General features: G+C 59.5%; 207 protein-coding genes, 1 tRNA gene and 13 pseudogenes (2 of these 221 running past the window's edge). 127 read left to right on the forward strand and 94 right to left on the reverse strand.

The window, feature by feature from the left end; translation table 11 throughout:
- From MOQ67_RS11325 to MOQ67_RS11365, 9 genes are all read left to right on the forward strand, one after another.
- On the forward strand, positions 1 to 539 hold the final stretch of the coding sequence (locus tag MOQ67_RS11325) for a tyramine oxidase subunit B (protein ID WP_026140023.1). It extends 601 nt beyond the left edge of the window; the window shows 539 of its 1,140 coding nt (coding positions 602-1,140); the start codon falls outside the window, past its left edge; it ends in the stop codon at positions 537 to 539.
- Between the two features lie 31 nt (positions 540 to 570).
- Positions 571 to 993 (forward strand): RidA family protein, encoded by a 423-nt coding sequence (locus tag MOQ67_RS11330; RefSeq protein ID WP_017846980.1) that lies wholly within the window; start codon positions 571 to 573, stop codon positions 991 to 993.
- A gap of 57 nt (positions 994 to 1,050) precedes the next feature.
- Positions 1,051 to 2,343: an NAD(P)/FAD-dependent oxidoreductase gene (locus tag MOQ67_RS11335; protein WP_198718151.1), complete on the forward strand. Its 1,293-nt coding sequence runs from the start codon at positions 1,051 to 1,053 to the stop codon at positions 2,341 to 2,343.
- Between the two features lie 34 nt (positions 2,344 to 2,377).
- Entirely contained in the window at positions 2,378 to 3,226 is an 849-nt protein-coding gene (locus tag MOQ67_RS11340) for an alpha/beta fold hydrolase (protein WP_198718152.1), read from the forward strand.
- A gap of 221 nt (positions 3,227 to 3,447) precedes the next feature.
- The gene (locus MOQ67_RS11345) at positions 3,448 to 5,583 is read left to right on the forward strand and encodes a TonB-dependent siderophore receptor (RefSeq protein WP_198718153.1); all 2,136 of its coding nucleotides are present in this window, start codon (positions 3,448 to 3,450) and stop codon (positions 5,581 to 5,583) included.
- Between the two features lie 250 nt (positions 5,584 to 5,833).
- Positions 5,834 to 6,193, forward strand: a complete 360-nt coding sequence (locus MOQ67_RS11350) for a response regulator (protein ID WP_017846984.1) — start codon at positions 5,834 to 5,836, stop codon at positions 6,191 to 6,193.
- Positions 6,193 to 6,804 (forward strand): chemotaxis protein CheC, encoded by a 612-nt coding sequence (locus MOQ67_RS11355; protein WP_017846985.1) that lies wholly within the window; start codon positions 6,193 to 6,195, stop codon positions 6,802 to 6,804. Before MOQ67_RS11350 ends, MOQ67_RS11355 begins: the two co-directional genes overlap by 1 nt.
- A gap of 12 nt (positions 6,805 to 6,816) precedes the next feature.
- The gene (locus tag MOQ67_RS11360) at positions 6,817 to 8,145 is read left to right on the forward strand and encodes an ATP-binding protein (RefSeq protein WP_017846986.1); all 1,329 of its coding nucleotides are present in this window, start codon (positions 6,817 to 6,819) and stop codon (positions 8,143 to 8,145) included.
- A 2-nt stretch (positions 8,146 to 8,147) separates the two neighbouring features.
- Positions 8,148 to 8,585, forward strand: coding sequence for a response regulator (locus MOQ67_RS11365; protein ID WP_017846987.1), 438 nt, complete (start codon positions 8,148 to 8,150; stop codon positions 8,583 to 8,585).
- Between the two features lie 21 nt (positions 8,586 to 8,606).
- On the opposite strand, the gene MOQ67_RS11370 is transcribed toward MOQ67_RS11365, so the two are convergent.
- The 5 genes and pseudogenes from MOQ67_RS11370 to MOQ67_RS11390 all read right to left on the reverse strand — a co-directional run bounded on the left by MOQ67_RS11370 (position 8,607) and on the right by MOQ67_RS11390 (position 12,865).
- Entirely contained in the window at positions 8,607 to 9,413 is an 807-nt protein-coding gene (locus MOQ67_RS11370; RefSeq protein ID WP_017846988.1) for a CheR family methyltransferase, read from the reverse strand.
- 21 nt (positions 9,414 to 9,434) lie between these two features.
- A complete protein-coding gene (locus tag MOQ67_RS11375) occupies positions 9,435 to 9,968 on the reverse strand; it encodes a chemotaxis protein CheW (protein WP_102618299.1) in 534 nt (177 codons plus the stop codon).
- A gap of 42 nt (positions 9,969 to 10,010) precedes the next feature.
- Positions 10,011 to 11,667 (reverse strand): annotated as a pseudogene (locus tag MOQ67_RS11380) (methyl-accepting chemotaxis protein).
- A gap of 260 nt (positions 11,668 to 11,927) precedes the next feature.
- The gene (locus MOQ67_RS11385; RefSeq protein ID WP_152480457.1) at positions 11,928 to 12,146 is read right to left on the reverse strand and encodes a hypothetical protein; all 219 of its coding nucleotides are present in this window, start codon (positions 12,144 to 12,146) and stop codon (positions 11,928 to 11,930) included.
- Positions 12,147 to 12,241: 95 nt separating this feature from the next.
- A complete protein-coding gene (locus MOQ67_RS11390; RefSeq protein ID WP_198718154.1) occupies positions 12,242 to 12,865 on the reverse strand; it encodes a hypothetical protein in 624 nt (207 codons plus the stop codon).
- 432 nt (positions 12,866 to 13,297) lie between these two features.
- Between MOQ67_RS11390 and MOQ67_RS11395 the strand changes: the two genes are divergently transcribed.
- From MOQ67_RS11395 to MOQ67_RS11465, 15 genes and pseudogenes are all read left to right on the forward strand, one after another.
- Entirely contained in the window at positions 13,298 to 16,195 is a 2,898-nt protein-coding gene (locus MOQ67_RS11395) for a PAS domain-containing sensor histidine kinase (protein WP_198718155.1), read from the forward strand.
- Positions 16,195 to 16,824 (forward strand): response regulator, encoded by a 630-nt coding sequence (locus tag MOQ67_RS11400; protein ID WP_017846992.1) that lies wholly within the window; start codon positions 16,195 to 16,197, stop codon positions 16,822 to 16,824. The genes MOQ67_RS11395 and MOQ67_RS11400 overlap by 1 nt, the downstream gene beginning before the upstream one ends.
- A 70-nt stretch (positions 16,825 to 16,894) precedes the next feature.
- A complete protein-coding gene (locus MOQ67_RS11405) occupies positions 16,895 to 18,172 on the forward strand; it encodes a methyl-accepting chemotaxis protein (RefSeq protein WP_372436606.1) in 1,278 nt (425 codons plus the stop codon).
- 13 nt (positions 18,173 to 18,185) lie between these two features.
- The gene (locus MOQ67_RS11410) at positions 18,186 to 18,554 is read left to right on the forward strand and encodes a response regulator (RefSeq protein WP_017846994.1); all 369 of its coding nucleotides are present in this window, start codon (positions 18,186 to 18,188) and stop codon (positions 18,552 to 18,554) included.
- 33 nt (positions 18,555 to 18,587) lie between these two features.
- On the forward strand, positions 18,588 to 18,905 hold the full coding sequence (locus MOQ67_RS11415) for an STAS domain-containing protein (protein WP_017846995.1): 318 nt from the start codon (positions 18,588 to 18,590) through the stop codon (positions 18,903 to 18,905).
- A gap of 4 nt (positions 18,906 to 18,909) precedes the next feature.
- On the forward strand, positions 18,910 to 21,051 hold the full coding sequence (locus MOQ67_RS11420) for a chemotaxis protein CheA (protein ID WP_177032505.1): 2,142 nt from the start codon (positions 18,910 to 18,912) through the stop codon (positions 21,049 to 21,051).
- Between the two features lie 25 nt (positions 21,052 to 21,076).
- Positions 21,077 to 22,057: pseudogene (locus MOQ67_RS11425) on the forward strand (MCP four helix bundle domain-containing protein); the annotation flags it as partial.
- A gap of 192 nt (positions 22,058 to 22,249) precedes the next feature.
- A pseudogene (locus MOQ67_RS11430) lies at positions 22,250 to 23,224 on the forward strand (methyl-accepting chemotaxis protein); the annotation flags it as partial.
- 3 nt (positions 23,225 to 23,227) lie between these two features.
- On the forward strand, positions 23,228 to 23,740 hold the full coding sequence (locus tag MOQ67_RS11435; RefSeq protein ID WP_226926074.1) for a chemotaxis protein CheW: 513 nt from the start codon (positions 23,228 to 23,230) through the stop codon (positions 23,738 to 23,740).
- 55 nt (positions 23,741 to 23,795) lie between these two features.
- Positions 23,796 to 24,320: a chemotaxis protein CheW gene (locus tag MOQ67_RS11440; RefSeq protein ID WP_026140027.1), complete on the forward strand. Its 525-nt coding sequence runs from the start codon at positions 23,796 to 23,798 to the stop codon at positions 24,318 to 24,320.
- Positions 24,321 to 24,341: 21 nt separating this feature from the next.
- Entirely contained in the window at positions 24,342 to 25,145 is an 804-nt protein-coding gene (locus MOQ67_RS11445; RefSeq protein WP_017847000.1) for a CheR family methyltransferase, read from the forward strand.
- Positions 25,138 to 25,659: a chemotaxis protein CheD gene (locus tag MOQ67_RS11450; protein ID WP_104903551.1), complete on the forward strand. Its 522-nt coding sequence runs from the start codon at positions 25,138 to 25,140 to the stop codon at positions 25,657 to 25,659. The genes MOQ67_RS11445 and MOQ67_RS11450 overlap by 8 nt, the downstream gene beginning before the upstream one ends.
- Positions 25,656 to 26,726, forward strand: a complete 1,071-nt coding sequence (locus tag MOQ67_RS11455; RefSeq protein ID WP_126585854.1) for a protein-glutamate methylesterase/protein-glutamine glutaminase — start codon at positions 25,656 to 25,658, stop codon at positions 26,724 to 26,726. Before MOQ67_RS11450 ends, MOQ67_RS11455 begins: the two co-directional genes overlap by 4 nt.
- A gap of 371 nt (positions 26,727 to 27,097) precedes the next feature.
- Positions 27,098 to 27,850, forward strand: coding sequence for a hypothetical protein (locus MOQ67_RS11460; protein WP_017847003.1), 753 nt, complete (start codon positions 27,098 to 27,100; stop codon positions 27,848 to 27,850).
- Positions 27,851 to 28,126: 276 nt separating this feature from the next.
- Positions 28,127 to 28,297, forward strand: coding sequence for a hypothetical protein (locus MOQ67_RS11465; RefSeq protein WP_226926067.1), 171 nt, complete (start codon positions 28,127 to 28,129; stop codon positions 28,295 to 28,297).
- A 114-nt stretch (positions 28,298 to 28,411) separates the two neighbouring features.
- On the opposite strand, the gene MOQ67_RS11470 is transcribed toward MOQ67_RS11465, so the two are convergent.
- The gene (locus tag MOQ67_RS11470; RefSeq protein ID WP_102618293.1) at positions 28,412 to 29,563 is read right to left on the reverse strand and encodes an MFS transporter; all 1,152 of its coding nucleotides are present in this window, start codon (positions 29,561 to 29,563) and stop codon (positions 28,412 to 28,414) included.
- 325 nt (positions 29,564 to 29,888) lie between these two features.
- Here MOQ67_RS11470 and MOQ67_RS11475 point away from each other — a divergent pair, with 325 nt between their 5' ends.
- Positions 29,889 to 30,911 (forward strand): diaminopimelate epimerase, encoded by a 1,023-nt coding sequence (locus tag MOQ67_RS11475; protein WP_198718156.1) that lies wholly within the window; start codon positions 29,889 to 29,891, stop codon positions 30,909 to 30,911.
- Between the two features lie 43 nt (positions 30,912 to 30,954).
- Here the strand turns inward: MOQ67_RS11475 and codA are convergent, their stop codons facing one another.
- From codA to MOQ67_RS11505, 6 genes are all read right to left on the reverse strand, one after another.
- Positions 30,955 to 32,190: a cytosine deaminase gene (codA, locus tag MOQ67_RS11480; RefSeq protein ID WP_198718157.1), complete on the reverse strand. Its 1,236-nt coding sequence runs from the start codon at positions 32,188 to 32,190 to the stop codon at positions 30,955 to 30,957.
- Between the two features lie 27 nt (positions 32,191 to 32,217).
- Positions 32,218 to 33,423 carry a PucR family transcriptional regulator gene (locus MOQ67_RS11485; RefSeq protein ID WP_046384045.1) on the reverse strand — a complete coding sequence of 402 codons (1,206 nt, stop codon included), beginning with the start codon at positions 33,421 to 33,423 and terminating at the stop codon, positions 32,218 to 32,220.
- Positions 33,420 to 34,688 (reverse strand): cytosine permease, encoded by a 1,269-nt coding sequence (codB, locus tag MOQ67_RS11490; protein ID WP_104903549.1) that lies wholly within the window; start codon positions 34,686 to 34,688, stop codon positions 33,420 to 33,422. Before codB ends, MOQ67_RS11485 begins: the two co-directional genes overlap by 4 nt.
- 191 nt (positions 34,689 to 34,879) lie before the next feature.
- On the reverse strand, positions 34,880 to 35,503 hold the full coding sequence (locus MOQ67_RS11495; protein ID WP_017847009.1) for an NUDIX hydrolase: 624 nt from the start codon (positions 35,501 to 35,503) through the stop codon (positions 34,880 to 34,882).
- A 31-nt stretch (positions 35,504 to 35,534) separates the two neighbouring features.
- Entirely contained in the window at positions 35,535 to 35,891 is a 357-nt protein-coding gene (gene queD / locus MOQ67_RS11500; protein WP_017736453.1) for a 6-carboxytetrahydropterin synthase QueD, read from the reverse strand.
- 77 nt (positions 35,892 to 35,968) lie between these two features.
- Positions 35,969 to 37,048, reverse strand: coding sequence for a hypothetical protein (locus tag MOQ67_RS11505; protein WP_046483187.1), 1,080 nt, complete (start codon positions 37,046 to 37,048; stop codon positions 35,969 to 35,971).
- 159 nt (positions 37,049 to 37,207) lie between these two features.
- Here MOQ67_RS11505 and MOQ67_RS11510 point away from each other — a divergent pair, with 159 nt between their 5' ends.
- The 4 genes from MOQ67_RS11510 to MOQ67_RS11525 are packed head-to-tail and all read left to right on the forward strand — an operon-like array spanning position 37,208 to position 39,799.
- Positions 37,208 to 37,510, forward strand: coding sequence for a PepSY domain-containing protein (locus tag MOQ67_RS11510; protein ID WP_046483184.1), 303 nt, complete (start codon positions 37,208 to 37,210; stop codon positions 37,508 to 37,510).
- The gene (locus MOQ67_RS11515; protein WP_017847012.1) at positions 37,510 to 37,821 is read left to right on the forward strand and encodes a PepSY domain-containing protein; all 312 of its coding nucleotides are present in this window, start codon (positions 37,510 to 37,512) and stop codon (positions 37,819 to 37,821) included. The genes MOQ67_RS11510 and MOQ67_RS11515 overlap by 1 nt, the downstream gene beginning before the upstream one ends.
- The gene (locus tag MOQ67_RS11520; protein WP_017847013.1) at positions 37,821 to 38,489 is read left to right on the forward strand and encodes a response regulator transcription factor; all 669 of its coding nucleotides are present in this window, start codon (positions 37,821 to 37,823) and stop codon (positions 38,487 to 38,489) included. Before MOQ67_RS11515 ends, MOQ67_RS11520 begins: the two co-directional genes overlap by 1 nt.
- Entirely contained in the window at positions 38,486 to 39,799 is a 1,314-nt protein-coding gene (locus MOQ67_RS11525) for a sensor histidine kinase (RefSeq protein ID WP_046483182.1), read from the forward strand. Before MOQ67_RS11520 ends, MOQ67_RS11525 begins: the two co-directional genes overlap by 4 nt.
- Positions 39,800 to 40,043: 244 nt before the next feature.
- On the opposite strand, the gene MOQ67_RS11530 is transcribed toward MOQ67_RS11525, so the two are convergent.
- Entirely contained in the window at positions 40,044 to 40,799 is a 756-nt protein-coding gene (locus MOQ67_RS11530; RefSeq protein WP_376741854.1) for a methyl-accepting chemotaxis protein, read from the reverse strand.
- A 102-nt stretch (positions 40,800 to 40,901) separates the two neighbouring features.
- Positions 40,902 to 42,218: pseudogene (locus MOQ67_RS11535) on the reverse strand (HAMP domain-containing protein); the annotation flags it as partial.
- Between MOQ67_RS11535 and MOQ67_RS11540 the strand changes: the two are divergent.
- The 4 genes and pseudogenes from MOQ67_RS11540 (at position 42,169) to MOQ67_RS11555 (ending at position 45,505) form a co-directional block, all read left to right on the forward strand.
- On the forward strand, positions 42,169 to 42,423 hold the full coding sequence (locus MOQ67_RS11540) for a hypothetical protein (RefSeq protein ID WP_126585859.1): 255 nt from the start codon (positions 42,169 to 42,171) through the stop codon (positions 42,421 to 42,423). The pseudogene MOQ67_RS11535 and the gene MOQ67_RS11540 sit on opposite strands and share 50 nt — an antisense overlap.
- 10 nt (positions 42,424 to 42,433) lie before the next feature.
- Positions 42,434 to 43,753, forward strand: a complete 1,320-nt coding sequence (locus tag MOQ67_RS11545; protein WP_162231498.1) for a Na+/H+ antiporter family protein — start codon at positions 42,434 to 42,436, stop codon at positions 43,751 to 43,753.
- Positions 43,754 to 43,825: 72 nt separating this feature from the next.
- Positions 43,826 to 44,647, forward strand: a pseudogene (locus MOQ67_RS11550) (cache domain-containing protein); the annotation flags it as partial.
- A gap of 102 nt (positions 44,648 to 44,749) precedes the next feature.
- A complete protein-coding gene (locus MOQ67_RS11555; RefSeq protein ID WP_371918425.1) occupies positions 44,750 to 45,505 on the forward strand; it encodes a methyl-accepting chemotaxis protein in 756 nt (251 codons plus the stop codon).
- Positions 45,506 to 45,511: 6 nt separating this feature from the next.
- On the opposite strand, the gene trhP is transcribed toward MOQ67_RS11555, so the two are convergent.
- On the reverse strand, positions 45,512 to 46,834 hold the full coding sequence (gene trhP / locus MOQ67_RS11560) for a prephenate-dependent tRNA uridine(34) hydroxylase TrhP (RefSeq protein WP_026140032.1): 1,323 nt from the start codon (positions 46,832 to 46,834) through the stop codon (positions 45,512 to 45,514).
- A gap of 161 nt (positions 46,835 to 46,995) precedes the next feature.
- On the opposite strand from trhP, the gene MOQ67_RS11565 reads away from it, so the two are divergent.
- Complete coding sequence (locus tag MOQ67_RS11565) at positions 46,996 to 48,063, forward strand: AI-2E family transporter (RefSeq protein ID WP_017847019.1); 1,068 nt, start codon at positions 46,996 to 46,998, stop codon at positions 48,061 to 48,063.
- Between the two features lie 3 nt (positions 48,064 to 48,066).
- Here the strand turns inward: MOQ67_RS11565 and MOQ67_RS11570 are convergent, their stop codons facing one another.
- From MOQ67_RS11570 to MOQ67_RS11580, 3 genes are all read right to left on the reverse strand, one after another.
- Positions 48,067 to 48,240, reverse strand: a complete 174-nt coding sequence (locus MOQ67_RS11570; RefSeq protein WP_017847020.1) for a hypothetical protein — start codon at positions 48,238 to 48,240, stop codon at positions 48,067 to 48,069.
- 91 nt (positions 48,241 to 48,331) lie between these two features.
- A complete protein-coding gene (locus MOQ67_RS11575; RefSeq protein ID WP_017847021.1) occupies positions 48,332 to 48,526 on the reverse strand; it encodes a hypothetical protein in 195 nt (64 codons plus the stop codon).
- A gap of 245 nt (positions 48,527 to 48,771) precedes the next feature.
- Positions 48,772 to 49,122: a hypothetical protein gene (locus tag MOQ67_RS11580; protein ID WP_198718160.1), complete on the reverse strand. Its 351-nt coding sequence runs from the start codon at positions 49,120 to 49,122 to the stop codon at positions 48,772 to 48,774.
- 155 nt (positions 49,123 to 49,277) lie between these two features.
- On the opposite strand from MOQ67_RS11580, the gene MOQ67_RS11585 reads away from it, so the two are divergent.
- Positions 49,278 to 50,096 carry a shikimate 5-dehydrogenase gene (locus tag MOQ67_RS11585; protein ID WP_046384034.1) on the forward strand — a complete coding sequence of 273 codons (819 nt, stop codon included), beginning with the start codon at positions 49,278 to 49,280 and terminating at the stop codon, positions 50,094 to 50,096.
- A 60-nt stretch (positions 50,097 to 50,156) separates the two neighbouring features.
- Here the strand turns inward: MOQ67_RS11585 and MOQ67_RS11590 are convergent, their stop codons facing one another.
- On the reverse strand, positions 50,157 to 50,807 hold the full coding sequence (locus MOQ67_RS11590) for a YceH family protein (protein WP_017847024.1): 651 nt from the start codon (positions 50,805 to 50,807) through the stop codon (positions 50,157 to 50,159).
- 116 nt (positions 50,808 to 50,923) lie between these two features.
- On the opposite strand from MOQ67_RS11590, the gene MOQ67_RS11595 reads away from it, so the two are divergent.
- Positions 50,924 to 51,433, forward strand: a complete 510-nt coding sequence (locus MOQ67_RS11595; protein WP_017847025.1) for a DUF1993 domain-containing protein — start codon at positions 50,924 to 50,926, stop codon at positions 51,431 to 51,433.
- Between the two features lie 61 nt (positions 51,434 to 51,494).
- On the opposite strand, the gene MOQ67_RS11600 is transcribed toward MOQ67_RS11595, so the two are convergent.
- From MOQ67_RS11600 to sstT, 3 genes are all read right to left on the reverse strand, one after another.
- On the reverse strand, positions 51,495 to 53,477 hold the full coding sequence (locus tag MOQ67_RS11600; protein ID WP_017847026.1) for a 3'-5' exonuclease: 1,983 nt from the start codon (positions 53,475 to 53,477) through the stop codon (positions 51,495 to 51,497).
- Positions 53,474 to 55,207 (reverse strand): DEAD/DEAH box helicase, encoded by a 1,734-nt coding sequence (locus tag MOQ67_RS11605; protein WP_017847027.1) that lies wholly within the window; start codon positions 55,205 to 55,207, stop codon positions 53,474 to 53,476. The genes MOQ67_RS11600 and MOQ67_RS11605 overlap by 4 nt, the downstream gene beginning before the upstream one ends.
- Before the next feature lie 245 nt (positions 55,208 to 55,452).
- Positions 55,453 to 56,673 carry a serine/threonine transporter SstT gene (sstT, locus tag MOQ67_RS11610; protein ID WP_198718161.1) on the reverse strand — a complete coding sequence of 407 codons (1,221 nt, stop codon included), beginning with the start codon at positions 56,671 to 56,673 and terminating at the stop codon, positions 55,453 to 55,455.
- Between the two features lie 230 nt (positions 56,674 to 56,903).
- On the opposite strand from sstT, the gene MOQ67_RS11615 reads away from it, so the two are divergent.
- Entirely contained in the window at positions 56,904 to 58,058 is a 1,155-nt protein-coding gene (locus MOQ67_RS11615; RefSeq protein WP_046483161.1) for an MFS transporter, read from the forward strand.
- A 4-nt stretch (positions 58,059 to 58,062) separates the two neighbouring features.
- Here MOQ67_RS11615 and nhaR read toward each other — a convergent pair whose 3' ends face one another.
- Positions 58,063 to 58,965, reverse strand: a complete 903-nt coding sequence (gene nhaR / locus MOQ67_RS11620) for a transcriptional activator NhaR (RefSeq protein ID WP_017847030.1) — start codon at positions 58,963 to 58,965, stop codon at positions 58,063 to 58,065.
- 134 nt (positions 58,966 to 59,099) lie between these two features.
- Here nhaR and MOQ67_RS11625 point away from each other — a divergent pair, with 134 nt between their 5' ends.
- From MOQ67_RS11625 to mnmH, 4 genes are all read left to right on the forward strand, one after another.
- The gene (locus MOQ67_RS11625; RefSeq protein WP_017847031.1) at positions 59,100 to 59,351 is read left to right on the forward strand and encodes a hypothetical protein; all 252 of its coding nucleotides are present in this window, start codon (positions 59,100 to 59,102) and stop codon (positions 59,349 to 59,351) included.
- Between the two features lie 28 nt (positions 59,352 to 59,379).
- Positions 59,380 to 60,129 carry a TerC family protein gene (locus MOQ67_RS11630; RefSeq protein WP_017847032.1) on the forward strand — a complete coding sequence of 250 codons (750 nt, stop codon included), beginning with the start codon at positions 59,380 to 59,382 and terminating at the stop codon, positions 60,127 to 60,129.
- A gap of 96 nt (positions 60,130 to 60,225) precedes the next feature.
- Positions 60,226 to 61,260, forward strand: a complete 1,035-nt coding sequence (selD, locus tag MOQ67_RS11635; protein WP_102617824.1) for a selenide, water dikinase SelD — start codon at positions 60,226 to 60,228, stop codon at positions 61,258 to 61,260.
- Entirely contained in the window at positions 61,260 to 62,363 is a 1,104-nt protein-coding gene (gene mnmH / locus MOQ67_RS11640; RefSeq protein ID WP_102617823.1) for a tRNA 2-selenouridine(34) synthase MnmH, read from the forward strand. Before selD ends, mnmH begins: the two co-directional genes overlap by 1 nt.
- A 38-nt stretch (positions 62,364 to 62,401) precedes the next feature.
- Here the strand turns inward: mnmH and MOQ67_RS11645 are convergent, their stop codons facing one another.
- Both MOQ67_RS11645 and MOQ67_RS11650 read right to left on the reverse strand, forming a co-directional pair.
- The gene (locus MOQ67_RS11645; RefSeq protein WP_026140034.1) at positions 62,402 to 63,457 is read right to left on the reverse strand and encodes a permease; all 1,056 of its coding nucleotides are present in this window, start codon (positions 63,455 to 63,457) and stop codon (positions 62,402 to 62,404) included.
- 58 nt (positions 63,458 to 63,515) lie between these two features.
- Positions 63,516 to 64,217: a hypothetical protein gene (locus MOQ67_RS11650; RefSeq protein WP_026140035.1), complete on the reverse strand. Its 702-nt coding sequence runs from the start codon at positions 64,215 to 64,217 to the stop codon at positions 63,516 to 63,518.
- 248 nt (positions 64,218 to 64,465) lie between these two features.
- Here MOQ67_RS11650 and MOQ67_RS11655 point away from each other — a divergent pair, with 248 nt between their 5' ends.
- From MOQ67_RS11655 to hemB, 3 genes are all read left to right on the forward strand, one after another.
- Positions 64,466 to 65,164, forward strand: coding sequence for a glutathione S-transferase N-terminal domain-containing protein (locus MOQ67_RS11655; protein ID WP_017847037.1), 699 nt, complete (start codon positions 64,466 to 64,468; stop codon positions 65,162 to 65,164).
- 4 nt (positions 65,165 to 65,168) lie between these two features.
- Positions 65,169 to 66,011 carry a PhzF family phenazine biosynthesis protein gene (locus MOQ67_RS11660; protein WP_198718162.1) on the forward strand — a complete coding sequence of 281 codons (843 nt, stop codon included), beginning with the start codon at positions 65,169 to 65,171 and terminating at the stop codon, positions 66,009 to 66,011.
- A gap of 116 nt (positions 66,012 to 66,127) precedes the next feature.
- Positions 66,128 to 67,102, forward strand: a complete 975-nt coding sequence (hemB, locus tag MOQ67_RS11665; RefSeq protein WP_017847039.1) for a porphobilinogen synthase — start codon at positions 66,128 to 66,130, stop codon at positions 67,100 to 67,102.
- 55 nt (positions 67,103 to 67,157) lie between these two features.
- Here hemB and MOQ67_RS11670 read toward each other — a convergent pair whose 3' ends face one another.
- The gene (locus tag MOQ67_RS11670) at positions 67,158 to 67,772 is read right to left on the reverse strand and encodes a LysE family translocator (protein WP_046384025.1); all 615 of its coding nucleotides are present in this window, start codon (positions 67,770 to 67,772) and stop codon (positions 67,158 to 67,160) included.
- A gap of 145 nt (positions 67,773 to 67,917) precedes the next feature.
- Between MOQ67_RS11670 and MOQ67_RS11675 the strand changes: the two genes are divergently transcribed.
- Both MOQ67_RS11675 and MOQ67_RS11680 read left to right on the forward strand, forming a co-directional pair.
- Complete coding sequence (locus MOQ67_RS11675; protein ID WP_198718163.1) at positions 67,918 to 69,003, forward strand: DUF1615 domain-containing protein; 1,086 nt, start codon at positions 67,918 to 67,920, stop codon at positions 69,001 to 69,003.
- Positions 69,004 to 69,129: 126 nt separating this feature from the next.
- The gene (locus MOQ67_RS11680) at positions 69,130 to 69,546 is read left to right on the forward strand and encodes a PaaI family thioesterase (RefSeq protein ID WP_017847042.1); all 417 of its coding nucleotides are present in this window, start codon (positions 69,130 to 69,132) and stop codon (positions 69,544 to 69,546) included.
- Between the two features lie 20 nt (positions 69,547 to 69,566).
- Here the strand turns inward: MOQ67_RS11680 and MOQ67_RS11685 are convergent, their stop codons facing one another.
- The 4 genes from MOQ67_RS11685 to MOQ67_RS11700 all read right to left on the reverse strand — a co-directional run bounded on the left by MOQ67_RS11685 (position 69,567) and on the right by MOQ67_RS11700 (position 73,510).
- Entirely contained in the window at positions 69,567 to 70,772 is a 1,206-nt protein-coding gene (locus MOQ67_RS11685; RefSeq protein ID WP_026139890.1) for an ISL3 family transposase, read from the reverse strand.
- A gap of 150 nt (positions 70,773 to 70,922) precedes the next feature.
- Positions 70,923 to 72,104: an acetyl-CoA C-acetyltransferase gene (locus MOQ67_RS11690; protein ID WP_198718795.1), complete on the reverse strand. Its 1,182-nt coding sequence runs from the start codon at positions 72,102 to 72,104 to the stop codon at positions 70,923 to 70,925.
- Positions 72,105 to 72,115: 11 nt separating this feature from the next.
- On the reverse strand, positions 72,116 to 72,775 hold the full coding sequence (locus tag MOQ67_RS11695) for a CoA transferase subunit B (RefSeq protein ID WP_010566045.1): 660 nt from the start codon (positions 72,773 to 72,775) through the stop codon (positions 72,116 to 72,118).
- A gap of 36 nt (positions 72,776 to 72,811) precedes the next feature.
- Positions 72,812 to 73,510, reverse strand: a complete 699-nt coding sequence (locus MOQ67_RS11700; protein ID WP_126585861.1) for a CoA transferase subunit A — start codon at positions 73,508 to 73,510, stop codon at positions 72,812 to 72,814.
- A gap of 133 nt (positions 73,511 to 73,643) precedes the next feature.
- Between MOQ67_RS11700 and MOQ67_RS11705 the strand changes: the two genes are divergently transcribed.
- Positions 73,644 to 74,546 carry a LysR family transcriptional regulator gene (locus tag MOQ67_RS11705; RefSeq protein ID WP_198718796.1) on the forward strand — a complete coding sequence of 301 codons (903 nt, stop codon included), beginning with the start codon at positions 73,644 to 73,646 and terminating at the stop codon, positions 74,544 to 74,546.
- Between the two features lie 57 nt (positions 74,547 to 74,603).
- On the opposite strand, the gene MOQ67_RS11710 is transcribed toward MOQ67_RS11705, so the two are convergent.
- The 6 genes from MOQ67_RS11710 to MOQ67_RS11735 form a co-directional block, all read right to left on the reverse strand.
- A complete protein-coding gene (locus MOQ67_RS11710; RefSeq protein WP_017847046.1) occupies positions 74,604 to 74,933 on the reverse strand; it encodes a hypothetical protein in 330 nt (109 codons plus the stop codon).
- A gap of 518 nt (positions 74,934 to 75,451) precedes the next feature.
- On the reverse strand, positions 75,452 to 76,297 hold the full coding sequence (locus tag MOQ67_RS11715; RefSeq protein WP_198718797.1) for an NAD-dependent protein deacetylase: 846 nt from the start codon (positions 76,295 to 76,297) through the stop codon (positions 75,452 to 75,454).
- Positions 76,298 to 76,305: 8 nt separating this feature from the next.
- The gene (locus MOQ67_RS11720) at positions 76,306 to 76,746 is read right to left on the reverse strand and encodes a CBS domain-containing protein (RefSeq protein ID WP_017847048.1); all 441 of its coding nucleotides are present in this window, start codon (positions 76,744 to 76,746) and stop codon (positions 76,306 to 76,308) included.
- Positions 76,747 to 76,877: 131 nt separating this feature from the next.
- Entirely contained in the window at positions 76,878 to 78,827 is a 1,950-nt protein-coding gene (locus MOQ67_RS11725; RefSeq protein WP_198718798.1) for a DNA topoisomerase III, read from the reverse strand.
- Positions 78,828 to 78,993: 166 nt separating this feature from the next.
- Positions 78,994 to 80,616 (reverse strand): MFS transporter, encoded by a 1,623-nt coding sequence (locus MOQ67_RS11730; RefSeq protein ID WP_104903536.1) that lies wholly within the window; start codon positions 80,614 to 80,616, stop codon positions 78,994 to 78,996.
- A 115-nt stretch (positions 80,617 to 80,731) separates the two neighbouring features.
- Positions 80,732 to 82,399, reverse strand: a complete 1,668-nt coding sequence (locus MOQ67_RS11735; RefSeq protein ID WP_102617818.1) for a GMC family oxidoreductase — start codon at positions 82,397 to 82,399, stop codon at positions 80,732 to 80,734.
- A 129-nt stretch (positions 82,400 to 82,528) separates the two neighbouring features.
- On the opposite strand from MOQ67_RS11735, the gene MOQ67_RS11740 reads away from it, so the two are divergent.
- Positions 82,529 to 83,422 (forward strand): LysR family transcriptional regulator, encoded by an 894-nt coding sequence (locus tag MOQ67_RS11740; RefSeq protein ID WP_017847052.1) that lies wholly within the window; start codon positions 82,529 to 82,531, stop codon positions 83,420 to 83,422.
- A 695-nt stretch (positions 83,423 to 84,117) separates the two neighbouring features.
- On the opposite strand, the gene MOQ67_RS11745 is transcribed toward MOQ67_RS11740, so the two are convergent.
- The 3 genes from MOQ67_RS11745 to MOQ67_RS11755 are packed head-to-tail and all read right to left on the reverse strand — an operon-like array spanning position 84,118 to position 87,149.
- The gene (locus MOQ67_RS11745) at positions 84,118 to 85,215 is read right to left on the reverse strand and encodes a DNA alkylation repair protein (RefSeq protein ID WP_198717481.1); all 1,098 of its coding nucleotides are present in this window, start codon (positions 85,213 to 85,215) and stop codon (positions 84,118 to 84,120) included.
- An 18-nt stretch (positions 85,216 to 85,233) separates the two neighbouring features.
- Positions 85,234 to 86,580: a glutamine synthetase family protein gene (locus tag MOQ67_RS11750; RefSeq protein WP_046384015.1), complete on the reverse strand. Its 1,347-nt coding sequence runs from the start codon at positions 86,578 to 86,580 to the stop codon at positions 85,234 to 85,236.
- 11 nt (positions 86,581 to 86,591) lie between these two features.
- Complete coding sequence (locus MOQ67_RS11755) at positions 86,592 to 87,149, reverse strand: helix-turn-helix domain-containing protein (RefSeq protein WP_017847055.1); 558 nt, start codon at positions 87,147 to 87,149, stop codon at positions 86,592 to 86,594.
- Between the two features lie 213 nt (positions 87,150 to 87,362).
- Here MOQ67_RS11755 and MOQ67_RS11760 point away from each other — a divergent pair, with 213 nt between their 5' ends.
- On the forward strand, positions 87,363 to 87,671 hold the full coding sequence (locus MOQ67_RS11760) for an RcnB family protein (RefSeq protein WP_046485902.1): 309 nt from the start codon (positions 87,363 to 87,365) through the stop codon (positions 87,669 to 87,671).
- A gap of 88 nt (positions 87,672 to 87,759) precedes the next feature.
- The gene (locus MOQ67_RS11765; protein ID WP_026140037.1) at positions 87,760 to 88,953 is read left to right on the forward strand and encodes an MFS transporter; all 1,194 of its coding nucleotides are present in this window, start codon (positions 87,760 to 87,762) and stop codon (positions 88,951 to 88,953) included.
- Here MOQ67_RS11765 and MOQ67_RS11770 read toward each other — a convergent pair.
- A complete protein-coding gene (locus tag MOQ67_RS11770) occupies positions 88,916 to 89,188 on the reverse strand; it encodes a DUF1652 domain-containing protein (protein ID WP_017847058.1) in 273 nt (90 codons plus the stop codon). The genes MOQ67_RS11765 and MOQ67_RS11770 overlap by 38 nt on opposite strands.
- Before the next feature lie 130 nt (positions 89,189 to 89,318).
- Positions 89,319 to 90,815: a helix-turn-helix transcriptional regulator gene (locus MOQ67_RS11775; RefSeq protein ID WP_198717482.1), complete on the reverse strand. Its 1,497-nt coding sequence runs from the start codon at positions 90,813 to 90,815 to the stop codon at positions 89,319 to 89,321.
- Positions 90,816 to 91,000: 185 nt separating this feature from the next.
- Between MOQ67_RS11775 and MOQ67_RS11780 the strand changes: the two genes are divergently transcribed.
- Positions 91,001 to 91,621, forward strand: a complete 621-nt coding sequence (locus tag MOQ67_RS11780; protein WP_057004912.1) for a transglycosylase SLT domain-containing protein — start codon at positions 91,001 to 91,003, stop codon at positions 91,619 to 91,621.
- Positions 91,622 to 91,734: 113 nt separating this feature from the next.
- Positions 91,735 to 91,986 carry a hypothetical protein gene (locus tag MOQ67_RS11785; RefSeq protein WP_046485896.1) on the forward strand — a complete coding sequence of 84 codons (252 nt, stop codon included), beginning with the start codon at positions 91,735 to 91,737 and terminating at the stop codon, positions 91,984 to 91,986.
- A 146-nt stretch (positions 91,987 to 92,132) separates the two neighbouring features.
- Here MOQ67_RS11785 and MOQ67_RS11790 read toward each other — a convergent pair whose 3' ends face one another.
- The 3 genes from MOQ67_RS11790 to MOQ67_RS11800 form a co-directional block, all read right to left on the reverse strand.
- Positions 92,133 to 93,305: a hypothetical protein gene (locus MOQ67_RS11790; RefSeq protein ID WP_173677814.1), complete on the reverse strand. Its 1,173-nt coding sequence runs from the start codon at positions 93,303 to 93,305 to the stop codon at positions 92,133 to 92,135.
- Between the two features lie 14 nt (positions 93,306 to 93,319).
- Positions 93,320 to 94,207 (reverse strand): nitrilase family protein, encoded by an 888-nt coding sequence (locus MOQ67_RS11795; RefSeq protein WP_026140038.1) that lies wholly within the window; start codon positions 94,205 to 94,207, stop codon positions 93,320 to 93,322.
- Between the two features lie 118 nt (positions 94,208 to 94,325).
- Positions 94,326 to 96,275 carry a flavin monoamine oxidase family protein gene (locus MOQ67_RS11800; RefSeq protein WP_102617815.1) on the reverse strand — a complete coding sequence of 650 codons (1,950 nt, stop codon included), beginning with the start codon at positions 96,273 to 96,275 and terminating at the stop codon, positions 94,326 to 94,328.
- A 447-nt stretch (positions 96,276 to 96,722) separates the two neighbouring features.
- On the opposite strand from MOQ67_RS11800, the gene MOQ67_RS11805 reads away from it, so the two are divergent.
- From MOQ67_RS11805 to MOQ67_RS11835, 7 genes and pseudogenes are all read left to right on the forward strand, one after another.
- Entirely contained in the window at positions 96,723 to 97,067 is a 345-nt protein-coding gene (locus tag MOQ67_RS11805; protein WP_017847066.1) for an FKBP-type peptidyl-prolyl cis-trans isomerase, read from the forward strand.
- 3 nt (positions 97,068 to 97,070) lie between these two features.
- Positions 97,071 to 97,325, forward strand: a pseudogene (locus MOQ67_RS11810) (GNAT family N-acetyltransferase); the annotation flags it as partial.
- A 582-nt stretch (positions 97,326 to 97,907) separates the two neighbouring features.
- Complete coding sequence (mgtA, locus tag MOQ67_RS11815) at positions 97,908 to 100,613, forward strand: magnesium-translocating P-type ATPase (protein ID WP_017847069.1); 2,706 nt, start codon at positions 97,908 to 97,910, stop codon at positions 100,611 to 100,613.
- Positions 100,614 to 100,699: 86 nt separating this feature from the next.
- Positions 100,700 to 101,416, forward strand: a complete 717-nt coding sequence (locus MOQ67_RS11820) for an MgtC/SapB family protein (protein ID WP_017847070.1) — start codon at positions 100,700 to 100,702, stop codon at positions 101,414 to 101,416.
- Positions 101,417 to 101,717: 301 nt separating this feature from the next.
- On the forward strand, positions 101,718 to 102,344 hold the full coding sequence (locus tag MOQ67_RS11825; protein ID WP_017847071.1) for a response regulator transcription factor: 627 nt from the start codon (positions 101,718 to 101,720) through the stop codon (positions 102,342 to 102,344).
- A 1-nt stretch (position 102,345) separates the two neighbouring features.
- Positions 102,346 to 105,963 carry a transporter substrate-binding domain-containing protein gene (locus MOQ67_RS11830; protein WP_198717483.1) on the forward strand — a complete coding sequence of 1,206 codons (3,618 nt, stop codon included), beginning with the start codon at positions 102,346 to 102,348 and terminating at the stop codon, positions 105,961 to 105,963.
- A 134-nt stretch (positions 105,964 to 106,097) separates the two neighbouring features.
- Positions 106,098 to 106,520, forward strand: coding sequence for a hypothetical protein (locus tag MOQ67_RS11835; RefSeq protein WP_017847073.1), 423 nt, complete (start codon positions 106,098 to 106,100; stop codon positions 106,518 to 106,520).
- A gap of 143 nt (positions 106,521 to 106,663) precedes the next feature.
- On the opposite strand, the gene MOQ67_RS11840 is transcribed toward MOQ67_RS11835, so the two are convergent.
- Positions 106,664 to 107,740: a 3-deoxy-7-phosphoheptulonate synthase gene (locus MOQ67_RS11840; protein WP_046384006.1), complete on the reverse strand. Its 1,077-nt coding sequence runs from the start codon at positions 107,738 to 107,740 to the stop codon at positions 106,664 to 106,666.
- Between the two features lie 338 nt (positions 107,741 to 108,078).
- Positions 108,079 to 108,213 (reverse strand): hypothetical protein, encoded by a 135-nt coding sequence (locus tag MOQ67_RS11845; protein WP_256350929.1) that lies wholly within the window; start codon positions 108,211 to 108,213, stop codon positions 108,079 to 108,081.
- 146 nt (positions 108,214 to 108,359) lie between these two features.
- Here MOQ67_RS11845 and MOQ67_RS11850 point away from each other — a divergent pair, with 146 nt between their 5' ends.
- Together MOQ67_RS11850 and MOQ67_RS11855 are read left to right on the forward strand one after the other, a co-directional pair.
- Entirely contained in the window at positions 108,360 to 109,127 is a 768-nt protein-coding gene (locus MOQ67_RS11850; RefSeq protein WP_198717484.1) for a carbon-nitrogen hydrolase family protein, read from the forward strand.
- Between the two features lies 1 nt (position 109,128).
- Complete coding sequence (locus MOQ67_RS11855) at positions 109,129 to 109,575, forward strand: GNAT family N-acetyltransferase (RefSeq protein WP_177032211.1); 447 nt, start codon at positions 109,129 to 109,131, stop codon at positions 109,573 to 109,575.
- A 55-nt stretch (positions 109,576 to 109,630) separates the two neighbouring features.
- On the opposite strand, the gene MOQ67_RS11860 is transcribed toward MOQ67_RS11855, so the two are convergent.
- Positions 109,631 to 109,870, reverse strand: a complete 240-nt coding sequence (locus MOQ67_RS11860; RefSeq protein ID WP_046384003.1) for a DNA-binding protein — start codon at positions 109,868 to 109,870, stop codon at positions 109,631 to 109,633.
- 83 nt (positions 109,871 to 109,953) lie between these two features.
- Between MOQ67_RS11860 and MOQ67_RS11865 the strand changes: the two genes are divergently transcribed.
- The 6 genes and pseudogenes from MOQ67_RS11865 to MOQ67_RS11890 form a co-directional block, all read left to right on the forward strand.
- Positions 109,954 to 110,310 (forward strand): helix-turn-helix domain-containing protein, encoded by a 357-nt coding sequence (locus MOQ67_RS11865; RefSeq protein ID WP_046485884.1) that lies wholly within the window; start codon positions 109,954 to 109,956, stop codon positions 110,308 to 110,310.
- A gap of 165 nt (positions 110,311 to 110,475) precedes the next feature.
- Entirely contained in the window at positions 110,476 to 111,117 is a 642-nt protein-coding gene (gene gacA, locus MOQ67_RS11870; protein ID WP_026140040.1) for a response regulator transcription factor GacA, read from the forward strand.
- A 1-nt stretch (position 111,118) separates the two neighbouring features.
- Positions 111,119 to 112,942: an excinuclease ABC subunit UvrC gene (gene uvrC / locus MOQ67_RS11875; protein ID WP_017847080.1), complete on the forward strand. Its 1,824-nt coding sequence runs from the start codon at positions 111,119 to 111,121 to the stop codon at positions 112,940 to 112,942.
- A gap of 32 nt (positions 112,943 to 112,974) precedes the next feature.
- Positions 112,975 to 113,535 (forward strand): CDP-diacylglycerol--glycerol-3-phosphate 3-phosphatidyltransferase, encoded by a 561-nt coding sequence (gene pgsA, locus MOQ67_RS11880; RefSeq protein ID WP_448675927.1) that lies wholly within the window; start codon positions 112,975 to 112,977, stop codon positions 113,533 to 113,535.
- Between the two features lie 63 nt (positions 113,536 to 113,598).
- Positions 113,599 to 113,674, forward strand: a tRNA-Gly gene (locus tag MOQ67_RS11885).
- A 222-nt stretch (positions 113,675 to 113,896) separates the two neighbouring features.
- A pseudogene (locus tag MOQ67_RS11890) lies at positions 113,897 to 114,901 on the forward strand (tyrosine-type recombinase/integrase); the annotation flags it as partial.
- On the opposite strand, the pseudogene MOQ67_RS11895 reads toward MOQ67_RS11890, so the two are convergent.
- Positions 114,863 to 115,414: pseudogene (locus MOQ67_RS11895) on the reverse strand (TIGR03756 family integrating conjugative element protein); the annotation flags it as partial. The pseudogenes MOQ67_RS11890 and MOQ67_RS11895 overlap by 39 nt on opposite strands.
- Before the next feature lie 105 nt (positions 115,415 to 115,519).
- Positions 115,520 to 115,774, reverse strand: coding sequence for a helix-turn-helix domain-containing protein (locus MOQ67_RS11900; protein WP_034113464.1), 255 nt, complete (start codon positions 115,772 to 115,774; stop codon positions 115,520 to 115,522).
- A 169-nt stretch (positions 115,775 to 115,943) separates the two neighbouring features.
- Here MOQ67_RS11900 and MOQ67_RS11905 point away from each other — a divergent pair, with 169 nt between their 5' ends.
- Positions 115,944 to 116,198 carry a LasR-specific antiactivator QslA gene (locus MOQ67_RS11905; protein WP_034113462.1) on the forward strand — a complete coding sequence of 85 codons (255 nt, stop codon included), beginning with the start codon at positions 115,944 to 115,946 and terminating at the stop codon, positions 116,196 to 116,198.
- 141 nt (positions 116,199 to 116,339) lie between these two features.
- On the opposite strand, the gene MOQ67_RS11910 is transcribed toward MOQ67_RS11905, so the two are convergent.
- Positions 116,340 to 116,612: an HU family DNA-binding protein gene (locus tag MOQ67_RS11910; RefSeq protein ID WP_034113460.1), complete on the reverse strand. Its 273-nt coding sequence runs from the start codon at positions 116,610 to 116,612 to the stop codon at positions 116,340 to 116,342.
- Between the two features lie 244 nt (positions 116,613 to 116,856).
- Between MOQ67_RS11910 and MOQ67_RS11915 the strand changes: the two genes are divergently transcribed.
- The 3 genes from MOQ67_RS11915 to MOQ67_RS11925 are packed head-to-tail and all read left to right on the forward strand — an operon-like array spanning position 116,857 to position 121,757.
- Positions 116,857 to 117,906: an HlyD family secretion protein gene (locus MOQ67_RS11915; RefSeq protein ID WP_372436608.1), complete on the forward strand. Its 1,050-nt coding sequence runs from the start codon at positions 116,857 to 116,859 to the stop codon at positions 117,904 to 117,906.
- Complete coding sequence (gene rbbA / locus MOQ67_RS11920; protein WP_034113458.1) at positions 117,903 to 120,641, forward strand: ribosome-associated ATPase/putative transporter RbbA; 2,739 nt, start codon at positions 117,903 to 117,905, stop codon at positions 120,639 to 120,641. Before MOQ67_RS11915 ends, rbbA begins: the two co-directional genes overlap by 4 nt.
- Positions 120,642 to 121,757 (forward strand): ABC transporter permease, encoded by a 1,116-nt coding sequence (locus MOQ67_RS11925; protein ID WP_014338726.1) that lies wholly within the window; start codon positions 120,642 to 120,644, stop codon positions 121,755 to 121,757. It begins immediately after the preceding gene.
- 103 nt (positions 121,758 to 121,860) lie between these two features.
- Here MOQ67_RS11925 and MOQ67_RS11930 read toward each other — a convergent pair.
- Together MOQ67_RS11930 and MOQ67_RS11935 are read right to left on the reverse strand one after the other, a co-directional pair.
- Positions 121,861 to 122,301, reverse strand: a pseudogene (locus tag MOQ67_RS11930) (hypothetical protein).
- Between the two features lie 273 nt (positions 122,302 to 122,574).
- Positions 122,575 to 123,219, reverse strand: coding sequence for a TetR/AcrR family transcriptional regulator (locus tag MOQ67_RS11935; protein ID WP_034113455.1), 645 nt, complete (start codon positions 123,217 to 123,219; stop codon positions 122,575 to 122,577).
- A gap of 359 nt (positions 123,220 to 123,578) precedes the next feature.
- Here MOQ67_RS11935 and MOQ67_RS11940 point away from each other — a divergent pair, with 359 nt between their 5' ends.
- The 6 genes from MOQ67_RS11940 to MOQ67_RS11965 all read left to right on the forward strand — a co-directional run bounded on the left by MOQ67_RS11940 (position 123,579) and on the right by MOQ67_RS11965 (position 130,066).
- Positions 123,579 to 125,453, forward strand: coding sequence for an esterase/lipase family protein (locus MOQ67_RS11940; protein ID WP_080570032.1), 1,875 nt, complete (start codon positions 123,579 to 123,581; stop codon positions 125,451 to 125,453).
- A complete protein-coding gene (locus MOQ67_RS11945; protein WP_034113453.1) occupies positions 125,450 to 126,451 on the forward strand; it encodes an Lnb N-terminal periplasmic domain-containing protein in 1,002 nt (333 codons plus the stop codon). The genes MOQ67_RS11940 and MOQ67_RS11945 overlap by 4 nt, the downstream gene beginning before the upstream one ends.
- Before the next feature lie 142 nt (positions 126,452 to 126,593).
- Positions 126,594 to 127,631: a zinc-dependent alcohol dehydrogenase family protein gene (locus MOQ67_RS11950; RefSeq protein WP_014338731.1), complete on the forward strand. Its 1,038-nt coding sequence runs from the start codon at positions 126,594 to 126,596 to the stop codon at positions 127,629 to 127,631.
- A 32-nt stretch (positions 127,632 to 127,663) separates the two neighbouring features.
- Positions 127,664 to 127,822 carry a hypothetical protein gene (locus tag MOQ67_RS11955; RefSeq protein WP_155717231.1) on the forward strand — a complete coding sequence of 53 codons (159 nt, stop codon included), beginning with the start codon at positions 127,664 to 127,666 and terminating at the stop codon, positions 127,820 to 127,822.
- A gap of 414 nt (positions 127,823 to 128,236) precedes the next feature.
- Positions 128,237 to 129,724 (forward strand): DASS family sodium-coupled anion symporter, encoded by a 1,488-nt coding sequence (locus MOQ67_RS11960; RefSeq protein ID WP_014338732.1) that lies wholly within the window; start codon positions 128,237 to 128,239, stop codon positions 129,722 to 129,724.
- Positions 129,725 to 129,850: 126 nt separating this feature from the next.
- The gene (locus MOQ67_RS11965) at positions 129,851 to 130,066 is read left to right on the forward strand and encodes a YgdI/YgdR family lipoprotein (protein ID WP_014338733.1); all 216 of its coding nucleotides are present in this window, start codon (positions 129,851 to 129,853) and stop codon (positions 130,064 to 130,066) included.
- A 144-nt stretch (positions 130,067 to 130,210) separates the two neighbouring features.
- On the opposite strand, the gene MOQ67_RS11970 is transcribed toward MOQ67_RS11965, so the two are convergent.
- Positions 130,211 to 131,908, reverse strand: coding sequence for a SulP family inorganic anion transporter (locus tag MOQ67_RS11970; protein WP_014338734.1), 1,698 nt, complete (start codon positions 131,906 to 131,908; stop codon positions 130,211 to 130,213).
- A gap of 346 nt (positions 131,909 to 132,254) precedes the next feature.
- Here MOQ67_RS11970 and MOQ67_RS11975 point away from each other — a divergent pair, with 346 nt between their 5' ends.
- The gene (locus tag MOQ67_RS11975; RefSeq protein WP_014338735.1) at positions 132,255 to 132,527 is read left to right on the forward strand and encodes a LasR-specific antiactivator QslA; all 273 of its coding nucleotides are present in this window, start codon (positions 132,255 to 132,257) and stop codon (positions 132,525 to 132,527) included.
- A gap of 130 nt (positions 132,528 to 132,657) precedes the next feature.
- On the opposite strand, the pseudogene MOQ67_RS11980 reads toward MOQ67_RS11975, so the two are convergent.
- The 15 genes and pseudogenes from MOQ67_RS11980 to MOQ67_RS12050 form a co-directional block, all read right to left on the reverse strand.
- Positions 132,658 to 132,929: pseudogene (locus MOQ67_RS11980) on the reverse strand (HU family DNA-binding protein).
- Positions 132,930 to 133,055: 126 nt separating this feature from the next.
- A complete protein-coding gene (locus MOQ67_RS11985; RefSeq protein WP_169886235.1) occupies positions 133,056 to 135,806 on the reverse strand; it encodes a conjugative transfer ATPase in 2,751 nt (916 codons plus the stop codon).
- Positions 135,806 to 136,222, reverse strand: coding sequence for a TIGR03751 family conjugal transfer lipoprotein (locus MOQ67_RS11990; protein WP_034113447.1), 417 nt, complete (start codon positions 136,220 to 136,222; stop codon positions 135,806 to 135,808). Before MOQ67_RS11990 ends, MOQ67_RS11985 begins: the two co-directional genes overlap by 1 nt.
- Positions 136,185 to 136,589, reverse strand: a pseudogene (locus tag MOQ67_RS11995) (TIGR03752 family integrating conjugative element protein); the annotation flags it as partial. The gene MOQ67_RS11990 and the pseudogene MOQ67_RS11995, both read right to left, overlap by 38 nt.
- Positions 136,589 to 138,469 (reverse strand): annotated as a pseudogene (gene traD, locus MOQ67_RS12000) (type IV conjugative transfer system coupling protein TraD); the annotation flags it as partial. The pseudogenes traD and MOQ67_RS11995, both read right to left, overlap by 1 nt.
- 9 nt (positions 138,470 to 138,478) lie before the next feature.
- Complete coding sequence (locus tag MOQ67_RS12005) at positions 138,479 to 138,982, reverse strand: integrating conjugative element protein (RefSeq protein WP_448675928.1); 504 nt, start codon at positions 138,980 to 138,982, stop codon at positions 138,479 to 138,481.
- Positions 138,979 to 139,527: a hypothetical protein gene (locus tag MOQ67_RS12010; RefSeq protein ID WP_039588671.1), complete on the reverse strand. Its 549-nt coding sequence runs from the start codon at positions 139,525 to 139,527 to the stop codon at positions 138,979 to 138,981. Before MOQ67_RS12010 ends, MOQ67_RS12005 begins: the two co-directional genes overlap by 4 nt.
- The gene (locus MOQ67_RS12015) at positions 139,509 to 140,228 is read right to left on the reverse strand and encodes a TIGR03759 family integrating conjugative element protein (protein ID WP_034113418.1); all 720 of its coding nucleotides are present in this window, start codon (positions 140,226 to 140,228) and stop codon (positions 139,509 to 139,511) included. The genes MOQ67_RS12010 and MOQ67_RS12015 overlap by 19 nt, the downstream gene beginning before the upstream one ends.
- Positions 140,229 to 140,237: 9 nt before the next feature.
- Positions 140,238 to 140,909, reverse strand: coding sequence for a chemotaxis protein (locus tag MOQ67_RS12020; protein WP_034113416.1), 672 nt, complete (start codon positions 140,907 to 140,909; stop codon positions 140,238 to 140,240).
- The gene (pilL2, locus tag MOQ67_RS12025; RefSeq protein ID WP_448675929.1) at positions 140,906 to 141,448 is read right to left on the reverse strand and encodes a PFGI-1 class ICE element type IV pilus protein PilL2; all 543 of its coding nucleotides are present in this window, start codon (positions 141,446 to 141,448) and stop codon (positions 140,906 to 140,908) included. The genes MOQ67_RS12020 and pilL2 overlap by 4 nt, the downstream gene beginning before the upstream one ends.
- Before the next feature lie 89 nt (positions 141,449 to 141,537).
- Positions 141,538 to 142,302, reverse strand: a complete 765-nt coding sequence (locus MOQ67_RS12030; RefSeq protein ID WP_034113413.1) for a DUF5983 family protein — start codon at positions 142,300 to 142,302, stop codon at positions 141,538 to 141,540.
- Positions 142,303 to 142,357: 55 nt separating this feature from the next.
- Entirely contained in the window at positions 142,358 to 142,852 is a 495-nt protein-coding gene (radC, locus tag MOQ67_RS12035) for a RadC family protein (RefSeq protein ID WP_034113411.1), read from the reverse strand.
- 99 nt (positions 142,853 to 142,951) lie between these two features.
- Positions 142,952 to 143,209, reverse strand: coding sequence for a hypothetical protein (locus tag MOQ67_RS12040; protein WP_034113409.1), 258 nt, complete (start codon positions 143,207 to 143,209; stop codon positions 142,952 to 142,954).
- A gap of 72 nt (positions 143,210 to 143,281) precedes the next feature.
- Entirely contained in the window at positions 143,282 to 143,863 is a 582-nt protein-coding gene (locus tag MOQ67_RS12045) for an STY4534 family ICE replication protein (protein ID WP_034113406.1), read from the reverse strand.
- An 871-nt stretch (positions 143,864 to 144,734) separates the two neighbouring features.
- Positions 144,735 to 145,076 (reverse strand): helix-turn-helix domain-containing protein, encoded by a 342-nt coding sequence (locus MOQ67_RS12050; RefSeq protein WP_027912505.1) that lies wholly within the window; start codon positions 145,074 to 145,076, stop codon positions 144,735 to 144,737.
- 208 nt (positions 145,077 to 145,284) lie between these two features.
- Between MOQ67_RS12050 and MOQ67_RS12055 the strand changes: the two genes are divergently transcribed.
- Positions 145,285 to 145,542: a hypothetical protein gene (locus MOQ67_RS12055; protein ID WP_014338761.1), complete on the forward strand. Its 258-nt coding sequence runs from the start codon at positions 145,285 to 145,287 to the stop codon at positions 145,540 to 145,542.
- Positions 145,543 to 145,581: 39 nt separating this feature from the next.
- Here the strand turns inward: MOQ67_RS12055 and MOQ67_RS12060 are convergent, their stop codons facing one another.
- The 12 genes from MOQ67_RS12060 to MOQ67_RS12115 form a co-directional block, all read right to left on the reverse strand.
- Positions 145,582 to 147,552 carry a DNA topoisomerase III gene (locus MOQ67_RS12060; protein ID WP_014338762.1) on the reverse strand — a complete coding sequence of 657 codons (1,971 nt, stop codon included), beginning with the start codon at positions 147,550 to 147,552 and terminating at the stop codon, positions 145,582 to 145,584.
- A gap of 223 nt (positions 147,553 to 147,775) precedes the next feature.
- Positions 147,776 to 148,246, reverse strand: a complete 471-nt coding sequence (locus MOQ67_RS12065; protein WP_014338763.1) for a single-stranded DNA-binding protein — start codon at positions 148,244 to 148,246, stop codon at positions 147,776 to 147,778.
- A 2-nt stretch (positions 148,247 to 148,248) separates the two neighbouring features.
- Entirely contained in the window at positions 148,249 to 148,761 is a 513-nt protein-coding gene (locus tag MOQ67_RS12070) for a DUF3158 family protein (RefSeq protein WP_034113403.1), read from the reverse strand.
- On the reverse strand, positions 148,758 to 149,513 hold the full coding sequence (locus MOQ67_RS12075; RefSeq protein WP_014338765.1) for a PFL_4669 family integrating conjugative element protein: 756 nt from the start codon (positions 149,511 to 149,513) through the stop codon (positions 148,758 to 148,760). Before MOQ67_RS12075 ends, MOQ67_RS12070 begins: the two co-directional genes overlap by 4 nt.
- Positions 149,514 to 149,657: 144 nt before the next feature.
- A complete protein-coding gene (locus MOQ67_RS12080) occupies positions 149,658 to 150,845 on the reverse strand; it encodes an STY4528 family pathogenicity island replication protein (RefSeq protein WP_014338766.1) in 1,188 nt (395 codons plus the stop codon).
- Positions 150,842 to 151,390, reverse strand: a complete 549-nt coding sequence (locus MOQ67_RS12085) for a DUF2857 domain-containing protein (RefSeq protein WP_014338767.1) — start codon at positions 151,388 to 151,390, stop codon at positions 150,842 to 150,844. Before MOQ67_RS12085 ends, MOQ67_RS12080 begins: the two co-directional genes overlap by 4 nt.
- Complete coding sequence (locus MOQ67_RS12090; protein WP_014338768.1) at positions 151,387 to 152,958, reverse strand: ParB family protein; 1,572 nt, start codon at positions 152,956 to 152,958, stop codon at positions 151,387 to 151,389. Before MOQ67_RS12090 ends, MOQ67_RS12085 begins: the two co-directional genes overlap by 4 nt.
- Positions 152,959 to 153,364: 406 nt before the next feature.
- Entirely contained in the window at positions 153,365 to 153,592 is a 228-nt protein-coding gene (locus MOQ67_RS12095) for an AlpA family transcriptional regulator (RefSeq protein ID WP_034113396.1), read from the reverse strand.
- 112 nt (positions 153,593 to 153,704) lie between these two features.
- Positions 153,705 to 154,454, reverse strand: coding sequence for a hypothetical protein (locus tag MOQ67_RS12100; RefSeq protein WP_034113394.1), 750 nt, complete (start codon positions 154,452 to 154,454; stop codon positions 153,705 to 153,707).
- A 577-nt stretch (positions 154,455 to 155,031) separates the two neighbouring features.
- Positions 155,032 to 155,712 (reverse strand): TetR/AcrR family transcriptional regulator, encoded by a 681-nt coding sequence (locus MOQ67_RS12105; protein ID WP_080569988.1) that lies wholly within the window; start codon positions 155,710 to 155,712, stop codon positions 155,032 to 155,034.
- Positions 155,699 to 156,550, reverse strand: coding sequence for a 3-hydroxybutyryl-CoA dehydrogenase (locus MOQ67_RS12110; RefSeq protein ID WP_198717507.1), 852 nt, complete (start codon positions 156,548 to 156,550; stop codon positions 155,699 to 155,701). Before MOQ67_RS12110 ends, MOQ67_RS12105 begins: the two co-directional genes overlap by 14 nt.
- Positions 156,551 to 156,563: 13 nt before the next feature.
- Positions 156,564 to 157,748, reverse strand: coding sequence for an acetyl-CoA C-acyltransferase family protein (locus tag MOQ67_RS12115; RefSeq protein WP_169866112.1), 1,185 nt, complete (start codon positions 157,746 to 157,748; stop codon positions 156,564 to 156,566).
- Between the two features lie 127 nt (positions 157,749 to 157,875).
- Here MOQ67_RS12115 and MOQ67_RS12120 point away from each other — a divergent pair, with 127 nt between their 5' ends.
- From MOQ67_RS12120 to MOQ67_RS12130, 3 genes and pseudogenes are all read left to right on the forward strand, one after another.
- Positions 157,876 to 158,892: an AraC family transcriptional regulator gene (locus MOQ67_RS12120; protein ID WP_014338774.1), complete on the forward strand. Its 1,017-nt coding sequence runs from the start codon at positions 157,876 to 157,878 to the stop codon at positions 158,890 to 158,892.
- 780 nt (positions 158,893 to 159,672) lie between these two features.
- Positions 159,673 to 159,870 (forward strand): annotated as a pseudogene (locus tag MOQ67_RS12125) (HAMP domain-containing protein); the annotation flags it as partial.
- A gap of 138 nt (positions 159,871 to 160,008) precedes the next feature.
- Positions 160,009 to 160,734 carry a methyl-accepting chemotaxis protein gene (locus MOQ67_RS12130; RefSeq protein ID WP_413469184.1) on the forward strand — a complete coding sequence of 242 codons (726 nt, stop codon included), beginning with the start codon at positions 160,009 to 160,011 and terminating at the stop codon, positions 160,732 to 160,734.
- Between the two features lie 52 nt (positions 160,735 to 160,786).
- On the opposite strand, the gene MOQ67_RS12135 is transcribed toward MOQ67_RS12130, so the two are convergent.
- The 3 genes from MOQ67_RS12135 to MOQ67_RS12145 form a co-directional block, all read right to left on the reverse strand.
- Positions 160,787 to 161,245 carry a MarR family winged helix-turn-helix transcriptional regulator gene (locus MOQ67_RS12135; protein ID WP_169866116.1) on the reverse strand — a complete coding sequence of 153 codons (459 nt, stop codon included), beginning with the start codon at positions 161,243 to 161,245 and terminating at the stop codon, positions 160,787 to 160,789.
- A 64-nt stretch (positions 161,246 to 161,309) separates the two neighbouring features.
- A complete protein-coding gene (gene folE, locus MOQ67_RS12140) occupies positions 161,310 to 161,867 on the reverse strand; it encodes a GTP cyclohydrolase I FolE (RefSeq protein ID WP_014338777.1) in 558 nt (185 codons plus the stop codon).
- A gap of 100 nt (positions 161,868 to 161,967) precedes the next feature.
- Entirely contained in the window at positions 161,968 to 165,531 is a 3,564-nt protein-coding gene (locus tag MOQ67_RS12145; protein ID WP_014338778.1) for an indolepyruvate ferredoxin oxidoreductase family protein, read from the reverse strand.
- A 373-nt stretch (positions 165,532 to 165,904) separates the two neighbouring features.
- Here MOQ67_RS12145 and MOQ67_RS12150 point away from each other — a divergent pair, with 373 nt between their 5' ends.
- The 8 genes from MOQ67_RS12150 (at position 165,905) to MOQ67_RS12185 (ending at position 174,923) form a co-directional block, all read left to right on the forward strand.
- Positions 165,905 to 167,575 carry a DUF1302 domain-containing protein gene (locus MOQ67_RS12150; RefSeq protein ID WP_198717506.1) on the forward strand — a complete coding sequence of 557 codons (1,671 nt, stop codon included), beginning with the start codon at positions 165,905 to 165,907 and terminating at the stop codon, positions 167,573 to 167,575.
- Positions 167,576 to 167,642: 67 nt separating this feature from the next.
- Positions 167,643 to 168,995 (forward strand): DUF1329 domain-containing protein, encoded by a 1,353-nt coding sequence (locus MOQ67_RS12155; RefSeq protein ID WP_198717505.1) that lies wholly within the window; start codon positions 167,643 to 167,645, stop codon positions 168,993 to 168,995.
- A 65-nt stretch (positions 168,996 to 169,060) separates the two neighbouring features.
- Positions 169,061 to 169,879: an SDR family NAD(P)-dependent oxidoreductase gene (locus MOQ67_RS12160; RefSeq protein ID WP_014338781.1), complete on the forward strand. Its 819-nt coding sequence runs from the start codon at positions 169,061 to 169,063 to the stop codon at positions 169,877 to 169,879.
- A 33-nt stretch (positions 169,880 to 169,912) separates the two neighbouring features.
- Positions 169,913 to 170,362, forward strand: a complete 450-nt coding sequence (locus tag MOQ67_RS12165) for a nuclear transport factor 2 family protein (RefSeq protein ID WP_014338782.1) — start codon at positions 169,913 to 169,915, stop codon at positions 170,360 to 170,362.
- A gap of 38 nt (positions 170,363 to 170,400) precedes the next feature.
- A complete protein-coding gene (locus MOQ67_RS12170; RefSeq protein WP_198717504.1) occupies positions 170,401 to 171,765 on the forward strand; it encodes a phosphotransferase family protein in 1,365 nt (454 codons plus the stop codon).
- Between the two features lie 58 nt (positions 171,766 to 171,823).
- Positions 171,824 to 172,645 (forward strand): SDR family NAD(P)-dependent oxidoreductase, encoded by an 822-nt coding sequence (locus MOQ67_RS12175; RefSeq protein WP_034114521.1) that lies wholly within the window; start codon positions 171,824 to 171,826, stop codon positions 172,643 to 172,645.
- Between the two features lie 10 nt (positions 172,646 to 172,655).
- Complete coding sequence (locus MOQ67_RS12180) at positions 172,656 to 173,903, forward strand: MFS transporter (protein WP_198717503.1); 1,248 nt, start codon at positions 172,656 to 172,658, stop codon at positions 173,901 to 173,903.
- A gap of 93 nt (positions 173,904 to 173,996) precedes the next feature.
- On the forward strand, positions 173,997 to 174,923 hold the full coding sequence (locus MOQ67_RS12185) for a quinone oxidoreductase family protein (RefSeq protein WP_198717502.1): 927 nt from the start codon (positions 173,997 to 173,999) through the stop codon (positions 174,921 to 174,923).
- A 40-nt stretch (positions 174,924 to 174,963) separates the two neighbouring features.
- Here MOQ67_RS12185 and MOQ67_RS12190 read toward each other — a convergent pair whose 3' ends face one another.
- Positions 174,964 to 175,869 (reverse strand): helix-turn-helix domain-containing protein, encoded by a 906-nt coding sequence (locus MOQ67_RS12190; RefSeq protein ID WP_198717501.1) that lies wholly within the window; start codon positions 175,867 to 175,869, stop codon positions 174,964 to 174,966.
- 141 nt (positions 175,870 to 176,010) lie between these two features.
- Between MOQ67_RS12190 and MOQ67_RS12195 the strand changes: the two genes are divergently transcribed.
- Together MOQ67_RS12195 and MOQ67_RS12200 are read left to right on the forward strand one after the other, a co-directional pair.
- On the forward strand, positions 176,011 to 176,922 hold the full coding sequence (locus MOQ67_RS12195; RefSeq protein WP_448675930.1) for a LysR family transcriptional regulator: 912 nt from the start codon (positions 176,011 to 176,013) through the stop codon (positions 176,920 to 176,922).
- 165 nt (positions 176,923 to 177,087) lie between these two features.
- A complete protein-coding gene (locus MOQ67_RS12200) occupies positions 177,088 to 178,125 on the forward strand; it encodes an amidohydrolase family protein (RefSeq protein ID WP_236309650.1) in 1,038 nt (345 codons plus the stop codon).
- Positions 178,126 to 178,169: 44 nt separating this feature from the next.
- Here the strand turns inward: MOQ67_RS12200 and MOQ67_RS12205 are convergent, their stop codons facing one another.
- The gene (locus MOQ67_RS12205) at positions 178,170 to 179,015 is read right to left on the reverse strand and encodes an SDR family oxidoreductase (RefSeq protein WP_014338790.1); all 846 of its coding nucleotides are present in this window, start codon (positions 179,013 to 179,015) and stop codon (positions 178,170 to 178,172) included.
- A gap of 421 nt (positions 179,016 to 179,436) precedes the next feature.
- Between MOQ67_RS12205 and MOQ67_RS12210 the strand changes: the two genes are divergently transcribed.
- The 8 genes from MOQ67_RS12210 to MOQ67_RS12245 all read left to right on the forward strand — a co-directional run bounded on the left by MOQ67_RS12210 (position 179,437) and on the right by MOQ67_RS12245 (position 190,673).
- On the forward strand, positions 179,437 to 181,098 hold the full coding sequence (locus MOQ67_RS12210) for a DUF1302 domain-containing protein (RefSeq protein WP_014338791.1): 1,662 nt from the start codon (positions 179,437 to 179,439) through the stop codon (positions 181,096 to 181,098).
- A gap of 30 nt (positions 181,099 to 181,128) precedes the next feature.
- On the forward strand, positions 181,129 to 182,490 hold the full coding sequence (locus tag MOQ67_RS12215; RefSeq protein ID WP_198718620.1) for a DUF1329 domain-containing protein: 1,362 nt from the start codon (positions 181,129 to 181,131) through the stop codon (positions 182,488 to 182,490).
- Positions 182,491 to 182,585: 95 nt separating this feature from the next.
- Positions 182,586 to 183,716, forward strand: coding sequence for a YCF48-related protein (locus MOQ67_RS12220; RefSeq protein ID WP_198718621.1), 1,131 nt, complete (start codon positions 182,586 to 182,588; stop codon positions 183,714 to 183,716).
- A 35-nt stretch (positions 183,717 to 183,751) separates the two neighbouring features.
- Complete coding sequence (locus MOQ67_RS12225) at positions 183,752 to 186,283, forward strand: efflux RND transporter permease subunit (protein ID WP_198718622.1); 2,532 nt, start codon at positions 183,752 to 183,754, stop codon at positions 186,281 to 186,283.
- 47 nt (positions 186,284 to 186,330) lie between these two features.
- Positions 186,331 to 187,302 (forward strand): lactoylglutathione lyase, encoded by a 972-nt coding sequence (locus tag MOQ67_RS12230; protein WP_198718623.1) that lies wholly within the window; start codon positions 186,331 to 186,333, stop codon positions 187,300 to 187,302.
- On the forward strand, positions 187,299 to 188,117 hold the full coding sequence (locus MOQ67_RS12235; protein ID WP_198718624.1) for an enoyl-CoA hydratase/isomerase family protein: 819 nt from the start codon (positions 187,299 to 187,301) through the stop codon (positions 188,115 to 188,117). Before MOQ67_RS12230 ends, MOQ67_RS12235 begins: the two co-directional genes overlap by 4 nt.
- A 30-nt stretch (positions 188,118 to 188,147) precedes the next feature.
- A complete protein-coding gene (locus tag MOQ67_RS12240) occupies positions 188,148 to 188,969 on the forward strand; it encodes an SDR family NAD(P)-dependent oxidoreductase (protein ID WP_198718625.1) in 822 nt (273 codons plus the stop codon).
- A 99-nt stretch (positions 188,970 to 189,068) separates the two neighbouring features.
- Complete coding sequence (locus MOQ67_RS12245; protein ID WP_236309651.1) at positions 189,069 to 190,673, forward strand: phytoene desaturase family protein; 1,605 nt, start codon at positions 189,069 to 189,071, stop codon at positions 190,671 to 190,673.
- 143 nt (positions 190,674 to 190,816) lie between these two features.
- Here MOQ67_RS12245 and MOQ67_RS12250 read toward each other — a convergent pair whose 3' ends face one another.
- Positions 190,817 to 191,482, reverse strand: a complete 666-nt coding sequence (locus MOQ67_RS12250; protein ID WP_198718627.1) for a TetR/AcrR family transcriptional regulator — start codon at positions 191,480 to 191,482, stop codon at positions 190,817 to 190,819.
- 174 nt (positions 191,483 to 191,656) lie between these two features.
- On the opposite strand from MOQ67_RS12250, the gene MOQ67_RS12255 reads away from it, so the two are divergent.
- From MOQ67_RS12255 to MOQ67_RS12275, 5 genes are all read left to right on the forward strand, one after another.
- The gene (locus tag MOQ67_RS12255) at positions 191,657 to 192,934 is read left to right on the forward strand and encodes a cytochrome P450 (protein ID WP_198718628.1); all 1,278 of its coding nucleotides are present in this window, start codon (positions 191,657 to 191,659) and stop codon (positions 192,932 to 192,934) included.
- A 50-nt stretch (positions 192,935 to 192,984) separates the two neighbouring features.
- Positions 192,985 to 194,016 carry a hypothetical protein gene (locus tag MOQ67_RS12260; protein ID WP_198718629.1) on the forward strand — a complete coding sequence of 344 codons (1,032 nt, stop codon included), beginning with the start codon at positions 192,985 to 192,987 and terminating at the stop codon, positions 194,014 to 194,016.
- Positions 194,017 to 194,103: 87 nt separating this feature from the next.
- On the forward strand, positions 194,104 to 194,892 hold the full coding sequence (locus MOQ67_RS12265) for an SDR family NAD(P)-dependent oxidoreductase (protein WP_014338802.1): 789 nt from the start codon (positions 194,104 to 194,106) through the stop codon (positions 194,890 to 194,892).
- Between the two features lie 45 nt (positions 194,893 to 194,937).
- Positions 194,938 to 196,239: an MFS transporter gene (locus tag MOQ67_RS12270; protein ID WP_014338803.1), complete on the forward strand. Its 1,302-nt coding sequence runs from the start codon at positions 194,938 to 194,940 to the stop codon at positions 196,237 to 196,239.
- 23 nt (positions 196,240 to 196,262) lie between these two features.
- On the forward strand, positions 196,263 to 196,613 hold the full coding sequence (locus tag MOQ67_RS12275; protein ID WP_198718630.1) for a nuclear transport factor 2 family protein: 351 nt from the start codon (positions 196,263 to 196,265) through the stop codon (positions 196,611 to 196,613).
- A gap of 56 nt (positions 196,614 to 196,669) precedes the next feature.
- Here the strand turns inward: MOQ67_RS12275 and MOQ67_RS12280 are convergent, their stop codons facing one another.
- The 4 genes from MOQ67_RS12280 to MOQ67_RS12295 form a co-directional block, all read right to left on the reverse strand.
- The gene (locus MOQ67_RS12280; RefSeq protein ID WP_198718631.1) at positions 196,670 to 197,503 is read right to left on the reverse strand and encodes an oxidoreductase; all 834 of its coding nucleotides are present in this window, start codon (positions 197,501 to 197,503) and stop codon (positions 196,670 to 196,672) included.
- Positions 197,504 to 197,585: 82 nt separating this feature from the next.
- Entirely contained in the window at positions 197,586 to 198,821 is a 1,236-nt protein-coding gene (locus MOQ67_RS12285) for an NAD(P)/FAD-dependent oxidoreductase (protein WP_014338806.1), read from the reverse strand.
- Between the two features lie 20 nt (positions 198,822 to 198,841).
- The gene (locus MOQ67_RS12290) at positions 198,842 to 199,162 is read right to left on the reverse strand and encodes a 2Fe-2S iron-sulfur cluster-binding protein (protein WP_014338807.1); all 321 of its coding nucleotides are present in this window, start codon (positions 199,160 to 199,162) and stop codon (positions 198,842 to 198,844) included.
- A 33-nt stretch (positions 199,163 to 199,195) separates the two neighbouring features.
- The gene (locus MOQ67_RS12295; RefSeq protein ID WP_198718632.1) at positions 199,196 to 200,458 is read right to left on the reverse strand and encodes an MFS transporter; all 1,263 of its coding nucleotides are present in this window, start codon (positions 200,456 to 200,458) and stop codon (positions 199,196 to 199,198) included.
- 352 nt (positions 200,459 to 200,810) lie between these two features.
- On the opposite strand from MOQ67_RS12295, the gene MOQ67_RS12300 reads away from it, so the two are divergent.
- The 6 genes from MOQ67_RS12300 (at position 200,811) to MOQ67_RS12325 (ending at position 204,924) form a co-directional block, all read left to right on the forward strand.
- A complete protein-coding gene (locus MOQ67_RS12300) occupies positions 200,811 to 201,047 on the forward strand; it encodes a ferredoxin (RefSeq protein ID WP_198718295.1) in 237 nt (78 codons plus the stop codon).
- A gap of 51 nt (positions 201,048 to 201,098) precedes the next feature.
- Entirely contained in the window at positions 201,099 to 201,857 is a 759-nt protein-coding gene (locus MOQ67_RS12305) for an SDR family NAD(P)-dependent oxidoreductase (protein ID WP_034114552.1), read from the forward strand.
- Positions 201,858 to 201,918: 61 nt separating this feature from the next.
- On the forward strand, positions 201,919 to 202,869 hold the full coding sequence (locus MOQ67_RS12310; RefSeq protein WP_198718294.1) for a VOC family protein: 951 nt from the start codon (positions 201,919 to 201,921) through the stop codon (positions 202,867 to 202,869).
- Between the two features lies 1 nt (position 202,870).
- A complete protein-coding gene (locus tag MOQ67_RS12315; protein ID WP_198718297.1) occupies positions 202,871 to 203,755 on the forward strand; it encodes a fumarylacetoacetate hydrolase family protein in 885 nt (294 codons plus the stop codon).
- 34 nt (positions 203,756 to 203,789) lie between these two features.
- A complete protein-coding gene (locus tag MOQ67_RS12320) occupies positions 203,790 to 204,074 on the forward strand; it encodes an MFS transporter (RefSeq protein WP_014338813.1) in 285 nt (94 codons plus the stop codon).
- Positions 204,075 to 204,138: 64 nt separating this feature from the next.
- Entirely contained in the window at positions 204,139 to 204,924 is a 786-nt protein-coding gene (locus MOQ67_RS12325) for an IclR family transcriptional regulator (protein WP_014338814.1), read from the forward strand.
- A 9-nt stretch (positions 204,925 to 204,933) separates the two neighbouring features.
- On the opposite strand, the gene MOQ67_RS12330 is transcribed toward MOQ67_RS12325, so the two are convergent.
- Together MOQ67_RS12330 and MOQ67_RS12335 are read right to left on the reverse strand one after the other, a co-directional pair.
- Positions 204,934 to 206,124: a thiolase family protein gene (locus tag MOQ67_RS12330; protein WP_198718293.1), complete on the reverse strand. Its 1,191-nt coding sequence runs from the start codon at positions 206,122 to 206,124 to the stop codon at positions 204,934 to 204,936.
- Complete coding sequence (locus tag MOQ67_RS12335; RefSeq protein WP_014338816.1) at positions 206,124 to 206,522, reverse strand: Zn-ribbon domain-containing OB-fold protein; 399 nt, start codon at positions 206,520 to 206,522, stop codon at positions 206,124 to 206,126. The genes MOQ67_RS12330 and MOQ67_RS12335 overlap by 1 nt, the downstream gene beginning before the upstream one ends.
- Positions 206,523 to 206,661: 139 nt before the next feature.
- On the opposite strand from MOQ67_RS12335, the gene MOQ67_RS12340 reads away from it, so the two are divergent.
- From MOQ67_RS12340 to MOQ67_RS12355, 4 genes are all read left to right on the forward strand, one after another.
- Positions 206,662 to 207,363: an SDR family NAD(P)-dependent oxidoreductase gene (locus MOQ67_RS12340; RefSeq protein WP_014338817.1), complete on the forward strand. Its 702-nt coding sequence runs from the start codon at positions 206,662 to 206,664 to the stop codon at positions 207,361 to 207,363.
- The gene (locus MOQ67_RS12345) at positions 207,360 to 208,358 is read left to right on the forward strand and encodes a fumarylacetoacetate hydrolase family protein (RefSeq protein ID WP_198718292.1); all 999 of its coding nucleotides are present in this window, start codon (positions 207,360 to 207,362) and stop codon (positions 208,356 to 208,358) included. Before MOQ67_RS12340 ends, MOQ67_RS12345 begins: the two co-directional genes overlap by 4 nt.
- Before the next feature lie 114 nt (positions 208,359 to 208,472).
- Positions 208,473 to 209,873: a Rieske 2Fe-2S domain-containing protein gene (locus MOQ67_RS12350; protein WP_014338819.1), complete on the forward strand. Its 1,401-nt coding sequence runs from the start codon at positions 208,473 to 208,475 to the stop codon at positions 209,871 to 209,873.
- An 89-nt stretch (positions 209,874 to 209,962) separates the two neighbouring features.
- A complete protein-coding gene (locus tag MOQ67_RS12355; protein ID WP_198718291.1) occupies positions 209,963 to 210,538 on the forward strand; it encodes an aromatic-ring-hydroxylating dioxygenase subunit beta in 576 nt (191 codons plus the stop codon).
- Between the two features lie 84 nt (positions 210,539 to 210,622).
- On the opposite strand, the gene MOQ67_RS12360 is transcribed toward MOQ67_RS12355, so the two are convergent.
- Positions 210,623 to 211,363: a DUF2889 domain-containing protein gene (locus MOQ67_RS12360; protein WP_198718290.1), complete on the reverse strand. Its 741-nt coding sequence runs from the start codon at positions 211,361 to 211,363 to the stop codon at positions 210,623 to 210,625.
- Between the two features lie 101 nt (positions 211,364 to 211,464).
- On the opposite strand from MOQ67_RS12360, the gene MOQ67_RS12365 reads away from it, so the two are divergent.
- A complete protein-coding gene (locus MOQ67_RS12365) occupies positions 211,465 to 212,265 on the forward strand; it encodes an SDR family NAD(P)-dependent oxidoreductase (protein WP_198718289.1) in 801 nt (266 codons plus the stop codon).
- 117 nt (positions 212,266 to 212,382) lie between these two features.
- Here the strand turns inward: MOQ67_RS12365 and MOQ67_RS12370 are convergent, their stop codons facing one another.
- Positions 212,383 to 214,014 (reverse strand): ATP-dependent acyl-CoA ligase, encoded by a 1,632-nt coding sequence (locus MOQ67_RS12370; protein WP_198718288.1) that lies wholly within the window; start codon positions 214,012 to 214,014, stop codon positions 212,383 to 212,385.
- 184 nt (positions 214,015 to 214,198) lie between these two features.
- Between MOQ67_RS12370 and MOQ67_RS12375 the strand changes: the two genes are divergently transcribed.
- The 11 genes from MOQ67_RS12375 to MOQ67_RS12425 all read left to right on the forward strand — a co-directional run.
- Positions 214,199 to 214,930, forward strand: a complete 732-nt coding sequence (locus MOQ67_RS12375) for a TetR/AcrR family transcriptional regulator (RefSeq protein ID WP_198718287.1) — start codon at positions 214,199 to 214,201, stop codon at positions 214,928 to 214,930.
- 333 nt (positions 214,931 to 215,263) lie between these two features.
- The gene (locus MOQ67_RS12380) at positions 215,264 to 216,328 is read left to right on the forward strand and encodes an amidohydrolase family protein (protein ID WP_034114491.1); all 1,065 of its coding nucleotides are present in this window, start codon (positions 215,264 to 215,266) and stop codon (positions 216,326 to 216,328) included.
- On the forward strand, positions 216,328 to 217,179 hold the full coding sequence (locus tag MOQ67_RS12385) for a fumarylacetoacetate hydrolase family protein (protein WP_198718286.1): 852 nt from the start codon (positions 216,328 to 216,330) through the stop codon (positions 217,177 to 217,179). Before MOQ67_RS12380 ends, MOQ67_RS12385 begins: the two co-directional genes overlap by 1 nt.
- Positions 217,180 to 217,192: 13 nt before the next feature.
- Positions 217,193 to 218,095 (forward strand): 3-hydroxyacyl-CoA dehydrogenase, encoded by a 903-nt coding sequence (locus MOQ67_RS12390; RefSeq protein WP_198718285.1) that lies wholly within the window; start codon positions 217,193 to 217,195, stop codon positions 218,093 to 218,095.
- Positions 218,092 to 219,267, forward strand: a complete 1,176-nt coding sequence (locus MOQ67_RS12395) for a thiolase family protein (RefSeq protein WP_014338828.1) — start codon at positions 218,092 to 218,094, stop codon at positions 219,265 to 219,267. The genes MOQ67_RS12390 and MOQ67_RS12395 overlap by 4 nt, the downstream gene beginning before the upstream one ends.
- Before the next feature lies 1 nt (position 219,268).
- Entirely contained in the window at positions 219,269 to 219,772 is a 504-nt protein-coding gene (locus tag MOQ67_RS12400) for a carboxymuconolactone decarboxylase family protein (protein ID WP_014338829.1), read from the forward strand.
- Between the two features lie 139 nt (positions 219,773 to 219,911).
- Positions 219,912 to 221,189: a cytochrome P450 gene (locus tag MOQ67_RS12405; RefSeq protein WP_198718284.1), complete on the forward strand. Its 1,278-nt coding sequence runs from the start codon at positions 219,912 to 219,914 to the stop codon at positions 221,187 to 221,189.
- A gap of 113 nt (positions 221,190 to 221,302) precedes the next feature.
- Complete coding sequence (locus MOQ67_RS12410; RefSeq protein ID WP_014338831.1) at positions 221,303 to 222,610, forward strand: amidohydrolase family protein; 1,308 nt, start codon at positions 221,303 to 221,305, stop codon at positions 222,608 to 222,610.
- A 110-nt stretch (positions 222,611 to 222,720) separates the two neighbouring features.
- Entirely contained in the window at positions 222,721 to 223,869 is a 1,149-nt protein-coding gene (locus tag MOQ67_RS12415; RefSeq protein WP_198718283.1) for an acyl-CoA dehydrogenase family protein, read from the forward strand.
- Positions 223,869 to 224,942 (forward strand): acyl-CoA dehydrogenase family protein, encoded by a 1,074-nt coding sequence (locus tag MOQ67_RS12420; protein ID WP_014338833.1) that lies wholly within the window; start codon positions 223,869 to 223,871, stop codon positions 224,940 to 224,942. Before MOQ67_RS12415 ends, MOQ67_RS12420 begins: the two co-directional genes overlap by 1 nt.
- Positions 224,939 to 225,041: the start of a crotonase/enoyl-CoA hydratase family protein gene (locus MOQ67_RS12425; protein WP_014338834.1), read on the forward strand. Its footprint extends 698 nt past the window's final position; 103 of the gene's 801 nt are visible here — the first part of the coding sequence; its start codon is at positions 224,939 to 224,941; its stop codon lies beyond the right edge, outside the window. The genes MOQ67_RS12420 and MOQ67_RS12425 overlap by 4 nt, the downstream gene beginning before the upstream one ends.

The raw sequence follows: 225,041 nt of genomic DNA on the forward strand, positions 1-225,041 counted from the left end.
TAAAGCAAACCTACCCACAGGTGACCACGATAAAAGTCGTCGACACCCTCGAAGATGTGGTCCGCGACGCCGACCTTGTTACTTATTGTAGCTCCGGTGAGGTCGGCGACCCCTCGAACTACCCAATCGTTAAGCGTGAGTGGGTCAAACCGGGCGCCTTCATGGCGATGCCGGCGTCCTGCTCCCTGGATGAAGGCATGGAGAGCTCCGAGGTGCGCAAGGTGCTGGATAACACCGGCCTCTATGAAGCCTGGTTCGAAGAGTTGCCCAAGCCCGCGCACCACTGCGTACCGGTGATCGGTGTGCGGTTCATGGACATGATCGCCGAAGGCAAGATGCAGCGCGACGAGCTCGAAGACATCGGCAAGATCGTTGCCGGCGATGCCCAGGGCCGCCGGAACGATGAAGAGATCATCATCATGTCGGTGGGCGGCATGCCCGTGGAAGACGTGGCCTGGGGCACGGTGGTGTACCGCAATGCCATCGCAAAAGGCATCGGCGTGAAACTGAATCTATGGGAAACCCCCGCGTTGCGCTAAGCCACCCTTATCCATCTGAAGAGGCAACGACATGACCAAAATCATCAAGCTCAAGACCGGTTCCCCGTTTGAAGACCAAGCCAGCTATTCACGCCTGGTGGTGGTGGACAACTGGATCTATGTCTCCAATACCGCAGGCCGCAACCCGCAAACCAAGTTGATCCCCGAGGACATCCTCGAACAGACGCATCAGGTATTCGCCAACATCGAAACGGCCCTCGCCGCCGTCGACGCCAGCCTGGCCGATGTGGTGTGCTCGCGGGTGTTCATCCAGGACCCCAAGGACGTTCCGGCGGTCATGGGTCTGATCGGCGAGAAGTTTCGCGGTGTCGATCCGGCCAGTACCGTGACCTGCCCGCCGTTGGGCTCGACGGTCTACAAGGTGGAACTGGAAGTGACGGCCTATCGCAACGCCTCCAAGGCGCAGGTCGAAGTCATCCGCCTGTCGCAATGACTGCTACGCGGCCGTGCGCTTGCGCGGCCGACCTCAATCGCTCACAGAGTCTTGATCATGGCCCCGACTATAGCGCCCGTGAACACGTCAACTACGTTCCCCTTCGCGACGTCCGTCGTCATCATTGGCGGCGGGATCATCGGCTTGACGGCTGCGCTGACATTGGCCGAACGCAATATCGCGGTGGTGGTGCTGGAAAAAGGCCGTATCGCCGGCGAGCAGTCCTCACGCAACCTCGGCTGGGTGCGCAAGACCAGCCGGCACGCCGCCGATATTCCCCTGGCCCTCGCCGCAGATCGCTTGTGGGCGCAGATGCCTGAGCGGGTCGGCGCCGACGTCGGGTATCGGCAAGAGGGCATCATGTTCCTGGGCCGCAACGAGGTGCAGATGGCGATGCATGAAAGCTGGCTGAAATCGGTCGAACATCTGTCCCTCGACTCGCGGTTGCTGAGCCAGCGCGAGATCGCGCAACGGGTGCCGGGCGGCGTGGCTGACTGGGCCGGCGGTATCTTTACGCCATCCGATGCGCGGGCCGAGCCGACCCTGGCCAGCAGTGCGATCGCCAAGGCGGCCATGGCCAAGGGCGTGGTGATCATCGAGCAGTGTGCGGTGCGTACACTGCAGATGTCCGCCGGTAAGGTCAGTGGGGTGGTCACTGAAAAGGGCGAGATTCGCTGCGATCAGGTATTGCTGGCCGGGGGGATGTGGTCGCGGCGCTTTTTGGGCAACCTCGGCGTGGCGTTGCCGACCTTGGCCTTGACCTGTTCGGTGCTGCGCACGCATCCGATGGACGGGCCTACGGAGATCGCCGTGGGCGCGCCGGACTTTTCCTTTCGCAAGCATAAGGACGGCGGTTTCATCATTACCCAACGCGGCAAATTGGACGCCTACCTGACCCTCGATCACCTGTTGCTCGCCAAGCAATACATGCCGCAGTTTCGCGCGCAGCGCAGCGTGTTGAACGTGTCGCTGGGCAAGTATTTCTTTAACGACCTGGCGCTGGCCCGGCGTTGGTCGGCCGACAGTATCAGCCCGTTCGAACGGGTACGGGTGCAGGACCCGGCCGCCAACCCGCGGCTCAACAACGATGCGATGAACAACCTCAAGGCCGCCTGGCCGGTATTCGAGCAGGCGCGGATTGCCCAGGCCTGGGCGGGCACCATCGACGTGACGCCGGACTCGAACCCGGTGATTGGGCCGGTCGCGCAAATTCCCGGGTTGACCGTCGCCACCGGTTTCTCGGGGCACGGTTTCGGCACCTCGCCGGCGGCCGGCCATCTGGCGGCGGATATCGTCAGCGGGCATACCCCGATCATCGATCCGAGCCCGTATCGTTTCGATCGTTTCTAAGCCGGCCCAAGCCCAGCCTTCATGGAGCACAACGATGTCGCCTGCCAGCTGTTTTTTTACTAATCGCACAGGCTTGCGCCTGCATTTTCTGCAATGGGGCGAGCCGAGCGGCGTGCCTCTGGTTCTGCTGCACGGCTTGCGGGCCTATGCGCAGACCTGGGAGTCGCTGGTGCAGGCGTTGGGCCCCGGTTACTGCGTTTACGCCCTGGACCAGCGCGGTCGCGGGTTGAGCGATTGGGCCACGCCGAGCAGCTACCACACGCAATCTTATGTGGAGGATGTGGAGGACTTTGTCGCCCACCTCGGTTTGCAACGCTTCGTGTTGCTGGGGCATTCGCTGGGTGGCGCCAATGCCCTTGAATATGCACGGCAAAACCCAGGGCGTTTGCACGGGCTGATCATCGAAGACATCGGTCCCGGCTCCTCGAGCCAGGGCGACGGCGCGGCGCGTATTCGCCGTGAAATGAGCCAGACGCCGTTGCACTTCGACAGCTGGGCGAGCGCCCGCGCTTTCTGGCAGGCGTCGCGCCCGGGCTTGTCGGAGCAGGGCCTCGCTTCCAGGCTGGCGCATTCGATGAAAGCGCACGAAGGGCTGATCAGCTGGCGGCACGATCAGCAAGGCATCGCCGAGGCGCGCCTGAGCATCGAGCCGACCGACCTGTGGCCGGCGGTGCGGGCCTTGGACTGCCCGACCCTGTTCATTCGTGGCGGGCGTTCGGACTTCCTGCCCACCGCGACGCTGCAGGCGATGCGTGACAGCAATCGGCAGGTGCAGACGGTGGAAGTCGCGCACGCCAGTCACTATGTCCACGACGATCAGGGCGAGACGTTCAACCGGCTGGTCGCTGACTTTCTCGCCAGCCTCACGACTCCGAGCCCATGAAGGCAAGCGCCAGCACTGCCGTGGCAGGCGGCCATGGCAAAAGCGAACCACTCTAGCGAGTGGTTTTTTTTGCCTGGATTTTTACGCGGTTGATACAAAGCTGATACGCGAAAAACAGTTAATGAGAATCCATGTCATGCGCGAATGGTTTGGTATATCATGCGCCGCGAATTCTTGGCAGGTTTGCCTGCGCGTCGGCTCATCCATGAGGTCCAACATCCATGCGTCACACCCTGATTTCCCTCTGCGTGCTTCAGGCGTTTACTCCTTTTGCCTGGGCGCAGGTTGCCGCCTCTGAACAAAGCAGCCTCGAGTTGCAGGCGACCACGGTCACCGGCGAAATGGACTACGAGACGGCTCAAGGGCCGGTCAAGGGCTACCGCGCAACACGTTCAGCCAGTGCGACCCGCACCGACACTTCGATTCATGAAACGCCGCAGTCCATCAGCGTAGTGCCCAAGGACGTGGTCGAGGACATTGGTGCGACTCGCCTGCAGGAAGCCCTGGACTACGCGGGCGGCGTCGGCCGGGCGAACAACTTCGGCGGGCAAGGGCTTACCAGCTTCACCGTGCGAGGCTTTACCACTGCCGAGTTCTACCGCAACGGTTTCCCGATCAACCGCGGCTATCCGAGCATGCCCGACGCCAACAGCATCGAGCGCCTTGAAGTGTTGCGCGGGCCGGCGACCATGCTGTATGGCCGTGGCGATCCCGGTGGCACCTTCAACGTGGTATCCAAGCAGCCGCTGGCCGAGCCCACGGTCACGCTGGGTAGCCAATTGAATGACCAGGGCATGAAGCGCGGCACCCTCGATGCGTCCGGCCCGCTGGATGAGCAAGGCGCGCTGGCCTATCGTCTGAACGTGGTGGGCGAGGGCGGCGACACCTTCCGCGACCATGTCTCGAGCGAACGCTACGGCGTGACTCCGGTGTTGACCTGGCAGGCCAATGACGCCACCAAGGTGATCTTCGAAGGCGACTTCATGCGTAACAATCGCCCGCTGGATCGCGGCCTGACACGCTTCGCCAACCAGCGTGGGACGCCGTCCCGTGACACCTTCTGGGGCGAGAAGTACGCCGGCGACCTGCACAACGATAACAACATGGCCCAGTTGCGCTTCGAACATCTGCTCAACGACAACTGGACCCTGGGCGGTGGTTTCCAGTGGCTGGACGGGACGATGAAGGGCAATGGTGTCGAGGCCAACGGCGCGACCAGCCTGGATGCCGATGGCCGCACACTTCAGCGCAACTTCAACTACCGCAAGCTGGAATGGACCGACAAGGACTACCAACTCAACCTGACCGGGCACTTCTCCACCGGCGGCTTTGCGCACACCTTGCTCACTGGCATCGAATACGAAGACTACGACTACAAGTCGATCATCCAGCGTTCCAGCGGCGTGGCGGGGACCTTTCCGATCGATATCTACAACCCGGTCTACGGCCAGCCTCGTCCGGCGCTGACCCGCACGCCGACACACGATAAAGAAAACCTCAAGACCTACGCGGCCTTCGTTCAGGACCAGGTGGCACTGACCGAGCGCTTGAAAGTCCTCGCCGGTGCGCGCTTCGAGCGCTTCGAGCACGATTACGAGTCCTACGTACCCGGTGTCAGAAGCTGGAACGCCGCCGACAACGCCGTCACCCCGCGCGTCGGCGTGATGTATGACCTCACCGACACCATCGCGCTCTACGCGGATGCCGCGCGCTCGTTCAAGCCCAACACTGGCGCCAGTCGTCAGGGCGGTGGGTTCGATCCGGAGAAGGGCAAGTCCTACGAGATGGGCGTGAAGTGGGAAGCGCTTGACCGACAGTTGAGCGTCGATGCGGCGATCTACCAGATCGAGAAGAAAAATGTCCAGGGTGTCGACCCCTTGAACTCCGACTTCAATGTCGCGACGGGCCAGGTCCGCAGCCGCGGCTTTGATCTGAACGTGGCCGGCAACCTGACGCCCGAGTGGCGGATGATCGGCGGCTATGCCTATGTGGATGCCGCCGTCACCAAGGACACCACTGTCCGTACCGGAACGCGTTTGGCCAACATTCCACGCAATAGCTTCAGCCTGCTCAACGTGTATGAGTTCCAGGATGGCGCGCTCAAAGGCTTGGGCCTCGGCGCCGGTGGCAAATACGTGGCCGAGCGTGCCGGGCAGACGGCCAACAACACGTTCGCGATGGACGCCTACACGGTCGTCGACCTGCTCGGTTACTACAAGGTCAACGAAAAGGTCAGGCTCAACCTGGACGTGAAGAACCTGTTCAATCGCGAGTACGAAGAGGGCTCGTTCTTGAACTTCTACGCCTACCCTGGCGAGCCGCGCACGGTGCAAGTGGGTATTTCCTACACTCTGTAGAGCGGTCAGCGCTCGGCGCGATGTGCCTCGTCGGTTGATCCGGTGGTATGCCGGGCGAAGATCACGCTCCACACTTTTTGGCGGCCTGTAGGGAAACCCCTACAGGCTCCGAAAATCCCTCGCGCAATATCAGGATTGGATGATGGCTCTTTGCTAGATGTCGGGTTAGAGTGATTAAAAGGTTCTTGCGAATCTTCGTTTCTGCGACCCCTCCCGAGGCTGCAGGACACTTCATAATGTGGAGTGCATCATGAAAGTCCTAATCGCTGATGACTCATCCATGTCCCGCAAGCTGGTCTTGCGTTCCCTGCCAGAATCACTGACCGAAGATGTTCGCCAGGCCTGTAACGGTGCCGAGGTGATGGAGGCGTATCACGCCGGTTTGGTGGACCTGCTTTTTCTCGACCTGACCATGCCGGTCATGGATGGCTTCCAGACCCTTGAGGCGCTCAAGCGCGAGGATGCGAATGTGGTTGTCGTGGTGATCAGCGCCGACATCCAGCCGCTGGCCAGGCAGCGCGTATCCGATCTGGGCGCTGCTGCATTCGTCGCCAAGCCGGTTACGGCGCAAGCTGTACTCAATGCCTTGCACGTCATAGGGGTACTTTGATGGAAACCTTGGCCGCGCTAACCGAAGACCAACGTGACGCCTTGCAGGAATTGATGAACATTGCCATGGGGCAGGCCGCCGAACGACTGGCCCGGCTGACCAACACCATGGTTACGCTTTCGGTTCCTTTCATTCACCCACTGATCCGGGAGCAGGACAACCTGTTGATTCCGGACCATCTTCGTCGAAGCTCCATGATCGTCACCCGCCAGTCGTTCCTGGGGGAGTTACGCGGAGAGGTGTTCGTTTGCTTTGGTTCCATGGGGGCCGACAAGCTCGCCGAATTGCTCGGCTATAGCGACGGCGGCCCTGCGCAGCAGGAAGAACTGATGCTGGATGTCACCAACATCCTGTCCGGCGCCTGCATCAGTGGCCTGGCCAAGCAGGTGGCGATACAAGTGAGTTATGACGCGCCGTCGATTCTGGTCCACAGAGAAGAGTCCACGAACGCACTGGATGAATTGAACCTGAACGAACACCTGGCGATGGTGTTGGAAATCCGTTTCGAGGTGCAGGCTCATCAATTCTCCTGCGACCTGCTGATCTGTATCACCGAACGTACAGCAGGCGTTGTGGTCCGGGCCATCGATCGCTTGCTCTATGAGCTTTGAAGGGGCGTCTTCATGACAGACAACAAGGCAATTTCCCGGGAAACCCTTGAGTCGATGCTCAAGGCCATCAACATGGGCGTGCTGCTGGTCGACCATGACTGCAAAGTGCTGTTCTCCAACCACTTCATGTCCATCAACAGCGGCCGCAGCGCCGAAGAACTCGTCGGTCGCACGCTGTTCGAAGTGTTTCCGGAACTGCCCGAGGTCTGGACCCGGCAGAAGATCAACAGCGTCGTCACGCTGCAGAACTTTGCGTTCACCTCCTGGCAGCAACGGCCGCACCTGTTCAACTTCGAAAGCACCCGGCCGATCAGTGGCTTGGTCGGGCACATGTATCAGAACTGCACCTTCTTCCCGGTGCAGGACGCCGATGGTGGCAGTCTGGGGGTGGGCCTGGCGATAAGCGATACGACCGACACCGCTGCCCGCCAACTCGAACTGACGCACCTCAACGAGTTGCTGGAAGAGGAAAAGAGCGCCCAGGCGCTGCTGATCGCACGGCTCGAGGAGGCTCAGGCGCAGTTGCTGCAGTCCGAGAAAATGGCTGCGATTGGCCAGCTTGCGGCGGGCGTGGCCCACGAGATCAATAACCCGATCGGCTTTGTGTGCTCCAACGTCAACAGCCTGCGGCGTTACCTGGTGGATCTTTTCGCATTGCTCGACGCCTACGAACAGGCCAGTGACGAAAAACATGCGCAGGCTCATCCCGAGCTTGCGGCCATGCGGGACAAGGCGGATTACGATTTCATGCGGCAGGACATCGACGAGCTGATCGTCGAGTCGGTCGAGGGGCTGGACCGGGTCACTCGTATCGTCAAGGACCTGCGCGAGTTCTCCCATGTCGACAGTTACGAATGGCAGTTGGCCGATCTGCACAAGGGGCTGGATAGCACCCTCAACGTTATCTGGAACGAGATCAAGTTCAAGGCTCAGGTGATCAAGCGCTACGGCGATATCGAGCCTATCGAGTGCATGGGCTCGCAGATCAATCAGGTGTTCTTGAATCTGCTCATCAATGCGAGCCATGCCGTGGGCGTTGATGGCGAAATCATCATCAACAGTGGCAGGGAAGACGGCGGTGTGTTCGTCGAGGTCGTCGACAACGGTCACGGCATCCCGCTGGACATCCAGAACCGGATATTCGAACCGTTCTTCACCACCAAGCCGGTAGGCATGGGCTCGGGCCTGGGCCTGTCGCTGTCGTACAGCATCATCGTCAAGCACCATGGAAGGCTCACCGTCGAAAGTGAACCGGGCCGGGGCAGTTGCTTCCGCGCGTGGCTCCCGTTACGTCAGCCCCAGGTACAGGCCCACGCTACCTCTGCCGTTGAAGGATGCTGAGCATGAACACCACCGAGTTGAGCGAAAAACGCTACACCGTCATGCTGGTGGACGACGAAGAAAGTATCCTCAACAGCCTGCGCCGCTTGCTGCGTGGCAAGCCTTACGATTTGCTGCTGGCCACCAGTGGCGCGCAGGCGCTGAGCCTTTTCGAACTGCACCCCATAGACCTGATCGTCTGCGACGCGCGCATGCCGTTCATGGACGGCCCAACCCTGCTCCGTGAGGTGCATAAGCGCGATCCGCACTGCATGAATATCCTGCTGACCGGTTATGCCGACATGAGCATGATCACGCAGGCACTCAGCGATGGGTACATTTTTCGCTACATCAGCAAACCCTGGAAGGATGAAGAGCTTCAGCTCACCCTTGATGAGGCTTTGGAAATGCAATGTGTGCTGCGTGAACGTGACAACCCGAAGAAGCTCATCAGCGAATAGTGGCTCGACAGCTTCGGCGCCTCACGGTTTTTGATAAATCGAAGGCGCCACCAGCTTGAACGCATCGCTGACGCCGTTCAGGCTTTCCGAATGGCTGATCATGAAATAGCCGCCACGTCGCAGGAATGGGAGCAGGCGACTGACCACTTTTCGCTTGGTCTCCTGATCAAAGTAAATCATCACGTTGCGCAGGAAAATCACATCGAATTCGCCCAGTTGGGGCAGGGTTTCGATCAGGTTGACTTGTACGAAACTGACCCGCTGGCGCAGGGATTTATCGATCAGGAAGGTGCCTTCCTGCTGGCCGATGCCCTTGAGGCAGTATCGACTGAGCAAGGACTGCGGCAGTCTGTTCGCGCGTTCCATCGGGTAATGCCCGTTCCGGGCCTTGGCCAGTACCTGGGTGCTGATGTCCGATCCGATGACCTCCCAGGGCGTGCTGCGCAGGGTTTCGGCAAGGGTCATGGCCAGGCTGTAAGGTTCTTCGCCCGAGGAGCTGGCCGCGCTCCACACCCTGAAGGTCTTGCCTGGCGACGCGAAGGGCAATACCCGTTCGCGCAGGAACTCGAAGTGCTTGGGTTCACGAAAGAAATACGTTTCGTTGGTGGTCAACAGGTCCAGGGCGAACTGCAGTTCGTCGGGGTTCTCCTTGCCCATTATCATTTTGAAATACGCGCCGTAGCTCTCCAGTTCATGGAACTGCAGGCGCTTGAACAGACGCCCGGCAACCAGGGCTTTTTTCATGGGTGACAAGTGGATGCCCGCTGCACCATAGAGCCAGGACTGGAACTGGGTGAATTCACGATCTTCAAGATTGATCTGTTTCAATCCGAACTCCTTGTTCGTGACTTACAGGTCCTGGAGGCTGGGGCTGTCACCGGCGTCCGCCAGTTGAGACATTTCATCCATCGATAACACCTTGTCCACCTGCAAAACGATGACGAACGTGCCGGCGACCTTGGCCATGCCGCTGATGAAGTCAGGGCGAATGCGCGCGCCAAAGCTGGGGGCCGGCTTGATCTCGTCCGCCGGAATTTCCAGTACCTCTGACACACTGTCCACCAGAAGCCCGATATCCTGGGCCTGGTGGTCCTCGCTGCTGGCTTCGAGGATCACCACACAGCTGCGTCGATTCACCTTCGTGCATGGCTGCCCGAACCGTGCCTTGAGGTCCAGCACCGGCACCACGGCACCTCGCAGGTTAAGCACGCCGCGCACGAAGTCGGGCATCATCGGCACCGGAGTCACGTGTCCGTACTCGATGATTTCCTTGATGCCCTGGATATCGATGGCGAACATTTCGCCGCCCAGCAGGAGCGTCAGGTACTGCGCCTCCTGCTTTTGAATCGCCGTCGGCTGTCGGGTATCGGTTAACGCGCCCATGTCGCTCTCCTGCATGAAAAAAGCACCGCGTCCGGTTTGCGCTTAGAACCGCGTGAACTCGCTTTCGTCGGGGCCTGCGCTCTTGAGGAAGGTTTTCTGCGGGACCGCTCGCGGTGCCCGCGCCATCGCACGCGATACGCTGCTTGCCTGGCTGGATTTGCCCAGTGTGACGTTCGATGCCTGATCGCCTGCGTCCAGCCTGAAAAAACTCATGGCCTGCTGCAACTGTTCGGCCTGGGTACTCATTTCTTCGGCGGTGGAAGCGAGCTCTTCGCTGCTGGAGGCATTTTGCTGAGTGACCTGGTTGAGTTGGTTCATCGCCGAATTGATCTGCGCCACGCCGGCTGCCTGTTCTTCGGAGGCGGCCGTGATTTCCTGGACCAGATCGGAGGTCTTGTTGATCGACGGCAGCATCTCGCCAAGCAGATGGCCGGCCCGTTCGGCCATTTCGACACTGCTGGTGGACAGCTCGCCTATTTCCAGAGCGGCCACCTGGCTGCGCTCGGCCAGTTTGCGCACTTCGGCCGCCACCACCGCGAAGCCCTTGCCATGTTCGCCGGCTCGCGCCGCTTCGATGGCGGCGTTCAAGGCCAGCAAGTTGGTCTGGTAGGCAATGTCATCGATGATGCTGATGCGTTGCGCGATTTTTTTCATAGCCTGCACCGTTTGCTGAACAGAGTCGCCGCCGTCTCCTGCTTCCTTGGCTGCCTTGCTGGCCATGCCGTCGGTTATTTTGGCGTTCTCGGTGTTCTGGTTAATGCTGGCACTCATTTGTTCGATGGACGCACTGGTTTCTTCGACGCTTGCGGCTTGTTGGCTGGTGGTCTGGCTGATGGCCTGGGCGGTAGCGCTGACTTCCTCCGACGCGCTGGCCAGACCGTCGGCGGCATTGCGCACCTCACCGATAATCTGCGAAAGCTTGCCGACCATGGCCTGCATCGCCGTGAGCACACGCCCGGTTTCGTCCTTGGAGCCACCTTCGATCTTCACGGCCAGGTTACCTTCGGCCAGTTGGCTGGCCACATCCACGGCCCTTTTCAGCGGGGTGGAAATGATGCGTGAAATAAACAACGCCAGCGCGATACCCACCAGCAAAGCCACGAGTACCGCGGCGATGATGGACAGTCGCGCATTGGCGTAGATTTCGTTACCGCGTTGATTGGCTGCCGTGGCTCCGGCGTCGTTGAGGTCGACGAGTTTTACCAGGTCGCTGGAGATCTGTTCGAAGTCCCGTTTCGAATCCCCTTTGAGAATGACACTGGTCTGTTCCTTCAAACCCTGCCGCGACTCGGCCAACAGGTTCTTGCTGGTATTGAGGTAGCTGTTCCAGTTGGTCTTGAGCGTATCGAACAACGCCTGTTCCACTGGGCTTGAGATCAGCTCTTTTTCATAGCGCGCCATGCGGGTCTCGACTTCCTTGCGAGCATCGACGATCTCCTGTTCATATTGCGCCTGTTCCGTCGGGCTGTCGGCCATCAGATAGCGCAGTTCCTTGACCCGATAGTTGGCGACAAAAAAAACGAATGCCGGAGACAACCCGCACCGAAGGCAACCAGTTGTCGCGCATTTCAGTGGCAGTTTCGTTAACCAGGCCCAACTGGATGATGGCGAACACGCCCGTCATGGCCGTCAGCACCAGCACCAGCAAGAACGAAGTGATGAGCTTGGTAGCTATCCTTAAATCGTAGAACCATTTCATTGAAAGGCCTCTCCATGTGCGGTGCGGTTGGCTGAATTGCCGGGTTTGCTATCGTTCGAGGAATAAACAGCGGTTTGCCCAGGCGTTTGCTGGGCGCGTTGCCTGGTTGTCGGCGCGCCAGTCGCTCAATAGCAGGGCGCATGCGCCACAGGCAGCGGGTACGAGCGGTAAGCGGAAAAAAGTGCGAGCCTGAGGAAGCGGCTGCAAGTTGCCGTATAACGACATAGGTTCCTCCCTGAATCAGTAAATAGCGATCCTTCTCACATCAGCCTATCGGCTCGGGCCAAGATCAACTTGAGCGCAGAACAGGTCAGTCGTCGGTCAGCGGTAAAATAATTCGGTTTTACCGGGGCGGTAAGTAAGGGCTGTAATAAAAAACGGCCCGGCAGCGGTGGTTTATATAATCGGTAGACGACTGGCGCAGACGTGGCGTTATATAAATAGCGCGCAATCGCCGCGTGCGAGTCCTTCAAAGTCATGATTGCCTCCTGGTTTCTTTGTCCTATCCAGGTTTCTAAAGCCTTGGAACTCATAGGTTTTTCTATCAAGTAACGCTGCAGAACTTCTTGGTTTTCTACGCCTTCTGCAACGACTCGGTAGCCGATATTTTGAAGTTATGCAGAATACGTTCGCAAATTTGCTCAGGGCCCGGCTCATTCATTGAGAATGAAGCCGAATCGCGTCGGACTGATTTTATAAAGCAAGCAATTATTGGGTAGCACTTTTGTAGGCGCGACGTTATCGCCAGGATCAAGTCTTGCGCACAGATATAACCCGGTGCCTTGACTATATCGTTGAGGACTTTCGGCGTAATGACGTCGACTGCGTCAATCTCGTATGCGCTGTTTACCCGGTTCGTTTGATGTATATCTTCCTCAAACCTCAATCGATTAAACAACCCGGTGGGTTGGTCTATGAAGTTACGAGCGCGCCTGTTGCAGATACGCATCGTGACCCATTCAGTGAAGTCATTGAGCATGCCTCTGTCCAACTCGCTCATGGGCGCGCGCGTGACAGTGTCAATAATGCAGAGTTCATCGACGATTGAGACCCGCGTGACCGGCGCGTTGAAGTACGCCGAGGTGATTGCGGCGATTTTGTCGAAGACTTCGTCGGAGTCGCTGCCCACGGGGCAAAATTTGGCGACCTCTTTTAGCCTTTCAGCTTCATTCGACGGAATAGGAGCGCCTTCGCCCATGATGACCCTCGCAATTGCTTGGTTCTACCTACAAGGTATCAGGTGATGATGTCATTATGATATCATTTTTTCGTTCGCTGCAAGGCTCAAAGGTCTGCGCCTCGGCGGTGCGGGTGAGCATAGACAAGAAGTGATGCAAAACCCGCGGCCGCCCATGTGTATTGACTTGGATCATCTCCTGTAGCGCCTTCTCTTCTATCGTGCTGCAGCTCTTCGAAGCCTGATATTGGGCTACAGTTCGAGCAAAGGATTGAGTCGTGGGTCTGAAGGCGCTTTAACACGAGATAGACAAGTTGGCGGTGAGGGTCCGTGCTCTCGTAAAAAGGTCAATGTTCAGGCGTTTCCGATTTCCAGCGCTGCGTAGAAGGTTGCTAGGCGTTTTACCCGCCTTGCAAATATCGTTAAGTCCGTTCAACGACCGAGGGCACAGGGATGATGGCTCGCGACGCACAGGCAGTGGCTGACGACGATACGTTGCGAACCCTCGAGAGTGTGCTCGGCTGTCTGTCCATTGCGGTTGTGGCGCTGGACCGCGCCGCTCGGGTTGTCGCCGGCAATCCCGCGTTCGCCCATCTGCAAGTTCAAAATGGCGTTTCTCCGACAGCGGGCGGCGAGTTCATCGCCCTCCTGCGGCCCGAAGACCATGGACTGTTTTATGCCGCGCTAGAAACGGCCGCAGGGAACACGCGGGCTGGTTTCGCGGCATTGAGCAGAGGGGCGTGCGGGCTGGACGTTTCCCTGACGCTGTGGCGCGATGCGTATTTTATTGTCGAGGTCGTTGCCCGCCAGGGCGCGTCGGCCCCGCCATCCGAAACCGAAAGCTACGCGCAGATCCCGCTCAGGTCGATTTTCGATTCCTCCGGTACCGGCCTGGCGCTGGTGTCGCTGGACGGTCGTTGGCTACGGGCCAATGGCGTCATTTGCACATTGCTTGGGTATAGCGAAGCGCAGTTGCAAACCACCACGTTCATGGCACTGACCCACCCCGAGGACCGCGAGGTCGGCAAGCAGTTGATCGACGAACTCAAGCGCGGTGCGAGGTCGGGCGCGACGTTGCATAAACGCTATATCCATCGCGACGGGCGGGTGGTGTGGGCGCGGCTGACCGTGGGCATGGTGCGGGACGATCAGGGGCAGCCGCTCTGCTTTGTGTCCCAACTGGAGGACATCACCGAGAACTGGCAACTGCGCGAAACGCTGGTGGGCAGCGAACTCAAATTTCTCACCCTCGCGGAAAGTTCACCCAACATCATCGTTCGCTACAACCGCAACCTGTTGCGCACTTACGTCAACCCGGCCTTTTTGCGCTTGACCGGCATGTCTTATGACGAGTCGATAGGCGTGAGCCCCGACGAGGACGCGGGTGACTATATCAACCAGCTGCGCCATGTCGTTGCGACGGGCGAAACCGCGCAATTCCTCGACAGTTGGACCTTCGCGGACAGTACCGAGTTGGTCAGTTGTGCGGTCAGCCTGACGGCCGAGCGCAGCCCGACAGGCGAGGTGATCGGCGTGTTGGCGCTGGCCCACGACATTACCGAGTTGTGCAAGCAACAGGTCCTGGAAGACGCGCGCTTGGGGATTTTCGAAAAAATGGCGACGGGCGCGCCCCTGGAGGAAACGCTCGGGCTTCTGGTGGACTATCTGCAATTGGCCTTGCCCCATCGGTCCTGCCGGGTGCAGCTGGTAGCGCCGCTCGCCCCCGGCGCGGTGATGAATACGGCGTCTGCCGTAGGCTGGTCCGAGCCGATCGTGGACAAACAAGGCCACGTGCTCGGCACTTTCGAGTTGTCTCAGTCGTCCGGCACCGGGCCGGATGAGAGCGACATCCTGCGCGTGCGCCAGACCTGTCATATTGCGGCGATCGCGATCGAACGCTGGCAATCAGAGTCGTTGCTCCGCGAGCGCGAGCGTCGTTACCGTGACATTTTCGACCACACCCTGGACATGCTTTGCCTGCTGGAAATGACGGCGGTCGGTTGCCTGCGTTGTGTCGAGGTCAACCCGGCGTTGTTGCGCGCGCTGGGCAAACCGCATGCCGATGTCATCGGTGAGCCGCTGGAGTTGATCTTTGGTCGGTTGGGCGCGCAAAAAATCCAGGCGCTTTGTGAGCAATGCACAACCGCCGGGCGGGTGGTTGAGTCGGATGAGGGCATGGTGCTTCGCAACGAAGTCCGTCAACTGCACTTTACGCTGGTGCCGGTGGCGGATTCAGGGCGTGTGGCGGCACGGATATTGGTGATCAGCCGCGACATTACCCTGTTGATCAGGGCCCGGCAGAAAGAACTCGGACGCCAGCACGACATCAGCGCACTGGTCGAAAACAGCCCGGACGCTATCGCTCGGTTGAGTGCTCATGGCGAAGTGCTCTACGTCAATGCACAGTTGCGAAGATGGGTGGGCGGGGCCTGGCCGGAACTGATGGGCATGCCCATGGACGCGGTGGCGCCGCTGAACCACCAGTCTCAGCTGTTTCGCGAATTGGTGGCCCAAGTGATTCAGGAAAATAAAGCGACGGAGCAGGAGTTTCTGCTCTCGGGGTTGAAGAGCGCACCCAAAGTGGTACTGATCCACTTTGTTCCAGAGGTCGACGGCCAGCGGGTCGTGAGTGTGCTGGCGGTGGGGCGCGATATTTCCAGGCTGCGGGCTGCCGAGCGGCGCCTGGCCAACTCCAATGCACAATTGCGCGATCTGTCGACCCGTCGCGAAACGGCGCGGGAAGAGGAGCGCAAACTGATCGCCAGGGAGATCCATGATGAGCTGGGCCAGCACTTGACGGCACTGCGCATGGGGATATCACTGTTGAGGTTTCAATTCGGCGCCTCGACACCCGAGCTGACCCCGCAGGTCGAGCGGCTGATGGTGCTGACCGACAAGACGATCCAGGTCGTGCGTGATGTCTCCACCAGCCTGCGACCGTCCGCGTTAAACCTGGGGCTGGTTTCCGGTCTTGAGTGGCTGACCACCGAGTTCGTCACCTTGACCCGGGTTCCCTGTGTGTTACACCTGCCGTCGATTCCCCTGATGCTCCCCGATACCCACGTCACCGCCGCGTTTCGCATCGTGCAGGAGTCGTTGACCAATATCGCGCGTTACGCCGAAGCGACACAGGTCAGCGTCACCCTGAGCCCGCAGGAAACCAACTGGCTGCTGGAGGTCCAGGATAATGGCAAGGGGTTTGACCCCGACGCCGTCACCCGGCAGACCCTGGGGTTGGCCGGGATGCGTGAGCGTGGCCTGATGTTGGGCGGCAAAGTGATTGTTTTCAGCCATCCCGGACAGGGCACAACAGTCCAGGCATTCATTCCGATGCACAAGGATACGTATTAATGATTCGCATGCTGATCGCCGATGACCACACCATCATGCGCGAAGGGCTCAAGCAGTTGTTCATGCTGGTCGCCGATGTCCAGGTGGTGGCCGAAGCCGAGAGTGGCACGCAAGTGATCGAGCTGTTGCGCCAGGTCGAGATCGACCTGCTGCTGCTCGATATGAACATGCCGGGTATCAGCGGCGAAATCCTGATCGCCCGCCTGCATACCCAGTACCCGGAGCTGCCGATCCTGGTGTTGAGCATGCATAACGAAATCCACATTGCGCAACGCGCACTGCGCGCTGGTGCGCTCGGCTACCTCACCAAGGACCGCGACCCCGAGACCCTGTTGGTTGCCATGCGACGAGTGGCCAGCGGCCAACGTTACCTGGACCCGGCGCTGGCAGAGCAGATTGCCCTGCAAAGCAGTGGCCTGAAGCAACAGACCTACGTTGAAAGCCTGTCCGATCGCGAGTTTCAGATTCTGCGCTTGCTGGCTCATGGCATGAGCGTCAACCAGATCGCCGAACAGTTGGTCATCAGCAACAAGACGGTCAGCACCCACAAGACCCGGCTCATGGAAAAGATGGGGTTCGGCTCTACGGCGGACATTGTGCGCTTCGCCATGACCCTGGGTATTTCGTGAGCAACCCCCTTGTGTAGGGATTTTCCTACCTTGGTTGCCGGTATCCCTACCCTGGAATAGGGATGGTCCGATGGTCGTGGTGCCATTATTGGGCCAGTATCCCTCTCAAGCAATCGAACTGCCGATCAACCGGCGACGAGATGCTTCGATTGGGAGACAGACCGTGAGCGAACAGACCACACCCCCCTCGGCTGCTTTGATAGTGTTTCCGGTCGCCTTGGCCGGTCTGCTCGGAGGCCTTGCGGTTGCCTACAGCAATGACTTCAGCGCATGGGCTGTGGCGGCAGGGGGCGCGTTGTTGGTGCTGTGCGTTGGCTTGGGCCTTTGGGCAAACAGATGCTTCCAGGCGCATTGCAACAGCCTGCAACGCCAGCTCGATCAGCCGCCCGAGGTCTCGGCGACATTGGCCGTCGATAACGGCCTGGCAGACGTGTGCCTCAGCGTGCTTCCCGTTTGGTCCAGGCAGATTGAAGCCGCGCGCCTGATCAGCGAAACGTCCATCCTCAAGCTCAGCGAACGCTTTGGCACGCTGTCATCGAACATCAGCCACAGCGTGGCCAGCAACGGCGGGCAAGATGCTTCCCAGCAATTGGTCGACTTGCTGGAAGTCGGCCAGCGCGACCTCAATTCCATCGTGCTGGCCCTGCGCTCCGCGCTCTCCAATAAAGAGAGCGAACTCAAAGAAGTCCTGCAGCTCTCCGGCTTCACCGAACAACTTCAGCAGATGGCCAAGTTTGTCGGTGACATCGCCAGTCAAACCAACCTGCTTGCCCTCAACGCCGCCATCGAGGCCGCGCGCGCCGGTGAAGCGGGGCGAGGTTTTGCGGTGGTCGCCGATGAAGTGCGCAAGCTGTCGAGTATGTCCGGCGAGACCGGGCGCAAGATCAGTGAAACCGTGAATACCGTCAACGCGGCCATTGCCCGCACGGTGCAAATGTCCCGCCACCACGCTGAACAAGACACTTTGACCCTCGCGGATTCGGAGCGTGTGGTCTCGCAGGTCATCGAACATTTTCGCGGTACCGCCCAGACCCTCGTGCGCAACAGCCATGACCTGCAACAGCAGAGCGCCAACGTCGCCGACGAGATTGCCCAGGTGCTGGTCGCCTTGCAGTTCCAGGACCGCGTCAGCCAGATGTTGACGCTGATTACCCGCGACCTGGACAAGCTCCAGCAGCAATTGGACGAGCGCCAGGCATCGAGCCTGAGCGGGCATTCCCTCAGCCCGATGGTCAGTGATCGTTGGCTGCAAGAGCTTTCAACGGCCTACACCATGCCGGAGCAACACGCTATCCATGGCGGTAACACGCACGCCAAGTCCGATGACAGCGAAATCACCTTTTTCTAGAGGAGCTTTTCCGATGAGCAAAACCATTCTGATCGTCGACGACTCCGCCTCCATCCGGCAGGTGGTCAGCATCACTCTCAAAGGCGCGGGTTATGACGTGATCGAAGGCTGTGATGGCAAAGATGCGCTGAGCAAACTGGACGGACGCAAAATCCACCTGATTGTCAGCGACGTGAACATGCCCAACATGGACGGCTTCAGCTTCGTCAAGGCGGCCAAGCTATTGCCGGCCTACAAGTTCACGCCGGTCATCATGCTGACCACCGAGGCCAGTGATGCGATGAAGCAGCAAGGCCAGGCCTCCGGTGCCAAGGCGTGGATGGTCAAGCCCTTTCAGCCAGCGCAAATGCTCACTGCCGTCTCCAAGTTGATCCTGCCATAGCAATGACCAGCGACCGCTGGCCAGGAGGTTTCCATGAAAAGCACCGTACCGATGCTACGTCGAATCCAGGTCATGGAAGGCCCCCTGACGATCTACACCGCCACTGAACAAAAAGACCTGTTGTTGTCGTTGTTTCCGCTGGCGCATGAGGTTGAGTTGGACTTGTCCAATGTCGACGAACTGGACAGCGCCGGTCTGCAATTGTTGATCCTCATCAAACGCGAGTCGCTCAAGGACGGAACACAGCTGTTGCTGAGCAACCCGAGCGCGACCGTAATCGAAGCAATACGGCTCAGCGGTCTTGACGACTACTTCGCCAATCCGCTTTTCGCCCAGTCGCTTGGAGCATGATCGTATGGCCCAGCCCATGAACATGGATGACGTGCTGCAGACTTTCATTGCCGAGAGTCGCGAGCTCCTGCTGCAAATGGAAGACGCACTGCTGCAGATCGAGAGGTCGCCGCAGGACCTCGACACCATCAACGGCTTGTTCCGCGTGGCCCACACCATCAAAGGCTCGGCCGGCTTGTTTGGCTTGATGCCCATCGTTGAGTTCACCCATGTCGCCGAAAGCGTCCTGGACCGGGTCCGCAGCCTGGAAGTGCGCGTCGACGAGGCATTGAGTGCGTTGTTTCTCGATGCCCGTGACCATATCGGCCAGTTGATCGACCTGCTGGCCGAGGATGGCAACCTTGACCGATTGGACGAACCGCTGCGGGTCCAGGGCCAATGCCTGGGCGAGCGGCTCGCGCAGTACCTGGAAGGCTCGGTGCCGAGCGCTTCGCCCGCTCCAGCCACGCTGCCGGCGGACGAGCCGGGCGCAAGTCCCGGCCACTGGCACTTGTCCCTGCGCTTTGGTCCGGATGTATTGCGCAACGGCATGGACCCGCTGGCGTTCCTGCGTTACCTGAGCACGTTGGGGCAGTTGCTGCATACCGTCACACTGTGCGAGGGGTTGCCGCCGTTTGCGTCGATGGACCCGGAAACCAACTACCTGGGCTTTGAACTCGCGCTGCTCAGCGATGCCTCGCGGGAGGTCATCGACGGAGCCTTTGATTTTGTGCGCGATGACGCGCTCGTCCAGATCCTTGCACCGCAAGCCTCTGTCCAAGCCTGTCGCGCGCATCTCGACGGATTGCCGGAAGACAATGCCGTGCTGCTTGAGCTGCTGGTGCGTTGCGGCACATTGACGGAGTCCCAGGCCCTGCTCGTCACCCAGGAGGGTGAGCATGCTCCAGTCGAGATGCGCGGCGAGCTGGACGCACCCCCCGATTCAGTCGCGCCGTTGATCAAGGCCGGCAAGGGCGCGGCGAGCAACGAAGGCAACCTGATCCGCGTCGATGCCGCCAAGCTGGACCAACTGATCAACCTGGTTGGCGAGCTGATCATCGCCGGAGCCGGAGCCAACCTGGTGGCAGTGCGTAGCGGGATTGGCGAGATGATCGAAGCCACCAGCCTGTTATCGCGCTTGGTGGAAGAGGTGCGTGACTCGGCACTGACCCTGCGCATGGTACAGATCGGCGCGACATTCACGCGCTTCCAGCGGGTGGTGCGCGACGTCTCCAAGGAACTGGGCAAGGACATCGTGCTGCAGATCGGCGGTGGCGAGACCGAGTTGGACAAGACCGTCGTCGAACGTATCGGCGACCCGTTGACGCACTTGGTGCGCAACGCCATGGACCATGGCATCGAGGCCGTATCGACGCGCCTTCAACGGGGCAAGCCGGCCCAGGGCACGGTACGCCTGAATGCCTACCACGAGTCCGGCAGTATCGTGATCGAAGTGTCGGACGACGGCGGTGGCCTGGCCAAGGACAAAATCCTGGCCAAGGCCCGCGAGCGTGGCCTGGTGGGGGACGGCCAGCTACCGGCGGATAAAGACATCCTGAACTTGATTTTCGAGCCGGGCTTCTCCACCGCCGACCAGGTCAGCAACCTGTCCGGCCGCGGGGTGGGCATGGATGTGGTCAAGCGCAATATCACCGCGTTGCGCGGCAGCGTGAGCCTCGAGAGCGAAGAAGGGCAGGGCACAACGGTACGGATTCGTCTGCCGCTGACCCTGGCCATCATCGACGGCTTTCTGATCGGGGTGGGCAAGGCCTCTTATGTCATCCCGCTGAACATGGTGGAGGAGTGCATCGAGCTGGCGCCTGGACAGGGCGCAGACACCGGCTACTTGGACCTGCGTGGAGATGTGCTGCCGATCCTGCGCCTGCGGGACATGTTCGATGTGCAAGAACCTCGAGGCAGTCGAGAAAACGTGGTCGTCGTGCAATACGCCGGCCTGCGTGCTGGCTTGGTGGTCGATCGCTTGCAGGGGGAGTTTCAAACCGTGATCAAGCCATTGGGCAAAGTGTTTGGTGAGGCCCATGGGCTCGGCGGGTTCACCATCCTTGGCAGTGGAGCCGTCGCCCTGATTCTGGATATACCCAATTTGTTAGGACACGTTGCCAAGGACGCCACCCACCGTTCGATCCCAAGTCCGTTATCGACTTAATGAGCGTCATCAGGAGTTCCTCGCCATGACCGTTATCAGAAATATCATGCTGTTGGTTTTCACCGCAGCGCTCGGCGTTGTCGTGTTGGGTGGTACCAGCCTTTACCTGGCCGGTGAAATCAATACGAGCGCCAGTTATGCCAACACCAATACCGTGCCCAGCTTGCTGGAAATCGACCGTGCGGCGGCTGCGTTCACCGACCTTCACACCCTGGAATGGCAACGTCTGAACGATTCCGAAAAAAACTTCGTGTCCAGCTATGCACAGAACGTGGCACAGAACTTCAGCGCGATTGGCAAAGCCCTGGATCACTATGAGGCCGCATTGGTCTCCGACGACCATGACGCAGCACTGTTGAAGCAGTTACGTGGCCGCTTGGCTGAATTCGCGACCCTGCAGGCGCATTTCGACAAGTTCATCGACGACGGTGATCAAGCCTCGGCCCGCGCATTGATCGAGGCGAGCCAGCCATTGCAGAGCGCGGTGCTGACGACGATCGGTGAGCTGCGCGAATACAACCTGGAACTGGGGCGCAAGGGCCAATTGGTTGCCACCGCCACTGAGAAGAATGCCCGCTCCCTCATCCTGCTGGTCAGCGCGCTGACATTTTTAGCCACGGCGTTGGTGGGCGCACTTCTGGGACGCAACCTGATGCGCCAACTCGGCGGCGAACCGGTGGCCGTGCGCGCTTTCGCCGCTCGCTTGTCAGCGGGGGAGCTGGATGCCAAAGCCACGCTCAAGCCCGGTGACACCACGAGCTTGATGGCGTCCATGCAACAACTGGGCGCGAGCCTGCATGGGCTGGTCGCGGAGATAAACCGCATGTCCAGTGAACACGACAAGGGCGACATCGATGCACAGATCGATGCTGGCCGCTTTCATGGCAGTTACCGCTCCATGGCCCAGGGCATCAACGAGATGGTCAACGGCCATATCAGCGTGAAGAAAAAAGCCATGGCCTGTATCCGCGCGTTCGGCGAAGGCAATCTGTCGGCACCGCTTGAGCAATTTCCCGGCAAAAAAGCCTTTATCAACGAGAACATCGAGCAACTGCGGGCCAATATCCTGGCGCTCGTCGAAGACACCAGCCAGATCAGCGACAGCGCGCTGATCGGCAAACTCGATACCCGGCCTGACGCCGCTCGGCATCAAGGTGATTTCCGCCGCATCATCCTGGGGATCAACGGTTCGCTGGATGCGATCATCGTGCCGATTACTGAAGCCATGGATGTCTTGTCGGCGATGTCCAATGGCGACCTGACCCGGACCATCAACGGCGACTATCAAGGCAAGTTCCTGGAACTGAAAAACTCGGTCAACGGCACCGTGGAAAAACTCTCGGAAATCATCGGCGAAGTGCGCGGCTCAGCCGATTCGCTGTCCAGTGCTTCCGAGGAGATCTCCGCCACTGCGCAAAGCATGGCGCAGTCGGCGTCCGAACAGGCCGCGTCGGTGGAGCAGACCTCGGCATCGATGGAGCAAATGTCGGCGTCCATTGCTCAAAATACCGAAAATGCCAAGGTGACCGACGGCATGGCGGGTAAAGCCAACAAGGAAGCCTCGGAAGGCGGTCGCGCCGTGAAGGACACGGTGGCGGCGATGAAGACCATCGCTGAGAAAATCGGCATCGTCGACTCCATCGCTTACCAGACCAACCTGTTGGCGCTCAACGCGGCGATCGAAGCGGCGCGTGCCGGCGAGCACGGTAAAGGCTTCGCGGTGGTGGCGGCCGAAGTGCGCAAACTGGCCGAGCGCAGCCAGATCGCGGCGCAGGAAATCAGTGAAGTGGCTAAGAACAGCGTGGCCTTGGCGGAACGGGCGGGCAACCTGCTTGACGAGATTGTGCCCTCGATCGCCAAGACCTCTGACCTGGTGCAGGAAATCGCGGCCGCCTCGGAAGAACAATCCATCGGTTCCGAGCAAATCAACAGCGCGATGTCGCAGATGAGCCAACTGACCCAGCAAAACGCTTCGGCCTCCGAGGAACTGGCGGCGACGGCCGAGGAAATGAGCGGCCAGGCCGAGCAGTTGCAGGAACTCATGGGCTTTTTCAGCGTACAGAGCAAGCGCGCCGGGCGGACCGCCTCGATGCCCGTGATCAATCGCGCGGCATCCACGTTCGACCAGGATACCCGTGCGGTGGAGAGCGGTTTCGTCCGCTTCGGGAGCTGACCCATGAGCGCCACAGCCGTTATGCCAAACACTTTGGAGTCAGCGCCGCAGGTCGATGAGCCCTTGCAGTACCTGACCTTCTTGGCTGACCAGCAGATGTATGCGGTCAATACACTGAACGTTCGCGAAATCATCGAATACAACCAGGTGACCACGGTGCCGATGATGCCGACATTCCTGCGCGGGGTGATCAACCTGCGCGGTTCAGTGGTGCCGTTAGTGGACCTCAAGGCGCGGTTTGGCAAGGGTGTGACGGTGCTGGGCAGCCGAACGTGCATCGTCATTCTTGAAGCGGCGAAGGAGGGCGAGTCCCAGGTGCTGGGGGTGGTGGTGGACTCGGTCAGCGAAGTGATCGAGATCCTCGATATCGATATCAAGCCCGCGCCGGCCTTTGGTAACCCTATCCGTACCGACTTCATCCGGGGGATGACCAAGGTGCGAGGTGCTTTTGTCACGCTGCTGCAAATCGAGCAGGTGTTGTGTGTCGATGAGATGGCCGGCTTGATGCGAGCTTGACGTGTACGACCGCGCCTCCCGGCGCGGCCGCAAAGTAATCGATGCGAGGTGAGTCATGGCGTTATCCATCGCAAGTCCAGGTAAAGCCACGGTCTCGAGCCCTAGCCAATACCTCACCTTCGAGTTGGGGGATGAGATGTTCGCCGTCGGCACGCTCAACGTGCGAGAGATCATCGAATACGGACCGATCACCAGCGTGCCGTTGTTGCCGCCCAGCATCCGCGGCGTGATCAATCTGCGCGGCGCGGCGGTTCCGGTGCTGGACCTGGGCGTGCGCTTTCGCGGCGAGCGCACGGTGCAGACCTCGAGGACCTGCTTTGTGATCCTTGAGGTACAGGCCAATGCCGGGGGCAAGCCGGTGGGCATCATTGTGGATGCGGTCAGCGAGGTCCTTGAAATCGCCGATCAGGATATCGAACCGTCCTTGAATTTCGGGACCGATGTCAGAGCGGACTTCCTGTTGGGCATCGGCAAATTGGAGAGCGGTTTTGTGTTGTTGCTGGATATCGGTCGCGTGTTGTCCCTGGAACAGGTCGATGTGCTGGCAACCCTTGATCCCTTGCTGCCTTCAACTGCCTGATTGTTTTTTGGGAGTGTCCTCATGAACGTGATTCTCTCCGATGCGGAGTTCCTGCAGTTTCGCACTCTCATTCATCAAATCGCCGGCATCAGCCTGTCGGATGCCAAAAAACAGTTGGTGAGCGCTCGGCTCGCCAAGCGCCTGCAAGTGTTCAAGCTCAATACCTACGGCGCGTACTACAAAGTGTTGATGAAGGACGCGACGGAACTACAAGTGGCGGTCGATATGCTGACCACCAACGAAACCTACTTCTTCCGCGAGCCCAAGCATTTTGATTTCCTGCGCGATGTCGCACTGCCCGAACTGCGTGGCAGCGGGCCTTTGCGTGTATGGAGCGGCGCCTGCTCGAGCGGTGAAGAGCCCTACACCCTGGCCATGGTCCTGGCGGACAGCCTCGGCGGCCGGCCCTGGGAAATCGTCGCATCGGATATCAGCAGCCGGGTACTGGAAACGGCCCGCCAGGGGCGCTACCCCCTCGAAGGCACGCGCGGCATTCCCCAAGCGTTGCTCAACAAATATTGCCTCAAGGGCGTCGGCGCCAACCACGGTTGCTTCATGGTCGAACCGGCGCTGGCGTCGAGGATCGATTTCCAGGCCATCAACTTGAACAATCCGCTGCCGAAACTGGGAATGTTTGACGTGATCTTCCTGCGCAACGTGATGATCTATTTTGACAGCGAGACCAAAGTGCAAGTGGTCAAGCGCCTGGTCAGCCACCTCAAGCCCGGCGGCTATTTCCTGGTCAGCCATTCGGAAAGTCTCAATGGCGTGACCGATGAACTGCGACTGGTCAAGCCTTCGATCTATCGGAGGCCGCATGCCTGACACCCCACCGTCCCGCGAGGTGTACCTGAATCCCGGCGAGTGGTTTTTCGGTTCAGGCGCCATTCGGCTGCGCACCGTGCTGGGCTCATGCGTTGCATTGGTGGTCTGGCATCCGCGGCGCTTGTTGGGCGGCATGTGCCACTACCTGCTGCCCCGGCGCGCAGTGAACAGATCGGCTGCACTGGATGGTCGCTACGGCGATGAGGCGCTCCAATTGCTGCTCGGCCGAATGCACGCGATCAAGGTGCCGCCGACGGAGTTCAGAATCAGCGTGTATGGCGGCGGGGATATGTTTCCGGGGCTGGCGCGTTCGGACAATCACTACGTTGGCCAGCGCAATGTCGAGCAAGCCAGGCACCTGCTCGATTCGCATCATTTGCGGTGTCACAACTTTCATGTGGAAGGCGTGGGTTATCGAACCGTGGTGTTCGATCTGGCCAATGGCAACATCGAACTCAACTACCTGGCCCTGCATTGGCCACTCAGCAGCCCTCATGGAGAGCGTGCGATATGAGCCTTATCAAAGTACTGATCATTGACGACTCCGCGGTGGTTCGCCAGGTGCTGACGGCGACCCTTGGGCAAGACCCGGCCATTGAAGTGATCGGCGCGGCGGCGGACCCGGTGTTCGCCATGGACAAGATGAACAAGCAATGGCCGGACGTCATTGTGCTGGACGTCGAGATGCCGCGGATGGATGGCATTACGTTCCTCAAGAAACTGATGGCCGAACATCCGACGCCAGTGGTCATCTGCTCCACGCTGACCGAGAAGGGCGCGGCCACCACCATGCAAGCGCTGGCGGCCGGAGCGGTGAGTATCGTGACCAAGCCGCAACTGAATTTGCGTCAGTTCCTGACCGACAGTTCCGATGAATTGGCCGGTGCCGTCAAGGCCGCAGCCCGGGCCAACATGAAACGCATGGTGCCGTCCAGCGAGCGAGCCCCGGTCAAGCTGACTGCCGACGTCATACTGCCGGCGAGCACGCAGGCCATGGCGCGCACCACCGAAAACATCGTCGCCATTGGTACGTCCACCGGCGGCACGCAAGCCCTGGAGTTGGTGCTGACCGCCTTGCCCAGGGTGTGCCCGGGAATCGTGATCGTGCAGCACATGCCGGAACACTTCACCGCGGCATTTGCCGAGCGGCTCAACCGCCTGTGCGAGATCGAAGTCAGGGAGGCGAAAAATGGCGACCGGGTCATTCCCGGTTGTGCGTTGATTGCTCCCGGCGGCAGGCACATGTTGCTCAAGCGCAGCGGCGCCCAATACCTGGTTGAAATCGTTGATGGGCCCCCTGTCAGCCGGCACCGCCCTTCGGTGGACGTGCTGTTTCGTTCGGTCGCCCGCAGCGCCGGCGGCAACGCGCTGGGCATCATCATGACGGGCATGGGGGACGATGGCGCTCGCGGGTTGAAGGAGATGCACGACAACGGCGCGCTGACGCTGGGCCAGAATGAAGAGTCGTGCGTGGTGTACGGCATGCCTAAGGAGGCCTTCAAGCTCGGTGCGGTGGAGCGCGAGTTGCCGCTCGAACAAATTCCAGCCGCGATTCTGCAGTCCATGCACATGCGCCGCTGACGGTTGATGCTGGTGAACCGAGGTTTTTTGCGCGCCTGGGTCGGGTTGGGCGGCGAGGGGGCTGGCTGCGCCGAAACGGCTTGGGAAGGTGATGAGTTCCGTATCTCAGCAGATGCTCTTCCTACCTGGGCGCTGGAAACTTTCAGCGCGATCAGGAACCGACTCCCACAGTTCTGCCACACAGGATAAGCCTGCTTCCGCTGGTTTGCTTGACGATTTGTCGATCGTCGGGGCGCCTGGAGCGCTGAGGCAAGGCGTCTGATCAAACCGAACTGGAGAACTAAATGTCGGCATCAGTATTCATGCAGTCTGTCGCTCACTCCTCTGATGACAAGTCTTTCAGAGACCCCATGTCCATTGCCGAGCGGTCTATGAGCTCATCGGCCAGCCAGAGCCTGTTCTGGGATTCGTATCACTTCGGCTCAGCATTCGGCAGCACGTCGTCGCGCCCGTACTTCGGCCACGGTCATTATCACTCGGGGCCGCCGCAACGTCCGCTGCCCGATAATGTGCGCCCGAACCCCGGCCCACCACCGCGCCCAACCCCCGAGCGGCCGGACCCGCATTACTCCAAGCAAAGCAATCAGCAACTGGCCCAGGCGCTGCTGAGCAATTACGGCGCGTTCAGGGAAGGGCATTTTTCGCGGCAAGTCACCCTCGAAAGCCTGAAGAAAATGGCCGAGCGACCGTTGACCGGCAACCCGCAGATGGACGCCAATATCCGCCTGGCGAAGGAACTGCTGCGGCGTCCCGAGCTGGTACGCGCGCTCGATCGAAACATGAGCACCGGTGCTTCGGATGGCCGCTTGTCCAGGGACGACATTATGAGCGTCATCGGTTCCGATAACCCCTTTAAACTCAAAGACGACAAACAGCTGATCAAGGAAATGCTCGGCCATTTCCAACAGTTGAAGGGCAACGGGCGGGGCGACAGCATCAAGCTCGACAAGCTCAAAGAGTTTGCGGCGCAAGCGTTGACGGGCAACCCCTTCACTGACCATCTCATCCAATTGGCCAAGGAAGTCATGGCCCGTTCGATTCTGCAGGGGCGGATGGACAATGTTGACGAGTGGCAGCGCGACGGCAAGATTTCGCGACGCGAACTGCTGAAACTGCTGCGTTAACTCGGGCACAGCCGAATGCCGCGTCACTCGCGGCATAGGTTGGCAAGCGTAGTGAGCAGGAAGCACCACTTCAGTCAGGGAGGAAGGGTTTTACCACGAAGAGATTGCCATCGGCCGTTGAATGGCTGCCGGTGTCTTCACCTACCGAATCAGGTCTGGACTATGAATTCGACATCCTTTGAATCTCAGCCCTCCCAGTACACGGTTGCGAGCCTGGCGATGCCTGCACGGGAAGCAGGCCTCCCAAGCACATCCCGTTCGCAGGCACTCAACCTCATGTCTTCGCCGAAGTTCAGCTTCAGGGCGCCCACCGCCGAAGACTTCGATAAAGGTTCTCGAACATTCACGGAGGAACCGTTGTCCAGCCCTGTGTTTTCCACGCTCGCCGGGTTATGGCATAAGTTGTCTTGCCGTCTGGCCAATGACACCGAGCGGCATCTGGGCTAACCACTGAACCGTTCTGCCAGGCACAGCGCTGCGGACGGGAAACGATAAGGCAGGGAAGAAACGATCAGGCGTACATGAGCTACTTGAAGGATTCAGGCCGCTCATGTCCTTTGCTCATACCCGCAGTATTTTGCCGCTGACCGCCACCGCTGCGAGCAATCCCCCGATCAACAGGAAGGCAGTCGCCAGGCTGCTGCCATGGGCAATGAAACCGATCACTGCGGGCCCCGCGAGAATGCCGGCATAGCCGAGGGTGGTGATGGCCGGCACGGCGATGTGTTCCGGCATGACGGTCTGCTTGCCGACAGCGGTGTAGAGCACCGGGACGATATTTGAACATCCGGCGCCGACCAGCGCATAGCCCAGCAGGGACATGGCCCAGGCCGGTGACAGGGTCGCGAGGAAGATCCCGGCCGCCGCCAGCGCCCCGCCGGTGACGATCACCCGGGCAGCCCCCAGTCGACGGACAATCCGGTCGCCGGTCAGGCGCCCGGCAGTCATAGTCAGGGCAAAGGCCGCATAGCCCAGGCCGGCGTAGGCTTCATCCAGGCCGCGTTCGGCGCTGAGGAACACCGCGCTCCAGTCGAGCACGGCGCCTTCGGCCAAAAACACGATGAAACACAAGCCGCCGATAAACAGCACCACGCCGTGGGGAATGGCAAACGGCGGCCCGGCGCTTTCACTGCCGTAGGGCAACCAGTGGGGGGCGGCCTTGAACAGCGCCAGCGCCATGATGACGATCACCACCAGGGTCGCCTGCAGCGGCGAAAACCCCAGCCCCAGCAACCCGGAGACCCCCGCTGCGCCGACGATGCCGCCCAGGCTGAACAACCCATGGAAGCCCGACATCATGGTTTTGCCGCTGGCGCGCTCGACGATCACCGCTTGCAGGTTGACCGTGGAGTCGACCGTACCCAGGCCCGCGCCGAACAGGAACAGACCGGCCATCAGCAACGGGATCGAACTGACGGTGGCGAGCATGGGCAACGCCAGGCAGATCAGGACCGTCCCGGCGCTCAGTACGCGCCGGCAACCATAGCGCGAGGCCAGTGCGCCGGCCACCGGCATGGCGATGATCGAGCCGCCCCCCAGGCACAGCAGCAACAGGCCCAGGGTGCCCTCGTTGAGTTCGGCGCGGGCCTTGGCATACGGCACCAACGGCGCCCAGGCGGCGATGCCGAAGCCGGCGATGAAGAAGGCGATGCGCGTCGACATTTGCTCCAGCCGCCCGGGAACCACGGGCGCTGGAGTGGGGATGGCAGTCATGGAGAATCCTTGGTTTTGCATTCAACGAACGATGTCCGGCGCGACATCCTTACACATCAAGCCTGATCGAGCGAGCCAGGTTCACGCGGCGTTTGCGCTGGCGACGGGTTTTATTTTCGCCAGCACGGAACGCTCTGGACACTGGCTGCCACCTAGAGGACATCGACGTGTAGGAGGTGGTCTGGAAGGTGCGTAATCCCCGTGAGAATTGCTGAACCCCAGGCTTCCTGCGGCGGATGACGCACCTTCCAGACCACTTCCCACGCGCCGACCGTTCTGTAATACGCTGCTGCTTCTGTGTGCAGACGATTGGACGGACGACGCGATGAAGGACTTTCAGCCAGGCGACCCCACGACCCGGTTCTACGATGCCCGCGGCAATATCTATGGGGTGGTCAGCCCGGCCTGTTTGCGTCGCCACGGGGTCGAGGTGCCCGACACTGCGGCCCTCGCGGCGAGCCGGCGCGACGCTTGGGCACTGCCGGCCATTGCCGCCGAATGTGGCTGGGGGCCTTCGCCGCGTCCGGCCGGTGCCAAGGCGCACCGTTGTGATGGGTTGTTGGTCGGGCCGTTCCAGGCGGCGCCGCCGTTCGACCTGTTGATCGTCAACACTGACGGCTCCCTTGCGGAGCGCAGTGGCAATGGCCTGACCATCTTCGCCCAGGCGCTGAGCGATCAGGGCTTGATGACGCAGGGCTGCGAGCTGCGGGTGCATCACGATAAACAGGATGCGAAGTCGCCGCTGGCCACCTATGTCGAACCGGCACTGCACGAGCAGGTGCGTGGGTTCTGGCTGGCATTGGGGCAGCCGGCGTTCGGCCCGCTGGCGGTCGGCGCGGACCTGCCCGGCGCCGAAGAGGGGGCGTTCAGCCATGTGCCCGCGCTGGCGGCGATCAACCCGGCATGGACGCGCAGCCAGTTTGTGCGGGTGGGCAACCCCCATTGCGTGACGTTGGTGTACCAGGCCGCTGCGCTGCCGGACAATCTGTCGATGCACCAGAGCGCACTGTTCGAGCCCTTGCAGGCGATTGCATTTGCGCCACCTGCCGGGCGTGGCCAGCCCTGTGTGGCCGGGGTCAACTTGCAATGGGCTGCCCAGGCGTCCGGCAATCGAGTGCTTGCGCGGGTGTTCGAGCGGGGAGAGGGGCCGACGGCGTCCTCCGGGACCAGCGCCTGTGCCGTGGCGTGCGCCGCGTGGCGCGCCGGTTGGGTCGCAGGCGGGGAGGTCGCGGTGGTGATGCCGGGCGGTACGGTGCCGGTTCGGTTGCAGATTCAGGATGCGACAGTGCTGAGCGTCAGCCTGTTCGGGGCTGCGCGGCCGCAGCTCGATGCGGGGCCGCGCGGCTGATCGCGTCGAGTCGTATTAGCGGCTGTCCATCGAACCCCGCGTGCTACAAAAACGTCACCTGCGCCGGCTGGCGCTTCATCAACACCTTGCCGTTGCGGATCGAGTACAGCGCCAGGCCCTGGCTGCGAATCACCTCATAGTCGCTGTCGGCCGAGAGGATCAACAGGTTGGCCGGCCGGCCGGGTTCCAACCCATAGCGATCGCCGAGGGCCATGGCCTTGGCGCTGTTGTCCGTGACCAGGTCCAGGGCGTTTTGCAGGTTGCGGTAGCCGAGCATGTGGCAGATGTGCAACCCGGCTTCGAGCACCCGCAGGATGTTGCCGTTGCCCAGGGGGTACCAGGGATCGACGATGGAGTCCTGGCCGAAGCACACATTCATGCCGGCTTCCAGCAGTTCGTTGACGCGGGTGACGCCGCGCCGTTTCGGGAAACTGTCGAAGCGCCCTTGCAGGTGAATGCTTTCGGTGGGGCAGGAGACGAAGCTGATACCGGAATGCCCGAGCAGGCGGAACAGTTTGGCGCAGTAGGCGTTGTCGTAGGAGCCCATGGCCGTGGTGTGGCTGGCGCTGACGCGGGCGCCCATGTCGCGGCTGCGCGCTTCTTCGGCGAGCACTTCGAGGAAACGCGAGTGCGGGTCGTCGGTTTCGTCGCAATGCACGTCGACCAGGCAGCCGCTGCGTTCGGCCAGGTCCATCAGGAACTTCACCGAACTCACGCCCTGGTCGCGGGTGTATTCAAAGTGAGGGATGCCGCCGATCACGTCGGCGCCCAGGCGGACGGCTTCTTCCATCAGCTCGCGGCCACTGCGGTACGACTCGATGCCCTCCTGGGGAAAGGCGACGATTTGCAGGTCGATCAGGTGCGCAGTGTCCTCGCGCACTTCGAGCATGGCTTTGAGCGCGGTGAGGTCCGGGTCGGTGACGTCGACGTGGGTACGCACATGCTGGATACCGTGGGCGGCGAGGGCCTGGATGGTTTTCCTGGCGCGGGCCTTGGTGTCTTCGTGGGTGATGGTGGCTTTGCGTTCGCCCCAGCACTCGATCCCTTCGAACAGGGTGCCGCTCATGTTCCAGCGCGGCTCGCCGGCGGTGAGGGTGGCGTCGAGGTGGATGTGCGGTTCGACGAAGGGCGGTATCACCAGGTTGCCGGCCGCGTCGAGGTCGTCGGGCCCCGCCGTGGGGGCTGTGGTTTGCGGCGTGATGCTGGCGATCCGGCCGTGTTCCAGGTGCAGATCATGCAGGCCTTCACGGTTGCGCAGGCGGGCGTTGATGATGTGCATGGGCAAGTTCCTCTTGGCTAAAAACAATCAGGCAGACAGCCGCCAGATCATCAGCGCGATGCCGATGTCCAGGCGGTCATACGAATTATCCAGCCTCAGCCCGCACAGGGCTTCGATGCGCTGGACGCGGTGCGTCAGGGTATTGCGGTGGACGGCCAGGCGCTGCGCGGCGGCCACAAGGTTACCATTCTCGTGGAACCAGGCTTCGAGGGTCGGCAGCAGGCTTGGGCCATGGTGCAGGTCGTGGCGCAGCAACGGGCCCAGGCGGTCATTGAGAAACTGGTCGAGCAGCGCACGATCGCGCACGCCGCTGAGCAGCTTCAATACGCCCAGTTCGTCATACACGCAGAGCCCGGCGCGTTCGCTGAAGCGCCGCGCGGCGGCCAACGCCTGGCGCGCTTCATCCTGCGCCTGGGCCAGGCGCGCCGGCGGGTGGGCGGCGGCGCTCAGGCCGATGAACAGTTTCAGCGGCGCCAGGCGCAGGTTCAGCGGCTTCAACCAATTGGCCAGTTGCTCCCGGTTAGCCAGCGCCGCGACGGCATCGGCGGCCGGCAGCAGCAACGTCCATTGGCCGGCGCGCCCGAGTACCGGCACCGCGGCCGACAACTGCCGCAGGCGCCGGGTAATGCTGTCGTGTTGCCGCGCCAACTGCGCTTCCATCTGCGCCGCCTCACCCTGGGCAAATAACGCGTCGCTGCCCTCCAACTGCAACTGTACGATTTGCCAATGGCCGGCCAGGGGCATGCCCAACTGGGCGGCGCGGTGCAGCAGCAGATCCAACGATTGATAGTCACCGGCCAGCAACCGCTCCAGCACATCGTGCCGCGAGCGGCCCAATTGCTCGGACTGGATCAACGCTGAACCGATCGCCTGGGTCACCAGCACCATTTTCAGTGAGTAAGGCTGTTCGATCAGCGGCATGTCGGCGGCTTCGGCGGCGTCCAGCAAGCGCTGGGGAATCGCCTGGATATAGGCCGGCCCGGTGAGAATCACCAACCCGGCCACCTGACGCAGGCAGGCTTCCTCCAGCAGTTGCAGCAAATTCGCTTCGTCCCGTGGGTGATTGATACCGGTGACGAACACCAGTTCACCCCCCAGCACCCACTCGGCGATGCCGCTGTTCTCTGCGACATACGGCCAGCGCACGGCATTCTCCAGGCCCGCCGCCCCGGCGCGCAGGCACAGGGAATCCAGCCCCGGCAGGGCGAGCACATCGGCGATGGTCAGGCTCATGCCTGTGCGTCAGCCAACGGTGCCCGCACGCGCAGTACGGCGCTGAGTAACATGTAGGTCAGCGACGCGGCGACGATCCCCACCAACGGCGCCACCCAGGGCGAATTGAATGCCAGTACGGTGCCCACGGCGTAGGCGGTCAACCCCGGCCAGTTGAACGCCGGCAGGCGCGCATCGGCCAGGCGCGGGTAGCGGCCGCGGTAGCGATAGAAAAAGTCCGCCATGATCACCCCGCCAATCGGTGGAATCACCGTGCCCAGCAGGATCAGGTACGGCACCAGCATGTCGTACATGCCGAGCAGCGCCAGCAGCGTGCCGATCACCGCACCTGCCAGGGTCACCGTCTTGCGGCGGCGGGTGCGCAGCAGGTTGCAACCGGCCACGGCGAAGTTGTAGATGGTGTTGTCCTGGGTGCTCCAGATATTGAGCAGCAACATCGCCATCGCGGCCGTGGCAAAGCCTTGCAGCAGCAACACCTCCACCACGTCGGGCTGTTGATAGACGATGGCGCCATAAGCCCCGATCAGCACCATCAAGCCATTGCCGACAAAAAAACCGATCAGGCTGGCGAGCACCGCGACCTTGGCCGAGCGCGAAAAGCGCGTCCAGTTGGTGGCCTGGGTCGCGCCGCTGACAAAGGTGCCGAACACCAGGGTGATCGCCGTCGACACGTCCAGTTCCGACGTCGGCACCACCGCCAGCAAGCCTTGCAGCCCGCCGACTTTCACCGTGGCGACCCACATCGACAGGCACAACAGAATGCCCATGGCCGGCACCGCGATGTAGGACAGAATCTCCAACCCGCGATAGCCCACGTAGGCCGTGGCGCAGAACAGCAGGCCAAACAGCACCATCAGCACCAGCACGCTGCCCTGGCTCAGCTCGAAATATTTGCCCAGCACCACGGCGGCGGTGGCGGTGCCCCAGGCGTACCAGCCGATCTGGGTGAAACCGAGGATCAAATCACTGAGCTTGCTGCCGACTTCGCCAAAACAGAAGCGCCCCATCAGCACCGAGTTCAGGCCGCTCTTGAACGCGATGTAACCCAAGCCTGCGGCATAAATGCCCAACAGCAGGTTACCCAAGGCCACGACGCCGAGCATGTCGACGAAACTGAATGCCACGCCCAGCTTGCCGCCGGCAAACATGGTCGCGGTGAAAAAGGTGAAGCCCAGCAGCACCATGGCGGTGGACGCCAGGCCCTTGCGTGCGTGCATCGGGACTTCGCTGAGGGGGTAATCGTTGCCCGGTTCTTGCTGCGTCATGTGCCTTGCTCCCTGAATGAGTGACGCAGGCCTATTGCACCGCGCGTGCCAATTGAGCAGCAGTGACGGGCGCACGGTGGGTGTTGTGCAGTATGCACAGGATTTATCGCCAGACAGGCGCGGAACGCGGGCGGGAGTGGTCGCGGTGCCCAATCGGGCACGAAAGCGGTGCAGCGGTGATACAAATTGGATCAGTCGAACAGCGTCAGCGTGGTTTCGCCGCGATGAAACGCAAAGGCCGCCTCGAGATCGCTTTCGATGGTGCGCCCACGGGACAGCGGCGGCAGGTCGTCGAGGGCGAAAAAGCCCACCTCGGTGGTTTCGAACCCGGCCGTCGGCGCCAGTTGGTCGACCCGTTCACACAGGAAATACAGCTTGTAGAAGTCCCGCACATCCGGGCGATACAAGCCCTTGGCCTTGTGCGTGACGCTGTAGAGCGCCCGCGCCGTCACGGTCAGCCCGGCTTCCTCGCGGATCTCCTTGACGATGTTTTCTGCGGCCGACAGACCGATATCGGCATAGCCCCCCGGCAGTGCCCAGCAACCATCGGTCGCCTCGCGCACCAGCAGAATGCGCTCGCCGTCGATCACTGCGCCGCGGACATCGATCATTGGCGTCGAATAGCGCTGGGCGAAATCCGGGACCAGCCCGCTGATGCGCTCCAGCGGCACGTTGCCCAATTGCGCGAGCATGCTGTGGGCGATCTCGGCAATTTCTTCCAGGCGCTCGCGTTCGAAGTCGTCGGTGCAAAAGTGCAGCCCCGTGGACGCCAATGCCTGCAAGCGTTTGGCCTGGGCCAGCCAGGTGTTTTCCATGGGGCGCTCCCGCAGGGCGTTGACGTGAGGGTTACTCGCCGCGATAGATGCAGCCGCTGGTGCAGGTTTCGTGGATGCGAATCGCGCTGAGTTCGGGCAGCAGGGGTTTCAATTCGGTCCAGATCCACTTGGCCAGTACTTCGCTGGTGGGGTTTTCCAGGCCGGGGATGTCGTTCAGGTAGTTGTGGTCGAGGCGTTCATAGAGCGGCTTGAAAATCGCCTTGATCTCCGAGAAGTCGCGAATCCAGCCGGTATGGGGGTCCAGGTCGCCGCTCAGGTGGATCGCCACCTTGAACGAATGCCCATGCAGGCGCCCGCATTTGTGGCCGTCTGGCACGTGGGGCAGGCGGTGGGCGGATTCGAATGTAAATTCCTTGAAGATTTCCACAGTATTTTTCAGCTCGGTCAGGTTTCTGGCAGGCGGCGAGTTTAACAGCTACATCGCGCCTCGCGCATACCGCTGGGTCAAAGCGCCTGCAAGCGCTCGCCCAGGCCACCCTGGTCGGCCAGTTGCAGAAACTCATCGCCCAGGCGCCGGCTCTCGCTCATTGCGGTTTGCCAGTATTTGTTGCGAGTCGCGTCATCGCCCAGAAAGCGCTTGAAGTCGCTGCGGTCCGGCAGTTTGCCGTGGGGCAGGCGGGCCAGGTAGTCCTTCGACGGCGCCAGCAGCAACACGTCCTGCAAGCCTTGTTGATTGCTGCGTCGCCACGGCAGGCCCTTGTCGAACCAGCCGGGGATGACCCGGTCGGTGAAGTGCGGGTACAGCACGATGTCATCGCCGTGGTAGGGCAGGTCGAGGTGGTAATCCAGCAGGCCGCCGTCGCGGTAGGTGCCGGCACCGGCACCAGGCAGGTCGCGCACGCCTTGCATCACCAGGGGAATCGAGCCGGACGCCAGCAGCGCCTGGCGCAGGTTGCCCAGGTTCAGGTCGAGGAAGCGCGACGGAAAATCCCGCAGCGCATGCACCGGCGGCGCCTGGCGCGGGTCATGGATGATCAGCCGCTCGAAATGCCGCGACAGCCGCGCGCGGCCGCGCAGGTTGTCGGCAATCACCGACGACAGGCCCAGGCCCAGCCGCCCGCGGTGGTCATCGGCGAGCAGGCCGTGGCTCTTGACCACCATGATGTTCAGCCGATAGTCGGGGTTGTCCAGCACCCGCGCATCGCGCCCGGCCAGCAGGTCATCGAGCATGCGCCGGCAGCTCTGGCTGACCTCGGCCATGGTCACGCCTTTGGCGAAGCGTTGCTCGTTGTACAGGCGGCCGAGGTCGAGCAGGCCTTGCACCGGGTCGGGCAGGCAGGCGCTGGCAAACCGCCAGGAACCGATGGAGGCACCGATCAGCGCACGTTCGCGCGGCGCGCGGGGCAGCCACTCGCCGAACAGCGCCAGGTCCAGGCCCTGGATGCCCAAGGCCTTGGGCCCGCCTGCCGCACCGGGAAGGATACCGACATCGGCAGGCTTGAGGCCTTGCTCGCGAATGCGCGCAAAGGCGCGCTTGCCGGCCTTGAGGGTCAGGGCGGGAAACTTGATGTGGATGGCTGTCATACCGGTCTCTGTTGAAGCGAGCGGGGCAGTATAGAAAATCTCGCCGGGTGAAGGAAAACGCGGGTGACGCGAATTGCCATGGTGGCAATTCAGTTTCAGTTAAGTTGCCGCGGATACCCTGGCGGGCGTAGGACAAATATCGTGAAACGGAGACTCAGCATGAAGCGTCTTACAATGCTGGTCGCCGCCGGGTTCATTGCCTCTTTGGCGGCACAGGCCCAGGCAGTCGACCCCGACAAGTCACTCTGCGGGCCCGGCACTGTTACTATTGTCGCCTTCGATCAGCTGGACGCCACGGCCCTGGCCTTGCATCCCGGTTCGACGCTGCTGGACACCGACCTGGACGAGGTCTACGGCAAGTACCTCTACGAGGTCGAACTGGAGGATGTCGACGGCATCGAATGGGAGGTTGAATTGGACGCGCTCACCGGGCATGTGCTCAAGAATCATCAGGATACGTAATGAAGGTATATCGACGCGCCGCTGGCTGGGCGGGGCTGGTGCTCCTGGCGTTTTGCTCAAGCCTGTCAGCCCGCGACCTCAACCAGGACGAAGCCTTGGCACTGCGCCAGCAGGGGGTGATCCTGCCGCTCGAGCAACTGTTGCAGCAGGCCATGGCGCGCCACCCCGGCTCGCGGCTGCTGGAGGCCGAGCTTGAGAAAAAGGACGAGCAATATGCCTATGAGGTGGAACTGGTGACGACCGACGGTGTGGTGCGCGAGATCAAACTCGACGCCACCAGCGGTGCGCTGATCAAAGACGAGGAAGACTGATGCGCCTGCTGTTGGTGGAAGACAACGTACCGCTGGCCGATGAACTGCTGGCCGGCCTGCAGCGCCAGGGCTATGCCGTCGATTGGCTGGCCGATGGGCGCGATGCCGCGTACCAGGGCCGCAGCGAACCCTATGACTTGATCATTCTCGACCTCGGCCTGCCCGGCTTGCCCGGGCTCGAGGTGTTGGCGCAATGGCGCGCGGCCGCGCTGGCCACCCCGGTGCTGATCCTCACCGCGCGCGATTCCTGGGCCGAGCGCATCGAAGGGCTCAAGGCCGGCGCCGACGATTACCTGAGCAAACCGTTTCACCCCGAAGAACTGCACCTGCGTGTCCAGGCGCTGTTGCGCCGCTCCCATGGCCAGGTCAACCAGCCGACCTTGCAAGCGGCCGGCCTGCAGTTGGATGAAGGGCGCCAATGCGTGCTGCGCGACGGCGACGAAATCCAACTGACCGCCGCCGAGTTTCGCTTGCTGCGCTATTTCATGTTGCACCCGCAACAGATCCTGTCGAAAAGCCATCTGGCCGAGCATTTATATGACGGTGAGACCGAGCGCGATTCGAATGTGCTTGAAGTCCACGTCAACCACCTGCGCCGCAAATTGGGCCGCAGCGTGATCGAAACCCGGCGCGGCCAGGGTTACCGGTTCGGCGCCAGTCCTGCATGAAGTCGATCCAGCGGCACCTGAGCCTGGGGCTGATCAGCGTGATGGTGGTGGTCGGCGTGGTGCTGGCGCAAACCAGCCTGTGGTTGTTCGAAGCCGGTTTGCAGCGCTATTTGGAGGCCGGTCTGCGCAACGACAGCGAGAACCTGCTGGTGGCGCTGGTGCGCGGGCCGAATGGCGTGCAACTCGACGAGCAACGCCTGGCGCCGGCCTATCAGCGGCCGTTCTCGGGGCATTATTTCCGTATCGATTTCGCTGACACCCACTGGCGCTCCCGCTCGTTGTGGGACCAGGAGTTGCCACGCCTGCCCGCGGCCGGGCTCAAGGGCAATCTGCAACTGGGGCCGGAAGGCCAGCAACTGTTGGTACTGCGTTCGGACTACAAGCGCTTCGGCCAATTGATTTCCATCAGCGTGGCCCAGGACTACACGCCCGTGCGTGAAAGCTTTCGGCTGATGCGTCAGATCGGCCTGGTGCTGGGGGTGGCGGCCCTGTTGCTGGTGTTGATCCTGCAACGGGTCACGGTCCGTCGCGCCTTGCGCCCGCTGGAAGTTGCGCGCAACCAGATCGCCCAGCTGCAACAGGGCCAGCGCTCGCAACTCGACACCCAGGTGCCGCAGGAGCTGGAACCGCTGGTGGCGCAGATCAACCACCTGCTGGCTCACACTGAAGACAGCCTCAAGCGCTCACGCAATGCCCTGGGCAACCTCGGCCACGCGCTGAAAACCCCGCTGTCGGTGCTGTTGAGCGCGGCGTCGAGCGACGCGCTCAAGGATCAGCCGCGCTTGCGCACGCTGCTGCGCGAACAGCTTGAACAGGTGCAACAGCGCCTCGACCGCGAACTCAACCGCGCACGCCTGGCCGGCGACACCCTGCCGGGCGCCTTGTTTGATTGCGCGAACGAACTGCCTGGCCTGCTGGCGACCCTGAACATGGTCCACGGCGACCACTTGGACTTGAGCCACCACGCCGTCCCTGGCCTGCAATTGCCCTGGGCCCGCGAAGACCTGCTGGAGCTGCTCGGCAACCTGCTGGACAACGCCTGCAAATGGGCGGATGCGCAGGTGCGCCTGAGCATCGGCGAGACGCCGCACAGTTACCTGCTGGCGGTGGAAGACGACGGCCCCGGCATTCCCGAAGCCCAGCGCGACCGGGTGTTCAGCCGTGGTACGCGCCTGGACGAGCAGACCGACGGCCATGGCCTGGGCCTGGGGATCGTGCGTGATATCGTCGAGGTGTGGGGCGGGGTGTTGCAGTTGCAGGAAAGCCAACTGGGCGGGCTCAAGGTGCTGATCGAACTGCCCAAACGCTGAGGTCGATCAAAAATGGGGGGAGGGGCTTACCCCGGTGCAGACCGGAGACATTCTTTACGTTTGAAACCGGAGACATCGTTTACATGTATTAATCATGGCCAGGCGATGACCAGCCGATCAAAAGTGTGGGAGGGGGCTTGCCCCGATAGCGGTGAATCAGTCGATGTAGCCTTTGACTGACCCACTGCAATCGGGGGCAAGCCCCCTCCCACATTGGATTTTCTTCAGCGTTGGTGTCGGTCACTCACACCTGGAAATGATCCATCAACCCCTGTTGCTGATTGGCCAGGTGGTTCAACGCCTGGCTGACCCGTGCCGATTCGTTGGCCTGTTCTGACAGCGACTCGGTGACATCGCGGATTGTCGCCACGTTGCTGTTGATCTCTTCGGCCACCGCGCTTTGCTCTTCGGCGGCACTGGCGATCTGTAGGTTCATGTCGCTGATCACTGTGACTGCGGCGCCGATCTGGCGCAGGGCGGTGACCGCCTCGCCGACTTGTTCGACGCTGCTCTGGGCCTGGCGATAGCTGTTGCCCATGGCGCCGACCACATCGGTGGTGCCGCTTTGCAGTTGCTCGATCACCAGGCGGGTTTCTTCCACCGACTCCTGGGTACGACGCGCCAGGTTGCGCACTTCGTCGGCGACCACGGCAAACCCACGGCCGGCCTCACCGGCCCGGGCCGCTTCGATGGCGGCGTTGAGGGCCAGCAGGTTGGTCTGCTCGGCGATGCCGCGAATCACTTCGAGCACCGAGCCGATCTGCGCACTGTTGGTCGCCAGGCCTTCAACCTGGGCCATGGCGGTGCTCATGTCCGCCGCCAGATGGCCGATGTTGGTGGTGGTGCGGTCGATCACCTGCAGGCCGTCACGGGTGGCCTGGTCGGCATCGCGCGCGGCGTGGGCGGCCTGGGCCGCACTGCGGGCGACGTCCTGGGCGGTGGCGCTCATTTCATGGGAGGCGGTGGCCACCTGGTCGACCTGGCGGTATTGCTGCTCCATGCCGGCGCTGGTTTCGCTGGCGATCGCGGCGGATTGGTCGGCGGTGCCGCGGGCGTCCTGCACCGAGCGTTTGACCTCAGCGATGATCGGCTGCAGTTTGTCGAGGAAGCGGTTGAACCAGCCGGCCAGTTGCCCCAACTCGTCCTGTTTGGCGTAGTCCAGGCGGCGGGTCAGGTCGCCTTCGCCGCTGGCGATGTCTTCGAGCATGTGCGCCACGCTCAGGATCGGCCGGGTCACGCTGCGCGCCATCAGCCACACCAGCCCCAGGCCGATCACGGCGGCGAGCAGGCCCAGGCTCAACTCGAGCAGGGTGCCGCGGGCGTTGTCGGCGTCCAGTTGCGCTTTGAGCGCTTCGGCCGGGCCCACCAGGATTTTTTCCGGCACATCCAGCAACACGCCCCACGGCTTGCCGCCGGGGATCGGCGTGAACGGTGCCAGGACCTTGAGTCGATGGTCGGCACGCAGGCTGCTGATCCGCGTACTGCCGGCCAGGGCGCTGAGCAATTGCGCGCCGCTGGCGGTGTCGACCTGGTCCAGGCGCTGGCTGAGCTTGCTCGCATCCGGGCTGTAGCCGGCCAGCAAGCCGGTGGCGCTGAGAATGCTGACCTGGGTCTGGCCGTCATACAGCGTGTGGCTCGCCTGCTGGCTCACCGCCTGCAGGCTGTTGAGGTTGATGTCCACCGACAGCGAGGCAATGACTTTGCCATTCACCATCAGCGGGAACACGAGGCTGGTCATCAGTACGTTTTGGCCGTCGATGACATAGAAGTACGGTTCGATCACACACGGTTTAAGGGTGGTGCGCGGGCAGGTGAACCAGGCATTGGCCTTTTCCCCGCTCGGGCCGACGCTGGTGTCGGACATGTCGCTTTCGGGCAGCGACATGGCGGTGAGTTTGCCGGGCGTCGGCTGTGACCAATAGAGGGCGAATCGGCCTTTGTCGTTGCTGCCCAGCTCTGGCTGGTTGACGAACAGCTCATCCTTGCCGTCCAGGGCATTGGCTTCGAAAACCAGGGACAAGCCGAGCAGGTCGGGGTTGGCCTGCAAGGCGGCCTTGACCTGGCGGGTCAAGTCTTCACGGGTGTCGAAGGCGTCAAGGAAGCGCTTTTCCGCCTGTTCGCGCAGGAACAGCACCTGGCGGGAAAACCCGTGACCGTATTGATAGGCATCCATGAACTGCTGGCGGATGCCCAGCGCCTGCGCTTCGCCCTGGGCTTCGATACGCGCCCGGGCCGCTTCGTCGAGCATGTGCATGCTGGAGGCTTTGACCTGCTGCGAACTCTGTTCCATGCGATACAGCGACAGACCCACCAGCAGGGTCACGATCCCCAGCAGGCAGAGGCCGGCGAGCAGGGTGATTTTCCATTGAATGGACAGCTGTCTGAGGGACATCGCGGAGCATCCTTTACCTGAAAACATAGAGAGCCTTTATATCGGCGGCTATGTTTTTTTCTTTATTCAAACGTTCAATTTAAATTTGCAGGCGACGCCGTTTTTTGACATGCGACCGCGCCTGCTGCAAAGTGCGCGCCCTCTAATAAGACCTCCTTCCAGCCTGCTCACCGGCAGTCATCCTCCATGGCCGCGCGGGTGCGGGCATGCCTGTATTTTGTTTTTTGCTTGAGGTAACCATGATTAACGCAGTCATCGCCGCGGTCGGCACCATGCTGGTGCTCAGCCTGTCCCGCGTGCATGTGGTCATCGCCATCATCGTCGGCGCCCTGGTGGGCGGGCTGACCGGTGGCCTGGGCATCGACGCCACGCTCCAGGCCTTCAACGGTGGGCTGGGTGGTGGCGCGACAGTGGCTTTGTCCTACGCATTGCTCGGCGCTTTCGCGGTGGCGATTGCCAAGTCCGGCCTGGCCCATGCCCTGGCGGACAAGGCGCTGCTGCTGGTCGATCGCCAGGAAGCCAGCGGCGGCAGCCACGTCAAATGGCTACTGATCGGCCTGCTGTGGGTGGTGGCGATCGCCTCGCAAAACATCCTGCCGATTCATATCGCGTTTATCCCGCTGCTGGTGCCGCCGTTGCTGTATGTGCTGACCAAACTGCAACTGGACCGTCGCCTGATCGCCTGCGTGATGACCTTCGGTTTGATCACGCCCTACATGTTCCTGCCGGTGGGCTTCGGCAACATCTTTCTCAACCAGATCCTGCTGGCCAACGTGGCCAAGAGCGGCGTGGACATCAGCCAGGTCAACGTGACCCACGCCATGGGCCTGCCGGCGCTGGGCATGGTGGTCGGCCTGCTGGTGGCGGTGTTTGTCAGCTACCGTAAAAAGCGCGTGTACGACCTGGAGAAAATCGAGCGGGTCGAACAGGTCGCGGTGCAATACAACCCACTGACCCTGCTGGTGGCCGGCCTGGCGATTGCCTCGGCGTTCATCATTCAGTTGTGGTTGGACTCGATGATCATCGGCGCCCTGGCCGGGTTCCTGATTTTCTCGGTATCGGGCATTGTGCGCTGGCGCGAGACCGACGACCTGTTCACCGAAGGCATGAAGATGATGGCGATGATCGGCTTCATCATGATCGCCGCTTCAGGCTTCGCCGAAGTGCTCAAGGCCACCGGAGACGTGCGCTCGCTGGTGGAAACGTCGGCGGCGCTCATCGGCCATAGCCGTGGGATCGGGGCGTTGCTGATGTTGCTGGTGGGGCTGCTGGTGACCATGGGCATCGGTTCGTCGTTTTCCACGGTGCCGATCCTGGCCGCGATTTTCGTGCCGCTGTGTGTGCAACTGGGCTTCAGCCCGCTGGCCATTGTGTGCATCGTCGGCACGGCCGGCGCCTTGGGCGATGCCGGTTCGCCGGCGTCGGATTCGACCCTGGGCCCGACGTCCGGCCTGAATATCGACGGCCAGCACCACCACATCTGGGACACCGTGGTGCCGACATTCCTGCATTACAACATCCCGCTGCTGGTGTTTGGCTGGGTGGCGGCGATGACGCTCTGACGAGGTCGTCCTACAGAATCCGCGCAACTGGCCGTTAACCTCTCAAGCCGCCACTAATAAGAGAGAAAAGCCATGCGTCTGAGCCTGAAGGTCAAAGTCCTGTGCCTGGCCATCGTGCCGGTGCTGTTGTTTGCGTTGGTGATCAGCCTGACCACGGTGTGGATCCTCAAGGGGCAAGCGCGCAACGAGGTGGATGAGACCCGCCAGCACCTGCTCGACGCCGCCAAGGCCACTCTGCAGAGTTATGTGGAAGTGGCCATGACCACCATCAAGCCGCTCTACGACGCCGCCGCCCCGGGCGATACGGCGGCGCGTGCCGATGTGGTCAAGCTGCTGTCCAATACCAGCTACGGCAAGGATGGCTACTTCTTCGGCTACGACTCCGAAACCATCCGCCTGTTCAAGGGCAACAGCCCGGACGGCGTGGGCAAGAGCTTCAAGGACAACCGCGACCCGAATGGCGTCTACGTCAACCGCGACCTGGTCAAGGTCGGCAAGGACGGCACCCACTACCTGCAATACAGCTCGACCCAGCCCGGCCAGACCGAACTGGTGCCCAAGCTCGGCTACACCGAGTACCTGCCCAAGTGGGACATGGTCATCGGCACCTCGGTCAACCTGGATGGCATCGATGCCCAGGTGGCGGTGGTCGAGGCCAAGGTCAAGAAACGCATGGAGGGCGTATTGCTGAGTATCTTCGGTGTGGCCGTGCTGGTGCTGCTGGTGATTGCGGCGGCGGGCATGGTCCTGGCCAATACCATCCTGCGTCCGCTGCACCTGATGAAAGCCAACCTCGACGATATCGCTGCCGGTGAGGGCGACCTGACGCGGCGCCTGGCTATCACCAGCCAGGATGAGCTGGGCGATCTGGCCGGGGCCTTCAACCGGTTTGTCGAAAAGATCCACGGTTTGGTGCGCCAGATCACCGAAATGACCGCGCAACTCACCGGGCTGGTGGGCCAGGTGTCCGACCAGGCGCAGCGTTCGGAGCAGGCCATGGAGCGTCAGCGTCACGAGACCGACCAGGTGGCCACCGCGATCAATCAAATGTCTTCCGCCGCCCAGGAAGTGGCGCGCAGTGCCCAAGGCGCTTCCGTGGCTGCGCAACAGACCGACGCCGAGGGCCAGGCCGCCAAGCGCGTGGTGGACGGCAGCATCGCGCAGATCCATGCGTTGGTGAACGATATCCGCAGCAGCGGCGTGTCCCTCGACAGCTTGCAGCAGGACGTGTCGTCGATTGTCAGCGTGCTCGGCGTCATCCGCTCGATAGCCGAGCAGACCAACCTGTTGGCCCTTAACGCCGCGATCGAAGCGGCGCGGGCGGGGGAGGCCGGTCGCGGCTTTGCCGTGGTCGCCGACGAAGTGCGTGCCCTGGCCAGTCGCACCCAGACCAGCACCCAGGAAATCCAGGGCATGATCGACCGCCTGCAAAAAGGCACCGTCGCCGCCGTGGAGGCCATGCGCCGCTCCAGCGATGCCGGGGACGGCACCTCGGCCCAAGCCAACGAAGCCGGGGCGTCGCTGGACACCATGGCGCAGTTGATCGGCACCATCAACTCGATGAACGCGCAAATTGCCAGCGCCGCCGAAGAACAGACCGCGGTCGCCGAAGAGATCAACCGCAGCGTGCATCAGATTGCCGTGGCGGTCGACAGCGTGGCCGATGAAACCCAGTTGGGCGCCCAGACGTCGCGCAGCCTGGCCGACCTCGGCCAGCGCTTGGGCCAACTGGTGGCCCAGTTCAGGATCTGAGCGGGGTTACTCGACGTCGCGCATCAACAGGCCGAAACGCAGATCCATCTGCGCCGGCAAGGGCACATACACCGTGTGCCCATCCCCCGGCGCCACTTCGATGGCTTCGCCCTTGGCGTTGTGCAGGGTGGCCAGGTCGAAGTGAAAGTTGCCGGCGGGGGTCATCAGTTCCAGGTGATTGCCCACCGCAAAGCGGTTCTTCACCTTGACCTCCGCCAGCTCGCCCCGGCGCTCGCCGGTCAATTCGCCGACGAACTGCTGACGTTCCGACACCGAACTGCCGTTCTGGTAGTTCTGGTACTCGTCGTGTACATGGCGGCGCAGGAAACCTTCGGTGTAGCCGCGTTGGGCCAGTGACTCCAGGTTGGTCATCAGGTTGCGGTCAAATTCGCGACCGGCCACGGCGTCATCGATGGCCTGGCGATACACCTGGGTGGTGCGCGCGCAGTAGAAGTGGGACTTGGTGCGGCCTTCGATCTTCAACGAATGCACGCCCATGTGGGTCAGACGCTCCACATGCTGCACCGCACGCAGGTCCTTGGCGTTCATGATGTAGGTGCCGTGCTCGTCTTCGAAGGCGGGCATCTGTTCATCCGGGCGGTTGGCCTCCTGCAACAGGAACACCTGATCGGTCGGCGCGCCAATGCCCAGTGTGGGTTCCGGCTGATATTCCTGGACGATATCGCCGGTGACGTTTTCCACCGCCGGCGTGGCCTGGTATTTCCAGCGGCAGGCATTGGTGCAGGTGCCTTGGTTGGCGTCGCGCTTGTTCATATAGCCGGAGAGCAGGCAGCGCCCGGAATAGGCCATGCACAACGCGCCATGGACAAACACTTCCAGCTCCATGGCCGGCACTTGCTCGCGGATTTCGCCGATCTCTTCCAAGGACAATTCCCGCGACAGGATCACCCGGCAGATGCCCTGCTGTTGCCAGAATTCCACACTGGCCCAGTTCACGGTATTGGCCTGCACCGACAAGTGGATGGGCATCATCGGGAAGTGGCGACGCACCAGCATGATCAGCCCGGGGTCGGACATGATCAACGCATCCGGGCCCATGGCGATCACCGGGGCCAGGTCCTTGAGGAAGGTCTTCAGCTTGGCGTTGTGCGGCGCGATGTTGACTACCACGTAGAAACGCTTGCCCAGTGCATGGGCTTCCTCGATGCCCAGGGCCAGGTTGGCGTGGTCGAATTCGTTGTTGCGCACGCGCAGGCTGTAGCGCGGCTGGCCGGCGTATACCGCATCGGCGCCGTAGGCGAAGGCGTAGCGCATGTTTTTCAGGGTGCCGGCGGGGGCGAGCAGTTCGGGTGCAAGGACGAGAGACATGGGGAGTGGGGCCCAAAAGGCCGCGAGCGTAGCCGAACGCGTGCAGGGATTTATTGATCCAGGTCTACGCTTGCTGCAACAAAAAAGGCACTCCCGGGATTTGCGACGGACTAAGCACTTGGACGCAAGCGCGCGCCCGGCTTTTTTGACCTGGATCGGACATGAATCAAACCAACCTGCAATTCAAGACTCTGCTGTTACTGCTGGCCCTGGTGACCGTTGCCTTTATCTGGATATTGCTGCCGTTTTACGGCGCGGTGTTCTGGGCGGTCATCCTGGGCATCATCTTTGCCCCGATGCAGCGGCGCCTGCAGGTGAAATCAGGCTGGAACCGCAACCTGACCTCCCTGGCCACCCTGACGGTGTGCCTGGTGATTGCGATTCTGCCGGTGATCATCACCAGCGCCTTGCTGGTGCAGGAGGGGGCCACGCTGTATAAAAATGTCGAAAGCGGCAAGCTGGACGTGGCCGGGTATATCGAACAGTTCAAGAACTTCCTGCCACCTTATTTTCAGCACCTTCTGGATCGCTTCGGCATGGGCAACCTGGAAAGCCTGCGCGAGAAAATCGTCAAGAGTGCGATGCAGGGCAGCCAGTTCTTCGCCAGTCAGGCGTTCAGCTTTGGCCAGGGCACGTTCGATTTCCTGGTGAGTTTTTTCATCATGCTGTATCTGCTGTTTTTCCTGCTGCGTGACGGCCCGGAGCTGGTGCGAAAAGTCCGCACGGCGGTGCCGCTGGCCGAGCCGCAAAAGCGCCGCCTGCAACTCAAGTTCAACCGCGTGGTGCGCGCCACGGTCAAGGGCAACGTGCTGGTTGCCGTGACCCAAGGGGCGTTGGGCGGTTTGATCTTCTGGTTTCTGGACATTCCCAGCGCGTTGCTCTGGGCGGTGCTGATGGCGTTTTTGTCGCTGCTGCCGGCGGTGGGCGCGGGGATCGTGTGGGGGCCGGTGGCGGCGTACTTCCTGCTGAGCGGGGCGATCTGGCAAGGCGTGGTGCTGAGCCTGTTCGGTGTGTTCGTCATCGGCCTGGTGGATAACGTGCTGCGCCCGATTCTGGTGGGCAAGGACACCAAGATGCCGGACTACCTGATTCTGATCTCGACCCTGGGCGGCTTGTCGGTGTTCGGCCTCAACGGCTTTGTGATCGGGCCGCTGGTGGCGGCGTTGTTCATGTCCAGCTGGGCGTTGTTTGTCGAAAGCAAGCCGCGGCTCAAGTTGCCGTTGCCCTAGGCCTCAGGCGCGCAGCCTGAAGGTTGCCGCTTGTTGCTCGGCAGCCGATAACGAGGTGAGCGGGCCGCTGACGGGTTCGCCATCGTGCATCAGGTACCAGCAGGCGAGTACACCCAGCTTGCGCAGGGGGGCAGGAACGGCGCTGCCGATGACGGACATGATCTGAATAGTGGGCATATGGACCTCCAATCGCTATGAGGGTCACCTTACGGGGTGCCAGCGTCGAGGAAAAATCACCCGGCTTGATAGTCGACATCAACGCCAGGCGTCACTCCACCACTTGATCGAGCATGTGTACCACTTCTTGCTCATTGAGCAGGCCTTTGCGCACCAGGCTTTCGGTCAGCAGCGCGAGGAATTTTGCGCTGCGGTGGCCTTCCAGGTGCTTGAGTTCGGTCAGTGCGCTGTAGACCTTGCTGGACGTACAGAGTCCGGCTACGTGGTGTGGGTTTTGCGTGGGCATGGTCAGCCGTCCTTGTTGTTATCGGGTTCAGAGGTGGGATAGTGAAAGTGAGTCGTGACACAAACATGACAGCGCGAGACCCGGTCGGGCAAGTAGACTTTCGGCTTCGATGATGTGGGATTACGACTCGGCCATTGTCCTTATAACGACCTTGGTACGATCAATCCGCACGATGTGCAATAAAACGCCATGCAAAAAAAGGCCTCGCGGGTGGGCGAGGCCGGTTCAGGCAGATCGGTTCAAGCTTACCAACCGCGGCCATAATAGCCGTGGGGGTGGCCGTAATAGCCACGTGGTGGGCCGTAATACACCGGCGCCGGGCGGTAATAGACCTGTTGTTGCACATACACCGGCGGCGGTGCGTAGTACACAGGCGGCGGTGCGGCGTAAACCGGTTGCGGTTGCACATACACCGGCTGCTGCACATAGACTTCACGGGGTTGGCTGGCAACCACGGAGCCTACGACGGCGGCGCCGACTAACGCACCCAAGACGGCCGGACCACCCCATCCACCACCGTGGGCGGAGGCTTGGCCTGCCATAGCGAGTGTACCGATAAGCAAGGCGATCTTGGGGATTTTACGAATCATGGTCATTCCTCGGTTAGCCCCTGCGCTTGTGGCCTGCAATCAATTGGCTCAAGTAATGTCGCGGGATACTTTTAAGACAACGTATTTCTGAAAAACAGCACGGCCGATTGGTAAAGGTTGTGTAAGGTCTGTACCGATTTGCTTACTTCAAGGAGTTACCCATGCAGATGCACCCCAACAAGGATACCCAACTGTGCATGTCACTGTCGGCGCGTCCCGGGAATTTCGGCCTGCGATTTCATAACCATTTGTATGAACAACTGGGTCTGAATTTCTACTATAAAGCCTTCAGCAGCCAGGATTTAGCCGGCGCGATCGGCGGTATCCGGGCGTTGGGGATTCGCGGTTGCGGGGTGTCGATGCCGTTCAAGGAGGCCAGTATTGCCCTGGTGGACGAACTGGACAGTTCGGTCAAAGCCATCGCGTCCCTGAACACCATCGTCAACACGGCCGGCCATCTCAAGGCCTACAACACCGACTACATCGCCATCGCGCAACTGTTGAAAAAGCATGCAGTGCCGACAGATTCGACCTTTGCCCTGCGCGGCAGCGGCGGCATGGCCAAAGCCGTGGCCAGTGCCCTGCGCGACGGCGGGTATGCCAATGGCGTGATCGTGGCGCGTAACGAAGCGGCGGGCAGGGCGCTGGCGCAGAGCCTGGGTTATCAATGGCAGGCGCAATTGGGCGATCTGCGCCCGCAGATGTTGATCAACGTCACGCCGATCGGCATGACCGGCGGGGCCGAGGCCGATCAGTTGGCTTTCGAGGCTGACGCGGTGGACCAGGCGCAGACTGTGTTCGATGTGGTGGCGATCCCGGCGGAAACACCGTTGATCGTGCGCGCACGTGCCCAAGGCAAGCGCGTGATCACCGGGCTGGAAGTGATCGCGATCCAGGCGCTGGAGCAGTTTGTGTTGTACACCGGGGTGCGGCCGACCCAGGAGCAGTTCGAAAGCGCCGTCGCGTTTGCGCGAGGCTGAACAGCGCGGCCAATCACCTGTAGGAGCAGGCAAGCCGGCTCCTACAGGGGGTTGAGCGTGTCAGGCCTGTTCCAGCTGTGCCAGCCGTTCTTCGAGCGCGGCAATCCGCGCTTCCAGCTCTTCGATGCGCTCGACTGAGACCCCGCCGGCCCCGCGTTCCACCGGGTTGCCGCGCGCCGCGATAATCGCCTCGATATCCGCCGGGTCGCCCAGCGCGTGGGTATAGCGATCCTCGCGTTGCCCCGCCTGGCGCGGCACCAGCACGGCCAGCCCCCGCGCAATCAGGCGTTCCAACTGGTGTACGACCTGGTCGGCGTCTTCGAAGTCATGCATGCGCCCGCTGCGGGTCAGCAGTTCGTTGACCGTCTGCGGCCCACGCAGAAACAGCAGCCCGGTCAGGATCACCTGGGCCGGCACCAATTCCAGCGCCTTGTCGACCCGGTGTTCCCAGCGGTCGGCGCGGCTGCCCATGACCAGGCGGGTGAAACCCTGGCCTTCCAGCACGCGCAGGCTTTGGCCGACCTGGCCTTGACTGAGGTTCATCACCGGCTCGCGGCTGGTCTTCTGGTTGCAGGCCAGCACCAGCGCGTTGAGGGTCAGGGGGTAGGTTTCCGGGTTGGTCGCCTGTTTTTCGATCAGGCAGCCCAGGATGCGGATTTCCGTGCTGTTCAGGCGCGGCTCAGGGGTGTCGGTATCGTGCTCAGCGGTCATCGCGCTTTCCCTATGCAGTGAACGCACTAGCCTAATCCTGAAAAAATAAAAGACAAGCGGCCGGCATGGCTATAATCGCTGCTGGTTCCAACCCAGCCCTTACCGATGAGACTGTCATGACTATTTCCCTGTACGCCGCTTCCGTCCCAGTCTTCAAGCAAATGCTCACCGCCCTGAGCGGTGTGCTGGACAAAGCCGAAGCCCACGCCACCGCGAAGAACATCGAACCCAACGCCTTGCTGCAAGCGCGCCTGTTCCCGGACATGTTCCAACTGGTGCGCCAGGTGCAGATCGCCGTCGACTTCGCCAAGGGCGTTTCCGCGCGCCTGGCCGAGATCGAAGTGCCGAAATATGAAGACAACGAAGTGACCTTCGCCGACCTGCAAGCGCTGATCGCCAAGGTCCTGGCGTTTATGGACAGCATCAAGCCCGAGCAAATCGACGGCAAAGAAGGCATCGAGATCATCACTCGCCCAGGCACGCCGAAAGAGAAGCGCTTCAGCGGCCAGTCCTACCTGCTGACCTACGGCCTGCCGCAGTTCTTCTTCCACGTCACCACCGCCTACGCGCTGTTGCGTCACAACGGTGTGGAAGTGGGCAAGCGTGATTACATGGGCGCTTTCTAAGCGCTTGAGCCTCCAGGGTCATTGTTTAAACAATGACCCTGGGTGTTTTGAGGGTGATATCTCATGTGTGTTCAAACAGCCCGGCGATTTTCTCCGGAAGCGGTGTTGACGAGATCAGCACCAGGCGTTGGCCTGCGCGAGTCATTGCCATGTAGAGCTTGCGAGCGTTTTGCTCAAGCTCGCTTTCGGTAACGCTGTGGCTTTGCACAGTGTTTCGCAGCAGCTTTTCCAGCCCGACCAGAAACACGGCATTAGCTTCCAGTCCGGTCGCGCTTTCTACCGTGGCGATCCGCAGACTTTCATCATGACCGGGCGCCGCGCGCTTATCGTTCATGTCCCAGATTCGGTCTACACCAAAACGCGTCTTCAGCGTTTTAACCAATAGCGCCTTGTCGATCCCTTTGCCGTACAGCAACAACATACCCGACAAAGACCATTCAGCGCTTTTCTGGTGAGCAGCAATTTCATTGCAGGTCTGTGCGATCGCATCCTGTGGGGAGTGCGACAAAACAAACAGCGGCGGCGTGCCCGTTGCCATTCCTTCGAAGTCCGGTTGCAGATAATCGTCCGGATCGGTTTGGGTGATTCCTGCCAGCATCTGATTGGCCGCGCTCAGGATTGCCTGGGTTGTGCGATACGATTTGCGCAGTTTTTTAGTCTTACCTGCCACATCAAGGCCGACGCGTTTCCAACTGAGGCGATTTTTCAGAAAGCCCTGATTCGGATCGGCACATAGAAACAACGTCCCCTCGGTTTTTTCCAGAGTGAGTTTGATCAATTGGAACCAAGAAGGTGCGAAGAACTGGGCCTCGTCCACCAGAATGTGCTGATAGACGTCTAGCGTGTCGTGGCAATTGGCCAGGCATAGATCACGGGACAGGGAGCTCCACAAGCGCAGGCCGGATTGTTTCAGCAGAGCGGTGGTTACGCGCTCGTAAAGTGCCCAGACCTGCTGTCGTTCCTCTTTTCGCAACGCAAAGCCCTGGCCAGCGCGTTCGACCTTGAAGTAATCAACCTCGTTGATGATCACTGTGTCGTTTATAAAATTGAATTCGTCGAGCAGTTGCTCGTTACCCGGCTTCAGGTCAGGGTATTCTATGTTCCGAAAGTGCTGGATAAGATCCAGGGTTTCTTTGTTGTAGCTGGGCATTTTCGGGGTTTCTTTGAACAGCGTCCTCCATTGCTTTGAGATCCAGCTCAGCGCTGTGATGATGGTGAGGTTGGCCGGTATTTCCCCATATACGCGTTGCAGGCGGTGCTTGAGATCTTTCACTACTGGGACGTTGTGGATCAGCATAAGCACCCGTTGGTCAGGAAACTTCCTGGCCAGGATAAGGGCGCGGTTGGCAGCGATGAGCGTTTTGCCACTGCCCGCTACACCATTGACCAGCCTTACAGAAAAGTCACCTGCCATTTCTGTCTGCTCATCCGGTAGCTCCAGATCAAGCTTGCTGGCCCACTCCTGCTGAACGTCCAGAAAGTAGCGTTGCGTCCGGGCACTATTGTCGCGGACGAACTGACGGCGCGTAGTACGGATTCCGGCTATTTCCGCCTCTGGGAAGTAATGGCCCATGATGGTCTGTCTGGCGTCCGTAGATAGGCCTTTAAGCAGTTTGGGCAGTTGCTCCGCGCCGGAGTCAATGAATGTCTTCTTTGACATCAACCATATGCCACGGCCTTCGCAATGCCTCGACCACAAAGCTTTACACTGATCCGAGTCGCAGCCCCACATCACTACCAGCTTGCGCATGGCAGGGATATCCGTCAGTGACTCGAATGTCGACAGCTTCTCCAACATCTGGCTGAATGCTGTTTGCTCTGCGGTTATAAACAACTGACTCGGATCTAGCGTGTCGAACTGCAGCTCGCATACCATCAGCGCCAGCCACTCAAGCTCATCGCGTTGCAGGAAGAAGTCTGGCGACCAGATGCCCTGCGTAATGCATTGGCGTACGACGTAATCACCCTCAAGCTTCTTGAGTACGCGCTTGCATTGCAATCGTGAGCCACTGCTGCGCTGCCATTCAGGTATGAACAGGGTCATCGCGCAAACTCGACTTTATGGCATTGGCTGATCAACTGGCGGTATTGCTCGGCCCAGACCTGTACGACATCGTTGGAGCAGGCAATCCCGCGAGTCAGTTCCGGGCCGATGATTATCAACTTGGTCATCGCACGAGTGATGGAAACGTTCAGGCGTTCGGGCTGGAAGAAAAACTCCCCTATTGCGCTGATAAAGGCCTCGTCGCCACTGGCCAGCGACAGAATGACCAACTCGCGCTCCTGACCTTGCATGCGCTCGACGGTATCGGCCACGACTGTATTGGCGGCATCACGACCGAACTGTTTCGCGAGTGCCTGGCGGATCGCGCGACCTTGAGCACGATAGGGTGTGACAATACCGATTTCGTGCAGTGGTAGTCCCAGTTCGTGCGCTTCTTTGCACAACTGGACGACGTACTTTGCGTCCGTCGGGTTTCGGTTCCTGGCCTTTACGTCTTGCGTAGCGATGAAAACTGCACAGGCTTGCGGATTGAGCGCTTCGCTGACGGCCTTCTGATGACCGACCATCAGCCGTCGGTTTTTGTTATGCCCCGCAGACTGTAATTGTCCGCTGTAGTACATCTGACTGGGCCACTCTGTCAGCCAGCGATTCATTCGGTAGGTTTCTTCCAGCATCACCGTGTGATCGGCGTCTTGGGCTGTCAGGCGCGCGAACACCGACATGGACTCCTTGGACAGAATCGAGCATGAAAGCAGCACAGGAGGTAGTTGTTTTTGGTCACCGATGAAAATGAATCGTTTGCCCTTGCGCATTGCCATCAAGGCGAGAGGCAGGGTGATCTGGCTGGCTTCGTCGAAGATGATGGTGTCGAAACTGTAATTGGCCAATGAGCTGCAAGTCGCAAAGGGTGTTGCGCCAATCACATAGCCTTGGCCTGCGTCAGGCATATGCTCCCAATTGGCTGGTTCGGCTTCCCAATCCACGCTCTTGTCGAGGTCTTCCCGGCGGCCGCCAACCTTGAGGGTCGGCACATTGCGCGCAGCGATCTTACTAAGGGCGTTGTTGATTGCCATATGCGTATGTGAAGTGATGAGCACGTGTTCGCCGCGTGCTACCAGCAGTTGAGCGATCAGGGCCAGCGCTCGGGTCTTTCCGGTACCCGGTGGGCCTTGAATGCAGGCAATCTGTTCCGCGCCCAAGGCAAGGCCCACGGCATACGCCTGTTTCTCGTTACAACCTTCTCCGAGCGCAGTTTGCTCGCCGTATTCAACGTCAGCGTCATTGAAGCTAATGTCCGGCGTATTGCCGAGCAGTGGCAAAATTGCGTTGTTGCCCAGTGAGTCACTTTCTATGTCTTGTAGGGCTTGAATGTACCTAGGGGTCAGATCAATGCCATCCGGGTCGGCGTAGCAGTGACCTTCCTGATAGTCATCCCAGACAAACATTGCCCGATCTGAGCTGAGCAGCCAGCGGTCATCCTCTTCCTTTTCGAACTTCATGCCCTGACACAATACTTGCCCCCGGGCATCGCCAAGGTGCAACCGCAGCAGGTCACCTGTGCGAAAGCGCGATTCGTTGTCGTCTAGGTGGGCCCACAGTTGTTTGGGATTTTCGCTGCGTTCAAGGCGAATAAAGCCCTGTGTCCACCCTTGCAACAGCTTGTCCTGCAAGGCACGTTCCCATATATCACCCAGTTTTTGCAGGTTGGCAGCCTGCTCTGCGTAAACGAATTCGTACAGTTTTTGAATCAGTGGATGCTGTCCAGGCATGGCGGTGAACAATCCTTATCGACCGAGGCTCATGCTGGCAGTGTTACATAATGTTTGTAGTGCGTGCGAGCCAGGGATTGCTCATCTGCACCGCTGATGAAGTTGCTGCGAATACCGGCGATGTAACCTGGCTGAGCACCTGACTTCGTTTCGAGAGGGTGAGGCCCGGCCGTTACAGTGATGCATTTCAAAAAAGCCCGAGGTCGTTCTGCAGGGAACGGCCACGGGCGTTTTTTGTCATTTGTTTAAGTAGGCTGCTCTTCCTTGCCCAGGCACGCCGCCGCAGTAAACAGCACATCGGTGGACGAGTTGAGCGCGGTTTCCGCCGAGTCCTGCAACACACCGATGATGAAACCTACGGCCACCACCTGCATGGCGATATCGCTGGAGATGCCGAACAGGCTGCACGCCAGCGGGATCAGCAGCAGCGAACCGCCGGCCACGCCCGACGCACCGCACGCGCAAATGGCGGCGACTACGCTGAGCAGCACGGCGGTGGGCAGGTCTACGACGATGCCCAGGGTGTGTACGGCGGCCAGGGTCAACACGGTGATGGTGATCGCCGCCCCCGCCATGTTGATGGTGGCGCCCAGCGGGATCGACACCGAGTAGGTGTCTTCATGCAGGCCCAGGCGTTTGCTCAACGCCAGGTTCACCGGAATGTTCGCTGCCGAACTGCGGGTGAAGAATGCCGTGATGCCGCTTTCGCGCAGGCACAGCAATACCAGCGGGTAGGGGTTGCGGCGCAGTTTCCAGAATACGATGGCCGGGTTGACCACCAGCGCCACGAACAGCATGCAGCCGATCAGCACCACCAACAGGTGGGCGTAGCCGAGCAGGGCGCCGAAGCCGGAGGTGGCCAGGGTCGAGGCCACCAGGCCGAAAATCCCCAGGGGCGCGAAGCGGATCACCACGCGCACGATCAAGGTCACGCCGTTGGACAGGTCATCGAGCACCGTGCGAGTGGTTTCGCCGGCATGGCGAATCGCGATGCCCATGCCGATGGCCCAGGCCAGAATGCCGATAAAGTTGGCGTTCATCAGCGCGCTCACCGGGTTGTCCACCACGCTCAGCAACAGGCTCTGCAACACCTCGCCGATGCCGCCGGGGGCGCTCACGGTGGCGTCGTGGGTGGCGAGCACCAGCGGCGAGGGAAACAGCGTGCTGGCGATCACTGCAACCACGGCGGCCGCGAAGGTGCCCAGCAGGTAGAGGAACAGGATCGGCTTGATGTGGGTTTCCTGGCCGTGTTTGTGGTTGGCGATCGACGCCATCACCAGCACGAACACCAGGATCGGCGCCACGGCCTTCAGCGCGGTGACAAACAATTTGCCAATGAAACCGGTGGCCCTGGCGGCGTCGGGCGACACGAAGGCGAGCAGAATGCCGGCGATCAGGCCGATGACGATTTGCGTGACCAGGCTGACGCGCGTGAGTCGTTGGAAAAGGGAAGGGGCAGCAGTCATAAACGGTTGTCTCTGGTTTTTTTAGTAGGACGCAGCATTGCAGGTGGAGCGCGCTGTAGGAAGCGGGCGCGGAGTCTATCATGCTGTAGGAAATGTCCCTGTTGATGCGGCATTCCGTCACCCATTTGCGGCCAATTCGCACAGATCCTGTTAATATCGCCGTCTCTCATCTTTCTTCTTCGTCAGCGGGCCTCCGGGCTTTCGTTGATGTCGTCGTTTCTGGAGTTTTCATGCTGTTTCCCATCCTGCTGCTGTCGGCCGCCGGTTTTACCGTGCTGACCACAGAATTCATTATCGTCGGCCTGTTGCCGTCGATTGCCCGGGACCTGAATGTCAGCGTGTCCCAGGCCGGCCTGCTGGTGACGCTGTTTGCGTTCACCGTGGCGGCGTTCGGCCCGTTTCTCACGGCCTACTGCGCGCGGTTCCAGCGCAAGCGCCTGTTCATCACGATTTTGATCATGTTCGCCGTGGCCAATGGCGTGGCGGCGCTGGCGCCGAATATCTGGGTGATGTCCCTGGCGCGCTTGATTCCGGCGTTGGGCTTGCCGGTGTTCTGGGCGCTGGCCAGTGAAACGGCGGTGGACATCGTCGGCCCGGCATACGCCGGTCGCGCCATCGAGAAGATCGGCTTCGGGATCGTCTGCGCCACCGTCTTCGGCATTCCGGTGGGCACATTGATTTCCGATATGTTCGGCTGGCGCAGCGCGTTTGCGGTCCTCGCGGTGATTGCCTTGGCCAAGGCGCTGCTGCTGTTTGTCTACCTGCCGGTGACACAGGCGAAGAACGCGCAGGTGACGTTGCGCTCGCAATTCAAGCTGTTGCGCAGCCCGTTGATGCAGGGGCATATCCTGCTGTCGATCCTGGTCTTCAGCGGCATGTTCACCGCCTACACCTACCTCGCCGACATCCTTGAGCGCCTGGCCGGCTTCGACGGCACGCTGGTCGGCTGGTGCCTGATGGGCTTTGGCGCGGTCGGGTTGATCGGCAACTCCCTGGGCGGCCGCGCGGTGGATCGCCACCCCTTGATTGCGTCGATGGTGTTCTGCGGGTTCATGATCGGCGGCATGGTCGCGTTGGTGCCGGCGATTCACTCCACCATCGGCCTGGCGGCGGCGATGGCCGTGTGGGGCGTGACCCAGGCGGCGATGTTCCTGGTCAGCCATGTGCGGCTGATGAAGGCCGCGCCGCATGCGCCGGCGTTTGCCGCGTCGCTGAATATTGCCGGTGGAAACCTCGGTATCGGTCTCGGCGCCTTGGTCGGTGGGCATGTGATCGACACCCTCGGCCTGGCCAGCCTGGGCCTGGCCGCGTCCGGGTTCATCCTGGTGTCGATGCTGCTGGCGCTGTGGCTGATGAGCGCCAAACCGCTGCCGACTGGCGCTTGAACCCTTAGGGCAGGGCGGTGAACAGTTCTCGCCTGGCGCCTTCGGTAATCGCCACGATGCCGGGGTGCTTGACCTTGCGTTCCACCGAAATCGCATAGAACGATTCGGTCACCGCCTCGGTCTGGCCAATCAGCGCGACGCCGTACTGGCGCACCACCTCATCGGCGATCACGCTGGGGGCGATAAAGATCCCGCTGCCGGATTGGCCGAATGCCTGCATCAAGGCACTGTCGTCGAACTCGCCGATGATCTTCGGTTGGATCTGTTGCTCGGCAAACCAGCGCAGCAAGCGGCTGCGCACCACGGTCTCTGCCCCCGGAATCAATAGCGGCGCGCCCTGTAAACACTGTGGGAAAACGCCGCGGTGTCGGTCAGCCAATGCTTGGGTAGCGAAAAAACTGATGCCGCATTCGCCCAACTTCTGGCTGTAGCCTTTGATGTCCAGATGCGTGGGCATGGGGCTGTCGGAAATCACCAGGTCGAGGCGCTGGATCGCCAGGTCGGCGAGCAGGCGTTCGAGTTTGTCTTCGCGGCAGGTGATGCGGATCGGCTCGCTGAGCTCCATGGTCGGCGCGATCAGCCGGTAGACGATGGATTTGGGCACCACATCCGCCACCCCGACGCGAAACAGAATCTGCTGCTCATTCGGCTGGGCGCGCAACATCGCCTCCAACTCGTTGCCGGTCTGGAACATCTGCTCGGCATAGGGCAACGCCTGGCGCCCGGCTTCGGTCAGCTCCAACTGACGGCCGACCCGCTGAAACAGGGCGATACCGAAGGTTTGCTCGAGCAGACTGATCTGCCCGCTGATGGTCTGGGGTGTGAGGTTCAGTTGCTCACAGGCGCGCACGATGCTGCCGGTCTTGGCCACCACCCAGAAGTAATGCAATTGTCGGTAATTGAGCATGCCGGCCTACACTTCGTTAAAATCGAAGTATACGCGAGAAAAATACGAATTTTCCTGAAGTGTTCCCCTGCATAGAATGCATCGCTATCGAGGGGTCGCTGTTTGGACCCAATGGTTCTAATGAGGAAAACATCATGAAACTCAATTCTCTGGGCGCGGCATCGTTGCTTGCGCTTTCATTAGTGGTGGTCAGCGGTTGTGATCAGGTCGAAAAAAGCGCACAGCAGGTGATGGGCAAGGCCAGCGAATCGGCCAAGCAAGTGATCGATGACACTCACAAGGCCGCCGAGCAGGCATTGAGTGAAGCGACCCAAGGCCTGATCAGTCCGCAGAAAAAAGACGATCAGCCGCAAAACGAGTCTGAATCGACGCGTAAAGAAGCCTAATTTCCCAGCACAACGTCAGGATTGATCTATGGACTACCTTGTACAACTGGCCGCCAGCCCCACCGCCTGGGTCGCACTGGCGACCTTGATCGTGATGGAAATCGTGTTGGGCATCGATAACCTGATCTTTATCTCGATCCTCACCAACAAATTGCCCGAGCAGCACCGGGCCAAGGCGCGGCGCATCGGCATCAGCATGGCGTTGGTGTTGCGCCTGGGCCTGTTGAGCACCATTGCGTTCATCGTGCAGTTGACCACGCCGGTGTTTGAGATCCTCGGCCAGGCGTTTTCGTGGAAGGACATGATCCTCATCGCCGGCGGCCTGTTCCTGGTCTGGAAGGCAACCACCGAGATCCATCAAAGCATGGACCCGGAGCCTGAAGAGAAGGCCAGCAGCGGCAATGCCGTGTCCATCGGTTTTGCTGCGGCCATCGGCCAGATCCTGATGCTCGACCTGGTGTTCTCCATCGACAGCATCATCACCGCCGTGGGCATGACCGAGCATTTGCCGATCATGATCGTTGCCGTGGTGACCTCGGTCATCGTGATGCTGGTGGCGGCTGAACCGCTGGCCAAGTTCATCCACGACAACCCAACCGTGGTGATGCTGGCCCTGGGCTTCCTGATCATGATCGGCATGACCCTGATCGCCGAAGGCTTCGGCGCCCATGTGCCAAAAGGCTACGTGTATGCGGCCATGGCGTTCTCGGCGGCAATCGAGTGCTTGAACATCGCCCGGCGCAACCGCCACAAGCGGTTGCTGGCCGCCCGCCAGTAATCGCAGCACCCCAAAAAGGCCGGCTGTGCTCGTAAGAGCCCCGCCGGCTTTTTGCCGTCTGTTAGAATCCGCGCACTTGATAGCTTGAGGTCCACCATGAACGAGCCGATTCGCCTTACCCAGTACAGCCATGGCGCGGGGTGTGGCTGCAAGATTTCGCCCCAGGTATTGGAAGTGATCCTCGCCGGCAGCGGCGCACAGAACCTTGACCCCAACCTGTGGGTGGGCAACGCCTCGCGGGACGATGCGGCGGTGTACGCCATCGACGACGAGCGCGGCGTGGTCTCCACCACTGATTTTTTCATGCCGATTGTCGATGACCCGTTCGACTTCGGCCGGATCGCCGCCACCAACGCGATCAGCGATATCTACGCCATGGGCGGCGACCCGTTGATGGCCATCGCTATTCTGGGCTGGCCGGTGAATGTCCTGGCGCCTGAGGTTGCCCGCGAAGTGATCCGTGGCGGCCGCTCCGTGTGCGACGAGGCCGGCATTCCCCTGGCCGGTGGCCACTCCATCGATGCGCCGGAGCCCATCTTCGGCCTGGCCGTGACCGGCATCGTGCAAAAGCGCCATATGAAGCGCAACGACACCGCCACCGTCGGCTGCCGTTTGTACCTGACCAAGCCCCTGGGCATCGGCATCCTGACCACTGCCGAAAAGAAAGGCAAATTGCGCGAGGCGGATATCGGCCTGGCTCGTGACTGGATGTGTACCCTCAACAAGCCTGGCAGCCGCTTCGGCAAACTGGCCGGCGTCACGGCAATGACCGACGTCACCGGCTTCGGGCTTTTGGGCCACTTGGTGGAAATGGCTGACGGCAGCGGCGTGACGGCACGCATCGAATACGACAAAGTCCCACGCCTGCCCGGGATCGAGGACTACCTGGACCAGGGCTGCATGCCGGGCGGCACCTTGCGCAACTTCGACAGCTACGCGAGCAAGCTCGGGCGCCTGCAGGAGCTGCACAAGCGCGTGCTGTGTGACCCGCAGACCAGCGGCGGCCTGCTGATCGCCGTTACGCCCGCGGGCGACGCCGAGTTTCATTCGGTCGCCGGCGAACTGGGCCTGACCCTTGAGCCCATCGGTGAATTGGTTGAGCGACAGACCCACGCGGTAGAGGTGTTTTGATGGCGACTGACATCACCGACTACCGCGACATCTTCCTCAACGACCGGCCGATGATGGATACCCGCGCGCCGGTCGAGTTCGTCAAGGGCGCGTTCCCGGGCGTGGTCAACCTGCCACTGATGACCGATGACGAGCGTCAGCGGGTTGGCACTTGCTACAAACAGCAGGGCCAGCAAGCGGCTATCGTGCTCGGACACGAACTGGTGTCCGGGGCGATCAAGGCCGGGCGTATCGAGCAATGGGCGCGGTTCGCCCAGGCCAATCCCGACGGCTACCTGTACTGCTTTCGTGGCGGGCTGCGCTCGCAGATCGTGCAGCAATGGCTGAAAACCGAAGCCGGTATCGAGTACCCCCGCGTCGGCGGCGGCTACAAAGCCATGCGTGGTTTTTTGCTGGAGACCGTCGAACAGGCAGTCGCCGAGTGTGATTTCGTGTTGCTGGGCGGCATGACCGGCACTGGCAAGACCGAAGTACTCGGCCAACTGCGCAACGCCCTGGACCTGGAGGGCCACGCCAACCATCGCGGTTCCAGCTTCGGCAAGCGGGCCACGGTGCAACCGTCCAACATCGACTTCGAGAACCGCCTGGCGGTGGACCTGCTGAAAAAACGCGCGGGCGGCGTCGAGCAGTTTGTGGTCGAGGATGAGAGCCGCATGATCGGCAGTTGTGCGCTGCCGTTGCCGTTGCACAAGGGCATGCAGACCTTTGCGATGGTGTGGCTGGAAGACACTGTCGAAGGCCGGGTTGAACGTATCCTGCGCGATTACGTGGTCGACCTTTGCGCCGAATTCATCGCGGTATTTGGCGAAACCGGCTACGTCCTGTTTGGCGAGCGCCTGACCCAGAGCCTGGCCAATATCCACAAGCGCCTGGGCGGCGAGCGTTTCCAGCGGTTGCAGGCGATTCTGCAGGACGCCCTGGCGGAACAGACCCGCAGCGGCGCTGTGGACCTGCACCGGGTGTGGATCGAAGGGTTGCTGCGCGAGTACTACGACCCGATGTACGCCTTCCAGCGTGAAAGCAAAGGCGCGCGCATCGAGTTTGTCGGGGAGCAGGCAGCGGTGGTGGAGTATTTGCGCGAGCGTGGTGCGTTGCGAGGTTGATGCTTGCCTGCAATAAGGCCCTCAACCCCGCCTGCCACTTACAGAATCGCCGCTCCAATCAAGCCGCAGACCACGCCTACCAGCATGGTCAAGCCGGCCACGGTGACCAGCACCCGCGCGTCGAAATCCTTGCGCAACATCAGCAGCGAAGGCAGGCTCACGCTCGGCAGGGTCATCAACAGGGCCACTGCCGGGCCGCTGCCCATGCCCAGCGTCATCATGGTTTGTACGATAGGAATCTCCGCGGCGGTCGGAATCACGAACAGCGTGCCGACAATCGCCAGCGGCACCAGCCACAGCAGGCTGTCGGCCATCGCCCCATCCACATGAGGAAACAGCCAGACCCGCGCTGCGCCCAACACCAGCACTGCCAGGATATACACCGGGATCGTGCTCCAGAACAGTTGCCACAGGGTGCGCAACCAGCGGCTGAAAAACGGTTGCGACTCGATCACGCTGGCCTCGGCCACCGCGCCCAGCGCTGCTTCCGGCACTTGTTCCGGGCGCGCGATGCGCTGGGCCACCAGGGACACGCCCACCACCAGCACAATCCCCGCCACCAGCCTTAACGCCGTGAAGCCCCAGCCCAGCACAAACCCCATGAATACCAGGGTGGCCGGGTTCAGCACCGGGTTGGCGATCCAGAACGCCAGCGCCGCGCCCACCGACACTTGCTGCCGGCGCATGCCTGCCGCCACCGGTGCCGCGCAGCAACTGCACATCATTCCGGGCAGCGCGAACAGCCCGCCGCGCAGGGTCGAACCCAGCCCGGCACGCCCGAACAGGCGCAGCAACCAGTCGCGGGGGATCAACACTTGCAGCAACGAGCCCAAGATCACCGCCAAAACGGCGGCTTTCCAAATCGCCAGGAAATACACCTGGGCATAGGCCAGCGCCGCGGCCAGTGGCGAGGTTTGCTGGTCATTGAGAATCGACGCGCCGATGCTGTGGTTGTCGGCGGCGACAAATGCCTTGAAGTAGTAGGGCGACCACTTCACGTAGTAGAGGCCGATGCAGGCGACCAGCAGGAACAGCGCTGGTTTCCACCAGAACGACCAGCCCCGGTTGGGCTGGGTGGAGACGAGGTTGGACATGGTGTTGATCCGCAGATGAGTCAATAGCCGCGCATCATACGCCGCTATCGCCCATCCTTCAGATATCTGCGCTGATCTGCGTCGCCGGTGGGCAGGTTTGTTCGCCGTTGTTCAGGCCCTGCTTGTAGTTGCGGCTCAGCAGCGAGGCCTTGCCGTTATGCCAGGTGAGCGTCAACACATACAACGTGTCGTAGTCATTGCCGGACCAGTCTTGGGTGATGGTGTGCTTTTCGCCCACCGCTTCGCTGGCCACCTTGTTGATCAATTCCGGCAGATAGCCGTGGGACCAGGCGGTGTAGATGATGGCGTTGTGGTACTTGTTTTCCACCAGTTCGTCGGCGAGGGCGCTGGTGTCATTCGCCGAAAACGTGATGTTCACCGGCAAGCCGAGCTTGATCGCGCTGGGGCTGATGGTCATCAGTGGGCGAATGTAGCTGTAGGAATTATCTTTTTCGCCTTCCTCGACATTGCGCGTCGGGTTGGCGGCGAAGACGAAGTTGGCCTTGCCGAACTTTTCCGGCAGCACGGTAGCCAGGTTCATCGCACGGTTCAGGCCCTGGCAATTGAGTTGGCCCAGGCCGCCGACGGGTTTTTCGCCGTGGCGCAGGAACACCAGGGTTTGCACGCCGTCCACCGATTCGGCGCGGCTGATGCGCGATTGCAGGGTCAGGTCGAGGGCGCCGCCGACCAGCAACAGCGGTAATATGATGTATGAATATCGTTTGAGGCGTTGCGCAAGGCACAGAGGCTTTATTGTCATTGGGTTCGAGTCTTCAGTGCATCGGATTAAGGCGGACAAGCCCGGCCCCAGTGACACACGCGGCGTCCTGCGGGTTCCGTGTCTTATTAACAGGGTGCCTCCATTCACCGTTCAGCGCACTTAAGAGTCCACTCGGCCACTTTGGTTCGCTCGTGGGGGAGAGTAGCGAGGGCATGTTGCGCAATGATGACCCATGCAGGATGCCGGGCAGATGATTATCATGGGGGTTTTCGCCGAGGGATATCCCGATGAATTCACTCGCCGCTTTCCCGATCAACCGTAAATGGCCCGCCCAGCATCCGGAGCGTCTGCAACTGTATTCGCTGCCCACGCCCAACGGGGTAAAAGTCTCGATCATGCTCGAAGAGCTGGGCCTGCCCTATGAGGCGCACAAGGTCAGCTTCGAGACCCAGGACCAGCTGTCGCCCGAGTTCCTGTCGCTGAACCCCAACAACAAGATTCCCGCGATCATCGACCCCAACGGCCCCGGCGGTCAGCCGTTGGCGCTGTTCGAGTCCGGTGCGATCCTGCTGTACCTGGCGGAAAAAACCAGCCAGTTGCTTTCCGAAGACCCGGCGACACGTTATGAAACCATTCAGTGGCTGATGTTCCAGATGTCCGGCATCGGCCCGATGTTTGGCCAGGTGGGGTTCTTCAACAAGTTCGCCGGCAAGGCCTACGAAGACAAGCGCCCGCGCGACCGCTACGTCGCCGAGTCGCGGCGCTTGCTGGAGGTCTTGGAAAAACGCCTGCTGGGCCGCACCTGGATCATGGGCGACGACTACAGCATCGCGGACATCGCGACGTTTCCGTGGATCCGTAACCTGATCGGTTTCTACGAATCCGGTGACCTGGTCGGCATCGCCGATTTCCCCAATGTGCTGCGCGCGCTGGACGGCTTTGTCGCACGTCCGGCAGTGATCCGTGGCCTGAACATTCCGAGCTGAGCCCATGCCGACTTTCGATTTCAAACAACTGGATGTCTTCAGCAGTGTGTCGCTCAAAGGCAACCCGCTGGCAGTAGTGCTGGGGGCCGACAGCCTCAACGAGCAACAGATGGCCGACTTCGCCAAGTGGACCAACCTCAGCGAAACCACGTTTTTACTCACGCCCCGCGATCCACGGGCTGACTACCGGGTAAGAATCTTCACCACCTTGCAGGAGCTACCGTTCGCCGGGCACCCGACGCTGGGCAGTTGCCATGCATGGTTGCAGGCGGGGGGCATTGCGCGAGGGGAGGAAATTATCCAGGAGTGCGAAATCGGCCTGGTGCGTATCCGTCGCCAAGGCGATGAGCTGGCGTTTATCGCGCCGCCGTTGTTGCGCTCGGGCCCGCTGGAGGCGGCGTTGCTGGAGCGCGTGCGGCTGGGGTTGGGCCTGGCGCCGGAGGCTATTGTGCGCAGTCAGTGGGTGGACAACGGCGCAGGTTGGCTGGCGGTGATGCTGGCCGACCGCCAGGCGGTGCTCGATCTGCAGCCCGATTACTCGCAGTTGCTCGGTCTGGCGGTGGGCGTGATTGCCCCCTGCGATCCCGAACGCGACGCTGTAGACACGCACTTTGAAGTGCGCGCGTTCATCGCCGGCGACGGGTCCCCGGAAGACCCTGCCACCGGCAGCTTGAATGCCGGGGTGGCCCAATGGCTGTTGGACGAAGGCCTGGCACCGAACTGTTACGTGGTCAGCCAGGGCACGGCCATGGGGCGCGCGGGGCGTATCCGCATCGAGCGCCAGGGCGATGAGATCTGGGTCGGCGGTGCCGTGGCGGTGTGCATCGAAGGGCGTCTACAGCTCTAGATCAATGCAATTGTTGTGGGCCTTGCCATAAACTATTGTCTGCCTGGCATTTGCGCTGCCGGGGTCGGGGGGCATACGCTTTCGCCCCAACGTTTTTAGCCTTATTCAGGACAGCCATGACCAGCCAGTTCCCTCAAGCCCGCCCACGCCGTCTGCGCCGCTCCCCGGAGTTGCGTAGCTTGTTCCAGGAAACCGAGTTCACCCTCAACGATCTGGTGCTGCCGATTTTCGTCGAAGAAGAAATCGACGACTTCGTACCGATCACCAGCATGCCGGGTGTGTTGCGCATCCCTGAGAAAAAGCTGGCCGGGGAAATCGAGCGCTATGCCCGCGCCGGGATCAAATCGGTGATGACCTTTGGCGTGTCCCACCACCTGGACGCCAGTGGCAGCGACACCTGGAAGGAGCGCGGCCTGGTCTCGCGCATGTCCTCGATCATCAAGGACGCCGTGCCGGAAATGATCGTGATGTCTGACACCTGTTTCTGCGAATACACCGATCATGGCCATTGCGGTGTGATGCATGGCGCCCATGTCGACAACGACGCGACCTTGGTCAACCTCGGCAAGCAAGCCGTGGCGGCGGCTCGTGCCGGTGCCGATGTGATCGCGCCGTCGGCGGCGATGGACGGCCAGGTTCAGGCGATTCGCCGGGCGTTGGATGACGCCGGTTTTACCCATATTCCGATCATGGCCTACTCCACCAAATTTGCTTCGGCCCTCTACGGCCCGTTCCGTGAAGCGGGTGGCAGCGCGCTCAAGGGCGACCGCAAAAGCTACCAGATGAACCCGATGAACCGCCGCGAAGCCGTGCGTGAATCGCTGCTGGACGAGCAGGAAGGCGCGGATGCGCTGATGGTCAAACCGGCCGGTGCCTACCTCGACATCATCCGCGACATCCGCGAAGCCTCGCGCCTGCCGGTGGCGGCGTATCAGGTCAGCGGCGAGTACGCGATGATCAAATTCGGTGCTCAGGCAGGCGCGATCGATGAGGACCGCGTGGTGCGGGAAACCCTGGGTTCGATCAAGCGCGCCGGCGCGGACCTGATCTTCACTTACTTCGCCATGGACCTGGCGCTGGCAGGGATCTAAAGCGCCCAATCTGTGGGGCGGGTAAGCCCGTCCCCACAGTGGGTTGCAGTGTTTTTCAGCGCTGTGCGAGCGCCAGGTTCAAGCCCAACCCCGCAAAGGCCGCCGCAAAACTGCGCCGCAGCCAGTTCTGTACCCGTGGTGACTCGATCACTGCGCGGCGAAACACATTGGCCAGCAGGCCATACACCACAAACACCGCAAACGTCATGGCCATGAACACGCCGCTCAGCACCAGCATTTGCAAGGCCGGCGCCGTGCTGGCCGGTGTGACGAACTGAGGCAGGAAGGCCAGGAAGAAAATCGTCAGCTTGGGGTTGAGAATATTCAGCAAAAAACCGCGCAGCATCAGGCCACGGGCCGTGGTTGCCGTTGGTGTGTCATTCACCGCGAAGGCCGAACGATCGCGCCAAGTGGCGTAGGCCAGGTACAGCAAGTAGGCGGCTCCGGCGAATTTCAGCGCTTCGAATGCCAATGCGCTGGTGTGCAGCAGGGCGGAAAGGCCGAGTATGGATGCCAATAAGTGCGGGATGATCCCAGCGGTACAGCCCAGCGCGGCGAACACGCTGGCGCGCTTGCCGGCCATGAGCCCCGTGGACACGGTAAAGATCACGCCGGTGCCGGGAATCAGCACAACGATCAGGCAGGTGATGAGAAAGTTCATGCTGAGCATGACATTCAAACTCCTTGTACGAATGGTCGGTGAAAGATCCTGTCATATTCGCATTGTGTTGGCGAGGGGGCCACAGGGCGAACCCGCGTTAGACTTATCGGTCGATATTTGCATCGCCCGGCCCATCGCCCCTCAAGGAAGCCCCATGCACCTACGCCGCCTGATCCTGTGTCTCACGCCCTTGCTGGTGCTGGCCGGTTGCTCGACCACACGCGGCCCGCAACAGCCGGAGCGCAGTGAAGCTGAGGTCAAGGCGCAGATCGTGCGTTTGCTGCCCGCCAAGGTCGCCGATCGCAACGGTTGGGCCCAGGATATCTACACCGCTTTCGATACCCAGCACATCTACCCGAGTACCGAAAACATCTGCGCCGTGCTGGCGGTGACCGAGCAAGAGTCCACTTTCCAGGTCGACCCACCTGTGCCGAACATGGGCAAGATCGCCCAGGATGAAATCCTGCGCCGTGCCGGCAAGGTGCATGTGCCGGCGGTGTTGGTCCGCACGGCACTGCAACTGCGTTCGCCCACTGGTAAGTCTTACGCCGATCGCTTGAACGCCGCACGCACGGAGAAAGACCTGAGCGGGATCTTCGATGACTTCATCAGCATGGTGCCCTTGGGCAACACGCTGTTCGGCGGTTTCAACCCAGTACACACCGCCGGCCCGATGCAAGTCAGCATCGACTTTGCGCAGAAGCAGGCGCGGGGTTATCCCTACACGGTAGACGGCACGATCCGTCGGGAAGTGTTCACGCGACGTGGCGGCATGTACTTCGGCATCGCCCATTTGCTTGGTTATCCGGTGAGTTATGACCGGCCGCTGTACCGGTTTGCCGACTTCAACGCCGGTTGGTACGCCAGCCGCAACGCCGCGTTCCAGGCCGCCGTCAGCCGCGTCTCAGGCACCGAGTTGGCGCTGGACGGGGATTTGATCCGCTACGGCTCGCTGCTGCCCGGCAGCACCGAATTGGCAGTGCGTTCCCTCGGCGTCCGGCTGGGCATGCGCAACCCCAGCATCCGCAGTCAGCTGGAGCAGGGCGAGCAATTGGATTTTGAGCAGACCACGCTCTACACACGCGTGTTTGCCCTGGCCGACACGGCGGCCGGCAAACCGCTGCCGCGCGCGATCCTGCCGGGCATCGTACTCAAGAGTCCGAAGATCACCCGCAACCTGACCACTGCCTGGTTCGCCCAGCGGGTGGACGAGCGCTATCAGCGTTGTATGAAGCGCTGAGGCCGGTCCTGAGCGGGGTTGGCGAATCAGCCCCAGGCATTGCAGAGGATATGTGCGGCTGATGGTAATGGTCGCCGTGTGAGGCCTGGGGTACACCTCATGCCTGACTCCAAGGAAGACTCTGCGATGATCGCTCACGCCGTGCCCGAAGGTTTTGTCTCACTGCCGCGCAGCAGCCCGCTGCTCGACTTGTTGGGCCCGGCGTATTGCCGGGGTGAAGGTCTGCAACTGGAAATCGGCCTGCGCGCCGACAACCGTCATGCCAATGGCCGCGGCACGGTGCATGGCGGGGTGTTGGCGACCCTGGCGGATATCGGCATGGGCTACGCGATGGCGTTTTCCAGTGAGCCGCCATTGCCGTTGATTACCGCGAGCATGACTGTCGATTACCTGGGCGCGGTGCAAGTGGGGGAGTGGATCGTGGTACGACTGGAGCATCACAAGCGTGGCCGGCAAATGGCGTTTGCCACGGTGAGTCTGCAGGTGGGGGAGAAAGTCGTGGCGCGGGCGAACGCGGTGTTTGCGGTGCCGCGTGCGGACTGACAGGCGAAAAAAAAGGTTCTTCACGGATTGCCGGGAAAGACGCTCTTGATCTTCATGAAAAAGAATTCGCTGTCCCGGTAACCGTACGCCATTCGTTTGATGACCTTTATTCGATTGTTTATTCCTTCCAACTGACCGGTGTGCATTGGCCAGCGTACCCGGCTCACGATGCCCCGCCAGTAGCCTTTTAGTCGCTTTGCGAACTGGATCAGTGCGGGTATTTCGCTTTCTTGAGCATGACGCAGCCACTGCTTCCAGGCTGATCTCCAGTCCCAGGCATCGCTCGGCGCCCAGAGCATTTTGAGCTCGGCCTTCATCAAGTAGACCGTCATTAACGATTGGTTAGCGGCCAGCAGATCCTGTAAATGAACCTGCTGTTCCGGCTTTTTCAGGTTCTCCGGGTTACGCAATAGCAACCATCGCGCTTGCTTTATGATCTTTCGAGCGGGCTTGTCATGGCGCAATCGGTTCGCCTCGTCAACGCGAACACGATCAATCACTTCTCGGCCATATTTGGCGACCACATGGAAAAGGTCATAAATCACCCGTGCTTTTGGGCAGTGTTGGCGAACCTCCAGGTCATAAGCCGTGTTCATGTCCATCGCTACCGCTTCAATTCGGGCGCACCCTTCTGGCCCCAGCTCTTCGAAAAACGGTCTGACTGCCGCTCGGCTACGGCCTTCGCCGATCCAAAGCACTCGCCGAGTATCAGCGTCCAACACCACGCTGGCGTAGCGATGACCTTTGAATAACGCGAACTCGTCCATTATCAAGCGCCGTGGTTGGGCCTTGGGTAAGGCACTCAACGCCGCTTGCAGAGCGCGCCGCTCCAGCAACCGAACGGTGTCCCAGTGCAGCCCGAACATTTGCGCAACATGCAGTGTAGGAAGGCGTTCGCAGGCTTGAATAACGGCCTCTGCCAGCCGGCGCGTCATGCGGGCATAGCGATCCAGCCAACTGACGACCTCCATGCGCTTGCCACAATCACGGCAACTAACACGCCTGAGCTGCACGTTGAGGCGGACTGCACGACCGAGAATCGGCAAGTCACGCACGACTCGATCGCAGTACTCATGAGTTGTTGAACAGAGCTTTTGGCAGCCACCACAGGTGGGAAATCGCGTGGCCTGGGGGATCAGATCGATTTGAAGGGCATCGCCGTCAGGTTTGATCGCAACGACAGAAAAGCCCTCCCAAAAAGGAAGGAAAGTATTAATATTGCGCATAAGAACGCCGGTTTTTTAGATGTGTTTGCTCGCACGAACATCATCCATCAAATCGGCGTTCTTGTTTCTGTGTTTCCCGGGATTCCGTGAAGAACCAAAAAAAAGCCCGGTTTTTCGTGGAACCGGGCCTTTTCGTGTGTTGCTCTTGAATCAGCTGCGCTCAAGGGCCAGGGCTACGCCTTGGCCGCCACCGATGCACAGTGTCGCCAGGCCTTTTTTGGCGTCGCGCTTGATCATTTCGTGCAGCAGGGTCACCAGTATGCGGCAGCCTGATGCGCCGATCGGGTGGCCAATGGCAATCGCGCCGCCGTTGACGTTGACTTTGTCGGCGTCCCATTCCAGCTCTTTGGCCACCGCCAGGGATTGCGCGGCAAAGGCTTCGTTGGCTTCGACCAGGTCCAGGTCGCCGACGCTCCAGCCGGCTTTGTCCAGGCAGCGGCGGGTGGCCGCGACCGGGCCGATGCCCATGATGGCCGGGTCGACGCCGGCATTGGCGTAGCTGGCGATACGCGCCAGAACGGGCAGGCCAAGGGCCTTGGCCTTGTCGGCGCTCATCAGCAGCACGGCGGCGGCGCCGTCGTTGAGGCTGGATGCGTTGCCCGCGGTGACGCTGCCGTCTTTCTTGAACGCGGGTTTGAGTTTGGCCAACGACTCGGCGGTGGTGCCGGCGCGCGGTTGTTCATCCACGGCGAAGGCCACCGGGTCGCCCTTGCGCTGCGGGATCAGAATCGGCGTGATCTCATCGGCAAAGCGGCCGGCTTCGATGGCGGCGACGGCTTTTTGCTGGGACGCGGCGGCGAAGGCGTCCTGGGCTTCACGGCTGATGCCGTACTTGTCCACCAGGTTCTCGGCGGTGATGCCCATGTGGTAGTCGTTGAATGCATCCCACAGGCCGTCGGTGATCATGCTGTCGATCATCTTGGCGTGGCCCATGCGCAAACCGGTGCGCGCACCAGGTAATACGTAGGGGGACAGGCTCATGTTCTCCATGCCGCCGGCGATGATCACGTCGGCATCGCCACAACGGATGGCCTGGGCGCCCAGGTGCAGGGCCTTGAGGCCCGAACCGCAGACCTTGTTCAAGGTCATCGCGGGTACGGCATGGGGCAAGCCGGCGAGGATCGACGCCTGGCGCGCCGGGTTCTGGCCTGAGCCTGCGGTGAGTACGTGGCCGAGGATCACTTCATCCACCTGGGCCGGGTCGAGGCCGGTCTGCTCCAACAGGCGACGGATTACGGCAGCGCCCAACTCCGGTGCCGGGATGCTCGCGAGCGATCCTTGAAAACTGCCTACGGCGGTACGTGTGGCAGCAACAATCACAACGTCTTGCATGGAATGTGTCCTCACTGGAATTGCATTTCTGGAACGTGGTCGGGGACGATTAGTTTACCGGCTGTCTTGCTGACAATCTCTTCAATACTGACCCCTGGGGCACGCTCCTTTAGGATAAAGGCGCCGTTGTCGATTTCCAGGTATGCAAGGTCCGTCAGCACACGCTTGATGCAGTGGGCACCGGTCAGCGGCAGGGTGCATTGGCTGAGCAATTTGGACTCACCGTCCTTGGAGGCGTGGGTCATGATCACGATGATGTTTTCCGCGCCGGCCACCAGGTCCATGGCGCCGCCCATGCCCTTGACCAGCTTGCCCGGGATCATCCACGAGGCGATGTTGCCCTGTACGTCCACTTCAAACGCGCCGAGCACGGTGAGGTCGACATGGCCGCCGCGAATCATTGCGAAGGACTCGGCGGAGGAGAAGATCGAGGCGCCGATGCGCGCGGTCACGGTTTGTTTGCCGGCGTTGATCATGTCGGCATCGATGGTGTCTTCGGTGGGAAACGGGCCCATGCCGAGCAGGCCGTTTTCCGATTGCAACATCACTTCCATGCCTTCCGGGATGTAGTTGGCCACCAGGGTCGGAATGCCGATGCCCAGGTTGACGTAGAAACCGTCCTGCATTTCGCGGGCGACGCGTTGAGCCATTTGTTCGCGGGTGAGAGCCATTGTGCTGTTCCTCTTGTTCTCTTCGGGCTGGAGGGATTATTTGCGGACGGTGCGCTGTTCGATGCGCTTCTCGAAGGTGCCGCAGATGATCCGGTCGACGTAGATGCCAGGGGTGTGGATCTGCGACGGTTCCAGCTCGCCCGGTTCGACGATTTCCTCGACTTCAACCACGGTGATCTTGCCGGCGGTGGCGGCCAGCGGGTTGAAGTTCTGGGCGGTGTGGCGGTAGACGACGTTGCCGAAGTGGTCGGCTTTCCAGCCTTTTACGATGGCGAAGTCACCGGTGATGGATTCTTCCATCAGGTACGGGCGACCGTTGAATTCGCGGGTTTCCTTGCCTTCGGCTACCGGGGTGCCGACGCCGGTGGCGGTGAAGAAGGCCGGAATGCCAGCACCGCCGGCGCGCATTTTTTCCGCCAGGGTGCCTTGGGGGGTGAGCACCACTTCGATTTCGCCGCTGAGCAGTTGCTTCTCGAACAGGGCGTTTTCGCCCACATAAGACGCGATCACTTTGCGGATCTGCTTTTGTTCCAGCAGCACGCCCAGGCCAAAGCCGTCGACGCCGCAGTTATTGGAAACCACGGTCAGGTCGCGGGTGCCTTTGCGCTTGATCTCGGCGATGAGGTTTTCCGGAATGCCGCACAGGCCAAAGCCGCCAGCGAGTACGGTCATGCCATCTTCCAGGCCTGCGAGGGCTTCTTCATAGGACGCCACGCGTTTATCGAAACCTGCCATATGCACCTCTTTTATTGTTAGTGGGCCAGCCAATGCCTCGAGTGTTGCGCCGACGGATTGATTTGTTAAGTTGTTTTTTAAGGTTGATTGATTTAAAAAACTGCATAGTCGAACCGTCGTCCGGAGTAATGTCATGACCGTCAAACAGATTCGTGCCTTTTTGGCCGTGGCGCAGAGCCTGAGTTTTGCCGCCGCCTGCGAGCGCCTGCACCTCTCTCAGTCGGCGCTGAGCCTGACCATCAAAGGCCTGGAAGAAGGGCTGGGCGGGCGCTTGTTCAGCCGCAATACACGGAATGTCGCGCTGACCCCTGAAGGGGAATCCTTATTGCCGCTGGCGCGTCGGCTGATTGCCGATTGGGACAACGCCGAGGATGAACTGCGCCAGCGCTTCACCCTGCAGCGCGGGCGCGTAACGGTGGCGGCGATGCCGTCGTTTGCGGGCAACCTGCTGCCGCCGATCCTGAAGATATTCCGCGCGCGTTACCCCCATGTGAACGTGACGGTGCATGACCTGATCAACGAACAGGTGCTGGAAATGGTCCGCGATCGCCAGGTCGAGTTGGGCGTGGCGTTCGAACCGTCCGAGGGGTCGTCGCTGGCGTTTACGCCGTTATACCTGGACCGCTTCATTGCCGTGGTGCCCACGGATTCACCCTTGGCACTGCGTGCTGAAATCGACTGGAAAAGCCTGTTGGAGCAACCGTTCATTGCCCTGCAACGACCCTCGACGGTACGGGTGATGCTGGAGGAGCATCTGGGCGCCTTGCAGATGAAATTGCCGGTGGCGCTGGAGAGTCATCAATTGGCGACGGTGGGCAAGATGGTTGCCAGTGGGCTGGGGGTCAGCGCCGTACCGGCATTATGTGCGCAGCAGATGCAGGAGGCGGGCGCCCATTGCATCACCTTGACCGATCCGGTGATCGAGCGGCCGATTGGTGTGTTGACCAAACCGGGGCATGAACTGTCGGCGGCGGCACAGGTGTTGTTTGATATTTTCCGCGATGAAGCGGGGAAAGGGCGTTACCCCAACTTTTGAAGTTGCATAAAAAATGTGGGAACTGGCAAGCCAGTTCCCACATTAGTTGAGAAGTACTTAGTAGTAGCGGTCGATTACTTTAACTTGCGAGTTGTCTTTGAAAGACTCCCACGCGTGGTTAAGTGTGTCGAACACTTGCTCGATGAAATTGCGATCGGCCGCCGCTTTCTTGCCGACATAACCCTGGCCACGGCGGTACATCTTAAGGCGCGCCGCCAGTTCACGGTTGTTTTTGTCGAACTCGGCTTCTTCGGTGTGGGGCGCCAGGCAGTCAATTTGGACTTTGCCCGATTTGCCAATCCACAGGATATGGTCGTCGAGTGTGTCTTTCTGCGCTGCGAACATCTCAGCCAATTCTTCGATAGTTGGTTGGTTGTTCAGATTCATGTGTAAGCCCCTTGACCAGTTGGCGATCTATCAATTGATTCGTTAAAACTGCTTAGTTGTCTCCGGTTCCGAAAACCGGGCGTCAGTGACGGTCTGCCGAATACGGGCAGGGTCTTGAACCTGATGCATGTAGTCTTGCTGATGAACTGCTACGCAATGGTTTCATAACGAAGACAAGCAGCGTTTGAGCTCCTTGTACCGAACCCTTCGGGTCGGTCAGCTTCATCAATCTGCCTTGTGGGCAGTGCACATCCGGAAGAAACAGCTCGGCGGTCAGACGAGCTTGTTCAAAACGCTTGTTACCAACGCTCCCGATCCGGGAGACGTCTAGATCATGCAAGGACAAAAAGGTTACGTCAACGGTTATGTAGTGATTATTTTTGATCACTACATGAATCGCCGTGGGGGCGGGGGCATGCGAGGAGGTGTGACTCAGGCGTCATTTTTTGTGCGGTGGGTCGCTGCAGTTCGTTGGCCTGCCCGGGTCTCCCGCTGATTTTTGAGGGGCGGTGCCCTGGCTATCCCAGGCGCTCTGCCAATAGCGGCAACAACCGTTCGCAGGATGCCGCGATCTTCAGTTGCAACAACTCATCCCCACGGGTCTTGCCCAGATTGATGGCAATCACCGGTTTGCCTTGCTCGACCATCGCCTTGCACAGGCGAAACGCCGAGTAGGCCATCAGCGACGACCCCACCACCAACAGCCCCTCGGCGTGTTCCACCGCCGCCATCGCCCTGGCGGCGGTGGCCTGGGCAACGTTTTCGCCGAAGAACACGACGTCCGGTTTGAGCCGTTCACCGTCGCAATGGGGGCAGCGGGGCACGCGAAAACGTTGTTCAAACGCTACGTCGAGCAGCGTATCGCCGTCGGGTGCCTGCACGGCGTCGACGCCTGCCAGGTATGGGTTCTCGGCCTCCATCAACCGTTGGATCACATCGCGTGCGCTGGGCCGATGGCAATCCAGGCATAGCACGCGATGCAAGCTGCCATGCAGCTCGATCACATCCTCACTACCGGCCTGGTCATGCAGCGTGTCGACGTTTTGTGTGATCAGCCCGCTGATACGCTGGCGATGTTGCAAGGCGGCCAGCGCCAGGTGGGCCTGGTTCGGCTGCGCAATCCGTACCCGTGGCCAGCCCAGCATCGCCCGTGCCCAATAACGGCGCCGCGCTTGCGGGGTGGCCAGGAACTCCTGGTACATCATCGGCGCCTTGCCTCGGCGCACGCCTTCGCTGTCCCGATAATCCGGGATACCTGATGACGTGCTGATCCCCGCCCCGGTCAGCACCAGAAAACGCCGTGCGGCCATGGCCCGGTGCAGGGTCTCGAGGTGGTCTTCTTGATGTTCGAGCATGTCGAGCATGGGCTCTCCTATTCGCCGCGAATGTATTGCTCCAGTTGCTTGATCAGGTTGGCTTGTTCGGCAATGGCTTCCTTGACCAGGTCACCGATGGAGAGCAGGCCCAGCAGTTTTCCGTCGACGACCACCGGCAGGTGGCGCAGGTGACTGTCGGTCATGATGTTCATGCAGGCTTCGACTGTCTTGTGGGCATCGACCGTGATGACTGGAGAGCTCATGACCTCGTGGACTTTGGTGGTGACGGAAGAAAGGCCTTTGAGTATCAGCTTCCGTGCGTAATCGCGCTCGCTGATGATGCCAACCACCTCACCCTGCTTGACGACCGGCAGGGCCCCGACATTTTTCGATGACATCACCACCAACGCTTCGAATACGGTGTGGTCCCATTCAATGGTGTGGACTTCCTGGTTTTGCTTGTCTTTGGCTTTGAGTACTTCTGAGACGGTTTTCATGGTGGCCACTCCGGTGTTGTTGTTGGGAAGTCAGCAATCCCCTACAGAATCCTAGACGGCCGGCGCCGGAGCAAGGACCAAAGCGGCGTTAAAGCTGTCGAAAAACGTCATCCGCCGGATTTATTCATGGTTTACCCGGTACTTGTCGGCTTTTTCGCCCGCTTTGGGCTGGCCGCCGTCTTGCGGGGCGCGGCCGTGCGTTTCTTCTTCCACGGGGTGGCGCCGCGGCCTGCCGGGCTGGCGGGGCCGGTGATGGTCATACGCATACCGTTGCAGCGGGCCACTTGCTTGCTCATCCAGGCCGCTTGCTTGGCGACGAATTCTTCCAGGCTCATTTCGCCGCTTTGCACCATGTCCAGCGCCTGTTCCCAGATCGCCGTGGTGCCGGGGTCGGCGATGGCGCGCGGCACCGCATCGATCAGGCTGAACGCCGCCGGGGTGGCCGAGAGGGCCTTGCCGTTCTTCACCAGGTAGCCTCGCTCCAGCAGGCCCTGGATGATCCCGGCGCGGGTGGCTTCGGTGCCGATGCCGGTGGTGTCCTTGAGCTTTTGCTTGAGCAACGGGTCTTCCACCAGCTTGGCGACGTTTTTCATCGCCTTGATCAGGTCGCCCTCGGTGAAGGGTTTGGGCGGCTGGGTCCACAGGTCCTTGAGGTTGACCTTGGCAACGGCGTAATCCTGGCCCTGCACCAGCGCCGGCAAGGCTTGCGGTGCCGGCGCCTCACGGCCTTTGGCGGGTGCAAGGGCTTCGGGCAGCGCGCGTTTCCAGCCTGGCTCGATGACGACTTTGCCCACCGCGCGCAGCGCTTGACCGGCACAGTCGAAATCCGCCTGGGTGCGGTCGTATTCATGGTTGGGCAGAAACTGCGCCAGGTAGCGCGCGCGAATCAGTGTGTAGACCGCCCGATGCTTGCCGGTGAGTTGCCCTGCATCCTTGCCGGCGCCAGTGGGAATGATGCCGTGGTGGGCGCTGACCTTGGCGTCGTTCCACGCCCGCGAGCGGCGCTGGGGATCGAGATGCGGCATCAGTTCGTTGACGGCCGCGTCGGCACGGCCCAGGGCGGCAAGGATCTTCGCCGCGTCGCCATGCTGACTCAATGGCAGGTAGCCGCAATCGCTGCGCGGGTAGGTGATGGCCTTGTGGGTTTCGTACAGCGATTGGGCGATGTCCAGGGTTTCCTGGGCGCCGAGACCGAGCTTCTTCGAGCAGATTTCCTGCAACGTCCCCAGGTCGAAGGGCAGGGGCGCGACCTCGCGCATGCGTTCGGTGCGCAACTTCACCAGCCGCGCACTGGCGGCGTGGGTCATGGCGTCGGCGGCGTCCCGGGCGAGTTGCGGGTTGAGGCAGCGGCCTTGGTCGTCACAGGCATCGTCGACGGCGCGCCATTGGGCGGTGAAGGTCATGTGCGCGTGGCGCAGGTCGACGTCGATGGCCCAGTAGGCCACCGGTACGAAATCGGCGATGCTGCGGTCACGGTCGACCACCAGGCGCAGGGTCGGGGTTTGCACCCGGCCCACCGGCAGTACGCCTTGGTAACCGGATTGGCGGCCGAGCAAGGTAAACAGGCGGCTCATATTCATGCCGATCAGCCAGTCGGCGCGGGAACGGCCCAGGGCCGAGTGGTACAGGCTGAAGGTCTCGGCGCCGGGTTTGAGCGCGGCCAGGGCCTTGCGGATGGAGGCGTCGTCCAGCGCCGACAGCCACAGGCGTTGGATCGGCCCGCGATAGCGGCAATGTTCCACCAGCTCGCGGGCGATCATTTCGCCCTCGCGGTCGGCGTCGGTGGCGATCACCAGTTCCAAGGCTTCCCCCAGCAGGCGCTTGACCGCCTTGAACTGGGCGGCGGTCTTGGGCTTGACGCGCATCTTCCATTTGTCCGGGACAATCGGCAGGTCGGCGAGCACCCAGCGCTTGTACTTGGCGTCGTAGGCGTCGGGCGGGGCGGTTTCCAGCAGGTGGCCGATGCACCAGGTGACAGTCACCCCGTTGCCCAGCCAGCAACCGTCGCCACGGCGCGTGGCGCCGAGCACGGCCGCAATATCTTTGGCCTGGGAGGGTTTTTCACAGAGGAACAGCCGCATGGTCATCACATCAGATCGGGTTGATGCCTTGCAGGATGCGTAGTCCGAGGGATTTGAGCAACCATTATCTGTATGGATGTACAGCAATTTGTGTGGCGCCGCAGAGCAGATGTGGGAGGGGGCTTGCTCCCTCCCACAGGGGACCTGCGGTGTTCAGGTGGTCGGGTCAGTTGTTGTCGATATCCACATGCCGCGTTTCCTTGAGGCAGAACATCCCGACAACCAGGCTCACCCCGGTCACGACCACCGGATACCACAAGCCATAGAAGATATCGCCGGTGTACACCACCAGGGCAAACGACACGGTCGGCAGGAAGCCGCCAAACCAGCCGTTGCCGATGTGATAGGGCAGGGACATCGAGGTGTAGCGGATGCGTGTCGGGAACAGTTCCACCATCAACGCCGCCAGCGGGCCGTAGCACATGGCCGCGATCAGGATCAGCACCACGATCAGCACCACCACCATCACCTTGTTGACCTGCGCCACATCCGCCGATGTCGGGTAGCCGGCGAGGGTCACGGCGGCGCGCAGGGCCGACTCGTCAAAGCCATCGATGCGCACGTCGCCCACGCTCACCTGCACCGGGCTGCCCGCAGGGGCGGCGGCGCTGCTGTAGGGCAGGCCTTGCTTGACCAGGAAGGTCTTGACCTTGTCGCAGGGGCTGTCAAAACGCGCCTTGCCCACCGGGTCGAACTGGAAGGTGCAGGTGGCCGGGTCGGCCAGCACGGTGATCGGCGCCTGGCGACTGGCCTGGTCCATCGCCGGGTTGGTGTAGTGCGCCAGGCCCTTGAAGATCGGGAAGTACAGCGCGGTCGCCAGCAGCAGGCCGAGCATCAGCACCGGTTTGCGCCCGATCTTGTCCGACAGCCAGCCGAAGAAGATAAAGAACGGTGCGCCAATCACCACGCTGATGATCAGCAGCATATTGGCCAGGGCCGGGTCCATCTTCAGGAACTGCGTAAGGAAGAACAGCACATAGAACTGCGCCGCGTAAAAGGTCACCGCTTGCCCGCCGTTGATGCTGAACAGCGCAATCAGCACCACCTTGAGGTTTTCCCACTTGCCGAAGGACTCGCGGATCGGCGCCTTGCTGGCCTTGCCTTCCTCCTTCATTTTCAGGAACGCCGGCGATTCATGCAGGCTCATGCGGATCCAGGTGGAAATGCCCAGCAGCACGATGGAAAACAGGAACGGAATGCGCCAGCCCCACACTTCGAACTGATCGCCAGTGAAGTAGCGGCAGGCCAGCACCACCAGCAGTGACAACAGTAACCCCAGGGTGGCGGTGGATTGAATCCAACTGGTGTGCAGGCCGCGCTTGCCGGCGGGGGCGTGTTCGGCGACATAGGTCGCCGCGCCGCCGTACTCGCCGCCCAACGCCAGGCCTTGCAGCATGCGCAGGACGATCAGGATGATCGGCGCGGCAATGCCGATGCTGGCATACGTGGGCAACAGGCCGACGCAGAACGTCGCCACACCCATCAGGATAATGGTCACGAGGAAGGTGTACTTGCGCCCGATCATGTCGCCCAGGCGGCCAAACACCAGCGCGCCGAACGGGCGCACCACAAAGCCGGCCGCGAAGGCCATCAAGGCAAAGATAAACGCCGTGGTGTCGTTGACCCCGGCAAAGAACTGTTTACTGATCACCGCCGCGAGGGCGCCATAGAGGAAGAAGTCATACCACTCGAATACCGTCCCCAGGGACGAGGCGAAGATGACTTTTCTCGATTCGCTGACGGTGCTCGTGCTGACCGCCGAGCCCAGGGTTTGAGCATGTTCTGACATCGGGTATCCCTCACAGTGATTATTTATTGTTGTTCCACTGTCGGCGCCAACCTCAGCGCCGGTCTGTTTTCCGTTCCTCTGTAGGCGCGCGCTTGCTCGCGAAAATCGCCAACGATTACGCGGGAAATCTGGATGAACGCGGCGCCTTTGCGTTTTTCGCGGGCAAGCTCGCTCCTACAGTGTTCGGCGAAAGGATCAGTTGCGCGGCTTTCTCCGCGATCATCAGCGTCGGTGAGCAGGTATTGCCGGATGTGATGCGGGGCATGATCGAGGCATCGGCGATGCGCAGCCCCGGCACGCCATGCACCCGCAACTGCGCGTCGACCACCGCGTCCTGGTCACTGCCCATGCGGCAGGTGCCCACCGGATGGAAGATCGTCGTGCCGATGCGCGCCGCGGCTTCGTGCAGTTGCTCTTCGGTTTGCAGCGCATCGCCGGGCAAGTATTCCACCGGTTTGAACGGGCTCAGGGCCGGCGCGGCGACGATCCGTCGAGTCAGGCGAATCGCGTCGGCGGCCACCCGCAGGTCTTGCGGATGGCTGAGGTAATTGGGCTGGATCAACGGCGCATCCGCCGGGTTGACCGAGCGAATATCGATACGCCCGCGGCTTTGCGGGCGCAGGTCGCAGACCGACGCGGTAAACGCCGGGAACGCGTGCAACGGCTCGCCGAAGCGCTCCAGGGACAGCGGCTGCACATGGTATTCAAGGTTGGCCGAGGTTTGTTCCGGGCCCGAGCGGGCAAACGCACCGAGCTGGCTGGGCGCCATCGACAGCGGGCCGCTGCGGTCATACAGGTAACGCAGGCCCATGCCCATTTTGCCCCACACGCTGCCCGCGATCTGGTTCAGGGTGCGCGCGTTTTCCAGCTTGTAGATCAGCCGCAGTTGCAGGTGGTCCTGCAGGTTGCCGCCGACCCCCGGCAGTTCATGCAACACATTGATGCCGAGCGGCTTGAGCACGTTGGCGGGGCCAATCCCCGAACGCTGCAAAATGCCGGGCGAACCCACGGCGCCAGCACACAACACGATTTCCTTACGGGCCTTCCAACGGAGCGACTGGCCGTGCTGACGCCCGACCACTGCCGATGCGCGGCCGTTTTCCAGCAACACGCGGTCGACTTCGACTTCGGTCAATACCGTCAGGTTCGGCCGCTGGCGGATCGGCTTGAGGAACGCCTTGGCCGCATTCCAGCGGACGCCGGCCTTCTGGTTGACCTGAAAGTAACCGCAGCCTTCGTTATCGCCCTGGTTGAAGTCGCTGACGTTGGCGATGCCGCTTTGCGCTGCGGCCTCACGGAAGGCATCCAGAATCGGCCACGACAGCCGTTGTTGCTCGACGCGCCACTCGCCGCCGTCGCCGTGAAATGCCGAACCGCCAGCAAAATGGTTCTCGCTATGCTTGAACAGCGGCAGCACGTCTTCCCACGCCCAGCCCGGGTTGCCTGCCGCCGCCCAGCCGTCGTAGTCCTGAGCCTGGCCGCGCATGTAGATCATGCCGTTGATCGACGAACAACCGCCGAGCACCTTGCCCCGCGGGTAACTCAGGGCGCGGCCTTGCAGGCCGGCCTGGGCTTCGGTCTTGAAGCACCAGTCGGTGCGTGGGTTGCCGATGCAGAACAGGTAGCCGACGGGGATGTGAATCCAGGGGTAATTGTCGCGACCACCGGCTTCAAGCAACAGCACACGGTGGGCGGGGTTGGCGGACAGTCGATTGGCCAGCAGGCAGCCTGCGGGGCCGGCGCCTACGACGATGTAATCGTATTCAGCAGTTGCAGTGGGCATCTGAGGTCTCGCTTGTTTTTCTTATTGGCTCCATCCTAGTTGTTAGTTTTCGTCTTAAAAATGTTAGTTTTTACCCAGTGGCTGTGCGTTTTTAAACAGCGCGGCCCAGACTCACGGATTGGAGGCGCTATGTTCGACTGGAATGACCTGCGGTTTTTTCTTGAGTTGCAGCGCAGCGGCCGCCTGCTTACCGCCGCGCAACGCCTGAAAACCACCCACGCCACCGTGGCGCGGCATATCGAGGCGATCGAGAAAAGCCTCGGCACCGCGTTGTTTGTGCAGCACGCCCACGGCTATGAGTTGACGCCGTCCGGCGAGGCCCTGCTCAAACACGCCGAAGCCATGGAAAACGTCGCGCTGCTGGCCGAAGACGAATTGACCCACACCGCCGCGCCTCTGGGCAAGATCCGCCTGGGCGTGGCCGAAGGGCTGGGGGTGATGTTCCTCGCCAGCCGCATGGGCGGGCTGTTCGAGCGCTATCCGGGGTTGGAAGTGGAGCTGGTGGCCGTGCCGCGTTTCGTCAGCATCCTCAACCGCGAAGCCGAAATCAGCATCCACCTCGAACGTCCCAGCGTCGATCAACTGGTCACGCGCAAACTCACCGACTATCGCCTGGCGCTCTATGCCAGCCGCGCGTATCTGGCGCGCACCCCGCCGATTGAAAAACGCGAAGACCTCGCCGCCCATGCCTGGATCGATTACGTCGACGATCTGCTGTTCAGCCAGGAACTGAAACTGCTCAGCAGCTTCTGCCGTAACCCCAAAGTGGTGTTCCACAGCACCAGCGTGATCGCCCAGCACCAGGCGGCGCGTTCCGGGCTGGGGATTGCGGTGTTGCCGTGCTTCATGGCGGCCGGTGATCCGGACCTGGTGGCGTTGTTGCCAGGGGAGGGGATTCAGCGCAGCTATTGGATCAGCTCGCGCCGGGAACTGCACAAGTCGGTGCGGCTGCGGGTGTTGTGGGATTACGTGGTGGAGTTGTGCGCGCGGGAGCAGGCACTGTTGCTCGGCGGGTCCACCTGAAGAACCTGGATCAAAAATGTGGGAGGGGGCTTGCTCCCGATAGCAGTGTGTCAGCCAAAACATGCATGACTGAAGCAGCGCTATCGGGGCAAGCCCCCTCCCACATTTTTGACCGGATTCAGCTTCCAAGATCAGGTCGGCTATAAGGCCAAGCAAGAGCAAAAGCAGATCAGGGTCTATCTGATCTATGGAGATCCAAATGTGGGAGGGGCTTGCCCCCGATAGCAGTGTGTCAGCCAAAATATGCATGACTGAAGCAGCGCTATCGGGGGCAAGCCCCCTCCCACACGTTTGACCGGATTCAGCTTCCAAGATCAGGTCGGCTATAAGGCCAAGCAAGAGCAAAAGCAGATCAGGGTCTATCTGATCTATGGAGATCCAAATGTGGGAGGGGGCTTGCCCCCGATAGCAGTGTGTCAGCCAAAACATGCATGACTGAAGCACCGCTATCGGGAGCAAGCTCCCTCCCACATTTTTGACCGGATTCAGCTTCCAAGATCAGGTCGGCTATAAGGCCAAGCAAGAGCAAGAGCAGAGCAAAAGCAGATCAGGGTCTATCTGATCTATGGAGATCCAAATGTGGGAGAGGGCTTGCCCCCGATAGCAGTGTGTCAGCCAAAACATGCATGACTGAAGCCCCGCTATCGGGGGCAAGCCCCCTCCCACATTGAAGCTGTGGTGTTGCTTGAACTGAGTCAATCGCGCAAGACGAATTCCGCGCTGCCCAGCCGTTCTCCATTCACCAGCACATGCACCGCGTGCTTGCCCGGGTAGTGCTTGCGCGTGGTCAGTTCACGGATATGTTGTTCGCGGCTGATGTGCTGCTGCTCGCCTGCGCCAAGGGTAAAGGCCTTGAGCTTGAACACTTTAGCCGCACGGTGGCCGGCGCTTTTTACGTAGTCGATGGCGTAGTCCACCACCAGTTTTTGTGGTGCGGCGGCGGTGGATTCGAGGCTGAAGGTCAGGTTGATCCGCTCCCCCAGTGCGATCACCGCCGGCGTGACGCGCAGGTGATGAATCTTGACCTCGGCCTTGGCTCCCGCACCGATGATCGTCAGCGCGCGGGTGTTGCCCTGCTTGATCAGGCTGCGCAGTGCATGGCGGGCGATCCAGGCGGTGTGCGGGTTATCCAGCGACCAGCCTTCGATCAGGCTGAGGACCCAATCGGGGTGGTCCTTGGTGATGTCGTTGAGGTGGTTGGCCACGGACTTGCGCACGTAGAGGCTGCTGTCGGCCTTGAGGTTGTCGAGGATCGACGCGCACAGCCCGGGGTTGGCCTGTACGTTGGCCAGGCGGAATGACCACGGCAGGCGCGGTCGCGAGCCTTCGCTGGCGAGGCGGCGCACGTGTTCGTTGTCATCCAGCGACCACTGTTGCATCACCGCCAGGGTGCGTTGGAAGTCGTGCAGCAAGAAGTGCCGGATCGCGAATTCGGCGGAGCCAAAGGTGGTGAAATATTTGAGCGCGGCCATGGAGCGCTCGAAGTCATCCCGGCCATGACTCGCCACGTAGTGCGGCAGGAACAGGCTGACAAAGCCGCTGTTCAAGCGCGGCGCGAGGGCATAGAGCAGCGTGAGAGTCTGTGGGTAATCCAGCGGGATCACCGCATGCAGGCTGTCGCTGACCCGCGCCACGCGCTGCATCACCGACAACTCGGCCAGCCCGGCCTTGGCGTGCTGGAGAAAGCCCTTGGCGTCGAACGCCGGGTACACCGCCGTCATCTCGGTGGCGATGTGTTGCAGGCGTTCGGCGTTGAAGATTTCCTTGAGGGCCGGGGCGCTTTGGTCGGTCATCGGTGATTCCATGGGGGGTTAGAGAAACCAGCGGTATTCCCGTGCGTTGATCTCCTGCTGAAACGCCAAGTGGTCCTGGCGTTTGTTCTCGCAGTACACGTCGACAAATTCCGCGCCCAGCTTATCGCGCAATACCGCTTGATGTTGCATGGCGCGCACGGCCTCGAGCATTTCCAGGGGGAAGTCGGTGCCGCTGTTGCGGTCGTCGTTCAGTGGGGCGATGGGTTCGCGCTTGGCGTCAAGCCCATGCTCCAACCCCACCAGAATCGCCGCCAACACCAGGTACGGGTTGGCATCGGCGCTGGCCAGGCGGTGTTCGATACGCAGGTTGCGTGGGTCGGACTCGGGGATGCGTACGCACGCATCGCGGTCTTCGAAGCCCCAGCTGGCACGGGTGGCGGCGTTGACCGTACCGCCCAGGCGGCGGAAGGCGTTGTGGTTCGGCGAGAAGATCGGCATGCAGTGCGGCAGCAACTCCAGGCAGCCGGCCACGGCGTGGCGCAGGGGTTGCTGTTGATGGGCCGCGAGTATGTTGTTGCCGGCGCCGTCGTACAGGCTGACATGCACATGCATGCCGCTGCCGGGGAATTGCAGGTAGGGCTTGGCCATGAAGCTGGCGCGGTAGCCGTGCTTGAGCGCCACGCCACGGGTGCTGCGGCAGAACAGGGCGGCCCAGTCGGCAGCGCGCAGGCCATCGTCCAAGTGGCCGAAGTTGATCTCGAACTGGCCAGGGCCGAGTTCCGCGGTGATCACCGTGATGTCGATGCCTTGGTCCTTGGCGGTTTGCGCCATATCGTCGAGCACCTCGCTGAAGCGCGACAGTCGCTCGATATGCAGGTTGGGCTGGTCGTCGGCGTCGTCACTCAGCGGGTCGCGGGCGAATTGCGGCAGGCCGTTGTCGAGCTGCTTGTCGAACAGGTAAAACTCCAGTTCAAAGGCCACCACCGGGTGAATGCCTTTGTGGTGCAGGCGTTCCAGGACCTTGGCCAATACTTCCCGCGGTTCGAATTCGATCGGCGCTTGCGTACCGTCCGAGGTGATCAGCATCTGGCCCAGCGGCTGCGACTCCCAGCTCACCGGCTTGAGCGTGCCCGGCACCAGGCGGCGGTTGGCGTCGGGGTCGCCGTCGTTGAAGCAGTAATCACCGATCTTGAACAACCCGCCCTGAACCCCCAGCAGCACGGCGTTCTGCGGCAGCTTCAAGGGGCCGCCGGCGGCGACTTTTTCCAGCATCTCCACCGGGTAGCGCTTGCCGTAGAAATGCCCGGGGATGTCCAGGGCGATCAGGTCGACATAACGCACGTCGGGGTGGTTCTGGCGAAAGCTCCGTACTTCGGCCAGCAGCGTGGAGGAATGGCTTTTCACGGGTGTAGCTCCTAGTTGTAAACCCACAGCACGCGGGCGGGCAGTTCGGTCAGGTTGGCGTAGCGGCAGCGGGCGAAACTGGCCAGGTGGAAGCTGTCGCCTTGGTGCAGGGTGACCGAGTCGGCTTCCCCTTCCACCCACAGCGTCAACTCCCCCTCCAGCACAAACCCGGCCTGCTCGGCGCGGTCGCTCATGGTCTGCTCACCGCTATTGGCTCCGGGGGCCAGCAGGCTGTCGAGCATCGAAAACGCACCGTTCATGTTGGGGGAGACCAGGATGTCGGTGATGCCATTGGCGTAATACACCGTGCGCCGCTCGTTGGGGCGCGTCACCCAGTTGATGGCCTTGGGCTTGCTCAGGCTGTAGAAATAGGTGGTGGGCACGTCAAGGGCGTGGCTGATCGCGGTCAGGTCCGCCACGGTCGGGCGTGACAGGCCTCGTTCGACCTGAGACAGGAAACCCACCGAACGCTCGATCTTTTGCGCCAATTGCGCGAGGGTGAGTTTCTTGTACTTGCGCAGGTCGTGGATCAGGATCGCCAGGGCTTCGAGTTCTTCTTGTTGGTTCATGAAATTTATTTCGTTAAATTTCATGAAAAATTACATGATAAATTTCACGCGGGCAATGGGTGAGGGGGCTGGAGCAGCATTTATTTACGCAAGCGCAGGCGTTGCGGCGAACACCCTGTGGCGAGGGAAACCGGGCGCTCGGGTTTTTGGCTGAATGATTCCACACGCCCGCGGTCGGAACCTGGGTACGCCTCACTACTTGAAGGAGCACCCATGAAGTCCAGATCCCTCGTCGCCAGCCTGTTGGTCGTTGCCAGCCTGTCCACCGCCAGCTTTGTGGTGCAGGCCGGTGATTCCCCGCAGGAAACCGTGAAGCCTTCCAGCATCAATACCCGTGACTTGAAAGAGGGCGACCGCGCGCCGGATATCCTGATGCGCAAGGAATCGGCGGTCACTGACTGGAAGAAACGCGGCTTGAAGCAGCCCGAAGAGGACAGCCAATGGGCCCGTGTCGGCAATAGGTTTGTGCTGCTCAAAACCACTAACGGCACCATCCTCGAGATCACTCCGGTCAAGCAATAATCCGCTGGCAACGCCTGCTTTTTTTCGGGTTCCTGAGGTAAGGTGACCGGCTGCAATGGCCGCGTTACCTTCATGGAATGAGAGCAGGATGCTTGCCACCCTAAGACACTACCCCCGCACAGTGAAGCTGTTGCTGTCCGCCACGTTGATGCTGACGCTGGCCAAGGCGATCACCTTTCCGTACCTGGTTATCTACCTCACCCGGCACTTTGCCCTGGACATCACTCAGGTCGGCCTGGTGATCGGCAGTTCGCTGATCGTCGGTTCGTTGCTCAGCGTGTATGGCGGGTTTCTCGTCGATCGCATCAGCAGCTATCGGTTACTGCTGGGCTTGAGTGCGCTGTTTGTCGTGGGCTTTATCGGTACGGTGCTCGCGCAGACTATCTGGGCGTTCTATGGCTGCCTGATCCTGATCAACCTGGCTTACGCGGTCATCGATATTGCGATCAAAGCCGGCTTTGCCAGCCTGTTGCCGGAAGACGCGCGCAGTGAGGTGTTTTCCATCAAGTACACCCTGACCAATATCGGCTATGCGGTGGGGCCGTTCTTCGGCGCGATGGTGGCCAGGCTGGATATCAGCTTGCCGTTTATGCTGTCGGCGCTGTTGGGGGCGGGGTTTTTCCTGCTGTACTGGCGCTGGGGTGATCGTGCGCTGGCCACTGTCGATGCCACGCAAAAGCCGGTGTCGTTCCTGGCTGTCGGCCGCGTGCTGTTGAAGGATCGGCGCCTGGTGTGCTTCACCGTTGGCGGCGTGCTCAGTGCGGTGGTGTTCGGCCAGTTCACGGCTTACCTGTCGCAATACCTGGTGACCACCACCACTGCTGAATACACCTACAAGGTCATCAGCGCGGTGCTTACGACGAACGCCGTGTTGGTGATTGCCCTGCAATACGTGATCGGCCGGCGCATCTCGCACCGTTACCTGAGCCAGTGGCTGATCTTCGGCTTGAGCATGTTCATGCTGGGGTTGATCGGCTTTGCGCTGTCCACCAGCGTGCTGTGGTGGGTGCTGGCGATGGCGGTGTTTACCGTGGGGGAAATCGTCGTGTTCCCGGCCGAGTACATGTTTATCGACCGTATTGCCCCGGACCACCTGCGCGGCATGTATTACGGCGCGCAAAACCTGTCCAACCTCGGCGCCGCGCTGGGGCCGGTGCTGTGCGGGTTGGTGTTGGCCAGCCTGCCGGCGCATTACATGTTCTACATGCTGGGGGCGTTTATCGTCGGTGGCGGGGTGTTCTATTTCATGGGTGCGAGGCTGAAGGCAAGTCATCCAGAGTGAGTTTGCCCAGGTGGTTGCTGTGCAGCTCGTAGCGTAATTCTTCGACCATCTTGTCCACTTCTTGCGGGGTCTGCAGCCGATTGGTGCTGATCCCGGTGACCACCAGGTCGACCCGGCCGGTTTCGGCGTCGAAGACTTTGAGGGTCAGCGACGCGTCCCGGCACAGGGTGAATTCGCACGTCAGCGGCGACAGGCCTTCTTCGATGCAGTTTCGCAATTGAGACAGGGTAAACATGCTAATTCCTTCCGGGTGTGGAATACGACGACACAGGATCGAAAGCCTGTGCCCACCCCAGGAAGGTTAAGCATTACACCTAGGCGCAATAAGGCGAATTCGCACTAGCCGCACTAGTGCATTTGCACTTTCAGCGCTTGTTTTTCAGACGCAGTTCACCGGCGAACAGCCCGCGCTCACGGGCCCAGACTATCGCTGCACTACGGCTATGCACCCCCAGTTTGGAATACACCGTGGCCACATGGTTACGCACCGTGTTGGGCGCCAGCTTCAGGCGCGAGGCGATCTCTTTGTCGGCCAGGCCTTCGCAAATCAAACCCAGCACATCGCGCTCGCGGGTGGTGAGGTCGGTGAAGGCAATGCCTGGCACATTGGGTCGGTTGGCGCCTTTGGCGTTGGCCAGCTTTTCAATCAGGGTCTGGCTGAACCAGGAGGCGTCCTGCATCACTTCTTCGATGGCCGCCACCAGCTCCAGCTCCGAGCGTTTGCGTTCGGTGATGTTCATCAGCACCAGCAGGTAGCAGGGCACGTCCTGGATGCTCACGGTATCGGCGGACACCACGCAGTCGATCACCTCATCGCCTTTCTTGCGCACCTTCAGATCCAGCCCGTCGAGGTTGCCGGCTTTTTCCAGAGTGGCGAACAACTGCGCGCAGGCTTGGGCGCTGTCGATGAAGTCGATGTCTTCGATGGCTTTGCCGATCAGTTCCTCACTGGTGTAGCCGGTAATGCTCATGAAGGCTTCGTTGATATCCACCACCTGACGGTTGTCGGCGTTGCACACCAGGGTTGGCACCGGCGTCAGGCGGAACGACTTGGCGAAGCGCTCCTCACTCTGGCGCAGGGCGATTTCTGCCTTGCGCCGCGGTTCCAGGTCGGTGAAGGAAAACAACATGCAGTCTTCCTCGTTCATGTCCAACGGCTGGCCGGCCACGATCACCAACTTGCTGCCGCCCTCGGGCAATCTCAATTCGGCCTGCATCTGCGGGATGGTCGCGCCTTCGGCCAGGCGCTGGATGGCCAGGTCCTTGCGCTCGGCGTGTTCCAGCACGTCCAGTTCATACACCGAGCGGCCGATCACTTGGTCGCGGTTATAGCCGGTCATCTCCAGAAAGCCCTGGTTGACCTTGATATAGCGCAGGTCGCTGAGGCGGCAGATCACGGCGGGCGCGGGGTTGGCGTTGAAGGTTTTTTCGAAGCGCTGCTCGGCGCTCGCCCATTCGGTGGCGTCGCTGAGGATCAACACCAAAAGCTCCGGTTCGCCGCGTGAATCGGTCAGCACCAGGCTGCGCAGGCGATGGACCCAACTGCGCTCGTCGTCGCCGGTGGGGCTGACTTCCACGATCACGTCGCTGAACGCTTCGCCGGCCGCCACCCGGCTGAGCGGGTAACTGTCCGGCAACAGCGGGTGGTTATTGCGATAGCGCAAGGCGAACCGCTCGGCATAGTCCTGATTGTTGGCGCCCAGGTGTTCGACCGCGCTGACCCCGTGCATGGTCAGCGCGGCCTCGTTGGCCCAGAGGATGGTCTGGTCGAGCTCGGCCAAAATCACCCCGTCGGACAACCCGGAGATGATCTGCTGCAATTGGCGGCGGTTGGTTTCTTTGGCGAGGACGTCCTGGCTCATGGTTTCTCCTGGGAATGGGCGCATGCGAGTTACGACACCCAGGCTGCGCGATAGTGCAGCGCAACTGCCCCGTGCGATCTGGCGCACGCTGCTGTTGCGCACGGCGCTGAGCGTTTCCTTTCTTCACCTGCCGCGTTGAATGGGTAAAATGCCGGCTTTTTACGCGTATCCCGCAAAGGTGCATCTTGAACGCAGGCAAATTCGTCGGCTTGTTATTACTCACTTCGCTGCTGGCGGCCTGCGGCACCTCGCCACCCCGCACGCCCAACGACCTCTGCGGCATCTTTCGCGAAAAGGCCGACTGGTACGACGCCGCCCAAGTCACCCAAAAGCGCTGGGGCGTGCCGATCCAGTTGCCGTTCGCCATCATGTACCAGGAATCGGCCTTCCGGCAGGACGCCAAGGCTCCGCGTAACTACCTGTTGTGGATCATCCCCTGGGGCCGCGTCTCCACCGCCGCCGGCTATGCCCAGGCCAAGGATGAAGTGTGGAACGACTACCGCAAAAGCACCGGCCGCAGCGGCGCCAGCCGTCAGGACTTCGACGACGCCATCGACTTCGTCGGTTGGTACATGGACAAGACCTACACCATCAACGGCGTTTACAAGTACGACGCCTACGGCCAATACCTGAACTACCACGAAGGCTGGGGCGGCTATCGCCAGCGCACCTACGCCAGCAAAGCCTGGCTACCCCCCGTGGCCAGCAAAGTGCAGGCTCGCTCGCAGCTGTATGCGCAGCAATATGCGGGTTGCAAGAATGATTTGGGGCGTGGGTTCTGGAGCCGGTTTTGGCATTGGTTGTGAGAGCGACACCCGGTAACTGATACAGATCTGTGAACTTTGACAGTAGGCAAGGTGCAGTGACCTCCTTAATCTGCAGTGCGTGTCCTACTCATTGTTGAAGAAGGAAACTGGCAATGAATAAATCAGAGTTTCGCGTTTACCTTAAGCAACAGACTTCTATTGCCGAGAGCCGTATATCCCTCAAGGGCAGCAGGTCGGACAAGGTGGATTCGGGTCGGGTTAAGTTTTTGACGGTGTTGAGTCGTGTGGTCGATGGGAATGCCAGCCCTGAAGACCTCGGTGTCGTCGGTGTCGTCAATGACGTATTGCAAAAATTAGCATTACTCCCCAGCGGCAAAACCTTTCTGTCGGTCCTCGAGCCTTGAGGCGATGATTGCTTTTGTTGTGGTGAGGCAATCGGCCCCCGCCACAATGCATTTTTCGAAAAAATGCGCCTTGCGCAAGAGCGCGTTTAGCGTCTAATCACTTATGGTTCCCACGCTACATGAGGAATGTAGCATGGGAAAAATCTTTACTCTGAGGCTAACCAGCCCACCAGCGGCACCACCAATAGCGTGCTCATCGCCATTGCGATCACATTGCCTATGTAGGGATGAAAGTGCGCGGGCAACCGCCCTGCAATTGCACAGGCTAACGGCGGCGCGATCAATGCCCCAAAGAGCGCACTAGAGCCCATAACCATCCAGCTACCTCCATAAGTCAACACGGCTGCAGGAACCACTGACACCAATGGAACATAGGTCGGATACCAGCCCTTTTTGATCCACTGATATCGCCAGATCACCACACCGATTGCTGACGTCAATGCCTGCGCACCTATAAGGTTTATAAGCAAGCCTGAACCATAAGCCGGGCTGATGGGATTCAGAGCATACGCCAGTAACACACCTGCCAGCAGCCCAAGACTAGCGAGTTCATTCCCGAAAAAAGGGGCTTCTGAAAAGTCCGCCAGCACCCGACGCAGGCTCCAGCTCACACCGTAGGTGGGCGGTTTGGCTGGCATTGGTTTTACGGGAGCGGTGTAGTTCGAACGAACCAGCGAGGGCAGCCGACGACAAATTTCAAACGCGATGATGCTACCAGCGGCCATGCCGAGCACATTACCGATCACCGCAGGTAACCCGAGCGGTACGCAAACGAAGTTCACGATCAACAAGCACGTTGGCGTCACCAGCAACGCCCCCAGTATTGCACCGTTGAGCGTTACCTTCCAACCGCCGCCGAACATCAGCACCATCGCCGCCGGCAGTGAAACGAATGCTGCGAATGTTGGTTGCCATGTCCCGGTAGTTACGGTCCACCCCCAGAGCAAGTTGCTTAGTACTAGCCCCAACAATGAACTGGTCACGAGCCAAGGCCACAATCCTGTACCGTAGGAAATGGAAAAGCCTTGCCACGCTTTTCCGCGCGTGCTCGCCCACCAGGCAATGTATGCACCGCTCAGCAATCCGAGAGAAGCAAGCTCGTGTTTATAAAAGGCTACTTCGCTGATATCCCCCAGCACCCAGCGTAACCAGGCGGTAGAACTAGGCAGGTTCGCAACCATCTCGCTATACCCCGGCCAGGATCCGCGATGACTAATTACAACCCAAACCACCAGCAATATGCTTATAAACCCAAGGGTCAGAACTGTGATGTCCGCGCGGGAACGCAGAGGTGATGTCTTGGCAAATAGAGTTTCCATGATGTGCCCTCCGATTAGCGCGGTAGAGCAGGATGTTGCGAATATCCGAGCATCTGATCGTAGAGATCGTTGCGTCGGTCGCGATGCAGATCGTTAAGGCTGTTCCAGATCGGTGCGCTACGGGCGCTGGTGATATCGATGTCGGCAAACAGGATTTCCTGGCGGTTGGCCGAAGCCACAGCGCCGATTGGCCAGCCATTGGTCCCGGCAATTAACGAACATCCGAGGTAACGGGCATCCCGTTCTTCGCCAATGCGGCTGGCGGCAGCGATGAACACGTTGTTTACATGGGCGGCGGTCATCGTCAGGTACGACGCCATGCATTTACCCGCCTCATCGAACAGCGGAGGAGGTGTCCAAACCCAGTTGTTCAGGCTACAAATGATATCGGCGCCTTGCTGGCTTAGAATGCGCGGCACTTCTGGGAACCAAATGTCCCAGCAGATCAGTAAGCCGATGCGTCCGATCGGCGTTTCAAACACTGGGAAACCTGTATCACCAGGTGTGAACCAAAGCTTTTCTAGATTCCACAAATGAGCTTTGCGGTATTTTCCAATAAACCCACCGGGGCCGAGCAGTACGGCAGTATTGAACAACTGATGACCGTCTATCTCGTTCAGACCGGCAACCAGATACACCTGATGGCTGCATGCAAAGTCTATCCACGCTCGCACACTGATACCGTCTGGAACCGCCTCGGCGTGATCAAAGGCATCCTGACGGCTGCTGAAAAAATATCCGCAATTGGAAAGCTCAGGCAGCACGATCAGAGTGGCACCGCCGTTTGCGGCCTCGGTGGCGAGGGCAAGACTTTGACGCAGGTTATCGGCTCTATTGGCCATGCCGACCTGGGGATCAAGTTGAATGACAGCGATGCGGGCGGGGCTCGTTGGTTCGCTCATGGATGTGACCTCTTATTGTTATGCAACCGGGGTGGTTGAATGTTTATAAGAGGTGATAAAGTGTTTAATTGGAAGTCGGATGATTCTTGTTGTGTTGTAGTCCGTCTCTCAAGCTTTGTTAGTTTTCGGTTTGAAATTCAGGGTAGTCTTGCATGCTAAAGCCACCATTAAAATTTGCGTGGGTTTTGCTGCATATATTGATCACCGCATCAATGGCGCCCCTGAAGCAGGGTTCGGTCCAGCCTGCATCGACGGAGAAAGACTCGCCGGAAAGATAAAGCCCAGACTTGTGAGAAAAATCTCTATTGTATTTCATTAGGCTGACAGCGTCATAATAGGTGCCTGGCCGGTAAAGCTTCGCACAGCCAAGCGAGTTTTTGTCATTCATCCATCGTTGAACGATTGCCTGTTTTCGTCCTATATAGGGGGATATCTTTTGCCTTATGTTCGTTGATTTTAAGAGGATTCTGTCGAGTTCATCTATGCATTTGTCGACAAGTTCGTTGTCGCTGAATAGCGATAGCTTTGTTGCGTCGTCCTCCCATGTGTAGCTGAGTAGGATGCAGTCATAGGTGCTATTGTCATTGTAGCGATAGGTGTAAATGTCATGTATGAAGCTGTCAGTTACTATGGCTTGAGGAATGCTGTTGTTGTTTGAGAGAAAGGTCTTTTTAAGTGGGGCGTACACCTTGCAACTGGTTTCCCAGTGAGCAGTTTTATAGGCTGCTATTATTTCGAAAGGAAGCATTTCATGATTGAATCCCTCTAGTAAGATTTGTGTTTCTATCAGCCAGGATGGGAGCGTCACTATCACGGAGTCAAAGTCGATGAAATGCTTCTCCGTTATTTCTGGCTGTGAGGTGTTCCAGTCATAATGTACTCGTATTTTTCCATTTGTAAGTTTTTTTAGTTTTGTTACTGAGCTGTTGGTGATTAATCCGAATTCACGATTTACCAAATGCTCGTATAATGATTCGCGGGTCTCATTTGGCTTTATGAAAAGCAGGGATTCAGCCAGGGCAGCAAGTCCAATGTAATTTGGCTTGTTGAACTTAAGTCCTTTCGAATCCACGGTTTCTATTGCGTTCAAATACGGTGAGGCTATGGGAACACCATCCGCATTTACCCGTCCATGGATCAACTGTAGATGACTGCTGAATCCAAATATAGCTGTGCGTAGTGGGTAAAGCGAGCAAACGTCATAGAATGCTCCCCAACTGCCATCACCAATTCCGATGGAGTAAAAAACGGCAGACTCATCTGCAGTCATGCCCATACCGCCGAAATGACCAGGGTCCCTTTGATACCACCTATCTATGGTTGGCATTTTAACTAAGTCACGAAATGAAACACCTTCGTATTTTTTTACTATGGCTGACCACATACTTTCCCAGTGCTCAGTGCCATAGAACTCGCTGACTTTCGTGGTCATACGTTCGGCGAATGTTTTCCATTTTGCAAAAACTGCTCCTAGGGTATCGCCAGGCGGCGGCGTTTTTCCGTCGGTATTTTTCCAGATCAGCATTGTTGGTTGGCTGTTTCCATCTATACTGCCTTCCCGCAGATATATTCCAGTTGATCGAACCGTAGGGCTGCCGGGGTTTGGAAAATTTGAGTGAGTTAAATTAAATTCGCTAGCGTAATAGGCCATGAGTGAACGCCCATCTTTGGGCGACTCATTTGATTTGTTGAAAAAAGGCATTCTCATTGCACCCATTTCAAAAGGCGGCCTGCCAATAGTGTTGATGTTATTGTTTCCAAGCGCTGTGAAGTGTCTGCCACCAATGCGCGTTGATTTTTCGAGTAAGGTTATGTTTGTGAAGCCACATCTATGTAGTTCCCGTGCACTCGTCAAACCTGTAATGCCAGCACCTATGATGCAGATTTTATGATTGGTTTCAGTCGCTATGGCGACTCCATTTTTTTGTTCTACTAGGGTGCGATAGTCAAAACATAAGTCTGGCGGGTTAGGGAATCTAGCTTTCCAATGATGAGTAGCGGATCGCTTGCCTCGTTGATGCTGTTGCGCTATGTCCGCGGGGTAGTTGAAGTCAGATCCTATGGTCATTCTGTTTTCCTTGTTCAGTACTGATTGGTGTCTTATAGATTGAGCTTGAATATTGGAGGCAGGAAATAAGCAGAGTGTTATTTTCGATTAGGGTGCTTCGCAGTCTTTCGTAGGTGAACGAGCCTCATGAAAGACAGTAGGTGCGAGTTAATTAGTTGGGGCGGTGTATGACGGACGACCGATAATGGGACCCGCCCCTCCACAGCTGGAGGTTCTTTCTGTACGAGCGCGGCTTCATGTACTCCAGCGACCAATTCACCGCCCCCCCTCCGATTATGTTCATCGAGTGCGATCTCGAAGTAACTCCCCTGCGCGAGGTGCCGCCCAGCCGGCGGAAACGCCCCGCAGGTTAAAGAGAAATGTCATTGAGCCGACGCTTCCTCCACTTGCCAAACCCACCCAATTCTGGGAAAACCCCAGCCTTTGCGCAGTCAACGAGAGCCCCCCATGAGCGACGAACAACTCCAGATCACCGACATCCGCCCCGGCACCGGCAAGGCCGTGGTCAAGGGCGCGTTGATCACCACTCAATACACCGGCACCCTGGAAGATGGCACGGTGTTCGATTCGTCGTGGGAACGGGGCAAGCCGTTTCAGTGTGTGATTGGAACGGGCCGGGTGATCAAGGGCTGGGACCAGGGGTTGATGGGCATGCAAGTCGGCGGTGTACGCACATTGTTCGTACCGGCGCACCTGGCGTATGGCGAACGTTCGATGGGCGCGCATATCAAGCCGAACAGCCCTTTGCGCTTTGAAATTGAATTGCTGGAAGTACTGACGCGCGATGATTGAGGGCGGCGGTTACACGCCGACCTCGAAGCATGGGCCGTCACGCAGGGGGCCGAGTGGCTGCGCCTGACGGTGGTGGTCGGTAATCGCAAGGCCGAGCGTTTCTGGCCGAAACTGGGGTATGTGCCGGTGCGTATTCGCGAGGGGGTCAGGATGGGGCGACAGCTGAATACGGTGTCGATTCAGGTCAAGGCGCTGGTGGGTGGGCAGCTGGATGATTACCTGATACGGGTGCCGCGAGATCGACCTGTTGCACCTTAGCTGCGGATAGACACATTCAACCTGTGGGAGGGGCGGTGCGACGACTCGACTTGCTCCCGATGGCGGTGGGGCAGTTAGCTTATCTCTAGTTGCACCATCGCCATCGGGAGCAAGCTCCCTCCCACATTTAAGCCTTGGAGGGCTTCAAGATAGGGGTTCCTGAACCCATCCTGAAGAATCCTCTTATTCATCATGCAGGTACTTTCCTACGGTTTACTCTCCTGTAATCGGGGCGTAAGCTTCGCGCGTTTTCATCAATAGCGGAGACCCTCAGTGGGTACTTGTTCAAGTGACAGTCGTCGGCCGGTTTCGGTAACCGGCACAGACTTGGCAAGGTAACGCGCATTCTTCCGATGCCGTTGTCTCGCCAAACAGCGAGAAGCGGCATCCCGGCAGCGACCAGTCCTGGCGCCTGCCTCGATCCACTCTCATCGACGCTGACCAGCACCTGATTCACCTCAGGTTGCTACGGACGCGCCTGCCTTTTTGCGGCGGGCGGGCCAGGCTGGCTGTGCCTTTTTGATCGGGCGCGGCGCAGTTGGTCGTACCTGCACGATGGTTTCCTCGCGCAGGAGTAACACCATGAACTTCACTCTGTTGAAAGAGTTCTTTGCCGGCTTCCTGCGGACCCGGCATATCGCTCGGCATTTCCGTCGCCTGGCACTGCTCGACAGCGTCACCGACGCCAGCGTCAGCCGCGAAGTCCCGCCGAGCCTGGCGCAAACCCTGGTGGCTGCGGCCAACAGCGGCGCGGAACAATTGCTGGGCACCCTGGGCAGTCACGCCGAAGGCTTGGGCGTCCAGGAAGCCGACGCGTTGCGGGAGCAACACGGCCTCAATGAAGTCGAACACGAACAGCCGCTGCCCTGGTGGGTCCACCTGTGGCATTGCTACAAGAACCCCTTCAACCTGCTGCTGACCTTGCTGGCGGTGATCTCCTGGCTGACCGAAGACATGAAGGCCGCCACGGTGATTTTTTCCATGGTGGTGCTGTCGACGCTGCTGCGTTTCTGGCAGGAGGCCAAGTCGAACAAGGCTGCCGACGCACTCAAGGACATGGTGAGCAATACCGCGACGGTGTTGCGCCGTGAGGCGGCCAAACCCATCGAGCTGCCGATCAAGCAACTGGTGCCGGGCGACCTGATCGTGCTGTCGGCCGGCGACATGATCCCCGCCGACTGCCGCGTGCTCAATGCCAAGGACCTGTTCGTCAGCCAGGCGGCGATGACCGGCGAATCGATGCCGGTGGAGAAGTTCGCCCAGCAGAAGGATGCCAAGACGCGCAACCCGCTGGACCTGGAAAACATCCTGTTCATGGGCACCAACGTGGTGTCCGGCGCGGCGACGGCGGTGATTCTGACCACCGGCAACAGCACCTATTTCGGCGCGTTGGCCCAGCGCGTCACCGCCACGGATCGCGCGACCACCTCGTTCCAGCAGGGCGTCAACAAAGTCAGTTGGCTGCTGATTCGCTTCATGTTCGTGATGGCGCCGCTGGTGTTGTTCATCAACGGTTTCACCAAGGGCGACTGGACCGAAGCGCTGCTGTTCGCGCTGTCGATTGCCGTGGGCCTGACCCCGGAAATGCTGCCGATGATCGTCACCTCGACGTTGGCCAAGGGCGCGGTGTTTCTGTCGCGCAAGAAGGTCATCGTCAAGCGCCTGGACGCGATCCAGAACTTCGGCGCCATGGACGTACTGTGTACGGACAAAACCGGCACGCTGACCCAGGACAAGATTTTCCTGGCGCGCCATGTGGACGTGTGGGGCGAAGAGTCCGACGACGTGCTGGAAATGGCCTACCTCAACAGTTACTACCAGACCGGTCTGAAAAACCTGCTGGACGTGGCGGTGCTGGAACACGTGGAAGTGCATCGCGAGCTGAAAGTCGCCACCGCGTTCCAGAAGGTCGATGAGATCCCGTTCGACTTCAACCGGCGCCGGATGTCGGTGGTGGTGGCCGAGCAAGGCCAGCCGCACCTGTTGATCTGCAAAGGCGCGGTGGAAGAGATTCTGTCGGTGTGCAACCGGGTGCGCCACGGCGACTCCAACGAAGCGCTGACCGATGAGTTGCTGGCGCGCATCCGCCAAGTGACCGCGGCATTCAACGAAGAAGGCTTGCGGGTGGTCGCGGTCGCCGCGCAGCCGATGTCAGCGGGGCGCGATACCTACAACCTGGCGGATGAAAAAAACCTGACGTTGATCGGTTATGTGGCCTTCCTCGATCCGCCCAAGGAAAGCACCGCGCCTGCCCTCAAGGCCCTCAAAGCCCACGGCGTGGCCGTCAAAGTGCTGACGGGCGATAACGAACTGGTCACCGCCAAGATCTGCCGCGAAGTGGGCCTGGAGCAGCAAGGCCTGCTGATGGGCAACGACATCGAGGACATGACCGACGCCGAACTGGCCAAGGCCGTGGAAACCACCAACGTATTCGCCAGGCTGACGCCGTCGCACAAGGAACGCATCGTGCGCCTGCTCAAGGCCAACGGCCATGTGGTGGGCTTCATGGGCGACGGGATCAACGACGCACCGGCGCTGCGCACGGCCGATATCGGTATTTCGGTGGACAGCGCGGTGGACATCGCCAAGGAAGCGGCTGACATCATCCTGCTGGAAAAGAGCCTGATGATCCTGGAGGAGGGCGTGCTCGAAGGCCGGCGCACCTTCGCCAACATGCTCAAGTACATCAAGATGACCGCCAGCTCCAACTTCGGCAACGTGTTTTCGGTGCTGGTCGCCAGTGCGTTCATTCCGTTCCTGCCGATGCTGCCCATGCATTTGCTGGTGCAGAACCTGCTGTACGACATTTCGCAGATCGCGATTCCATTCGATAACGTCGATGAAGAAATGCTCGCCAAGCCGCAACGCTGGCAACCGGGGGATGTGGGCCGTTTCATGCTGTTTTTCGGGCCGATCAGTTCGATCTTTGACATCACCACGTTCGCACTCATGTGGTATGTGTTCGATGCCAACACCCCGGACCACCAGACCCTGTTCCAGTCGGGTTGGTTCGTGGTGGGGTTGCTGACCCAGACGCTGATCGTACATATGATCCGCACCCCGAAAATCCCGTTCCTGCAAAGCCGTGCGGCAATGCCGCTGATGGTGATGACGGGGGTGATCATGGCCGTAGGGATTTTCCTGCCGATGGGGCCGCTGGCGCACTACTTCAAACTGCAGGCATTGCCGTCGCTGTACTTTGTGTTCCTGCCCGTGATTCTGTTGGGGTACATGGCGTTGACCCAGGCGGTAAAGGGCTACTACATCCGTAAGTTTGGCTGGCAATAACAGTTGTATCGAACGCCCCTGGGCCCGGTGGGAGCCGGGCCTGCCCGCGATGGCAGTGGGGCTGCCGCCGCATTCATGGAGTTTTTATGCAGGCAATCAACAACATCAACCTCGATTCCCTGATCGATACCGTGGTCAGCCTGACCGCCGCGTTTATCCTCGGCGGCTTGATCGGCTTCGAGCGCCAGTACCGCCAGCGCACGGCGGGCTTGCGCACCAACGTGCTGGTCGCAGTGGGCGCGGCGATTTTCGTCGACATGGCCAACCGCCTGGGCGGTGCAGACGGTGCTGTGCGGGTGGTCGCCTATGTGGTGTCGGGCATCGGCTTTCTGGGGGCCGGCGTGATCATGCGCGAAGAAGGCAACGTGCGCGGGCTCAACACCGCCGCCACCCTCTGGGCCTCGGCCGCGGTGGGCGCCTGTGCCGGTGCCGACCTGATCCTCGAAGCGCTGCTGGGCACGTTGTTCGTACTGGCGGCCAATACGCTGCTGCGGCCGATCGTCAATAACATCAACCGCCAGCCGCTGGATGTGGTGTCGGCGGAGGTGACCAACATCCTCTATGTGATTGCACGGCGTAGCCAGCAACAGGCGGTCATGGTGTTGCTGGAAGCCGAGCTGGCACGTTGCAACTACCCCGCCAGCGATGTCGATGTGCGCCCGTTTGGCAGCGAAGAAGTGGAGATCGAGGCGACCCTGGCGGCCACTTCCGTGGACGGTGATGAACTGGACGCCCTGGTGACGCGCATTTCCATGTCGAGCCTGGTGGTGCAGGCTTTCTGGAGCCCAAGTACCACCGACTGATCCATCCTGGTCAAGCCTAGGTAAACCCAGGATTGGCTATGCTTTTGTAAGGAAAAGTCCTACACGCAGTCAGGATTATCCCTTCGTAAGAAACATCACCCCATTGCTAAGGTTGATCGCTGCGGCTGGCCGGCAGCAATGATATGGCTTCATATGTTCGTGGTGATTTTCAAGGGAAGGGACCAGGCACCCGTCTGTTGGCGCTCTGAGGGACCGTACCGTTCGTCGGGACTGTCAATTCTCACAGGTGGCTGCGTCCCGTGTGATGTGTCAGCGTACTTTGTCCTCTCAGGGGTGTTTTATGAGCAAAGCGTTAGTAGTGGATGACCACCCGTTTATTCGTGCCACTGTCAAATTTCTGTTGAAACAGGAAGGTTTTACTGAAATTGATGAAGCGGGTAATGGCGCGGATGCCGTGCAGAAGGCCAGAGAAGGGCGTCCGGACCTGGTGATTCTCGACCTGGCGATGCCCAAGTTGGGTGGCCTGGAGGTCATCAGTCGGATCAAGGCCTTGGGCCTGCCGTGCAAGATCCTGGTGCTCACGTCCTACTTGGCGGTGTTTTTTTCGACCCGGTGCATGCGGGCCGGTGCCATGGGGTTTGTCGCCAAGACCGGCGAGTTGGACGAGCTGCAAAAAGCAATTAAGGCTGTGATGTGCAACTACAGCTGCTTTCCCAGCCTGCCCACCAGTTCGGTGCGCCGCGATGATTTGCAGACCTCCGAGCACGAGTTGGTGGAAGCTCTTTCGGACCGCGAGTTGACGGTGCTGCAGAAGCTGGCCCTGGGCCTGGGCAACAAGGAAATCGCCGAGGACATGCTGCTGAGCCACAAGACCATCAGCACGTACAAAACCCGCCTGAAGGAGAAGTTGCGCATGTCCTCCGTCGTGCATTTATCCAAGTTCGCCCAGCGCAATCATCTGATCTGAAATGACTGCCACTGTGTTTAAGCGGCTCGCCGCGATCTTGTTGATGGGCCTGTTGCCCATGATCGCAGTGGCCGTCGATCAGCCACATGCACTGTTCCTGTTGGGGCACTCTCAGCTCGAAAACCCCAGCCTGACGCTGGATGAAACCGACTGGCGCTGGCTACGTGAGCGGCGCACGTTGGTGATGGGGGTGTCGGCGCCGGATTACGCGCCATTCGACCTGAGCAACAACAACGACGAGCTTGAGGGCATTACCGCCGATTATGCGGCGCTGGTGGCGCAGGCGTTGAATATCATCATCGAGGTGCGACGCTACGACACCCGCGATGAAGTGATTGAAGCGCTCAAGCAGGGCGCGGTGGATTTCGTTGGCTCGGCCAACGGCTATGAAGCCGCAGACCCTGAGTTGGAGCTGTCACGCTCTTACGCCAACGATCAACCCACCCTGGTCACCCGCATCGGAGACACCCAGGCCCTGAGCGCGGACTTGGCCGGCAAACGCGTGGCCATGCTGTATCACTACATGCAGCCCGATGCCGTGCAGCAGTTCTACCCCCACGCGCAGTTGCAACTGTTTGCCTCGACCTTCGAAGCCATCGGTGCGGTGGCGTTCGGCCGGGCCGATGCGTACCTGGGCGATGCCATCAGCACCCGGTACTTGATCAACAAGAACCACCTCAATAACGTGCGCGTGGCGGATTTTTCCGGCCTGGAGGTCAACCCTTTCGGGTTTGCGTTCACCAAGGACAATATTCGCCTGCGCAATATCATCAACGCCGCGTTGGCCATCGTGCCGGTCAACCAGCAGATGGATATTCTGCGCCGCTGGAGTGCTGGCGGCAGCGGTTTCATGGAAGCCGAACGGCTGCGCCTGAGTGACAGCGAGCAGCGCTGGCTGGAGAAACACCCGCGGGTGAAAGTGGCGGTGCTCGACAAGTTCGTGCCATTGTCGTTTTTCAATGAGCAAGGGCAATTCGAAGGGCTTAGCGCGGAGGTGCTGGCGCGGATCAGCTTGCGCACGGGCCTGAAGTTCGATGTGGTGAAGGGCAGTTCGTTGCCTCGACAAATCGATGAGGTCAATGCTGGCCAGGCAGACATGCTGGCGGTGATTACCCCCAGCGTCGAGCGGGCCGAGAAGTTGCGCTTCACCCGGCCTTACCTGTCCAACCCGTATGTGCTGGTGGTGCGCGCCGAAGACGAGCGGCTGGTTACCCTGGAAGACTTGCCCGGAAAGCGCCTGGCGTTCATTCGCAGCAACAGCCTGGGTGAGCAAATCACGCGGGATTACCCCGGTATTGAGTTTATCGACAGCGCAAACCCCGAAGCCGCCATGGAGTTGGTGGCCAATGGCGGGGCCGATGCGACTGTTATTTCGCTCATCAGTGCGCGCTACATGATTGCGCGTCATTACCGCGACCGCTTGCGTATGACCAGCACCGTCGGCACGGAGCCGGCGCGGATCACGTTTGGCGTCAACCGCAGCCAACTGGAGCTGTATTCGATCCTCGACAAGGCATTGTTGAGCATCACACCTGAGGAGCTGGATGAGCTGACCAATCACTGGCGCAGCGAGATCATCATTGAAGACAGCTACTGGCTGCGCCATCGCAACGCAATCATCCAGGGTTTCAGTCTCGCCGCGGTGCTGTTGTTGATCACCCTGTGCTGGGCCTTTTACCTGCGCAGCCTGATTCGCAAGCGCGCCCAGGCCGAGCGGGCGTTGAGCGATCAGATGCGCTTTATGAGCGTGTTGATCGACGGCACGCCTCACCCGATTTACGTGCGCGATCGCCAGGGGCGGTTGATGGCCTGCAACAATGCCTACCTCGACGTGTTCGGTTTCAAGCTCGAAGACGTGATCGGCAAGACCGTGGTGGAAACCGACACCGGTAACCCGCCGCAAGCCCAGTCGTACCATGACGACTACCTGAAGTTGATGGCGCGGGGCGAGCCGCAGATTCATGACCGGATCCTCAGGGTGCCGGGCGGCGAAGTCCTCACGATTTACCACTGGATGCTGCCGTACCGCGACGGCGACGAGAAGGTCGTGGGTATGATTGCCGGCTGGGTGGATGTGAGTGAGCGCCACCGCTTGCTGGGCCAGTTGCAGGAAGCCAAGGACGATGCCGACGCCGCCAACCGCGCCAAGACGACGTTCCTGGCCACCATGAGCCACGAGATCCGGACGCCGATGAACGCGGTGATCGGCATGATCGAGCTGGCACTCAAAAGCGCCGAGCAAGGTCGGGCGGATCGCGATGCGCTGGAAGTGGCGTCGGTAGCCTCGCGCGGCATGCTGGAATTGATCGGCGACATCCTGGACATCGCCCGGATCGAATCCGGCCACCTGTCCCTGGCCCAGGAGCCCGCCAACCTGCGTGAGCTGCTGGCCTCGGTGGTGCGGGTTTTCGAAGGCCTCGCGCGGGCCAAAGGGCTGGCGCTGCGGGTGACGCTCGATCCGGCGCTCGATCGCCCGGTGCTGATCGACCCGCTGCGCTTCAAGCAAGTGGTTTCGAACCTGCTCAGCAATGCCATCAAGTTCACCAGCAAAGGCCAGGTGCAACTGGGCGCCCAGGGCGATGTCGCGGAGGATCAACTGCGGCTCAGGTTGTGGGTGCAAGACACCGGTATGGGCATCAGTGCTCAGGACCAGCAGCGGCTGTTCAACCCGTTCAGCCAGGGCAGCAACGCTGAACAATCGGCGCGCAGCGGTTCCGGCCTGGGGTTGGTGATCAGTCGCAGTCTATGCGAAATGATGGGCGGTCAGTTGCACCTGAGCAGCGTGCTGGGGCAGGGCACCCGGGTGGACGTGAGTGTGGCGCTGAGCCTGGCGGCCGCGCTGCCGGAGCCGGCTTCGGCGCCTGCTGCGCACAGCCCACCGACACGCGCGTTGAGTATCCTGGTGGTGGATGACTACCCGGCCAACCGTTTGCTGCTGGCCCGGCAGTTGAGCTTCCTGGGGCATCGCATTACCACGGCCGAGGACGGTGTACAGGGGCTCGCGCTGTGGCAGGCCGGGCACTTCGATGGCGTGATCACCGATTGCAATATGCCTCTGAAGGACGGTTACACATTGGCGCGGGATATTCGTACTCAAGAGCACGAACGAGGCCTGGTGCCGTGCCTGCTGCTGGGGTTTACCGCCAATGCCCAACCCGAAGAAGCCGAGCGCTGTCGCCAGGCGGGCATGGACGGGTGCCTGTTCAAGCCCACCGGGCTCGAAGACTTGCGATCGGCCCTGGCGCCGCGCATGGCGAGCCTATGCGAGCCGCAAGCCGAACCGGCGTTCGATCTGGGAGCGCTGATCATGCTGACGGGGGACGATCATGCAGCGCTCAACGAATTGTTGATGCCGCTGCTCGACAGTCTGGAAGCCGATCAACGGCTATTGCCGTCATTGCGACGTCAGGCCGACTTTGCCCAGTTGCATGACCTGGCACACCGCGCCAAAGGCGGCGCGCGGATGGTCAAGGCGCACGCGCTGATCGCTTGTTGCGAAGCCTTGGAGGCCGTGTGCGAACGGCAGGACCTCCAGGCGTTGGGGCCAGCGGTTGAGGGCGTCGAGCAGGCGATCGATGATTTGCATCACAGCTTGAGCGTTTATTGCAATCAACCTTGACGCGGTTGGGTGGTTATTCGGTGGATTTGGGACAACTCCTACATGAAGGGGGAACATGCCTGATTTTGTCTGCGGGATATGTCTGGAAAATGGGCTGCTCTCACTCAACGAGCACAGCCTGCCAGGGGTTTGCCATGCCGAACAAAGCACTGACCATCCTGATTGCCGATGAACAGCACCTGCAACGGTTGTATATCGAAAAAATGCTCAACCGGTTGGGGTATCACCGGATTGTGCCGGTGCAAACCTTTGAAGAGGTCCAGATCCTCACGGCGATCCCGGCCGAACCCTTTGATGTGCTGATCGTCAATGCAGGCTTGGCGGCCCACGCCGGTGGGCCGCAGGCCCAGGTGCGCCACGTTCTGGTCTACGATCACTTGGACCTGGGCGTACCCGTCGGCTTGACACCGCAGGTACTGGTCCGCTTGCCCGGCGTACCGGATAACATCAACCTTGAGCACTTCATGGACATCATCGACCCACCTGAGGCCGCCGCGGGCTTGCGCGTATTGCCCTGGCTGCGGGAATTATCGCGCACGCCGGTGGCCGGGGTTTAGTTCCGCGTCGGCGCGATGCCTTTGGGGCTGTCAGGTGCAGCTTGTCGGCAGCGCTCAAGGTCAGTTACAGGGCCTTGAGGTTGCTCTCCAGGTTGGCGGCCGTCCGGCTTGCCCGCGCTTTGCAGGCAGCCGGTGTCCATTGCTCAGCCGATGGCGTGTTCGCGCAAGCGTTGAGCTGCGCTGCGCAACAGCTGCTCGGTGCTGTCCCAGCCCAGGCAACCGTCGGTCACCGACACGCCGTATTTCATCGCCGGGCCCAATGGTTGGCAGCCTTCGAACACGTGGCTTTCGAGCATCATGCCGATCAGCGAAGTGTCGCCCTGCAGGCGTTGCTCCAGCACTTCATTGAACACTGCCGGCTGACGCAGCGGGTCTTTGCCACTGTTGGCATGGCTGCAATCGACCATGATCCGCGCGGTCACCTTGGACTTGGCCAGGTCCTGTTTCACCTGGGCCACGCTCTGCGCATCGTAGTTCGGGCCACGGTGACCGCCGCGCAACACCAGGTGGGTGTCGGGGTTGCCCGGGGTCTGGATGATCGCCGGGTGGCCCTGGCTGTCGACGCCGAAGTGCCGGTGCGGGTGGGACGCCGAGCGCATCGCATCGCAGGCAATGGCGACGCCGCCGTCGGTGCCGTTCTTGAAGCCGACGGGCATGCCCAGGCCGCTGGCCATTTCGCGGTGGATCTGCGACTCGGTGGTGCGTGCGCCGATGGCGACCCAACTGAGCAGGTCGTCGAAGTAGCCGGCGGCCATCGGTTGCAGCAACTCGGTGGCGACCGGCAGGCCCAGGCGCAGCATCTCACGCATCAGTTCGCGGGACAGGCTGAGGCCGGCGGCCATGTCATCGCTGCCATCCAGGTGCGGGTCGTAGGCCAGGCCTTTCCAGCCAATGGTGGTGCGCGGTTTTTCGACGTAGGCGCGGATTACCAGCAGCATCTGGTCGCTGACGTCCAACGCCAGTTTCTTCAGGTTGCGTGCGTATTCCATGGCCGATTCCGGGTCGTGGATCGAACACGGACCGACGATCACCAGCAAACGTGAATCTTCGCCATTGAGAATGGCGCGCACGGCTTGGCGATGGGCGTGGATTTGCTCATTGAGGAATGGGCTGAGAGGTAACTGGTGCTTGAGTTCAAGGGAACTGGGCAAGCGCAGGGTCAGCGCTTCATTGGCGCTGGTCAGGGTAGAAACGGGCAGAGCGGCGACGGAGGAGTTCATCTTCAAGGCTTCCTGGGCAAGCGGCGGGCGATTCCCGCACGCTCTGCCCTACTGGGGTGTTCGACAATTGGCCGTAGTGGCTACGTGTGTTGGCTTGCCACCGATAGGTGACCGATCGGAGGCGGCAGGCTGTCCCGAGCGGAGCTTGCTAAATCGCCATGCAGTGCTGGTGTCGTAGCGGTAATAGGTGGCGTAGTTCATGTCGTGATTCCTTTAAATGGTCTTGATCAAACAAAGTGTTCAGGGCTGAAAAAACAAAACCCCCGATCGGGGAGCCGACCGGGGGTTAGATTTCTTTGGTAGGCGACCCCTTGAGCAGTGGGCGCCGATTTCAGGTATCAGGCGCGCCAGTGGCTAAACCAATACCCAAAATAAAAGCTGACCAGTGCGCTCAAACCGTTCACACGGGTAGCCGATACCGAGCGCGAGGCGCTGGCAGCAGGGCAAACCTGGGTGTGGGTGAGTTGCAACATGGTGGCTCTCCAAATGATGGTGGCAGCTTACTAGAGGCGCACGGGTGGATTCAATCGGTAATTTCTATTGTGTGGAGGTACTTACGACTATGGGGGGAGTGCCGATATGCTGGTGGCCACTCAATAATGCTTGCCGGGACGCGACCATGACTGCCTTGACCCTTGCCGCTGCTCAATCCATTTCCATCGCCGGCGACGTACCGGCCAATATCCTGCGGCACCTGGCGTTCATGCGCGCCGCGGCTGAGCAGGGTGTGCAAGTGCTGGTGTTTCCGGAGCTGTCGTTGAGCGGGTATGAGCCGTCCTTGGCGGCTGAGCTGGCAATCGCCCCCGAGGACGCGCTGTTGACGCCGCTGCGCGAGATGGCGCGGGAGCTGCGCTTGACGGCGGTGGTGGGCATGCCGATCCGCTTGGCGCCAGGGGCGGGCGTGTCGATCGCCGCGTTGGTGCTGGGAGCAGACGGTTCGCTTGCGGTTTACACCAAGCAGCATCTGCATCTCGGCGAAGAGGTGGCGTTTGTCGCGGGGCAGGGCGGTGACGTGCTTGAGTGGCGGGATGATCGGATCGCGCTGGCGGTCTGCGCCGACTTTTCCCACGCCAGCCATGCACGTCAGGCTGCGCAAGCGGGCGCCACTGTATACGCCGCCGGTGTGCTGATCAGTGAAGGCGGCTACGCAACGGACAGCGCGTTGCTCCAGGGCTACGCCGCCGAGCATGGCCTGGTGGTATTGATGGCCAATCACGGTGGCCCCTCGGGCGGCTGGGCGTGCGCGGGACGCAGTGCTATCTGGGGCGCCGATGGGCAGGTGCTTGCCGCCGCGCCGGGGGGGGGCGACGCGCTGGTCATTGCCCGTCGCGATGGCGGGCGCTGGACCGGTCAAGCGGTAGCACTGTGGGCTGAAGGGGCGCGATGACATGACGTTTCACTTGCGCGCGGCGACTGACCAGGACCGCTCATTTGCCCGGACGCTGACCTACGAAGCCATGCGCGGCTACTACGCGCAATACCGTTTGCTGTGGTCCAACGATGGTTTCGACGTGGCCTGGGCGGGGCGCGAGAATTGGCTGATCTGCAGCGACGATACCGTGGTGGGCTTTATCAGCCTGAGTCGCGACAGCCAGGCGCTGTACATTCGCGAGTTGCATATTCTCGAACCGTTCCGTGGCCGTGGAGCAGGCAGCTGGGTACTGGAGCAAATGGCGCTTAAGGCGTGCGGTCAAGGTCGCGGTCTTTTACGGTTGACCGTGTTTAAAACCAATCCGGCAAAAAGGCTTTATCAGCGCAAGGGTTTGCAAGTTGCGGGTGAGGAAGCGTGCTTCTGGTGCATGGAACGCGATTGTCGGTCCATGTCCGCAGACTAATAAGTGACTCATTTGCGCAAAACAGGCACAACGGCTTAATAAGCGCATACTGAACCTAGGGCAATATTTCTTGTTCCTGCCTCAGAGGCTCATTCTCGGCAAGGATGATGCCTTCTTTCATGCCCAGAAGGACCGCTACCTTATGGGCCTCTCCCCGCCGTCCTTTCTTGCGCCCAGCGAGCACCTGATACGTGGTTGCCGGGTCGACACCGTGTTCCCGGGCGAACGCTTGAACCGACTTACCTTGGTGTTCAAGCCAAGCCTTGGCTTGTGCAGCAGTACGAATTCCGGGCATAGTTCAAAACCGTTCAAGTTTGTGTAACCAAGGGATCAGCGTATCACCTCTTGGGGTGTGCCAATTTAGGATCATACATCCAAATGAGTGGAATCGGTTTGCGTCTAAGGCAGGAAAGAGAGCGGCTTGGGTTGTCGCAAAAAGTGTTTGGTGAAATTGGAGGCGTTGAAGCGAACGCACAAGGCAAATACGAAAACGGCGGGCGGGCGCCGAAGGCCGATTATTTATCGCGTGTGGCCGAAAGAGGCGTGGATCTTCTGTACGTATTAACAGGCGCTCCCACGCCGGCGCAAATGGATAACTTGAGTCAGATCGAAGAAAAGGTGCTGGGCAACTATCGGGCGATGTTCAAAGAGGACCAGGATGCAATCAGGCGGTTGACCTCTACCCTGGCCGAGCATTCGCTGACGATGAAAGTGAACGGCAAATTAAAGCTGTAGCCCAGGATTCCTGACCTTTCCCCCAGGAAACAGCGCTGCTCGTCGTTCGACGGGCACGCTCTTCGCCCTCAAGCGCTATATATATGACACTTGCAACTAGGTCTGCGCCTTGGTTTTTTGCTAAGGTGTTCAGCAACCTATAAGACCATATCGCGAGGTGTCTGCTTGATTAGGGTGCTAGTAGTCGATGACCATGATCTCGTTCGTACAGGCATTACACGAATGCTGGCTGACATCGATGGCCTGCAAGTAGTCGGCCAGGCTGAATCGGGTGAAGAGTCCCTGATCAAGGCCCGGGAGTTGAAACCCGATGTGGTGTTGATGGACGTCAAGATGCCTGGGATCGGCGGCCTTGGCGCCACTACCAAATTGTTGCGCAGCCACCCGGACATCAAAGTCGTGGTGGTCACCGTGTGCGAAGAAGACCCGTTTCCTACACGTCTGCTGCAGGCGGGGGCGGCGGGATACCTGACCAAGGGCGCAGGCCTGGCGGAGATGGTACAAGCCATTCGCCTGGTATTTGCCGGCCAGCGCTACATCAGCCCGCAGATCGCGCAGCAGTTGGCGATCAAGTCCTTCCAGCCCACCAGCGATTCGCCGTTTGACGTGCTGTCGGAGCGTGAAATCCAGATCGCCTTGATGATTGTCGGCTGCCAGAAGGTGCAGGCCATCTCCGACAAGCTGTGCCTGTCCCCCAAGACCGTCAACACCTACCGCTATCGCATTTTCGAGAAGCTCGCCATCAGCAGTGATGTTGAATTGACCCTGCTCGCGGTGCGCCACGGCATGGTGGACGCCAGCGCCTGACATGACCACACCGTTTGATCCGAGTGCCTTTCTCTCGACCTGCAGCGGCCGCCCCGGCGTGTACCGCATGTTCGACAGCGAGGCGCGCCTGCTGTATGTGGGCAAAGCCAAGAACCTGAAAAACCGCCTGGCGAGCTACTTCCGCAAGACCGGCCTCGCGCCGAAAACCGCGGCCCTGGTGGCGCGTATCGCCCAGGTCGAAACCACCATCACCGCCAACGAAACCGAGGCGCTGCTGCTTGAGCAGACGCTGATCAAGGAATGGCGGCCGCCTTACAACATCCTGCTGCGTGACGATAAATCCTACCCCTACGTGTTTTTATCTGACGGCGACTTCCCACGCCTGAGTATTCATCGGGGCGCGAAGAAGCAGAAGGGCAAATACTTCGGACCTTACCCCAGCGCCGGTGCGATCCGCGAAAGCCTGAGCCTGCTGCAAAAGACCTTTTTCGTGCGGCAGTGCGAAGACAGCTTCTACAAGAACCGCACCCGGCCGTGCCTGCAATATCAGATCAAGCGTTGCAAGGCGCCCTGTGTCGGCCTGGTTGAACCGGCGGAGTACGCCGAGGATGTGCGCCATTCGGTGATGTTCCTCGAAGGGCGCAGCAACGCCCTCACCGACGAACTCTCCGGCGCCATGGAACAAGCCGCGAGCACCCTGGATTTCGAGCGAGCCGCCGAGTTGCGCGACCAGATCTCCCTGCTGCGGCGTGTGCAGGACCAGCAAAGCATGGAGGGCGGAACCGGCGACGTCGATGTGATCGCTGCGTTCGTCAACCCGGGTGGCGCCTGTGTCCACCTGATCAGTGTGCGTGGCGGTCGGGTGTTGGGCAGCAAGAACTTCTTCCCGCAGACCGGGATCGACGAGGAGGTCGCTGAAGTCATGGCCGCGTTCCTGGGCCAGTATTACGTCAGCAGTCCCGAGCGCGACTTGCCGTCGGAACTGATCGTCAACGTGGTGCATGAAGACTTCCCGACGTTGATCGAGGCCATCCACGCGTTGCGTGGCCGTGAACTGGACATCAGCCACCGCGTGCGCGGCACGCGGGCGCGCTGGCAGCAACTGGCCGTGACCAACGCCGAGCAGGCCCTGAGCGCACGTCTGGCGAATCGACAGCACGTGGCCGCGCGCTTCGAGGCTCTGGCCGAAGTCCTCAACCTTGACGAACCGCCCCAGCGCCTGGAGTGTTACGACATCAGCCACTCCAGCGGCGAAGCCACGGTGGCGTCCTGCGTGGTGTTCGGGCCGGAGGGGCCGATCAAGTCCGATTACCGGCGCTACAACATCGAAGGCGTCACCGCCGGCGACGACTACGCCGCCATGCACCAGGCCTTGACGCGCCGCTTCAGCAAATTGAAGGAGGGGGAGGGCAAGCTCCCCGATATTCTGCTGGTGGACGGCGGCAAGGGCCAGCTGTCCATGGCTCGCGACGTGCTCAACGAACTGGCGGTGCCCGACCTGATCCTGCTCGGCGTGGCCAAGGGCGCCACGCGCAAGGCCGGCTTCGAGACGTTGTACTTGAATGATGCCGCCCATGAGTTCACGTTGAAGGGCGACTCGCCTGCGCTGCACCTGATCCAACAGATCCGCGACGAAGCCCACCGTTTCGCCATTACCGGCCATCGCGCCCGTCGCGGCAAAACCCGGCGAACCTCAACCCTGGAAGGCGTGGCCGGAGTAGGCCCGACACGCCGACGCGACCTGCTTAAACATTTTGGTGGCTTGCAAGAGCTCTCCCGTGCCAGCATTGACGAAATAGCCAAAGCACCCGGTATCAGTAAAAAGCTCGCTGAGTTGATTTATGCAAATCTGCACAGCGAGTAGAATGCCTTCTCACCTCGCAGCCAGTTGTGCCGATGAATATCCCTAATCTGATCACCGTTCTACGCGTCCTGCTTATCCCAATTTTCATTTTGTTGTTCTATTTGCCTTACGAATGGAGCTACATGGCCTCCAGTTCGGTGTTCGCCGTTGCGACCGCCACCGATTGGCTCGACGGCTACCTGGCCCGACGCCTGGAACAGAGCACGCCGTTCGGCGCGTTCCTCGACCCGGTGGCCGACAAACTGATGGTGGCCGTGGCCCTGGTGCTGCTGGTGCAGGAACACGGCAACCTGTGGCTGACCTTGCCGGCTGCGGTGATCATCGGCCGCGAGATCGTCGTTTCGGCCCTGCGCGAATGGATGGCCGAAATCGGCGCCCGCGCCCACGTCGCCGTGTCGAACATGGGCAAATGGAAAACCGCCGCGCAAATGCTCGCGTTGGTGATCCTGCTGGCCAACCCGTCGGACTTTTCCTTCTGGGTCTTGCTGGGCTACGCCTTGCTGCTCATCGCTGCCGGCCTGACGCTGTGGTCCATGCTCCAGTATTTACGCGCTGCCTGGCCTCATCTGCGCACCACTGTTGAAAAAAAATAAAACTTTTTTGAATCAAGGGGTTGACGGGTGCTGAGGATTCTATAGAATGCGCCTCACCAAGACGCGGGAATAGCTCAGTTGGTAGAGCACGACCTTGCCAAGGTCGGGGTCGCGAGTTCGAGTCTCGTTTCCCGCTCCAAATATTGCGCTGCAGAGTTCCACTGAATTCTGTAAGTGATTGAAATCAGGGCCTTTAGGCCCTTTTTTCGTTCCAGCGGGAACCACTGAAATCCAGCACTATCCGGTGCGTTTAAGTCCAGGATTGAGTCCAGAATCCTGACGCGTACCGAATCGGTTTGATGCTGGAGCAGTTTGCGCAACGAGATGAGCATCTGGCCCTGACTCTGTTCAGGAGCTCGCGATGGCACTCTCAGAAATGACAGTTCGGCACGCCCGAATCACCGGTAATGACTACACCCTCGGCGACAGTGATGGTCTCACACTCAATGTGACGGCCAGGGGCGGAAAAGTCTGGCTCTTCCGCTACTACTGGGCAGGCAAGCAGAAGCGCATGTCCCTCGGTAGTTATCCCCAAATTGGGCTTAAAGAAGCCCGTACCCGTCGTGATGAAGCCCGTACCTTGGTTGCCCAGGGCATCAATCCCTATGAGCATCGCAAACAACAGCGGCTTGCTGTTCGTTTTGCGACAGAGCACACCTTCGAGGCCGTGTTCAATCAGTGGGTAGAGTTCCGCAGGCTAAGCCTGAAGGAAGGGCGGCAGAGCACGCTCTCGCAGATCTTGAGAATCTTCAATAAAGACGTCCTGCCCACCCTGGGCGGGCGGTCCATCTATGATATCAATCGTCACGATCTGCTGGATTTACTGAGCAGGATCGAACAGCGCAAGGCCTTAACGACAGCCGAAAAATGCCGGACCTGGTTCAACCAATTGTTCCGCTATGCGCTGGTGAAAATCGAGGGGCTGGAACACAACCCAGCTTCAGATCTTGACGTTGTCGCACTCCCCAAACCTCCGGTTACGCACAACCCATTTCTTCGTATGGACGAGCTTCCGGGATTGATGGCTGCTCTTCGAAATTACGGTGGCGCCAACCAAACTCGGCTTGGCCTTCGGTTGTTGCTGCTGACCGGTGTTCGCACGGGCGAATTGCGGTTGGCAACACCCGATCAGTTCGATCTGGAGAAGCGCTTGTGGATCATACCAGCGGAAGTGGTGAAACAACTTCAGCTAGCGATGCGGAAGCCAGGTAAACAGACCCAAAATGTACCGCCTTATATCGTGCCGCTGTCGGTACAGGCGCTGGAGATCGTGCGTCACTTGCTGGACCAGGTTGTCCCTGCGCAACGCTACTTGTTTGCGCATCGAAGCGACCTGAGCAAGCGCATCAGTGAGAACACTCTGAATGCCATGGCGCCAGGCCAGTGTGTCCAGGGTGCTCAGGTAATAGGGCATGAACGCAGTAGCGCCGCTGGCGCAGGCGTAGCCGGATTGAGAAGCCAATTGCGTGGCGGCCCAGCCACCGGGGTGACCTATGCCATCAACGTTTTTGAAGCGAGGCAAATTGTCGCGGTGGGTGTTCGGGGTGATCAGGTTGCCGCCCCCCTCCGCACCGCTGATGGGAGCGGAGAGGGTGGCCATCTCGGTCCAGGGGTTATTGCCCGTGATGGCACAGCTCGAGACCACGAGTTCAGGAATGAAATGACGAACCTTGGTCGAGGTTTTGACTGTGCAGCCGAAGGGCGTGCAGAGCAGCCAGAAACAAATACCGACGACCCTGTAGGCGAGGCAATTTGGCGAAAGCACAGAGGCGGTGATGCTGCCAGTATCCAGCGCCATGCTTGGGCCGCACGCCAGCAGGATGCTTAGCGCCAGGGGCCGTAGCTTTGTGGGCGAAATTGACGAGCAGGCAACAGGCATGATCCAGGCTCTCGGTGTATGGCCTGGGCAGGTTCGATTACGGACTGAAGGCTGTCAGTGGAAATTATGAAGGCGGACCTATCGGATTTGTGAGTCGTGAGACTATTATTTGACGTGAAGGGCGCTGCGCAGAGTATCGGGTTCTGCAAGTAGCTGATCCGTGGTGATTTCGAGAATATTGGCGAGCTTGCACAGGACCAATAGCGACGGATTGCCCGTGCATCGTTCTATTTGACTGACGTAGGTGCGATCCACCTCTGCCATGAGCGCCAATTGCTCTTGGGTAAGGTTTTTCACGCGTCGCATCAGGCGAATGTTTTCCGCCAGATGCAGACGAAGCTGTTCGTAGTCTTGAGTCATGCGCGCAAATTGCGCCTAGAGGGACTCTCAATCCACGGGGTATAGTCTACATTGACATTGATCTAGGCCATTTTATGCTCATGCCTGTTATCGAGCGTTCATTTGGTTTCGTTAAGATTTTCGAAGCTGGGCCCAGCGTCTAACAATAAATCAGAAATCCAGGGTGCGTATGAACGAAAACTACCTTTCAATTCCCGCTGCGGATGGTTGTCCAAGTCTTTTGACACCTTGGGGCAGCGAGTTTGCCCCGATGATCGAACGTGGCGTGCAATGCGCTCAGGCTTGGCTTGATACGCCCGGCGAGATTCCCCTGTGGTGGGCGTTGGCGCAAACCCGCAAGACCTTTGCTGTCGGTGACCGCCAAGATGCTTTTGAGGCTGGATTCCTGTTGAGGATTCAGCAGCGATTAAATTGTGCCGAATGAACGATCTGAGGAAAACGACGTTTAAGCAGGCTTCGTATGGATGACATGGACAGTTCCCTGTGTCCGGCAAGCGTGTTCGGCTGCTGAAGCCCCAATACCAGCGCTCTCACAGAGTTGGTATTGGGTAATCGCCGCCGGCGTCTAGTTAACCGCGCCTTTCAGCGACTTACCGGCTTTGAAACTAGGCGTCTTCGCGGCTGCGATCTTGATGGTGCCCCCAGTTTGAGGGTTGCGGCCGTCGCGCGCTGCACGCGCTTTCACCGCAAAGGTACCAAAACCAACCAAGGTGACGTTCTCACCACTTTGCAACGCAGTGGATATGATGGTTGTGAGGGCTTCCAGTGCGCGCCCGGCATTAGACTTCGGGAGGTCGGTGGAGCTCGCTATAGCCTCGATCAGTTCGTTTTTATTCATGTGCGACTCCTTCTGCTGGCTGAATGTTGACGAGTAAATCTACTTAGATAGTTCTGGCAAACCTGCCAAAAATTTCTAGCGGAATACTGATCCAGATCAGTTTATGCGCTTGATGTGCCTGATAGCCTCAAATAAACGTGCGCGATTTTTTTACCGGCCAGGTTTGGTGGGCAGGCGCTCCGGGAGCGCCTTTGTGATCGAATGTTAAGGAAGAGTGATGCACTTGGCAGGCAAGAAAAGCGCGATGAAGTTTGTGCTGGGCGGGGTGATTGTCGTCGGCTTGGGGTTCTGGGCCTGGATGGAGCTTCGACCATCCGGGCTGGGTGAGGGTTTTGCCAGTGGCAATGGACGCATCGAGGCCACTGAAATCGATGTGGCCACCAAGTTGGCGGGGCGCATACTGACCATTGATGCGGATGAAGGCGACTTCGTTCAGCCTGGCCAGGTGCTTGCTACCATGGATGTGCAAGTGCTTGAAGCGCAATTGAAACAGGCCCAGGCCCAGGTACGGCAGGCCGACAATGCGGTGCTAACCGCCAGCGCCATCGTTCAGCAACGCCAGAGCGAAAAGCAGGCTGCCGAAGCCACTGTCAATCAGCGGGTTGCCGAATTGACCGCCGCGCAAAAACGCTACGGACGTACCGATCAACTGATCAAGTACAACGCCGTGGCTCGTCAGCAGTTGGACGACGATTTAGCCGTGCAGCAAAGCAACCAGGCGGCGGTGGCTTCGGCCAAGGCTCAGGTCTGGTCGGCCGAAGCAGCGATTATTGCCGCCAAATCCCAGGTCATCGAAGCGCAGTCTAGCGTTGAAGCGCTCAAGGCAGGGGTTGATCGGTTGCAGGCCGATATCGTTGACAGCCAGCTCAAAACCGACCGCCAGGCGCGGGTCCAGTACCGAGTGGCACAACCTGGCGAGGTGTTGGCCGCCGGCGGCAAGGTGCTTAACCTAGTAGACCTCAATGACGTCTATCTGACCTTCTTCCTGCCCACGGCCCAGGCTGGGCGCGTGGCGCTGGGCTCTGACGTGCGGCTGATTCTGGATGCTGCGCCACAGTATGTGATCCCTGCGCAGGTCAGTTATGTCGCCAGTGTGGCGCAGTTCACGCCCAAGACCGTGGAGACCAGCAGTGAGCGGGAAAAGTTGATGTTTCGGGTCAAGGCGCGGATTGATCGCAAGCTGCTGGAAAAACATCTGAATCAGGTCAAAACTGGCCTGCCCGGTATGGCGTACCTCAAGCTGGATACCGATGCACAATGGCCGGCTGAACTTCAGATCAATGTGCCGCAATGACCGCGCCTCAAACCACCGTCGCGCAGCTTGCCGGAATAAGCCTGCACTACGGTAAGCAATGTGCGCTGGACGACGTGACGCTGCAGATACCGGCTGACTGCATGGTTGGGGTGATCGGCCCCGATGGGGTTGGCAAATCCAGTCTGCTGGCACTGATTTCCGGTGCGCGAAAACTGCAACAGGGCTCGTTGCAGGTGCTGGATGGCGACATGGCCAATGCCGGGCACCGACGTCAGGTATGCCCGCGCATTGCCTACATGCCTCAGGGCTTGGGCAAAAACCTGTACCCCACTCTGACGGTATTCGAAAACCTGGATTTTTTCGGCCGTCTGTTCGGGCAGGGGCAAGCCGAGCGCAAGCGACGTATCGATGATTTGGTACGCAGCACCGGCCTCGATGGCTTCACCGATCGCCCAGCGGGCAAACTCTCCGGAGGCATGAAGCAGAAACTGGGCCTGTGCTGTGCGTTGATCCATGATCCTGACCTGCTGATCCTTGACGAGCCGACTACTGGCGTCGATCCCCTTGCGCGCAATCAGTTCTGGGAGTTGATCGCGCGCATTCGCAGCAATCGTCCCGGCATGAGCGTACTGGTGTCCACTGCCTACATGGACGAAGCTCAGCGCTTTGACTGGCTGATGGCCATGGATGCCGGTAGGGTATTGGACACCGGCTCGCCCGCTGAGCTGCTGGAGCGCACCCACAGCGAAAATTTGGAGCAGGCTTTTATCGCCTTGCTTCCAGAAGAAAAGCGCCGTGGCCATCACACGTTGGTCATTCCGCCACGTAAAACCCAAGGAGCAGAAGCTGCTGTGGCGATTGAAGCCCACGGCCTGACCTGTCGCTTCGGGGATTTCGTCGCCGTGGATCATGTGGATTTTCGTATCGAGAAGGGCGAGATTTTCGGCTTCCTGGGCTCCAATGGTTGTGGCAAGTCCACCACCATGAAGATGCTCACTGGGTTACAGCCCGCTACCGAAGGCAAGGCTCAGCTGTTCGGGCAGGATGTCGACCCCAAGGACATCGAGACTCGACGCCGCGTGGGCTACATGTCTCAAGGCTTCTCGCTGTATGGCGAGTTGAGCGTTTTGCAGAACCTTGAGTTGCACGCGCGCCTATTTCATCTACCCAAGGAGCGGCAGGGCCAGCGTATCAAAGAAATGCTTGAGCGCTTTGACCTGGTTTCCGTAGCCGACAGCTTGCCCAATGATCTGCCTCTGGGCGTCAGGCAACGTCTGTCGCTGGCGGTGGCGGTTATCCATAATCCGGAAATTCTGATCCTCGACGAGCCGACCTCCGGTGTCGACCCAGTTGCGCGGGATAATTTCTGGGAGTTGCTGATCCAGTTATCCCGGGAAGAGGGCGTGACGATTTTCATCTCCACGCACTTCATGAACGAAGCGATGCGTTGCGACCGAATTTCGATGATGCATGCCGGTCGCGTACTGGACAGTGACACGCCGCAAGCCTTGATGGACAAGCGTGGTTTACCAACGCTGGAAGAAACCTTTATCGCCTACCTGGAGGATGTCGCGGCCCCGCAAACAGTGGCTGAGGCCCCAGCGGCCGTCGCGCAAGCAGCGGATGCTGTCAGGACCGTTCGGCAGTCGCGCTTCAGCTTGTCCCGCCTGCTCAGTTACAGCCGTCGCGAGGCCATGGAGTTACGCCGTGATCCGGTCCGCGCCACGCTTGCGCTGCTGGGCACCGGGCTGCTGATGCTGATTATAGGCTATGGTATCAATCTGGATGTAGAGAACCTGCGCTACGCAGTGCTTGACCGCGACCAGACGGGATCCAGTCAAGAATATATCCTCAACCTCTCCGGCTCGCGTTACTTCACCGAGAAGCAGGATCTGCGCGATTACGACGACCTGGATCAGCGCTTGCGAAGAGGTGATATAAGCCTGGCGATAGAGATCCCGCCTGGCTTTGGCCGTGACCTGAAGCGCGGCAGCCATCCCGAGGTGAGCTTCTGGGTCGACGGTGCCATGCCGACCCGGGCTGAAACCATCAAGGGTTATGTGGCCGGGATTCATGCCAGTTATTTGCAGCAGCGTTTGCTGGAAACGACTGGCACGGCGTCCGGCAGCCCGGTGGACATCGCCTTGCGCTATCGCTACAACCCCGATGTACAGAGCCTTCCGGCGATGGTTCCGGCGGTGATCCCGCTGTTGCTGATGCTGATCCCGGCCATGCTTACCGCCTTGGGTGTAGTCCGGGAAAAGGAGCTGGGTTCAATCACCAACCTGTATGTCACGCCCGTGACGCGTTTGGAGTTCCTTCTGGGCAAGCAATTGCCCTATATCGCCCTGGGGATGATCAATTTTATTCTGTTGTTGCTGCTGGCGGTGATGGTCTTCGGTGTCGCAGTCAAAGGTAGCCTGCTAACTTTGATCATCGGTGCCTTTTTTTACCTCATTTGTTCCACGGGTATGGGGCTTTTGATGTCGTCTATCCTCTCCAGCCAAATTGCGGCGATTTTCGGCACTGCGATCGTCACGCTACTGCCCGCGATTCAGTTTTCCGGGTTGCTCAATCCGGTGTCATCCCTGGAAGGCGTGGGCACGCTGGTCGGCAATATGTATCCGACCAGTCACTTCCTCACCATCAGCCGTGGGGTGTTTTCCAAGGGGTTAGGGCTGGCGGATCTGTACGGCTATTTCATCCCGTTATTGATTGCCATCCCGCTGCTGACGCTGTTCAGCGTCGCCGGCCTGAAAAAGCAGGAGAAGTGAGTGTCCAGTCTCTCCAACATCCTGCAATTGGGCATCAAGGAACTGCGTAGCTTGTACCACGACCCGGCGTTGCTGGCGCTGATCGTATTCTCGTTCACCCTCGGTGTTTACTCGGCTGCCACCAGTGTGCCGGAGACGCCGCACCGGGCCAGCATTGGGATCGTCGATGAAGACCGGTCGCAGGTGTCCAACCAAATCATCAACGCGTTCCAGATGCCGTACTTCCTCAAGCCGGTGGATATCGACTACTCCCAGATCGACCGTGGCATGGACTCGGGCGTCTATACCTTCACGCTGAATATCCCCGCGCGCTTCCAGCAGGACCTGCTTGCCGGGCGTAAGCCGACGATACAGGTCAACGTCGATGCCACCCAGATTAGCCAGGCGTTTTCTGGGGCTGGCTATATCCAGCAGATCATAGGCACGGAGGTGGCCGAGTTTCTCAAGCATTACCGCGCTGTCACGGCCGACGAGGTCGTGTCGGTGGTCCATATGGAGTTCAATCCGAATTTGATTTCCAGCTGGTTCGGAGCGATCAACGAGGTGATTAACCAGATCACCATGCTATCGATCATCCTCACCGGTGCAGCGCTGATTCGCGAGCGTGAGCACGGGACCATCGAACATCTGTTGGTCATGCCCATCACTCCGTTTGAAATTATGGTGGCCAAAGTCTGGTCAATGGCACTGGTAGTGCTGGCAGCAGCGGGGTTGTCGATGTTTTTTATCATCGAGAAGTGGTTGCAGATTCCTATCAATGGCTCGCTCGCACTGTTCCTGGCGGGCGCTGCTTTGCATTTGTTTGCCACCACATCGATCGGAATTTTCTACGGTACCCTGGCCCGCTCGATGCCCCAGTTGGGGCTGTTGATCATCCTGACGCTGATTCCTTTGCAAATCCTCTCGGGAGGTATGACCCCCCGTGAAAGCATGCCCGAAGGGGTGCAGAACATCATGCTGGCGGCACCCACCACGCATTTCGTCGAGCTCAGTCAGGCGATTCTGTTTCGTGGTGCTTCATTGTCGATCATCTGGCCGCAGCTACTGGCGTTGGTGACGATTGGCAGCGTGTTCTTTTTCGTCGCGCTTTCACGCCTGCGCAAGTCCTTGAATTGACGATCGCGTGCGTTGGCGCGCACGCGACGCTTTGTCCAATGGGCCTAGCGTCTACGCTGGACTCCGCCGTTGGGCATTGCCTGGCACACGAACCCGAGCCCAATCAGATGCCCACCTGGGTTATATGCCAAGCATCCAGGGCGCAACCCCGCTCTTCATTGCTGGGCTCGACCACCACGGTGACCCGGCTGGTCGGACTCGAAATCACCGCATCCAGTTCGATGCCCAGATACTCTAGGCTCGCGCACATGCGTGCCCGAATCGTTGCGTTGTGTTCGCCGACGACAGCGGTGAACACCAGTACGTCCAGGCCGTCCAAGGTCGCCAGCAGCGCGCCGGCTTCATGCAGGAAACGGCACATTTATAAGGCAAGGGCCATGGCTGCGCGAGGTTCACCGGCTTCTACCTCAAGCAGTTCACGCGGGTCGCTGGAAATTCCGGAAACCCCCAGCAGGCCTGACTCGTGGTAGAGCTTATGGCTGACTCTTTCCAGGCCCAGCTTCCAGATTTCCATGAGGAAATCACCGCGCCGGGTCCATCGCATCGCCGCGCATGCCCAACATCAAGCCGTCTAGCGCCGAGAAGCCAATGGTCGTGGCGAGGAGAATTGCTGATGCGGCTGGAGGCATGACGGTGGCCTTACTTTCGCAGTTGGAGAGCAGAAATCTGCGCCTCATTCGCTAGTAATAACTTGTGTTTGGTTAGTAAAAAGGCAATTAAAAGGACCAGACTGTCTGGCTTTGGTATCGATGGCACAAACAACCCCATCTGCGGGCAGCGATATCAAACGGTTACGGCTTGGGACACAGCGGGACGCTCAGATTTCCTGCTGAAGAAGTACCCTCCACAACGATTTCATACTGGATGAAAAGCTTTCTGAACTGAATGCATTACGCCCAAACTGCCCGACGAAAGATCGCAACGAAACCGTCAGAGCAATGGCACCAGAAACATTATAAAAAAACAGATGGGGGTCGACGTTTTTTAGAAAACCATCAGCGACAGCATGCTCAACAATGGGTAGCAACACTTCTTGGGCGGGCCCTATGAGACGCTCATAAACATAAAGGAATCTTTCGTGCTGCTGCGCGACTTCCTTGATCACGAACATCGATATTTCAGGTGATGCAGCTGAAAAATCAATCATCTGGTCGACGGCAAACAGCAGTCGCTGCATGGATGTCTGGTTAGCGGGATCGAAGGGCTCGTGTGGTCGGCTCAGTTGCACGACAAACTTATCTGCGATGTCGTCTACGACAGCCTTCCAAAGCTCGAGTTTTGTGCCGTGCCGGTGTGATATCAGAGCCACGTCGACGTTTGCAGTGGAAGCGATGCGCCGCAGACTAGCGCCTTCGAAGCCGTGCGCTGCAAACGACTTTAGGGCCGCCCGAATGATGGCATCAGGTTTGATCTCATTGGCTTTCGGTGGTCGGCCTCGCCGTTTGGTGAGTTCGGTGTGCATTGGTTCAAATACCTTGGTCTAGACGGGTTGGTTGACATGCAGAGCCAAGCAGGGATTTAATCAGCGATCGATGAATAAATTTTCATGATGGGCTAATCGTAGCATTTGAGCTGTGATGCGTCTTACATGCGACGGCTGCTCTCGATCGGGGCTCAACCATCGTTATTCAGTGTGGACGTCGAGGCGAGTCCTCTTTCCCGTTTTCGCAGAACGATTAGCCAAATGGCCTGATAGCAACGTCTTCCGCCGCACGGCGGATGCGCTCATTTTCGTTAGTTCACTAGTAAGGTCTTTTTGTGTCGTTGCAACAATTGAATGGCTTGGCTCGTATCTGTCCTGGAGCAATGTTGGTCGTACTCATGATCGCTACCGTCGGTTGCGCCGGGGTCAAGGTCAATGCCGTTGATAATCGCGATTATCTCTCGCTTCGTCGTGGCGATGCGCTGACGTCAGGAAAGCTCAGTGTCGCCGCGCGTACCTCGCTACAGGTCGCCGGAGTTGCCGAAAAAGACTGCAGTGAGAACCCAAGTGCCTGCCGTGAACAGGTGCGTCTTAACGCAGGGTTGGGCGAGGAACAGCGTCTTTCCACGCTGTCTGAATTATGGCTACAAGAGGCTCAGGATTCGCGCAGTTCGTTAAGTGCCGAAGGCCGTACCGATGCTTTTTTGGAGAGCGCACGTTATGCCTACGCTTATCTGTTCCTGACAACTAGATCGCCCAGTCAGAGAGCTTTGGAAGACCGTCAATCACAGGTGCGCGATTACTACAACTTTTCCGTCCAGCAAGCACTCAGTGAGTTGTTCGAACGGTATCGCGGTCGTCCGCCACAGGCCGAGGATGACCGGGGGAATTTCCGGCTACGTGCAGGACGCTGGACGGTGTTCGGACGTATGGAAAATGTGCGTCTGGCCAATGAACGTTTTTTGCCACAAGAATTGATTCCTGCCGCCTCATTATCTTTTGCAGGACTGCGCAACCAGTATCGCCGTGATGGACTCGGTGCTGAACTAGTGGCTGTCACAGCGAAAAAGGTGGTTAACAGCGACAGCGACGAACAGTCCTGGAGCGAAACGCCTTTTCCAGCGGTGACCGCAGTCGCTCGTTTTCCAGGCCAAACCCTTGAGCAGGTGTTAGCCACCGATGAGGTCGAAGTGCTGGCCTACGACCCGTATCACCAAGACGCTGTGACGCTTGGCGGCATTGAAACGCCGTTGGCGGCCAACTTCACCTCGGGCTATGGTTTGTGGCTAGCGCGTTCCGGTTTTGCGCGTCAATCGTTGCTTACGTTGGTAGGGAGGGGGGATGTCCTGAAAAAGCCCCATCTATATCTCTTGCAGCCGTACGACCCAGAGCGCCATGTCGTGATCATGTTGCATGGTTTGGCAAGTAGCCCCGAGGCCTGGATTAACGTTGCCAATGAAGTCCTCGGTGATGAACACCTGCGACGCAATTACCAAGTGTGGCAGTTGTACTATCCGACGAACCTGCCGCTTGCGCTAAACAATGCCACCATCCGTAGCGTCATTGAGGAGACGTTGCAGCATTTCGATCCCGAGGGAACAGCGCGGGCCAGTCGTGACGTGGTTCTGGTAGGTCACAGCATGGGTGGTGTCCTGTCGCGCCTTATGGTATCGACGTCTGGAGCCGGGGTGGGAGATACGTTGTTGGCCAAGTACAAACTGAATGATCGACAACTGGCGGCTGCACACAAAAATCTAGATCCGTTTCTGAAGTTCTCGCCTTTGCCTCAGGTCAGCCGCGCGATTTTCGTCGCCGCTCCGCACCAGGGTACGCCGTTCGCCGAGAATCGCATTTCACGTTGGGCAGCCGGACTAGTACAGTTGCCGGTGTCGGTGCTCGATCGGTTCAAGCAATTGGGACAATTGTTGGTGATGCCTGGCAGTGCCTCCTCAGCCGCTATGGTGCGTCCGCTAAACAGTATCGACAACTTGAGCAATCATGATCCGCTTGTAATGGCGGTGGCAGATCTTCCTATCTCCCCAAAGGTGCAGTATCACAGCATTATCGGTAACTACACGCCGTCTATTGCGCTGACCCTTTCTGACGACGGAGTAGTGCCCTATAGCAGCAGCCATCTGCTCGGTGCGCAATCGGAAAAAATAGTGTCCTCAGGTCATAGCGTGCAAGAAACCCCCGAAGCAATTATCGAGATTCGCCGTGTCCTTCAACAGCATCTTGCAGATATGAAAGACTCCCCAGGGAGGCGCCAATGAGACCTGTGCGTAAGGTTATCGACCTATTGCTGCGCAGCCTGCTGACCCTGATAGGTACCGTTCTTATCGCCTGGGGTGCACTGGCGTTGAGTTATCGACTGCCATTGCCGTTGTGGGCCTGTAATGCAGTGATCTTCGTATGGTGTCTATGCGGAATAGGTTTTGCGGTACTGACATGGAGCACAAGGCCCTGGCGAGCCGTTCTCGGTTACGCCGTATTACTGGCAACTATCGGAGTCTGGTGGGGTACGCTCACACCGTCGAACGAGCGCATCTGGGCAGACGATGTCGCGCAGATGACCTCCGGGAAACTTGAAGGCAGCCGGCTGACAATGAGCAATGTGCGCAACTTCGAGTGGCAGACGGATGAAGATTACCGTGCCCGTTGGGAAACACGTGAATATGACCTGGAGCACTTGTCTTCGGTGGACCTCATCACTTCGTACTGGGGGATGCCTGCCATAGCCCACATCTTGGTGTCGTTCGGTTTCGAGGATGGTAGGTTTTTGCTGTTCAGTGTCGAAACCCGTAAGGAAAAGGGCGAGAGCTATTCTGCGATCAGCGGATTTTTCAAGCAGTACGAAGTCAGTATTCTGGCGACCGATGAACGTGACGCGTTGCGGGTTAGAACCAACGTGCGCGGTGAGGACGATTACCTCTATCGTATTGTGTTATCGGCGCCCCAGCGCAAAGCATTGTTGTTGTCCTACGTTGAGCAGGCCAATGATTTGCTGAGTCACCCGCGCTTTTACAATACCGTCAGCGCCAACTGTACCAGCATTGTTTTCGACATGATGAACACCATTGTGACAGGGTTGCCGATGGATTACCGGTTGCTCCTGACCGGTTACCTGCCTGGCTATGTTCACGATGTCGGTGGCCTGCAGCCGGCTTATTCGCTTGAAGCACTGCGAGAGGTCGGCCGCATCACTGAGCGTGCGAAGGAGGACTCCACAGGGTTTTCCGCGAGGATCCGTGAGGGCGTGCCGGGTTGGTAATCCTTTGATTTATTCAATGAGTGATGATTTAATTGGGCCAGCCTTTACTTTGCCGGTCAGGGAATACTCAGTGCCTCAAAGAAGGCCGCCAGTCCAGCACGTGCGCTCCATCCTGATGTTCTATCGGATAAAGGAAGACACTATGAAAGCCCTCGTCTATCAAGGTCCTGGCATTAAAGACTGGACCGACAAGCCTACCCCTGTCATCGATAAACCTACTGACGCCGTTATTCGTTTGTTGCACACCACAATATGCGGCACTGACTTGCATATCCTCAAGGGCGATGTTCCTGCGGTTACGCCTGGACGGACCCTTGGCCATGAAGGGGTTGGCATTGTCGAGACGGTCGGCTCGGCTATACGCAATTTCAAACCTGGTGATCATGTGCTGATCTCCTGTGTGACCTCTTGTGGCAGTTGCGCCAACTGTCGGCGTCAGATGTATTCTCACTGCGCTGACGGCGGCTGGATTCTTGGCCATATGATCGATGGAACTCAGGCTGAATACGTCCGCATTCCGCATGCCGATAACAGCCTTTATCCGGTTCCTGCGGGTGCGGATGAGGAAGCCCTGGTGATGCTGAGCGATATCTTGCCCACAGGGTTTGAAATCGGGGTCTTGGCCGGCAAGGTCAAGCCTGGTGACAGCGTGGTGATAGTCGGGGCGGGGCCGGTGGGTATGGCGGCATTGTTGACGGCTCAATTCTATTCTCCGGCCATGCTGATCGCGGTCGACGGTGATAGCAATCGCCTGGAGGTTGCCAAACGTTTCGGTGCCACCCACGTGATCGACATCAAGACCGAAAATGCTATCGAGCGTATCTTTGAATTGACCAATGGCATTGGTGTGGATGTCGCAATTGAGGCGGTGGGAATTCCAGCTTCTTTCGATACTTGTCAATCGGTGATAGCCCCAGGTGGCCATATTGCCAACGTGGGAGTGCACGGTAAGAGCGTGGAGCTACATCTGGAAAAGCTATGGATCCAAAACATCAACATATCCACCGGGTTGGTGAACACCAACACTACCCCGATGCTGATCAAGACGGTGCAAGCTGGCAAAATCGATGCGGGCCGGTTGATCACTCATCGCTTCGCACTGAATGACATACTTCAGGCTTACGAGGTCTTTGGCAACGCGGCCCAGGAAAAAGCGATCAAGGTCATTCTCAGCCAGTAACACCCGTCCGCCTCGCATTGCAGGAACTACGCATGGCGATCCAGACCAGCGGATTGTTGCTGGTGCTTAAGGCCGGTTCCTCAAGCTTGAAGTCATCTCTGTTTGGCGGCATAGCCTATGAGCAAATTAACCTCTGGCTCAGGGGCAGGGCCACCTGGATCGGCAGGGTGGGACCGGATGTAGTGCTGTAGTGCGCGGGGAACTTGCTGACAACCGAGGCGGGAGTAGCTTAGTGGCTAATGTAGAAACTGGTATCCGCGAACGAGGCGCGCTTTCATGTATGGGGGATCTCATCACGTGAGCACTACAACACCATTCTGGTCGTGTTAAACAGCATGAGTCGCTATGAGTTCGCGATAGATAAGTTGTCTGCCTCTCGGCTGTTTTCCAGAGGCGGTATGGCATGAGCTATTTCGAAGCCGGTTGTGCAACCACGATGCTTTCCTCGCGAGCATTTCGAGGACGTGCCCAGGATCCGCAACCGGCACTGGACAGCTGACTACGGCCAGCCACAGTCCCCCATTTGTTAGGGCCAAGCGTGCGGCTGGACCTTTTCCGATGCGTGAGGCTGTTTAATTCCCTTTTACCGTTTTAGCGAGAATCCTATGAATGAAGGTGCCTCAACTGCTACCCCACAGCAACAGCTACGCTTTCCGCCGGGACTGATCGTCGCGGTTGTGGCCATGGTGATCGTGTTGTTCTTGCCGTTGCCTACGGAGTTGCCGGTAGCCGGACACCGTATGCTGGCCATCCTGGTGTTTGCGGTCACGGTCTGGGTGACCGAGGCGGTTTCATACGAGGCCAGTGCCATCATGATCACTTCGCTGATAGCGATATTGATCGGCACTGCACCAACCGTGCAGGCCCCGTCACTCACCTATGGTTCATCGGCTGGTGTTTCAATGGCACTCACCGGCTTTTCCAATCCAGCCCTTGCGTTGGTGGTTGGGGCATTGTTCATCGCTGCCGCGATGACTCATACCGGGCTGGATCGCCGCATAGCACTTGTGACCTTGACGAAGGTCGGGGCCAGCACACGGCGGATCCTGTTCGGCGCAATGCTGGTGATCGTGCTACTGAGCCTGGTAGTACCCAGCGCCACCGCGCGTAGTGCCTGCGTGGTGCCTATCATGATGGGGGTGATCGCCGCCTTTGGCGTGGCCAAGCGCTCCAATATCGCAGCCGGTCTCATGATAATTGTTGCCCAAGGTACCAGTATTTGGAACGTGGGTATTCAAACAGCTGCCGCACAGAACTTGCTGACGGTGGGGTTCATGGAGAAGATGCTGGACCAAAGAGTGTCATGGATCGATTGGTTGATTGCGGGGACTCCCTGGGCAGTGATCATGTCGTTAGTGCTGATTGTGGTGGTGCTGAAAGTGCTCCCCCCTGAAAGCGACAGGGTGCCGGGTGGATTGGCAGCAGTGAAGCAAAGTTTGGCCGAGCTTGGACCTATGACTGGTCCGCAGAAACGCTTGGGAGTGGTATCGCTGCTGCTTTTATTGGCGTGGGCAAGCGAAGGCCGGTTGCATTCGTTCGACACCACATCGACCACCTATGCCGGATTAGTCATTCTCCTATTACCGCGTTTCGGTGTGATGACCTGGAAGGACGTTCAGTCCCGTATTCCCTGGGGCACGGTGATCGTATTCGGTGTCGGGATCAGCTTGGGCACTGCGTTGTTGACCACACAGGCCGGGCAGTGGCTAGGTGCGCAGGTGGTGGAGCATACGGGGTTGGACAAGGTCGGTCCGCTGGGCGTTTTTGCGATACTCAGCGCGTTTCTGATCGTGATCCACTTGGGGTTTGCCAGTGCTACGGCTCTGACTTCGGCACTGTTACCCATTCTCATGGCTGTGCTCCTCACGCTTCCAGGCGAGTTCAGTCGCGTAGGAATGACTATGTTGCTCGGGTTCGTTGTGAGCTTCGGTTTCATCCTGCCCATCAATGCACCGCAGAATATGGTTTGCTTGGGAACCGACACGTTTACCCCCAAACAGTTTGCTCGGGTCGGTATTCTCATCACTTTGATTGGTTATGTGTTGTTACTGGTATTCGCCAGTACCTACTGGAGTTGGCTAGGCTGGATCTGAAGTGGGACTGCGGAGCTAATACGAAGTAACTACTCAGTAGAGTAGTAATTAAAACGCGCATAGTGACCAATTAGGTTAGTTAAATAGTCTTTGTGTTTTTTGAATCATCAATAATGGAGTTCTGTTATGAAATATGTAAAATACGTCACCTCTACGTTTGCATTCTGCGTATTGGCTGGCTGTGCCACCCCATCGTCGATTGTGCTCAACGACGGCCGCGAACTTCAAACGCTGGATGCGCCAAAATATGACGCAAAGAGTGGTTTCTATGAGTTCAAGCAATTGGATGGTAAATTTCAACGTATTAACAAAGACCAAGTACGGACGATCAAAGACCTGTAAGAAAACTCCACGATATTAGCCTTCGCTGGAATTGTCTGCGGGTGGCCCGCATTCCAGGCAGGTCCTGTTCAGTGCAATAGCCAGGGCAATGCCCTGGCTATTTGGCGTTCTCGAGATGCAAGCAAGGCTTAGCCCTTGTCGATTCTAAAGACCCCGTCCCTTGCTACTGCGATTACGCCACAACCGATAGGCTCTGATGCCCGAACGCACTGAACCAAATAACCTTTCGCCCTCCATCTCCCGCGCAAGTCCCGAACGTATCAGCATGCGCAGAAAACGCCCACGTGCACGGGCGATGCCGAAGTAGATGCCGCGCGCTTTCAGGGTATCGCACACCTCCCTCAGTGCGGCAATACCGCTGACATCTATCGAGCTGACCGCCTCAGCATCGAACAGCACCGCTCGCGGTTGTTCCTCATGCTGCACGGCCTCAAGCAAGCGCATCTTGAAGTAGTCGGCGTTGAAGAACAGGATGGCATCGTCAAAGCGATACACAACCAACCCCTGCACCGTGCGCGCATCCTTATGGTGGCGGATATCGACCTGGCCTTCGATACCCGGCACCCAGCCGAGCACCGCATCGGTGGGCTGGTAGATGCTTTGGAGCAAGCGCAGGATCGCCAGGGTCACGGCGATGATGATGCCCGGCAGTACGCCGACCCCAAGCACGCCGATGGTGGTCAGTACGCACAGCCAGAACTCAAAGCGACTGAGCTTGTAGATCTTTCGCAGTGACTGCACATCAATCAGTCCCCAGCCGGCCATCAGCAGGACCGCCCCCAAGGCGGCCTGCGGAATCCAGGCCAAGGGCGTGGTGAAGGCCAGTAGGATCAAAGCGATGACCGAAGCGGCGATGATCCCCACCAGCTGACTTTTACCGCCGACCATGTCGTTGACTGCGGTGCGCGAGTCGGCACCGCTGATGGCGAAGCCCTGAGAGACCCCGGCGGCGATGTTGGTAACGCCCAAGGCCAGGAACTCGTGGTTGGCGTTGATCGAATAACCATGGCAAGCCGCAAAGCTGCGGGCGGTGAGCATAGCGCTGCAAAAGCTCACGGTGGCGATGCCCAGGGCATCGCGTAGTAGACTTTTCATTTCTTCAAGATTGGTTTTTGGCCAAGCCAATTGCGGCATGCCCGCCGGCACCGGACCCAGAATTGCCACGCCAAAACGGTCGAGGCTAAACAGGCCGACGACCAAGGTTGCGACGGCCACCGTCACTAGCGCCGCCGGTAGGTGCGGGTAGCGACGTGGCAGCCAGATCAGCAAGGCCAGGCCTGCGACGCCGATCCCCAGCGTTGGCCAGTGAATGTCCCCCAAGCGCTGTAGCAGATTGATCAGGCTGAAGATGAAACCGTTGCCCTCGATCTGAAATCCCAGCACTTTGCCCAGTTGCCCTGCCAACAGGCTCAGACCGATACCGTTGAGGTAACCGATCAGGATCGGCCGCGAGAAAAAGCTAGCGATGAACCCCGCCCGTGCCAGGCCAGCACCGATCAGCATTAAGCCAACCAGAATCGTGACGATCACCGACAGTTGCGCCAGACGCGCCGGGTCGCCCATCGCCAGCGGCGCAATCGCCCCAGCGACCATGGCACAGGTAGCGGCATCCGGGCCGACCATCAACTGTCGCGAACTGCCGATCAGGGCGTAAACCATCATCGGCAAAATACATGCGTACAAACCGTACTGTGGCGGGAGGCCGACAATTTGCGCATAGGCGATGGCAATGGGTATCTGGATTGCCGCCACCGACAAGCCGGCCTGCAGATCATGTCGAAACCATTCGCGGCGATACTGCAACAGGTTGGCCAAGCCGGGCAACCAGCGAGAGAGAAACATGCATGGGGCCTTTCGAGTGGTGAGTGGTGGGCTATTGAAGCGCGCAAATATGACTGCTCATTTAGAGTATTAAATCATAAGCATCGCTTTTAGGTCTGCTTCAAGCGACGAAGGTCGCTTCACGAAACAAATCAAAGAAAAACTACTTCTTCGATTGCACGCCATCTAATATCGGCCTGTCAACTCCGCAAGTTGTTATCATTCAATTAATTGATTTTTTGTCCTGCTCAGTTGTCACCCAGGTTTTCACCATTGGCATCTCGGTTATCGAGCGTTTATTTGGTGCCGTTACGCTTTTCGAGGTTGGATTCCACGTCTAACAATAAATCAGACATCTAGGGTGGGTATGGACCAAAACTACATTTCAATTCCTGCGGCGGATGGTTGCCCAAGTCTTCTGACACCTTGGGGCAACGAGTTTGCCTCGATGATCGAACGTGGCGTGCAATGTGCTCAGGCTTGGCTTGATACGCCCGGCGAGATTCCCCTATGGTGGGAACTGGCGCAAACACGTACGACCTTTCCTGTTGGCGACTGTCAAGATGCTTTTGAAACCGGATTCTTGTTGAGAATCCAGCAGCGGCTAAGCAGTGTGTCACCCTGCCCAAATCAAAGCTGAGAAAAACGACGTTTAAGACGGGTTCATACACATGGCTTGGACGGCTCCCGGAGTTCAGCAAGCGTTTCGGCTGCTGAAGCCCAACGCCAGCGCTCTCGCAGAGTTGGTATGGGGTAATCGCCACCAGCGTCTAGTTAACCGCGTCTTTCAGCGAGTTACCGGCTTTGAAGCTAGGAATTTTCGAAGCAGCGATCTTGATGGTGGCCCCGTTCGAGGGTTACGGCCGTCGCGCGCTGCACGCGCTTTCACCGCAAAGGTACCAAAACCAACCAAGGTGACGTTCTCACCGCTTTTCAATGCAGTGGATATGATGGTTGTAAGGGCTTCCAGTGCGCGTCCGGCAGTGGATTTCGGGAGGTCGGCAGAGCTCGTTATGGCCTCGACGAGATCGTTTCTATTCATGTACGACTCCTTCTGCTGGCTGAATGGTGACGAGTAATCTACTCAGATAGTTCGGGCATATCCAGCACAACACCGCTCTCCAACTCTGTGCAGATGTAATGCTGTTTGGGCTTAAAAAATCGATACTTACGTCCCGATTCCACGGGCCTGGTCAATGTGCTCAGCTACCAGGTGAGCCGCTTCCAACTCTGAACAGCTGTTCTCCTGCATCAGTGTCCAGCGTTCGGCTTTTTCCTCGGGTTCCGTCATGGCCAGGGCGAGATAGAGGCTAGGTGGCACGACCCGAAACAGCGTTTCGAGCTTCTTCGATAGCACGACCCCCTCAGTGTATTTTCCCGTCTCCTTACTGGCGGAGAGCAGTAAGGCTTTCTGCGCCGGCGTGAGTTTCTTGAACCGTGCGATCTCTTCGATTTCCGCGGGCGGCATGTTCAAACAGATCCACCACTCGATCATGTTGAGCATGGTTTGCGCAGCCGTGGGAAAGTCGGCAAGGTTTTGCGTCGCCAACCAGAACCAGGTACCGAGCTTGCGCCACATCTTCGTGCCCTTGACCACGAATGGCGCCAGCAGCGGGTTTTTGGTGATGATATGGCCCTCGTCGGTGACCATGATGATTGGCCTCCCCAGGTACTGGTCGCGCTCGGCGAGGTTGTTCACGGTATTCATCAGGCTGATGTAGCTGATGGACATCTGTGCCTCGTAGCCTTCGCGAGCGTAAGTGGCCAGATCGACAATGGTCACATCGCTCTCGGGCCAAGGCGTACCTTCGCGATCAAACAGTTCGCCTTCGAAACCCTGGCAAAACAGGTCGATGGACTCGCCCATTTCCTGGGCACGCTCGCGACGCTTCTCCGGCAAGTGCATGTCGGCGGCGACGCGCAGTAAAGCGTCGCGAACGTCGCGGGTCAGCACCTGGCGACCCGCTGCGACACAGGTCTGCGCCGCATCCAGGATGCACTCGCGGATCAGGCTTCGGTCGGCTCGGCTCAGGCGGGCTTCTTCCTTGGCCTCGCCGCCGGTGATCATCAGTCGGGCGGTGATTTCCAGTTCGCCGAGAACATCGCGCTGGTCTTCGCGACTGGCTACCGCCTCATCCTCCCACTCATCGATAGACAGACTCGCCACTTGATCTGGTTGCTCGACCAGACGCCAGGCATCGGCGAACGGGGCGAGCCTGACCGAGGCGCCAGGTTTCAATTGGACCTTGTTAACCGACAGGCCTTGTGTCGCGAAGTAGTCGCCCTGCAAGCCGAAGGAGTTGCCAGCCTCGACGATAAACAGGCGAGGGCGGTACACCGCCATGATCTGCATCAGCAGGGTTACCAGGGTGGCGGACTTGCCGGCGCCGGTGGGGCCGAACAACAACAAATGACCGTTCATGGCCCGGTCCAGGCGTGACAATGGGTCGAAGCTCAATGGCGAGCCGCCACGATTGAACAGGGTGATACCCGGGTGGCCGGTACCGGTGCTGCGGCCCCAGACTGGAACGAGGTTCGCCAAGTGCTGGGCGAACATCAGGCGCGTGTACCAGTTGCGCGTGTCGCGGGCCGGGTTGTAAGCCATCGGCAACCAACGCAGGTAGCTATTGCAGGCGGCGACTTCATCGCCTTCGCGTACCGGTTGCAGCCCCGCACCCAACAGCGCATTGGCCAGGCTGACCGAGCGCTGGTGCAGTTGCTGTTCATCGTGACCGCGCACATAGAACGACAGGGTGCCGCGGTATAGCTTGTGCTGGCGACCGATGATCGCACGAGCCTCTTCGACATCCTGACGGGTCTGGGTCGAGGCCAGGTTTTCACCGATGGCTTTGCGCGCCAATCGGTTTAACTGGTCTTCGAGCACATCCTGCGGCTTGACCACCAAGGTCAGACTCATCACCGTGCCTTCGGGTAACTGGTCGAATAGGGCATTGGTTGCATCACCCTTACGGGTTTCTCCGGTGAGTTGCCCAATCGATGGTGCGCGTCGCAGTTTGTCCACCACGATGACCCGATGGGGTTGCCCATCGAAGTACCAAAGTCCCTGTTGCACATCCGAACGCGGTTCGTTGAAAAACAGCCGTTCGGCGAAGTCGTGATCGAAGGGTAATTCCAGCGACTCGCCATCAGCAGGCTCCGGATAGGCAACACGTTGGTAAAAGCCCTCGGGTGCTTCATCGGTGAGCCTGGGTGCCGGATTGAACCAGGGCAATAACCAAGCATACAGACCGTGGCCATCGACTCGCGCCGATTGCACGCCGCACGCCTGCAACGAAGCCGCAATACGTTCGCAAGCCTGCTGCAGGAATTGCACAGGGGTGAGTCCCGTCTCCTCAGCGCCAGACTCAAGCCAGCGATAGACCACCAGGCGCACCCGGCGGTTATTGCCGCGCCAGGGTAGGCGCGTGACGGACTTGTCCTCGAACAGACCTCCCGGCTTGGCGATGGCCTGCAGATGACGACGACTGAGTTCCAAAAACGTTTCGGTGAAGACCGTGCCTCGCGCGCTGTCTTGAATATAATCGGTGAGCCGCGTCAGGTAGGGGGTGAAATCGTTATCGTCCTGGCAGAAAAACTGCGCCACCCACGGCGCTTGATCCAGCTCGTCAAAGCTATCCTGCAGGGCATCCTCAAGGGCATCGCGGGCCGCCATCAACCAATCGGGTTCGCGCCCTTCGGTGCCGATGGGCAGTAATTCGAACACCGCCCCCACCGAGCGATTGTCATCCAGTAGAAAACACTGCTCGGTGTCGAGGTATTCGACCCACGGCAGGTGGTCGGTGAAGCTGGGGTTGTGCGAATAGAGTGCGGCTTCATCGGCCAAGGTTGCGCGAGGGCGCGCTGGGTGGCGCCAGGCTTTCCATGCCGAAGTGCTGTTGCCCGAATCGTGGGTACGCACTACAGGTCCTCCTGTCGTTCACCAGGCAGTGTGTATTGCACCCGTTGGTAGAACGGAAAGACGGTTGAGTAACCCGGCACGGGTGCTTGTTCGGTTCCACTCAAATGTGGGTACACGTACAGCACCAGATCGGGATTGGGCAGGCGAGGGAACAGGCTGTGGATCTCGTTCGACGCCGTGCGCGTATACGGCTCTTGGAGAGAAGCGGAGAAATCCGTCTGGGTCAGCGGGCGGCGTAGCTGCTGCCGAGCATCCAGCAGCTGCTGCTGGGTGCCTTGCGAACCGGCACCGTTCCAGATGTCCAGCATGGTTTGCTCGCCATGGGGCAGAAGCGTCTCCTTTTCGGTGGAACACCCCGCCAAGACCCAGCAGAACAGGCTAATCCAGGTCAGGCAGAGAAGCATGGTCTTTTTCATGGCGAACGCTCCGGCCCTTGGGCTCGTAGTCGATGGTGATCTCATGGTCGAGGTGCAGCGCGACTTGGGCGGCCGGTGGCACGTACACGGCAGCAAAGGTCTCGCCATACAGTTTGTTGATCCACTCGCGGATGTCGCTGACCCCACCACTGAGAATTGAATTCAGCGCGCTGTTGCCTTTGCTGTTGGTAACCCCGAGCGTACTGCCGCCCGAACTGATCACACTGCTGTTGTTCTGCTCATCCCCGAGCAAGGCAGCGACACCTGCGCCAGCTGCTGTGATCAGACTCTGGCTGCCGAGGTATTGCTGGGCGTTCGAGCGGCGCTCGCCGGCAATGCACGGAATGCCATACGGATCGGACAGGTATGCGCTGGCTCGATCAGCGGCACACTAGTGCTGCTGACGCGGTCCTGAGAGGAGGAAGTGAAGTCCGTATTGGCTTCAGGATCGGAGGTGTCGGTGGCACCCGATACCAGGGTTCTGGTCAGCACGTTGACCTTGGGCAACTGCTGGGTGAGCAGCTCCGCAGTGGCGGTCTCGCGTACGCGGAGCATCTGCAAGGTGTTGAAGTTGCCAATCACCTGGCCGGCCTTGGCGCGGTTTCCGATTCGCGCTTCGATATCGCTGAGTGTCTGGGTGTAGGCGGTTACCTGGATGCCGGCGCCACCGCCCTTGTTGATCAGCGGGATGAACTCATCGCCCATCAATTCGTTGAACTCATCAGCGTGCAGGTTGATCGGCAGCTTGCCAGCGTTGCTACCCGATGGCGGCAGGCCATGGTCAATGCCATGTTTGTAGATGTGTCCCGCCACCGAGACCAAGTCGGCGAACATGGAATTGCCCACAGCGGCGGCCACCTCGGCATCGGTCAGCGCATCGAGGCCGACATAAACGATGCCGCGCTTTCGGATGATCTGCATCCAGTCGAAGATCGGCCTCGGGTCATCTAAATCGGTGTAGTTGGGAGCCAGTAACTGGGCGGTCTTGCCGGTGGTGAGTTTCTCCAGCAGCGGCAGTAGCGAGGCAACGATTTTGTCGAAGTAAGTACGGTCGTAGCGTACCGCCGAACGCAGCCCGTCCATTACGGGATCAAATACCCGCTTCACCGCCAGGTACTGCTCGATGGCCACCACGCGCTTTTCGCGTCCGATCATATGCCGGGGGATGTTCTTCTCGGTGAGTTTGCCTTCGAGCTGGACGATCACCTCCCACGCCTTAGGGTCGGTCTTGGCGAAAAACTGCTGGGCGTACTCGATGAACAGCGCGTCGATGTTGACCACATGTCGCTGGATTTGCAGGTAGTCCGGACGTCGGCCCAACTCGATCAGGGCGCGGGCGATGATGTTGACGAAACGCCAGGCGAACTCGCGAAACGCCGCCGAGTTACCTTCACCACTGAGCTGCCCGGCGATGCGCGACGCTACTTCCGAGATGCGCCCGAAACGTCCCACGGCGTTGTAGCGGGCGGAGATCTCCGGCCAACCCAGATGGAACACATAAAACTCTTTCTCCCGACCGGCACGTTTGGCTTCGACGTACATGCGCTTGAGCAAATCGGCATCGCCCTTCGGATCGAAGACGATCACTACCTCGTGTTTAACGCGATGGATGTCTTGGGTGATGTACACCTCGGCGAGCCGCGTCTTGCCAACACGGGTCGTGCCCAGCACGAGGGTATGCCCGACTCGTTCACCCAGCGGCAGACTGACTTCCGTTTCGTCGGGCTCAACCCCATGCAACAGCGGTGAGCCACCGACTGGGGGTAAAGGGCGCAGCGGATTAAAGGCGCTGTCCCAGGCCGTGACAAGGGCCAGTGTCGAGAGCGGAAACGGTGCATGTTCTAGGCGACGTTCGACTCCACGTGCCAGGCGGTAACGGGTCGGTTGGTCGACGTAGTGAGCGACGGCCGGATCCTGGGCCTCGACCAAGCGCTGGGTATGCAGGCGGGTCCAGCGAAAGCCGCGGCCCATGAACAGACGTTTGCAGCTCACCGGAATCTGCCGGCTGGTCAGCTCGTAGCGAGGCAGCCGGCGGATATTGCGCCGATAGCGCAACACCTCCCAGGCTTGTCGGAGGCGGATCAAACCGAACAGGGCATAGGCCAGAGCCGCAATCAGACCGATCTCGGGTGACAGCGCCACGGCCCAGGGCGAATGCACGCATAACACCGCCGCGGCGACGCAGATCGCCACGGTATACAGCTCGATTGCGGGCCGGAGTTTGGACTCCATCGCATGCTCGGCCATGACCCAGACTCACTGTTCCAGTGAGATGGCTGTGATTAAGACAGGGTAGTGCTTAATTTTCAGGCGAGAGGCGATGTCGTTCCCGTTGACCGGCAGGATGGTGATGCCCGGCGCGGCTGCTCGAATTCGGGCCAGGGCTTCAGTATCGGTCACTTCGACGGCGAGGCCGGCTGCCCCCATTTCTTGCAGTTCAGTCGCACGCTGATGCAGCCAAGCCAACGATTGGGGATCCTCCCCGACAAGGAAAAATGGCTGCAAGCCCGGCATGTCTAGGGTGCGAGTTGTGATTTGGCCTGGGCTCAAGTGAGAGCTGCGCACGGGCAGTATCCAGGTTTCATCGGCAAATGCAGATAGGTCTGCATGTATGGCCCGAGCAGGCTGGGTCTTGTTGTTTATTGGCGGCGTGGAAGCTTCAAACTGGGGGCGAGTGTGAACTTCTGCAAACGACAGTACCGGCTGGGCGAACGCTGCCAAGAGCATGGCGAAGTTATACGCACTGGGAATTCGCTTCATGGTGGTGTGCCCTCTTTAGAGGAAACCTGCAATCGTTCGAGTTGTCGGGAAAAGCCGACGCGGTAACGCGCGGCCGGCGTTCCTCCTGCCGGGCGGTGATAGCGGCCAGCAGCTGACACCCAATCACCGGTAACGGTGTGATGTTCTTGCAGCAGCGCGGCAGTCACGGCCAGATTGCGGTAGGGTTCAAGGGCTTCGCAGGGACTGGAAAAATGCTGTCCGTGATAACCCAGGTTGATTTGCCCAAGCCCGGCATCGACGCGCTTGGCGTCATACCGAGCAAGCGCCTGAAGCAAGGCGTGACAGGCGGTCTGATGATTGGCGAAACGGTAAGGGCTACCGGCAATATTCAGCGTCCAGGGCCAGGGCAGCAGTCGACCACGAAGGCGGGCGCCACTCTCCTGCAGGGCAATCGCGAACAACACCGTGGAAGGGACGTTGGCGTCATGCGCTGCCAGTTGATAAGCCGGAGGCGGAAGTTCGTCTGCCCGGACGGCGTGCACCGTCAGCAGGAGCGCAATAGCAATCAATCGAGACGTTGCCATTGTCCGTTCACCTGCTGAAATGTGACGGGTAACGGTCTCGGGGCTCCCAGGCTGAACCAGCGCCCGCGATCATGGTTCAGGGTGATTTGCCGGTGTTGGACCTTGCTCGCATCAATGCCTGCTTGCCGCGCCCAGCCACGGACATGTTCATCCTCACCATGGCTACCCACCAGGTAGATATCGAACGCTGTATCACTGCTTTGCAGACGCTGCGCTTCAGCGGTGCACGCAGGGCAATGGTCTTCGACAAACAGAGCACGGCGGGGCTCTACCGGTGAGCTAGCAGCGGGCGGGGATGCCATACCCTGAATCGGCAACAGCCCCGGAAACAGCTTGGCCCAAGCTGCGGTGTAGGCGTTTTGGTAAGCCAACTCGCGCTCGGCACGTTTGGCTTCCAGCGCTACCTGCAATTCGGCATAGCGCTGGCGCTCTTGGTCGGTCTCTGCCTCTACCCCAAGCGCGGTCAATGGGTCGAGGCTCGGGCTCCAGAAACCGCGCGGGCCGGCTTGAATTTTTTCGAAGCGTGTCCACTCCTGCTCCGTGAGACCCCAGCTTGCAGCTTGTTCAGAGTGCGAGCGCTCCAAGGGAATGGACTGTGTGTCCCGGTTCTGTGACGGTGCCGTGATAGGGTTGCTCATCGCAGCGCCCGTGCTAAACAGTGAAACGAGACAAACGACGGCGGGCAGCAGCGCTCTGTTCATGATCGTTTCTCAAGGAAGGTGCACGGTCTGGTCTGAGTGATTGATCACCGCGAAGATGGCCGCGTTCGGCTCCAGCACCTTCAGTTGCCATGTGCCGAACTGCTCGCCGTTGTGCAGCAACTGGATATCATTGAGCGAGCGACTGTCAGGAGGTGCGACAGCCAGAAAGCGCTCCCCACCGCGGTACTCGACGCTCAACACTGAAAATGGCGGCAGGAGCGGGGCAGGCTTGGGCTGAGCGGTTTTTTTCGGCTTGGCCGAGGAGTGCGTCGGTGGTGGGAGTGGTGGCTGACTTTTGAGGTCCAGGAGTTGCTGCTCGACGCGCTCAAGTCGTGCGCGTAGCGCGATCATGTCGGCTTCGGTAGCACGGGCTGCCAGACCATCGCGCAGTTCCTGTATCTCCTGCGCCCATTGATCCAACATCGGATCGAGGGTATTGGCCTGTTGCTCACCGGAATCGACCATCTGCTTCAGGTCTTTCAGTGCGTACTGCAGCTTCTCCTGTGCATCCAAGAGGGTGCTTGAATCACGTTGCAGGGTATCCAGGGTCTGTAGGCGTTGGGCGTTCGCATTTTCCAGCTCGGTCACGCGTTGATACTGGTTATACAAACCACCACTCAGCCCGGAGACCGCCAGGCAAAGTGAGCCGACAATGAGGGTTTGAAACGTCGTGGCTTTCATGGGCGTGCCTCCGGCTGATGGGCCGCGCTGGGTGCGAGCCGCACGACGGCAGCATCATTTTTTTGCCGTTCGAAGCAGACCGAACGGCTGACCTCATCGGTCGTGAGTTGCCAGGCGGGGCCAGCCAGCACTTGTAGCGCGTTGCGTAGTGAGATCGGGCCGAGCCGGTGATGGGCGGCGGGCAGAGGCCGGGCAAACAGTATCTTTACTGGTTCGGCAGCAGGGCAGAGCGAATAACCTGAGCGCTGCAGCACGTAGTGCATCGCTTCCTGTACCGAGGGATTCAGGTTGGTCGGAATGCTCACGTCAATGATTTGAGCGAGAAGATCACGTTGCTCTGCCGTGGGCTCGGTGCTGATCAGCGTATAGCGGCCATAGCGGAGCTCTGTCGGGTGACTCTCTTCGGCTGTACTTCTCGAAAGCTGGGCCCGATGGGAACTACCGCCATTCTCTGGACTAGTCGGCAATGGGGTCGGGATCTGCGCCGTGCAGGCACTCAACAAACCCAGCAGGCAGACAGGCGTGAAAAAACGCTCCATGGAAAAAACCTCATGTCAGATTCAGTGCAGAACCTGACATGAGGTGAAGGAGCGATTCAGTGAGTAAGTTGATTCAAGACGGGTCGTGTTTAAGTAGAACGCGTTGCTATTTCGTCATAAATGGCGAGCCCATCCAGGACGGCAGCGTCGGGGTCGAAAATCAACAACCTCACATCCGCCAATGCCGCCAGATACAGTACGTTGACCAAAGCCTCCGGCGTACCGGCGTCGAGCTGTTCTTGCCTCAACGACGAGTAAGGATTGCCCTCGATCTTAACCAAGTTATCGTCGGTCCAGGGCGTGCCGATCAGCTTACACCCGACGCCATTGCAGTCTGGTAGGGCAAAGGGTTCAAACAGCAGTCCGGTTGGCCTGGAGTCAAAATTGCCAACCCGGCGTTCCAAGTGACGCAGCGCTTCGTCAGTGAGGTGTACGGTACTGAGCTCCCAGGTTCGGCTGTAATGTCCTGTGTCGAAGCTCAAACGATGGACCAAGGCTTGGGCTTCTTCCAAGGAGTACAGATCACCGACGTGATGTCGCTCGTTGAGCATTTCGCCAGTCACGTCATAGATCACTTGCTGTACCAGCCCGGTGGACTGGAAGCGTTCATCCAATTCATCCGGAATGGACTGACCCTCGCTGATCAGAGCCACGTCGTCATTGAACAGGCAGGGAAATAGTTCTAACGCATCATCGAGCAGATGGGCTTGTGCGTCGTGTACGGGGCGAAAGCAGGGAGGGCAGTCATTTGCGTAAGTGATCTGTAGCAGTCGTTTGATATGCAGTTTGTCGTAGCCGCGAGCAAATGGATTCGAGGTTTCCGGCAGAGCTAAGGGTTGGGGTGTTGGGTTCATGAGGATTCTCCAGAAGGGAAATGAATAAGGCGTCCGTAGACGCCTTTGGGGGGGGTTAAAGCCAGCCATGCTCGGCAAGAGAGAGAGGACGACCTTCACCGACGATGAAGTGATCCAATAAGTGCACTTCAATCAAGTCCAAGGCCTCTTTCAACCGTGCGGTCAAGGCGCGATCCGCCAGGCTGGGTTCCGTGCAACCGGAGGGGTGGTTGTGGCAGACAATGGCAGCTGCTGCGTTATGCGCTAGGGAGCGCTTGACGACCTGGCGGGGGTAAACGCTGGCGCCATCGATGCTCCCGTGAAAGAGGATCTCGAATGCCAGAACGCGATGGCGGGCATCGAGAAAAATCACACCGAAGACTTCATGCTCTTGTGGTGCAAGATGCAGTTTTAGGTATGAGGCCACGGCGTCAGGTGACGTTAGGTTAGGGCCGCGGGTGAACAGCCGACGGTCCAGAATACGTAGCGCTTCATCAATCAGCTGGTTTTCGTGGGCGATACGATCAGCCTCGACATCCGAGGTTTCAATCAGGGTGAGTGGGGTGCTCATGGGGTACCTCCGAAGCGAACATTCAGGGGTACACACCCGTGGGGAGTGGTGTCCCCAAGGTGGATATAGAGTCGCGGCTATTAGCCGATGACGCACTTTTTACAGCCGAGTGAATCGGTGGCGTTGTCCGTACAGGTCTGAGTCACAACCATCGCAGGGCAAGGGGGAGAAGGTTTTTATTCCGCGACCAGTTTCGGGGTCGAAGTCGGCACTGACGGGCATTAGCCGAACCAGCCCGCGATGGAGACCGGCGATGCGTTTCTCGATTTCATCCGTCGTGTAGTAGAGCGATAACGTGCTGTAGTCCTCGTAAGCCGCAGCGAACAGGCAATCGTCGCAAAGCCAGAAGGATTCCATGTGGGTTCTCCTGTGCGGATTGAAGAAAGGCGCTCGATTGAGCGCCTTGATGTAAAACATCGGGGATTGTGTTCAGGCGGACTGAACAGTGCGTGTGGCAACACGGCGGGCTGTGCGGGGAGTGGGTGCAGATTCAGGTTTGATCCTGGTCTCTGTTGGGTTGTCGGTATCCTCAGCTTCGGCATCAGCCGACGTTGGGGATGGCTCACTGTTTGGCGTTTGCTCAGCAGGTGCTGTTGCCTCCTGCCTGGCAGGCGCTTTGTATTCGAACGTGCCGTTGACCTTGATCCAGTCGATGTACAGCAGCCGACCTTTCAGGCTGGCACCCGGCTGGCCTTGTTTATCGCCTTTCTCATAGAGAAATGGGTCAATCCACAGATCGCCGATACGGAACGACAGCAAGACCTTTTTCTCGGCTCTGACGGCGTCCATATAGAGACGAATCAAGCGTTCAGCTTCGCCTCCAGCGACTTTGCAGTCGAAGCGGGTGTACTCGACCGCATCAGTGGCACCGTGCAGAGCCGCGATATCGCAGGCCATGAACGGCTGACCGCGGCGGACTTGTACTTCACGAACACGGTTGAGGTAGCCGATACCGGCAGTGTGCAGATTGAAGTAAGTGGTCGCTTCTTGGGATTGGTTGGCGTGGGCCATGGTGGTTCTCCTATTTCAAGGGAAAACGGCGACGCACAGCCCCTAACGGGGAAGTGAGCCCCGTCAGGGTGAGTGAGGTGAAGGCGAACGATGAACGACTCGTCACCGGTAAGCCGATGACGATCAGAACGATGCGTCTGGGAAAATAGCGATGCAGCAGAAGAGGATCCGCAGCAGTGGTTTGCGGATCTGGGGACAGTGAGCATTCATCACCGCTGAAGCGGTAACCGGGCGAGCTTCCGAATGCTGATCGCACTTGGGTAAACCACCACGAACGTGGCGTAGCCTTGAAGGTTCAAGCTACCTGGGCTGGGCTGTCAACGACAGCGAACCACGCCCTTTGTATAAGCCTGTCACAGGAAAGCGTCAAGACGCCGCAAGCTGATTTTTTATAGCCGGAATACAGTGGAAATTAATGGACTGAAGAAAATGAAGAGTAGGCCTGGCGGGGTGCCAGGCGAGGAATAGAAAAGCCACCTTAGGCGGTCTGACGCAGTCGACAAGCTCCTCGCAAAACTTGATTTAACTGCGCCATGATTCGCCAACCGACCCTTATCGTGGCCTGGGTCGGAATACGCTGGCACGCATCCGCGCACAAAGGGTGCCCAGTGTTTCCCCGGCGGGCTCCGGGACTGAATGCGATCGCCGTAGCGGATGACCGCTGCTGCCTGGCAGAGGCAACAGTGGTCATCCGCCACATTGATCCGGTCGAGCACAAAGAGGGAATGAAATTCCGCAGAAGAGAAGGCTCCGAACTCTAAGAGTCCGACCGAGCTACCCGGAGCGAATCGGTCTTGGGTCGCCGTAAGCGATGATCCTGAGGCACTACAGCAGAGCGGGTGTGACGACGTCAAGCCAGTGTGCGAAGCGGTTATTTGCTACTGAGATGAGCGGCCAGCTGTTCGACGGTCGTCAGGATAAAGGCACGGTCGCTTTCTTGAAGGCCGCTCAGCAGGCCCGCGATCATCTGGCCCTGGTCGTTGGGGCGACTGCTCGACTCCGTCAGCAGTTCATCCATCCGGCAGTCGAAGATGTCCGCCAGTTGCATCAGCTTGACCACGGAAAGCTCCACCACACCCCGCTCAAGGCGCGAAATGGCTTCGCTGCCGATCCCCAGGCGTTCAGCCACCTCTTCCTGGGTCAGATTACGCTGAGTGCGGTGCTTCGCGATCATGCGCCCAATTTGGGCTTGGGTTGGATGTTTATGTGCCAAGTGATGAGCTCTCCAATTCAACCCGAATGGTTGAGCAAAGACCCATTGACATGAACATCCTTAACGGTTGAGTATCGACTTAAAGGGTTGTTATATTGACTGAAATAGCTGTTTGTCGCGACGTGACATCTACTCCTCCAGGAATTAGAGGCCGAAGTGACCAGCGAGACTGAGTGGTCTGATGGGGCCAAAGGGAGGAAGGTTGAGCATGGATGAGCAGCGCGAGCACGACATGGACCTGATCTGGGATCGAACACTGGAGCTGTTCATCAAGATCCATGACTGCCCTGATAATCCTGAACATCTCGATAGCCTTGTTCATTGGCTCAACGAAGATCCTGCTCACCTGAAAGCGTTCAACGAACTGGGGCAGATATGGATCGCGACAGGCATCGCCTTGGCCCGTGAAATCGGACAACCGCTAGACGATTTGGAGAAGGATCAGGCGCCGTTGATGATGCACTGATGACTTCCCCCGAGGTTCATGTGAGCGCCAAATGGTGCCTCATGGACGACGTATACCTTTACTGATCGGCACAGTGCCTTTGCAGTCTGGGTAGTGGGAGCATGACCAGAACGGCCCTGATTTACCCTTCCGCCTAAGCATTGATGCGTTGCAAATGGGGCAGACAGGCCCGGCTTCGACCGGTACCGACAAGGTAAGCGCTCCGCAGTTTGCGATCAGCTGCGTAATCCAGTGCGCCTGCTTGGCAACGAATGCATCCAAGCTCAGACGTCCCGCTTCGATTTCATCCAGCGCTTGCTCCCAGATCGCTGTCATGCCCGGATCCGCGACTGCAGCGGGTACCGCTTCGATCAGCGTATGGGCCGTTGCGGAGGCCATTAAGGCACGTTTTTTCTTCAGCAAGTAACCGCGATCAATCAAGCCCTTGATGATGCCGGCTCGCGTGGCTTCCGTGCCGATACCGGTGGTATCCCGAAGTTTCTGTTTAAGGCGCGGGTCGTTGACCAGCTTGGCGACGTTTTTCATCGCCTTGATCAGATCGCCCTCGGTGAGCGATTTGGGCGCAGCGGTGCGCATGGATTTGAGTTCAACGTCGTCCACTGCGCACTGCCTACCCTGTTGTAGGGCGGGCAACACCTGGGACTTTTGACTAGGTTCATCATCGTCGGGGTTGTCGGAGAGTAAGCCTTTCCAGCCTTGGACGAGGATCTGTTTGCCAACAGCAGTCAAACGCTCGGCGCTGCACTCCAGTTCGACCTCGGTTCGATCAAACTCGTGATGCGGCAGGAATTGCGCGAGGTAGTGGCTACGAATCAGTTCGTAGACTTGGCGCTCTTGTTCAGACATCCGCCCAAGGTTCGCCGGCTCGGTGGTGGGGATGATGCCGTGGTGCGCGGTGACCTTGGCATCGTTCCATGCTCGTGAGCGCAATGATTGATCGATGCTTCCGAGCGCTGGGCGTAACGCGGGGTCCATTCTGAGCAGGGCATCGAATACCGCGGCGACCTCGTTGAACATGCTCTCTGGCAAATAGCGGCAATCGCTGCGCGGATAGCTGGTGGCTTTGTGGGTTTCATACAAGGCTTGAGCGATGTTCAGCGTTTCCTGAGCGCCGAGTCCCAACTTGCGTGAACAGACTTCTTGCAGTGTGCTCAGGTCGAAGGGCAGGGGTGGCGCTTCGCGCAAATGCTCAGTCCGCAGCGAGACTACGGTGGCGGTCTTGCTGCTAGAAATCGCTTGGAGGGCTTGACTTGCGAGCGCCTGCTGCAGGCAGCGACCGGCTTCGTCACGTCCTGAGCTTGGTGGTATCCACGATGCGATGAATGGTTGTTGCCCCATTGAGGACAGGTGCGCATTCACCACCCAGTACGGCACCGAGACGAAGCTGGCAATCGCGCGGTCTCGTTCAACCACCAAGCGCAAAGTGGGCGTTTGGACGCGTCCAACCGACAGCACGGCGCCATAGCCCGCCCGCCGTCCTAGGAGGGTAAACAAACGACTGAGGTTCATACCAATCAGCCAATCGGCGCGGCTGCGGGCGAGGGCTGAGTGATAGAGCGGGAAGGTCTCCTGACTAGACTTCAGCGAGGACAGTGCTTTGCGAATCGACGCCTCGTTGAGTGCGGACAACCAGAGGCGCTCAACAGAACCACGATAGTTGCAGAGCTCTAGTAACTCGCGGGCAATCATTTCACCTTCGCGATCGGCGTCGGTGGCGATGACGACGGTGGTAGCTTCGCTGAGCAGGTGTTTGATGATTTTGAACTGCGCGACAGTCTTGGGTTTGACCTCAACCCTCCACTGCGCGGGAATAATCGGTAGATGATCCAGCGACCAGGTTTTGTACTGATCGCCATAGGCTTCAGGTGGGGCCGTTTCCAGCAGGTGACCGATACACCAGGTGACGGTTGTCTCGCGTCCGATCAAGCAACCATCGCCACGTCGGCTGGCTCCGAGAACCTTGGCGATGTCACGACCTTGGGAGGGTTTCTCGCAGAGAAAGAGACGCATAGAACTGCTCCGGGTTGAGTTCGGAGCAGCGTTGTTGGAAACAGCAGTGGCAAGCTATGAGAAACCTGAATGGCAGGTTCCTCATATTAGTCGGTGAGGGCAACCTTGAATGGGGGCGAGGCGGCTACCTTGTAGTCACATGGACGACAGTGCTTCACGAGCAGCGAGTAATGACAGCCCGGGGGACTTCACGCAAAGGCGGAATTTTTATGCCTCAAGTCCGTCATGCCGATGGTGGCTGCCCTCTGCGCTTTTTGGACTTCGACGCAGGCGAGCTGGCCTGGTCTGTAGCCTGCCCGACGGGAGCCGCAGACGAGGCTGATTCACTTGAGCGCTCCCGCATGACCACGTTCTGCACGCGATGAGGCAGGATGCCGACACGACGCGCCTCGATCTTGAAGGTGACCCGGGCATTGTCTTCACTGTCCTCCCACTCATCGCGCACGGTGCGGCCCTCTACCAACACGCGCATGCCTTTCTGGTACAGCGTGCTCCAGTGTTCAGCCTCGCGGTGCCAGAGCTCGACCGGCGCCCAATAGCCGCCTCGATCCTCATAGCTGCCATCGCGTGGCACGGGGTTGTCGAAGTACACATTCAGGCGCAGCAAGCGCCGTGGCTCGTCATTGCCTGACGGGAACTCCTGGAACTCTGGCGCACTGCCGATGTTGCCTTCGCCGACGAAAAAGGTACTCATTGTTATATCTCCGCTGCTGGTGTGAATTGGCGCAGCAGCCGTTCGGCGCTCGCCATTTTGATCGTGCAGGTTGAAGCCTGACGGTAGAGCGAATGCACCACGCTCATCTGCAAGTTCAGTGCAATGCGCTCGCATTCGAAACGGTGCAATCCCTCGCGTACGGCTTGCGGCAAAGCCTTGTTGGAGACCTGGCGTTCCCAGGCCGCAACGCCCATGCGGGCAAAGTCGCGGGTGCGCCATCGCAAAAAGGTGCTGCCCGCACTGGTGTTCTGCAGCACCAATCGAATATCCAGCAACGAGTAAGGCGGTTGTCCGGCTTGCTGCACCACAGCCTCCATCAGACGACGTAACTGCGCCTCGGTTTCCCTCGCCACCTGCGCCAGGTATTCCAGCTCCCCCTTACCCTTAAAAGGTTTTAAAAGGCTTTTTAGGGAGGCAGAATGTTCGAGCTGTCGATAGGCATCCGGTGTGAGTGTTTCGTGGGGCATTGGTTGAGTCGGGATTAGAGGCTTCATACTCCGTCCTCCGGCTCATCGACTGTCGCAGATGGGTCTACTGCTTCCTCTGTCAACGCGCCAGTGCCATCCATTGCCACAGCACCATGACGAACGATGGGTGGCGCGAACTGGGAGCGGCGATGCCCCTCAAGGATGTCCATAGGGGGTAGTCCAAACTTCTCCATGGCCGCCAGAGCACGAGCGTTATTCGCTGCCATATCATCACGGGTGACGCCGGCATGCCGATAACGCTGCGCCTGGCCAAACAAGCTGCGCAGCAGATGAGCACCGTCGTCGATCCAGGCTTCCATGTCCCTACGACCGATCAAGGCGGTGTGATGGGCCAACAGGGTATGCCGCACCAGCGTGTCGTAGTCAGTCAGCAGGTAGACGGCGAGAAACCCCAGTTGGCTGCCGATGTACAAGGGTAAGGTGACGGGGTGGATGTTGAGGTTATCGCCCATGTCGATCTGTGTCGGCAGGTCCTGTCTGATCCGGTCCAACTGCTGGGTCAGTTCCAGCATCCCAGCCTTGGCCTGCATCAATTTTTCTTCGAGCTGCACGATCGCCCAGTCGGCATAAGGATCGTCCTGCGCTGCGGCTTGTTTGATCAGGTTAGTGACGCTGATGTAGCCCGCCATACCCATGATCGAGTGGACGCCTTCGCGTGCGGTTCGACCTTGCCAGATTCGGGCGGCGTGGTGGGTGTGCAGTGTCAGGGTGATGCTGCTGCGCAGTGAGCCAAGGTTGAGCTGATAGTGATCGGCCATGGTGTCGTCCTCGCATAGGCTTGGACGGGAACGTTTCGGTAGACGAAGGTAAAGGACATCCGAAAAGCTGAATGCTGTCTGTTCGATTTGGTTCGAGACGGTTGATTTTCGAGACGTTCCTCAGTGATGCCAGTGGCATCAAATCTACTGACGTCCAGGGCGTTTGCCACGTAGCTGACGCAGTTCGTCCAGGCACGCTTGGGCGAGGGCCGAGGCGGGCTCGCCCTGTTTTCTAGGTGGGCGCGGGGGAGCGGGTGGCGGTTCTGCAATGGGTAACGATTCAGCCTGACCTGCCCAAGGGCGGAAATCGCCTTTCAGCGCCCGCTGGACCAGGCTCATCAGATACGCCGTGGGTTTGCGGATACCGCCGGCCGCACATCGCGCCCCTGCTTCGTTGAGCACCGCCTGTCGATCCGCTGGTTTAAGCTTGCCCAGCGCCACGGTGACCGCCTGACGTTCGCTTGGACTCAATTGCAGCGGATCGGGCCAGCGCAGGTTATCCACCGCTGGGGTCGCGCGCGGTACCGTACTAATACTTTCTTTTAATACAGTACAGGCAGCGTTCGGATTCCGAACGCTGCCGGAAACATTGGCGCTCGGACCCGGTTCGGAATCCGAACCGGGTCCCGCACGATTCCGAACGAGGTGGTCGCCACCCAGTTCGGAATCGTGTAACGCTTCATCGGTCGTCTGATCCAATCCTTGTTTTGTCCAATGGTCGCCCCAACTGTCGAGTCGGGTGGGGAGCCGACCCAAATCGATATCGGTGTCCTGACGAATTTCTTCCAAAACATGCCGAGCGACAATTCGCACAGCCTTGGTTGCATGATCGAGGGCGTGTCCGACTAGCTCCAGGTAATCCTGATCCACCTCCATGGCTTCGGCGGGGGTTAACGGTTCATCGTGCAGGACGTATAGAGAACCTTGTAGGCGCCCGCTGAGCTGATCGCGGCCACGACTTACCAAGCTGAGCCAGCGGGTCAGCCGGAGCATCGTCAAAACGCGAGCGATGGTTTCACGAGAGGCTGACGCACCGTAGGGCACGCTCGACAAGTAAGGTTGCAGATCTTCATAGCGCGGCGTGACCACTCCCTGGTCTTGCAGCATGAGTCGAAATACTTGCCAGGCATTCCGTTCCAATGGCGTCAGCCGACTATCCAGCAGCAGTCGACGTGGCACGACTTCGTTAGATTGGCCACTGAACAAAAAGCCCGCCTGCAGGGCCTGGTTGGAAGGATGTTCAGTGGTGGGGCGTGCGGGCCAACGTTCACTTAGTTGTTGGGTGCATTGCTGCAGAACACGTTGCCAGCGACTGGAAGGGGTAGTGTTCATGTTCCGTTGCTGTAATGGTCGATCTGCTGCCAAACGATGGTCAAGCTGATTTGTTGCTCCTCCGCCAACATCATCATGGCGTCGAGCTGATCCTCAGCACCGTCCTCAGCGCGTAGCTGGCACCAACGCTGCCAGAGCGCATGTTCCTGCGCTTCGCTCAAGCTCTGGGGCCGGCCCTTACGGGGTTCTATCTTGAGCAGCCGTCGGCGCAGGGCGGTCTCCGAATGCGCCAAGCCGAAGCACTGATACATGATGGTACTGCTGGCACCGAGCTTGAGCGCTCGGTTGATCAGGCGCTCGTTCTGTTCGTCGCGTTCGGCCTGGTCGATCAAGCGATGTAGCACCGGCGAATCAATTTTGATCTCAACCCAGGGGACGGTGGCGTGGGCTAGGCGTGACAGCGTGGTAGGCGGTAAGGATTGCAATAAGTAAATGTCCTCCTCACCCAGCCCGAGTGCTTTGCAGCGTTGCAGGTTACCCAGGCGCAACTCGTGAAGGACCTGAGTCAGCATGGCCTGGTTGAGCACGTTGAAGGACAGGTTCATGGCTCCTCCCTTGGTGAATCGACTTCAGCGGAAAGCGATAAGTCGATCAGGCGCCGGGCTAAGCGAATGAGACGATACAGTTTGATTAACAGACTGTCGGGCAGTCGCTCCAGTCCTACGTCCATGGCGGGACGATCTGTCAGCGGGAGTTGATAGACCCCCAATAGCAGTTGTCCGAACAAGGCTGAGGGCAATTGCTTACGATCTTCCCAGTTCACTTTGTCTTGAGCGCGCAGCAGGGCCAGGAGCAATAGGTGAACGCCGGTCGCGCGGGGCGCTGCAAGATCAAGTTGGTCGATGTTCAGGGCGAAGCCCAAGTCGCGCTGCTGATCGCTGACGCTCTCGGGATACCCGGCATAGGTCGCCAGTTCCCGAGCCAGCCCAGCAATGGCTAAACGCAGCTGCTCGGGGGTATCCAGTGTTGGTGCGATGATCCAGAGGTCGTCGATCATGCAGGTTTCGACGGTCGGTGCTGGTTCGGGGGCAGTGTCGCGTTCAATCTGTTCGCGAATTTGTTGGACACGTGACCGAGGGCTGACTGCTGATGCGACATTCGTTTCGGGCAGCGTGAGCTGCTCCTCTGGCGCTGTTTCGGCCCGGGTTCCGGTTTCAGTTGATGGGGGGCGGGACTCGGAGGAGGGAGGTCCTGCTGCGGCTTCATCAATGCTTGGCAGATGGCTGTTCTCTAAGGAAGTGCTGACAACGCCAGGCCGTTGTGTGGAGCTCAACTCCAAGGCCAACATGCGGTAGGACTGGCCGAGTAGGCGGCTCATGCGTTCGAGCAGTTCATCCTTGATTTGCTCAAGGTGGAAAGATTCGGGATCGGCATCAAATTGCCCCAAGGTGTCGAGCCAAAACTCGGGGAACGAAATGATGTCGGTTGGGTAACGATTCCAGGTTCGTTCAGCCTGGCTACGCAGAGCGATCAAGCGTTCAATTTTGGGTTTACCCAATCCGGCATACAGGGTCTGTGGAATGGCGGGCAGGAGATGTTCGAGGGTGTCGAGCATCCGGCTGATGTGCGACTGTGAAATTGGGTAACCCCCAGCGGCAATACGTCGCGCCAGCTCACGTTGCGAGAGTGTCGCTCCGTCTGATTCGATCATGGTTTTGAGTTTGGCCACCGCCAGAGCCCGTTCGATGAAGGTGAGTTGACCGTGCAGATCGCTTTCGGCCAGATGGCCGAGCAGGGTGGTGACTTCATTGCTCCAAGGCCGAAACAGACAATGAATGCGAAAGAAGCGCTCGTCGCGGGTTTCCTGCCACAGCTCGCCGAGAATTGCCAACCGCGTATTACCGCCGTTGCGGATAATGAAATAGGTCCCACCCGGGCGGCGGGTAATCGGCGGTGGTTGATCCAGCCCGCGTTCACGGATGGAGGCTTTAATATCGTCAAAAAGCGGATTACGGATGAAGCGTGGGTTGTGTTCGTAGGGTCGTAACTGCTCCAGTGTGACCAGCATGGGAGTGTCGACGACCGGATCGGAGAGTCGCTCCAGTTCTGGACCTCGAGGAAAATGGTTCTGGTGCAGTTTGTCGGCGACCTCCTCCTGACTGAGCTTCTTCATTTGAATAGTCTCAGTTAGCGCCGGTTGCGCAAATGGTCCCCGACCTCGAATTTGACGATCTTGAGAGTCCGCGCATCTTCGAAGTGACTGGAAAGTTCTGTTAGGAACGATCCCATGGTAGAGCGTCCGCCCTGCAGGTGAAATACCACGGTGCAATACTCTTCGGACGGCGGAGGGGGCAGCCAATCGGATGGCTGAACGACGATGGGTAGTTTATCTAACATCGAAGAGATCCTTGCCAATGCTATTGGCGTCGAGGCCGGTCAAACAATATGGCCGGGCGAGAAACACCCGCTTGGTAATTCGTTTCATTGAGCCTCCTCACACGTGGCTATCGAGGTTGACGGCAACCGTGGGTTTACCTGTTCCACCTTTAGTGGAAGCCACCGACACCTCGCGCGTAACATCAGCGCTGCTGCGCCAAGCGATCGGTGACCCATCGCTCGATCTCCATTGAGTCCCATCCCACAGCACGCAATCCAATGCGCTTGGCTTGTGGGAATTTGCCCTCCTTCATCAAGCTGTAAATGTGCGCGCGCTTGAAGCCGGTTTTTTGCTCCACCTCTTCACGCCGCATAATATGGCGTTCGACTTGTGGTTGATGCTTAGCGATGGGGAAGGACTGGCTGGACATAATGGTCACTCCTGGCGTCGATTGGCGCGTGATAAGACGTGACCTGAATTGAATCGTTGAAACGGGTTGGCGTCATTGCGCTGCAACTACAGCGATTGCAGCGCAATCTGCCCTAGCGCTCCGAGAGGCTGCGTTTGGCAGCAGCAAATTTCTCATCCAGATTTCGCTTGGATATGCCTGGCAGCTTGTCATAATGGGCGGTCAGTGCGTCGACAATGGCGGCTTGGGAACGGAAAACTGAATGAGGTTTTCCTGAGGGAGAGTGACCGAGCAGTAGACTGAGCATCGCTCCGATGATGTGGAGGTAAGTGGCCTCACTTCGGTCGCTTACTTTGCCGTTAATTTTGATGAGATGCTCGATGTTCTCCTTTTCCAAACCGACAGCTTCAAGTTCACTCAACAGTTGTTGATAAGCTGTTTCTGTACTCCTCACCTGTAGTTGCAAAGCATCACGATCGGCTTGTAGAGCCAAGTAGGTACCAATGCTGATTGTTCCGTTCTGGTTCAATGGTTGATCGAAAAGGAAAGCTGGCTTTTGTTCAGGGTGAAAGCGAGACATCCAAAGTTTAAGATCAGTGTGGCGGATGGTTACTTGAGTGCACTCGACGCGAGTCCCAATGGCTACCTGTATGCCGAGGCAGCCGTAGGGAAGTTCTCCATGACGAATAGCATCGAAAATTTTCTCAGTGTTTGCGTACAGACATGGCCATTGTGGGAAGGCAGACCTGAGCATGGTAGGTGATCGCCAGGCTACCTCGAGAATCTGCGTCTCGTAGGCCATTAAGTTGCACCAACGTATTGCTGCATCGATGGGGCGATAGAATACCTGTGCCAGTGGGTTACAGCTTTGAGATATGTACACCGAAGGAACCTCCTATTCCTGTAAATCATGGACTCCTAGAATAAATTATACGTCGAATCCATCATTTTTCTTTCGTCCAGCCCCGGTGTCAATAGATTAAAAACTTTATACTATCCCCAGGTACGTACGGTCCGTTCCTGGCCACTATTGTAGTGTTCGGACCATCATGGGGGCATGAGAAAAAAATAGTAAGAATTTCAACTATTGATGTTGGTAACGATTGATGCGTTTGTTACCTGATCATAGCCAGTTGGCTTTCTTGCAGCGTTGAGCTACATACGTTCGATGAATATAGTCTTCGCCCATAGCTCGGTACGCAACGTTCGGTTGTTCTTTTAGCAGATTTGCGGGCATAACCACCCCACTGTAAGTAGCAAAAGTGTTTCGCTAGGCGTTTCCGCGGCGCGAGCCGTTCGGATTCAAATATCGGTTCGTTACGCCGATCAATTGATTCACATGTTTGGGAGAGGGGGCATCGGGGATCTGCGCCTGCTAGTATCGAGGGGAGTTTTTGAAACGAGTGCAGACTAGGGCAGTGTTCACAGGAGCCGCGCCTGCTCCCAACAACTGCCCTCTGCTACGATGTCTTCCTGCAGTGGAGCTCCGAATAAGTTTTCTGGACTGCGGCGGGGGTATGAGTTTCCTGGGGGTGTTTTTTGAAACCAAGGCCAGGCTTATTGCCAGATGCCAGCGACCTCTCGATGGCGCCACTCACCAGGTTTTCTATCAGACTATCGTGCTCTCGTTCCTCCAGCGAATAGTGCGTCAGCCAACCGGGCGCGCTGTTAAGCAGCGTGGCAATGGCATGACCGACGGCTCGGCCCTGTTCACTGAGTCGGGAGCGGACACCGAGCATCATTAGCAGTTGGCGTTCGTACTGTTCGCGAAGTTGTCGGACCCGTTCTTGCTGTTCTTCATTCAAACAACCGCTGTCACGCTCCACCAGGCGAAAATGCCAAGGCATCTCCCGATGTAGATCCTGGTGGGCGCGGATCAATGGCTTGAGCCTGTCGCGTTTTGTCGTAGCCGTTTGCTTGATGCGCGCCAGGGTTGCCAGCAGCTCTTCGTAAAATTCTTCGATCAGGTCGAGCAGCAAGTGTTGTTTGCTGGGGTAGTGGTGATACAGCGAGCCTGGGGACAGCCCCAGGCACGTGGCAAGCTCTCGCATGCCGACCTGACCGAACCCTTTGCTGGCAAAAAGCTCCAGCACCTTGTCCCGATACTCGGCGAAGCGCGAGCAACGCTCAGGCATAGGCATGGAAGCCACGCCCTGTTTTGCGTCCCAGGTAACCGGCGGCAACCATCTCCTTGAGCAGTGGCGCGGGGCGGTATTTGCTGTCGTTGAAACCAACGTAGAACGCTTCAAGGATAGCGAGTAGGGTATCCAGGCCGATCAGGTCCGCCAGCGCCAGCGGGCCGATTGGCTGGTTGCAGCCCAGGCGCATGCCCACGTCGATATCTTCGGCGCTGGCCAAGCCTTCCTGAAGCACCAGGATTGCTTCATTGATCATTGGCACCAGGATCCGGTTGACCACGAAACCCGGACGGTTGGCAGCGGTGATCGCGGTCTTGCCGAGCGTGGATGCCATTTCCAGCGCCAGGGCACGGGTAGCATCGCTGGTTTGCAGACCGCGTATCACTTCGATCAGGCCCATTACCGGCACTGGGTTAAAAAAGTGCAGGCCGATGAAGCGTTCAGGCCGGCTCACACTGGCAGCTAATTGGGTAATGGACAGCGATGAGGTATTGGAGGCGATTACACATTCGGCGCTGACCTGCGCGGCGATTTGTTGTAGCACGCGCAGTTTCAGGTCGAGGTTTTCGGTGGCGGCCTCGATCACCAGTTGCGCGTTTTGCAGGCTGTGGTATTCAGTACTGGTGCGTATCCTGTCGAGAGCCGCGAGCTTTTGCTCATGCGTCAGGGTGTTTTTGGAAACCTGTCGATTAAGGTTTTTATCGACGGTTGCGACTGCCTTTTGCAGGGCGCCCTCGGATATGTCGATCAAGGTCACATTGAAACCAGCCAGGGCGCAGACCTGCGCGATGCCATTGCCCATGGTGCCGGCGCCGATGACGCCTATATTCTGAAGAGTCATGCGTATTTCCTTATCAAACCCGTTCGAACAACACGGCGATGCCTTGGCCGCCGCCAATACACATGGTCGCCAGGGCATAACGGCCTTGACAGCGATACAGTTCGTGAATGGCTTTGGTCGCAATGATCGCGCCAGTGGCGCCCACAGGATGGCCCAGCGAGATGCCCGACCCGTTGGGGTTGACCTTCTGCGGATCGAAGCCCAGTTCTTGCGCTACGGCACAGGCCTGGGCGGCAAAGGCTTCGTTGGCCTCGATCACATCGAGGTCGGCAACGCTCAGGCCGGCACGTTGGAGCACCAGGCGGGTGGCGGGAATCGGTCCCAACCCCATCATCGAAGGTTCAACGCCGGCGTGGGCATAACCTACCAGTCGCGCCAGGGGCTTGAGGCCTTGTTCGTGAACAGTCTGGCCCGTGGCCAGGATCAGTGCAGCGGCACCATCATTGAGGCCAGACGCGTTGCCAGCGGTGACGCTGCCATCCTTCTTGAAGGCCGGCTTCATGCGACTCAATTGCTCGGCGTCGACCTCGGCCCGTACGTGCTCATCCGTCGCAAACGAAACAGGCCCTTTGCGGGTCGCGACTTCGATCGGCACGATTTGCCCGGAAAAACGCCCTTCGGCAATCGCCCGGGCAGCCCGCTGCTGGCTCAGAAGCGCCAGTTCATCCTGGGTCTGACGCGTGATGCCATAGTGCTCGGCGATATTTTCAGCAGTGATACCCATATGGAAACCGGCAAATGGGTCCTGTAATACCCCAAGCATATAGTCGATGGCCAGCACGTTGCCCATTCGTGCCCCCCAGCGCGCCTGCGGCAACAAATACGCCCCCCGGCTCATGGACTCGACGCCACCGGCCAGCGCAGCACCCGCGTCTCCGAGCATCAAGCTTTGCGCGGCACTGACAATGGCCTGGAGACCCGAACCGCAAAGGCGGTTGACGTTGAAGGCGGGGGTTTCTTTCGTCAGGCCGGCATTCATTGCGACAGCCCGAGAGATGTAGGCATCACGTGCCTCGGTCGGGATCACATGTCCCATCACCGCATGGCCGATGTGTTCGGGCGCCAGGCCTGACCGTTCGATAGCGGCGCGGGAAACCTCGGTTGCCAAGTCAATAGGCGGCACGTCCTTGAGCGAGCCGCCAAAGCTGCCAATGGCAGAACGGACGGCGCTCACGACAAAAATATCGGAATGCTTCATGTTGCCCTCTAAGCAGGTCTTTTATGTTGGACACGTGTTTAGAATCAGCAGCGCCACTGGCCTATGCCAGAACTGTTCAAGGGTGATGGCGTTTTTTGCCATATTCAGATGTGAGAGAGGCATTCAAATGCGGGAAACGGATTCGGTGGCGGCTTACTTCATGTTCCCCATGATCCATGCGCTGCGTGAGAAACCGCAGCGTTTGCGTTCAATACTGGAGCAGGTGGGCATCGATCCGGCATTGCTGGGTCAACCGACAGCACGGGTACCGGCCAAGGCCTTCGCCGCGTTGTGGCTGGTGCAAATTCGTGAGCTGAACGACGAGTTTTTTCAATTGGACGCCCATGGCATGCCGCCGGGCAGTTTTGCCTTGATATGTAGGGCATTGATTCAGGAGCCGACGTTGGAGAAAGCCATGCGTCAGTGCCTGGCCAATTTTGCCCTGTTCCTAGGTGATTATCGCGGCACGCTAACTGTGCGTGGCAAACGTGCGGTGATCAGCTTGCAGAGCGGTTCGCAGGACAGTGAGGTCAGCCGGTTGGGAGAAGAAACGTTCCTGGTGTTGATGATCAGTCTGCTGTGCTGGCTGGGCGGGCGACGCATTCCTATCGATCGGGCAGACTTTCGTCATCAGCGCTTGTCGTTGCGTGATGATGCGTTGCTTTGGGGAGCCAACTTGACCTTTGGTGCCGAGCGCACCGAAATCGAGTTCGCCAGTCATTACCTGCGCTTGCCCGTAGTCCAAGACCTTGCCTCGCTGAAAGTTTTTTTGCGCACCGCACCGCAATGGCTGGTGATCCGCTTTCGCAACCAACATGGGCTGGCGTCGCAGGTTCATCAACGCCTGCGCCACAGCCATTACAGCGAATGGCCGACCTTGCAGGCCTTCGCCCTGGAGCAGCACCTGAGTCCCAGCACGTTTCGCCGGAAGTTAGGACGTGAAGGTTGTTCGTATCAGGAAATCAAAGATGAAGTGCGGCGCGCGCTGGCGTTTGAATGGTTGCGCCAGAGCAAGGCGAACATCAGCGAGATTGCCGAGCAGTTGGGATTTCAGGAGTCGAGTGCGTTTCATCGGGCGTTCAAGAAGTGGACGGGGGAGAGTCCGGGGCGATATCGGGCGCGGTTTCGGGTTCGTTCTGAATGAGCCATGCGCCTTGGCCGGCATATGAGGTGATGAGGCGTCGATGCGCGTGCGCGCTCGCTGGAACCGGTCATTGATGGGGGGCAAATAGTTATTTTTATTCTGAAAGAAGAATTAAATACTGTATAAAGAATTAGGCGGGAGAGTTGCCTGCCCAGTCATGTCCCTATAAAAACAAAAACGGTACCCATCATGTCACTTCTCAAAGGCCTTTCTATCGGCGGCAAACTCCTCGTGTTGCCCGGGTTATTCATGCTCGCTCTCCTGGTTGTCTCCGGTCTGGCCTACCGGGGGCTTGCCAAGCAGCAAGCGGTGATTGAGGAAATAGACCAGTTGCGCTTTCAGCAGTATCGCCAGGTATTGGAAACCTCGGCCGCCTCGCAGGCGGCGATGGTCGGCGCTTATGCGGCAGGCGCGCGAATTCTCGAATCCAACGGGCAAGCTTCTGCTGAAGACCTTGAGTCCTATCTGGAAGACATGCAGGCCAGTGTCGACGATATGCGCGTGGGGCTGGACAAGGTAGCCCGTGAGACGCGCCTGGGTGACGAGGAGAAAGCCCTCTACCAGGCCGTGCAGGAACAGGCCGCGGTCGTTGGCGAGGGCCTTGCCGATTTCAAGCGCACCGCCCTGAGCGATCAGATACAGGCTGCTTCGCTGCTCGGAAGGGTGCGCGCCGATAACAATGGGCTACAAGGCCAATTCAGCCGCCTTCTGGGGCTGCAGGCGGAGCTGACCTCTGGCGCCTTTGCCGAGGCCGGTGCCACGCAACGACAGGTATCGCAGATGCTGGTCGTGGTATTGCTGGTCGCCAGCATACTGGCTGTGGTGGTCAGTCTGTTATTGCGTTCACAGATCATCCGGCCCATCCGGGAAATCGAGCAGGCGTCGATCGACTTGCGCGACGGCGACCTGACCCGACGTGTGCGGGTCATGGGGCGAGATGAGGTTGCCCATACCGCCCAGGCATTCAACGAGCTCATTGATAGCTTCCAGCAGGCCATGCGCAAGGTAGCCGGCGTTGCGGCATCGGTTGGCGCGTCGGCGGAGGAACTTGTGGAAACCTCTGCTCGGGTGGCCGAAAGCTCTACCGCACAGGCCGGTGCGGTGGGTGCGGTTTCGATGACCATCGAGCAGATGAGCGACGGGATTGCAGCAATCTCCCGTCATGCAGAGAGCCTGCGCAGTTGTGCCGAAGCCAGTTTGCGTGGTGCGCAAGATGGACACCTGGCACTGGCACGACTGCTTCAGAAGATCGACAGCGTGCGCCTTGCGTTCTCAGCGATCCGCGGCTCGGTGGGCGATTTCGTCGAGAGCACGACGGCGATCACTACGAGCATCGGTCAGGTCAAGGATCTTTCCGCACAGACCAGTATGTTGGCCCTCAATGCGGCGATCGAGGCGGCGCGGGCAGGAGAGAGCGGACGCGGTTTCAGTGTGGTGGCCGACGAGGTGCGCAACTTGGCACAACGCTCTGCGACGGCCGCTAATTCGATCAACGAACTGACCGTGAAGCTGGAGAGTCAGTCTGAGGTTGTCGACGAAGCCCTGCGCGCCGGCACGGTGGCGTTGGATGATAGCGGCCGATTGTTGACTGAGTTGGAAAGTACGCTACAACAGGCAGCGGAACTGGTCGGTGATTCCACGCGCGGGGTGGACCAGATTGCGGACGCGGCGAGTGTGCAGAGCGAGGGTGGGCGGGGCATCACTGCGAACGTCGAGCACATCGCACGCATGGCCGGCGAGGGCGATGCGATCACTCATCAAGTCTCCGGAGCCGTGGTTTCTTTGCGGGAGCTGTCCGATGAGCTGAATCTGGCGGTAGGACGTTTTCGCTTTGAAATATGACCGACCGATCCAGGGCGCCTACGGATGGGTGCTTGGTGGATTCCCGTTGCACCTAGCCTGCTGTGGCTTCGTCCGGGGGCAGGCTGCAAGCCGTCAGCAAATGTTCACGCATACGCTCTAGGTACTGCTGCAATTGGTCATACTCCTGAGGGGAGAAGTCTGCCATGGCCTCCAGTCGCGTCTGCTCGCCAATGGAGCGCATGAACTTCAGCAGCGGGTGGGCACTCGGGGTTAGGAACAACAAGAAAAAACGACGGTCAGTGGGGTGGTTGCGACGCTCAATCAAACCGCGCGCCTGCATTTTGTCCAGCAGGCGTACCAGAGTGACAGGCTCGACTTCCAGCAGATCGGCCAGACCCTTTTGGTAAATGCCCTCATGCATGGACAGTTTGGATAGAACTTGCCATTGAGCGCGCGTTAGGCCGGCTGCACGAGTCAATCGCTCGAAACGTTTTCGCATCAAACGGGCAACGTCATGGAGAACAAAGCTGAGGGTAGATTCAGTTGTCATTAGGGCACCTCAAGTCAATGTTTGAACTGAATGCCGCCATGCCTGGGCGAATCAGGTGCATCGCCTAGCGGCTGCGGATCAACTGCAAGAACTCCTGGCGCGTGTTGTACGACTCGCGAAAAGTACCGAGCATTACCGAAGTGCTCATTACAGAGTTCTGCTTTTCAACGCCGCGCATCATCATGCACATGTGTTTCGCCTCGATTACCACCGCCACGCCGGCGGCACGGGTGATCTGGGCAATAGCTTCGGCAATTTGACGGGTGAGGTTTTCCTGAATTTGCAGGCGGCGGGCAAACATATCGACAATACGCGCCACCTTTGACAGACCAAGCACTTTGCCCGTCGGCATGTAAGCAACATGCGCCTTACCAATAAACGGCAGCATGTGATGTTCACACAGCGAGTAAAGTTCGATATTCCGGACGATGACCATCTCATCGTTGTCCGACTCGAACAGTGCACCGTTGACGATCTCTTCGAGCGTTTGCCGATAGCCATGGCAGAGGTAATGCATGGCCTTGGCCGCGCGTTCTGGCGTATTCAGCAAGCCTTCTCGCTGCGGATCCTCGCCCACGCCTTGGAGTATTTCCCGGTAGTTTTTCGCCAGCTTTTCGTCCATTAGTCGACCTTGTTGTCAGGTTGAAAAAGAAGAGAACGTCATACCCTGCCACGTGGCAAAAAAACGTACACCCCGACGCCGCAGCGCCGGGGTGTCGAACTTAAAGTTGGGTGACGGTGATTTTTCCTGTGGTTCGACTGGCATCGTGAAACGCTGCCCCCGTGCCGTTGCGCCACTGCTCAAGCAAAAGTGCCTGGCGCTCTCGGGCGTGGGCGAGGAAGCGTTCTTTAACCGGACCATAACCGCGGACGCTGTCTGGCAACTGCGCCAGATCCTGAGCCAGGCCCAGCTTGTCCGCAGTCAAATCACTCAACACTTCGTCGAGGATGCTTTCATAGTTGGCCAGCCAGTTACGTTCCACCTTGCGCTCGTGGGTGCGACCGAATGGATCGAGCCAGGTGTTGCGCAGGAACCTGAGCTTGGCCAGCAGCTTGAAGCCTTGCAGCATCCACGGGCCGAAGCTGCGCTTTTTCGGCTCACGACCGGTACCGTTATCATTGAGCAGCGGTGGCGCCAGGTGGAAGCGCAGGCGGTAGTCGCCCTCGAAGCCCGCCTGGATTTTTTCCAGGAATTGACCATCGGTAAACAGACGTGCCACTTCGTATTCATCCTTGATCGCCAGCACTTTGAAGTAGTAACGGGCGACGCTTGCCGACAGCTTGCCCGGCTGCCCGAGCAGTGCCGTTTCCGCTGCCATGACTTGCTCGACCCGTTGTCGGTAACGTTGGGCATACGCCTTGTTCTGGTACGCCGTGAGAAATGCCACGCGGCGTTCCAGCGTTTCCTCCAGGCTTTGCGACAGCCGGCGATCTGCGTTCTGCACGTTGCCGGCTTCCAGCTTGCGCAAGACCCGTGGCAAATCTTCGGCACTGCGCCGGCCCCATGCAAAGGCTGAAAGGTTGAAGGGGACCGCAGTGCCATTCAATTCGATGGCCTGTAGCAGCGCCGCTTCGCCCACGGGCAACCAGCCTTTCTGGTAGGCATAGCCGAGCATGAAGGTATTGGTGGCAATCGAATCGCCCATCAATGCCGTGGCGATTTTGCTCGCGTCGACGAAGTCGGCCTGGGCCTGGCCAACCGCTTCGGCGATTTGTGCCGACATGCTTTGGGTCTGGAATGTCGGGTCCGGGTGTTTCTGCAAATCGCCGCTTTCGGCCTGTTGGGCAAAGGTGCGCACAAAGGCGCTGGTAATACTTTCTTCACTGTTGATCAACGCATGGGTAACGCCCTGGCGCAGCTTGGACAGGGTTTCGGTGTTGGCGCTGACCACCAGGTCGCAGCCCAGCAGCAGCGCTGCTTCACCTTCGGCAATCCGGGGCGCGAACAACTGATCCTGATGCGCGGCGATGCGGATATGCGACCACACCGCGCCGCCTTTTTGCGCCATGCCCGCCATGTCCAGGTTGAGTGTGCCTTTACCTTCGATAAACGCTGCCATTCCCAGCAGTGCGCCGATGGTCACCACGCCGGTGCCTCCTACGCCGGTCACCAGAATGCTGTAGGGCTCATCCAGGGTAACGGTCGCAGGGGTTGGCAGTTCCCAGACGTCATCCGCCGTAGCCGCCAGCGCCTTGGGTTTGCGCAAAGCGCCACCTTCGACCGTGACGAAACTCGGGCAGAAGCCGTTGAGGCAGGTGAAGTCTTTGTTGCACGAGGACTGGTCGATTTCCCGCTTGTGGCCGTACTCGGTTTCCACTGTCACCACCGACATGCAGTTGGATTTGCTGCTGCAATCACCGCAGCCTTCACACACCGCTTCGTTGATCACTACCCGGCGGGCCGGATCGGGGAACTTGCCGCGCTTGCGACGCCGACGTTTTTCCGCGGCGCAGGTCTGGTCATAAATGATTGCAGACACACCCTGGAATTGACGCAGCTGTTCCTGCACCTCGTCCATCTTGTCGCGACGCAGCACCGGCACGCCATCAGCCAGATCATGGATATGCTGGTATTTCTCGACATCGTCGCTGACCACCACCACGCGCTGTACGCCTTCGGCGGCGAGCTGTCGGCTGATCTGCGCCACGCTGAGGCTGCCGTCCACCGGTTGCCCACCGGTCATGGCTACGGCATCGTTGTAGAGAATCTTGTAGGTGATCTGCACATTTGCCGCGACGGCAGCCCGGATCGCGAGAATGCCGGAGTGGAAATAGGTACCGTCACCCAGATTGGCGAAAACATGTTGGGTGGTGGTGAAGGGCGCCTGGCCGATCCACGCCACGCCTTCGCCACCCATCTGGCTGAAAGTCTGGGTCTGGGGGTAGATCCACGCGGCCATGTAATGGCAACCGATGCCGGCCAGTGCCCGGCTGCCCTGGGGCACTTTGGTCGAGGTGTTGTGCGGGCAACCGGAGCAGTAATGGGGGACGCGGTCCATCAGGTTGCTGAACTGGCCTTTGCTGGCCAGCTGCGCATCCAGCACGGCCAGGCGCACTTGCAGCGGGCCACTTTGATGTACCCGCAACATACGCTTGGCCAGCGCACGGGCGATCATCGCCGGGGTCAGGTCGTTGATGGCGGGCAGCAACCAATCGGTGTGCGGTAGGCTCCATTCACCTTTGTCGTCAAACTTGCCGACGATGCGCGGGCGGACATCTTCGCGCCAGTTGTAGAGTTCTTCCTTCAACTGGTATTCGATCATGTGGCGTTTTTCTTCGACCACCACGATTTCTTCCAGGCCCTCGGCGAACTGCCGCACGCCTTCAGCCTCCAGCGGCCAGACCATGCCGACCTTGTACACGCGCAAGCCGATCTGCTGCGCCAGGGCTTCATCGATACCGAGGATTTTCAGTGCCTGGCACACGTCGAGGTAGGATTTGCCGGACGTGATGATACCGATCCGCGCCTTCGGCGAGTCCATCACGATCCGGTCGAGGCGATTGGCGCGGGCGTAGGCGAGGGCGGCATACAGCTTGTGTTCCAGCAGGCGTTGTTCCTGCGCCAGGGGCGGGTCTGGCCAGCGAATATTCAAGCCGCCTTCGGGCAGCGGGATATCGGGAATGATCGGCTGCACGCGATGAATGTCTATATCGACAATGGCCGCGCTCTCCACGGTATCGGCCACTGCCTTGAGTGCAACCCAGCACCCGGAATAACGTGACATGGCCCAGCCGTGCATGCCGTAGTCGAGGTATTCCTGCACGCCCGATGGTGCCAGTACCGGCATCATGACTGCTTTGAAGATGTGCTCGGTCTGGTGAGGCAGCGAGGAGGAACGCGCGCCATGGTCATCACCGGCAATGGCCAGTACACCGCCGAACGGCGAGGTGCCGGCGGCGTTGGCGTGACGGAACACATCGCCGCAGCGGTCGACGCCCGGACCCTTGCCGTACCACATGCCAAACACGCCATCGTAGGTGGCGCCTTCGAAGAGGTTGACCTGCTGCGTACCCCAGATCGAGGTGGCGGCGAGGTCTTCGTTCATGCCTGGATGGAACACTGTGTGGTGCGCCTTGAGATAGTCGCGCGCCTTCCACAATGCCTGGTCGAAACCACCCAGCGGCGAGCCCCGATACCCGGAAATAAACCCGGCGGTGTTCAGGCCATTGGCCAGGTCGCGTTGGCGCTGCATCAGCGGCAGGCGCACCAGCGCCTGAATCCCGCTGAGCAAAACGTTTCCACTGTGCTGGACGTATTTGTCATCCAGGGACGGGGGCGCACTCATGTTCATCCTCCAGGCTTTATTGTCATGGCGGCGCCAGGAGAGCGGCGTTGCCTAGTTATTGGCCGGAGTCTAGGGAGTGCTTCTGTCATCGTAAAATCACAAAAACGACGGGTCGGTATTGGTTATTCAAATACCGCTCAGTCGTCCAGCGGTCCGTGCTGACACAGCTTGCGTGTTGCACGCCCTCCGTGGGCCTGAGCATTTGATCAATACCAAAATGCATTTGAGCAATGCTCCCAACCGTTGTGCCCGAACCTCCCCCTCCCGTCTACTTCAGGCCATACCGAATGCCGTCGGGCCGGCGCTTATCGCGCGGCCCAAACGGCCCAACGCCTCGGCTGCCAATAACAACAAGAATGTAGGGGGAGTGTTGATGATCGATGCAAAGTTAAAGCCGTTAAGCCTGGCCGTCTGGTTCAGCGTGACCGGGTGTGCCTTCATCGTCAGCCCTGGTCAGGCTGCCGAGTTTGATACCGGCAATCCCGACCTGACCGCGCGCTGGGACAACACCGTACGTTACAACCTCGGGATACGGGCCGAGGGACGCGACTCCGCGTTGGCCAACAATGCCAGCTACGACGAGTCCGATTCCAAGTTCGATCGAGGCGATGTGGTGACCAATCGCATCGATTGGATGAGTGAAATGGAGGTGGCTTACAAGCAGTACAACGGCTTTCGCATCAGCGGCGCCGCCTGGTACGACCAGGCATATGCGGACACCGATGTCGAAACCAGCCCTGGCAATGTCTACTACCCCGGCGCGTTTCCCGGTACCAGCACGCCGAGCTACACCAACGGCCATTACTCGGGCTTTACCAAGCGCTACCACCGCGGCCCCAGCGGTGAGTTGCTGGACGCCTTCGCCTTTACCCGCTTCGAACTCGGTGACATTCCGGTCAGCGTACGTGCCGGTCGACACACCGTGTACTGGGGCAATGGCCTGCTGATTGCCGGGCATGCGGTCTCCTATTCGCAAGCACCGCTGGATGGGCGCAAGGCCGTGAGCAACCCCGGTACCGAGACTCGCGAAATTTTCCTGCCATTGACGCAGCTTTCCACCCAGGCACAGGTCACCGACAAGTTATCGGTGGCGGCGCAGTATTTCTTCGAATGGGACACCACTCGGGCACCGGAAGGCGGCACTTATCTGGCGTCTGCCGACGTCGCCCTGGAGGGGCCGGACCGCTTGCCGCTGTTCAGTGGTGTATCACGGCCGTTGATCGATCCGGTCAAGCCCAAGGACCGGGGCAACTGGGGGGTGATGGGCACTTACAGCTTCGACTTCCTGCACTCGGAGGTCAGCCTGTTCTATCGCCAGTTCGACGATTACAACCCGTGGGGCCTGCAGGTGGCGCCCACCTTCGCCCGGTACGTGTACGCCGAGAACGTCAAGCTCTATGGCCTGGGTTATTCCGCTGGCCCGGTACTGGGTGGTGGCTCCCTGGGAGTAGACCTGTCGTATCGCCAGAACACCTCGCTGGTCTCCAGCAATATCAGCACCGTCGACAACCAAGGTGCCCGGGGTGATACGTGGCACATGGTGGTCAACGGCTTGTGGTTGCTGCCGCGCACCGATTATTTCGACACCGGCAGCCTGATTGCCGAAATGGCTTTCAGCCATGTGGCACGGGTGACCCAGCATGAAGAACTGTTCAAGGGCGAAGGCTATGGCGGCTGCCCGGCCGGCCAGGACAAGCACTACGGCTGCGCCACCAAGAACTATGTCGGCCTCGCCGTCAGCTTTGCGCCGCAATGGCTTGGGGTGTTCCCCGGCTGGAATATTTCCACCCCCATGAGTGTGGATTACGGCGTCAACGGCAATGCCGCAACGGGCGGTGGCAACGAAGGGAAATACACCTGGAAGGCTGGCATCAAGGGCACTTACGACGAGCGCGTTGACGTGACCCTGTCGTACATCGGCTACGGCAGTGAGCGCCACTACGCGGACGTCGCCGGTGTCGGCAAAACGGTGGTTGGCGGTTCCGGCGATGTTGGTCTGACCGACCGTAACTGGGTGTCCTTGACCCTCAGCACCGCGTTCTGAACAGCCTCTGAATGCAATGCAGTGATCGCCGGGTTCGGTGATCACCCCCCTCTGATCGGAGAATGTCATGATGGTTGATTTTCATGCGATAGGCCTGGTGGTCATCGCGTTGGCGGGTTCGGCGTTGGCCGATGACAGCTTCACCCCGGCCGACCTGGGCGGCAAGCTCACGCCGTTTGGCGCGATAGTCGCGGGCAACGCCGCGGGCACGATCCCGGCGTACGACGGTGGTTTGAAAGTGCCTGCAGGCCTGGTGCCCGGCGATGGGAACTGGCCCAACCCGTTCGCCAATGAAAAACCACGCTTGCGCATCACGGCGGCCAACGCCGATCAGTACGCCGACCAATTGGCGGCCGGGCAATTGCAACTGCTCAAGCAGAACCCCGACACCTATTATCTCGAGGTGTACCCCACGCACCGGACGGCGGCCTTTCCGGCTGACTTTCTGGCCGCCACCCAGCGCAACGCCAGCCGCAAGGAATGCAAAACCGAAAACGACGGTCTGTCGATCAGCGAAGGCTGCCGTGGCGGCCTGCCATTCCCGTTGCCGCGTGACGGTCGGGAGTTGATGTGGAATTACATCCTCAACTACCAGGGCGTGAATGGCTGGGACTGGAACCACAGTGCCTATGTGGTCAACGAAGGCCATGCGACGCTGACCAACACCAACCAGTCCACCGGCGAAAAACCTTTCTACCAATTGGAGGTGCCAGGGCGCGATCCAAAAATCGCCCAGCGTATCTGGTCGCGCATTGTCGCGCCGGCTCGCACCGCCGGGCAGGCATCCGGGTATTGGGATTACCTCCACCCGGTCGCCGACGCCCGATACGCCTGGAGCTACAGCACCGGCCAGCGCCGTGTGCGCAAGGCCCCGGAGTTCAATTACGACACCCCCAACTCGGCGTTCGGCGGGGTGGCGTTCTACGACGAAATCTTCCTGTTCTCCGGGAAGATGGACCGCTTCGACTGGAAGCTGGTGGGCAAGAAGGAAATGTTCATTCCCTACAGCAACTACACGCTGAAATGGGGTTGCGACATGGACAAGAAGCTCATGCCCAAACACATCAACCCCGCTTGTGAGCGTTGGGAGCTGCACCGCGTCTGGGTGGTGGAAGCGACCCGCAAGGACGGGGTGCGCCACGCGCAAAAGAAACGTCGCTACTACATCGACGAGGACACCTACGGCGCTGCGGTCTACGACGCCTGGGACGACAGCGGTGCACTGTTCCGTACCGGCTCGCAGTACAACATCGAGGCCTACGGCATTCCCAACAATCCGCAACAGGATTCCTACTCGCTGTACGACTTCACCCGTGACCAATACGGCATGTTCGGCAATGGCCCGACGCGCTACCGAAAGGCACCGGTGGCTGAGCGTGAAGCCAACCCGCAGACCATCGCCGGGGGGCAGACCCGCTGACGTCATGCTCCTTTTCGGCGTTCGCCACGGGCGCCGATTTTTTTTATCCGTCCCGAGATTCCTTTATGAGCGAGATCCTGAAACGTCTAGCCGGCAAAATCTGTGTGATCACCGGCGCAGGCAGCGGCATTGGCCGTGCCTCGGCACTGCGTTTTGCCAGGGAAGGCGCCACGGTGGTGGTCACCGATCTTTACGCTGAATCGGCGCAGGCCGTGGCAGCGGAAATCGGTGCCAACGCCCTGGCCTTGCAGGTGGACGTCGGTGATGAAGACGCCTTGCGGCAGATGATTGAGCAGACCGTCCAGACCTTCGGTTGGATCGACGTGCTGTTCAACAACGCCGTGTACCGAAACCCGGCCACCACGCGCGATATCGACTTCATCAACTTCAACACCGAGCTGTTCCACAACTGCATGCGTGTCAACGTGCTGGGCGGTGTGCTGGCGTGCAAATACGCCTTGCCGCACATGCTCGCCCAGGGCAGTGGCTCGATTTTGTTCACCTCGTCCACCAGCTCGATTGCCGGTGAGATATCCCAGTTCAGCTACGGCGCCTCCAAGGCCGCGCTCAACTGGTACGTGCAAAGCATTGCCGCCACCTTCGGTAAGCGCGGCATTCGTTGCAATGGCATTTTACCGGGGGTGATTCGCACGCCTGCCATGGAAAGCTGGGCCAACGAGGCCATGAAGGCCGCCTTTCTCGATCTGCAAAACGTACCGCAACTGGGCGAGCCGGAAGATATCGCCGCCATGGCTGCTTTCCTCGCCAGCGACGACGCGGCCTATGTCAACGGCACGCTGATGCGCGTGGACGGCGGCATGAGCTGCGGCACGCCGATGGTGCCGGTGGTGCGCAATTTCCTGCTGCCCAAAGCCTCGGTCTGATGCCGATCCATTCACTGCACTGGAGCCCGTTTCATGGCACTCGAACAGGAACGCTTCATCCTCGACATGCTGGCCGCCTGGGGCGATGGCAGCGACGGCAGCCGCCCCGATATCGACCGCATCATGGCCACCTTCGCCGACAACGCCGTCTGGCAACTGTGGGTGCCGGGTGGCCCGGTGATCCGCGGGCATGCTGCGTTGCGTCGCGAGATCGAGCGGCAGATGAGTTATGTCACGCATAACCGCTGCACCACGCGCCACATTGTCTCTTCCGAGCGCGTGGTGATGACCGAGCGCGACGATTACTGCGTCAGCAATGGCATCCCCATGCCGCACTCGATGGTGGCGGTGTATGAGCTGGATGAAAACGGGCTCATCTGTGCCTGGCGCGAGTACCTGGACACCGCCGACCTTGCCAGGAAAAAAGGCGTGCCGCTGGAACAGGTGGGCGGGCCTGGGGCTGGAGTGACCGACACCCATTGAAAACGGCGCTGGTCATCAGCGCCTGATGAGGACCTTGTATGTCAACAACAATAAATGCGACCTGTGATCCGCTCGAAGAAAAGCTGCGTACTTTTGTCGAAGGGCTGCTGGGTGGGAAAGTCACTGCCATGCAACGCCTGCCGCGCTGGCGCCCGGCCTGGAACCTTGAACTGCAACGCGAGGGCGAAACCCTTCAACTGCACATTCGTGGCGAGCGCGGGGGGGATGTCAGTCCATTTCCGGAGCTACGCCGGGAAGCGGATATTCTCACTGTGCTCGATCAGCAAGGCGTGCCGGTACCGCGTATCTACGGTTTCTGCGAAGATCCGCAGGCCATCGTGATGCAGTGGGTGCCGGGGAGTCGTGATGTCAGCACCGCGCAGAGCGATGCCGAACGCCATGGGGTCGCACGCCAGTGGGTCGACGCCATGGCACGCATGCATCAATTGCCGCTGCAACCCTTTGTCGAGCAGGGTATTGACCTCCCAACAGGTGCCGAGGACATGACCTTGGCAGGCCTGGAGGCCTATTACCCGCTGTACGCGCGTAATAAAACCAAGCCGCAACCGCTGGCCGAATTCGCCCTCGGTTGGCTGCGCCGCAACGTGCCACGGCACCGCACCCGGCCTGCTTTCGTTCAGTATGACTCGGGGCAATTCCTGTTCGAGAACGGCCAGGTGCTTGGCCTCTATGATTTTGAATTCGCCATGATCGGCGATCCCCTGGCCGACCTGGCTTCGGCGCGCATGCGCGACAATTATGAGCCGCTCGGGGACAGCTTCGCGGCCCTGTATCGCTACTACCAGCAAGTGACCGGTGAACCGGCGGACCCCGATGTCGTGCGTTATCACACCGCCCTGTTTGCCACCGTCAGCACGATGCAGTTCTCGGCGTCGGTGGCTACGCCACAACCGGGTGACCCCCATGACACCTACGCCGAGTTTGACCTCGCCCTGCGCCGGGTGGTGGTGCATGCGCTGGCCGAAGCCATGGGGGTCGCTCTGCAAACGCCGACACTGGACATTGTCAGCAGTGGCCCGAATGCAGCGTTGCTGACCATGCTCGCCGATGCCCTGGCACAGGTGGAAGTGAGCAGTGACTTCCAGAAGACTAAACTGCGCGCAGTGAGCAAATTGGTGGAATACCTGGGTCGTGGTGATGCCATGGAGTTGCACTTGCGCGAGCTGGAACAACAAGAAGCGCAAGACCTGCTGGACCGCACCTTCAGTGGCTACAACGAGATCGATGCAGAGCTGGAGGCCTTTGTCAAAAGCGCCGGGCCCGAATACGACGAGCCCTTGCTGCGCCTGTTCATGGCGCAAATCGAGCGCCGCGTCCTGGTCTATGGCAGCACCGCCATTGGCGCCTCCGCCAGCCACATCGACCTGCCGCCTGTCATCTGACGCGCTGAAACCTTCCTCGTCCGGTGATCGGTCACCGGACCCTCGTTTTGGAGTCCCTATGCCTGTTCCTAATAATGCCTTCGCGCATCGGTATGGCCCATGGGCCGTGATTGCCGGCGCCTCCCATGGCCTGGGCGCTGCGTTCGCCCGTTCACTGGCCGAGCGTGGCCTCAACTGCGTGCTGGTGGCGCGCCGTGGTAACGCGCTGGCGCAATTGAAAAGCGAATTGGAGCAACGGTACGCCATCGATGTGCTGGTGGTGACCCAAGACCTTGCTCATCCGAATGCCTGCGAGCAATTGATGGCGGCTGTGGGTGAACGGCAAGTCGGTCTGTTTATTTACAACGCTGGCGGTGACCCTTACATCACACGCTTCCTCGACACCTCGGTTGAGGACTGGGGCGCCTTGCTGCGCCTCAATTGCTCGACCGTGATGCAATGCAGCCATGCCTTTGGTGCCGCCATGCTGGCGCGCGGACAGGGCGGACTGCTGCTGGTGGGTTCCCAGGCTGCATTGGGCGGTATTCGCAAACTGGCGATGTACGCCGCCACCAAGGGGTTCGCATTGAATCTCGGCGAGTCGTTATGGGCCGAGTGGAAAGACCGTGGCGTGGATGTGCTCAACCTGCTCATCGGCACCGTCGACACACCGACCATGCGTGATGCTATGGTCAAGTTGAACATTCCCGACGCTCTGACCATGACCTTGCCCCAGGCTGAAGACCTGGCGCTCCTGGCGCTTGAGGAACTGGGCAATGGCCCGACGCTGATCCATCCCGAAGACATCCTCGCCCAGGGCGCGGATACACCCGGTGCGGCACGTCGTGCCCATGTGCTGGGCAAGAGCGCGCAAGCGGCTGTGTTTATCGGCAACGACTGAGGTCACCCCCATGAAAGGTTTTGATAACGCAGAATTCAAACGCGGGTGGCAAGTGCTGATCCTGGCCCTGATCGGCGTCGCGACCAGTTCCAGTTCGTTGCTGCTGTACAGCTTCAGTTCCATGGTCATTCCTCTGGAACAGGCCATGGGCTGGGGCAGGGCAGAGTTGCAGGCAGCGATCACCGCGCTGTCGCTGGGCACCATTGTCGCGTCGCAGTTGGCGGGCTCGCTGAACTTGCGATATGGCCTGCGCCGGGTCACGTTGCTGTCGCTGCTGGCGCTGTCCCTGAGTGTCTTCACCCTGACCTGTATCAACGGTTCGATCTGGACCCTCTACCTGGGGTTTTTCCTGGTGCCGCTAGCCGGGCTGGGTACATTGCAGGTGACCTGGTCGCACCTGGTCAACTTGTGGTTCGAGGAAAACCGTGGCCTGGCGCTGGCGATCATCCTCAGCGGCTCCGGGCTGGCCGCCATCATGCTGCCGCTGGTTACCGCCTGGGCGATCGGCCGCTGGAATTGGCAGGCCGGTTTCCTGGCGCTGGGCGTATTGCCGGTGCTGCTGGCGTTGCCCTTGGCACTGCGGTGGTTATTACCGACGGCCAATGTCAGCCACAACACCACACAACTCCCAGCCGCCAACGGACAAGCTGGAGGGCTGTTACTGCGGGAGGCGCTGCGTTCATGGCGGTTCTGGGTTTGCAACCTGTCGATGACCTTGGTGGTTTCCTGCGTGGTGGGCATGGTCACCAATATCGTGCCGTTGCTGCAGGACAGAGGCCTGAGCGCCTTGCAGGCCAGCCAGGTTTTCAGCAGTTTTGGCGTGTCGCTGATTCTTGGCCGGCTGCTGGTGGGCTACCTGATTGACCGGTTGTGGGCGCCCGGCGTCGCCTCTTTGGCGCTGCTGATGCCGGCATTTGCCTGCGGCATTTTCGCCTATGGGGATTCCAGTATTGCGCTGTACATCCTCGCCACGTTGCTGGTGGGCGTGGGGGCGGGTGCCGAGTTCGATATCGCGGCATTCCTGATCGCCCGCTATTTCGGTATGCGTGACTACGGCCGCTTGTTTGGTGCCCACCTGGGCCTGATTACCGCCGGTGCCGCGATCTCACCGTTACTGTTCGCGGGGTTGTTCAAGCTCACCGGTGGCTACTCGGCCATGCTGCTGTTGAGTTCCATCTGCTTTGTCGTCGGGCCCTTGCTACTCCTGACGCTGGGTGGGTACCCGCGTTATCAGGTCGAGCCATTGACGAGCAGTTAAACGCGGCGCTTAAGTAAATCTGGACAGATAATAGAAAAATGTTCAATTATTGCTCGAGTGCAGCCTGACAATAAAACAGACAAGGAGAATGCCATGCGTGCCGCAATCATTTCCGAGCGCAATGCACCGCCAGTCGTCGGTGAGTTTTGTGAGCCGCAATCGCAAGACGGCGCAGTCCTGATCGATGTCGATACCGCCGGCCTGGGCGGCTGGGATGTCCTCGGCGCGTACCGACTCGGGGTTGAATACCCCTGTGTCATTCGCGGCGAAGGCGTGGGCCGGGCACCGGATGGTCGCCGGGTGTATTTCGGCGAGCGCTCGGTGTTGCCGTTTGGTGCCTGGGCAGAGCGCACCCTGGTTCCGCAAGCCGAGGTATGGAATGTGCCGGACGACGTCGACGATAAAACCGCGATCAGCATGGGCATCGCCGCTACCGGTGCCATCGTGCCGCTGGAAAAAGCCGCGATCCAGAAAGGTGAAAAGGTCCTGATACTGGGCGCCACCGGCACCCTCGGCCAGATTGCCCTGCAATTGGCGCGTGGCATGGGGGCTGGCAAAGTGGTCGGTGCTGCACGGTCGGGCGAAGCGCTGGGCCGTTTGAAGTCGCGGGGCCTGGCCGACGCTGTGGTGACGCTGGGTGGCAGCGATGATGTGGCTGCACTGAAGGATGCGGCCGATGGCGGATTTGATGTGGTGCTTGACCTCGTGTGCGGTCAACCCATGTTGACCTCCCTGAAAGCCACCAATTGGGGGGCGCGGATCATGACCATTGGCACGGGAGCCGGTCGCCAGCTCAATCTGGATATTGCCGATCTGTTGTTTCGCAACTTGTCGTGCATTGGCACGGGTCAACGCCCGCCCGCAGACCGTGAGCAGATCTGGCTCCGACTGCTGAAGATCGCCAAAGAGCAGCAGATCCAGGTGGATTACCTTGATTACACCCTCGACCAGGCGGCTGAAGCCTGGGCCGCGCAGGTCAATGGGCCACACGCCAAAATCACCGCCAAGATTCATCGCTGAAGCCATGAGCGCGAAAAGGGCGTCCTTGTCAGGGCGCCTGTCAGCGCTGGCGCTGGTGGCGAAACTCCTCGGGTGTGACACCGAGTTCTTTACGGAATGCGGCACTGAAAGCGGCGGCATTGTTGAAGCCGGCCTGATAGGCCACTTGTTTGATCAGCAGTCGTGAGTCGGCCAATAGCGCCACGGCTTTTTGCAGGCGACTTTGCGCGGCGTACTGACGCAAGGTCATGCCGGTGGTGTTTTTGCAGCGACTGGACAGCGTTCGCAGCGGCAGTTGGCAGGTCTGCGCCAGGTGGCCGAGGGAGCGGCCCTCATCGCTGGCGCTGTCGAGCAGCTCGCGCAGAATGTTGAGTTGACGAGGGCTGAGTTTTTCCGCGCTGTGCGAGGAGTGGACGGCATCGTCGTCCGCGTCGATGAACTCGCGGCGCAGGTCCAGGGCAATACTGGTGAGCAGGCACTCGGTTTGCAGTTCGCTGGCAAAACCGGGGTGGGCCACCTCTTCGGCCAGACGCTGCAGGGAGGCGTGCAGGTAACCGCTTTGCAGGTTGAGCATGGCTTCGCTGACGCCGTCTTGCCAATTCCAGCGATAGCTGCCCAGGACGCCGAGGGAGGAGGGATCGAACAGGCAGACCAGCGCTTTTTGCTCGCTGGCCGCGTGACGCAGGTGAAATTCGGTGCCGCGGGGAATGAACAATAGATTACCCAGGGGGTGGAATCGATGCGCGCCGTGGCTGGGGAAACTGCCGAAGTTAGGCTTGGTCTGGGCACTGGTCGGCAGCATCAGGCGTAACAGGCAACTGTCGCCGGTTTCGATCAAGGCGGTGCCCGTGTTGGACCACTGCGCGTGTTCAACCCGGATGTCGAAGCCTTGTCTGGCCAATGAAGCTTCAGTCAGGAAATTACCCGACGCTTCGCAGTCGTACTCGCTGTAGTGGATCGCGTTCATGGTTCAACCTTCAGCCATTTTTATTATTGGCGCTGAAATTCGAAAGATAACGATACGTCAGGGAGTTACCCGGCTTTGAGTGTACCCAGCGCGTGAGTCGAGCTGTTTCACATATTCAGGTGACAGGTATCAGAAAATCCGATGACGAAAGGCAAAGATATTTCCATGCGTCAACTGCGCTATTTCGTTGCCGCCGCCGACGCGGGCCAGTTTTCCCAAGCGGCGCTCAAGGCGCATGTCTCGCAGTCGGCGATTACTGCGGCGGTGCTGCACCTGGAGCAGTCCATGGGCGTCAGCCTGTTCGACCGTTTACCTCATGGCGTGACACTGACCGCTGAGGGCAACAAGTTTGCCCAGCATGCGCGGCACATCCTCGACACCTTGCAGGATGCCCTCAGTGAACCGCTGTTTCTCGGCCACACCATGCAGGGGACCGTGCGCATCGGCGCCTCCTACACGGTGCTGGGTTACTTTCTGCCTGCGCTGCTGGCACGCTTCAAACGTAGCTACCCTCAGGTCGAGATCGACCTGATCGATATGAACCGCCAGAGCATTGAGGAGGCCCTGGGCAATGGCGACCTCGATCTCGGCCTGACGATCGTCTCCAACACACCGAACCTCGACGGATTTGCTCACCATGTGCTGGTCCGTTCCCGCCGCCAACTCTGGTTGGCCAGCCAGCACCCGTTGATGGCTGCCACCTCGATCAATCTCGAGGACGTCGCCGGGCATGCCTATATCCTCTCCACGGTGGATGAGGGAGAGGCGTCGACCTTGCGCTATTGGGAATCCCGTGGGCTGGCCCCCAAGGTAGCTTTTCGCACCTCTTCCATGGAGGCGTTGCGCGGGTTGGTGGCGCATGGCTTCGGTGTGACCATTCTCTCGGACATGCTCTACCGGGCCTGGTCACTGGAAGGCAAGAAAATTGAGATCCGGCCGCTGGTGGATGTGATTCCACCCATGGAACTGGGGCTGATCTGGCTGCCGGATAACCGGTTGTCGGCGCCGGCCCAGGCGTTCCGGCAGTTCCTGATCATGGCCTGCGCCTCGTAGCCGCTACCGGCAGGTGGCTGTTCTAGTCGTTCACTCAATAATTAAATGAACACTTAATTAAAATGTGTCTATATAGTTGGCGATGCATTTATACCCTCAAATCGATCCGGAGCCCCTGCCAATGGGGCGTTCGGTCTGCTGGCTCATTACAACAAGGAGAACGCCATGCTGATTGATGTCCACGCCCACTTGCTGACCGAGGGCATGTTGAACCGCCATGAGTTCTGGGGGCCGTTCATGAAGGTCCAGGGGCTGACCGTGGGGCATTTTTCCCTCGGTACCAAACAACCGGCCAAAGCGGCTACGGATGCCGAAGCGCAGGCCAATCTCCTGGCGCGCATGACCCACGCCAGCCGTCGAAAGCTGATGGACGAGCGGGGTGTCGACAAACTGGTGATGTCCACGCCGTCCCACTGCTTCATGTACTGGGCGGGGGACTTCGCCAATGAGTACGCAAGCATCTGCAACGATGAATTATCCGCGTTTTGCCGGGCCGACCCCGACCATTTCGATTTCTGGTGCCATGCCAACCTGGCGGACCCGCAAAACGCGGCCAGGGAGATCGAGCGCGCCGTGACTCAGCTAGGCGCCAAGGGTGTCTGCGTGGGTGGGGCTAATTTCAATGGTTTGGAGGCTCACGATGAGCGCTTGTTTCCTGTCTGGGAAAAGCTGACCCAGCTGGATGTGCCGATTATGGTGCACGGCTTCAACCAGTCGATCTATTGGGGCGAGAAACATACGCAAGACAAATTCGAAACGACGTCGATCGTGGGCGACTGTGTCGATGAAACACTGTTTTTCTGGTACCTGATCTGCGGCGGCGCGCTGGATGTGTTTCCGACCCTGAAAACCTACATCACCCATGCCGGCGGTATGGCGGTGTTCCAGTTGGGGCGCCTGAGCGAACTGAACCGGGCCATGGCGCCGGACTCGCGCAACCAGCGGCCATTGATGGATTACCTGCCGAACTTTTACTTCGATCTCGACGTTCATGCTCCGGGCTTGCGTCGTGGTGTCGCCGAAGTGGTGGGCGCGCAGCGTCTGTTGTACGGCACCAACTTCGGCGGTGCCTACGACCATGGCGATCTGACCGAAGGCATCGGCTTATCCACTGAGGACCGCGAGCGGATTCGCAGTGGTAACGCGATTGAACTGCTCAAGCTGACGGTGCCGGCCAGCACTGACCGGATATTGACGCCGTGATGGAATAGCCTGCCAGGCATGGCCGCCAGGCGGCCATGCCCGTGTTATTCGCTGGCAGCGTTACGCGCCGCGATGGCAGCGGCAAAATCGCGCTTGAGGGTTGGGAAGTAGGCAATCTGTCCGCCCATGCCACCGGCAATGTCGATCGAGGCGGCGCTGATGAAGCTGGCATATTCACTGGCCAGGAACAGCGCCATGCCGGCCACGTCTTCAGGTTTGCCGTAACGCCCGAGCGGTACGACCTTCATCACCATGGCGTCGAATTCCTCGCGACTGACGCCCGGGCCCATTTCCTTGTAGTGGCGATCCCACTGACCGGTATCGATCCAGCCCATGTTCAGGCTGTTGACCAGGATATTGTCCTTGGGCAGGGACATGCCCAAGGAGCGGGAGAGGGCGATGCACGAGGCGCGGTTGATCACCGAGGGAATTCCGTCGGGCGTCGGAATCGCGCCGGCCAGGGCATTGATCTCAATGATCCGCCCCCAGCGCTGTTCACGCATGAACGGCACCACGGCCTGAACGAACCGGAAATGCCCCATCTGCAGAATGTTGGCATGTTCGAGGATGGCTTCCGGCGTCAGGGTCTCTAGATTGCCGCCACGCCCTTGACCGGCGTTGTTCACCAGCACATCGACACCGCCCCAGGCCTGTGCAACTTCAGCCACGAATGCTTTGACCCCCTCGCTGTCGGTCACGTCGACAGCCCGGGCAATGACCGCTTGGGCGTGTTGCGAGAGCTCCTTTGCGGCTTCGTGGACGGCAGTCTCGCTGCGGGCACAAATCGCTACCCGTGCGCCTTCGGCCGCGAAAGCCCGGGCAATGGCCAGGCCAATGCCCCGCGAAGCGCCCGTGATGATCACGCGTTTGGCACTCAAATCAATGTTCATGGTGGCTCCTCTTGTTTTTATCTGCCGCTGCGATGGCCGTTTTTTGCTGGGGAACATCCCAAATTCACTGGGTTTTCCGGAGCTATTGAAAGCTGAAAGAGGAAAAGCGTCAAAGACTATTTGAACGTTTATAGATTTTGTGTGCAGTATTATTCCTGGCATCGCCTGTGGCTGAAATCGGTATCCCAAGGAAGTCGATCGATAATTCTGTATATAGAATTGAAATCTTTATGTGGAATTTTTGGTTCTTATCCGTTACGGTAACTTCAGCTGAGGAGGGAAGCGGTCCTGGAGCGTGCCAGGCCTCCGTGAGCGGACTGTCCAGGCGGGACTTGCAACGATCCTGTGAGGTTTCGCAGATTGTTGGAAGGACTGTTTGAACGCACTAAACGACTGAAAATAAAAATAAAAGGTAGTGTGTATGAAAGAGAAGACCAAACAGGGTCGGCGGGTGCTGACTCAAGGTGCGCTGACACTGTTGATGGTTGGCGGCGCACAGGTTTCGATGGCGGCCTCGTTCGACATGTCGAACCCGGACTACCGTGTGCGTTGGGACAATACGGTCCGTTACAACCTCGGGATGCGCACCGACAGTCAAGACAGCCACATCATGAACACGCCGAACTACGACGAGTCGGACGGCAAGTTCGATAAAGGCGATATCGTGACAAATCGCCTCGATCTGTTGAGTGAGTTCGACCTTTCCTACCTCAACGAATGGGGAGGGCGACTCAGTGCCGCCGCCTGGTTTGACCAGGCTTATCACGACGACTCGGTGACCAGTAACATTCCCGGCTACGCGACCAGCTATCACAACAATAAGTACAGCGATGAAGTGGATCGCTACATGAACGGACCGTCGGGCGAGATCCTCGATGCGTTCGTCTGGCGCAACTTCAACATCGGCGACACGCCAGTCAACGTGAAAGTCGGTCGCCATACCAACTATTGGGGCGAGGGCCTGCTCTTCGGCGCCCACTCCGTGTCTTACTCGCAAGCCCCGAGCGATGGCGTGAAGGCGTCAACCAGCCCAGGTATCGAAACCAAGGAAGTGTTCCTGCCCGTCGGACAAGTGTCGGCCAAAGCGCAGGTCACCGACCGACTCTCCCTTGCCGCTCAGTACTTCTATGAATGGGAACCGACCCGGATTCCATTCGGCGGCACCTATTTCGGTGGCGCCGACCCTCTGTTCGAAGGTCCGGACCAATTGCCGGTGGCTGCCAATGGGGCAACGTTGCAGCGTCAGGATTCGCGCTTCGGGCGTGACGGCAAGAACTGGGGCGTGATGGGTAAGCTCAACGTCGAAGAAATCGAATCGACCTTTGGCGCCTACTATCGTCAGTTCGATGACTACCAGCCTTGGCTGGCACCGCAGGTCAAAGCGGCATCGGGCTCCTATCGGGTGGTCTACCCACGCGGCGTGAAACTCGCTGGTGTCAGTTTTGCCCGGGTCTTCAACACCGTGGCGGTAGGGACCGAGTTGTCCTATCGCATGGGCGGCGCGTTGAATGCCACCGGTGTCAGTGCCCTGGATGATGAAGGCCCTCGCGGCGATACGATCCACTTCATCGCCAACGCTGTCTACGGCGTACCGCGTAACTTCATTTCGGACAACGCCACGCTGGTCGGTGAGTTCGCCTACAGTCATTTGCAACGGGTGACCGAACACGAAGAACTGTACAAGGGCGTCGGTACGGCGGCCTGTACCAATGCCAGGACTCCCGGCATTCCTGATTCGGGCAGCGAAGCCGATGGCTGTTCGTCGAAGAACTACTACGCCGTCGCCGTCAACTATACGCCACAGTACATTTCCATCTTTCCGTCCTGGGATCTGGATGTTCCATTGACCGTCAACTACGGTCTGCATGGCAACGCACCGACTGCCGGTGGTGGGAACGAGGGAGCGCTGTCCTATTCGATCGGGCTGAAGGCAACTTACGCGCAACTCTATGAGTTCGGGTTGCGCTATGCCGACACCCGGGCTCAACCCAAGCACCTGGCGAACGGGACCGTGGCGGGTAACGGGCCCGTGGGCGGCACCGACCGCGGCTGGCTGGCGTTTACCTTCAAGACCTCCTTCTGACAAATACAACAAGAATCGGAGAATGTGTTCATGAAACGACAACTTGCCCTATCCATTGCCCTGATGAGCATGGCGACCTACACCCTGGCGGCAGGCGGTGACGCCTCGGAACTGGGCAAAAGCCTTACCCCGTTCGGGGCGATCAAGGCAGGTAACGCCGAAGGTACGATTCCTGCCTATGATGGCGGCTTGACCAAGGCACCGGCCGGCTTCGTAGCGGATAGCGGGTTCTGGGTCGACCCGTTCAAGGACGAGAAACCACTGTTTCGCATTGATGCCAAAAACGTTGACCAGTACGGGGACAAGCTCAGTGAAGGGCAAAAGGCCCTGATCAAGAAATACCCGACCTACTACATCGACGTTTACCCAAGCCACCGTACGGCGGCCTATCCTCAGGCGGTACTTGACGCCACCGTGCGCAACGCCACCAGCTGTCAGATCCAAAAGGACGGGTTGGCAGTCGATCCGGCCTGCCGTGGCGGCTTGCCGTTCCCGATTCCGAAAACCGGCAACGAAGTGATGTGGAACCAGCAGGTGCGTTACAAGATCGGCACCGGCTACTCGACCACGTCTTCTTCCAATAGCTGGGTAGTCGATGCGAACGGCTCGATTACCAAGACCGCTGAACAGGCGACCTTCGAGGAAACCCCTTATTACCAAGTGACTCAGCAGGATCGCGACCCATTGATGTATGCCCGGGTGTTCTCGCGCAATGACTATCCGGCGCGACGTTCTGGTGAAGTGGTGGTACTGACCGACTTCCTCGATCCGTTGGCCAAGGCGCGTCGTTCGTTCAGTTATTCCCCAGGCCAGCGCCGGGTAAAACTGGCGCCGGAATTCGCCTTCGACACGCCGGTCGCCAGCCAGGGTGGTGTGACGCTGTTCGACGAGCTGCAAATGTTCTCCGGCAGTCAGGACCGGTTCGACTACAAACTGGTCGGCCGCAAAGAAATGTACATCCCTTACAACGCTTACAAATTCTACTTCGGCGTCAACAAGCAGGAAGATCAGTTCATGCCGCACCACGCCAACCCGGCGAACGAGCGCTGGGAGCTGCATCGGGTATGGGTCGTGGAGGCAACATTGAAACCGGGCATGCGCCACGTCTACAGCAAGCGCACCTATTACCTGGATGAAGATACCTTCGGCGTTGGCCTGTATGACGCCTGGGACAAGAGCGGCGCGTTGTATCGCTCGATCTTCCTCAGTGGTGTTCAGCTCTACGACAAGAACATTCCCTATAACGTGAAGAACGTCGTTTATGACTTCAACAAAGGCATGTACGCGCTGCTCAACGATGCTTTGAAGGGTGGCTACAAGTTCGTCGACAAACCACTTTCCGAGCGTGACATGAACCCTGAAGCCATTGTGGCCCGGGTTACTCAGCGCTGACGTGACTTCGTCTGTTCCGCCTGCCGGTTTGCGCATCAAGCCTGGTAGGCAGAACGGGTGGGTTTGCCACGCGGGATGGTTAAGGAATAAAAATAATGACTAGCCCTTGCCCTGCTTCTTTTCTCCTCTCCACGTCGCGCCTGCTACTGGCTGTCGCGTTGACCGTCGGCGCGAGTCCGTGGGTGACGACGCCTGCCTATAGCGCAGTCGCGTCGTCCACCGATTCGCTGGACGTGCCGGCGCAGCGGGTGGACGAGCGTCTGCCCGCACCCTTGCTGTCGGTCGCCAGGGCTGGCGATGCGATGATCAGCGTCGGCCTGCACGGGCTGATTCAGCGCTCCACCGATGAGGGCCGAACCTGGCAACAGGTTGACAGTCCGGTTTCAAGCGATCTGGTGCAAGTACGGTTTCGCGATGAGCGCAATGGCTGGATTGTCGGTCACGACGCTCTGGTCATGCACACCACCGATGGTGGTGACAGCTGGCAGGTGCAACTTGACGGGCGCCGCCTGTTGACGTTGCTCAACGCTTACTACGGCCCGCGGGCCGAAAAGGGCGATGAATCCGCAGCCCAGATGCTCAAGGAAGTTGCCATGGCCGCCAGCACCTCGGCGACGCCGGACGTGTTGGCCGCACCGTTTCTGGATGTGATGTTCGATGAGCACGGCAGCGGATTTGCCGTGGGTGCCTTTGGCATGTTGTTGCACAGCACTGATAACGGCCAGAACTGGGAGCCATGGATCGAGCGCAGTGACAACGATCGGCGCATGCACCTGTATGGCCTGGCGGAGCATGCCGGTACTTTTTATATCGGTGGTGAACAGGGGCTGTTGCTGCGTCTCGACGGTCAGCAACAACGTTTCGTGAAAATCGATACGCCCTACACCGGCACCTACTTCGGCGTCCGTGCCTTCGATCATCTACTGCTGGCTTACGGACTGCGCGGCAATCTGTTGGCCAGCCGTGATGACGGCCAGCAGTGGCAGCCCGTGGAGACCCGGCTCAATAGCAGCCTGGTCAGTATCGTCGAGCAGGGCAACGCCTTGATCGTCGTAAGCCAGGGGGGGCAATTGGTCAGTGTCGATCGGCAGAGTTTGCAGGTCAGCCCGTTGACCGATGCGCGGGTAGGCGAGGTGTATGCAGCCACCGCCACCAAACAGGCTGGGAGCCTGGTCGTCACGCGCTTCAGCGGCGCGAAGGTCATCGATATCGCCCCGGCCAACTAACGCCGCCGGCACGATTCCCCTACGAGAAAGAAAAAATGGTCGAGCAAAAATTCAACAGCGGGATGCCAGTGATTGCCAACCTGGAGGACTTTGACAAGCACTCCGGTGGCTGGTTTGAACGGGTCATTTTCCGTCATCGCATGGTCGTCATCGTTGCCTGCTTGCTCGCCACGGTCGTGCTGGGCTTCTTTGCTACCCAGCTGCAGGTGAATGCCAGCTTCGAGAAAATGATTCCCAGCTCCAGCCCGTACATCAAGAATTACCTGGCCTATAAAAACCAGTTACCAGGCCTGGGCAACAGCATTCGCGTGGTGGTGGAAAACAAGACCGGTGACATCTACGACGCTGACTACTTGCTGGCCCTGCAGAAGGTCAACGACACCCTGTACCTGATTCCGGGTATCGACCGTTCCTGGATGAAGTCGCTGTGGATGCCCATCGTTCGCTGGAAAGAAGTGACGGAGGAGGGCATCGATGGCGGTGCGGTGATGCCAGCCGATTACGACGGCAGCGACAAGTCGATAAAGGCGCTGCGCCGCAACATCATGCGCGCCGGCATTATCGGCAACCTGGTGGCCAACGACGGCCGGTCGAGCATGATTGTCGCGCCACTGCTCGATACTCATCCGCAGACCGGGAAACCCCTGGACTACGGTGACTTTTCCAAGCAGCTGGAAGCACAGATTCGCTCGCTGGAAAGCGACAAGGTGGGCATTCACATTGTCGGTTTCAGCAAGCTGGTCGGCGACCTGATCGACGGCCTGTATTCGGTGATGCTGTTCTTTGGCGCCTCGGTGGTGATCGCCGGCCTGTTCGTCTACTGCTATACCCGCTGCCTGCGCAGCACCCTGTTGCTGGTGAGCGTGGCGGTGGCCGGTGTGGTGTGGCTGTTGGGTTTGATGCAGATCCTCGGCTACGAGCTGGATCCGTATTCGATTCTGGTGCCGTTCCTGATTTTTGCCATCGGCATTTCCCATGGCACGCAGAAGATGAACGGCATCCTCCAGGATATTGGCAGGGGCACTCATAAGTATGTGGCCGCGCGATATACCTTCCGCCGTTTGTTCCTCACCGGCCTTACCGCGCTACTGACCAATATCGTCGGTTTTGCCGTGCTGGTGATCATTGATATCCCGGTGATCCGCGACCTGGCCCTGACCACCAGCATCGGTGTGGCGGTGTTGATTTTCACCAAGCTGCTGCTGATTCCGGTGGCGCTGTCATATCTGGGTGTGAGTGAAAAAGCCGCGCGTATCGCCATCGCCAAAGACCAGGCCGATGAAGCCAGCCGAGGTTTGCTTGGGCATATCTGGCGTGGTCTCGACCGCTTCACCGAACGGCCGGCGGCCACGGCAGTCATTGCCTTGTCGCTGTTGGTGACCCTGCTGGGCAGCGTGGTGATGATGCATCTCAAGGTGGGCGATCTGGACCCCGGTGCACCCGAGTTGCGCGCGGATTCGCGCTATAACCGCGACAACGCCTACATCACCAGTCATTACGGACTTTCCAGTGATCAGTTCGTGGTCATCATGAAGACCAATGAAGACAGCTGCCGTCTGTACCAATCGCTGCAGAGCATGGACAAACTGGCCTGGCGCCTGCGCCAGACACCAGGAGTACAAACGACCCAGTCGCTGGCCGAAACCGTGCGGATGATCAGCTCCGGCATGGCTGAAGGCAGCCCGAAATGGTTGAGCATCAGCCGTGACCAGGCGATCACCAACTCGGCGGTGGATGCGGCGATGATTTCCGCGCCGGGGATCACCAACCAGCAGTGTTCGGTGACCCCATTGATTGCCTACCTGGCAGATCACAAGGCGGACACCCTGAGCCGGGTATTGAAGGTCTCCGAAGAGTTCGCCAAGGAAAACAACACCGCCGCCGGCGCTGAACAGCCCGTGGAATTCCTGTTGGCCGCGGGTAATGCCGGCATCGAGGCCGCCACTAACATCGAGGTGGAGAAGGGCATCATCACGATGTACCTGGCGGTGTATGGCGCCACGGCCTTGCTGTGCCTTCTGACCTTCCGCAGTTGGCGCGCAACTCTGGTTGCACTGATTCCTCTGCTGATGACCACGATCATCTGCAAGGCGCTGATGGTCTGGTTGGGCATCGGCCTGAAAGTGGCCACCTTGCCGGTCATCGCCGTGGGTGTCGGTGTCGGTGTCGATTACGCGTTGTATCTGCTGAGCGTGCAACTGGCGGTACAGGAACGTGGTGGCAGCTTGGCCGTCGCTTATCGCCGCTCGCTGGATTTCACCGGCCGTGTCGTCGCACTGGTGGGCCTGACCATGGCCGCGGGGGTGATTACCTGGGCCTGGTCGCCGATCAAGTTCCAGGCGGACATGGGCATTCTGCTGACCTTCATGTTCCTGTGGAACATGCTCGGTGCGCTGGTGTTGATCCCGGCCCTGTCGCATTACCTGCTCAATCCCAAGGGCAATTCCAAGGCCGGAGTGACCCTCGACCTTGAAGACGCCCGAGCGCAACAGGAGCCGCGTAAACCCGCGGCCGGCGCACCTACACACTCATTGACTGAGCTCGCCTTACCCCGGCGTGCCCGCTGACTAATAGCCGGGCCCAGGCCCTGGCTGGCAATTGCAAGGAGATAAAGATGTTCGAGTTATTGATGAGTGCCGACATGATGGTTCCAGACCCGGACGGCATGACGGAAATGTTGGTCGACAAGCTCGGGATCTACAAACACGAGCGCTGGCGCCAGGCGTTCGATAATCACCCGTACATCGCGCATTTTCTGCGTGTACACAAATCCCTGGCGGTGTCGCCAACGCGCATCGAACCGCAGTGGCACCTGGATCGCCCTAACCCTGGCGACCCGCTGTTCCATGATTTTCTGGAAAGTCTGAAAGATTTCCAGGGCCATCATCGGCCGATGATTACCCACTCCATCGTGCTGGCTCTGCACGGGGACAAGTTCGACGCGCTGGTGGACAAACTGATGCGTCGTCGCTTGCCATTCCGCATGGCGCAGCGCACCCCGGAAATGCCGTTCGATCGCCTATGGCTGGGTGCTACTCCCGAGCAACCGTATTACCAACCCACTGTGGATGGCGGCCTGTGCATTGAAATCATGCCGACCGAGCCGTTGCAGATGCCACCGGAAACCTACCAGTTGCCGCCGATGCAGCCGCGCGACCTCAAGCCCGGGGACATGGTGCGTGTCACCGCCCGTGGCTTCCTGGTACGCGACCTCGATGAAACCCTGCGCAAGGTGTCGACCAACCTCGACTGGGAGCCGAGTGGCCCGGTCGAGACGATCGGTAGCGAAGGTTACCGCCGTGCGCGTATGGGGTTCACCGTGCCCAACAGCGCCACCCTCGATGTACTCGAGGCTACCTACTGGAACACCGACGCCGGCCATTACGTCAATAACTGGGGCCCGGGTCCGTACTACATCCGCATCGGTGTCAACGACCTGGCGGCCAAGGCTGAGGATCTGCGGTCACGCGGCACGCGGTTCCAGTGGATCGAATCCTCGGAAGCTGTAGGCGGCCGTGCGTTGATCAAGATCGATCCACAAGAACTCAATGGCCAGGTCTTCGAGTTCGAGGAGTGCCCTGTATGAGCACAGCGCAAAACCCGCAGCCTCCCGTGCTGATCAACGATGCGGTGCGCCTGGAGCGTGATGCCATGGTGGGCTGGGTGGTACTGACCCGGCCCCGGCAGATCAATGCCATCAACGACGACATTCGCCAGGGCGTGCCACAGGCACTGGCGCTGTTGCAGCAAGACGCTGAGATTCGCGTGATCGTGATTCGCGGGGAAGGTGAACGGGGATTTTGCGCGGGCGCCGATATCAAGGAACGTCGTGGTCCGGAGTCGAGCCTGCAAGTGCGCCAGCGCATGGAAAAGGTGCGCTGGATCGAAGCGCTGGATGGCATCAGCAAACCGGTGATCGCCGCCATCCATGGCTACTGCATGGGCGGTGGGCTGGAGCTGGTACTGGCGTGTGACATCCGTTTCGCCGCGCCCGATGCTGTGTTCGCCCTGCCGGAAACCGGCCTGGGCCTGATTCCCGGTGGCGGCGGCACGCAACGACTTTCCCGAGTGGTGGCGCCGGGTCAGGCATTGGACATGTTGCTCACCGGTGACCGAGTGGGTGCCGAACAAGCGCAGCGCATCGGATTGGTCAGCCGCTTGGCCAGTGACAACGCCAGCCTGCTGGACGAAGTACGGGCCTTTGCTCAGCGCATCGCCAGCAAACCACCCACCGCGTCGGCGTTTGTCAAACAAGCGGCCCGCGCGGCGCTGGACATGGACCTTAAGCGTGGCCTGGACCTGGAGCTTGATCTGTTCTCCTTGCTGGCCCCGACCAAGGATGCCCGCGAAGCGGCCCAGGCTTTCAGCGAGCGGCGCGAACCGCGTTTTACCGGCGAGTAAAGCGCCATCCAAAACAATAAGGAACAGGACATGAGCACAGGAAAACTGGCAGGGCGAGTAGCCATTATTACCGGCTCCGGTGGCGGCCTGGGCGCTGAGTGCGCCCGGGTACTGGCGTCGCATGGTGCAAGTATTGCGGTGGTCGATATCAATTTCGAGGGGGCCACTGCCGTTGCCGAGTCTCTGCTTGCCACGGGGCATCAGGCCTTGGCGATCGCCACGGATGTGTCCTCGGAAGACGACGTTCGGGCGATGGTCGCCCAGGTGAAAGAGCGTTTTGGCCGTATCGACATACTGCACAACAACGCGGCGATTCTGAATGCGGAGCAACGTCAGCTGGACCGCGACTTCGTCAACCTCGACATGCAGGCCTGGGACCGCGCCATCGCCGTCAACCTGCGTGGCGCGGTGCTGTGCACCAAGCATGTGATTCCAGTCATGCTGGAGAACGGCAAGGGCTCGATTATCTTCGCCACCTCGGGTCTGGGCATGCAGGGCGATATGTCCCTGACCGGCTACGCCACCTCCAAAGCGGGGCTGATGATGCTGCCGCGCATGGTGGCCTCGCAGTACGGCAAGCAAGGCATTCGCGGCAACGCCGTGCAGATCGGTCTGGCGCCCTCGGAGCACGCCATGCCTGAACCGGTGCTCGACATTCTGCGCGACAACCACTGCACCGCCGAGCTGGGCACACCTCGGCAGATCGCCGATGTAGTGGCGTTCCTGGCCAGTGATGAATCCTCCTTTGTAACCGGCACCACTCTGGTCGCCGACGGTGGTTTCAGCAGCCACACACCGTCCCTGGTGGCGATGCGCGCGCTATTTGCGCAGATGGGCCGCACCGGCATGTAACGCTTGGCGCGGCGCACCCTGCGCGGTGCGCCGAGGCCGATCTTCGCCGCCACAGCCGCCGCGTGCCGCCGTGGTTGAATTTCGACATGGAAGCATGTGATGAACCAGAACCAAATTGTGAGAAACACTGATTTCGATGTAATCGTGGTCGGTGGTGGCACCAATGGCTTGTCAGCGGGCTGCTACTTGGGCATGGAAGGCAAAAAAGTGCTGGTACTGGAGGCGTTGGATAAGGTCGGCGGGATGGCATCGTCTGGCTACCTGATACCCGAAGCGCCGCAGCATCTGGTGCACCCCTGTGCCCTGGACATGATGTCGATGCGTGTACATTCCCATGTGCCGATGGAATTGGGACTGGAGCGACACGGTTTCAAGTCGGTGGAACTCGCGCCAGGGTATGTGTACCTGCACCCGGATGGGCAGTCGCTGATTTTCTGGCGTGACCGTGAGAAAACCGCTGCCGAGATACGCCGCTTCAGCAGTAAGGACGCCGAGGCGTTTCTTCAGTTCATGAAAGTCATCGACATGTTCCTCGATATCGCGCTGCCGATGATGCGTGTCGACCCGGCCAAAACGAACCTTGGCGTGAAGCTGAAAATGCTCGGCACCGCGATCAAACACAAAGCCTTGAAACCCGAACTGATGGCGCTGATGACGGGCTCCGCGTTGCAGGCGGCGCGTGAGCGCTTCGAGCATCCGGTGACCATTTCCGCGATGTGCGCACTCACCGGCCTGGCGGGAGATATCAGCGCCGATGGCGGTGGTATCTATTACGCCTTGCTCGGTTTCCTCCATCGTTTTGGCGTGGGTCGAGTGATGGGCGGTATGCAGCAGTTGAGCAATGCCATGCAGGCTCGCCTGGAAGAGCTGGGCGGCCAGGTGCTGGTGTCGGCCAGCGTCAGTGAAATCGTTGCCAGGGATGGGCTGATCAAAGGCGTGAAACTGGCCGATGGCCGCCAGTTTACGGCCCGCGCAGTCATCGCGGGTTGCCACCCCAAACCAGCGCTGGACATGGTCACCCGCGGCGAGATCCCTCAACACCTGCTCACCCGCATCGCCATGGCACCCGCCAACGGCAAGGGCTCGGGGCCACTGAAGGTGGATGTTGCCTTGCGTGGGCAGATTTCCCTGCCACGTTTTGCTGCAATTCGCGGCGACGGTGTGGATCTGCGCAAAACCGTGATGTTGATCGGCACCGAAGAGGCCGTATTGGAAAACTTCGCCGCCTGCGCCCGTGGCGAGGTGCCGAAGTTGCCCTATATCACCGTGGCCGCACCGAGCGCCGCCGACCCCTCCCAAGCGCCAGCCGGTCAGGATGTGTTGTACATCTATCCGCCTGTGATGCCGGTGAACCCCAACGAAGGTTGGGACGCGTTGCGTGAGCGGGTGGCCGACCAGGCACAAGAACAGCTGTATGACTATATCGAAGGGATTGAGGGGCAGGTGATTGGCCGACGCATCGAGGCCGCCCCGGACTTTACCGAACGCTTGAACACCGTGAATGGTTGCGTGGTGCATATCGACACCACCTCAATGCGCTCGAGCACCATGCGCCCGGCGTACGGTTTGGGAGGCGATACCTTGCCAGTGGCGGGATTGTATTTGGGCAGTGCGGGCATTCATCCGGGCGGCGGGGTAAACGGCATGGCCGGGCGGTTGGCGGCCAAGCGGGTGAGCAAGTACCTGAGTAAAAAAGGTAACTGAGCCGTCGACAGATAAAACCTGTGGGAGCGAGCCTGCTCGCGAAGGCGGAGTGTCAGGCGGCGATGATGGTGGAAGTGCCTGCCCCTTCGCGAGCAGGCTCGCTCCCACAAAGAGATCGTATTTATGCAACGCGCTGACAGTCGTTAAACGCTGTCGGCGTTTTTTTCTGCGCCCAGAGAAATACTCGCCAATACAAAATCCGCCGAGTACTGGCGCCAGGTAGCCATGCCTTGCGCCGAGTCCGTGTCCAGCCCGGCGAGTGCCGACATTGAATAGCGGTTGGTGAACCAGCCAGTGGTTACCAGGGATGCGCTGGCCAGTAGCAGGCGCGGATTGATGTCCGCGCGAAAATCACCACTGGCAGCCCCGCGCATCAGAATCGCGTCGAGCTTGGCGATCAGCTTCGGTGCCATTTCCAGAAAATGGTTGCGCGGTGTTTCGTGGGTATCGTGGTAGCGAATGCCCTCCAGCGCCAGGCTGCCGAGGAAGGGGTCTAAACGGTACTGGTCGAAGAAATGGTTGAGCACGGCGCGCATCGCCACCGGCGGTGAAAGCTCTTCGATATTGAGGTTGACCAGCTCGGACATGATGTTGTCCGAAGATTCATCCAGTACCGCTACAAACAGGCCTTCCTTAGAGTTGTAGTAGTGGTAGACCAGTTGCTTGGTGACGCCGGCATCCCGGGCAATCTCTTCCACGCGCGCGCCGGCCAGGCCTTTTTTAGCGAACTCCACGCGCGCAGCAGCGAGCAGGCGATTCATCGTATTGCGTTTGCCCTGTTCGCCACCTTCTGCTGCCTTTACCGCCACCTCGTACTCCTCCTGCCTGAATGGGGTCACAACTTGAAGCATAGACCTGAGCGCCATCGTTTGACCCTGAGTCAAACGAAGCGGACTACCGGTGCAGACACAACCGCATACCATGAAATGGCAGCCGGGCAATCTTGGTGTGCAAGAAGAAGAAAAACAAGACAGGAGATCCTGATGAGCAACGAAAGCGCAGCACTGGACCTGGCAACCGCTTATTCTGCCGTATCGCAAATGTACCGCGGCACCGACCTGGATATTCACGCGGTGTGCCGCGAGCAACGGCTGAAATCGCCCATCTATGAAGGCGACTTCATCACCCAGTTCGGCGTTCCGACCAATGCCGGGACCCAGCAGGGCACTCGCCCGACCTTCGCCTTGTTCAAGTACCAGGATGTGATGACCGTCCTGCGCGACGGTGCGACCTACACCAGTGGATTCATTGCCGAAGGTCTGGGCGCGTTCTTCGATGGCCTGATCATTCTTGCCATGGACGGTGACGAACACCGCAAGGTCCGCGCCTTGCTGCAACCGGCATTCATGCCGGAGACCGTGAACAAATGGCGCCCGCAGATCGATCAAGTGATTCGCGAAGAATACATCCGGCCGATGCTGCCAGCGAAGAAGGCCGACTTGATGAAGTTCGGCCTCGAACTGCCGATTCGCATCATGTACGCCTTGATGGGCTTCCCTTCGGATGACCCCTCCAAGTACAAGCAATACGCCGCCTGGGCCTTGGCCATTGTCGGCGGCAACCAGATTGACCCGAGCAAAATGGTTGAAGCGCGCCGCCAGGCCGGCATCGCCGTCAAAGGGCTGTACGACGCGCTGGCCGAGGTCGTGGTGCAACGCCGTGCCGAGGGTAGCCAGGGCGATGATGTGATCGGGCGTTTGCTGCGTGCCGAATACGAAGGGCGCACGCTGGATGACCATGAAGTGATCACCTTCACCCGCTCGTTGTTGCCGGCCGCTGGCGAAACCACCACGCGCATGTTCGGCTCGGTGATGACCTTGCTACTGACCACGCCCGGCCTGCTGGAGCGCGTCAAGGCCGACCGCTCGCTGATCGGTAAACTGATGGACGAAACCACCCGCTTCGAGCCGGTCGCCACCTTCAAGGTGCGTGAAACCGCCAAAGAAGTGGAGTTTCACGGCGTGAAGATTCCCAAGGGTTCGTTTGTCCAGTGCATGGTGGTGTCCGCCAACCGCGACGAAGACGCTTTTGAAAACCCCGATGTATTCGACATCGATCGCAAGCCAAAACCCTCCTTTGGTTTTGGCTTTGGCCCGCACATGTGCATCGGTCAATTCGTAGCCAAGGTGGAAATCAGCTGCGCGGTCAACGCGATCCTCGATCTATTCCCCAATTTGCGCCTCGACCCGAGCGAGCCTGTCCCGCAGATCGGCGGGGCGCAACTGCGCGGCGTGTCCAAGCTTCCGGTGATCTGGGACTAACCACGCCTAAGAGCCATCTCCAGGCCTCAACAAAAACAACAGAGGGCATTATGAGAACGTTCAAGACCATTCCGGAACGCGGTGATTTTGGCTTTCAACAACTGGTCGGGCCGCACAAGGTCACGGGGGCTTCGATGTCCGCCGAACGCGGTTTCTTCGGGCTGCACCTGAGCAAGAGTTCCCCGTTCGGGTCGGTGCGCGATGAACAAGGCAACATCTATTCATTCGTGCGTTCGCTGATGGCGCCCAATGGCACCCCGAACCCGACCAAGTTCTTCTACCTGAACAACCACGTCGACAACGTCAACCTGCGCATGGACCACGAAAAAATGGCCCGGCAGGCCCTGACGCCGTTGCCCGTGCACAGCCTGGAAGGCGATGTCGCACGCTGGGCCAGCCAACCGGGTGAGCCCGGTAATGGTTGGGAAATCACGGCCAGCAGCGAGCGCCTGACCTGGAAGGAAGAAGGCCTGTTTCACCTGGAAGGGCGTCTGCTCGGCCCGGGACTGCAGTGGTACTTGCCGGGTGTGGACTGGGGCACCTTCTACGTTTCGCAGTTGTGGGACATCGCCGGTGTCTGCGAGGGGCGGGCGGTGAAAGGCGCCATGGCGCTGGACCAGTTCTACATGGCCGAAGGCGGCGCTATTCACTTCAAGAAAGACCTGGTGGTGAACAACAACAAGCACGTGATCTGGTGGTCCTTTGTCACCGTTTACAAAGACGGCAGTTGGGACACCGGTTCCTTCATGGTCGGCCATGACCACTTGGGCTACGCCATTTTCAACAATGAAAAGGGCGAGGTACGGGTCACCACCGATATCGAAGGGCAAACCGTGCACAAGGACGGCAGTTACTTCCTGAAGTCGGCCAAAATTGTCCTGGAAGGCCAGGAAGAGTGGGAGTTCCTGCCCGACGAGAAGGGGGAGATGATCGACTTCGTCGGTGGCTTCCCGATCACGGCGCAGCAAGAAGGACGCTGGCGTCGGGTGGGCGATACCCGTGAGCCTTCGCACTGGCTGGGCTGGGGCGAATCGGACCGACGTAACGGCTCGGCCCGTAACGTTCCAGGCAGGGACCTGTAGTCGGTCGGGTGCGCCGGGTTGCGATGGGTTACCCGGCGCGCGCGCTGCGTCAAAAGCCTCTTCTAATAACAACAATGAGGAACCGCAATGAAATTCCGTGACAAAGTCGTGCTGGTCACCGGTGCCGGTCGAGGCATGGGCCGTGCCATTGCCCTGGCCTATGCCCGCGAGGGCGCCAAGGTGGTCGTATCGGCACGCACCGCTCGATACGGCGAAGAAACGATCAGCCAGATCAAGGCCCTGGGCGGTGAGGCCTGTCTGGTCGGTGGCGACATCGCCGACCGCGAGGCGATCAAGTCGATGGTGGAAGGTGGCGTGGAGCGTTTTGGCGGCCTGGATATCGTGGTGCATTGCGCGGCCGATACGAGCCACGGATTGATCGCCGACATGGCCGATGACACCTTCGATCACATCGTGCGCAGCAACATCCAGTCGTTGTTCTGGCTGGCCAAGGACAGCGCCTTTTACCTGTCCCGGGCGGTCGATAAAGGCCGGTTGATATTCATCTCCTCCGGCGAAGCCAACCGCAAATATACGCCTCGACTGATTGCCTATAGCTCCAGCAAAGCCTTTATGAACGCCTTCGCTCGTGGCTTGGCGGTGGAGTTCGGCGCCATGAATATTCTGGTCAATGTTGTCGAGCCCGGGCTGATCGGCACTGACCATATGCTGGAAACCCTGGGCAATGAACTGCCGCATAAACTCGCGGCACATTTTCCCGTGGGGCGTTTGGGTGAGTCCGCCGACATTGCCAATGCCGTACTGTTTCTGACCTCCAACGAGGCCTCCTACATCACTGGCACCTCGCTGCTGGTGGATGGAGGCGCCACCATGGTCGCGCTGCCCAAAGTCGAAGAAATCCTCAAGGGCCACTAATCATGTCGCGCGTCCGCAATGGCGGGCCGCGCTGGGAGTCAGGTCATGACTACAAATACACGCAACAGCACCACCTCGGCCCACGCCGGCAATGATTTCTCCGAGTTCAAGCGTGGCTGGCACATTGTCCTGCTGGGGTTGTTTGGCATCTGCACGAGCATTTCCGCTGCGTTGCTGTATTCCTTCGGCACCCTGGTGATTCCGCTGGAGCAGGCGTTCGGCTGGAGTCGTGGCGACTTGCAGGCCTCGATCACCTTTCTGTTTGCTGGTGTGGCGATTTCCACGCAGTTGGTGGGTGGGTTGTATCGCCGTTACGGATTGCGCCGAGTGGCGATTGTTTCGATGGTGCTGCAGATCGTCGGTTACCTGGCCATCACCCGGATCCAGGGCTCGATTGGCTGGTTGTACCTGGCATTCTTCATCATGCCGATCATCTGCGCCGGCACCATTGCGATTACCTGGACACAACTGGTCAACCTGTGGTTCGAGCGTAATCGTGGGTTGGCGCTGGCCGTGATCCTGTGTGGCACCGGCTTGATGGCGATGATTCTGCCGCCGCTGTTGTCGCGGTTGATTGCCGCCTACGGCTGGCAGGCCGGGTTCATTGCGTTGGCGGCGATGCCGATGCTGTTTACCCTGCCTTTGTCATTGATGTGGTTACGCATGCCGGCACCGCTCGCCAGTGCTGATGCCACGCCTCAGAAAGCGCTTGCGCAACTGACTGGCATGTCGTTCAGACAAGCCTTGCGCTCAGGGATGTACTGGGGCTTCAACGTCGCGTTGATATTGTCGGTGTCGTTGACCGTCGGCATGGTCACCAACCTCGTGCCGATGCTGCAAAGCAAGGGCTTGAGCCCCCAGCAGGCCAGTCAGATTTTCAGCAGCTTTGGTATTTCCATCATCGGCGGACGTTTGTTGGTGGGCTATCTGCTGGATCGCTATTCACCTTCGGTGGTCGCGGCCGTGAGCCTGGCGCTACCGGCGCTGGGTTGTGCGATCTTCCTCTTGGGCGGGGCGCAGAACACCTCGTTGCTGGTCCTTGCCACCCTGTGCATTGGCGCCAGTGCCGGGGCTGAATTCGATCTGGCGGCCTTCCTGATGGCCCGCTATTTCGGCCTGAAGGACTACGCGCGAATCTTTGGTTTGCACCTGTGCCTGATTACCATCGTCTCCGGGCTGGTGCCCATGCTGTTCGGTCATCTTTATGACGTGTACGGCAGTTATTCGGCGGTGCTGGTGTGCTGTTTCTGTTGCGCCATCATCGGTCCGATCATTCTGTTGTGGTTGAAGATGGAGCCGGCATTCCTGGCCCGTCAACAAAACCCGCAGCAAGGACAACACGCCTGACCCCACCTGAGGATGAACCTGATATGAGCATGGACAAACAAGCAATCGAGCACTTCCTGCACGGCCAGATCGACTGCTGGAATAAAGGCGACAAAGAGGGTTTTTTCGCCCATTACCGCAGCGTCTCGGCCAATGGCTTGAGTATCGAATATGTCGGCAAACCCCTGCATGATGCCTGGCAGGTGTTGGAAGGCATGTGGGCGCTACAGCAGCCGAAGATTCGCGTGGAGGTGCGCCAGTGCATCGTCAATGGCAATGAGGCGGCCTGTCATCACCTGAACGCCTTTCGCGAGCAGGAAGGTGGCATCGAGACGATCGAGTTGTACCGATTCGAAGACGCAAAGTTGTCTGTGCGTTATTTCATCAACCAGTAACCGTGGACGCCCTGGTGCGTGCAGCTTTTGTCAAGAAAGGCTGTGCGCACCTGCGGTTATTCGCCATCGGTGGAGCAGGTCAGCGGCCGCCACTGCTCGATTTGCGCGAGCATCTTGTCGAGCTTGTCGCGGACTTGCTGATAAGCGTCGGAGCCTGCCAGGTAACGCAACGGTGGCTGCGCACTGTTGGCCAGCTGTACCAGCGCGCCGCCCAGTTTCGTCGGGCTGCCGGTTTGCCGGTGGTTGTAGGCGGCCGAAGCGCTTTTGACCTTGGCGGTGAATGTTGCGTAATCCTCTAGCCCACGTGCACCGAAGACCGCTGAACTGGCGTCGAGAAAGTCGGTACGGAAAACACCGGGTTCCACCAGCGTGACCTTGATACCGAACGGCCCCACCTCCAGGGCCAGGGATTCGGAAAAACCTTCCACGGCAAATTTCGACGCGCAATACAGCGCCGCACCGCCCATGCCCACCAGGCCGCCCATCGAGGACAGATTGAATATATGGCCGCTGCGTTGCTGGCGCATGATGGGTAAGACGGCACGGCAGACGTTGAACACACCAAACACGTTGGTCGCGAACTGCTTGTCGGCGTCGCTGACGAAATTGTCTTCAAAGGGCCCCAGTTGCCCGTAGCCGGCATTGTTGACCAGCACATCAATTCGGCCAAAACGCGCAACGGCCTTCTCTGCGGCGGCAAGCGCCTGGGCTTCATCGGTCACATCCAGGGCCACTGCCAGCACGCGCTCGCCATACTCGGCGAAGACATTTTCCAGCGCGTCGGTGCGCCTGCCGCTGACCACCACACGGTCGCCGTCGGTCAGCGCGGCCTTGGCAATGGCGGCACCCAGGCCTCGGGCCGCACCGGTAATAAACCAGACTTTGTTCATCGCATCGCTCCAGGCATTGTGCAAAAAAAAGCCGCGTCAGCTTTGGGGCGGGCGCGGCTGCGGGTTTACAGGTCCGCAGTGCTCAGTCGCGATTGGCCACTTCCCAGGCCTTCAGGTCGAAACCGTCAGCGGCGGCTTCGACAGCCGTCAGCTTGGGCGCGCGGGCGAGGATCTTGCGCGCGGCCATATGATCACCCATGCGGTTGCAAGACTCCACGGCCACCAGGCGGTCATTGCGGAAACACAGCACAGAGACTTGTTTCTCGTCGACGGAGCCGAGGACAACGGTGCTGTCGTAGCCATTGGAGAGCCCGGCAATCTGCAGCTTCAAGTCCCCCTGATCGGTCCAGAACCAGGGCAGGGCGCTGTAAGGCGCCGGCTTGCCCATCAAGCGCGCGACGACCGCGCGGGCCTGGTCGACGGCGTTCTGCACCGACTCGAGGCGGGTATGTTGTTCATCGTTCTGCTGGCAAGGGAAACTGGCGACGTCGCCCACCGCGGAGATTCGCGGGTCAGAAGTCAGGAGGCTGGCGTCTACCTTGATGCCGTTCTCGATGTCCAGGCCTGCTTCGGTCGCCAGTTGCGCGTTGGGGATCACGCCGATACCAAAGACCACCAGGTCAGCGGGCAGGACACGTCCGTCACCGGTTTGCACCGCGCACACCTTGCCGTTGTCGCCATCGATGCGGCTCAAGCCCTGGCGGAAGTCAAAATGCACGCCCCAGGCTTCATGGGCCTGGCGAAACACTGCAGACATCTCCCGCGACACGGCACGGGCCATGGGGCGCTCACCCAGCTCCAACACGTGCACGCTGGCCCCCAAGGCAGCGGCCACTGCCGCGAACTCCAGGCCGATAAACCCGGCCCCAATCACCACCACGTTGCGCGCTGCTTTCGCGAGCGGCGCCAGGGCATCGGCATCGGCTTTGGTCTTGATACCGAACACTTGCGCCAACTCTGCGCCGGGAACCGGCAGGGGACGGTTGTGCGCACCGGTGGCCAACACCAGATGGTCATAACTGACAGCCGCACCCGAGGCCAGGATCACCCGTTGGTTCTGGCGGTCAATGGCGCTGACCTGGTCATGTAGCAGTTCAATACGCTGGGTGGCGTAAAAGTCCGCCGGGCGAAACAGCAGATTGGTCGCCTGGATTTTGCCGAGCAGATAGGCCTTGGACAGCGGCGGTCGCTGATAGGGCAGGCCTGGTTCATCGCCGATCAGGGTAATGCGCCCGTCATAGCCTTCCTGACGCAGGGAGGCAGCGACCTGAAAGCCGGCCTGGCCGGCACCGACGATAACGACTGAGGCGAGGGTCATGAGAGCTCCTTCAAGTGCATTCAGAATTGCGACGACGGCAGGTGCAGCACCATGCCGTCCATTTCTTGGCTGATGATCAACTGGCAGCTCAAGCGGCTGTTGTCGCGGCGTTCGAAGGCGTACTCGAGCATGTCGCTTTCCATGCCTTGCGGTGCTTGCACCTTGCCCAGCCAGGCCTCGTCCACGTAGGTATGGCAAGTAGCGCAACTGCAGGCGCCACCGCAGTCGGCGGAAATACCGGGCACCGAGGCGAAGGTCGCGGCTTGCATCACCGATTGGCCGATGTCGCCCTTGACCTGATGGGTGGTGCCGTTGTGTTCGATAAACGTCAATGTGGGCATGTTCTGCTCCGGTTCTTGTTGTGGGGGGAGGGCTCAGGATTGGCTGGGAAGTGGTTGCGCATTGAAGCGTGGTACGCGTCCCAGGGTCAGTAAAAGCAGCGGACCGACCAGGCAACAGGCGGCGCTGTACACCAGCATTGCCGTGTACGAACCAGTACGTGCCAGCAGGTAGGCGAAAAGCAATGGCGCCAGCGCCGAAGCCACGGTATTCAAGCCCTGATGGACGCCAAACAGACGACCGTACTCGCGCAGGCCGAAGTAGCGGGCAATCAAAAAGGCGGCAATATCGAATTCTGCCCCGGCGCCAAAGCCGATCAGTACGGCAGCCAGCATCAGCGGCGCAAATTCAGCGGTGGGGCTCAGGTAGATAAAACAACCGACGGCGGGCAACACCAGGCTGAGCGCGGACACCGCCGGTGGCCACAGGCGATCGAGCAGATAGCCGATCAACATCCGGCCGAAGATCAGCGAAATACCAAAACCGCTGAAAATGGTGGCGGCATCCGCAGCGGACAACCCCCTGGATTGCAGCATGGGCACGGTGCTCGTGACCATGCCAACGATCGAAGAAATCACCAGGCTGAGCGCCAGGTTGCAGGTCCAGAACTTCAGCGAGCCCATACCCTCACGAAAGCCCATGCCGGGCAATCGCTCCAGTGCATGGCCGTCGTCTTGGCTACCCGCCGCAGCGGGCAGCTTGAACCACAGCAGAATCAGAGGCAACAAAACCAGCAGGTTGAGCAGGGCGAGAATCACGAAGGCCGCGCGCCAGTCCCATTGTTCGATCCCCCATGCCATCAACCGGGGAATAGTGGCGGCGGTGAGACCGGTGCCGGACAGGCCGATGGCCAATGCCAGGCCGCGATTGCGGTCGAACCAAAGGCTCAACAGTTGTGTCCAGGTCACCGCCAGTGCGCCCATGCCCACGATCGGCAGCACTGCAAAGGCGATGTACATCGACCAGATCGATTGGGTCAGTTGGGTTGTCGCCAGGTAGCCGAGTGACAACAACAGCAGGGAAATGACCGTGACGCGCTTCATGCCATAGCGCAGGTTGAACCAACCCACCAGTTGCAGTGACACCACGGCGCCGCCAAACAGAAAGGTGATGCAGGCCTGCAGCTCGCTTTTGCTCCAGCCAAAGGCATCGCCGAGCGGCACGACCAATGTGCCGAAGCCATAGAGCAGGGCGGCATTGATGCTGATGGCAACACCGGCGACGGACAAAATGAGAATTTTCCAGCTCTGTCGAAATTCGCGCGGATCGATTGCGGCTTGGTTTGTAGACGGGTGCATGGGGTTGGCTTCCTTATAGGTTTTGTTGAGCCAAGCATTGCTACAAGGGGGAAATGAATCCACCCTCAGCAGATTCTTTGAACAGAATCTGGTTTTTTATTCAGAATAAAATCAAAAATTCCGCTTTGTCCAGCCCAACCATCTGACTTAGAGACAAACGAATTCCCTGCGTGGGGGCCTCCTTCGGACCAATCTGGGCCTCTGGGAGCGAGCAAGTTCGCCCACATGGATCTTTGTCTGGCACGGCGATCGTCCCAGGTGACTGCCAGCATAGCCGTGCCAAATATTAATTGCACATAAAATAAAATAGTGTTCATAATTTGCCGAGGCTGAACCTGATAAGGAGAAAAAAATGAGTTCAGAAAAAGCGCAATTCAAAGCCGTGGCAGACCGTAGCCGCTGCTGTGGTTATGGTTTATGTGCCGCGATTTGCCCCAGCCTGTACAAGCTCGATGCCGATGGCCTGGTGTATTTCGACGACGCCCATATCCCCCCGGAGTTGGAGGAGGAGGCCCGTGAGGGCGCTGCCGCCTGTCCCGCCGAGGCGATCTGGCTTGAACCCATCACCTCGGAAAACGAAGCCGTTTGACGGCATGAACGTTTGCCGCAATGTGATAACCACAGAGGTGAGGGTGTGCTGATGGGACGTTTACAAGACAAAGTGGCGTTGATCACCGGTACCGGTGGTGGCCAGGGCCGGGCGGCGGCGCTGCGTTTTGCCCGCGAAGGCGCAATCGTGGTTGGTTGCGACGTGGTTGCCGAAGGTCATGAGGAGACGGCGGCCTTGCTGCGGGCCGAGGGCCATACCCTGTATGGCTCGGCGCCCGTGGACCTGGGCGATCATGAACAGGCCCAGGCCTGGATCGATGCCGCCGTCGCCGAACATGGGCGCATCGACATTCTCTACAACAATGCTTCCGCCGCTCGTTTCGGACTGGTCAGCGAACTGTCGATCGAGGATTGGCAGTACACCATGCGCAATGAAATCGACCTGCTGTTCTATACCACCAAGTATGCCTGGCCCCACCTGGCCGAGCAGCGCGGGGTGATCATCAACGTATCGTCCACCGCAGCCTGGGGCGGCTCGAAAGTCGCCGGCATCAGCGCCCACTCGGCAGCAAAGGGGGCCGTGGTGTCGTTCACTCGCCAGCTGGCGGTGGAGGGCGCCCCGTTCGGCATCCGTGCGGTCAGCTTGAGTCCGGGATTTGTCGCCACCCCAGGTACCCGGCCGTTTCTGGAAGACCCGAAGATTCGCGCCATGCTGCTGGACGGCGTATTGATGGATCGCCCCGGCGAGCCTGAGGAAGTGGTGGCCATGGCGGTATTTGTCGCTTCGGATGAGGCCTCATTCATCACCGGTTCAGACTTCGTCATCGACGGTGGGTTGCTGGCTGTCTAGCGCGGCGTCAGGGCGGGTGCCGCAGGCACCTTTCATCTCGAACAATAAAAAGGTGAATAACGTGGACATCATCGGTATCGGTTACATGGGCTTCGAAACCCCCAATCTCGAGGCGTGGCGTGAGTACGGCCCGCAGGTAATGGGCTTTGGTATCGGCAAGAATCCCGAGAGTGACCCGGAGTCGCTGTACTTCAAAGTCGACGATCGACGCCATCGCTTCGCTTTTCACCCAGGCAAGGTAGACCGAATTGCCTACATCGGCTGGGAAGCGGTGGGGCGCATGGCGTTCGAAGAGGGCATCAGGAAGCTGGCGGCGGCGAATGTCGACTACAGCCGTGGCGATGCTCAATTGTGTGAAAAGCGCGGTGTGCGCGAATTGGTGCGCTTCCGCGACCCCGTGGGGTATCAGCACGAACTGTTTTACGGGCAGAAATGGCTGCCGCGCTCGTTCCAGCCAGGGCGTCCCCACAGTGGTTTCCTGGCTGACGAACGGGGCGCGGGCCATGTGGTGCTGATCACCCCGGACTACACCCCGGAACTGGAAGACTTCCTGCTAAACGTCATGGGCTTCAGTTGGTATGGCGCGGGTGCGGGCAAAGGGCGAACCGGTTTCTTCCGCTCCAAGCTCAACCATCACACCAGCCATGATATTGCCTATGGCCATGGGCCAGGACGCATGGGGGTGCAGCATGTCGGGCTGTTCGTGCGCAATGTGCGGGATGTCGGGGAAACCTACGACATCGTGCGCCAGCGTGGGCTGCCGATGATGATGACCCTCGGCCAACATGCCCAGGACCCGCACCTGTCGTTCTACCATTTCAATCCGTCCGGTTTTGCCTTCGAGACCATTGCTGAAATCGAGCCATGGCAAGGCGATCCCTATGAGTTGAACCCGGAAAAACTCAGCCTGTGGGGCCACGAAATGGTTGGCCCGATCCTCGGTCCCAGCGTCAAGACGCCGGAAGAAGTGCTCGATGCCGAGTACCTGCCGACGTACCTGGCCAAGCGCTGATATGCGTCTGGCGCGGGTCGAAGTCGCTGGGCAGGCGTTCTGGGCACTGTTGGATGGGCAAACCGAGCATTTGCGGCGGATTAACGCGCCGTTTTCCCACTGGGTCGGGCTGTGCGCGGATCTTGCGATAGACGCCCTGGACCTGGCGGGCCAACGGTTGCCGTTGTCAGCCGCGCGCCTGCTCGCGCCCTTGGAGCCGGGCAGCCGCGTCTTTGGTGTGGGCCTCAACTACCTCAGTCATCTCAAGCGCCTGGGCAGTGATGCGCCGGCGCACCCGCTGGCCTACATGAAGCCTGGGTCGGCGCTGGTCGGTGCCGATGACGATATCGACTACTCACCCTTAACCGCCCAACTTGACTATGAGGTCGAACTGGTCGCCGTGGTGGGCCGACCGTTGCTGGATGAACCCCATGCCAGCGATTGCCTGCTGGGGTACACGGTGGGCAATGACATCAGTGCTCGGGATGCCGGCAAGCAGATTGGTCGCCTGGACCTGTTGACGCAGAAAGCCATGGATCGCACCACGCCGGTAGGTCCCTGGATCGTGACCACGGACGAAGTGGCCGTCAGGGGGCAACCGGCTCTGGAGATGCGCCTGAGCGTCAACGATGAGTTGCGCCAGCAGGACAATACCCGGCAGATGATTTTTCCCTTGGACGAGTTGCTCAATTATTTGGATGCGCGCATCAGCCTGCGCCCGGGTGACCTGGTGTTTACCGGTTCCACCCACGGCGTGGGGCTGGAAAGCGGGCGCTTTTTGCGCCCGGGTGACCGCGTCGAGGCCGAAATCGAAGGCATCGGCCGACTGCGCAATACCATTGCTGCGCCACGCCCGCTCAGCCCCGCCCGTGCGGTCGGGCGACTGGGCCTGCCGCTGGATAAGTGAAAGATCCTGTACCAAGTGACGGCGCCAGAGCGCGATGAATTTGATCGCCGTGTACGCTGTAGGTAAGGCGCGACGGCGCAACGGTGCGCAAAACTGGTGCCTTTACCGCGACATGGCGGACCCGCAACTCTACAGCGAGCGCTTTATTGTTGAGTCCTGGCTGGAGTATCTGCGCCAGCAGATGCGGGTGACCCAGGCTGACCATGCCCAGGAGTGTCTCATTGAGCGTTTTCGTCGAGAGAACCTGCAAACCCGCCGGCTGATTTACCAGCCGTTAGAGAAATACTCCGTCTCAAGTGTTCGACTAATTCCCAGATAAAACTTTCACGTTGTCGTTCATTCTCAGGCTAGAATGCCGGCACTTTAAAGTGACGGGATCGGGCATGGAATTCACTGACGTCAATGACAGCACCAAATCGGCCGGCGTAACCCTCGTCAAGCCCGTTTCCAACGCCATTCGCATCCTGCGCTACCTCAGTCAGGTGGGCACACCGGAACGTTCGGTGGATATCGCCCGGCAACTGAAGATCAATCCCAGCACCTGCTTCAATATCCTGCGCACCCTGGTCCAGGAGGAAGTGGTTGATTTCAGTCCCATGTCCAAGCGTTACTCCGTGGGCCTGGGGCTGGCGCGTTTAGTCGAGCAATTGGTCACCCAGGGCCACCGCGTACAGATGGCCAAACCCCTGTTGCAGAACCTGGCTGCACGCCTGCGAGTGACCATCACCCTGTGGCGCAAGATGAGCCCTGATCGCATCGTCATTGTCAGCTCCGCGGCCAGCCCGACCGATGTGCGCATCGACATGGCCGAAGGTCAGCGCCTGCCGATTCTGATGGGTGCCAGTGGCCGTCTGTTCGCCACGCAGATCGACCTTGACGACCCCGAGGTACAAAGCAGTTTCGAGACCATCCGCTGGGCTCAACCGCTGTCGCTGGAGGTTTACCGCAAGGAAGTGAGACAAGCTGCCGAGCGTGGTTGGGCGGTGGATGATGGCCATTTCTCGGGGGGGATTCTTGCCATTGCGGCGCCGGTTTACTCACCGACCAACAGCATCGACTTCACCGTTTCAGCGGTGATGTTCCGTGGACAACGGGATGAAGCGGGCCTTGCCGAACTGGGCAAGGCGCTGATCGAGTTCTGTAACGAAGTGGCTGGCGTTCTCTACTGAGGCGCGCGGTCACTCGCGCACCAACAGCAGGCTGCCTCCCAGCGGACCGCCGCCGGCGGCCACCGCACTGACGCGGTGTTCGCGGGTTTGTCGGCCTTCGGCACGCCCCCACAATTGCAGGCAGGCTTCGTGCACATAACCCAGGCCGTGGATGCGCCCGCCAGACAGTTGCCCGCCATTGGTGTTGATGGGCAAGGTGCCCTCCAGCGCAATGCGCGTGCCACCCTCGACAAACCCGCCACTTTCCCCGGTCGGGCACAACCCCAGGGCTTCCAGCCAGATAAGGGTCAAAATCGAAAAACCGTCATACAACTGCGCAGAGCCAACGTCCTGCGGAGTGTAGTCGGTGCGTGCCCACATCATCTGGCCGACATCGAAGGCGGCCATCCTGGTCAGGGAAATCTGGTCCCACGACCATGGCTGGTTCAACGCCGCGCCCATGGCCTCGATGCGGATCGGTGCGTTCGGCAGATCCCGCGCGATATCGCGACGCGACAGGATGATGGCGGTGGATGCATCGCAATGCACGTCGCAGTCGAACATGCGCAGAGGAGAGGAAATCATCCGCGACGCCATGTAGTCGTCCATGCTCATGGGCGTTCGGTACAGCGCTTTGGGGTTGCGCATGGCGTTCTGGCGACACGTCAGGGCGATTTGCGCCAGTTGCTCTGGCCGGGTGCCGTACTCATGGAAGTGACGTTGGGCATACAGCGCCATCAGGTTGATGCCCGATTGCACATTGAAAGGGGTAAACCACTGCCAGGCGTAGCTGCTGTCGCGACCTTGAGTCTTGTTGGTGAGAGCGCCCGCTTGTTTGTTGACCCTGCGAGCCGACGCTTCGGTGATAGTACGAAACACCAGTACGTGATTACACAGGCCCGCCGCAATCGCCATGGCGCCATTGATCACGCCAGTGAGTGGGCCAGGTCCTTCATAACCGCCGCCGAACCAGTTGACGTTGAGCCCAAGGGCACTTTTCAGTGCGCTGGGGCCGACCGGGGAGAACGGGTCACCGTTATTGTTGTCGCCCGGCCAGCAGGCCACGCCGTCGATATCGCTGCGTTGCAGGCCAGCGTCGGCAATCGCTTCCAGGCAGGCATCCAGCGTCAGGCGCATCGCCGACTTGTTCGAGGGGCGCCCGACTTCCGATTGGCCGACGCCGGTGATGGCGACGTCTTTTTCATAACGATGATCGAACATCACTGATCCTTCTCGAACAGAGGTAACCACACATCCTCGACATTGAGGAAGCTGACCCGTACCGGCATGTCGATATGCACATCCGTGACCGGCATGCCCACGATGTTGCTTACGAACTGCAATCCGGACTGTTCGACCAGCTCGATGATTGCCACCACATAGGGCACCTCCAGGTCAGGAGCCCAAGGCTGGTGGTTGATGGTGTAACTGAGCACTTTTCCCTTGCCTGACACCGCCTGCGGTGCCACGTCAAAGCTTGCACAATGCGGGCAGAGCGGGGCCGGTGGATGGAAGTACCGGCTGCAGGCCGCGCAACGATGAACGAGCAGTTCGCCCCGTTCGCCACCTTGCCAGAAGGCGCGGTTGTCGGCGTTGAGTGCAGGTAGTTTTCTGGGCATCAGCGCTCCGCAGGTGAGTATTTGACTGGAAGTCATACGGTATCATTTGTACATATTTTCTAAAAGTGTCATATATTTGTTCCGACGAAGGCACGAATCGACCGTTCGCGCCGTAAAACAACAACAAGAGGATTTTGCGATGTCCCAGTCATTACTGGACAAGAGGGTAGTCGTTACCGGCGGGTTTGGTGCCCTTGGCAGCACACTTGGCAAATGCCTGCTGGCGCGCGGCGCCCGGGTCGCTTTGCTGGACCGTAGCCAGGCGCCAGCCGCCTTGCTGGATACAAAGAATCTGCTGTGCCTGGGCGGTGTCGACCTGACCTCGACCGAGTCGGCCAGCGCGGCGTTCGAGCAGGTCGCGGCGCAGTGGGGCGGCATCGACGGTTTAGTCAATGTCGCGGGCGGTTTTGCCTGGGAGACCGTCGAAGGCGGCAGCCTGGAGACTTGGGATCGCCTTTATCAGATAAACGTGCGTACCGCGGTCATCAGTTCTCAATCGGCGCTGACGCACCTGTTGGTCTCCAACGCGGGACGCATCGTCAATATCGGTGCGCTGGCGTCGGTCAAGGCCGAAACGGGGATGGGGGCTTATGCGGCCTCCAAGGCTGGTGTGGCCCGGTTGACCGAAGCCCTGGCCGAAGAGTTGAAGGAGCGTGGCGTGACGGTGAACGCCGTGCTGCCAAGCATCATCGATACCCCAGCCAACCGTGCCGACATGCCGGATGCCGACAGCAGCCGCTGGGTGACGCCAGAAGCGTTGTCGGCGGTGGTGGCCTTTCTGCTGTCGGATGATGCCGCCGCTGTAACCGGTGCGCTGTTGCCCGTGAGTGGTCGCGTATGAAACTGGTGACCTATACCGACGCCGAAGGCTTTGACCGCGCAGGAGCCTTGCTCAACCAGGACCAGCAGGTGCTCGACCTGCAAAGGGCTTACCGCTTGCTGGAAAGTCGCGACAGTGTGGCACTGAGCAGCATTCTGGCCTTGGTGGAGGGCGGTGAGCCGGCGCTGGAATTGGCCCGTTCGCTGGTTGCCAAGGCACCCTCGGCGGCGGTGCTGGAACGTGCCAATGTGAAACTGCGCGCACCGATTCAGCCACCCCCACAGATGCGCGACTGTTCGTGCTTCGAATTGCATCTGCGCCAGAGCTTCGCTGCGGCCCGTCGCGCCCGCGCGCTAAGTACCGAAGATCCGGAAGCTACTTTGAAAGCGATGAACACTCGTGCCGACGACCGGGTGATCGAGACCTTCAACCAGCAGCCCATCTACTACAAGGGCAACCGTTTCGCGGTGATTGGCATCGACGATGAGTTCCAATGGCCGAGCTTTAGCCGGGCGATGGATTTCGAACTGGAGTTCGGTTGCTACATCGGCAAGCGCGGCAAGGACATCAGCCGTGAAGCAGCCCGTGGGCATATCGTCGGTTACACCATCTTCAACGACATGAGTGCGCGCGACGCGCAGGCCCTGGAAATGCCCGGCATGCTCGGTCCGGCCAAGAGCAAGGATTTCGACACCGCCAACATCATGGGGCCATGCCTGGTGACCGCCGATGAACTGGGTGATCCCTACGATCTGAATATGGTTGCCCGGGTCAATGGGGAGGAGTGGGGGCGCGGCAATACCCGTGATATGCGCTGGAGTTTTGAAGACGTGATTGCCCACGTGTCCCGTTCGGAAACCTTGTACCCCGGTGAGTTTCTTGGTTCCGGCACGGTCGGCAACGGCTGTGGCCTGGAGCAATTGCGTTATTTGAAACCCGGCGACGTGGTTGAGCTGGAGATCGATGGCATTGGCGTGCTGCGGACTCAAGTGGGCAAGGCGCCCGACAGGGAATGACTATGATGCGAGGACGGAGACATTCACCGCTCGCGAATTAAATGTACAGAAATACAGAAAGTGTCTTATATTTTGTGGCGACCAACCGTGTAACGCTCTGATCAGGAGGCAATCATGCTAACAAAAACAAGCCCCGTATTGTCCGATGGAACCAAGGTCTCGGACCTCATCTACCCCTCTAGCCGTGAAGTGCAAATGCGCGTGTTGTCTGACCGCGAAATTTACGAACTGGAGATGGAAAAGATCTTCGGCAAGATCTGGGTACTCCTGGGGCACGAGTCGGAAATTCCCAACTCCGGAGACTTCATGGTCCGAGACCTGGGGTCCGATTCCGTCATTGTGGCCCGTGGCAAGCAGGGCGAGGTGTTCGTGACCCTTAATGTGTGCCCGCACCGCGGGATGCGCATCAGCACCGCCGACTGCGGCAATACGCAAATTCATAAATGCATCTATCACGGCTGGGCGTTCCGCCCCAATGGCGATTTCATCGGCTCGCCCGTCGAACGTGAATGCATGCACGGCAAGATGTTGCCCAAGGAAGAACTGGGCCTGAAGAAGGCGCGGGTCACGCTGTATGGCGGCCTGGTATTTGCCACCTGGAATATCGATGGGCCCTCGTTCGACGAGTTCCTGGGCGATGCCAAGTGGTATTACGACATGCTGTTCTGTCGCTCCGACAAGGGCATGGAAGTCCTCGGCCCACCGCAGCGCTTTATCGTCAACGCCAACTGGAAAACGGCGGGCGAGCAATCGGCGGCGGACGGTTTCCACACGCTGACCCTGCACCGTTGGTTGGGTGAGGTGGGTAATTACGCCAAGAAAGGCGAGGGCGAGACAGCCGACCTCAGCCCGGAAATGATTGGCGTGGAAATCAGCTCGCCGCACGGTCATGCACTGCGCTGCATCGACCTGGCGCGCAAGATCAAGCGCCTGACCGGCCTCGATCCGGCGGAGTTGACTGTGCAGCAGAAACTTGAAGCATTGCCGCCGGCCGGCATGACGGCCGACATGGTCGAGCAGTTGGCACGCAATCTGACCGAAGATCAATTGAACGTGCTCACCAGCATGCCGCCCCAGGTCGGTGGGATGTTCCCGAACATTCTTTTCGGCTTTGTCTACATTCCGCAGCCAGATGGCTCTGTCGTTGGCTCGATGACCCTGCATGCTTACGTACCGCAAGGCCCGGACAAGCTCGAGTTCGTCAACTGGGTGTTTGCCGAGAAAGACGCCTCCCCGGAACTGCGCGACAAGATGCTCAAGCAAACCATCCAACTTTTTGGCACCTCGGGCATGGTCGAGCAGGATGACTCCGATACCTGGCCGCACATGACCCTGGCCGCCAAAGGGGCAATGGGCCGCAAGAGCACGCTGAAATACCAGGCCTGCTTTGAAACCGGCGCACCTGAAGGCTGGCCTGGCCCCGGCATCGTCAATGAAGGCTTCACCAAGGACGATACCCAGTGGCACTGGTGGTTGTACTGGCATGAGCTGATGACGGCATCGGATGACCAGTAACGCCCGCTGTCAGGCCAGGTTCGACTGCGGTCCTCGGGCCGCCGTCGGCGGTAACAGCATTAACAAGAATAACAGTGAGGGAATGACTCATGGCTCAGGTTCAACAGCGCGGCGTGGAAGATATCCAGCCGGGTTCCCCAGTCGGTACCAAGCGGGTGCCGGTGGGGTCGCCGATATACAACGACGTGGTGACCTTTTTGTACGAGGAAGCCACGCTGCTCGACCAGATCCGCCTGCAGGAATGGGCCGAGCGCCTGGACACCGACCTGGTGTACACCGTGCCGCTGCGCCAGACGCGCCTGGCGGCGGAACTGAAAACCACCATCGTGCGCAGCGTTCAGCATTACCACGACGATTACCGCTCGATCATGGGCCGCATTTTGCGCCTGTCCGGCAAAAGCGCCTGGGCGGAAGACCCTCCCTCGCGTACCCGGCGTCTGGTGACCAACGTGTTTGTCGAAGAAACCGACAAGCCCGATGAGTTCGTGGTGACCAGTTACCTGCTGCTGACCCGTAGCCGTTTCAAAGACCACCATGTCGATATCATCAGTGGCGAGCGGCGTGATGTATTGCGTCTCGGCGAGGCGGGCTTCAAGCTGGCACGGCGCGAAGTCATCATCGATCAGGCGGTGCTCGGAACGCCCAATCTGGCCATTTTCCTCTAGGTTTTATCGGCGGTCTGGGTAGCTTCCGGATCGCCAGGCCTTGAGGGCATTGGCCGCACTCCTGTTGACGCAAAAACGGTGTGGCTAAAGCCTCTGCCTAAGCCACGCCTGGTCCTGGGCACACAGCTCTAGCTGTTGATGGCTGAAGTCCAGGGTCGAGCCCTTCATTCGCAGTGCCTGTTCGGCGCGCTCGGGTTGTTGGCTGTAACACCGGGCGGTGCTCGAGGCGTGAACCTGCTCGTCGAGGTTGTAGGCGCGTCCCATTGAAATCAGCGTGCAGCGGCGAAGTAGCAGAGCCGCTTCAGCGGCTTCTTCACTGAGGGCCTTCAGTGCCCAGCGTGCCATGCCTTCGCGAAGGTTGATGCCGGAATAGGGAGAGGGTCCTTCGATCATCGTGCCGTTCACTTCCCAGGTCAGGTCTTCATTGCCATCGCGTATCAAGATGGCGCGGGTACGGTTGTCGATGCGCCGGCCGATGTTAATTTCATAGCGGCGTTGATGAGTACCGCGTGCGGCAGCTGCAATGGCGAGACCCGCCAGGTCGAACAGGTGGGTGCATTGATGACTGGCGTCGGTCTGCCGGGTGACGGAGTGGGCTATCCGGTCCAGTTTCATGCCCAGCAACTGCTGTAATCGACCGCAAGCCTGCGGGCATAAGGAATAGGGGTAGCGCAGCGCTTCACCGCCAATGGCGGTGACTTCACCTTCATGGTGGCGGACCCATACACGGAAGTGGTGGAAGTCGTCTTCCAGAGCGGCGCGGACTTCATCCATGCCATTGGCATGATGAGCAATGATGTCCACGCGTCGACGAAATACAGTCATCCTCAATATCCTTGTTCCAATACTGTTCAGCCTGAAGAAATCAGTTATATTTGAACACTATAATCAAAAATGTTCACTAAAAAACAAGAATTGGAGTGACTATGGCACTGCTAAACGAACAGGTTGCGCTGATTACCGGTGCAGGTGGCGGAATTGGCCGCGGTATTGCACTGAACTTTGCCAAAGAGGGCGCTGCCGTGGTGGTCGCCGAACTGGATGTCACCAGTGGAGAGGCCGTAGTCGCCGAACTGAAAGCGCTCGGCGCCAAGGCGGTATTCATCAAGACCGACGTGTGCAGCAAGACCGATATCGAAGCCGCCGTGCAATTGGCCGTTGATCAATTTGGTGGCCTGGACATTTTGGTCAATAACGCCTTTGCACCCACCCCCAATGTCCTTCTGGAAGAGAAAACCGATGCAATGCTGGAGCAAACCCTCGGCTCTACGGTATGGGCTGCCTGGTGGGCAATGAAAGCCGCGCTGCCCCATATGAAAGCGCGGGGCGGCGGCAAGATCATCAACTTCTACTCCATTGATATCGAGATCGGTGCCTGGCTGCATGGCGACTACAACACGGCGAAGTCGGCGATCGTCGGGCTAACCCGCAGCGCGGCCTCTGAATGGGGCCGTTTCAACATTCGCACCAATGCCATTGCCCCTACCGCGATGGGCGCCACCTTCCACAAACTCGCCGCGGAAAACCCCGGCTTTGCCGAAATGTCTGCTTCTATGCGCCCGTTGGGCCGCTGTGGCGAGCCTGAAGCCGACATTGGTCCGGTGGTGGTATTCCTCGCATCGGAAATGTCGCGCTTTATCACTGGCGAGACAATCCACGTTGACGGTGGTCTGCATCTGCCTGGTTATAACTCCCGCCCCAAAGGCGTTCCCGTGCGGGAATACTGAGTGCCCCCCGTTAATGTAGGAGCTTGCTCCTACGAAAAAGCGGCACCAGACCCAAGAAACGCGAAAGCCCGCTTCTAAGCGGGCTTTCTGTGTTGACGCGTGCCAGGTAAGAGGCGGCTACTTCTTGGACACCACGATCGATGTCGTTTCCAGATCCCAGGTGGTATGAGTTTTACCTTCATCGCGCAGCAGATACTTCAACACTCGACCCTGCGGATTTTTCGGCAAGCTGCTGCGAAACTCGATGTAGCGCGGCAGGGCGTAGTAGGGTACCGAATCTGTGGCCCAATGGAACAGTTGCTCCGGTTCAAGCGTCACGCCTTCATGCAGCACGGCAGTAACCTTCACATCATCCTCGCCTCTATCTGACGGGACAGCGTGTACCGCCACTTCGGCCAGTGCCGGGTGAACAGCAAACGCTGCTTCCATTTCAAAGCTGGAAATATTTTCACCCCGGCGGCGCATGTAATCCTTCTTGCGGTCGACAAAGTAAAAGAAGCCATCATCATCGAACTTGCCAACGTCGCCGGTGTGGAACCACATATTGCGCATCAATTTCTGGGTGTCCTCCGGACGACGCCAGTAGCCCTGGAACATGATGTCCGGACGTAGCGGGCGTACCACGATTTCGCCCGCGCAGTTGGGCAGTACTTCCTGATCGAGGTCGTCGACGATTCTCACATCAAAATCCGCAATACGTTTTCCCGACGAGCCGGGCGCGGCGTATTCTCCGGCAGCCAGCGAGGTGATGACGCAGGCTTCGGTCAGGCCATAGCCATTGCCGCCTACCAGTTTGGTACCGAAGCGCTCGCGCCAGATTTTTTTGGTTTCTTCGGTGTAGGGGTTGCCACGCGCGGTATGGATCTGACCGACGCAGCGCAGCATCGCTTCGTTATCTGGCGCCTGGGCGAGAAGGCCGCCCATACCGCCCAGGATCGAGGCGATGGTCGCGCCCGAGCGCTCCACTTCGGGCCAGAAATTCGAGACCGAGAAACGCGGGAGAATGGCGGCGCGCGCGCCCACCAGAATGCTGGCGATGATCGATACGCACAGTGCATTCATGTGGAACAGCGGCAGCGGGGTGATGGTCACGTCATCGGCACTGGCTGGACCGGCACGCAATTGCAGGCGCGCCAGATTGCACATGAAGTTGTAGCTGATCATGCAGCCCTTGGAGGGGCCGGTGGTGCCTGAGGTGTAGATCAGGCAAGCCAGGTCTGAAGGCTGTGGTTTCTTGACCAGCGGGGTCGTGTCATGTCCGCGCCATGCATCCAATGGCGCAATATGAATCGGGCAATCGGGGACTGTCTCCAGTGCGCCGCGATGGAGAATGTGCTGTACGTCGTGCAGTTGTCCGGCCAGTGGCGTTATGCGCGGCAGGTAGGCTGCTTCGCAGATCACCACCGAGGTGCCGGTATCGGCGATCTGATGGCGCAGGAACTCCCCTTTGAGGGCGGTGTTGATTGGCACGCTCACGGCGCAGAGCTTGTTGATGGCCAGCCAAGTGGTGACTGCGTCGATGTTGTTATCGAGCATTGTCAGCACCGTGTCACCGGTCTTGACGCCCAGCGAGATCAAGGCATGCGCCATTTTTGTTGAGAGTGAGTCAATCTGTGAATATGTGTATAACTCTCCGCTGAAATCCAGCAGTATCTTGTCTGGATGCCTTGCTACCGCCCGATCTAACGCATCGATAACAGTGTCTCGTTCTCCCACTGCCCACGTCTCTGGATTTCCACTGCTGCCCATCAGTTTTCTCCTTTTAGGCGCCCACGTTGGTAAGGGTTGCCTGATTTTATTTTGAAGAGAGAATGAGATTCTAAATAGAAAATGTGAAAATGTCTTTAGCAATAAGTTGAACATATCCTGTTATTTATGCCCAGATCCTGTGGTAACGTTGCGCCATCTTTACTTTCCTTGAGCGCATCGATCCATGCCAAAAGCCGCATCCCTGAAAACAGAAGCGCCTACGCCGGCCTCCAGAACGAAGAAAAAGGCGTTGCCTGATACAGGGGCGAGCCAGGTTAAACCGGGCGAGCGACGTATCGCTGCCAATGGAGGGGCAGGGATCAAGGTGAAGCCGAACCGACGTTCGGAAGAAACAATCGCCAATATCCTCAAGGCCACTGAAGAAGTGGTGTTGTTGTCCGGTGCCGATCGTATTTCGATCTTGGATGTGTGTCAGGTCGCGGGTGTTTCGCGGGGGACCTTCTACCGCTATTTCGCCTCCCAAGAGGATCTGCTGGACACTTTTTCGCGGCACAAACGCGAAAGTTTCCACAGCTCGCTGTCCCAGGAGCTGGGGCATATCAGTGATCCGGAAGCGCGTCTGAATGCGCTGTTCGCTTATCTCGACAATTACCTTGAGCAAAGTCGGGCGCGGCGCCTTCTGGTGGTTGCCCCTGATTATGCGTTGGGTTTTTTCCGGCGGATTTTCCACGATTCGATCGTGCGTTTTCAGGATGGCTTGGGCATTGTTTTCGACGATTGGGACGAGCGCCTGGGGGTACGTCTTGACCGTGAGTTGATCTGCGAAATGATCATTCGTTATGTGTTGAGCGAAATCCTGGTGCCGGAAGCCGCGGGGCGACGCTTGTTCCCGGTGCGGATGAAAAAACTGCTGGGTGCGCTGATCATGGGTTCCACATCCCGTACCCGCCGCTGACCTTCGACAAATCACCCATCGCTTGACTAAAGCCCTCGCATATCGAGGGCTTCGCGTTTCCGGGCGCTAGTTTTTTCGCCGCTGCACTCCTCATTTTTCGAGCTTGGCTCGTGCTTTCCAATCCCTCGATGCGTTTCAAGACTTAGGTCGAAGGCCCTGCGTCAGGCTTCCTGGCGATTTTTCAAAATAAATTGAACAGTATTTTGATTTATGCTCAATTTAAATTTAAGCTCTGGTCCTGGTAGTAAGCCTTTTCGTGACGGGTCGATCCTGTCCATGTGAAGGCGCCGCGCTAATAAACCAACAAAAAGTGCCAACCTCGAGGTACCAGACATGCTTATCGATCTACACGCCCACGCACCACACCCTGGCTATTACAACCAGCACCCTCACTGGGGGCCGTTCTTCGAACAACATGCCGACGGCGATATCAAGCTGCGTGTAGGTGATTGGATTCTCGGGCTTGGGTCGCCCGAGCGTAAGGCGGCCGTGCGCTCGGGCAACGGTCCCAAGCTTGAGGAGTATTTTGCTCGCTGGGCTGACCCGAAAACGCGTCTGGCCGGCATGGATGCCGCGGGACAGAATTTGCAGGTGGTTTCTGTCCCATCCCATTGCTACATGTACTGGACCGAAGCCGAATTTGCCGTACCGTTCGCCCGCACCGTCAATGAGACGCTGGCGCAATACTGCTCCGCCGCCCCTGATCGCCTGATGTTCTGGGCCCATGTACCGCTCAATGCTCCCGAAGCGGCGGCGGCTGAATTGCGCTACGCCTGCACCGAGCTGGGCGCCAAGGGCTTGGTCGCCGGAGGGGCCAACTTCGGCGGCCTGGAGTTCGATTCGCCGGAGCTCGACGTGGTATGGAGAACCCTCTGCGACCTGGATCTGCCGATGTTCATCCACGGCTACAACCAGTCGGTCACGTGGGGTAAGAACGCCAATGATGACCGTTACGAAACCACTGCCATCGTAGGCATGCAGTACGACGAAAGCCGCTGTTTCTGGAACCTGATTTGCGGCGGTGTGCTGGATCGTTTTCCCGATTTGAAGGTGTACATCACCCATGGAGGTGGTTATGTCCCGTACCAGCTCGGTCGCCTGGCCAAGACCAACGAAAACCTCGACGTCAAATACAACAAAAAACCGCTGCTCGAGTACATGAAAAACTTCTACTTCGACGTAGAGCTGCATGAAGTGCCGATGCGCCAGGCCCTGGTCGACATCATCGGCGCGGACCATGTGCTGTACGGCAGTAACTTCGGGGGCAGCGATGCTGTGCGTCACGACCTGACCCATGGCCTGAAGTTGTCCGACGCAGACCTGCGCAAGATTCGCTATGAAAACGCCTGCCGCTTGCTGCACCTGGATCCTGCCAAGTTGGGCAAGGTAGGTGCCTGATGAAACTGGCGCGTTGTGAGTACTTTGATACTGGGGTTTTTTGGGCGGTAGTCGATGTTGCCCAGAATCAGGTAACCCCCATTAGCGGAGAGTTCAAAGACTGGGCACCCGCGGTGGCGGCCGGGCGCGGTATCAGCTCGGTGCGTTTCGCCGGGCCCTCGTTGCCGCTCTCCAAAGTACGTTTGTTGCCGCCTATTGAACCTGTCAACCGAGTGGTGGTGGCGGGAGCCAATTACGCCAAGCATCTGGTGGAGTTCGGCTTGCAGGCGCCGGCACAGCCGGTTGCATTTCTCAAGGCCTATGGCGCGCTGATTGGCGCCAATGACCCTATCCGCTTTCCACCGTTGACTGAGGAACTCGATCACGAAGTTGAGCTGGTGGCGGTCATTGGCACTGACGAGATCGATCTGGAAAACCCGCTGGCTTGCGTGCTCGGTTATACCGTCGGTAACGACGTCAGTGCACGAGATCTGCAGCGCAGTGGGCCGGCGGGTATAGGCATGGACCTGTTCGCGGCGAAAAGCCAGGACCAGACCACTGGTCTTGGGCCCTGGATCGTCACTAAAGACGAGTTCCCGGAAGGTTCGCCGCGGCTGCGCCTGACCTTGAAGGTGAACGGTGAAGTACGTCAGGACGGATCGACAGCGGAAATGACCTGGGATGTCGGTCAACTGATCCGCTTCGTGCAGCAGCGTTCGAGTTTCGCCGGTGGCGACGTGCTATTCACCGGTTCGCCGGCGGGAGTGGGGATGGGCACCGGTGTGTTCCTCAAGGAAGGCGACGTGGTCGAAGCCAGCGTCGAGGGCATTGGCACGTTGCGCAATGTGGTCAGTAAAAAGAACCGCGCCTAATCGAGAGCCAAACATGAACGCCAATAAAGAAAAAGTAGTCGTCGTCGGTGCTGGCTTGATGGGTACCGGTATTGCACATGCGTTCGCCAGCTCCGGGTTCAACACGTTGCTGGTCGATACCAATGCCGCCTCATTGACAAATGCCAGGGCAAGCATCGAAAAGATCCTTGCCGATGGTGTGCGCCTGGGCAAAGTCAGTGACGAAAAAGCACAACAGTCACTGGCCAATCTGCTGACCTGTAGCGACCTGAGCGAAGCCGCGATTGGTGCCAACTGGCTGGTGGAGACGGTCTCCGAGCAGTTGGCGGTGAAGAAAGCGGTGCTCGCTCAAGCGGCGCCACTGCTGGCACCGGACGCGATTATCGCGACCAATACTTCGGCCCTCAGCGTGACCGAAATTGCTGCGTCGGTGGACTGTTCGGATCGCGTGATCGGCATGCACTTCTTCAACCCCGTGCACAAGATGAAGCTGGTGGAGCTGGTGCGAGGGTTGGCCACTCGCGATGAAGTCGTGGCGCGTACGCGCACCCTGTGTGAGCAGATCGGCAAAACCTCTATCGTCGTCAATGAATCGCCAGGACTGACCACCAGCCGCATGTCTGCGCTCTTGGGTAACGAGGCGATGTGGATGCTCCAGGAGGGTACGGCGACCGCCGAAGACATCGACACGGCGCTGCGCCTGGGCTTCAACCATCCGATGGGTCCATTGGAACTGGGCGACCTGACCGGTTGGGATACGCGGCTGTCTGTTCTGCGTTATCTGCACCAGACCTTGGGCGAAAAATTCCGGCCCTGCCCGCTGATCATCAAAATGGTCGCCGCCGGGCGACTGGGGCGCAAGTCGGGGCAGGGGGTCTACCGCTACGAAGAGGGTAAACAAGTTCCGGGTTCGGGGCTCAAGGCGAGCGCGCTATGAAAGACATAGTCATTGTTGATGCCGTACGTACGCCAATCGGTAAGTTCCGTGGCGGCCTTGCCAGCGTGCGCGCCGATCATCTTGGGTCGCTGGTGCTCAACCGCTTGCTGGAGCGGGTCGATGTGTCGCCGAATCTGGTCGATGATGTGATCTTCGGTTGCGTCACGCAAATCGGTGAGCAGTCCGCCAACATCGCCCGCACAGCCTTGCTCGGTGCCGGATGGCCAGTGACTGTTCCGGGGCTGACCATCGACCGCAAATGTGGCTCGGGTGAAGTGGCGGTGCATGTGGCTGCTGGCGCTATTGCTGCTGGCGCCGCTGATGTCGTGGTGGCGGGGGGCGCGGAAAACATGAGCCGCGTGCCCATGGGCAGCAATCGCGAAATTCACGGCGAGGCGTTTGGCTGGATGGTGGCGCAGCGTTATGAACTGACTGGTCAAGGCGAGGCAGCCGAGCGTATCGCCGACAAATGGGGGCTCAGCCGTGATGCCCTGGATGATTTTGCGTTCGCCAGTCATCAGCGCGCCGCCTCGGCGTCCGATGCCGGTTATTTCGATCATGAAATCGTGCCGGTTGCGGTCGAGGAGTTGTCTGAGCGGGTGCTGGCGGCGCCGGCCGCTGTGTTGCGTCAGGATGAAACCATTCGTCGTGACACGTCGCGGGAAAAGCTGTCGACGCTTAAGACCAGTTTTCGTCCGGACACTGGACGCATTACGGCTGGCAACTCGTCGCAGATCTCCGATGGTGCTGCGGCTTTATTGTTGATGAGTGCCGAAACCGCGAAAAAACTCGGGCTCAGGGCGCGCGCGCGGGTTGTGGCCTTCACCACGGTCGGTTCCGATCCGACGTTGATGCTCACAGGCCCCATCGATGCCACCTGGAAGGTATTGAGCAAGGCCGGGCTGAGCATCAACGACATCGACCTGTTCGAAGTCAATGAGGCGTTTGCCTCCGTGCCGCTGGCGTGGATGCGGGAAACCGGTGTGCCTCACGATAAGTTGAACGTCAACGGTGGCGCCATCGCCCTCGGTCATCCGTTGGGTGCCAGCGGTGCGCGATTGATGACGACTTTGTTGAACGAGCTCGAACGCCGTGGTGGTCGTTTTGGCCTGCAAGCCATTTGCTGCGCTGGCGGCATGGGCACGGCGACCATCATCGAACGGCTCGATTGAGATGGCGCGCCTACCGCTGGTTTCGCTGGAGGCCATGCCGGTTGCGTTGCAGGACGCAGTCGAGCGTGGTCGGTACAGCCGCATGCTCAGTTCCACGACGCCGGTTCAGGTCTGGGCGCATCGACCGGCGGTAGCGCTGGCTTGGCTGGGCTTGATGGAGAGCTTGCACAACGACAGTGTGCTCGATGAGCGCTTGCGCGAGCTGGTGCGGCTGAAGATTGCCAGCATCACCACCTGCAAGGCCTGTCAACTGGCGCGTAAGTCCGATGCGGTCACTGAGGAAGATATTGCGTGCATGGCAACGGACAGCGCGTCCTTCACGCCAGCCGAGCGCGCTGCGCTGCGTTATGCCGAGTTGTTTGCCGGCGACTACCTGGCAATTGACGACACCGATTTCCTCCAGCTTGGGGACTTCTTCTCCACGGCCCAAGTGGTAGAGCTTGGGCTGTATTGCGCGCTGATGTTGGCTGGAGGTCGTATGACCCTGGTGCAGCAGGCCTATTGATACCTTCGATGTCGAGGTATATATGATCTATTTTTTAATAAGTGTCCAATAGTGTTCGGGCAAGGCCTATGATTGGCCGTAAAGTATGGCCTTAAGCGAGCTTTCTTGAAAAATAATGACAAAAATTACGGAGACGATCATGTCCACACCCGCACAGAGTGACCTGGTCAAGGTTTTTACTGACGTAGCCAGTAATTATCGCGGCACCAGCGATATCGACTTGCACGCGGTCTACCGCGACATGCGCGCCAACTCGCCGGTGCTGCAAGACAATTTCATGGCCCGGCTGGGCGTGCCCTCGATTGCCGGACTGGATGCCAGTCGACCGACCTTCACATTGTTCAAATACGACGATGTCATGGCTGTCATGCGTGACGCCGGCACCTTCACCAGTGGTTTCATCGCCGAAGGGCTGGGTGCGTTTTTCGATGGCTTGATCCTCACGGCAATGGACGGGGATGCCCACAAGAACATCCGTAACCTGTTGCAGCCGGTCTTCATGCCGGAGACGGTGAATCGCTGGAAAGAAACCAAGATCGACCGGGTGATTCGCGAGGAATACCTCAAGCCAATGGTGCCGGCCAAAGGCGCGGACCTGATGGATTTCGCGTTGTATTTCCCCATCCGGGTAATTTACTCGTTGATCGGCTTCCCCGAGGACCGTCCCGAGCAGATCGAGCAATACGCCGCCTGGGCCCTGGCCATCCTGGCGGGTCCGCAAGTCGACCCGGAAAAAGCCGCGGCTGCCCGGGGCGCCGCCATGCAAGCGGCGCAGTCCTTGTATGATGTGGTGAAAGTAGTCGTGGCCGAGCGTCGCGCAAGCGGGGCATCGGGCGATGATCTGATCAGCCGGCTGATTAACGCCGAATACCAGGGACGCTCCCTGGACGATCATGAGATTGCCACCTTTGTGCGTTCGCTGCTTCCGGCTGCCAGTGAAACCACAACCCGAACCTTCGGCACCTTGATGTCCTTGCTTCTGCAAAATCCGGACGTACTGGAGCGGGTCCGCAATGACCGCAGCCTCGTGAACAAAGCCATCGATGAAGCGGTGCGCTTTGAACCGGTGGCCACTTTCAAGGTGCGTCAGGCCGCCAAAGACCTGGAGATTCGTGGCGTGCCGATCCCTAAAGGGGCGATGGTGCAGTGCATTGTCACTTCCGCCAATCGCGACGAAGAGGCGTTCGAAAATGCCGATCAATTCGACATCGACCGAAAGCCAAAACCCTCGTTCGGCTTCGGCTTCGGTCCGCACATGTGTATCGGTCAGTTCGTTGCCAAAACCGAGATCAACTGTGCGCTGAATGCCATCCTCGACCTCATGCCCAACATTCGCCTCGACCCGAGCAAACCCGGCCCGCAAATCGTCGGCGCGCAGCTGCGCGGCCCGCACTACCTGCATGTGCAGTGGGACTGATGGGCGCTTGGGTCTGATTTAATATGAACACAAATAAAAAATGTGTTTAATTAAATCAAGATGTGCACTATGATTCAGGCACAACAACAAGCCCGAATGCGAAGGGGAAAACAATGAAAGTTGAAGATCTGATTCTCGTCAGTGTCGATGACCACGCGATCGAGCCGCCAAATGCCTTTGCTCGTCACATGCCTGCCCGTTTCAAGGGGCGCGAGCCGCATGTGATCAAGAAAGGCGATCGCGATGTTTGGGTGTTCGAGGAGCAGGCCACTGGCTACATGGGCCTCAACTCCGTGGTCGGCCGACCCAAAGAGGAATACGGCATGGAGCCGCTGGGCTACGAGCAGATGCGTCGTGGCACCTGGAGTATCAAGGACCGCGTCGACGATATGAACGCCAACGGCGTGCTCGGTTCATTGTGCTTTCCTACCTTCCCGGGTTTTGCCGGGCAACGTTTCCAGGTGCACGCTGACCGTGACGTGTCGATGGCGGCCATCCAGGCTTACAACGACTGGCATTTGCATGACTGGTGCAATGCAGCGCCAGGCCGTTTCATCCCGCTGATGATCGTGCCGTGGTGGGACATGAAGGCCGCTGCCGCCGAGGTCGAGCGCCTGGCCAAGCAGGGGGTGCACGCGCTATCGCTGTCGGATAACCCGGCCATTCACGGTTACCCGTCGATTCACAGCGATTACTGGGACCCGTTGTGGAAGGCCTGCAGCGATAACAAGGTGGTGATCTGCTGTCACATCGGTACCGGCGTAAAAGCCAACCACGCATCGGATTTGTCACCCATCGATGCCTGGATTACCTCCATGCCGATTTCCATCGCCAACTCCGCCGCCGACTGGATCTGGGCGCCCATGTGGAAAAAATTCCCGGACCTGCGCATGGCGCTTTCCGAAGGCGGTATCGGTTGGATTCCTTACCTGCTGGAGCGGGCTGACTTCACCCACCGTCATCACAACGCCTGGACCAACTCCAATTTCGACGGAAAAATGCCCAGTGACATTTTCAACAAGCACTTCATCACGTGCTTCATCGAAGATAATTTCGGCCTGAAAAACCTCGATTACTTGAACGCCGAGATGGTCACCTGGGAAAGCGATTACCCGCACTCCGACTGCACCTGGCCAAACTCGCCGGAAACCGCCTGGGAAGGGTTGCAGCACCTGCCCAAGGAGATGATCGACAAGGTCACTCACTTGAATGCCATGCGTGAGTTTTCCTTCGATCCGTTCTCCATCCATGGCCGGGAAAACTGCACGGTCGGCGCGCTACGGGCTCAGGCCACGCACGTCAGCATCGAGCCTGCCCTGGGCCTGGGCGGCGCCGATCATGGTCGCCATGACAACAAGCCGGTCACCTCCGGCGACATCAATGCGATGTTCGCCCAGGCTGACGCGCAAACCGCGTTGTAAGTTGTCGCTGCTCCCACAGTCGCCGGCCAATGGCGGCTGTGGAGCGGTTGCCGTTCTGTGGTCGCTTCGTTCGAAGCGATTGCGCCTGTGTTGAGCGTGAGAGAGCGCATATGGCCATCAGTAAATTTTCCTACAGCAGTATTCCTCCCGAGGCGGAAGCGCTTCGCCCAGAGGTGCGAGCGTTCATTCACGACACGCTGGCCGATTATCCTCCCACCCTGAGTGCGCGGTCCTGGATGGGGTTCGACGCCGAGTTCAGCAAGAAACTCTGCGCCAGGGGCTGGGTCGGCATGGCCTTGCCCAACGCCTACGGCGGTGCACAGGCGAGCCCGTTTGCCCGCTATGTGATTATCGAAGAGTTGCTGGCTGCCGGTGCGCCGGTATCGGCTCATTGGATCGCCGACCGGCAAAGCGGGCCGCTGATCAATCGTTTCGGCACCGAGCAGCAAAAACAGCATTACCTGCCGGCCATTTGCCGGGGTGAAAGCTACTTCTGCATTGGCATGAGCGAGCCCAATTCCGGTTCGGACCTGGCGTCGATCAAAAGCACTGCGGTGCGTGAGGGCGATGATTGGCTGGTCAATGGCCAGAAGGTCTGGACCACCAACGCCCACCATTCGCACTACATGATTGCCCTGGTGCGTACCGGTGAGAAACAGGCCGCCAGGCATGAGGGCATGTCGCAATTCATCGTCGATCTGAGCCTGCCCGGCATCACCATCCGACCGATTCGCGACCTGGCCGGTGGCGAGCACTTCAACGAAGTGTTTTTCGACAATGTGCGGCTGCCCGCCGACGCCTTGATCGGCACTGAAGGCAAAGGGTGGGACCAGGTCACCGCTGAACTGGCCTTCGAGCGCAGCGGCCCTGAGCGGTTCCTCAGTTGCATGGCCTTGTTGAAAACGCTGATTGACGCGGTGGGTAAGACACCCAATGCGCTACAGGCGCGGGAGATCGGGCGGCTTTCGGCCAAGTTGCTGACACTGCGCAATATGTCGTTGTCGGTCACGGCACAGCTGGCAGCGGGTGAGCATCCGGCCTGGGCGGCTTCCTGCGTGAAGGACTTGGGCAATGCCTTTGAGCAGGAAATTCCCGAGGTTGCCCAGCTGTTACTGGAAACCGAACCACGGCAAGACGGCGGCAGCGAACATGCACGGGTGCTGGCCTACCTGACTCAGATGGCGCCCTCATTCTCACTGCGCGGGGGCACGCGCGAAATTCTACGCGGCATCATTGCCCGCGGGTTGGGGTTGCGATAATGCGCGAGATATTTGAAACGACGATTGAACGCCTGTTTGCCGATGTGGCGACGCCGGCTTATGTGATGGGTTGTGAAGGCGGCGAATGGCCGGCCGAATTATGGGCCGCGCTGGACGAGTCGGGCTTTACCCAGGCGGGTGTCACCGAAGCGCTGGGAGGTGCTGAAGCCAGTTGGGCCGATATGTATGTGCTGGTCCGTGCCGCCGGGCGCTTTTCGGTGCCCGCGCCATTGGGTGAGGCCCTGCTCGCCAACTGGCTACTGAGCAAGGCCGGCCTGGAGGGCAGGGCAGGCGCCCTGAGCATGGCGGCCAGCGCTGATCTGGTGCTCGATGGCGAGCGCGTTCATGGCGCTGCCTATTCGGTCCCTTGGGGGCGCAATGTCGAAGCGCTGGTAGCGATTGCCAATAGCGTAACCGGTGTCCCACATGTGGTGTTGCTTGAGCGCAGTGCTGCCAGCGAACTCACGCCGAGCTTGAATGTGGCGGGCGAGCCACGGGATGACCTGGGGTTCACCAGTGCCCAGGTACTGGCGCAAGCGCCGCTACCCGCCGGGCTCGACGCCGATGTCCTGGAACTGGGCGGTGCGATGCTGCGTGCGGCGCAGACCGCCGGGGCTTTGCACGCGCTATTGGACATGACCGCCAACTACGCCGGCGAACGCAAACAGTTCGGGAAGGCCATTGGTTCGTTCCAGGCCATTCAACAGCAATTGGCGGTATTCGCCGAACAGGCTGCTGCCGCCGGCATTGCCGCCGAGGCCGCCTTTGCAGAGTCCCGTTGGGGCCTGGCCGCGCTGACCATTGCTGCCGCGAAAATCAGCACGGCAGAAGCGGCCAGTGTTGGCGCCGGCATTGCGCATTCCGTGCATGGGGCTATCGGGTTTACCGAGGAGTACCCCCTGCATTTGCTCACGCGGCGGTTGTGGGCGTGGCGCAGCGAATTCGGATCGGCCAGCGTTTGGAGTCAACGTTTCGGCGCTCAAATATGCCAGGGAGGCAGCGATGGATACTGGCCGTTGCTGACCAGCCACGGCCAGCAATCCTTAATCTGTCCTGCGAGTAACCCGGCATGAGCAACTTTCTTCAGATCGAGCGCGAGGACGGCATCGTCACTGTGCGCATGAACCATCCCGATACCCGCAATGCGCTGACGACGCCCGAGCAGATTCAGG

This window comes from Pseudomonas sp. LY-1 (assembly GCF_053502595.1).

Excerpts from the sequence above, each read along its gene's own strand:
- MOQ67_RS11615 (WP_046483161.1), top strand. The coding sequence starts at position 56,904 with ATGCTGTTTCCCATCCTGCTGCTGTCGGCCGCCGGTTTTACCGTGCTG.
- MOQ67_RS12330 (WP_198718293.1), bottom strand. The coding sequence starts at position 206,124 with ATGTTCGATCATCGTTATGAAAAAGACGTCGCCATCACCGGCGTCGGC.
- MOQ67_RS12105 (WP_080569988.1), bottom strand. The coding sequence starts at position 155,712 with ATGCCTATGCCTGAGCGTTGCTCGCGCTTCGCCGAGTATCGGGACAAG.
- MOQ67_RS11650 (WP_026140035.1), bottom strand. The coding sequence starts at position 64,217 with ATGACAATAAAGCCTCTGTGCCTTGCGCAACGCCTCAAACGATATTCA.
- MOQ67_RS11915 (WP_372436608.1), top strand. The coding sequence starts at position 116,857 with ATGAAGTTTGTGCTGGGCGGGGTGATTGTCGTCGGCTTGGGGTTCTGG.
- MOQ67_RS12365 (WP_198718289.1), top strand. The coding sequence starts at position 211,465 with ATGGCACTGCTAAACGAACAGGTTGCGCTGATTACCGGTGCAGGTGGC.
- MOQ67_RS11395 (WP_198718155.1), top strand. The coding sequence starts at position 13,298 with ATGATGGCTCGCGACGCACAGGCAGTGGCTGACGACGATACGTTGCGA.
- MOQ67_RS12080 (WP_014338766.1), bottom strand. The coding sequence starts at position 150,845 with ATGAACACTACCCCTTCCAGTCGCTGGCAACGTGTTCTGCAGCAATGC.
- MOQ67_RS11435 (WP_226926074.1), top strand. The coding sequence starts at position 23,228 with ATGAGCGCCACAGCCGTTATGCCAAACACTTTGGAGTCAGCGCCGCAG.
- MOQ67_RS11695 (WP_010566045.1), bottom strand. The coding sequence starts at position 72,775 with ATGGCTCTCACCCGCGAACAAATGGCTCAACGCGTCGCCCGCGAAATG.
- MOQ67_RS12385 (WP_198718286.1), top strand. The coding sequence starts at position 216,328 with ATGAAACTGGCGCGTTGTGAGTACTTTGATACTGGGGTTTTTTGGGCG.
- MOQ67_RS12075 (WP_014338765.1), bottom strand. The coding sequence starts at position 149,513 with ATGGCCGATCACTATCAGCTCAACCTTGGCTCACTGCGCAGCAGCATC.
- MOQ67_RS11445 (WP_017847000.1), top strand. The coding sequence starts at position 24,342 with ATGAACGTGATTCTCTCCGATGCGGAGTTCCTGCAGTTTCGCACTCTC.
- MOQ67_RS11450 (WP_104903551.1), top strand. The coding sequence starts at position 25,138 with ATGCCTGACACCCCACCGTCCCGCGAGGTGTACCTGAATCCCGGCGAG.
- MOQ67_RS11495 (WP_017847009.1), bottom strand. The coding sequence starts at position 35,503 with ATGGAAAACACCTGGCTGGCCCAGGCCAAACGCTTGCAGGCATTGGCG.
- MOQ67_RS12295 (WP_198718632.1), bottom strand. The coding sequence starts at position 200,458 with ATGCACCCGTCTACAAACCAAGCCGCAATCGATCCGCGCGAATTTCGA.
- MOQ67_RS11630 (WP_017847032.1), top strand. The coding sequence starts at position 59,380 with ATGGACTACCTTGTACAACTGGCCGCCAGCCCCACCGCCTGGGTCGCA.
- MOQ67_RS11705 (WP_198718796.1), top strand. The coding sequence starts at position 73,644 with ATGACCGTCAAACAGATTCGTGCCTTTTTGGCCGTGGCGCAGAGCCTG.
- MOQ67_RS11865 (WP_046485884.1), top strand. The coding sequence starts at position 109,954 with ATGAGTGGAATCGGTTTGCGTCTAAGGCAGGAAAGAGAGCGGCTTGGG.
- MOQ67_RS12335 (WP_014338816.1), bottom strand. The coding sequence starts at position 206,522 with ATGCCCAGAAAACTACCTGCACTCAACGCCGACAACCGCGCCTTCTGG.
- MOQ67_RS12390 (WP_198718285.1), top strand. The coding sequence starts at position 217,193 with ATGAACGCCAATAAAGAAAAAGTAGTCGTCGTCGGTGCTGGCTTGATG.
- MOQ67_RS11945 (WP_034113453.1), top strand. The coding sequence starts at position 125,450 with ATGAGACCTGTGCGTAAGGTTATCGACCTATTGCTGCGCAGCCTGCTG.
- MOQ67_RS11760 (WP_046485902.1), top strand. The coding sequence starts at position 87,363 with ATGAAGTCCAGATCCCTCGTCGCCAGCCTGTTGGTCGTTGCCAGCCTG.
- MOQ67_RS12085 (WP_014338767.1), bottom strand. The coding sequence starts at position 151,390 with ATGAACCTGTCCTTCAACGTGCTCAACCAGGCCATGCTGACTCAGGTC.
- MOQ67_RS11515 (WP_017847012.1), top strand. The coding sequence starts at position 37,510 with ATGAAGGTATATCGACGCGCCGCTGGCTGGGCGGGGCTGGTGCTCCTG.
- MOQ67_RS12110 (WP_198717507.1), bottom strand. The coding sequence starts at position 156,550 with ATGACTCTTCAGAATATAGGCGTCATCGGCGCCGGCACCATGGGCAAT.
- MOQ67_RS12040 (WP_034113409.1), bottom strand. The coding sequence starts at position 143,209 with ATGGAATCCTTCTGGCTTTGCGACGATTGCCTGTTCGCTGCGGCTTAC.
- codB (WP_104903549.1), bottom strand. The coding sequence starts at position 34,688 with ATGACGCAGCAAGAACCGGGCAACGATTACCCCCTCAGCGAAGTCCCG.
- MOQ67_RS12300 (WP_198718295.1), top strand. The coding sequence starts at position 200,811 with ATGAGTTCAGAAAAAGCGCAATTCAAAGCCGTGGCAGACCGTAGCCGC.
- MOQ67_RS12015 (WP_034113418.1), bottom strand. The coding sequence starts at position 140,228 with ATGAACAGAGCGCTGCTGCCCGCCGTCGTTTGTCTCGTTTCACTGTTT.
- MOQ67_RS11345 (WP_198718153.1), top strand. The coding sequence starts at position 3,448 with ATGCGTCACACCCTGATTTCCCTCTGCGTGCTTCAGGCGTTTACTCCT.
- MOQ67_RS12240 (WP_198718625.1), top strand. The coding sequence starts at position 188,148 with ATGAGCACAGGAAAACTGGCAGGGCGAGTAGCCATTATTACCGGCTCC.
- MOQ67_RS12175 (WP_034114521.1), top strand. The coding sequence starts at position 171,824 with ATGCCTGTTCCTAATAATGCCTTCGCGCATCGGTATGGCCCATGGGCC.
- MOQ67_RS11375 (WP_102618299.1), bottom strand. The coding sequence starts at position 9,968 with ATGGGCGCGTTAACCGATACCCGACAGCCGACGGCGATTCAAAAGCAG.
- codA (WP_198718157.1), bottom strand. The coding sequence starts at position 32,190 with ATGCACATCATCAACGCCCGCCTGCGCAACCGTGAAGGCCTGCATGAT.
- MOQ67_RS11580 (WP_198718160.1), bottom strand. The coding sequence starts at position 49,122 with ATGACCATGATTCGTAAAATCCCCAAGATCGCCTTGCTTATCGGTACA.
- MOQ67_RS11415 (WP_017846995.1), top strand. The coding sequence starts at position 18,588 with ATGAAAAGCACCGTACCGATGCTACGTCGAATCCAGGTCATGGAAGGC.
- MOQ67_RS12230 (WP_198718623.1), top strand. The coding sequence starts at position 186,331 with ATGTTCGAGTTATTGATGAGTGCCGACATGATGGTTCCAGACCCGGAC.
- MOQ67_RS12115 (WP_169866112.1), bottom strand. The coding sequence starts at position 157,748 with ATGAAGCATTCCGATATTTTTGTCGTGAGCGCCGTCCGTTCTGCCATT.
- MOQ67_RS11775 (WP_198717482.1), bottom strand. The coding sequence starts at position 90,815 with ATGAGCCAGGACGTCCTCGCCAAAGAAACCAACCGCCGCCAATTGCAG.
- MOQ67_RS12255 (WP_198718628.1), top strand. The coding sequence starts at position 191,657 with ATGAGCAACGAAAGCGCAGCACTGGACCTGGCAACCGCTTATTCTGCC.
- MOQ67_RS12225 (WP_198718622.1), top strand. The coding sequence starts at position 183,752 with ATGGTCGAGCAAAAATTCAACAGCGGGATGCCAGTGATTGCCAACCTG.
- MOQ67_RS12070 (WP_034113403.1), bottom strand. The coding sequence starts at position 148,761 with ATGAAGCCTCTAATCCCGACTCAACCAATGCCCCACGAAACACTCACA.
- MOQ67_RS12155 (WP_198717505.1), top strand. The coding sequence starts at position 167,643 with ATGATGGTTGATTTTCATGCGATAGGCCTGGTGGTCATCGCGTTGGCG.
- MOQ67_RS11710 (WP_017847046.1), bottom strand. The coding sequence starts at position 74,933 with ATGAATCTGAACAACCAACCAACTATCGAAGAATTGGCTGAGATGTTC.
- MOQ67_RS11700 (WP_126585861.1), bottom strand. The coding sequence starts at position 73,510 with ATGGCAGGTTTCGATAAACGCGTGGCGTCCTATGAAGAAGCCCTCGCA.
- MOQ67_RS12280 (WP_198718631.1), bottom strand. The coding sequence starts at position 197,503 with ATGAACAAAGTCTGGTTTATTACCGGTGCGGCCCGAGGCCTGGGTGCC.
- MOQ67_RS11715 (WP_198718797.1), bottom strand. The coding sequence starts at position 76,297 with ATGCTCGACATGCTCGAACATCAAGAAGACCACCTCGAGACCCTGCAC.
- MOQ67_RS11605 (WP_017847027.1), bottom strand. The coding sequence starts at position 55,207 with ATGCCTGGACAGCATCCACTGATTCAAAAACTGTACGAATTCGTTTAC.
- MOQ67_RS12190 (WP_198717501.1), bottom strand. The coding sequence starts at position 175,869 with ATGAACGCGATCCACTACAGCGAGTACGACTGCGAAGCGTCGGGTAAT.
- MOQ67_RS11850 (WP_198717484.1), top strand. The coding sequence starts at position 108,360 with ATGACTGCCTTGACCCTTGCCGCTGCTCAATCCATTTCCATCGCCGGC.
- MOQ67_RS12160 (WP_014338781.1), top strand. The coding sequence starts at position 169,061 with ATGAGCGAGATCCTGAAACGTCTAGCCGGCAAAATCTGTGTGATCACC.
- MOQ67_RS12290 (WP_014338807.1), bottom strand. The coding sequence starts at position 199,162 with ATGCCCACATTGACGTTTATCGAACACAACGGCACCACCCATCAGGTC.
- MOQ67_RS11765 (WP_026140037.1), top strand. The coding sequence starts at position 87,760 with ATGCTTGCCACCCTAAGACACTACCCCCGCACAGTGAAGCTGTTGCTG.
- MOQ67_RS11840 (WP_046384006.1), bottom strand. The coding sequence starts at position 107,740 with ATGAACTCCTCCGTCGCCGCTCTGCCCGTTTCTACCCTGACCAGCGCC.
- trhP (WP_026140032.1), bottom strand. The coding sequence starts at position 46,834 with ATGTCTCTCGTCCTTGCACCCGAACTGCTCGCCCCCGCCGGCACCCTG.
- MOQ67_RS11360 (WP_017846986.1), top strand. The coding sequence starts at position 6,817 with ATGACAGACAACAAGGCAATTTCCCGGGAAACCCTTGAGTCGATGCTC.
- MOQ67_RS11625 (WP_017847031.1), top strand. The coding sequence starts at position 59,100 with ATGAAACTCAATTCTCTGGGCGCGGCATCGTTGCTTGCGCTTTCATTA.
- MOQ67_RS12215 (WP_198718620.1), top strand. The coding sequence starts at position 181,129 with ATGAAACGACAACTTGCCCTATCCATTGCCCTGATGAGCATGGCGACC.
- MOQ67_RS11655 (WP_017847037.1), top strand. The coding sequence starts at position 64,466 with ATGAATTCACTCGCCGCTTTCCCGATCAACCGTAAATGGCCCGCCCAG.
- MOQ67_RS12375 (WP_198718287.1), top strand. The coding sequence starts at position 214,199 with ATGCCAAAAGCCGCATCCCTGAAAACAGAAGCGCCTACGCCGGCCTCC.
- MOQ67_RS11400 (WP_017846992.1), top strand. The coding sequence starts at position 16,195 with ATGATTCGCATGCTGATCGCCGATGACCACACCATCATGCGCGAAGGG.
- MOQ67_RS12165 (WP_014338782.1), top strand. The coding sequence starts at position 169,913 with ATGGCACTCGAACAGGAACGCTTCATCCTCGACATGCTGGCCGCCTGG.
- MOQ67_RS11975 (WP_014338735.1), top strand. The coding sequence starts at position 132,255 with ATGGACCAAAACTACATTTCAATTCCTGCGGCGGATGGTTGCCCAAGT.
- MOQ67_RS11485 (WP_046384045.1), bottom strand. The coding sequence starts at position 33,423 with ATGAGCCTGACCATCGCCGATGTGCTCGCCCTGCCGGGGCTGGATTCC.
- MOQ67_RS12340 (WP_014338817.1), top strand. The coding sequence starts at position 206,662 with ATGTCCCAGTCATTACTGGACAAGAGGGTAGTCGTTACCGGCGGGTTT.
- rbbA (WP_034113458.1), top strand. The coding sequence starts at position 117,903 with ATGACCGCGCCTCAAACCACCGTCGCGCAGCTTGCCGGAATAAGCCTG.
- MOQ67_RS11460 (WP_017847003.1), top strand. The coding sequence starts at position 27,098 with ATGAGCTCATCGGCCAGCCAGAGCCTGTTCTGGGATTCGTATCACTTC.
- MOQ67_RS12120 (WP_014338774.1), top strand. The coding sequence starts at position 157,876 with ATGCGGGAAACGGATTCGGTGGCGGCTTACTTCATGTTCCCCATGATC.
- MOQ67_RS11670 (WP_046384025.1), bottom strand. The coding sequence starts at position 67,772 with ATGCTCAGCATGAACTTTCTCATCACCTGCCTGATCGTTGTGCTGATT.
- MOQ67_RS12210 (WP_014338791.1), top strand. The coding sequence starts at position 179,437 with ATGAAAGAGAAGACCAAACAGGGTCGGCGGGTGCTGACTCAAGGTGCG.
- MOQ67_RS12380 (WP_034114491.1), top strand. The coding sequence starts at position 215,264 with ATGCTTATCGATCTACACGCCCACGCACCACACCCTGGCTATTACAAC.
- mgtA (WP_017847069.1), top strand. The coding sequence starts at position 97,908 with ATGAACTTCACTCTGTTGAAAGAGTTCTTTGCCGGCTTCCTGCGGACC.
- MOQ67_RS12415 (WP_198718283.1), top strand. The coding sequence starts at position 222,721 with ATGGCCATCAGTAAATTTTCCTACAGCAGTATTCCTCCCGAGGCGGAA.
- MOQ67_RS11355 (WP_017846985.1), top strand. The coding sequence starts at position 6,193 with ATGGAAACCTTGGCCGCGCTAACCGAAGACCAACGTGACGCCTTGCAG.
- MOQ67_RS12010 (WP_039588671.1), bottom strand. The coding sequence starts at position 139,527 with ATGGCAACGTCTCGATTGATTGCTATTGCGCTCCTGCTGACGGTGCAC.
- MOQ67_RS12400 (WP_014338829.1), top strand. The coding sequence starts at position 219,269 with ATGGCGCGCCTACCGCTGGTTTCGCTGGAGGCCATGCCGGTTGCGTTG.
- MOQ67_RS11340 (WP_198718152.1), top strand. The coding sequence starts at position 2,378 with ATGTCGCCTGCCAGCTGTTTTTTTACTAATCGCACAGGCTTGCGCCTG.
- sstT (WP_198718161.1), bottom strand. The coding sequence starts at position 56,673 with ATGACTGCTGCCCCTTCCCTTTTCCAACGACTCACGCGCGTCAGCCTG.
- MOQ67_RS11960 (WP_014338732.1), top strand. The coding sequence starts at position 128,237 with ATGAATGAAGGTGCCTCAACTGCTACCCCACAGCAACAGCTACGCTTT.
- MOQ67_RS11585 (WP_046384034.1), top strand. The coding sequence starts at position 49,278 with ATGCAGATGCACCCCAACAAGGATACCCAACTGTGCATGTCACTGTCG.
- MOQ67_RS12405 (WP_198718284.1), top strand. The coding sequence starts at position 219,912 with ATGTCCACACCCGCACAGAGTGACCTGGTCAAGGTTTTTACTGACGTA.
- hemB (WP_017847039.1), top strand. The coding sequence starts at position 66,128 with ATGACCAGCCAGTTCCCTCAAGCCCGCCCACGCCGTCTGCGCCGCTCC.
- mnmH (WP_102617823.1), top strand. The coding sequence starts at position 61,260 with ATGGCGACTGACATCACCGACTACCGCGACATCTTCCTCAACGACCGG.
- MOQ67_RS11540 (WP_126585859.1), top strand. The coding sequence starts at position 42,169 with ATGGACAGCTGTCTGAGGGACATCGCGGAGCATCCTTTACCTGAAAAC.
- MOQ67_RS12395 (WP_014338828.1), top strand. The coding sequence starts at position 218,092 with ATGAAAGACATAGTCATTGTTGATGCCGTACGTACGCCAATCGGTAAG.
- MOQ67_RS11955 (WP_155717231.1), top strand. The coding sequence starts at position 127,664 with ATGGCGATCCAGACCAGCGGATTGTTGCTGGTGCTTAAGGCCGGTTCC.
- MOQ67_RS11970 (WP_014338734.1), bottom strand. The coding sequence starts at position 131,908 with ATGTTTCTCTCTCGCTGGTTGCCCGGCTTGGCCAACCTGTTGCAGTAT.
- MOQ67_RS11465 (WP_226926067.1), top strand. The coding sequence starts at position 28,127 with ATGTCTTCGCCGAAGTTCAGCTTCAGGGCGCCCACCGCCGAAGACTTC.
- MOQ67_RS12005 (WP_448675928.1), bottom strand. The coding sequence starts at position 138,982 with ATGAAGCGAATTCCCAGTGCGTATAACTTCGCCATGCTCTTGGCAGCG.
- MOQ67_RS11725 (WP_198718798.1), bottom strand. The coding sequence starts at position 78,827 with ATGCGGCTGTTCCTCTGTGAAAAACCCTCCCAGGCCAAAGATATTGCG.
- MOQ67_RS11590 (WP_017847024.1), bottom strand. The coding sequence starts at position 50,807 with ATGACCGCTGAGCACGATACCGACACCCCTGAGCCGCGCCTGAACAGC.
- MOQ67_RS12185 (WP_198717502.1), top strand. The coding sequence starts at position 173,997 with ATGCGTGCCGCAATCATTTCCGAGCGCAATGCACCGCCAGTCGTCGGT.
- radC (WP_034113411.1), bottom strand. The coding sequence starts at position 142,852 with ATGAGCACCCCACTCACCCTGATTGAAACCTCGGATGTCGAGGCTGAT.
- MOQ67_RS12345 (WP_198718292.1), top strand. The coding sequence starts at position 207,360 with ATGAAACTGGTGACCTATACCGACGCCGAAGGCTTTGACCGCGCAGGA.
- MOQ67_RS12325 (WP_014338814.1), top strand. The coding sequence starts at position 204,139 with ATGGAATTCACTGACGTCAATGACAGCACCAAATCGGCCGGCGTAACC.
- MOQ67_RS11335 (WP_198718151.1), top strand. The coding sequence starts at position 1,051 with ATGGCCCCGACTATAGCGCCCGTGAACACGTCAACTACGTTCCCCTTC.
- MOQ67_RS11740 (WP_017847052.1), top strand. The coding sequence starts at position 82,529 with ATGTTCGACTGGAATGACCTGCGGTTTTTTCTTGAGTTGCAGCGCAGC.
- folE (WP_014338777.1), bottom strand. The coding sequence starts at position 161,867 with ATGGACGAAAAGCTGGCGAAAAACTACCGGGAAATACTCCAAGGCGTG.
- MOQ67_RS12245 (WP_236309651.1), top strand. The coding sequence starts at position 189,069 with ATGAACCAGAACCAAATTGTGAGAAACACTGATTTCGATGTAATCGTG.
- MOQ67_RS11845 (WP_256350929.1), bottom strand. The coding sequence starts at position 108,213 with ATGTTGCAACTCACCCACACCCAGGTTTGCCCTGCTGCCAGCGCCTCG.
- MOQ67_RS11795 (WP_026140038.1), bottom strand. The coding sequence starts at position 94,207 with ATGAGCGAACCAACGAGCCCCGCCCGCATCGCTGTCATTCAACTTGAT.
- MOQ67_RS12135 (WP_169866116.1), bottom strand. The coding sequence starts at position 161,245 with ATGACAACTGAATCTACCCTCAGCTTTGTTCTCCATGACGTTGCCCGT.
- MOQ67_RS11365 (WP_017846987.1), top strand. The coding sequence starts at position 8,148 with ATGAACACCACCGAGTTGAGCGAAAAACGCTACACCGTCATGCTGGTG.
- MOQ67_RS11470 (WP_102618293.1), bottom strand. The coding sequence starts at position 29,563 with ATGACTGCCATCCCCACTCCAGCGCCCGTGGTTCCCGGGCGGCTGGAG.
- MOQ67_RS12360 (WP_198718290.1), bottom strand. The coding sequence starts at position 211,363 with ATGACTGTATTTCGTCGACGCGTGGACATCATTGCTCATCATGCCAAT.
- MOQ67_RS12235 (WP_198718624.1), top strand. The coding sequence starts at position 187,299 with ATGAGCACAGCGCAAAACCCGCAGCCTCCCGTGCTGATCAACGATGCG.
- MOQ67_RS11800 (WP_102617815.1), bottom strand. The coding sequence starts at position 96,275 with ATGACCATAGGATCTGACTTCAACTACCCCGCGGACATAGCGCAACAG.
- MOQ67_RS12285 (WP_014338806.1), bottom strand. The coding sequence starts at position 198,821 with ATGACCCTCGCCTCAGTCGTTATCGTCGGTGCCGGCCAGGCCGGCTTT.
- MOQ67_RS11990 (WP_034113447.1), bottom strand. The coding sequence starts at position 136,222 with ATGAAAAAGACCATGCTTCTCTGCCTGACCTGGATTAGCCTGTTCTGC.
- MOQ67_RS11720 (WP_017847048.1), bottom strand. The coding sequence starts at position 76,746 with ATGAAAACCGTCTCAGAAGTACTCAAAGCCAAAGACAAGCAAAACCAG.
- MOQ67_RS11745 (WP_198717481.1), bottom strand. The coding sequence starts at position 85,215 with ATGACCGACCAAAGCGCCCCGGCCCTCAAGGAAATCTTCAACGCCGAA.
- MOQ67_RS11330 (WP_017846980.1), top strand. The coding sequence starts at position 571 with ATGACCAAAATCATCAAGCTCAAGACCGGTTCCCCGTTTGAAGACCAA.
- MOQ67_RS12220 (WP_198718621.1), top strand. The coding sequence starts at position 182,586 with ATGACTAGCCCTTGCCCTGCTTCTTTTCTCCTCTCCACGTCGCGCCTG.
- MOQ67_RS12420 (WP_014338833.1), top strand. The coding sequence starts at position 223,869 with ATGCGCGAGATATTTGAAACGACGATTGAACGCCTGTTTGCCGATGTG.
- MOQ67_RS11825 (WP_017847071.1), top strand. The coding sequence starts at position 101,718 with ATGAGCAAAGCGTTAGTAGTGGATGACCACCCGTTTATTCGTGCCACT.
- MOQ67_RS11440 (WP_026140027.1), top strand. The coding sequence starts at position 23,796 with ATGGCGTTATCCATCGCAAGTCCAGGTAAAGCCACGGTCTCGAGCCCT.
- MOQ67_RS12030 (WP_034113413.1), bottom strand. The coding sequence starts at position 142,302 with ATGAACCCAACACCCCAACCCTTAGCTCTGCCGGAAACCTCGAATCCA.
- MOQ67_RS11595 (WP_017847025.1), top strand. The coding sequence starts at position 50,924 with ATGACTATTTCCCTGTACGCCGCTTCCGTCCCAGTCTTCAAGCAAATG.
- MOQ67_RS11855 (WP_177032211.1), top strand. The coding sequence starts at position 109,129 with ATGACGTTTCACTTGCGCGCGGCGACTGACCAGGACCGCTCATTTGCC.
- selD (WP_102617824.1), top strand. The coding sequence starts at position 60,226 with ATGAACGAGCCGATTCGCCTTACCCAGTACAGCCATGGCGCGGGGTGT.
- MOQ67_RS11455 (WP_126585854.1), top strand. The coding sequence starts at position 25,656 with ATGAGCCTTATCAAAGTACTGATCATTGACGACTCCGCGGTGGTTCGC.
- MOQ67_RS11475 (WP_198718156.1), top strand. The coding sequence starts at position 29,889 with ATGAAGGACTTTCAGCCAGGCGACCCCACGACCCGGTTCTACGATGCC.
- MOQ67_RS12205 (WP_014338790.1), bottom strand. The coding sequence starts at position 179,015 with ATGAACATTGATTTGAGTGCCAAACGCGTGATCATCACGGGCGCTTCG.
- MOQ67_RS12315 (WP_198718297.1), top strand. The coding sequence starts at position 202,871 with ATGCGTCTGGCGCGGGTCGAAGTCGCTGGGCAGGCGTTCTGGGCACTG.
- MOQ67_RS11680 (WP_017847042.1), top strand. The coding sequence starts at position 69,130 with ATGATCGCTCACGCCGTGCCCGAAGGTTTTGTCTCACTGCCGCGCAGC.
- MOQ67_RS11350 (WP_017846984.1), top strand. The coding sequence starts at position 5,834 with ATGAAAGTCCTAATCGCTGATGACTCATCCATGTCCCGCAAGCTGGTC.
- MOQ67_RS12090 (WP_014338768.1), bottom strand. The coding sequence starts at position 152,958 with ATGAAGAAGCTCAGTCAGGAGGAGGTCGCCGACAAACTGCACCAGAAC.
- MOQ67_RS12260 (WP_198718629.1), top strand. The coding sequence starts at position 192,985 with ATGAGAACGTTCAAGACCATTCCGGAACGCGGTGATTTTGGCTTTCAA.
- MOQ67_RS11675 (WP_198718163.1), top strand. The coding sequence starts at position 67,918 with ATGCACCTACGCCGCCTGATCCTGTGTCTCACGCCCTTGCTGGTGCTG.
- MOQ67_RS12095 (WP_034113396.1), bottom strand. The coding sequence starts at position 153,592 with ATGTCCAGCCAGTCCTTCCCCATCGCTAAGCATCAACCACAAGTCGAA.
- pgsA (WP_448675927.1), top strand. The coding sequence starts at position 112,975 with ATGAATATCCCTAATCTGATCACCGTTCTACGCGTCCTGCTTATCCCA.
- MOQ67_RS11770 (WP_017847058.1), bottom strand. The coding sequence starts at position 89,188 with ATGTTTACCCTGTCTCAATTGCGAAACTGCATCGAAGAAGGCCTGTCG.
- MOQ67_RS12150 (WP_198717506.1), top strand. The coding sequence starts at position 165,905 with ATGATCGATGCAAAGTTAAAGCCGTTAAGCCTGGCCGTCTGGTTCAGC.
- nhaR (WP_017847030.1), bottom strand. The coding sequence starts at position 58,965 with ATGCTCAATTACCGACAATTGCATTACTTCTGGGTGGTGGCCAAGACC.
- MOQ67_RS11805 (WP_017847066.1), top strand. The coding sequence starts at position 96,723 with ATGAGCGACGAACAACTCCAGATCACCGACATCCGCCCCGGCACCGGC.
- MOQ67_RS12170 (WP_198717504.1), top strand. The coding sequence starts at position 170,401 with ATGTCAACAACAATAAATGCGACCTGTGATCCGCTCGAAGAAAAGCTG.
- MOQ67_RS11510 (WP_046483184.1), top strand. The coding sequence starts at position 37,208 with ATGAAGCGTCTTACAATGCTGGTCGCCGCCGGGTTCATTGCCTCTTTG.
- MOQ67_RS11965 (WP_014338733.1), top strand. The coding sequence starts at position 129,851 with ATGAAATATGTAAAATACGTCACCTCTACGTTTGCATTCTGCGTATTG.
- MOQ67_RS11405 (WP_372436606.1), top strand. The coding sequence starts at position 16,895 with ATGGTCGTGGTGCCATTATTGGGCCAGTATCCCTCTCAAGCAATCGAA.
- MOQ67_RS12265 (WP_014338802.1), top strand. The coding sequence starts at position 194,104 with ATGAAATTCCGTGACAAAGTCGTGCTGGTCACCGGTGCCGGTCGAGGC.
- pilL2 (WP_448675929.1), bottom strand. The coding sequence starts at position 141,448 with ATGGAGCGTTTTTTCACGCCTGTCTGCCTGCTGGGTTTGTTGAGTGCC.
- MOQ67_RS12130 (WP_413469184.1), top strand. The coding sequence starts at position 160,009 with ATGACCATCGAGCAGATGAGCGACGGGATTGCAGCAATCTCCCGTCAT.
- MOQ67_RS11420 (WP_177032505.1), top strand. The coding sequence starts at position 18,910 with ATGGCCCAGCCCATGAACATGGATGACGTGCTGCAGACTTTCATTGCC.
- MOQ67_RS12370 (WP_198718288.1), bottom strand. The coding sequence starts at position 214,014 with ATGGGCAGCAGTGGAAATCCAGAGACGTGGGCAGTGGGAGAACGAGAC.
- MOQ67_RS11410 (WP_017846994.1), top strand. The coding sequence starts at position 18,186 with ATGAGCAAAACCATTCTGATCGTCGACGACTCCGCCTCCATCCGGCAG.
- MOQ67_RS11860 (WP_046384003.1), bottom strand. The coding sequence starts at position 109,870 with ATGCCCGGAATTCGTACTGCTGCACAAGCCAAGGCTTGGCTTGAACAC.
- MOQ67_RS11555 (WP_371918425.1), top strand. The coding sequence starts at position 44,750 with ATGGAGCGTCAGCGTCACGAGACCGACCAGGTGGCCACCGCGATCAAT.
- MOQ67_RS12055 (WP_014338761.1), top strand. The coding sequence starts at position 145,285 with ATGGATGAGCAGCGCGAGCACGACATGGACCTGATCTGGGATCGAACA.
- MOQ67_RS11390 (WP_198718154.1), bottom strand. The coding sequence starts at position 12,865 with ATGGGCGAAGGCGCTCCTATTCCGTCGAATGAAGCTGAAAGGCTAAAA.
- MOQ67_RS11505 (WP_046483187.1), bottom strand. The coding sequence starts at position 37,048 with ATGACAGCCATCCACATCAAGTTTCCCGCCCTGACCCTCAAGGCCGGC.
- MOQ67_RS11570 (WP_017847020.1), bottom strand. The coding sequence starts at position 48,240 with ATGCCCACTATTCAGATCATGTCCGTCATCGGCAGCGCCGTTCCTGCC.
- MOQ67_RS11660 (WP_198718162.1), top strand. The coding sequence starts at position 65,169 with ATGCCGACTTTCGATTTCAAACAACTGGATGTCTTCAGCAGTGTGTCG.
- MOQ67_RS11950 (WP_014338731.1), top strand. The coding sequence starts at position 126,594 with ATGAAAGCCCTCGTCTATCAAGGTCCTGGCATTAAAGACTGGACCGAC.
- MOQ67_RS12305 (WP_034114552.1), top strand. The coding sequence starts at position 201,099 with ATGGGACGTTTACAAGACAAAGTGGCGTTGATCACCGGTACCGGTGGT.
- MOQ67_RS11910 (WP_034113460.1), bottom strand. The coding sequence starts at position 116,612 with ATGAATAAAAACGAACTGATCGAGGCTATAGCGAGCTCCACCGACCTC.
- MOQ67_RS11730 (WP_104903536.1), bottom strand. The coding sequence starts at position 80,616 with ATGTCAGAACATGCTCAAACCCTGGGCTCGGCGGTCAGCACGAGCACC.
- MOQ67_RS12065 (WP_014338763.1), bottom strand. The coding sequence starts at position 148,246 with ATGAGTACCTTTTTCGTCGGCGAAGGCAACATCGGCAGTGCGCCAGAG.
- MOQ67_RS12355 (WP_198718291.1), top strand. The coding sequence starts at position 209,963 with ATGGCTCAGGTTCAACAGCGCGGCGTGGAAGATATCCAGCCGGGTTCC.
- MOQ67_RS11735 (WP_102617818.1), bottom strand. The coding sequence starts at position 82,399 with ATGCCCACTGCAACTGCTGAATACGATTACATCGTCGTAGGCGCCGGC.
- MOQ67_RS11575 (WP_017847021.1), bottom strand. The coding sequence starts at position 48,526 with ATGCCCACGCAAAACCCACACCACGTAGCCGGACTCTGTACGTCCAGC.
- MOQ67_RS11755 (WP_017847055.1), bottom strand. The coding sequence starts at position 87,149 with ATGAACCAACAAGAAGAACTCGAAGCCCTGGCGATCCTGATCCACGAC.
- MOQ67_RS11645 (WP_026140034.1), bottom strand. The coding sequence starts at position 63,457 with ATGTCCAACCTCGTCTCCACCCAGCCCAACCGGGGCTGGTCGTTCTGG.
- MOQ67_RS12200 (WP_236309650.1), top strand. The coding sequence starts at position 177,088 with ATGCTGATTGATGTCCACGCCCACTTGCTGACCGAGGGCATGTTGAAC.
- MOQ67_RS11520 (WP_017847013.1), top strand. The coding sequence starts at position 37,821 with ATGCGCCTGCTGTTGGTGGAAGACAACGTACCGCTGGCCGATGAACTG.
- MOQ67_RS12275 (WP_198718630.1), top strand. The coding sequence starts at position 196,263 with ATGAGCATGGACAAACAAGCAATCGAGCACTTCCTGCACGGCCAGATC.
- MOQ67_RS11530 (WP_376741854.1), bottom strand. The coding sequence starts at position 40,799 with ATGGAGCAGCAATACCGCCAGGTCGACCAGGTGGCCACCGCCTCCCAT.
- MOQ67_RS11905 (WP_034113462.1), top strand. The coding sequence starts at position 115,944 with ATGAACGAAAACTACCTTTCAATTCCCGCTGCGGATGGTTGTCCAAGT.
- MOQ67_RS12145 (WP_014338778.1), bottom strand. The coding sequence starts at position 165,531 with ATGAGTGCGCCCCCGTCCCTGGATGACAAATACGTCCAGCACAGTGGA.
- MOQ67_RS12350 (WP_014338819.1), top strand. The coding sequence starts at position 208,473 with ATGCTAACAAAAACAAGCCCCGTATTGTCCGATGGAACCAAGGTCTCG.
- MOQ67_RS12045 (WP_034113406.1), bottom strand. The coding sequence starts at position 143,863 with ATGGCCCACGCCAACCAATCCCAAGAAGCGACCACTTACTTCAATCTG.
- MOQ67_RS11900 (WP_034113464.1), bottom strand. The coding sequence starts at position 115,774 with ATGACTCAAGACTACGAACAGCTTCGTCTGCATCTGGCGGAAAACATT.
- MOQ67_RS11565 (WP_017847019.1), top strand. The coding sequence starts at position 46,996 with ATGAATCAAACCAACCTGCAATTCAAGACTCTGCTGTTACTGCTGGCC.
- MOQ67_RS11685 (WP_026139890.1), bottom strand. The coding sequence starts at position 70,772 with ATGCGCAATATTAATACTTTCCTTCCTTTTTGGGAGGGCTTTTCTGTC.
- MOQ67_RS12270 (WP_014338803.1), top strand. The coding sequence starts at position 194,938 with ATGACTACAAATACACGCAACAGCACCACCTCGGCCCACGCCGGCAAT.
- MOQ67_RS11785 (WP_046485896.1), top strand. The coding sequence starts at position 91,735 with ATGAATAAATCAGAGTTTCGCGTTTACCTTAAGCAACAGACTTCTATT.
- MOQ67_RS11385 (WP_152480457.1), bottom strand. The coding sequence starts at position 12,146 with ATGACTTTGAAGGACTCGCACGCGGCGATTGCGCGCTATTTATATAAC.
- MOQ67_RS12020 (WP_034113416.1), bottom strand. The coding sequence starts at position 140,909 with ATGAAAGCCACGACGTTTCAAACCCTCATTGTCGGCTCACTTTGCCTG.
- MOQ67_RS11935 (WP_034113455.1), bottom strand. The coding sequence starts at position 123,219 with ATGCACACCGAACTCACCAAACGGCGAGGCCGACCACCGAAAGCCAAT.
- MOQ67_RS12410 (WP_014338831.1), top strand. The coding sequence starts at position 221,303 with ATGAAAGTTGAAGATCTGATTCTCGTCAGTGTCGATGACCACGCGATC.
- MOQ67_RS11820 (WP_017847070.1), top strand. The coding sequence starts at position 100,700 with ATGCAGGCAATCAACAACATCAACCTCGATTCCCTGATCGATACCGTG.
- MOQ67_RS12320 (WP_014338813.1), top strand. The coding sequence starts at position 203,790 with ATGAATTTGATCGCCGTGTACGCTGTAGGTAAGGCGCGACGGCGCAAC.
- MOQ67_RS11835 (WP_017847073.1), top strand. The coding sequence starts at position 106,098 with ATGCCGAACAAAGCACTGACCATCCTGATTGCCGATGAACAGCACCTG.
- MOQ67_RS11525 (WP_046483182.1), top strand. The coding sequence starts at position 38,486 with ATGAAGTCGATCCAGCGGCACCTGAGCCTGGGGCTGATCAGCGTGATG.
- MOQ67_RS11600 (WP_017847026.1), bottom strand. The coding sequence starts at position 53,477 with ATGACCCTGTTCATACCTGAATGGCAGCGCAGCAGTGGCTCACGATTG.
- MOQ67_RS11940 (WP_080570032.1), top strand. The coding sequence starts at position 123,579 with ATGATCGCTACCGTCGGTTGCGCCGGGGTCAAGGTCAATGCCGTTGAT.
- MOQ67_RS11790 (WP_173677814.1), bottom strand. The coding sequence starts at position 93,305 with ATGGAAACTCTATTTGCCAAGACATCACCTCTGCGTTCCCGCGCGGAC.
- MOQ67_RS12195 (WP_448675930.1), top strand. The coding sequence starts at position 176,011 with ATGACGAAAGGCAAAGATATTTCCATGCGTCAACTGCGCTATTTCGTT.
- MOQ67_RS11690 (WP_198718795.1), bottom strand. The coding sequence starts at position 72,104 with ATGCAAGACGTTGTGATTGTTGCTGCCACACGTACCGCCGTAGGCAGT.
- MOQ67_RS12060 (WP_014338762.1), bottom strand. The coding sequence starts at position 147,552 with ATGCGTCTCTTTCTCTGCGAGAAACCCTCCCAAGGTCGTGACATCGCC.
- MOQ67_RS11830 (WP_198717483.1), top strand. The coding sequence starts at position 102,346 with ATGACTGCCACTGTGTTTAAGCGGCTCGCCGCGATCTTGTTGATGGGC.
- MOQ67_RS12180 (WP_198717503.1), top strand. The coding sequence starts at position 172,656 with ATGAAAGGTTTTGATAACGCAGAATTCAAACGCGGGTGGCAAGTGCTG.
- uvrC (WP_017847080.1), top strand. The coding sequence starts at position 111,119 with ATGACCACACCGTTTGATCCGAGTGCCTTTCTCTCGACCTGCAGCGGC.